Consider the following 230,686-nt stretch of genomic DNA (forward strand, 5'->3'; position numbering starts at 1 on the left):
GCCGTATTAATTCCGACCTGACTTTTGACAGCTTCGTCACCGGTAAGGCCAATCAATTGGCCCGCGCTGCAGCCATCCAGGTGGCGAATAACCCTGGCGTTTCCTACAACCCATTATTTTTATATGGCGGTGTTGGCCTGGGTAAGACACATTTGATCCACGCCATCGGCAACCAGATCCTGGTTGATAACCCCAATGCCAAGATACGCTACATCCACGCTGAACAGTACGTACGCGACGTAGTGACCGCTTACCAGCGCAAGGGTTTTGATGAGTTCAAGCGTTATTATCATTCGCTGGATTTGTTGCTGATCGATGATATTCAATTCTTTGGCGGCAAGAGCCGTACGCAAGAAGAATTCTTTTACGCGTTCGAAGCCCTGATCGCCGCCAAGAAACAGATCATTATCACCAGTGATACTTACCCAAAAGAAATCACCGGCATGGATGACCGCCTGATTTCGCGCTTTGACTCTGGTCTGACAGTTGCGATTGAACCGCCAGAGCTGGAAATGCGCGTAGCGATCTTGCTCAAGAAAGCCCATTCAGAAGGTGTGAATATTTCCGACGACGTCGCCTTCTTCGTTGCCAAGCATTTGCGCTCCAACGTGCGCGAACTCGAAGGCGCATTGCGCAAGATTTTGGCTTATTCACGCTTCCATGGTAAAGAAATCACCATCGACGTGGTGAAAGAAGCCCTGAAGGATTTGCTATCGGTACAAAACCGCCAGATATCCGTAGAGAACATACAGAAGACCGTGGCTGACTTTTTCAACATCAAAGTCGCCGACATGTATTCGAAAAAGCGTCCGGCCAATATCGCCAGGCCGCGTCAGATTGCGATGTACCTGGCCAAGGAACTTACGCAAAAGAGCCTGCCAGAAATCGGCGAACTCTTCGGCGGCCGCGACCACACAACGGTCTTGCACGCAGTCCGCAAGATCACCGCAGACCGCACCAAGAATCCGGAATGCAATCATGAATTGCATGTATTAGAGCAAACGCTCAAGGGTTGATGGGCTGGATGTTGTAGGATGTGCAAGTTGGAATGGTTTTGGCAGTAATTTGTATGGCAGTTTCGTAGGGTGCGCCATGCGCACCACGGCAATAAAGCCGGACAAGTGCGGTGCGCACGGCGCACCCTACGGGTTGGCAAGGGTTTTGCTCTGGAATCAGCGATACGCGTAAGCAACAAACGCCACGGGATTCCAGCCTGCGCTGGAATGACGGTTTTGAGAGTGCGACCAGAATTAAAGCAGCAAGCTGTTTAAAGCTGCATGAACAGTATTAACGTCATCCCAGCAAAGGCTGGGATCCATCTGCGCAAGAATCATTTGCACAGGGTGACATAAAAATTTGGCAATATGAGGTGACTCCTTCCCCTTCAAGGGGGAAGGTTGGGATGGGGTTCTATCGTAATTTGATTGAAGATTGATCAACCGAAACCCATCCCCACCCTAACCCTCCCCTTGAAAGGGAGGAAATGAAAATTTGTAGGGTGCGCCATGCGCACCACGGCAGTAAAGCCAGCTAAAACGGTGCGCACGACGCACTCTACGGGTTGGCAAGGTTTTGCTCTGGAATCAGCGATACGCGTATGCAACAAACGCCACGGGATTCCAGCCTGCGCTGGAATGACGGTTTTGAGGCTACGGGTCGCATTGACGTATCAGATGTTTGAAGCAACAAGAAAAGTATTAACGTCATCCCAGCGAAGGCTGGGATCCATCTGCGCAAGAGCCGTTTGCACAGAACGACGAACAAATTTGTAAAGTGCGCCATGCGCACCAAAGTAACAAGCAAGACCGCAGTAAATATGTGAAGCAATCTATAAAAGCAGCAAGAAATAGTTAAGTTCCTTGTCACCATACAAAGTGAGGATATTCAAATGCAATTGGTTAAAACCCACCGGGACACCCTGCTCCGGCCTTTGCAAATTGTGAGTGGTATTGTCGAGCGTCGGCATACATTGCCGATTCTGGCCAATATCCTCATTCGCAAAGACGGTGAACAGGTGTCGTTCCTGTCGACAGACATAGAAGTGCAGATCACGACCAAGGCAGCCATTGGTTCTGGCGGTGACAGCATTGCCACGACTGTGGCGGCCCGCAAATTGCTGGATATTTTGCGCGCCCTGCCAGATGACAATGATGTTGTCCTCAAGCTTGAAAACAAAAAGATGAGCGTGCAGTCAGGCAAGTCGCGCTTCTCCTTGCAAACCCTGGCGGCAGAAGAATTCCCTACCGTTGCTCAGGCCGAGCATTTCAATGCCAGCGTCAACCTGCCACAAAAAACCCTGAAGCACCTGTTCAACATGGTGCATTTCTCGATGGCGCAACAAGACATTCGTTATTACCTGAATGGCTTGCTGCTGGTCGTCGATGGCAAGAACGTCATCGCCGTCGCAACTGATGGTCACCGTCTGGCATTTTGCCAGGTCGAAGTCGAGCAAGAGTTCCCGCGTCATGAAGTCATCATCCCGCGCAAGACCATCATCGAGATGCAGCGCCTGCTGGAAGACAAAGAAGACCCGGTGCAAATCGACATCGCCAACAACCAGGTCAAACTGACTTTTGCCGATATCGAACTGATCTCCAAACTGGTTGAGGGCAAGTTCCCTGACTTTAACCGCGTCATCCCAAAAGGCTATAAAAACAGCTTCACTTTGGGCCGCGAGCAATTGCTGCGTTCATTGCAGCGTGCCGCGATCATGACATCTGACAAGTTCAAGGGCGTACGTTGCGTCATCACCCCTGGCCTCATGCAGATCCTGTCGACCAATGCCGACCAGGAAGAAGCGATAGAAGAAATCGAAATCGACTACGGTGGCGACAGCGTGGACATCGGCTTCAACGTCAGCTATCTGCTTGATGTATTGAATAACCTCAAATGCGACCAGATATCGGTGTCTTTGGGCGACTCCAATTCATCCGCACTGATCACTATCCCCGACAACACCGACTTTAAATATGTCGTCATGCCGATGCGGATATAAGTTGTAGATATCGACAGATGCCGTGGACACTATATCCACGGCGATCTTAATACCGTCATTCCAGCGCAGGCTGGAATCCAGTGTCGTTATGCCCTGATGCATCAACACCCAAGACACTGAATCCCACCTGTACCAGAATGACAAAGCAGTCCCTGAATAAGTTTCACATTGGGCGATTTACAAAATTGTCCAAAACAGTTCGTTTTTTTAGAAGGTAGCCATGTCCGATAACACCCAAGACAACACTCCAGCGCAGCCCAATCAATACGGCGCGTCTTCAATCCAGATTCTGGAAGGCCTGGAAGCCGTGCGCAAACGCCCCGGCATGTACATCGGTGACACCTCGGACGGCACCGGTCTGCATCACCTGGTCTTTGAAGTGCTGGATAACTCCATTGATGAATCCCTGGCAGGCCACTGTACCGAGATCAATGTCACCATCCATAGCGACAACTCCATCTCCATCACTGACAACGGCCGCGGCATCCCTACCGGTATCAAATGGGATGACAAGCACGACCCAAAACGCAGCGCCGCAGAAATCGTCATGACCGAGCTGCATGCGGGTGGCAAGTTCGATCAAAACTCCTACAAAGTATCCGGCGGTCTGCATGGCGTGGGTGTCTCCTGCGTGAATGGCCTGTCCAAGTTGCTCAAGCTGACTATCCGCCGCGATGGCAAAATGTATGCGATGGAATTTGTCCGTGGCGTACCTCAAAACCGCGAACTCGAAACCGTTGATGGCATCGTTACCTCACCCATCAAAGTCCTGGGTGACACCGACAAGCGCGGCACTGAAGTCCACTTCTGGGCAGATGAAGAAATCTTTACCCATGTTGAATTCCATTATGAAATCCTGGCCAAGCGCATACGCGAATTGTCCTTTTTGAATAATGGCGTACGCATCAAGCTCAACGACCACCGCACCGGCAAAGAAGAATTGTTTGCCTTTGAAGGCGGCACACGTGGCTTTGTTGAATACATCAACAAAAACAAAAGCGTGCTCAACCCGACGATTTTCCAGGCCACTGGCGAACGCCAGTCTGACCAGAACACCACCATCACTGTCGATGTCTCCATGCAATGGAACGACGCCTACAATGAACAGGTATTGTGCTTCACCAACAACATCCCGCAGCGTGACGGTGGCACCCACCTGACCGGCCTGCGCGCCGCGATGACCCGCGTCATCAACAAGTATATTGAAGAACACGAATACGCCAAGAAAGCCAAGGTAGAAGTCACGGGCGACGACATGCGCGAAGGCCTGACCTGCGTCTTGTCCGTCAAAGTGCCAGAACCAAAGTTCAGCTCGCAGACCAAAGACAAACTCGTCTCAAGTGAAGTGCGCGGCCCGGTAGAAGAAATCGTCGCCAAGACCCTGTCTGACTTTTTGCAAGAACGACCAAACGACGCCAAAATCATTTGCGGCAAAATCGTCGAGGCGTCCCGCGCCCGTGAAGCAGCCCGCAAAGCCCGCGAACTGACACGCCGCAAAGGCGTCATGGACGGCCTGGGCCTGTCCTCCAAACTGGCAGACTGCCAGGAAAAAGACCCGGCCCTGTGCGAACTGTACATCGTCGAAGGTGACTCTGCGGGTGGATCAGCCAAGCAAGGCCGTGACCGTAAGTTCCAGGCCATCTTGCCACTGCGCGGTAAAGTCCTCAACGTAGAAAAAGCCCGCTTTGAAAAAATGCTGTCCAGTGAGCAGATCACCACCCTGATCGCCACCCTGGGCACCAGCATTGGCCCGGACGAATTCAATGCCGACAAATTGCGCTACCACCGCATCATCATCATGACCGATGCGGACGTCGATGGCGCCCACATCCGCACCCTGCTGCTGACCCTGTTCTATCGCCAGATGCCACAACTGGTAGAACGCGGCCACATCTACATCGCCCAGCCACCACTGTATAAAGTCAAGGCAGGCCGCGATGAACGCTACCTCAAGGATGATGCAGAAGAAGCCACCTACATGATGACAGTGGCCCTGACCGGCGCATCCCTCACGCCAGGCACAGGCGCAGCCCCTATCACTGGCGAAGCCCTGGGCGAACTGGTACGCCAGTACAACCTCGCCAACGCCATCATGATGCGCCTGACCCGCGTCATCGACCGCGCTGCCCTCACCGCCATCATGACTGGCGTCACGCTGAAACTGGATAACGCAGAAAACGCAGAAGCATCCGCCATCGCCCTGACCGCCGCCATCGGCGACAATGCGGTGAAAGCAGTAGTACGCAGCGACGAACTCTCAGGCGCATTCAGCCTGCGCATAGAACGCCTGTACCACGGCAACATCAAGGTCAGCAGCATCGATGCTGACTTTGTTGACGGTGCCGATTACCAGGTACTGGAAAACGCCGCCACCACCTTCAAAGGCCTGCTCACAGAAGGCGCATTCATCCGCCGTGGCGAAGGCGAAAAAGCCAAGGAAATCGCCGTCCACGACTTCCACCAGGCCATGCTCTGGCTACGCGACGAAGCCGAACGCGGCGTCAGCAAACAACGCTACAAAGGTCTGGGCGAAATGAACCCAAGCCAACTCTGGGAAACCACCATGGACCCCACAGTCCGCCGCCTGCTCAAAGTACAGATAGAAGACGCGATTGCCGCCGACCAGATCTTTACAACACTGATGGGCGACGACGTGGAACCACGCAGGGCATTTATTGAATCGAATGCGTTGAGGGCGGGGAATATTGACGTTTGATAATCAAGCGCCTCGGCGCCTTTTAAATTGTAAATACAACGACAAAGGCCCGTCATGTTTAATGCACGACGGGCCTTAGCTTTTGAGGCAAAATCAATTTTAATCAGAAAAAAATTGAATAGAAAAACGATACGCTTGTTCGTTCATAAATCATAAATAAGCCCATCGACTTTTATTGTCGCGCCTAGAACATCTATAAAAATTACATCTATTTGCTATTTTCCATCAATTGCTCGCGCTTAAATATTATCGACATGATCGAACTTGATATCTATTCCAATACTCCCGATGAGATTTCTATAGTTGAGCGTTATTGGGCCATGAATTCTGATGGTAAATTCAAAGAGAGCGTAAAAGATTTGCTTCCGTTTTACCATATTACAAGCACTACACAGCTCTCTGCATTTATCCGAAGTATTTCGCAAGCTTGGGATATGAATCAAATTTGCAAGCAGTGTGGCAAATACCAAGAAGTCGCTAGTCGATCTGAAATAAAAACGTCACACCAAGAAATGCGCCAACCATGCGCTGCCTGTCAGCGAGTCATCGATGAAGAACTGCGCGAGGCTGAAGCAAAAATTGGAGCTGATCTGCAACGTCGGTTAGCTACTGCTTCTGAATTAGCTTCATCACGCAAAATTGCTTACATCGATTTACCTGATGACATCGCTCTGATCTTAATTGCGCTAGAGCGAGCAATAAATCCACGTCTATTTACAAGTACATTTATGCGCTCCGACTGCCGAGCACTTGTACCGTGTTATGTAGGAGATTTCATCAAAAAATTGTACAAATCTGTGGCTATTATTGATAATCCGAGTGAAGCAGTAGCTGGGACATATTTTGTTAAAGACAATCAGCTTTGGCATAAGTCTGATCAAGTAGTTTATTCCTTAACTCCAAATTCTACTTTCGTTGCCAATGAAGATGCTTTTAATACTCTAGTTTTACGTCCATTCGATAATCACAAAGCAATTCTAAATCTCTGGCTTGATTATGCAACTACCGACTGCATGCGTTATCTTTTGGATCAATGCGAAATGCACGGCCTTTACACAACAACTGAAGATGATGAAGAAATTCAAAGTATATTTCGAACCGCGCTTAGGACTTACAGCGTTGCGCATATGTGGTCAGCAATTTGGAAGATTGTGAAGGATGCCGCCTCGCTATCTACTAGGACTTACTATAACCGAGAAAAAGCCGCCGCAACCATACCAGGGAAAATCTCACGTTTCCTTGAAAAGGTGCAAGTGGGTCAAGTTACATTAAAAAGATGGAGTCGCCCCGAGAGTCAGTCTTCGGGAACGCTGGGACAAGTATTTAAGGAAATATTTGGAATAGATGAAGAAACGGAAGGCACAACGGTTATGTCTATTTTCGCAGATACAGAATTGCCTTATAGTGTTGATTCCAAATTGTCGATCGGTGAACTTGCTGAGCCAACTCGACAGCTCATGACTTGTGCTTTGGCTCGCGGGATGGAAGCTCAAGTTATGTTGTTATTTGCAGATATGGTTAGAAATGGGATTGATACTGCAAGCGCAATCAATTCAGTTTTTAAGGCATTTCCTGTATTTAAAAAACCAGAAAACTAGATTGATTTGAACAAAAATGAGAATATCCATAATAAAGTAAACATAGTTATATTACATCTAGTTCACATTTCACCAAATACGCGAAAGTCTCATCTAAATACTCAGGCAATCGTGTCCCGTCTTCTACAACACCCTCGGGCACAAAAATCACCATGCCTTGCCGCGCCCTTGTCAGCAAGACGCGATATGCATTTTCCAAGTAACGTCGTTGCTCTTCATTCTGGCGACGTTTCCAAGTTGTGCCGGTAAATCTCCAATGCTCAAACTGTCCGTCAACATAGCGATAATCGGCATCCCACCCAATTAGACACCAATCGAGTTCTAAGCCTTGAATATCAAATTCGGTGGCTACATCTTCTAAAAAATGACATGAACGTATATCGTCTTGTTCATTCAAAAACCAATCAGCCGCGGAGAGCCTATTTTTTACGAATATGCCTTCAGGTTTTAAACGTACTGCACCCGCTGAAGCAATAACCCCTTTAGTTTCATTAGCGCGAGCGCGTTGTTTGATCCACGCTTTGGCTTGTTGTAAATCACGAGTGACGACAATGGGAAATTTATCTTTGAAATTTTGGTAGCATGCACGCGCTTTTTCTGGCTCGTTATGTATCAAGTAATGCACCATGTGCGAAAGTTTTTCTGCACGAAAAGATCGCATCGATGTGGCTAGATGAAAACTATTTTGTGCTTGCGCTCTTGCAATGCCCGCAAAGCTAATGTCGCGCCCAGCATATTCGACTTGAGAGAGTTTGCTCGAATAGAAAACATGCCAATCAGGAAAATCTTTTTCCAATGCATCGACCCACCCTTGCAAACCTGCTTCACCTGTATTGATTTCTTGCCCACCGCCGATCAATGCAATGATTACACACCAATCGTGACGATCCATCACGCTGATCAAGAACTCTGGTTCAGATTGGGAAAAATCTTTTTGACCACGTTTAGTGGTCATAAATTTTGAAGTATTTTCTTGATCCCATGCTCGTTGTGCTTCATCAAAGATCACTACGCGTTCTGATGGAGCAGTTTTGTCTTTAATGTATTCGTCACGGAATTTGTGAATATTTTGGATGGAAGCTGCTGCTGCACGTAAAGCCTCTGCTTTATTTTTATGCGCTTTGCGTATTACCGAATCACGCGCAAGTGCCTCGGTCAAAACCTCTACCAACGGTCCGTTACCTGATAAGAAGACAGCATGCTCTTCTTTTTCGGCGCTGATGTCTGTAGCTATATTTAGTCCGACTAAAGTCTTACCAGCACCTGGCACACCTGTGACAAAACAAATAATTTTTCGTTGATGTATTCTGGCTTGATGAATTACTTCTTTTAATGCTTGCGAGGTGACATGCAAGTTTTGTGCGCCCGCATCGTTGCGGGCAATGTCACTCACATCGTGACTCGCATAAAGTGCTTGCGCTGCTTCGACAATTGTAGGTGTAGGCTTATAGGAAGAATGGAGCCATATATAGAACTCAATTGCCGGCGGATTGCTAATATGGTCAACACAATATTGCAATGTGTTACGTAAAGTGGTGCTATTGGCTCGCAATGGATCATAAACACTATCGACTTGCTGCATAGAGCCGCTTTGCGTTACTGATGCACGCGTTGCCACCAATATTGGCACGATAATCTTGTCGTGACTTCCTTCATGAAAATGGTGCAGATCAATAGCATAGCCGTGTACTTGCCTGATATCTTGCGCGGCATAGTCTTCGGCGCCAACCTTAAACTCCAGAACAAAGATAATATTTTTGTAGATAAGCACTGCATCAGCACGCCTGCCCATACGTGGAATTTGAAACTCAAAAAATAAATAGCCTTCGTTAAAGCCTTGCAGATTTTCTTGCAAGATATCTATCTGACTTAGCCATGCACCAGTTTGCTGATGTAATAATTCCTGAGAATGGTTTTGTGTGATTTTACCGATAATCGAGTCGGTCGATTCATTCAAGAACGATGTCACATCGGCTGTATAAAAAGCACGATTCGACATTATTGATTTTCTTTCGACGGAAAGAGTGTTGCTACTGACAAACCAAGTGCTTTGGCGATACGATAAATATTTACAAGACTAACGTTCCTCACACCTCGCTCTATACCGCTAATATAAGTGCGATCTAATTCTGCTATGAGTCCCAACTGTTCTTGGCTTAAACCACGTGCAACACGTAACCGTTTTAGATGAAGTCCAAACTCGATTAAATTTTGATCCGCCATCACTTTACCAATTGTTGATTCATAAGTGATGATGTAGGCATGTGACTTATAGGTCTACGGACTATGAGTCACATAATTACTTTAATGGCAATATTCTGCCATCACCTGTTAGAGTTTTGGCATTTTAATTTTAGAGATGTGAGGGACAGGTTGAAGAGCGCGTTGCCATGGGTGATAGGTGGTCGTGCCTAAGCCATGGGAAGAGCCTGGTCTAACTATCAAGAACGCAATGGCATGCTAGTGCCACTTAGCGGCGAGGCAACATGATTGCAATACTTATGAAATCTAGATTGGTAATCAGCATGAGCTGATCGCTGGCTTTTGATAAGCCGTATTTGGTGCGCTAGCAACACTAGTAGCAAAATCCTCACCGCAATTGCCGCACAAAAAATTCCCAAATCATTTCCACCCCATTCGGTGCCATCGGCGACGGCCCCAGCAAGCGGGCGCGTCGGTAGTATGGTTGCGGTAGGCCATGTCCACCGCCGTGGATAGCGACGAGTTCAACTTCTGTTCTGGGATCTTGCTTCCAGCTTATGCGTTCTACATCGACACCTGATATTGCGGTCGTCTGTGCTGTGGGTATCGCTGTGATCTTGTTCAGGTCTGCGAAATATTGTGCGGATGCGCGTGCGTTGAGTACTTCGCCGCATTTGTAGAACAGGCCTAGCAGGTTCACTTCACCGCCGTAGTATGGCACTAGCGGGTCTTTGGTGCCGTTCATGATCATGACGGAGGTTCCGCCGGTGCCTGTGGGTTTGCAGCGGAAGTTTTGGGGGACATGTACGCTGGCGGATACTGCAGCCACGGCGCGGAAGCGGGTTGGGGATTCCAGGGCCAGGCGTAGTGACATGAAGCCGCCTGCGGACACGCCTGTGGCGAACACGCGGGTCTTGTCTGTGCCGAGATCGTTGATGAGTTTGTCGGTCAGGACATTGAGGAAGCCGACGTCGTCGATGTCGCGGCCATTGACCTGGTAGTCGCCGACTTTGCCGCAATCGTTCCAGTCAAAGCTGTAGGAGTCGGGGTAGGCGATGGCGAAGCCGTGCTGGTCGGCGAGGCGTTCGAAGCCGTAACCGGTTTCTACGCGTATGTCTTCTGCGCTTTGGCCTGAGCCGTGCATGACCAATACCAGCGGTGCGCCTTTGGGCAGGTTGCGTGGAACATAGCTGATGTAGGTGCGCTTGATGCCGCCTGCTTCAATACTGCCTTTTTGCAGGGTGCCAGACAAGGCGGGGCGAACGGGTGCCGGGGAATAAATGAAGTAGGCAAACAATGCACCGCACAGTGCGATGAGGGCAAGCAGGCCCAGCAGGCTCCAGGCAAACCAGCGTAGTACTCGTTTCATCTTGCACCTTCAGTAGCTGGGTGCGTGGATGGAAGCGCGACAGTAATAAACAGGTAAAGCGCCCTGGGCACAGACAGGCGAGACGATGACGCATGGTGCATTTGCTTAACTCCTAATGGCCGCTGGGTGGCGCAGGTAACAAGCTGAGACCGCGCGCTGATTTGATGACGCTGATGGCGTTGATCGTGCTGATCGTGCAAATACTGCGATTAGTCGTCTATTCAACTTCGCGCAGTATCTTTTCTACCGCCACGAGCCTGCCCTGGATCTCTGCCAGGGCTGCAGTGGTCGTGGCCAGCGCTGCCACTGTCTCGGCCTGGCTTGCGGCTGCCTGGGTTGCGAGGGCACGGTAGGCTTCGTCCTGGCCAAGACGCACCCGTGCCTGCAAGACCTGGGATACGTATTTCATGAAAAAGATGATGACTGCGGCAGCGGCAGGGAAGAAGAGCGCGGCAAAAAAGACATTTTGGGACATGGTGACCTCTATGATTCTGGATTGTTGTTCAGGGAAGCCACCGCCGCGGCGATATCGCGTGGCGAGAGCGTGAGAGCGAAACTGGATACTTCAAAATAATTAAGGGCTTTGCCATCATGAGACAGTTCTAGCTGGCTGGTGACCAGGCCGGCAGCCTCAAGCTTTTGCAGGTGCAGATGCAACAAGGGGCGGCTGATGCCTACTTCTCGCGCCAACTGGCTGATGTAGTTGCGCCCTTGCGTCTCAAGCAGGGCAATGATGCGCAAGCGGTGCGGGTTGGCCAGCGCCGCCAGCACTTCCAGCAACTGATCACCTGTGATCGAATTATTTTTAATTTCTTTCATGTGTAAACAATACCTTACACGTGTCACGATGTATACGCATTTTTAAATAATTTTTTTCAGGGTCATCCAGAAAAGCCTGCTTTTTTTACATCTACTCACTTCATCTGTTTTTCACGGGACACCAATAAATGTGTTGGTCGCTGCGTGGATACAAATCTGCATGCATCAGCACTGCCAGTTATTGTCTTTTTTTATAAACAAATCAACTCTCGCCAGCACGTAGCTTGCCCAAGACCAACAGACTGCCAGCATAATACTTGCTTGTTGCGGTTGTTTATCTTCACCATCCCATCTCAGGAGACAGCTCTTTGAAGCAGACTAGAGTACTTATTGCTGGCGCAGGTATCGCAGGTTTGACGGCGGCGCATGAGCTGGCCGAACGTGGTTACCTGGTGACCGTAGTAGAGGCACTGGCTGCGCCCGGCGGCAAGTCGCGCAGCATACCGGTAGAGGGATCAGCAACGGCGGGTCAGCAGGATTTGCCGGGCGAGCATGGCTTTCGCTTCTTCCCCGGGTTTTACCGGCATATCCCCGACACCATGGCACGCATACCTTGCGTGCTGGCCGATGGCTCTTACGGCAGCGTGGCAGATAACCTGGCACATACTTCGCGCACGCTTGCACTGTCCAAGAAGGGGCGCTGGGAAGTGCCCAACCAGTTGCGTTCGTCATCACGTGATGCGGCGTCGCTGCTGTCTTTTCTGTACGATCTTTTTGTTGGCAGCGGTGTCGATGTGCCGCGTGAAGACATGCTGCATTATGTGCGCTGCGTATTCACCATGCTGACCAGTTCAGACGAGCGGCGCTTTGGCGAATTTGAAAATATCTCTGCCTGGGATTATTTCCAGGCACCGTCACGCTCTGAGGCTTATCAGAAATATGTCATCAATGCCGTTACCCGCACCCTGGTGGCATGCCGTGCAGCAGACATGAGTGCACGCTCCAATGTAGTGGTGGGCATACAACTGCTCAGCGATATCTACCGCAGTTGTGCCGACCGGGTCTTGAATGGCCCGACCAGTGAAGTATGGATAGCACCATGGGTCACACACCTGCAACATCTGGGCGTGGAGTTTATCCAGGGTTCATCAGTAGAAAATGTATTGTGGGATGGCGGTGCTGCACGTGCCTTGCAACTTGGCGATGGTACTGAATTGGCAGCCGACCATTTCATTTTGGCGCTGCCGCTGGAAGCCTTGCAGGCGATCAGCAATGAAGACATGCTGGCGAGAGCACCCAGCCTCGCCAGGCTGGGTGAACTCAAGACCGAGTGGATGAATGGCATCCTGTTTTACCTCGGCCAAGACATAGAACTGAACCATGGGCACACGATATTCCTGGACGCGCCCTGGGCATTGACCTCGCTATGCCAGCAACGCTTCTGGCCACGCGGGCTGGCGCAATATGGTGATGGCACAGTGCGCGGCATACTCAGCGTTTGCATCTCTGATTTTGATGCACCGGGTGAATACATACGCAAACCTGCCAGGGATTGCACACCAGCAGAAATACAGGAAGAAGTCTGGCAACAAATCCTGGCCCACCTTGCACCGGCAGACCGGGCAGAACTGGAAGCTGCGGGAGTAGTTGCCTGCTCCATAGACCCCTCACTGCGCTGGACAGAACAGGGCATGGAAAACGATGCCCCGCTGTTCGTCAACACTGCAGGTTCATGGGCGGCGCGGCCTGAGGTGGATATAGGTATCAGCAACCTGTTTGTCGCTGGCGACTTTGTGCGCACGGCAACCGACGTGGCAACCATGGAAAGCGCGAATGAATCAGCACGCCTTGTCGTTAACCGCATACTTGATCTGACTGCATCCAGTGCCGCGCGCTGCCAGTTATTCCCGCTGGAAGAACCAACGGCGCTGACGCCACTCAAGGTCATAGACAGGTTGCGCTTTGAAGCAGGCTTGCCGCACCTGCTGGACCTGGTGCCGGTATTCTCTGGCGAAACCATCGCCTGGCTGGGTGGCATGACGAGCCGCGTTGCCGAGTATTCGATCAAGGCGGGCGACATCGTGCGCCAACTGGGCTGGGACCAGCGCCTGCCCGAGTTTGAATCCAAGGCCATGCGCTTTATCAACAACCTCAGCAGGGGCGTGGCACCGGTATCCAAATGGGCCAGCACCGCGCCTGACTCGAAACCAGGCACAGCAGAAACACAGCCCAACGCATCCGGTGTAAACACCCTCATCAACGATGTAGTCGGCTCCATCAATGACAAGGCACTGGCCGACGACTTGGACAAATTGCGTGCCCGTTTGATCAGCGCGCTTGACCAGACCGATAAACATTTTCGCGAATACGGCGCAAGCCACCAGCGCCACCTCATCGATGGCGTGCTGGCTGACTCATTGTTCCAGTCCGGCAAACGCCTGCGGGCAAGCTGCGCCCTGCTCTGCTCCATGCTGATGCGGCGCTTCTTGTCAGAAGAAGCAGTACAGGTCGCCATCATCACCGAATCCATACACGCCGCTACCCTGCTGCACGATGACATCATCGACGAAGCCGACCAGCGGCGCGGCCACCCCACGGCTTGGAAAAAATATGGCGTAGGTGCTGGTGTGCTGGCAGGCAACCTGCTGGTCTCACGCGCCGTGCGCTCACTGTACCGCATAGGCTATAACGGCCTGGCAGACGACTTGTTTGAAGTCATAGAATCCATGATCGCTGCTGAATCCGACCAACTGTCAGGCCGCCGCAACCTGGAAGCCTGCGAACAAGATTACCTGCGCATCATCGACGGTAAAACAGCAGGCTTGTTCGCCTGGTCCTGCCGCGCCGGTGCCACAGTAGGCGGCTGCAACGCCGCCACAGTCACCGCCACCGCAAATTTTGGCCGCCACATGGGCCTGGCCTTCCAGCTTATCGACGACATACTCGATCTCGCCCCGGATACCAACGACACAGGAAAAACCCGCTACACCGACCTCAGCACCGGCCTGCTGACCTACCCCTTGCTACTGGCCCGACAACGCGACCCACAAGGTTTTGATGCACTGGCTGCGAATGGATTTGCAGATGCTGCCGAGGTCAGTGCATGGCTGGTCGCCAATGCAGCGCTGGAGGATACGCGGGCTGAGGCTGCAAGGCAGATTGCCATGGGGGTGGAGGCTTTGCTGCCGGTACGGCATTCTGCGGCGAAGGCTGCTTTGATTGAGTTGGCGCGGGCTTCCACCAGGCGGTTGCGGTAAGGAAAACCCAGGCGTCGTAGCCGTGCGTTTGGTAGAGTTGCCTATGTTGCTGCTCTCTGCTAATGCCTGGTGTGGCACGATTACGCCGACGCGGGATATTAAGAAGCCCACACAAATCAAGCTCTCTTATGTTTGATGCCCAACAAACAAAGTATTGAACTTTGCGCATAATCTGCTGCATCTTTCATCTCGGCTGGCGGTTTCACTATGACCTGGATTGTATGGGCAATACTTGCCCTGCTCGCTGCCGCCCTCATCCTCACTGGCCTTGTCGCCTATGGTGCGGCGCGCTGGGCGGGTAAGACGCGGGGCTTATTGGCGCGGCTTGAAAGTACCCGGCTGCCAGCGCCGGGTACGGCATTGCGATATAACGCGCTGGAAATTGAAGATTTGCCTGCCCCGGTAGCACGGTACTTTCGTACTGTATTGAAGGATGGCCAGCCCATCATCACTGCTGCAAGTGTGGAACATGCCGGCAGCTTTAACCTGAGTACGGCTGGCGAACAGTGGAAGTCTTTTACGTCGGCACAGCGGGTCATCACCCGTGCGCCCGGCTTTGTCTGGAATGCCCGCATTTCGATGGCACCGGGCATAGTCGTCTATGTACACGACGCTTATGTTGGTGGTAAAGGCATGCTGGTCCCTGCCATACTTGGCTTGTTGACTATGGAGGGGAACATCAGTGCGCATGACCTGGCTGAGGCTGAGTTCATGCGCTTCTTTGCTGAAGCTGCCTGGTACCCTACCGCTTTGCTCCCTAGCCAGGGTGTGCGCTGGCAAGCTGTCGATGCACATTCAGCTAGCGCGACACTTGCCGATGGCGCTAACAGCGCGACCATGCTGGTCAATTTTAACCATGCTGGCCTGATTGAATCAGTGCGTTTCGAAGCGCGCGCAGCCATGGTGGGCAAGGTGGTGGTACCTACGCAGTGGGAAGGGCGCTGGTCTGACTATCAACAATGCAATGGCATGCTGGTGCCGCAGAGCGGCGAAGCGGCATGGCTGCATAGTGAGGGACGCAAGCCTTATTGGCGCGGCACCATCACTGCACTGAGGTATGAATTCTAGGCTGATGAACAGTGTGAAGTAGGTGGAGGGCCATGCCAACTTGGCTGATATCAAGCGCCGCCAGGCCTTTGTGAGTGAGTGCCAAATTGAATGTATATTGTCAGGGCCAATAGCAGGTATTTTTTCGCTATTTGCCGCCATTTTTCGCTACTCCGCAGTCATGCGGCTGCAACTGTATATGAAGTGATCTGGAGCATGTCATGAAAAAGAGAATCATCACCGCGATATTGTTTGCACTAAGCCTGAACGCGAATGCTGTCGATACCCTGCAGGCTGCAAGTGTTAAACCTGTTATTACTATTGCCGCCCTGGATGTGCCGCGCTATCTCGGTACATGGTATGAAATCGCGAAGTTCGAAAATCGATTCCAGAAGAAGTGCGTGGGTTTCACGTCTGCTACTTATTCTGCATTGCCTGATGACAAGGTGCAGGTTGTGAACCGTTGCCAGGGTAGTAGTGGAGAGGCCATTGAAGCGATTGGCGAGGCGCGCCAGGTTGGTAATTCAAGTTCACCGAAGTTGAAAGTGCGCTTTGCGCCGGCGTTTCTGTCTTTCCTGCCGATGGTGTGGGGTGACTATTGGGTCATCGACCTGGACAAAGATTACCAACTGGCTGCTGTGAGCGAAGCCAAGCGCGAGTTCTTGTGGATATTGTCGCGCACGAAAAAAGTTGACAAGGAAAAGTACGATGCCCTGGTCGCACGACTGGTGGCGCAGGGCCTTGATGTGAGCAAACTGGTGCTCACTAAACAGGAGTAGCAGGCTTGCCTGCCAGGTTTTGCGCATGCCGGATAAAATAAACAGGCGTTGATATAATGCCTGCATGACATATAGCATCGTTTGGTTCAAACGCGATCTGCGTTTGCATGATCATCTTGCACTCTACACTGGGGTCAGACGCGGGCCGGTGTTGTGCTTGTACGTGGTCGAGCCTTCTTTGTGGGCGCAAGCTGATGCGGCGAATCAGCATTACCAATTTTTATTGGAAAGCTTGCGTGAGCTTTACACAGCACTCCGCAAAAATGGTGGGCAATTGCATATCCTGACGGGTGAAGTCACCGAGGTCTTTGCACACATTTTTGCGCATCAGCCATTCTCGGCTATTTATTCACACGAAGAAACCGGTAACAATGTTACTTATCAACGCGATAAAGCATTGGGCCGCTGGTGTCGCGCCCAGCAGATTGAATGGCATGAGTTTGCACAATTTGGCGTGGTGCGGCGTTTGCAAAACAGGGACGACTGGCAAGCCAGCTGGAATGTGCATAATGACTTGCCTTGTCTGGCTCTGCCGCCATTAAGCACAGAAAATTTTACTCAATTAACGCCTGCCATTGCGCTGCCGAGACTACCACCTTCGGTGCAAGAATTGCATCTGGACCCATATGATCCGCCTGAGCGTCAGCGTGGAGGCCGGCAGAATGGTTTGATGATACTGGAAAGTTTTTTGCACGAACGCAGTCATCAGTACCGGGGCGGGATTTCATCACCCTTGTCGGCACCTACGGCTTGCTCGCGCTTGTCACCCTATCTGGCATTTGGCTGCCTTAGCTTGCGAGAAGTAGTGCACGCAACACGGCAAAAACGCATAGAGTTGCCAGTAACAGCTGATCGTCAAAAAAAGGGACTGGATGCCTTTATCAGCCGCTTGTACTGGCATTGTCATTTTATTCAAAAACTGGAGAGCGAGCCTGAAATAGAATACCGCAATATGCATCGCGGTTATGACGGGCTGCGTGAGCAGGAATGGAATCAGGCGCATTTTGACGCACTCGTTTCTGCACGCACTGGTTGGCCGCTGGTAGATGCGTGTGTGACCATGTTGCGGCACACCGGCTGGCTTAATTTTAGAATGCGCGCCATGCTGGTTTCTGTCGCGGCCTATCCTTTGTGGCTGGACTGGCGGCCAGTCGGACATTGGCTTGCGCGCCAGTTTTTGGATTATGAACCGGGCATACACTGGAGCCAGATGCAGATGCAATCAGGTACCACGGGGACGAATGTGCCTCGTATTTATAACCCGATCAAGCAAGCGGGCGATCATGATCCCCATGGGCATTTCGTGCGCCGCTGGTTGCCTGTGATGCGGCGTGTGCCGGACACGTGGTTGTTTGAGCCTTGGCGCATGCCGCCTGAGGTTCAGGCAGCTTGTGGGGTCAAAGTTGGTGTTGATATTCCTGAACCTATTGTAGATCTGGAAAAGGCGACTCGCATTGCCAAGACGCGGCTATTTGATTTGCGAAAGCAAGCACATATGCAGCCAGAGAATTTGGTCATATTGGAAAAGCATGGATCGCGTAGAAAGAGTTCCAGCACATCGCGCTTGCCTCCCGCACCTGAAAAACCAGTTTGCACGCAGTTAGAACTGGATTGGTGAAATGGGAACAGGAAAAGCAATGAATGTCGATTTACAAAATCCCGACACGCAAGGCACCATTATCTATTGGTTTCGCAATGACCTGCGTATCGAAGATAACCAGGCTTTAATTGATGCCTGCCAGAATGCGGAAAAAATTCTATTTGTCTATTGTCATTCGCCCTCAACTTTGCATGCATCGCGCTGGCAGTTACCGCATCCTGGATTACATCGTCAGCGGTTTTTGGCAACTGCTTTAGCTGACTTAAGGCAGCAGTTAGTAACACGCGGAAACCAGCTGTTAGAAGTCTGCGCGTGTGCTGCGGAATTTCTTCCGCTACTGGCGAGGGAATCAGGTAGCAGCGTGATTTATTGTGAAGATATTGCTGCACCCTATGAGCAGGATGAAGTGCTTGCATTAAGCGCTGCTGGTTTGACTGTGCACACGCGATGGCAATCCACCTTGATCGACCCGGTAGATTTACCTTTCATGCCTGATGCCTTGCCCGATGTATTTACCCAATTCCGTACCATCATAGAACGTGAAAGTGTGCAAGCACCAGTTCCACTGACAGGGCCACAGTCGTTACCTCCATTGCCGGACAACTACAGCCAGATTGCCAGTAAATGGGCGATTGATACACACTCTGCTGATGCACAGTTAAGCACTGATATATCAGACGCGCAGATGGATCAGCGCTCTTCGTTCCCCTATTTTTTGCCTGAGTTCTCTGGTGGTTCAACCGCCGCTTGCGCCCATGTGGAGCGCTATCTCAATCGAAAATTACCGCATACGTACAAGCAGACCCGCAATCAATTATCGGGGCTGGATTATTCGACTAAATTTTCGCCGTGGCTGGCGTCTGGTGCGATATCTGCACGCCAGATATTTAATGCGCTAAAAAAATTTGAAGAAGAGCATGGTGCCAATGAAGGCAGTTACTGGATCTGGTTTGAATTATTGTGGCGTGATTATTTTCGTTTTTTGCATCTTAAATACGGACGCCGACTATATTTCGCAAAAGGCCTGACCGATTTGCCGATTCCTACGCACGATGCAGGAAAGTTTACTGACTGGTGCCTTGCCAGAACGGGCGAAGCTTTCATTGATGCAGGCATGGCAGAACTTGCTGCAACTGGCTATTTATCTAACCGTATGCGCCAGGTGCTTGCCAGTTATCTCATCCATGAGCTGGGCTGTAACTGGCGCGCTGGTGCAGCATGGTTTGAAGCACAGCTCATTGATTATGACGTGTACAGCAATCAGGGAAACTGGCTGTATATTGCAGGACGCGGCACTGATCCACGCAATGGACGACGTTTCAATATTCAAAAGCAAGCCAATGACCATGATAGCGATGGATCATATCGACGGCTGTGGGGCAAACCTGGCAGCGCGGCAAACGATTAATCAAGAATCAAAGAGGCAAGAGCCGCAGTGCAGGCGGCTCTTGCTAATAACAACGGTTTTTCACTTCAAGTATTTCGGGATTAATGCAGACTTATTGCGCCCTTGTACCTCAAGGCCCAACCGACTTCCAGTTTCCACCCTGTATCGTCAACATCACTCTCGCCTTTTCTTCCAGGCCGAAATGGTCATTCACCGTGTAATGCAAGACACCCTGCGTAATAGGAATATCGATTTCAGATTCCATCGCGTCTTTCAGTGCTGTACGGAATTCTGGCGTGCCGGGTTTGGCTTTTTTCAGGGCCAGGGGGATGACGCGGTTCAGTAGCAGGTAGGCGTCGTAGCCGTGGGCGGCGAACTGGTTTCTGGTGCCTTCGCCGTATTGTTTTTCATAGCGACTGGTGAAGTCTGTGGCCAGGTGTTTGGAGGGATGGCTTTCTGGCAGCAGCTCGGGCAGGATGGCCAGGCCTGCGACGACAAAGGCGCCTTCTACGTCTTTGCCGCCCAGGCGTATGAGGTCACGCGAGGCTGCGCCGTGGGTTTGGTAGATCTTGCCTTTGTAGCCGCGTTCTATCAGGGCCTTGTGTGGCATGGCCGCACCGCTGCCGGATGCGCCTATGAGGATGGCGTCAGGCTTGGCGGCGACTATCTTGAGGCTTTGTGCGGTGACTGTGGTGTCGGGGCGGTTGAAGCGTTCTGTGGCGACGGACTGCAAGCCTGCCTTGCTGGCGGCGGTGCTGATGGCTTTGAACCAGGCTTCACCATAGGCGTCTGAATAGCCGAGGTAGGCGTAGGTTTTGATGCCTTCTTTTTTCATGTGCTCAGCCACGGCATTGGCCATGAGCTGGGTGGACTGGGCGACACGGAAGGTCCATGCGCCTTTGCCTGGTGCCAGCTCGACCGGGGAGGTGGAGATTTGCGGCACCTTGAGTTCTGTCGCGACTTCTGCCAGGGCAACGGATGCGGGTGTGGCTGTGGAGCCGACGATGACGTCTACCTTGTCATCAGTGATGAGCCTGCGGGCGTTCTTGCTGGACTGGGTGGTGTCGGATGCGTCGTCGAGGATGATCAGTTTTACTTTTTCGCCGCCTATGGTTTCTGGCCATAGACCTATGCCGTTCTTGGTGGGGATGCCCAGGCCAGATGCCGGGCCAGTAAGGGGCAGGCTGACACCTATGGTGATGTCGGCCTGGGCTATGCCTGTGGTGGTGGCTATCAGTATTGCCAGCAGGGTGGGTTTGATGTTGAGTTGCATTGCGGTCTCCTGAATTATTGTTGGTATTGCAGATGCGGGGTGTGGCGTGCTGTTGCTTTTCGTTATTGGCCTTGTTTGCTGGCTGGGCTATTAATTTTTGGTATTTTTATTTACGGCATATTATTGTTATGTCGCATAACAGTTATTCAATATAATAATATTTTGGACAGGATGCAAGTGGGGATTTGGATTTTTTGGATTTCGCGTTGATGACGATGTAACCATTGCGGCACGAAACTTTGAATTCGTATTCCGTGGGTTGGGCCGGGCCTCGCTAGCATCGTAGGTTGGGCTACGGTTTACCAGCCCAACACTCAGCGGTTAAATAACGTATACGTTTATTGAGGCTAAGTGTTGGGCTGATGAAGCGTAGCCCAACCTACAAAAAATTTATTGCTTCGGCTCCATACACAACTTCCCCAACAAGGCACGCAACTGCTGCCTTTCCTTCACCGTCAATTGCTGGCTAACCCTGTCATCATGTTCTTTCACTGCCTGCTTGTATTTCTCTAATTGCTTCTGCCCTTCTTTGGTGAGGTGCAGGTTGTAGGATCTGCGGTCGCCGGAGTCCTGGCGTTCCAGCAGGCCAGCCTGTTCAAAATTGTCGATGATGGCGACTACGCCTGAGCGGGCGATACCCATGACTTCTGCGAGGCGGGTTTGTGAGATGCCGGGGTTGTTGCTGATAATCACCAAAGATGAAAAACGCTGGGGGGTGATGTCATATGCGCCCAGACTGGCGGTGAAGTCTGCATAGATGGATAGCTGGGCGCGGCGTACGGCATAGCCGGTGAGTTCTTCAAGGATATCGTAATCGATGCCTTCAATACGGGCATTGAACACGACGGCTTGTGCCTGGCTGGTCTGGCGCCTGGGGGCTGGCGTCCTGGGCTTGGCTGGTACTTTGGCGGTAGCTGGTTTTTGTTTGGGCATGGTCAGGCAATATGAATGAGCTTGTTCTTTGAAGTATTGTACATGTTGCGCTATTTTTAATTAACTACACCGCGTTGCAAGCTTATTACCACACTGCAAGAATCAGGCTATGCGCCCCTCAACCGCTCTGAAGCTGTGCTGCAAAAAATTTGCAACACATCTTGTGTTATCCAGAATAATTGTTATACAGTAGAACAATTAAGCCGTTTATTAAAGACGTGCGACATCATAATTTAGCAGGAGGAAGACATGAAAGTGGTAATCGCTGGTGCCGGTATAGGCGGCCTGACTCTTGCATTGATGTTGCATGAGCGCGGCATAGATGTTGAAGTGTATGAAGCTGTCAATGCAATCAAGCCGCTGGGTGTTGGCATTAATTTATTGCCGCATGCCAGCCAGCAATTGTGTCAGCTTGGGCTGGAGAGTTGTCTGGCTGAGCGGGGCATCGAAACTTCATCGCTGTCTTATTTCAATAAGTTTGGGCAAAAAATCTGGCAAGAGCCGCGCGGACGTGCGGCTGGTTATGACTCGCCGCAATATTCGATACACCGTGGTGAGTTGCAGATGACTTTGCTGCAAAATGCAATCGACCGACTTGGTGCTGAACACATTCATCAGGGGCATGCATTCACGTCTTTTGAGCAGGTGGCTGACAAGGTGATTTCTACTTTCACCAGACAAGCGGATAAGACAGCGGTGCAGGTGGAGTCTGATTTGCTCATCGGTGCAGATGGCATACATTCAGCGGTGAGGCGCTTTTTGTATCCGCAGGGTGACCAGCCACGTTTTTCTGGGCGCATGTTGTGGCGTGGGGTAACAGAGGCTGCGCCGTATATGGATGGGCGCAGCATGTTCATGGCGGGGCATCAGGACCAGAAATTTGTTTGCTACCCTATCTCTGAACCATTGCGTGCACAAGGTCGTTCGCTGATCAACTGGATTGCAGAGTTGCGTGTGCCGGGTGGTGAATTGCCCGCGTCAGACTGGAACCGCAAGGTGGATAAAGCCACCTTTAGCAAACCCTTTGATAGCTGGAACTGGGGTTGGATAGATATCCCTGGCTTGATAGAGGCGTCAGAGGTGGTGTATGAATTCCCGCTGGTAGACCGTGACCCTTTGCCGCGCTGGACTTTTGAACGGGTGACGCTGCTGGGAGATGCTGCCCACCCCATGTACCCTATAGGTTCGAACGGCAGTGCGCAGGCGATACTTGATGCACGTTATCTGACTGATTGTCTGCTTAATGAAGCAACTATTTTGTATGCACTGCGTGAGTATGAAGCTGAACGTTTGCCGCGCACTACCGGCATAGTATTGCGCAACCGCATGAATGGGCCTGAACAGGTAATGCAGATGGCGGAAGAACGTGCGCCGCAGGGTTTTGCGGATGTGACGGAGGTGATTGCGCAGGCCGAGCTTGAGGCGATTTCTTTGCGGTATAAGCGGTTGGCGGGGTTTGATAAGGATGCGTTGAAGGTAGCGGAGAGAAAATCCGTTTAAAAGCCCAGGTTGGGCCGGGCCGCGCTAGGCCGGGCCTCGCCAGGCTAAGCTTTACCGGCCCAACACTGGGCGATTGAGCGAATCCCGCATCTGTACAATTCTTTATTGATTTTGCATAGTTTTTCTTGTCGATCAGCGGCTGAGTGTTGGGCTGGTAAAGCGTAGCCTAGCGAGGCCCGGCCCAACCTACGTGCTCAATACGCACACCCGACGCGTGCAAAACCGAGATCGATCAAATGCACTTACCTGTGAATTTGCTTTGCGTTTGCTTAACATTACTTCATCGTGTAGTATTTTTCACCGCGCACCGGGCGCACATGTACCACAAAAAAAATCAAAATTTGAAAGATCATCAATATGTCTTCTTCATGGGATAGCAATTCACCTGTGCGCTCACTCACGAGCATGCATCTTTATTTCGCTGTGATGTATGCTTTCGTATCACTGCTTTGCCTGTATGCGCTTTATGAAAGCTTTAGCAAAGGTGGGGACGAGCTTATAGAAATGCTGTTTGTCTGCGGTATTGTTATTGCCTGGGCTTTTGCACATTACAAGACCAGTGATGCTGTTGAAACAGGTAAGAAATGGGCTTCTACTGCTTCGTATATTTTGGCTATTCCCTTACTGTTTGGCTTCCCTATCGGGACATTCTTTGGCGTCAGAATGATGTCGCATGCCAGCAAGCTCAAGCAAGAGTAGCGTGCGCTGGCTTGGTTTTTACAGACATATCACGATATGTCTGTAGGTTTCAACAAGCTCTAGTAGTTTGCCAGATATGTCTGCAGCGCTGATCTGATAGCAAATGGCACGCTATCAGATCATTGCATTACCGCCACAATTCATGCGGGTTTTGCAGGTTTACACCAAATCAAACCTGTCCGCATTCATGACCTTGGTCCAGGCCGCCGCAAAATCATTTACAAATTTTTGCTGCGAATCACTGCTTGCATAGATTTCTGCCAGGGCGCGCAGTTGTGAATTGGAGCCGAAGACAAGGTCCACCACGCTGGCTGTCCATTTCACATCGCCATTCACACGGTCGCGACCTTCGAGCACGCCTTCTATGCCTGATTTGTGCCACTTGGTATTCATGTCGAGCAAGTTGACGAAGAAATCATTGTTTAATGTTTCTGGTCGTTTGGTGAAGACACCTAGTTGCGTTTGTCCGGCATTGGCATTCAATGCACGCAGGCCGCCTATCAGGACTGTCAATTCTGGCGCACTCAGGTGCAGCAACTGTGCCTTGTCTATCAGCAGCGCTGCGGCAGAGCCTTCCAGACCTTTGCGCAGGTAGTTGCGGAAACCGTCTGCGGCAGGTTCCAGGACTTCAAAAGATTCGATGTCGGTCTGTTCTTGCGTCGCATCCATGCGGCCAGGGGCAAAGGCTACTTTGATGTCATGACCTGCTTTTTTAGCAGCTGCTTCAACGGCTGCAGTACCACCAAGGACGATGAGGTCAGCCAGTGAGATTTTTTTGCCGCCAGACTGGGCAGCATTGAACTCTGCCTGTATGGCTTCGAGTTTGGACAGCACGGTAGCCAGTTGCTGTGGCTGGTTAACATTCCAATCCTTTTGCGGAGCCAGGCGTATGCGTGCGCCATTCGCACCGCCGCGTTTGTCGCTGCCACGGAAAGTGGATGCCGATGCCCAGGCTGTGCTCACCAGTTGCGATATGGTGAGGCCAGATGCCAGCAGTTTTGCCTTGAGGCTGGCAATATCATTGTCGTCAACCAGGGCATGATTGACTGCCGGGATAGGGTCTTGCCAGATCAGTTCTTCTTTCGGTACCAGGGGGCCAAGGTAGCGGGTGATGGGACCCATGTCACGGTGGGTCAGTTTGTACCAGGCACGGGCGAAAGCATCTGCCAGTTCTTGCGGGTTTTGCAGGAAGCGGCGCGAGATTTTTTCATACGCAGGGTCGGTACGCAGGGCCATGTCTGCCGTCGTCATCATCGGTGCGTGACGCAGGGATGGATCATGCGCATCAGGCACTGTGGTTTTGGCGGCTGGGTCGGTTGGCGTCCATTGGTGGGCACCGGCCGGGCTCTTGTTGAGTTGCCATTCATAGCCGAACAGGGTTTCAAAATACGAGTTATCCCAGGTGATGGGCGTGGCTGTCCAGGCACCTTCTATGCCGCTGGTGATGGTGTGCACGCCTTTGCCTGTGCCAAAGCTGTTTGTCCAGCCCAGGCCTTGTTCTTCCAGGCTGGCACCTTCTGGTTCTGCGCCTACCTGTGCAGGGTCACCTGCGCCATGGGCTTTGCCAAAGGTATGACCACCGGCGACCAGGGCGACGGTTTCTTCGTCATTCATGGCCATGCGGGCGAAGGTTTCGCGGATATCGCGCGCTGATGCCAACGGGTCAGGATTACCGTTGGGGCCTTCAGGGTTGACATAGATCAGGCCCATTTGTACGGCGGCCAGTGGTTTTTGCAAATCGCGATCGCCGCTATAGCGCTGGTCATCCAGCCATTTGCCTTCTGGACCCCAGTAGATGTCTTCTTCCGGTTCCCAGATATCTGGGCGGCCACCGGCGAAGCCAAAGGTCTTGAAACCCATGGAATCGAGCGCGACGTTACCGGTCAGTATCATCAGATCTGCCCATGACAGTTTGTTGCCGTATTTTTGTTTGATGGGCCAGAGCAGGCGGCGTGCCTTGTCGAGGTTACCATTGTCAGGCCAGCTGTTGAGCGGTGCGAAACGTTGCGCACCAGCACCGCCGCCGCCACGACCATCGCTGGTGCGGTAGGTACCTGCACTGTGCCAGGCCATGCGTATGAAGAAGGGGCCGTAGTGGCCGTAATCGGCAGGCCACCATTCTTGCGAGTCTGTCATCAAGATATGCAAGTCTTTAATGACGGCATCCAGGTCCAGGGTCTTGAATGCTTCTGCGTAGTTGAAAGCCTCGCCCAGAGGATTGGATGCCGGGGAATGTTGGTGCAAGATCTTGAGATTTAATTGATTCGGCCACCAGTCAGCGTTGGCATGGCTAGCTGCCACTGCGGTGCGGGCGCTTCCCGAAAACGGGCATTTTGCTTCGTTTGACATCGTTATCTCCTTTGATTGAGTGACACGCGAACTCATTTCATCAAGAGGGTGAGATGAGTTCTACTACCTGATCGATTGTAGAGATGGAAACGTTATAGGTATACTTAATTTAATTTATTGAATCGATACTTTTTAACTATCGAAATAAAACTAGCCTGTATCTGCCCGGCTTTTTACAGTGCCGGTTGCCAGCCTGAGCGCCAGTACATTAAACACGACGAAGATGACAAGCTTGTTGGTTCAGGCTTTCAATCCTGGGCATCCAGACGCGATTCTCTGAATGGTGTTAAGGATATTAGCTTAAAGGATATTGACTTATTTATACCAAAATATCTGGGTCATTGAATCGTCAGCACTTCTAAGGGATAATTACAGTCATGAACGACACTACACAACTCCCCCCATTGCCAGATCGCCTGTCGGTTGATCCGCGCAGCCCTTATCATGTTGCCGCCGTGTTCCAGCACGATGTCGGTATTAAGCTCAATGGCAAAGAGCGCAATGATGTTGAAGAATATTGCATCAGCGAAGGCTGGGTCAGCGTAGCCGCCGGCAAGGCGCGTGACCGCAAAGGCAACCCTTTGATGATCAAGGTCAAGGGTGTGGTTGAGGCGTTTTACCGCTGACAGCTATTACTTGGTTGCAGCCGGGTGCTTGGCTTGAATGCAGTGCCCGACTCTTCCGGCCAGGATTGGCCGTCTGGGTGTATGGGTTTACTCATTGCGCCAAACTTTCTTCCTCAATAACATTACCTGCCTGTTTGCTGTGTGAACGGGCATACTGGTTTTTGTTGCCTGCATGCCGGATCCAGACTCACCGATGAAGCTCACTGTTCCACCACATGCCGTATCCCGCTTGCGCTCTGCCCGTCTGGAGCGCAGTACCAGGCCGTTTCTGGCGCGTGGCGGCCCCAAGGGTGAGCGTTGTAGCGGCTGCAGACTTATCCTGAGTCATTGCCTGTGCGAATTACGCCCCATCGTGCCTACCCGCGCCGGGGTGTGTCTGCTCATGGCCGAGCATGAGACGCTCAAACCCAGCAACACTGGCTGGCTGATTGCCGACGTGGTGCCAGATACCATGGCCTTTGGCTGGGCACGTACCGAGGTTGACCCAGCGTTGCTGGCGGTGCTGGCTGATCCGCAATGGCAGCCGTATGTGGTGTTCCCGGGTGAGTTTGTTGCGCCGGAACGGGTGATTACGGAATTATTGCCTGCGGATGCACAGCAGGACAATCCCAAGCGCCCACTATTTATTTTGCTGGATGCGACCTGGCCAGAGGCACGCAAGATTTTCAAGAAGAGCCCTTACCTGGCGAAGTTCCCTGTGTTGAGCCTGTTGCCAGAGCAGTTGTCACGTTACCGTTTGCGCCGCTCACGACGGGATGATCATTTGTGTACTTCTGAAGTGGCTGCCTTGTGTCTGGGGCTGGCAGGCGAGACTGTGGCTGCGCAGGCGCTGGAGATGTATCTCGATTTGTTCACTGATCATTATCTGCGGGCCAAGCAACAGTTGAAGGTGGAGTGGGAAGATGAATTGCATTTGCAAATGCGGGAGTTGGTGGGGGGGTGATTAGGTAGGGTAGGGCTGTGCTGTAGGTTGGGCTACGCCTTATCAGCCCAACACTTGGCCTCAATAAACGTATACATTATTTAATCGCCCAGTGTTGGGCTGGTAAATCGTAGCCCAACCTACGAGAATATTTGCGCATGGCCTTACAAATTGATTGTCCCTAACATTTGCTGCCACAAGCAAATTACGTTACGCTAAGCTCCTCCAAAGAAGTTTTACTCAAATGACCACCCGCACCCCCCCCCTGCTCTCAGAACATCTTTGTTTTAGCTTGTACTCTACGTCACTAAAGATGACGCAGTTATACAAGCCGATGCTGGCCGAGTTGAATCTGACTTATCCGCAATATCTGGTCATGGTGGTGCTGTGGGAAAAAGAAGGCTTGGGCATACGCGATGTTGCCACCCGCCTGGAGCAGGACTCGGGTTCGATTACACCTATCGTCAAGCGTCTCGAAGCTGAGGGATACCTGCTGCGCAACCGTGACCCCAAGGATGAACGCAACCGCGTACTGACCCTGACCGATGCTGGCAATAAACTACGCGCTGCCGGTGTACGTATCAGCCAGCAAATTGCCATGGCCTGCAATTTACAAATGACAGACGTCCAACAGCTCGCGGCTGGTCTGGAAAAACTGAGCCACAATCTCGACCGCTGATTAGTTTGGCATAAGCTGACTTTATCATCACTGAAAAAATATTTAAAATTAACTTGCGCGCTAATTATTAGCGCGCTATTATTCGCAGCATGGCAAAGCGCAAAAGCGGGAAATGCCATTCAAATACTTAGCGCGCTAACTAATTTTAGATAATTTTATTTTAACTATTTTTTGAAAGTCATCATCATGAAAAACATCAGCAAAACTGCATTGATATCATCTGTTGCCTTGACAGCAGCCCTGTCCGCTGCGGCACTGCCAGGCCATGCATTGGCTGCCTCCGGCAACGACACCACGGTTGTCCTGGTTCACGGCGCTTTCGCTGACGGTTCAAGCTGGAACCAGGTTACCCCGTTCTTGCAGGCTAAAGGCGTGAAGGTCATCGCTGTACAAAATCCCTTGTCTTCGCTGGCTGATGATGTGGCTGCAGTGCAGCGCGTGGTCGACGCACAGACTGGCAAGGTTGTGCTGGTTGGTCACTCATGGGGTGGTGCTGTGATTACACAGGCTGGCAGCAGCGACAAGGTCAAGGCGCTGGTGTATGTAGCAGCCTTTGCGCCTTCTGAAGGTGAGGCATTGGGTGGCCTGGGTAAAGACTACCCTGTTCCACCAGGTATTGCGACCTTGAAACCGGATGCCAATGGCAACCTGGAATTGTCACCGGAATCATTTGCGACCAACTTTGCGCAAGATGTACCAAAAGAAAAAACTGCTGTGCTGGCCACTACACAAGGCTTGCTGCCAGCCAAGGTATTTGGCGAACCAGTCACATTCGCTGCGTGGAAAAACAAGCCAAATTATTACATCGTTGCCAGCAAAGACCGCATGATAGACCCGGGCTTGCAAGCTGCGTTTGCGAAAAAGATCAATGCCGTGACGACCACGCTGCCGACCAGCCACGTGCCTATGTTGTCAAAGCCTAAAGCTGTTGCAGATGCGATTCTGGCTGCGGTCAAACAATAATCCTGACAGCAAAACGTCGTCCGCCAGTGAACAGGCCGCGCTGTTTTTTTGGGTGTTGCCTGTTCAAGCACGGGTTTTAACTAGGCCGCAGCACCAGGTATTTGTCCATTATCTGGTCCTGTGTTGCGGCTGATGGCTGCCAGATAGCGCTGGGCTTCTTCCCAGCTGATGGTGACATCGCCAGGTGTATCACTATTCGATACAGCAGCCATGGCTTCTTCTTGCTGGCGTCTTTGCTCTTGCTGTTCTTTGTGCAGACGCTGCTGTTCATCTTTCTGGCGGCGTTGCGCATCTTCTATGGCGTGCAGGCGGTTTTGTCTGGCGATGAGTGCGCGCAAGGCTGCGCTGGCTTGTTCACGTCTTTGCTTTTCCAGTTCCTTGCGTTGTCGTCTTTGTTCTGCGCGCTGGCGGGCTGCTGCTTCTATGGGGGATTCTTTTATTTCTGGCTGCTTGCCGTAACTTGCTGCTTTGCTTTGTACTGCGTTGGCAAGCGGCCTGGCCGCAGCCTGCAGGGTCTGCAATAGCACACGGACACTGGCTGGACGCTGGTCTGGCTGGATGGCAAAACCGCTTTGCAAGACTTGCCATTGTGCTGCATTCAATGCTGCTGGCTGTATCGGTTGCTGTTGAGGGTGGCGATATTCGCCAAAGGGCATGGCCGCTTCCAGCATCTGGTAAATCATGACAGCTACTGCATATACATCAAGACCAGGGCTATGCTGATGGCTGCCAGCTTCTGGCGCGCGGTAGCCTGCTGTGCCCGCATAGGGTGAGCGTGAAGGCGTCATGCTGGTGGAAATCAAGCCTGCCTGGGTATGGCTGCGCAAGCGGGCCGAGATACCAAAGTCGAGCAGTTTGATATCGCCAGCCTTGGTCAGCAAAAGATTGCTGGGCTTTAAATCACGATGGACGAGTTTGTGCTTGCACCATGCATAGTCCAGGGCATCTGCCACGGGGCTGAGCATGTCCAGCACTTGCTTGAGGGTGCAGCGGGTGTGCTTGATGAGGTAGTTTTCCAGATCGTGCCCATCCAGATATTCCATGATGATGAAATAGCTGTTGGTGGCCGGGTCACGTGCCCAGTCATAGACTCTGACGATATGCTCATGAGCGAGCCTGCGCACCAGCGATGCTTCTTCCACCAGCAGACGCGCATGCAGGGCACTTTGGGTAAGCTGTGGCGGCAAAATCTTTAGCGCAACTATCTCGCTATGGCCAAGCTCTGCCTGGGTTGCCAGATCACTGGCTTGCCACACCTGGCCCATGCCGCCTTGCCCTAACAGTTTTTCCAGCCTGTAGCGTTTGGAGACGCCGCCTACTTCTTGACCCGCCAGGAAACCCAGGTCAGTTCCTTGCACCGACTCTTGTGCAGCCTTGCTGGCCTGCCTGGAAATGGCTGGGGCAAGTTCGTTATCGAGGATGGCGTCTTTGCGTTGCTTGAACTCGTCTTCGGTGAGCAGCCCTTCATCCAGCAATGCGCGCAATTCACGGATTTTTTGTAATGGCGTTTGCATTGTGATGACTGGTCTTTTTTAACTTGGATATAGGGTGTGACATTAGTTTGCTAAGATTTTCAACTGAGATTTTCAGCTAAGACGCCCAGCTTCGTCCTCTGCTTATTTTCTGCCTGCCTGACCGGACTGCGCTACACGGTTGCCAGCGTTTTGCGCCATGCTCAGGTCTATCTCATGGCGTCTTTGCTGTTCCGCTTCTCTTTGCGTACGTTCATCCTGTATGCGCTCTTGCAGCATCTTGACTGCCTGTTCCCATGTCATGCCTTGCTGCGCGCTGGCCATGGCACTCATGGCGTTAGCAGCATGTTCTGAGCTACCCGCCTGCATGGCAAGGATTTGTTCTGCCGTCAGGCTGGACTGAGCCTGGACCTTGACGATCTCGGCCAGTGCAATGGCATTGGCAGGATCAGCAGTGGCGATCTTGCCAGTTTCACTAAAGTTGGCGATGGCGTTCATGCGTTCTATGGCAATGCGTGCCAGCAGGGCATCATGTGCCTGCTCGGCCTGGCGTTGTTCGCGTTCCAGGCTCAGCCTGGCGAATTTGTCAGCCCGTTCTGCTTCTGCCTGTTGCAGTTCTTTTTTCCAGCGGCGTTCATCATCTTGCTGCTTGAGTTGCTGGCGCAGGGTTTCCACTTCTACCTCGGCCAGCCTGGCCTGATGATGTTGCTGCTGTGTCTGCTGTTCAAACAGGGCATGGGCTTTCAAGGTCGTCAGGAGTTTTTCATGCTGGGCCATGGCATCGGCCTGGCTGTCGTTGCGCTTGATGCCATTGATTTTTTCTTGTACCTGGCTGAGTTTGAATTCAGTATCAACATCGCTGATGCTGTCTTCACGTTGCAGGGCACGTGTGCGCTGTTGTTGCAGTTCTTCTTCCCACGTCTGTATACGCTGGAACTCTCTGGCCTTGGCTTCTGCTTCTATGCTGATCAGGATCAGGCGGTTTTTTTGTTCTTCATCTTCCAGTTCCTGCTCACGACGTGCCAACTGGTTTTGCTTGCGGTGCAATAATTCTGTCTGGGCTTTTTGCTGTTCCTGATCTGCGATCAGGCTGGTTTGTGCAAACTCGTGTTCGAGCTGGAATTTTTTTAACTGATGCTGGATTTTTTGCTGCATCAGTTGTGCGGCTTCTTTACCTTGCAACTGGGTGATTTCTGATTCTGAACGCATCTTGATGCGCGCCATGGTGCGGATATGCAGCCACTGGTCTGCTTCATTCTGGCGATGTTCAGATTTTTGCTTGAGGCTGTGCTCAAGTTCTTTAACGGTATCTGCGGCACCTCGTTCCAGCGCATGCTTGCGGGTGGCTGCATCGGCAATGCGGCCATACAATTCCAGCTCACGCGCGCGTATGGTTTGCAGTCTTTCATTTTCATCCTGGCGCAACTTGGCACGGCTCAGGCGTTTCTTGGCGCTCTCGACCTGGCCTTGCATATACAGCCAGCTTAAGTCTTTGCCAAACTGCTGGCGCATTTCTTCGTGACGGTAACGCAGACGGATTTGTTCTTCCTGTCTGGCGATTTTTTGCCATTCGCTATTGGTGTAGAGTGCATCAATGAGCTTGCTTTGTTCCAGTTTGGCACGCTGGCCATCGATGACCAGATGCATGCTACCTATCTTTTCGCTAAGCTTTTCCCTGTCATCCGTCAGCTTGTCATGCCGCACTTCGCGGGTAACGGCCTGGGTTGCGGCGAAACCATATTCTGCAATGGACAGGTTCAAGGTAGACAACAGGCGTTCATCCAGTTGCTGGCGCAGGTGGGCATTGTCTTGCAAGTCACGCAAGGATTGCGCACCCAAAAATTCAATCGCAATCTGGCGCACCATGGGTTCCAGCAATTGCTGCAGTTGCTGGCAGGTGATGATGCCAGGTGCATGCATGAAATGCTTGGAAAATGCAGGTACATCAGCAATCTTGACGCTGATGACAAACTTGGCCGCGATAGCCAGGAATTCTGCTGTATGTAACTCTTCAAAACTGAACAGCAGGGCAAAAGGGTTCAGGCGTGTCAGCAAAACTTCAGCAGCTTTGTCTGTCTGCAAACCCATGAGCTGGCTGCTGATGTCTTGCCCGATATAGTCGCCCGCCAGCAATTCGACAAACTGGCCTTCTTGCAATATATAGGCACGGGCGCTGACCGGGATGTGCAAGTCTTGTTTGCTGAGGCTGCTGAGCGGACGCACGCCGAAATACATGGCGACCTCATTCTCTTTTGGCAGCCAGCGATTGTGGCGCAATATCGTCTCATGCCGGGGGCTGCTCAACATGAAGCCGCAATGCGTGCAATAGATGGCATCTTGTATGTTGCTATGGTCGCACTGGGGACACTTGAGCTTGGAACTGGCAAAGATGCTGAACATGGGAACTCCTTCAATCGCGGCGCGGTGCTTGGACGAGGGAACATCATGCACCTGAGCAAAAATGGTAGCACCGGGAATGGATTTGAAAGACGCGAACAGAAGGAGGTTTAGGGCCTAGATCGGGGTATTGTTGTAGAGTATTGCAGTTTGTGCCGGAACTGCTGCGGTCATCGTTGCCAGACTGGTGGTAGCGGTCTGGCATTATTCAATATCAGTTAGTAATTTTATTGAGGCAACTTGTTGGCTGGTGTCCACGGCGTCATGCCAAGCGCTTGCAACTGAAATTCAGTCGTCATTTCCCTGGCATTGTCTACCACTTCACGGCTGCTGAGATGACCCACTATCTTGATGGGAAAGCCCAGAAATGCCTCTGGATGCAGCCCCAGATTGCGGCCATAGCCACGCGTCAATGCTACCCTGACTGCTGCTGGCGAAACTTCGGTATCGACAATGGTAATTTCATATCGATCATGGTGTGCAAAACTACGGCTGAATATCCATCCGACGCGCGCGACCACGGTGTACTTTTGATCAACGGTATACAAGCGGGTCGTGTAATCCTGCCAATGTGGGCCTGGAATTGGTGTACTGATAATGATTTGATGATCTTTAACAATGCCAGCGATAGGATCAGCCCATGTTGGTGTATCGGGAAGCAAGGGCGTATTGATGATACCTGGCTTGCTGTCGAATAGGGTGGTGGCACCATCATCTTGTGAAGTTTCAATAACGTGTGCATTGATCAGATTGAAAACGCTGCCTTCAATTTCCAGCTGATATCTGCCTTTTCCCGCTTGTGCTAGCTTGCCGGTATTGTTGTGATGGCTTTGCTGTTCAAATTCAAACCGGCTACCCGCCTGTGCTGTAGTAAACACTAGTGACAAGACAAGCGCTAAAGTGAAAGATCGTTGTTGACCATAAAGTGTGTCCATGATGTGCCCCCAATGTTGATGGCGGCAGCATGGTGGATTTAAGGCTTGCTGTATATAAAGATGGAAATAGTTGCAGGATTCAATAATAAAAGTGGCGCAGTATGCTACCTGTGCTGTCTGTGTTCACGCGCTTGGGCTGAACTTGTCATGTCGCCAGATACCATAGTCATGAATACCCGTGTAAGGGAAGTCGCAATATATGCTGGCTGCAGGCAATTGCGTTAAAGCTTGCAAATCGGTTTGTGCGCCCAGCCTGGTATCTTGCGAAGTAAGTACATCTCTGTACCAGAATGCATTTTGAAAATGAAATATCAAAGGCAGTGGCAGCGATGCATTTTCTGCTATTGAACTTGGACGAATTTCAGGCTTGGTTTCGGGCTTGGTTTCAGACCTCATGAGCCACAATAACTCACTACCAGCGTATGCATGCATGTCCCCAAGAATGACGGCATGCGGCAGCATTGCCATGACTTGCAATTTGACTATGCCCCTGACGCTGGCACAAAACTCGATTTGCATGCCTGTGCGCAAAGCATAGGCCTGGTCTTTTTCCATCGCCATGCCATCAAGCAAAGTGCCATAGCGCGACACATCGGTAATTTCTGCCCCCATCCCCTTTCTGCGGATGATGGCATGGCGGGCGCTGATGCGGCGGGTCATTCTGGCGTTTTCTGCTGCGTTGTTGGCACGGTGGCTTAGCAGGATGTCAGCCTGAGGATGTTGCTCCATACGACCAAGCACATACTCATCCATGGCAAAGAGACGGATATTGCAACAGGACTGGGACTGGGTCAGCTCTCCCATCAGGCTGGCCCATTTTGTTGCAGCTGTTGTTGGCTTACTTGTTGACTCACGTACTGGCTTACTTGTTGCTGATCTGGCTATTGCCACCGGGGTTTCAGGTTCTGTTGCGACTTCCATGAGTTCTTCATCCCAGGCAATAGTGCCCATGGCGATTTCATATTTTCCTGTTGGTGAGCGCATGTCCAGCTTGGCAATCGATGCATCCCTGGCATTGATTTCTATATCCATATTGCCTTGCGCATAGCCATTGGATTGCCCTAAGCCACTGAGTGTGGCAATGGCACCATCTTCTGCAATGACCCTGACATTCTTTTGTGCAGCCAAAAAGACACTGTGTATCTCTGTCAGTGTGGCATCAGGCCGTGGCACGAAGATAACGCTGGTGCACAGCCACTTGCGTTTGGTTCTGGATACCTGTTCGTGCGACAAGCTGATTTCAAGCGGGTATTGCCCATGTTCTTTGTTCCTGGATGAAAAGCTGACCAACAAGGGTTGCCATAGTCCAGAGGCAGTACGCGACAAGCGCAGCTTTGCGGCACCCTCGGCAATCAGTTCGCAACGCAATTGCACTTCCATGATGGTGAAATCTGGTGGCAACATGCCGCGCAGTTCCAGCCTGATGGTTTGGCGGCCGCCTGCCGCACGTGGGTCATAGCCGCTGAAGTGCAGATGCAGGCTGGCTGGTGTTACTGCGACACGTTTTCGGGTCAGTCTGTCCGCCGATTCGTTGAGTAACTCCAATCTTAGCGGGCTAACTGCCTGAGGGTGACCTGCGGCACAGACGGCTTCCCCCTCTGCCACCCAATGCGTGCAATGGGGGTGATCTCGGGTTTGGCATTTTTTCATGATGAGGCAACGGTCATAATACGGGCGATGCTACAACTATAGAGTTAAAGCGCCGGATCAAATGGGGGAATACAGCCGTGTTTTGCCGCCTGTTTTTTTTCCGCAGGCCACGGTAGTTGCGTTGACCTGCCCGGCTGGCTGCATTACCCTTGTTGTTTCGATATATGCCATTTCGCATTTTGCCTGCGGAACGACTGTGATCAACATGCTATCCCTGCTTTGGAAATTGCAATGAAAAAAATCGTCGTTAAATTTGGTGGCTCCAACCTGCGCCAGCCTGAAGATATCAGCCGCGTTGTCAATGTCGTGCAAAGTTACCAACAGCCGCTGGTGCTGGTGGTGTCGGCATTTTATGGCATTACCAATGCCCTCATCGCCTGCGTACAAGCTGCACGGGAGGGTGCAGGCACGGCAGCTGCCCTGGCCGAGAGCAAGGATTACACGCAAAACCTGCGTGCCCTGAAGAAGCAGATACTTGAAGCGAATATCAGCGATGCCACAACCCGTGCACGTGTAGAAAAAGCACTGTCAGCGCGCCTTGATCAGCTCGACCGTTACCTGACTGGCATACACTGCATAGGTGATGTGCCTACCTTCGTCAATGATGCCATCCTCAGCTATGGTGAGCGCCTGTCCAGCCTGTTGCTGACTGAAGTGTTGCTCAGCCATGGCATACGCGTGCGCGAGGCCTTGCCAGAAGACATAGGCCTGGTCACTGATGGCGTGTTTGGCAACGCTGCCTGTGATTTTGATGCCAGCGCCCCAGCTGTTTCCAAAGCCTTGCAAGGCAATGAAGTCATCGTCGTGCCGGGTTTTTATGGTGTTGACCGTGATGGCAAAGCCACGCTATTTGGCCGTGGCGGCTCCGATTATTCAGCAGCATCCATCGCTTGCTGCATAGGTGCAGAATCGCTGGATGTATGGAAGGATGTGGATGGTTTCCTCAGTGCAGACCCTGGCACGGTGAGCGCGCCACATACGATTAAGCAATTGAATTATCTGGAAGCAGCAGAGCTGTCTTACTTCGGTGCCAAGATCTTGCACCCACGCACAGTAGAGCCTTTGTTTGACCAGAATATCCCTATCCGCATCTTGAACATCACCCGCCCTGAGCGCGGCCTCTTGCCTTACACCATCATCAATGCACAACGCAAGGTAACGCGTGATGTGGTGAAGAGCGTTACCTCGACAGAAGACGTGGCGATCCTGAAACTGCACGGCCCTGGCGTGGGGTTCAAACCCGGCATCCTGGCGCAGGTGACCAATACGCTGGATGCCAACGGCATCAATATCAAGAGCGTGCTGACGGCCCAGACTGCCATCAATATCCTGGTATCCCGTGATCATCTCGATGCTGGCTATGCGGCACTGGTAGAGCATCATCTGGCCGGTGTGGTGGAAGTATCACGTAACGCAGATGTGGCTATTGTCGCTGTGGTTGGTGACGGTGTGCTGCAAGCGTCTGATGTAGGTGGCGCAATCGCCAGCCGTGCCTTGTCCGCTGCGATTGCAGCTGGCGTGCATGTCTGCCTGGCAGCTGCGGGGGCCAGCGAGGTGGCGGCTTATATGCTGGTGCAGCAAGAGGACAGGAAACTGGCTTTGCAGGCGATACATGCGGAGTTTTTTGGGGGATGAGGGGTTGGGATGTCTGCAGCTTTTGTTTTGATGAAAGTTTGGTTTTGATGCTTGCCAGCAAAAAAATGTCTATGGTGACCAACGAAAGCCGCTAGGCTCCAGCCTGCGCTGGAGCGACGAAGCAGGGGCTAGTCGCTTTGCACAGACCTTGAGCTTTTGTTCTCAAAACGAGGACGGTTCTGGTATTACTCAAACTCTCAAATTCGTCGCTCCAGCGCAGGCTGGAGCCCAGCGGCGTTTGTTGCCAACCAATCAAGTGGCTCAATATGTGCGGCCTATGACATCCGCGCTCAAAAAATTGACTAATCTCATTTACCTGCTCTCGCTCATTTTCGACACATTTTTTTCTGCAAAAATTTACTAGACGACTGGTCTAATTTGTTTTAGAATTCAAAACTATGAACACTCCGCGCACCGATGTCAGGCAACACATCCTCGATACAGCCAAGCCCATTATCCTGGGCAAGGGCTTTTCCGTGGTCGGTCTGAACGAGGTGTTGAAAGCAGCAGCGGTGCCCAAGGGTTCGTTTTATCATTATTTCAAGTCCAAGGAATTATTTGGCGAAGCCTTGCTGGATGATTATTTTGCCGGTTACCTGGCAGCAGTTGATGTCGTATTGAAAAATACGGATATACCAGCAGCCAAGCGTCTCATGCGTTACTGGCAGGGCTGGTTGCCCGAACGCCCGGGTGAAAGCGTGCAATGCCAGTGCCTGGCGGCCAAGCTGGGTGGCGAAGTATCAGACTTGTCTGAAGCCATGCGCCTGGCCTTGCAACATGGCACTGATAGCATTATTGCCAGACTGGCAGATTGCATGCGCGAGGGTATCAACGACGGTTCTCTGCCTGTGGACCTCGATGCAGATCATTGCTCACTGACCCTGTACCAGATGTGGCTGGGCGCCACGCTGCTGACCAAGATGCGGCGTGACATGAGTGCACTGGAAAGTGCGATGTTGGCTACCCGCAAGATGCTCAAGCTGTAAAGTCCAGAACCTGAAACACCAAGTGCATTCCCCTTAGTGAATATAGTTATGAACATTTTATAAATCACTTATTATCAATTTTTTCTAGACGACCAGTCTAATTTTTATCTTGAAGTACCCTGGGTTGGCTACACATAGAGTTCTGGATTTGCTTACCCAATCAAGTTTTACCATAAGTTTGCCCACAAGTATTTTTGCTGCTCATACGCCCAATAAAGGAATTAAGAAATGTTATTCAATCCTCTGCAAACCGGTTCTGTATCCCTCGCTAACCGCATCCTGATGGCACCACTGACACGTGCACGTGCTGATGCAGGTCACATGCCTAACGCCCTGATGGCGGAATACTATAGCCAGCGCGCCACTGCCGGCCTGATCGTGACTGAATGCACGATGGTGGCTGAAAACACATCCGCTTTCTACGCTGAACCAGGCATCTATAATGCAGAACAAATCGCTGCATGGAAAGTCGTGACTGACGCCGTGCATGCCAAAGGCGGCAAGATTTTCATGCAGATCTGGCACGCTGGCCGTGCTGCTGTTCCTGCCTTCAACAACGGTGTTGAAAACGTCGGCCCTAGCGCCATCGCGATTGACAGCGAAGTGCATACACCAAACGGTAAAGTACCAAATGCCGTGCCACGCGAATTGCGTCTCGATGAAATTCCTGCCTTGGTTGCCGCTTATGCACAAGGTGCAAAAAATGCGATTGCTGCTGGCTTTGATGGTGTAGAAGTGCATGGTGCCAATGGCTACCTGATTGATCAGTTCCTGCGTGACAGCGCCAACACACGCACTGACAGCTATGGTGGTTCCATAGAAAACCGTGCGCGCTTTTTGTTTGAAGTATTGACAGCAGTCAGTGCTGCAATTGGTTCAGACAAAGTTGGCCTGCGTCTGTCGCCTATCAACAGCTATAACAGCATGAAAGACAGTGATCCACTGGCCCTGATTTCTTATCTGACTACACGCCTGAATGAATTCAAACTGGCGTATTTGCACCTGATGCGTTCTGACTTCTTCCAGGCACAGACTGGTGATGTATTGACGATCGCCCGCGCCAACTACAAAGGTGTGTTGATCGGCAATATGGGTTACAACGCTGACGAAGCTGCGCAAGCGATCAGTAATTCCACACTGGATGCAGTGGCATTTGGCACCAGCTTCCTGGCCAACCCTGACCTGCCTGCACGTATCAAGCAAGGCGCGGCATTGAATGCTCCTGATGCAGCGACTTTCTATACACCGGGCGCAAAAGGCTATACTGATTATCCTAGCCTGCAAGCTGCTTAACACATGATGAGCACACGATGTAGCGCATGACGCAACGCAGGTAATACCGCTCAAGTAATGCGATGAAAGGCCGACCAAATTGGTTGGCCTTTTTTATTTTCTTCCGAAAAACAGAGGTGAAACAGTTTGTAAGATATTTCTCCAAGTCATCATCTGGTAACTCTTGAGCCTTACATTCCTGCCAACGCCAACATGATGGCAGCGAAGCATATCTGGCCAATTGTATTGGCCTCATTTTTGTAATGCATATTGAGGAATAACTTGATGAGACATTTATCCAGACACGCTGCGCGCTTGCTGTGCGCGGTATTTGCAGGCATGAGCCTGAGCGCCTGTGGCGGTAATAGCAGCGAGCCTGTAGATTTTCAAAACCCTGGCATTTCCTGGCCACCATTGCCGACAGTCACCGGCCACAGAGGTGCATCTGCACTGCGCCCTGAACATACGCTGGCTTCTTATCAAAGAGCGATAGATGACGGTGCAGATATTGTTGAGCCTGACCTGGTAGCCACCAAGGATGGTGTCTTGGTCGCACGCCATGAAAATGAAATTTCAGGCACGACCAATGTATCGACACTGCCGCAATTCGCTGCCCGCAAAACCACCAAGACCATAGATGGCATCCCTGTCACTGGCTGGTTCACTGAAGATTTTACGCTGGCAGAATTGAAGACCATACGCGCCAAGGAACGCATCCCGGCAAACCGCCCTGCCAACACGGCTTATGATGGACAGTTTGAAATACCAACGCTGCAAGAAGTCATTGACCTGGTCAAGCAACAGGCAAAAGAAAAGAACCGCGTCATTGGCATTTACCCTGAAACCAAGCATCCGACTTACTTCAAATCCATAGGCTTGCCTTTGGAAAAACGTCTGGTCGATGCGCTGGTGGCGAATGGCTACAAGGGTAAAAATGCTGCCGTCTTCATCCAGTCTTTTGAAGTGGCGAATCTGAAAGAACTCCGTGGCATGACAGAGATGCGTCTGGTGCAACTGGTTGATAATCCGCTGAACCCGCCAGTCAATGGCGTACCACGCAATGCGCCGTATGACTTTATCGCCGCTGGCAGCAACCGTACTTATGCTGACCTGGTCACTCCGGCAGGCTTGAAAGAAATCGCACAATATGCAGATGCAGTATCGCCGTACAAGGAAGTCATCATCCCGCGCGATGCGAAGAATGAACTGGGTGCAACGACCAGCTTTGTCACTGATGCGCACGCTGCTGGCTTGAAGGTACACACCTGGACACTGCGCCCGGAAAATCCCTTCCTGCCACCTAGCATGCGCCTAGGTGATCCTGCTTCATTGACGCAGCGTGGTGACTCTATTGCAGAGATCACTGCTTACCTGAAAGCGGGTATCGACGGTTTCTTTACCGATGATCCTTCTGTTGGCCGTGCTGCTGTGACTGCGTTCAAGAAGTAAGCTTCTTTGCAGTATTAATGCAAATGCCTGGATTTTGATCCAGGCATTTTTTTGTTTAAACTTGTTTTAAGCGGCAGGCAAAGAAATCTAGTATCTCATCCCGCGCAGCGATGGTTGGCTGCCCTTCCTCATCGATCAGGTGCGCCGTCACCACGCTATGCGGTGTCGTTACGTAGCGTTTAAAAAAGGGCGCCGTATCCTGATTGGCAGCGCTGTCTGGCAACACCTTGCTGATGAAGCGATCGCCCAAGGCTTCTGAAAATGCCGCAAAACGCTGGGCACGACAAAATGCATCGCCCGCAAAACGATAAGCCATGACCGTCAGGTCTTCTGCCTCCAGGCGCTGGCGTACGGCTTGCAAATCGGCTGAGTCTATCCCCGTGCCTGCCGGGTCATCCATAGGCAAGGATGGCTGCGATACTACTGGTGCAAGCACCGCTGGTTCCAGCATCATGGACAAGGCAAAGTTACCCGTGAAGCACATGCCTATTGCACCCACGCCTGGGCCACCAGATTCTTCATGCGCAAGCCTCGCCAGCGCCCTCAGCCATAGCGTGACCGGGCTGGACCCTTTGCCAGCAAAGGCACGGAACTCTGCACTGACACAAGCTTTCTGGAACACGGCTGCACCCTCTTCTGCCGATGCGACCACACCATCCCTTCCAAACAGCGAAGGCATATATACGGTGAAACCGGCATCGCGCACCCAGCGCGCAAAGCGTGCCACATGCGGGCTGATGCCGGGCATCTCTGTCATGACGATGACGGCAGGCCCTGTGCCAGTGACATAGACACGTTTGCTAACTTCATTGAGCGTGATCTCGCGTGCGCTGAAGTCGCTGAGTGGATCATCTGCATGCATGTCCTGTTTAGTACTAAAACTGATTCCCTGTATCGGTATTTGCGTAAATTCCATTTTCGACATAAGCACTCCTGATTTCAAACCACTGAATATCAAAACCTCTCAACACAGAGGCACAGAGACACAGAGGAAAAGCATAGAGAAATTCTTGTCATTGCGTATTAATTGCAATGACAAAGAAAAATGATTTTCCGTAAAAGGCTTTTCTCCTGCCTTTCTCTGTGTCTCCGTGTCTCTCTGGTGAGAGGTCTTAAAGTAATAAGTGTAGGCCAGCGCCAGATACAGGAATAGCGGCGGTTCAGCCAGAATCAAGGCGGAATTGGACATTTGCAAACGGCATGTAGAATACGGTACCGTCAATCGCAGTTTCGATCACAATTTAGCGGAGCATAAACCCATGCTGATCTGGTGCAGGCTGCAATATCTTTTATCTTTAGCCTTGAAACTGTTATTACTAAGCAGTTTTGCAGTACAGGCACAAGCCGCCGATACGCTCAAAGTTGGCTCCAAGCGTTTTACTGAATCCTATGTGCTGGGAGAAATCCTGACGCAAACTGCGGCAGCACATAATCCTGCTCTACATCAGCAAGGGCTGGGTAATACTGCCATTGTCTTCAATGCACTCAAGAATGGCAGCATTGATGTCTATCCCGAGTATATGGGTACCATCAATACCGAGATACTCAAGCATGAAAACGCCATCAGCATGCAGGAGATGCGGGTTGAACTGGCTAAACAAGGTCTGGGAGTTGCTGTTCCTATGGGTTTTAATAATACCTACGCATTGGCGATGCGGCCTGAAGCTCCTGACATAAAATCACTCACTGATCTGGCGACAAAAACTGATGTACGCTTTGGACTCTCGCATGAATTTTTAGGCCGCGCCGATGGCTGGCCAGGTCTGGTCAAACGCTATCACTTACCGCAACAAGCTAGCGGGCTGGATCATGGCATCGCTTACGAGGCACTGAATGCCAAACAAGTGGATGTTATTGATATTTATTCCACCGATGCCAAGATCAAGCAGCTTGGTTTGCGCGTGCTGGTAGATGATGCAAATTATTTCCCGCGTTATGACGCAGTCTTGCTATACCGTCTGAACGTGCCAGCACGATTCCCACAAGCCTGGGCAGCTATACAGAAACTGGAAGGCAAGATAGACAATGCACAAATGATAGCGATGAATGCAGCCGTAGAAATTGACGGGCAGAGCTTTGCCCAGGCGGCTCAGCAATTTTTGGCAAGGTCACCGGCAAGTGTTGAACGAGCCAGTTTTATGTCAAAATTATTTGGTGCAGATTTTTTGAAGCTGACCTGGCAGCATCTGACACTGGTATTGCTGTCAGTTGCGCTGGCCTGTTTAGTGGGTATGCCGCTGGGCATCATCGCCGCCTTTGCCCCACGCTTGCGCGAAGTCGTCATGGCGACTGTCGGCATTTTGCAAACCATCCCCTCACTGGCCTTGCTGGCGATGTTGATACCGCTGCTGGGCAGGATAGGTTTTGCCCCCGCCCTGATCACCCTGTCGCTGTATGCCCTGCTGCCCATCGTCCGTAATACCTGCGTAGGTCTGGTGCAGGTACCCACTGGATTACGCCTGGCTGCGCAAGCCCTGGGCCTGTCATCACGAGACCGCTTGCTAAATATAGACTTGCCTCTGGCCCTGCCTATGATACTGGCGGGTGTGAAGACGGCAGCAGTCATGAGCGTGGGTACGGCAACCATCGCCGCCTTCATCGGTGCAGGTGGTTACGGCGAACGCATCACCATAGGCCTGGCCTTGAATGACAACCAGATGCTGCTGGCAGGTGCCTTGCCTGCGGCGGCTCTGGCTTTGTTGACGCAGTGGGGGTTTGATTTGTTGGAGAGGGTGGTGGTGAGGAGAAGAAATTGAAGGGTAAAGGAAAATGTTCTATGCAATTCCCTCCCTTTCAAGGGGAGGGTTAGGGTGGGGATGGGTTTCGGTTGATTCACCGATAATCAAACTGTGATAGAACCCCATCCCCATCCCAACCTTCCCCTTGAAGGGGAAGGAGTTAAATCACACGCCGCACGAAACACAATAATCGCCATTGTGTACACAAAAGAACAATGCCTACCAGAAAGCAGCCCCCTTTGGTAATATGCATCCGGTTCGATCTTCCTGATCAATCCTGAAAACCTGATTTCCCTGCTGCAATAACCTGCCCGGAAAAGTTCTTTTGATTTCGCCCGCCCATCATGTCGCTGCATCACCACCAGTCTGGCGCTTTGCCAGGGCGGCGGCGCTTGGGGTTTTGTGCGTGGCGTTTTGCACTATCGAAGTTCATGCAGCCACGCCGCAATCCGACAGCACGCTGCAAGTCTTGCACTGGTGGACCTCTGCCAGCGAACGCAAGGCAGCCAGCTTGCTGGCTGCACGCATGGCGGATGAAGGCATTACCTGGCGCGATGCAGGCATACCCGGTGGTGCAGGCATAGGTGCGGGCAAGGTATTGAAGAGCCGCGTGCTGGCGAATGATGCGCCTGAGGTCACGCAAATCATTGGCGTCTCCATACGCGAATGGGCAGACCTGGGTTTCCTGCTTGAGCTGGACAAGGTTGCGGCGGCAAATAAATGGAATACCAGTTTCTTCCCGACCATACAAAACCTGATACAGCACCGCAAACATGTGGTGGCTGCACCACTGGGCATACACCGCATTAACACCCTGTTTTATAACAAGAAAATATTCGCCTCGCTGAAGCTGTCAGCACCAGAAAACTGGGATGAACTGGTCACCGTCGCAGCCAGGCTAAAAGCAGCGGGGGTGATACCACTGGCACAAAGCAGCGAGCCATGGCAAGTTGCCACTCTGTTTGAAAACCTCATCTTGATCGAAGGTGGGCCAGAATACCACCGCGAATTATTCGTCAAACAAAATGCCCAGGCCGTGATGGACAAACGCTTCAGCCATGCGCTGGAACGCTTGCGCCAGATGAAAAGCTGGATGAATAATCCTGTTGATGAACGCCCGTGGACAGAGGTGGTGAAGCAGTTTTCCAAAAACGAGGCGGCCATGATGATCACCGGCGACTGGGTCAAGGGTGAACTCAATGATGGCGGTTTTGTCACTGACGAGGCTTTTTCCTGCACCGCAATGCCAGGCACGGGCAAGTATCACCTGTATAGCGTCGATACTTTTTCGATGTTCACCAATGACTATTCGCGCATTGCCGCACAAGAAAAACTGGCCCGCCTGGTCGCCACGCCAGCAGTGCAGGTTGACTACAATGCCGTCAAGGGCTCGGTATCGGTAAGGCGTGATGCTGATCCAACCCGCATGGATAGCTGTGCCCGTGCATCCTGGAATGCCTTTGCCCAGGGGGCAACCACGCAAGCCCCCAGCCTGGTGCACCGCATGGCTACGGATGAAACCAGCAAAGATGCCATCATTGCTGTGATACACAGATATTTTATCGATGCCACGGTCAGCCCAGCCGACACCCAAGCCAGGCTGGTGGCGATGTACAAGACATTTGGCAATAATAAAAAACAAACTCCATAAGATGTGAGGCAGACAAAGATGACACGCAAAATACTGATAGTCGACGATGACCAGAAAACCCGGGTTTTACTGAAAACCTATCTGGAAAAAAATCAGTATGAAGTCATCCTCTCGCACAATGGCGAGAGCTTCGTGGCTGAATTCAACAGCCAGATGAACCAGTTGTCACTGGTGATCCTTGATGTGATGTTGCCCGATACCGATGGCTTTGCCCTGTGCAAGGTCGTGCGACAAAAATCCAATATCCCCATCATCATGTTGACGGCCAGCTCAGACGACACTGACCGCATTGTCGGTCTCGAACTGGGGGCCGATGACTACATCGCCAAACCCTATAACCCGCGTGAACTGCTGGCGCGCATCAAGGCGATACTACGCCGTACTGCAACTACCGATGTGGCGGCAGCACCACGCTATTACCGCTTCCTGGGTTTTACGCTGGACCTGGTAGAGCGCAAGGTTACTGATAATGCCGGCGAACTGGTGGCGCTGACCGGGCTGGATTATCAGTTGCTGAAGTATTTTGTCGAGCACCCTGGCGATGTGCTGGACCGCAATGTGCTGTCAGAAGAAACTCGTGGCCGCGATGCTGGTCCATTGGATCGCTCACTCGATGTACAGATCAGCCGCCTGCGCCTGTTGCTCAAGGATGACAGCAAGCAACCTACCCTGATCAAGACCGTACGCGGGGCTGGTTATGTATTTTCTGCCGACGTGAGCGTGGCCAGTGCCTGAATCTGCCCTCATGCTCAGGCGCTGGCTGCCGCAATCGCTGCTGGGCCGCTTGTCGCTGGTCATGGTGTGCGGCGTGCTGCTGACGCAGCTCGTGGGCAGCGCCATCTGGACCACCCAGCAACGCGCCAAGGCCGAGATAGAAGCGACCACGGCAGCGCAATACCTGGCGCACAGTGCATCAAGCGCGATACGTTTCTTCCGCAGCCTGCCGCCGAATTACCGCACCGTGCTGATACAGCAATTCCGCGAAATGGGGGGGACGCGCTTTTTTGTACAGGCTAACAATGCCTATGTACCCATCACAGAAATAGAATCGCAGGCGCTGGCGCATACAGTGCTGGGCAAGGTCGGCAATACCCTCAAGACTGACTTGCCGCAATATCCTGAATTCAAAATCGCCTTTGCCTGGCCAGATCAACTGACCACATCTGTCGAAGGTACCCGCATCACCGATTTGCCCGAAAGCTGGGTGCAGCATATCTTGCTCATCAAGCCAGAACCTGCTCCCGTGCTGGTGATACAGACCGAGCTGGAACCGGGCAACTGGTTGTACCTGGCGGCTCTCATGCCCAACCCCTATTTTTTGAAGGGCAACGACCCTCTGTCTTTTGACCGCCTGGTCTTGCAGGGCCTGTCACTGGCTGCTGTATTGCTGCTCTCCATCATGGTGGTACGCTGGATCACGCGGCCACTGGCGGCTTTATCGGATGCGGCTGCAGCCTTTGGCAAGGGTGAGCAGGTGCCAGATTTGCCAGAGACAGGCAGCAAGGAATTCATCAACACCGCCCGCGCCTTTAGCGCCATGCGCCAGCGCATACAAAGCTATATCGAAGACCGTGAGCGCCTGTTCATTTCCATCTCACATGATCTGCGCACGCCTATTACGCGCCTCAAACTACGCTCAGAGCTGCTTGACGATGATGTCTTGCGTGGTGAATTTGAAGAAGACCTGGATGACCTCGACATGATGGTCAAGGGTGCATTGCAATGCGTGAAGGATAGCGACATCCATGAAAACCCCACTGAAGTCAGGCTGGACCCGTTGATACGCAGGCTGGTACGCAGCGCTCACCTGGCCAAGCACAATGTGGAGTTTGCAGACTCAGGCGTGACCGTATATGGCAAACCACTGGCGCTGAAACGCGCGATAGGCAATCTGCTCGACAATGCCCTTTATTATGGCGAACGTGCAGAGATCAGCGTACGGGCCGGGACTGATGCAGTCATCATAGAAGTACGCGACCATGGCCCTGGTGTGCCTGAAGATGCCCTGCCCAGCCTGTTTGATCCCTATGTGCGCCTGGTGCATGGCCGCAGCCAGAATGAAAGCGGCATGGGACTGGGCTTGGGCATAGCCCGCAGCGTTGTCGAAGCCCATGGCGGTACGCTGGTGCTGGAAAATCATCCCGAAGGCGGACTGAAGGCCATCATCAGCCTGCCCAGCGAGGGCAATGCCTGACCTGGCATATCACTCTCATTTCAAAAACTCTACCTGCTTAAGCTTGTCGTTTGAGGACAAGCTGGCATCCCTCTGCGCGAATCACAACACCTGAATCTGGACTTTTGTAAAGTTTTGTAAGGAATTCTTAAGTTAAGTTTTGTCAGCTTGGGAATTCGCACGCCTGCAAATCATCCATGCCCTAGCGAACAGCAATGCCATCGCAAAAACCGGGTAAGGATTTGTAAGTTGTTCACCTGACCAGTTCACACAAACTCCCAATAAATCAATCACTTATAAAAAGACGCACTAAACAGATATGCAAGTGGCATTACATTCATCGCATTGCTAGTATCGGTTTCAAGTAATTCATTTATATCGATAAATCGATGAGATAAGAGCATTTGTAAAGCTGTTGAAACTCCTTCCCCTTCAAGGGGAGATTTGTGGGAATTCGCAAAGCATGCTTTGCACCGCAAATTTCCCAGCCGCCTGCAAGCGGCGCGGTGGAATGGGTGGGACTGTTTTAGCCCCTTCCCCTTCAAGGGGAAGGTTGGGATGGGGATGGGTTTCTATCGCAATTTGACTTCAGGTCAATCAACCGAAACCCATCCCCACCCTAACCCTCTCCCTTGAAGGGGAGGGGATTTAAAAGTGTTTTACCGGATAAATATTCTTAACAGGATTTCTCTTGAACCGCTTCCCCCACATCGCCATGTTATGCGCCGCCGCCATGATGAGCACTGCCAATGCTGGCACGCTCGTCCTGGAAAGCTGGCGCGTGGATGACAAGGCTTTGTGGGAAACAGTACTGATACCTGCATTTGCCAAACGCCACTCCGGCATAGACATACGCTTTGCGCCCACCACACCGACAGAATACGACAGCAGCCTGCAAGCACATTTTGCCAATGGTACAGCCGGTGACCTGGTAGCTTGCCGCCCGTTTGATGTGTCACAGTCTTTATACAACAAAGGCTATCTGGAAAAACTGGATGGCAAGCCGGGCATGGAACATTTTGAAGCGACCGCCCTGCTGGCCTGGCAGACCGATGATGCGAAAACGACTTTTTGCATGCCAGTGGCATCTGTCATCCACGGTTTCTTGTACAACAAAAAAATCTTCAAGAAACTCAATCTGCAGGCCCCAAAAACCCAAGCAGAATTTTTGACTGTGCTGGATGCAGTAAAAAAGAATGGAGCCTACGTTCCTTTAGCGCTGGGCACAGCAGAAAAGTGGGAAGCCACACAAACCCTGTTCACCAGCATAGGCCCCAACTACTGGCATGGCGAAGCAGGCCGCAAGGCGCTTATCGCTGGCAAGGCAAGATTTACAGATGCACAGTATGTCGCCGCCTTTGATTATGCCGCCAAACTGGGTTCGTATCTGCCCAGCACGGCCAGCACGCAAACCTATAGCGACAGCCAGCATCAATTCGCTTCTGGCAAGGCGGCCGTCTACCCGGTTGGGTCCTGGGATATCTCTTACTTCAATCAGGTGCAGGGGCTGGACTTTGGTGTATTTGCACCACCGGTGCGCGCAACTGGTGACAAATGCTACATCCTGGATCACATGGATATAGGCATAGGCATCAACAAAAAATCCCGCAACAAGGAAGATGCCTACAAGTTTATCGAATGGCTGGGCTCGCAAGAATTTGCTGATTTATATACCAACCGTGTCACCGGATTTTTTTCACTGTCGAATCACCTGATCGCCGTGCGCGACCCCATAGGCAAGCAAATGATGGAGTGGCGAACAGCGTGCGAATCCAGCATACGCGTCAATGCACAGATATTGAACCGTGGCCAGCCGAGCATGGAACAGGAATTATGGAATGTGAATGCCGATCTTTTGAATGGCACGGTCACAGGCAAGGAAGCAGCCGCAAGAATACAAAACAGTGTTGCAAGTGCGAATAAGTTTAAGCGATGAGAGTTTAAGCGATGAGAGTTCAAGCGTTAAGATCATACCTCCCCCAAGTCGTATGATTGATTTGCCGACGCCCAGTGCGGCGTCGGCTTTTTTTAGCACTTGATGCAAGCGAAGATTAGAACAATAAAACGGAATAGAAAAGATTATTTTTACCCCGCCTACCGTACTGGTAACGAGGTCAAAATTGCAGCGCCAAAAGAAGAAGATGTGATACCAACGAGTAAAACCAACTGAAGGAGATTTGCATGAACACCCCCGTATTCAAGAAGAAGCTGTTACCGCAACTGATTGCCCTGATTGTCAGCACCACTGCATTTAATATAGTCTACGCTGCCGATGAAACACCAGAAGCTGCACCAGGCTCACAAGTCGTAGAAGTGCGCGGCATACGCGACACACTGAAAAAAAATCTGGCTGGCAAACGCGATTCACAAAATATTGTTGATACAGTCAATTCAGAAGACCTGGGTAAATTCCCGGACAAAAACGTCGCCGATTCGCTGCAACGCGTACCGGGTATTTCTGTTGACCGTACCTGGGGTGAGGGCCGCGACATTTTCGTGCGCGGTACCGACAAGAGCCTGAACATGACACAGTTAAATGGCCAGTCAGTAGCATCAGCTTACTGGTGGAAAAATGATTCACAAAGCCGTGGCTTTAACTATGACATTTTGCCTTCTGAACTGGTGGGCAGCCTTGATGTTTACAAAAGCCCATCTGCTGATCTGGATGAAGGCAGTATCGGCGGACTGGTCAATGTCAAGACCCGCAAGCCGCTGCAATTTAAAGCACCTTTGACTGCGCAATTCTCATTGGAAGCGACTTATTCTGATCTGCCCAAGAAAACAGACCCGCAAATCTCCGGTCTGGTGAACTGGAAGAATGATGAAAACACTTTAGGTGTCTTGCTGTCCCTGAGCAAACAAAAACGCACCATGCGTCGTGATGGCCTGGAGAATTTTACTGATTCCACCAAGTACACCATCCTCGATCAAAACAATGTGGCAACGCCAAACGCCTATGCATCATGGGGTGGTGGTTCAGCGATTTTTCGCCAGGACCGTGAACGCACGACGGGCAATGTGACACTGCAAATCAAGCCTAACCGTGACAGCGACATCTCTCTGAATTACATCAATTCAGACATGAACATGGACAATAACAACCAGAACTACCTGTGGCAAATAGGTGGCCTGGCAGATGGCAATAATGTTATCCGCATCACCAATCCACGTTTCATCACTACCTCTGATGGTACCAAGGCCGTAGTCGGTGGCACAGTCGGTCCGACAACAGGCGTCTCGTTCGAGCCTATCTATCGTGAAGCCTATATCAAGTCCAAGATACTGGATCTGGAAGGCAATTATGAAGGCGATGGCTGGAAAGCACACGGCCAATTAGGTTCCACATCTGCCGAAGGCGGCAGCAAGCATGACCGCAATTTCTGGTTCACTGGCAATACCCGCGCCACTGTAAATATCGCGCCAGATACTTATGAAGTGTCTTACCTGGACATGAGCCCGCTCGACCCGACCAAGCTCACGCTGCAAAATGCACGTGACTGGATACGCAAGATGGAAAGCAAAGAAAATTATGTACAGGGTGACCTGACGCTGGACCTGACTGGTTCATTTATCAAGGACGTGAAATTTGGTTTGAAATACCGTGACAACACCGTACAAAATCACCGCACTATAGGTACAGTAGGACCGGGTAGCCCAGGCTGGCAATCTTTCAGCCTGGCTGATCTGTCCACTGGCCCATCACCATTGTTGAGCCAGGCTGCCGCGACATCTGGTTCATTGACCCAATATGCATGGGTCAACGATGCACTGGCCGCCAGCAAGGGTTTTGCCATGTATGACAAGGGCATGGTCTATAACGAAGCCAAGGGCGAGTACTACAAGATACAAGAAAAAATTACTGCTGCTTATGTCAAGGCTGACTATGCCCTCGACAAATGGCGCGGTGACTTTGGTGTGCGCCTGGTCAAGACTGAGCAGACATCCGAAGCCTATCAAGACCTGACAGGCAAAGGCAACTACGTCATCGGTAGCACGACACGCACGTATAACGACGTATTGCCCAGCGTGAACGTGGTGTATGACCTGCGCAAAGATCTGATACTGCGCGGTGCAGTGGCCCGTGTGATGGCACGCAACACTTACAGCGACCTCAGCGCCAGTACCGAAGTCAGCGGCACTACCAATGCCGCCACTGCCGGTAATCCTTTGCTGAAACCTTACCATGCCGACCAGGCCGAGATAGGTGCAGAATGGTATTTTTCTGATGCGTCATTGTTGTCTGCCACGCTGTTCACCAAACGCCTGGATACCTTCATCTATACCTCGACAGCGCAAGAGAATGTCGGTGGTGTAACCCGCCCGGTAACACGTCCGCATAATGCCGACAATGGTGCCGTCATCAACGGTCTGGAACTGCAATGGCAACAGGCTTTTGGTAATGGTTTTGGTGCCATCGTGAACTACACCTTCACCGATGCAAAAGCTGGCTCCATCGCTGGTGGGCAAAAACTGAATGTCATCGGCAACTCACGCAATCAGTTGAATGCCAGCGGCTATTATGAAAAGAACGGCATCAGCTTCCGCCTGTCGTATAACTATCGTTCCAAATCCTACGGTGGCCTGGATGAAGGTGGCCAGGATGTCACCAGCGCCTATGGTCAGTGGGATGCTACGGCCAACTGGGACATCACACCAAAGATCAGCCTGTTCGCCACAGCCGTCAACCTGACCAATTCTGTGATACGCACCAACACCACGGATGGCCTGCCTGTTGGCGTCTATGAAAACGGCGCACGTTACAGCGTAGGTGTCAGAGCCAAGTTCTGATCTGCTTTCATCTGCACGACGGTGACCTGAAGTGACTCAGGTCACCATGCAAAGAGCGCCAGAAGAGCCTCCCCATATAAGCAGCAGGGGAGGCTTTTTTTGCACAAGCGGAAAGTACTTGTTACCGCTCAAGATCAAGTGACCATTTTACATATGTCTGGAACACCTCATGAACAACAATGATCAAGCAAGAGGATCAACAAAGGACGTGGTCGTCGCCATGTTCTTTATCAGCCTCTTGTTTTTTATCCTGGGCTTTGCCACCTGGCTCAATGGCTCGCTGATCCCGTTTTTAAAAATAGTCTGCGACCTGAATAACTTCCAGGCGCTATGGGTGACATTTGCATTTTATATCGCCTACACCGTCATGGCCCTGCCATCCGCCGCCATACTCAGCCGTACTGGCTACAAGAACGGCATGACACTGGGCCTGGGCATCATGGCAGTGGGGGCATTGCTGTTCATCCCCGCCGCAAAGACCAGCTATTACGGCTTCTTTTTACTGGCCCTGTTCACCCTGGCAACTGGCATGACGCTGATGCAAACTGCTATCAATCCCTACATCGTCTGCATAGGTTCACGCGAGAGCGCTGCCATGCGCATCAGCATCATGGGTCTGTTCAACAAGGGCGCAGGCATAGTCGTGCCACTGGTGTTTTCTGCACTGATCTTGTCCGGTATAGAAAAATATTCTGACACGGCACTGGCGGCACTCGATCATGCTGGCCGCCTGGCCTTGCGTTCAGAACTGTCATCGCGCCTGGTCTACCCCTATGCCATCATGGCGGCTGGCTTGCTGGTGGTGATGGTCATCGTACATTTTTCTTCACTGCCAGAACTGCGGGCAGAAGAAGAAAAGAACCAGCCCGAAGTCACCAAATGGGGCGTGCTGCAATACCCGCAACTGGTGCTGGGCGCATTGTCACTGTTCGCCTATGTCGGCGTCGAAGTCATCGCTGGCGACACCATAGGCCTGTATGGCCGCAACCTTGGCGTGCACAACTACACCGTGCTGACCTCATACACCATGAGCTTCATGGTCATAGGCTATATCCTCGGTGCCACCACCATCCCCAAACTGATGACACAAAAAACCGCCCTGATGTTCTCCGCCATCAGCGGCCTGCTGTTCACCGTCGGCGTCGCCACCAGCTCCGCCACGGACACCGGCATTGCCCAGGCAATAGTCGGCTGGGCAGGCGTGCCGGTAGTACCAAACACCGTCATGTTCCTCGCCATGCTGGGCCTGGCCAATGCCCTGGTCTGGCCATCCATCTGGCCACTGGCCCTGCAAGGCCTGGGCAAATACACCGCAGCCGGCTCCGCCCTGCTCATCATGGGCATCGCCGGCGGCGCATTGCTGCCCATGCTGTACGGAAAATTCTCCGACGCAGGCAACTCCCAAACCGCCTACTGGGTCATGCTGCCCTGTTATCTGATGATTTTCTTTTATGCGGTGAAAGGGCATAAATTGAGAAGCTGGAGTGCGGGTGCAGAGAGACTGGAGAGAGTGGATCAGGCGGGGTGAGTTGATTGCCTGATTAGCATGTTACGATACCCTCATCCTTGCAACAACGAGGATGAGGATTAATCAGGAAGCAACAATCTGCAGAATAATTTGCTCAAAAAATAGGCCTAATCCAGCATCATAACCAGTATAATTCTATTGGAAAGTTAGATTATCTAAGCCTAATCTATATAAAACCAATGGATTTCTCTCTACTTTTACCTGATGAAATTTGCCTGACACTCGGCGAACGAGCGCGCGAACGGCGCTTGCTGTTGAATATCAGCGTAGAAGAATTGGCGCAACGTACAGGCATCTCGGCCCAAACTGTCAGCAGCTTTGAACGTACTGGCAAATGCACCCTGGCCAACTTTGTCCGCATACTTGAGTCATTGAATGCCACTCCAGATTTGCAGCCAGTTCTGGTGCCGCAAACCAATACCATAGAAGAGATGCGGGCAAAGTCTGCAGTGCAAGCCAGGCAGCGGGCGTATCGCAAACCCAAGAGCCCATCATGAAAGAGCTCAAGGTCAATTACAAGGCGCAAGGCGAGTCGCTTTGGCTGGGCACACTGGCCGATGATGGCCGCGATATCTTGTTCCAGTATTCGCCAGCAGCACTCGCAAGTGGCCTGGACCTATCTCCCATACGCCTGCCACTGCGGCAAAATGCCTACCCTGACAAACAAGCCGATTACCTGCCCATCATGCGCGTGCCGGGATTGATCTACGACTCCCTGCCTGACAGTTGGGGCTTACAGTTGATGAAACGCCGCATGAAAGCCAAAGGCATAGATACCGACACCGTCTCTGTGCTGGACATGCTCGCCTACCTTGGCGACAACACCATGGGGGCTTTGACCTATGAACCCGGCAGTGAAACTCATCTGGTAGTCAGCGACCTTGCCCTGATCGATCTGGCGAAAGAAGTTCAGGCAATACTCACAGATGACAGCTATGAAGTATTGGACGAGCTCGCCAAGGCAGGCGGCTCCCCCGGCGGCGCACGCCCCAAGGCACTGGTTTACTACCAACCAACGACAGGGCAAATGAGTACTGAATACATGCCAGATGCAGAATCCTGGCTCATCAAATTCCCGGCAAAAGACGATGCCAGCGATAGCTGCGCACTGGAAGAATTGTACGCCCGGCTGGCGCGCAAATGCGGCCTCGGCATGGGTGAGACACGATTCTTTGAATTACCAGACGGCATGACAGCATTCGGCACCAAACGTTTTGACCGCGATAATGAGCAGCGCGTTCACGTCCACTCACTGGCAGGCATGTTGCACGTTTATTTCCAGGTACCCTCCTTAGGCTACAGCGAATTCATGCGCGCAACCCGCAGGCTGACACGCGATGCAAGAGAACTAAAAAAAGCATTGCAACGCTGCGTTTTCAACGTACTGATGAACAACCGCGATGACCACGCCAAAAACCTGTCTTACCTGCTCAACAAAAACAATGAATGGGAACTCGCTCCACCCTATGACCTGACTTATTGCGCCGGTTATCGCGGCGAACATTTCATGGATGTGGCTGGCGAAGGCAAATCACCAACGCGGGCACATATTTTGAAAGTTGCGCAAGACGGTGGAATGAAAGAAAAAGAAGCGCAGAATATTATTGATGAGATGCTGGAGTTAATTACTGGTTATGACTTCAAGAGCGCAGCGCAGGATTTGCCTATCTCGAAAAAGACAATGACGATAGTGGGCAAAATCATTGAGGCGAATCGGGCAAAGCTACATACTTAGATTTTAAATCTGCGCAATAATTTTTCTAATTTCTTCTATTTGCAAACACAATTTTTTGTAATACTTCCCATAGCTGGAAAAGTGTAATAGAGAATAAACAGCCTTGTCGCCGCTCCTGAATAAAACTGGCAACACATCTTTTGTCTCCGTTGGTTTGCCAGGGAGCCAAGTAAATGCACCACTGGCACGCATCAAGCTGGCAACCGTAGAAGAAATGAAGATGTGAGTAGCATCGCCTTCAAGTATTGCTTGATTCAATCTCTTCAAATGAGCGACATCTAAATTCGCAACGGAAAGTTTGTTGCGACCAATACTTGGAAGATGGAACAACTCAGCGAAAGAGATCAAGTTGGCGTGTTCTGCTCTGAATCCGATACGCTCAAAATTCTGGTGATAGCGCTTTCCATCACCTCGATATTCACGTAGCAGAAACGGATGATGGACTCCTTGAGTATGCCAAAATTTCTCGCCATCTTCATGATACTCAAGCACTTTTGGAAAAATAGATCTCTTCTCTATGTCCACATCATAATTGGCGTCAAGTCCGATAAACAGAAAACGCGATAGTTCAGGTGCAACGCCTTGATATGGCTTACGTTCAAAAAGTTCAATCAGGATTTTGCTTGGATGGATGATGCTTTGTCCCAGAGTTTTCGATTTCGGACTTAATCGGAAATTCTCCTGCCTGGATATTTTTTCTGGAACTGTTTTTTTATCTCCGGCATTCAGTATTGCAGCTACTTGGACTGCATCCTCTTTTGAAGAAAATAAATACTTTAATATAGCCCCTGGAAAATCCTTTTGAAGCTCACGCAAACGCACAGGATAATTTCCTTGTCTGTAAATGTTGTCTTGCTCGCCTAGAATCTCATACACACCGTAACTGCGCGGCAATGTTAATTGTCCATCTGCTTTCAGACCGTCAGGTCCAATAGCGTTTGCAATGAGTTCATTCAAGGAAATGGGCATAAATATTCCCTATAGGAGGTACTTGCAAAATACAGAAAAATATAGCCCACGAATATTAAAACAGGGCATGTACGATTTAAAAGTAATTAAAAGAATTGATGTGTTTTTGGAAATGCCAGTTTAGCTTATTTACGTTCAGAAACAATATCAATAATTCCCTTCCACAACCCTTGTGATAATGTACCAATTCAGCAATACTTCGCCTACGCCGAATGTGCTGGTGAAATTCAGTCACTTACGCCTATTCGCCGAATAGCTGTTGGCCGCTATCAATAGAATTGCCTGCCAGCATCCTGCAAGAATTTTGTTTTTTGGAGAACACTATGGGTCTGTGGAATAAGCTCAGCAATGAATTTATCGATATTGTCGAATGGCTGGATGACAGTCCCGATGTGATGGTGCATCGCTTTGAGCGCTATCAGAACGAAATCAAGATGGGTGCCAAGCTGACGGTGCGCGAAGGGCAGATTGCTATCATGGTCAATGAGGGCCAGATGGGCAAGGGGCAGGTGGCGGATGTGTTCACGCCGGGCATGTATGAGCTGTCGACCGAAAACATGCCTTTGCTGAGTACGCTCAAGGGCTGGAAATATGGTTTTAACAGCCCTTTCAAGGCGGAAGTGTATTTCTTCAAGACCACCCGCTTTACCAATATGAAGTGGGGCACGGCAGGGCCTGCCACCATGCGCGACCCTGAATTTGGCGTGGTGCGTGTGACTGCCTTTGGTATCTATGGCATACGCATCGTGGATGCCAAGGCCATGCTGTCTGAGCTGGTTGGTACCAAGGCTGATTTTACGACAGCGGATATAGAAGAAAACCTGCGCGGCAAGATAGGTATGCGCATCAAGGAAGTGATGCCTGAAATTGGCGTGCCAGTGATAGACCTGGAAGCCAAGGTCACTGAAGTGGGCAAGCGCATACAGGAAAAAATTGCTGGTGATTTTGCGCAATATGGTCTGGAGCTGTGCGAAGTGCAGGTACAGGACATAGGCTTGCCGGAAGAAGTTGAAAAAGCAATGGATCAGCAGGGTGCCATGCGCATGATAGGCAATATGAACCAGTTCGCCCAGTACCAGGGTGCGCAGGCTTTGCGTGATGCGGCGCAAAACCCTGGCATGGCAGGTGCCATGATGGGTGTGGGCGTGGGTGGCATGTTGAGCCAGAGCATGGGTACGATGTTTGGTAACAACCCGCAGCCCGCTGCCAGCCCTGCACCTGCTGCCGCACCAGCAGCAGGCGGTGGCATGCCGCCACCTTTGCCAGCGGCGGTATCTTATTTTGTCGCACAAAACGGCGCGCAGACCGGGCCGTTTGATCTGGGCGTATTGCAATCCCACGTGGGCAATGGCAGTTTGACGCGTGACAGCCTGGTATGGCGTCAGGGCATGGCTGCTTGGGGCAAGGCGAGTGAACAGGCTGATTTGTCTGGCTTGTTTGCGGCTATGCCACCACCGTTGCCACCGCAATAAATCATCCTCTGATGTGGCGTCGCGCCTGAAGGTTGCGACGCCTTCTATTTTGTTCTGGAATCATCACCTGTGACGACAAAAAACTATCCCTGCAAATCTTGCGGTGCCAAGCTGGAATATGCGCCTGGCCAACATGCCCTGCAATGCCCGTATTGCGGCGCAAAGAATGATATCCCTGAAGACCAGGCCGCCACGGTCGCAGCGGTAGAAGAGCTGGATTATCAGGCTTACCTGTCAGAACAGGCTGGCAATGAACCCATGCTCGCCAGCCAGCATGTGAAATGCACGGGCTGCGGGGCAGAGTCGCAACTGGCGGCCAATCTGGTGTCTGACCGTTGCCCGTTTTGCGCGGTGCCACTGATCGCAGCCAATGCTTATTCTGCACGCAAGATCAGGCCGAAGGCGATTGCGCCATTTGATATCAAGGAATCAGAGGCGCGCAGCAAGTTTTCCAACTGGATTACCGGCCTGTGGTTCGCGCCAAATGCGCTGAAGCAGGCTTATAGAGCAGAACGTGGCCTCAAGGGTATCTACACCCCTTACTGGACATATGATGCCGACAGCGACACCACCTATCAAGGCCAGCGCGGCGTCGATTATACGGTCACAGAAAACTATACTGAAAACGGTGAGACCAAGAGCCGCCAGGTGACCCGTACCAATTGGTATCCCGCAGTGGGGGCAGTACAGGTATCGTTTGATGATGTACTGGTCGTGGGCTCAAAAACCCTGCCAACTTCGTATGCAGAAAACCTCGCACCATGGCGTCTGGAAAAACTGCAGGGTTACCGTGACGATTATGTGTCAGGTTTCACGGTAGAGGCTTACCAGGTGGGACTGGAGCCTGGTTTTGTCGATGCCCAGGGCAAGATGGAAGGTGAAATCCGTAATGCCATCTGCCGCGATATCGGTGGCGACCACCAGCGCATCATTGCGATGCAGCCTCGCTATTCGAATATCAGCTTCAAGCATATCCTGCTGCCTATCTGGCTGTCGTCTTATAAATATGGCGACAAGACTTACCGTTTTCTGGTGAATGGCCAGACTGGCCAGGTACAGGGTGAGCGTCCATATTCAGCGTGGAAGATTGCGGGGGCGGTGTTGCTGGCAATCGCAGTAGTCGTCGTGATTGTTATGCTCAATCACAAGTAATCGAATCAGGGGCAAGACCTCTCAACACAGAGTCACGGAGACACAGAGTAAACACAGAGAAACATTCATTCAACAGAAAATTCTCTCTCCTCCGCGACCCTGTGGTGCTTTTTTTCTTTTTTAACGCTCCATCAACATATCCATCATGCGCTTGGGATTTGCCAGAAAATCCCGCGTGACCTTGTAGTGCTCGGTTTCTTCATACGCAATTTCAGAAATGCCTTCTTTGCTGCATTGATAAATACAGGCATCGGGATAAGCCATCAGTATCGGTGAATGGGTGGCGATGATGAATTGGGAGTTGTCCTCGATCAGGTCATGGATGCGTGACAAGACCGCGAGTTGCCTTTGTGGCGACAGGGCAGCCTCAGGTTCATCGAGTATGTACAGGCCCTGACCGCCGAAACGCTCTGTCATCAGTTTCAGGAAGGATTCGCCGTGCGATTGCTCGTGCAATGAAATGCCGCCATAGGAATTGATAATCGGTGGGCCACCTGGCTCTTCATCAAGTCTCTCAATCTCCGTTGCAACATTAAAGAAACTCTCGGCACGCAAGAAGAAGCCATCGCGTGGCTTGCGTATGCCTTTGGCAATGCGTAAGTATTCATCCAGCACAGAATGAGAACGCCGCGTGCCGAAGCTGAAGTTCTTTGTACCGCCTTCCGCATTAAAGCCCAGAGATACAGCAATAGCTTCCAGCAAGGTGGATTTACCTGAGCCATTTTCACCGACAAAGTAAGTGATCTTGGGATGCAGATCTACATACTCGAAGTTTTTTATCGCGGGCAAAGAGAAGGGGTAACGTTCAAAAGACTCGACGATATCCCTGCGCAAGCTGACGCGGCTGACGTATTGCTTTGAAATCATACTACCTCATGCTACTCAAATTGGTCATTAGAGAAATTCATTCAACAGAAAATTTTCCTCTGTGCCGCTCTGTGTCTCCGTGCCTCTGTGGTGAGGTTTTTGGTCTGGAATCAGTTTACTCAAACTGCTTCCTGAATTCCGCAAACTGCGCACTCAAATCACTGACCTGTTGCTTCAGTTGCGCGACTTCTGCTTCCAGCTGGCTTACCCTGTCATTCTTTGAACCACCACCAGCACTGCTGGCATGACTCGCTTCGGCCTGATCCAGGCTGGCTTCGTCGCAGGATAGCAGATGTGCATAGCGTGGTTCCTTGGTGCCTGGTGTCAGGTTCAAACGGGCGACCAGGGGTGGGTACTTGTCCATCAGATAGTCGAGGCATTTTTCCACATCGGCGACACTGGCAAATTCATGCAGGCGGCCAACGCGGGCGCGGATTTCACCTGCGGTCTGGAAGCCACGCAGCATGAGTATGGTCAATACCGCTACCTTGGGTTGGTCCAGCATCCATTTGATACGCATGCGGTGTTCATACTTGGCGACGCGGGCACCGGCCTGGTGGATGGCATTCACCAGTTTTTTGGCGGCCAACCTGTCTATGGCTTCCAGCACTTCAGACTCGGTCACGGACATGACGGGGTCGCGGCTGGTGAGCTGGTTGCAGGCGTTCACCAGAGTATTGAGTGACAGCGGGTAATTATCGGGCGTGGCTGCTTCTTTTTCTGCCAGTACGCCAAGGACGCGCACTTCTGTTGCATCCAGAAAAGCCGCATCTTGCGCGGTTCGCGATTCTGGTATGGACGTGTTTTCTGTGTTCATGCAAACCTCTGTTGATTTTCTGTTGATTTTCTGTTGATTCTCTGTTGATTAAATGTTTTGCCGGTGCATCGCCCTGGGCAGCTGAACTCATGTCATCCATGGGCGAAATATGTAGCTGCATTATCGCCGAAAAGCAAAGGCAAGCATCATCAATCTTGGCTCAGGTTCAAGGCTCAGGCATCTGGCCGGTGACGCCTGAAAGCATCACGGATGTTTTCTTTCAATTGCGCATCATCCCAGGGCTTGGTCAGGAACTTGAAGATTTCGCCGCGATTCACGCCCTCGGCTATGGGCACCAGATCGGAATAGCCTGACAAGATAATGCGTATGGTATCTGGATACAATTCTTTGACGATACGCAAAAACTCGGTCCCCACCATACCGGGCATGCGCTGATCAGAAATGATGACCTGTACCGGATTGACTGCCAGCAGATCCAGCCCCTGTTGACCACTGGTCGCAGTCAGGATGCGGTATCCCTCAACGCGCAACAAACGCTTGAGTGCAGAACCGATATTCGGTTCGTCATCGACGATCAGCAGCGTCTTGGTATCATCAGCAAATTCTTTTGTCGGCGACAGGCGTTTGCCCTCGCGCAGCATGGTGGCAAAGGCATCGGCAGGTACCGGGCGGCTGAAATAATAGCCTTGTATTTCATCGCAACGCAGCCTGCGCAATAATTGCAATTGACCTTCAGTTTCTACCCCCTCTGCCACGACGCGAAGATTCAGACTGTGTGCCATGGCTATCACTGCGGTGGTGATGGCGGCATCACCAGGGTTATTGGTCACATCGATGATAAAGGCGCGATCAATCTTGACGAAGTCAAACGGAAAACGTTTGAGGTAAGCCAGTGAAGAATAGCCCGTGCCGAAATCATCCAGGGATAATTGCATGCCCATGGTTTTGATGGCTTTCAGCGTTTGCGCGGCTTCTTCCGGGTTGCCCATGACGACGGATTCGGTGAGTTCGAATTCGATATGGTGCTGTTCAAGTCCGTGGCTATTGATGGCGTCCTGGATGATATCGAGGATCTTGCCATTCTTGAACTGCACAGCGGACAGATTGACTGCCACCGGGACAATATCGATTTGTTGCTCGCGCCAGGCTGCCTGCTGCGCGCACACGGCCTTGATTGCCCATTCACCTATCTGCACAATCAAACCTGTGTCTTCTGCCACGGGAATAAAGTCTCCGGGGTAGATCAAGCCACGCTCTGGATGTTGCCAGCGTATCAGGGCTTCTGCACTGACTATGTGCCCGCTTAATAAATCGACACGCGGCTGGAAATACATGACGAACTGGCTATCACTCAAGGCCGTGCGAAGTTCATTTTCCAGCAGCAACTTTGCAGCCAGCGCGGCATTCATCAATGGCGCATAAAACAGATAGCGCTCGCCAGATATCTTTGCATTCTTTAGCGCCACTTCGGCATGCTTGTACAGGGTTTCAGTATTTGCGCCATCATCAGGATAAAGTGCCAGACCTGCACTGACTGAAACGCGAACTGGCTGATGGTCCAGCAAAAAATCTTCGGCAAAGGCATTGAAGACATTATGCTCAAGTATGGAAGCAGCATCCCCGCCTTGCGCCAGGTTGGCCAGACCAATCGCAAAGGTATCACCGGCAATGCGGGCGAGAGTATATGGTTCTTGCAAGGATGCTTGCAGCCGCTCTGCAATCTGTATCAGCAAGTTGTCACCAGCATGGCGACCAAGAGCATCATTGAGTTGTGAAAACCGGTTCAGATTCAGCAGGATGATGGCAGCCTTGTTAGACTCATGCGTACTTGAATGCATTAACTGGCTCAGCCTGTCATTGAACAAACGGCTATTTGGCAGACCTGTCAGCTTGTCATAAAACGCCAGATAGCTGAGTTGCTCTTCCTTGTCAATAAATTGCAAGGCGAACGAAAGATCACCAGCCAGCTCATTGAGCAGTTTTATTTCATCTTCATCGAAAAAATCAATGGTGCTGGCAAATAGCGTCAACACGGCTACAACCCGGTTCTCCGTGACCAGCGGCAAACAGGCCAAGGCGAGATGCCCTTGTGCCAGTAATTCATCCTTAAAATTTGCCAGTGCGGAATCTGCCTGCACGTTATTGCAGATAAGCAGCCGCATTTCCCGCACGGCGATATCTGATGGCAGATTGTGGTCAGGTGCTTTGGCCAAAGCCTTCAGGCTGAGCTGTGCTGCCAGATCGGGCGCATTGCTGTATAAGGCAACAACAGGGTCACTGCGTTTGTGCGTATCGGTACTTGCGACCCAGGCCATGCCAAAAGCCCCCTCGTGTACAGCAACCCTGCAGGTTTCCTGAAACAGTTCCATGCGATTATGGGTACGCACTATCGCAGAGTTAATGCCAGACAGTACCGCATAAATGCGGCTGAGCCGGGCTATTTTTTCTTGTTGGGCTTTTTGTTCCGTAATGTCTTGTATGGTATTGAACCATCTGGTCTTTCCATGGGTGACGCCGTGTTCCAGCAAAGGTTCCATTACCTGCTTGAGCTGTATCAAATTGCCATCGCCGCGCCGTACCCGATATTCGATTTCCACACGCAGGCCATGCCTGGCAGCCTGTATGCAGGTATGGCGAAATTTGCTTTGGTCATCCAGATGCACAATATCCAGCCAGCGCCGGGTATTGGGGGGCATGGCGGTATTGTCGACACCGATGAGTATGGGTAGCGTATCTGACCATCGTTCAAACGTTCCATCCGGTCCGGTAATGACATGTGCGGTCTTGTTCATCAATTGCGCACGACGCAAGCCCGCTTCGCTTTCTTGCAAACGGGCATTGGCATGCTTGCGGGATTCTTCACGTCCTATGTATTGGAAAGAAAAAGCAACATCGGCGGCAAGTTCTGTCAGCAGTTTTTGCTCTGCCTCATCGAAGCAATGAGGTGTATCAGCAAACAAGACCAATACGCCAACGGGTCGTTTATCCACATGCAAGGGAAAAGCTGCCATGGACGCAACCTGGCTTTCAATAAACCTGGCGTCCGGGACAAACATGTCAGGTGCTTCAAGTATGTCGTTATAGATAGCCGGTAAGCCTGTGCGTACCGCCATCATTGCTGGCGACGCTGCCATTTCACTAGAAAAGTTCAAGTCTGCAGCACCAAGACGTGGTGATACATCGCCAGCCCAGGCCACTACACTGCCATCAAGAGTGTCAGGATCAATGATAGCGATGTAGGCGGCAAGAAATTCAGCTTCTTCAGTGGCAATCCGGCAGGTATCCTGGAACAGGGCGGCACGGTCACGGGTGCGGACAATGAGATAATTGATACGGCTGAGTACAGCGTAAATCCGGCTGAGGCGGCTTATTTTATCTTGTGCATGCAAACGCTCGGTGACATCGTGGGCGAGCACAAATTTGCACAAGCGCCCTTCAAAATGGAGTGGGTGTGAAGTAATTTCGACATTGATGATGCTGCCGTCTTTCTTTTTATGCAGCCAGATACCGGATTTTTCAAAGGCTGTGGCTGTTTGCTGGTGCAAATTCTGTCGCAACCTCTCCTTTTCATAGGATGGCCTGATTGCCTCTATGGTCATGGCCAGAAATTCGGCCTTGGTGTAACCATAATGTTCAATCGCTGCTGTATTGACAGTCAGAAAAGCGAGCGTCTGCAAGTCGTACACCCACATCGGTATAGGGTGGGCCTGAAATAACTCTATGAATGAAGTATTGTCTTTATTCATCGTGATTTCGTCTGAATAGCCTGTCGCTATTGTCGGAAATAAAGAAACTTTTGCTTATCTGCTGACCAAACCTCATTTATCTACACCTTGGCAATAAAAATTATTAGCTTCCTAGCTGTATTGATTCAATCAGGCTTAATTAATATTACACTATCGACACACTTCTGCCGATTTATTAGCGAATGTTTCATTTTGTGACCAATTCACAGCAATCCTGAAAAAAATATTAAAACTTTTAACCCCTTTTGTTTTGCTGCTCCGTTTAATGATCATGACCCTCATGTTTACGGAGAAGAAAATGAAAAAATGGATATCAGTACTGGCTGGCCTGGCATTGGCCAGCATCACTGGCATGGCCAGCGCCGGGCAGTTGGCTGCCGTCAGCATCATCAATCAAAGCACAGGTGAACGCCTGCCCATCTGGCGGCATCAGGGCAACAACTATGTTGCAGGCAAGCCGGGTGAGCGTTATGCGGTAGAAGTCAGGAACAAGACTGGCGAAAGGATTTTGTCTGTCTTGTCCGTCGATGGTGTCAATGCACTGACTGGCAACACGGCAGCGCCAACCCAGTCTGGCTATGTCTTGGGCGCCTGGCAGCCTATGGAGATCAAGGGCTGGCGCAAGAATATGGATGAAGTGGCCGCATTTTACTTTACACAACTGTCGGATTCTTATGCAGCACGCACAGGGCGGCCAGATAATGTCGGCGTCATCGGTGTCGCTTTGTTCAGGGAATATGTCGCTCCTGTCGCTATCGCCCAGCCTGAATATGAACGCATGGCACCCAATGCACCTGCTCCGGTAGCATCTGGCAACCTGGCCAAGAGTGCCGCGGCAGAGAGCCGGGCTGAAAAGGCCGACTCCCGCATAGGCACAGGCCACGGTGAACGAATTAACAGTACGGTAAGATCAACCGACTTCCAGCGTGCCAGTTCACAGGCAGATGAAATCATCAGCATACGCTATGACAGCTATGCCAATCTGGTGGCACGCGGCATTATTCCACGTGGGCGTGACGTCTATCCCGCACAGCCGAATCCCTTCCCTGGTGGCTTTGTGCCTGATCCTGGCTACAACCGCTAAATAAATTCCATTACCTATCTACGCACGCCAGATCTGCATCTGGCGTGTGGCAAAACACGCCCATAAAAAGTCCGTACAACATCCTCTTTTTGGAGACTACCATGATAAAAAAGCCCAGCACTTTATTACTGACGCTCATGCTCAGTGCCTGCCAACTCAGCAATGTTGCTGAACAAGATCCCGGCCATGTGACTGAGCAGCCCAGGCAAGCTGGCCCTGTCGAAGCTGATAATGATGTCACGGATATAAAAGACGGTAACAAGAATCCGGTCAGCAACGGTGCGACCACTGATGTGACCAAGTCTGCCCGTAAAGCCCTGCAGCCTGTAGTAGCAGCCGAATCCGCACCTGCTGCCGCTACCCGTGATAACACCGTGCGCAGCAAGGATTTACCGGCCCTGATCAATAACCATTTTGATGGCAATGCTGGCAGGCAGATGTTGATACAGGTAGACAAACCCCTCTACAAACCAGGCGAAACCATCTGGTTCAAGACCTGGGATTTGAAAACCAAAACCCTGGCCGCAGCAGACACGGCAGCCATCACGATAGAATTGATTTCTCCCAAGGGTAGCAGCGTATTGAGCAAGCGCCTGCAAGTCACGGCTGGCAGCGCTGCCAATGATTTCATTATCCCGCCAGAAGCGCAGGGTGGCGAATACACTTTGCGTGCCAGCACTGGGGAAGGGCAAAGAGTTGAGCGCAGCATCATAGTCTCGGCCTATGAAGCACCCCGCATGAAAAAGAAACTGGAATTCGTCAAAAAATCCTATGGTGCTGGCGACCAGGTCAGCGCCACCATAGAAGTCAAACGCCCAACGGGTGAGGCACTGGCGGGCAAGCAACTGGTTGCCATCGCCACGGTTGATGGTGTCGAGTTGCCGCGTGTAAAAGCCAGCACCAATGCCAGCGGTGATGCTCTGGTCAAATTTGATCTGCCCAAAAATATAGAATCGGGCGAAGGTTTGTTGACGATACTGGTGGAAGACGGTGGCATTACAGAATCGATTTCCAAATCCATCCCCATCTTGCAGAAAAAACTCTCGCTGGATTTCTTCCCTGAAGGTGGCAAGATGGTAGCAGGCTTGCCCAGCCGTCTGTATTTTGAAGCGAAGAACAAGCAGGGTAAACCGGCAGATATAGAGGGGCGTCTGGTCGATGATTTGGGCAATGCTGTTGCCCGCTTCGCTACTTATAAAAATGGTTTGGGCAGGATCAATTTCACCCCAGCCACTGGGCGCAGTTATCGCGCCGAGATCAGCAAGCCTGACACTGTCACTGAGACTTATGCCCTGCCGCTGGTAGAAGAAAAAGGCTGTGTCTTGCATAATTACGATGACCTGGATGGACAAGAAAAAGCCTTGCGCGTTGGTGTGCAATGTACGGACAAGCAAAAAGTCGTGGTGGCCGCTACCGTACGCGAAAACGTCTTTGATGTCGGTGCTATCGAAGCTGGCACTGACAAGCCTGCAGTCATTTACCTGAAAGCCAGGGATGCCGCAGTACAAAATGCTGCCGGTGTTGCCAGGGTCACGCTGTTTGATCAAAACCTCAATCCCTTGGCAGAACGGCTGGTGTTCCGCAACCGCCGCCAGCGTCTGGATGTCAAGGTGGAAACAGACAAAAAAACCTATGTACCGCGCGGCCAGGTCGCCTTGAATATCACGACCAAAGACAGTAGCGGCAAAGCGGTGCCTGCAGAACTGACGCTGGCAGTAGTGGACGACACGGTGATTTCTTTTGCCGACGACAAGAGTGCGCACCTGTTGTCGCGCCTGATGCTGGAAACAGAATTGCCAGGCAAGATAGAAGAGCCAAATTTTTATACTGACCTGACCGAAGAGAAAAGTGCACTGGCGCTGGACATGCTGATGGGCACGCACGGCTATCGTCGCTTTGACTGGGTGCCGGTGCTAAATGCTGATTTGTCAGTTGCTACAATTGCAGGCGGCAGGGTAAAGCATAAAGCTGGCATGCGCCCAGAGGTAGCGTTTATACAGCCAATGGCAGTACCACAAGTGGTCATGGCGCCAGTGCCAATGATGATGGCCCCAGCACCAGTGGAATTAAAAAAGATGGCAGCCGCCATGCCAGCAGCGAAGCCAGTCATTGCAGAAGATGCTGCCAAACCACACGCAGTCAAGGGCGAGATACTTGCGCGTCCCATCATCAAGGCTGACATGGCAAATGGCCTGGTCGCCGATGAAAAACTAATACCCGCTCAGGCCTTGAAGGAAATCGCTGTCGACAAGGATTTTGCCCGTGCTGCAGCTAGAGTGGCAGTGGAGGAGTTAGATGGCAGGCGGCAAACCTGGGCGGCAGTACGCGTCTTCCCTGTTCCTGCATTCAAGCCTGACTATGCTGGTCCGCGTGACGATTATCGCGAAACTGTCATGTGGGCACCAAAAGTACAAACTGACAAACAGGGCAAGGCAACGGTGAAATTTACCTTGTCTGATGCAGTGACATCTTTCCGCGTGTCTACCGAAGGTATCAGTGCCACTGGCGCTGGCCTGGCGGGGCGTGATGAGACTGTTATCAAATCTTCTTTGCCATTTTCTTTATCGGCCAAGCTGCCGCTGGAAATATCGGCAGGTGATAAACCATTGATCCCGGTAACACTCAGCAATGACAGTGAGCAAGCCCTGGATGTGACGCTGGATGCGAATTTTGGCAGCTTGCTGAAAGCGACAAATAGTAAAGGCAAGGACGACAAGCTGGCTGCAGGACAACGCAAGAGCATGTTCATTCCGCTGGAAGTGACAGGCATGCGTGGGCAATCTGAAGTGCAGTTGTCGGCCAGGGCATCAGGCTTGAAAGATGAAGTCTTGCGCAGCATACCGGTGGTGGCACCAGGCTTCCCGCAACTGGCAGAAAAATCTGGACAGATCAAGGGCCAGGCCAGTTATGAAGTTGATTTGAGCAAGGCCAGCAAAGGTAGCGTGCAAGCCAGCATCAAGGTGTATACCTCGTCGCTGTCGACCATGATATCTGGTCTGGAAGGCATGTTGCGCGAGCCTTATGGCTGCTTTGAACAAACTTCGTCCACCAACTATCCGAATGTAATGATCATGCAATATCTGAAACAGCATGATGTGGCAGACACTGCCTTGCTGGAACGCACAGGCAAATTGCTGGATAGTGGCTACAAGAAACTGACAGGTTTTGAATCACCGAAAAAAGGCTATGAATGGTTTGGCGGTGACCCGGGACATGAAGCACTGACAGCCTATGGTTTGCTGGAATTTGCCGACATGAAACCTATCTACGGTGATGTCGACAAAGCCATGATGACGCGCACCGCAGCATGGCTAAAATCCAGGCGTGATGGCAGTGGCGGTTATCAAAAAGACGCCAAGGCACTCGATACCTTTGGCCGCGCTGCCCCTGCTGTGACTGATGCCTATATCACCTGGGCACTGGTCAGTGCTGGTGAAACTGGTCTGGACAAAGAGATAGGCAAATCAGTCACCCTGGCTGAGAACACCCAGGATGCCTATCAACTGGCACTGGCAGTTGGCAGCATGCTGGAAGGCAATGGTAAAACAGTTGTAACAGAAAAAACCCGCAAGGCTGCAGTAGAAAAACTGGCGAATATGCAGGCTGCATCCGGCGCATGGACTAATGCTGATCACTCCATCACCCGTAGTGGCGGCAGTAATTTGCATGTAGAAACGACTTCGCTGGCAATACTGGCCATGCTGAAATCTGGTGACCATCTGGAGCAGGCACGCAAGGGTATCAACTGGCTGCAAAATAACCGCAGTGGCTTTGGTCAATGGGGTGCAACACAGGCTACTGTGCTGGCCTTGAAAGCCATGATCGCTTATGACAATGCCACCCGCGTTGCGCCCAAGCCTGGCAAGGTCAGCTTGCTGGTGGATGGTGTCGTGATCAGCGAGCAAAGCTATGAGGCAGGCCGTCGTGATGCGATTTTGTTCGCGGACTTTGACAAGGCGCTGGCACCAGGTAAACATACCATCACCCTGAAGTCGCAAAACACAGATGCCCTGCCTTACTCAATCGCTATTGAATATCGTACTACCGAGCCAGCATCATCTAAAACAGCAGTAGTTGATTTGCAAACCCATTTGGCCAAGTCTGAATTGAAAATGGGTGAAACCGTCAGACTGGATGCAGTCATCAGCAATAAAACGCAGACCGGTCAACCGATGAGCCTGGTGCGTCTGGGCTTGCCTGGTGGCCTGACTTTCCAGAACTGGCAGCTCAAGGAATTGCGTGAAAAAGGCCAGATCGCCTTCTTTGAAACCCGTGCCCGTGAGGTGATACTGTACTTCCGCGATATGAAGCCTGGTGAAGTCAAGAAACTGGGCATAGACCTGGTGGCAAGCGTACCTGGCAGCTATAGCGGCCCTGCATCATCCGCCTACCTGTACTACAACGATACGGACAAGACGTGGACCAGTCCACTGAACATCAATATCACTCCCTGAGCAATCTAAACAATAGCGGGGACAAGGTGCGGCACTTTTTGATCAGGAAATATGCTGAGGGGAAAGTGCTGTACCTGGCATTCATCTATAAACATTTACCGGCATGGCAGATCAGAAATTTTGTTGGTGACAGCGGGATTTCCGGTAAACTAGGGGACATGATCCCCCAACCTGACACTGATGAAGCTTTGATGCTGCTGTACTGCAAAGGCGACCTGCTCGCCTTCAAAGAGCTTTATCAGCGGCATAGTCATGGCTTATACCGTTTCATCAGCTGGCGTTCACCACGCCGCGAATGGGTCGATGAAATTGTGCAAGACAGCTGGGCAGCCCTGCATACGGCCAGAACCAGCTACACGCCTTTGTCGGGCTTTCGCACTTATCTTTACCAGATTGCCCGCAACCGCCTGATCGATTTATTACGGCAAAAAGAAAGCCAGCTCGTCCAGGAAAACGACGATACCGAGTTGAATGGCACTGCCGGTAATGCTGATATAGCTCATGACGGCTTGTCACCAGAAGCAGTGCTGGACAAGAAGCAGCAAAGCGACAGACTGCATGCGGCCATCCGGGTCTTGCCTAATGATCAGAAAGAAGCACTGGTCCTGCAGCAATTTAACGGACTCAGCCTGGAAGAAATTGCCATGGTGACTGCCGTGCCGGTGGAGACTGTCAAAAGCAGATTACGCTATGCGATGCAAAAACTACGCTCCCAATTACATAGCCAGACGAAGCAAGGTGAGCCAGCATGAGCGATAAAGAAATCAAGGATGGTAACAAGAATTTGGCGGATGTCGAATTCGAAGCCTTTTTACAAGGCGGAGATGAACTCGCGCTGTTGCTGCGAGACCTGCCACAAGATGCGCCATCGGCTGAACTGGATGCCGCTATCATGGCTGATGCTGAAGCGGCTTTGATTTTAGCTGCAGCGGCAACTACGCCAGTAGTTGCCGCTGCCAATGATGCGAAAAATCCTGATGCATCGCCCCATCGCCCTTCTTTCTTATGGCGCTGGAAAACCCCTCTCGGCCTGGCAGCCAGCATCATGCTTGCTGTTCCCTTATTCCTGTTGCAGCAAGAACATGAGGCAGAGATTGAAGCAAGGAATGGCACACAAACGGAAGAGAAAATCTTTTATCCGCAGAATGTAAAGAGTAAAGACATTGCAGAAGTACCGCCAGTCGCAATACCACAGGCAGCACCTATGCCTCAGGCAGAAGCTGTAGGCAAGATTGCGTCCAAAGATGATGCAATGGAGCCCCAGGCCAGGGCTGAGCGCAGGGTTGATGCAGAGATGAAACAAGCTCCCGTCGTCGTCGCGGCTGCACCTGCCAAAGCACCATCATACGCACCACCAGCGCCTGTCATTACCATACCACCTGCACCTGCAGCACCTGCGCCGGTACTGCTCGCCGAAGCTCCGCTACCAATGCCAAAAGCAGTTGCTGCTGGCATTGCCAATGAAAAAATGCCAGAGCTGGCGCGGCATGCAGAAGCAGAGCGCGCCAGGAATACAGAATCCCTCAAAATCGCCGCCAAGGAAGAGATGCCCAGGGAACTTGCCAAAGTGGCAGAAGTTGATGGCCGCCTGCAAGCTGCTGCTCCGCCCGCTACTATGGCTGCGCCACGAATGATGGCAAGGAGTGCAGCTGCTGCAACTTCTGCACCAGTTGCGGTGAATGCAACCGCAGCAGCTCCTGTTACACCTATGGCGACAACATCTGCCAAGCCAGCCATGGACAGCATGATGGCTGACAAGAAAGCTGATAAGAAGATTGATAAGGCGGCTGAAGTACAAGACAATAGCCAGGCTCGCCTGATTGTTGTACAGCCAGTTCAGACTCTTGCTGCCGTACCGCCTGCGCAACTACCAGATGCGCCAGACTGGCTAACAAAAATAGAAAAACTGCTCAAGGAAAAACAAAACCAGGAAGCGCTGGAAGAGTGGAAAAAATTCCGTACTACCTATCCAAATTTTGTCGTCGACAAATCCTTGCAAAAGAAAATCGACGCACTGCAAAAATAAAAAGGATCAATGGCAAAACCTCTACCATTGATCCTCATCTTCACCTGGGCGTATGTTCAGACCTGCTGAACGATATCCCTATCTGAAACAACTTACTGGCGAAAAGTGCTGGCCGGTATTGATACCGGGCCACTACCGCAGGCGGGTACATTGATGACACGGTTGGCACCCACTTCCCATGCCAGGGGTTTGACGCCCTGGGTAAGATACTTGTATTCATAGGTAGTACTGGCATTCAGGTTACGCGACACTGTCCACAAAGGCCAGAGATTGCCCGACAGCTTGGTGGCTGTTGCGGCATTCCAGTTACCCAGTTCTGCCCCGCTGCCAGTGACATACACATCCAGCCCTACCACCGTATTGTTATTGGTGACCTGGAAATTCACCTGTACCTGACAAGCACCTGCCAGCGTTTTTGCGCTGGCAGCAATGCTGTTGGCAGACACATTATTGGCATTGTCCAATGCTGCGACGACATAGCTGTAGGTGGTAGCTGGTGACAAACCGCTGTCAACAAAACTGGTGCTGGTGCTGAACACAGGGCTGCCACCATTGCGTGCAATGTTATAGCCCTTCATGCCGCTGCCGCCAGCATTGTCTGTAGCCGCACTCCAGCTCAGGTTGATGCTGCTACTGCTGGCGGCAGTTGCTGTCAGGCCGCCAGGAACAGATGGTGCGGTAGTGTCATTCGACGCTGCGCCCAGTTTCTGGTTGATGTGCAAAGCCACAGCCGGTACTGTGCTGCCGCCATTCGCAGGTATGCTGAGTGTGACCATGCCATTCGCCGCAACCACCACCGCATCTGCCGCACAAGCTGTCTTGCCTGCGTTGGCTACACCATGTACGACATTGCAGTAAGTACCTGCAGGCAGCAAGGTCTGGAAGCTTTGGTTCCATGCGCTGAACTCATTATTGATGGCGACAAAACCCTTGCTGCCACGATTAAAGGCAATCTGGTTGGCGCTGCCGCTGCTGAAGTTGTCAACGCCCTGCCCAGATGTCACCGCACGGAAAGCCACCATATTGGCAATGTCAGCCCAGCGATGAATGAAATCCCATTGCTGGTTAATCAGTGGATTGCCATTCGCATCAAAAGGGCTGGCTGCCGGGGCATCAGCATTGGTGTCAGTGAAGACAAAGCCGGAATGCACTTGCGCCTCACCATAAGGCCAGGCCAGCATGAAGATATTCGCCAGGTCATAGCGCTTGCTGCCCTGAGTATCATTCGTTGCACCACTGCGGTTACTGGCATTCATGGAATCGCCATTGCGCTCTGTATCCCAGTTATTCACAAATACCGTTGCCTTGTTGCTGTCAGTGAAGAAACCCCAGGTGCCACCCCAGTTGCCGGGCGTACCCATGATGCTGCGCATTTGTGAAATGCTGGCACCATTCAGGTTACGGAAAGTTTCCTTCATCGCCGTTGCATATTTGAATTCGTTGATAGTGCCTATGCCCAGGTAAGAATTGCGGTCTACCGTGCCATCGGTAATGATTTCTTGCGTGATCCATAAAGGCTCACCTGATGTCGTGGTATGCGTTACGCCGTTCACAATGCTTTGCAAATCACTCTGGCGTATATGCTTGGCTGCATCAAAGCGAAAGCCATCTATACCCATGCCTATCAGGCTGCTCAGATAATTTTGGATTTGTCCTTGCACATAGCTTGCACCCGTATCCAGATCGGGCAAACCCACCAGACGACATTGTGTGACGGCATTGCGATTATTGCTGTAATCACTACCCTGAATATCGCAGGCCGGATGAAAATCAGCGGCACTGAAACGCGGGTAACTGCTGGCTGCGACCCATGTTGCACCACCAGTAGAAGTACCGCTGCCCGCAGCCAGATGATTGACCACAATGTCGGCGTACACACGCACACCTGCTGCGTGACAGGTATTGATCATGGCCTGCAACTCTGCACCCGTGCCCATCTTGCTGCTCAGATTGGTGTAATCGACAGGCTGGTAAATATCCCACCAGTTACTGCCGCGATTGGCTGAACTTGGCGGCGAAATCTGCACACCGCCGTAGCCTTGCGGCCCCAGGAAATTGCTACATTCCTTTGCAATATCGGTCCACTTCCAGTGAAACATCTGCACTGAAGTGTCGCGCGGATTAAAGGCCAGTGCAGGCGCACTTGCAGCCATCATCGTCATGCCAGCCACACTACAAAAGAATGCTTTTTGTAGTGCGCCCCTGATACCGCTTCTGTTACCGCCTTTGCTACTTTCTTTGCTTATATTTTGATTCATATTGTCCCCTCACTTTTTGCAATGGCAAACTCAAACCCGGTGGATTTGAACTGCCCCAATTTCATGCAGGCCGATTCATGCATTACCTCAACAGCCCCAAACTCACCGCCTGTCTTATCCGGCGGTACCGTCAATGGCAATCCACGGTGGCAAAACCACCTTGCCTGCAAGGCATATCCAGACTCAGCGGCCTTTAGTGCCACATAAGTTTTTGATAAGCTTAAAAATTGTGCAGTAGTTTTAGTACAAAAACTATTAATATATAAATATATTCATGCTGTTGTGCAGCACAAAACTCTTAATAAATCAACGAATTTACTATGGTAAATTCTTGAATCATGCATATTTGCAGTTGTGAGTACGCAACAATGATAATTAAGTAATCTGACTACATTTAATTTTGTAGTTGAATTAAGACAGCAAACATGGACAACAGCCAGACGATGTCTATACATAAGAAGCCGAAAAATGTGCGCAAAACTTTTCGCGGAAATCAGGCATCAAAATCACCATACCGATTGGTGGCTCAGGAGGTAAATGAGATGGGATTGACACTCGATTTTCATAGTGCGACCTGGATCTGCAAGCGCTTCTGCACTTACCGCGCAACAAGCCCCATATTTGCATGCGTCGCAAAAAACATCATTTATTTGAATAAATTCGTCATGCCATGCTTGTTTTTATAAAAAAGCTGTGGCAAGATACGTACATCAACCAAGCAACACCACACTATTTAGGAATGATCGTGAAAACAACTTTGACACAACAACTGATACAAAACTTGCGCAAGACAGCGCGAGCTTTGGCGTCGGTTGCCAAAGTTGGCAGTGCAGCAGGCGGCACATGGAATAGCGATGAAGCCTCGTATCGCATGAATACAGATACACGCACAACTAAAGATACAGATAGTGAGATGTTCAATGATGTCAGCCCAATTAATTTTGCGGCCACATGGTTTAGCAACACAAGCATTCGAGGGGAAACCCTGAAGGTCACAGGCGGCAGTTAAAGCCACCAAGACCCTAGCGCTGAAAAGCCCGGATGCCCTGAAAAGCTCCGGGCTTTTTGATTTTTTGGTTTTGATTTTTATTTTAGATCTTTGATTTGCTTGCAGTATTCAAGGCAAACCACAGCAGTTAAACCCGCTAACGCGGTCGTGACCGGACAACACCGGATCATGAAAGCTCTTTAACAATTTGGGAAGTTCAAACAGTTTTATCCCAAGGGCAAATTTATTTGCTTTTGGGGTAAGGCTGAATACAAAAACTCGTTTCATCATTGAAGATGAAACACGTTTATATGCGGGTGTAGCTCAAAGGTAGAGCTGAAGCCTTCCAAGCTTACGGTAAGAGTTCGATTCTCTTCTCCCGCTCCATCATGAAAATGACTTTGTCATGATTCACGCAAAACCATCCGACAGTTTGTCGCAGAAATTTTGCACCAGTTTTTTGCTTGCATCTCTGATGAGGTTCTTTTCATGATGTCTTTGTCGTCTAAAGGTTAGGACAGCTGACTTTCTATCAGCGAATGGCGGTTCGATTCCGCTCAAGGACTCCAGTATCAACAGTTTTAAGGATGGTTGCCCGAACGGTAAGGGGTGCGGCTGTAACCCGCAAGCACGCTAGACGTAGGTGGTTCAATTCCATCACCATCCACCATTTTGTGTCTCAAGCTAACCAGGTGAAAGCGCCGTTTTGAAGAATCGGAGAGCGTGGACAGAACTCATCTCCTCAACGGGAGTGAGATGCGTTTGTCTCATAACGTGTGCTGGCAAGGCGGACGAGGCAGTCAATAGCGGTGCTATTGATAACGAGTCCAACGCAGTCCAGCACGCGTTATGAGACAAACCCTTCGGGAACTGACGATTTGGGCGCATTGCGGCGTTGTGCCCCTCGCTAAGGCATGAGCCTTAGCAGCGGGTCACGCCTTGCACTGCATCCCAAATCATCTTGTTCGCACTCACTCCCGTTGAGGAGATGAGTTCTAGCTACCACGGGGACGCACCATTTATTCGCAGTAAATAACATGGCATTTTCAAGCCATGTGCAATTGCTTTACAGATTACGGGGGTGTAGCTCAGTTGGGAGAGCGCCTGCTTTGCATGCAGTATGTCGTCGGTTCAATTCCGTCCACCTCCACCATTTTCTCATTTCAATTACAGGAGTAAATCATGAAACGAAAGACCAGGCATCGTCAGATGCCACACTTAATCATCTCACGGGATGTAGCTCAAAGGTAGAGCATCCGGCTTTTAACCGGACGGCGAGAGTTCGATTCTCTCTATCCCGACCAATGAAGAATGTCGCTTAAAGTGCAGTCACTTTACACGGTGTTTTAAACGATATTTTTTAAGATCAATTCCCCGATAGCTCAGTTGGCAGAGCGATGCACTGTTAATGCATCTGTCCCTGGTTCGAATCCAGGTCGAGGAGCCATAACGTCCCTTTAGCTCAGTGGGAGAGCAACCGGCTCATAACCGGTGGGTCGCTGGTTCAAAACCAGCAAGGGGCACCATTTTATCTTTACTTGCATAGCTCAATTGGTCAGAGCGTTGCCTTGATAAGGCAGAGGCTGATGGTTCAACTCCATCTGCAAGTACCAGCTTTTTTATGCATTTCATCAGCATGAAATGCTTAGCCATTATCTCAGTAGCTCAATTGGCAGAGTCGCGGTCTCCAAAACCGAAGGTTGCAGGTTCAAGTCCTGCCTGGGATGCCAAACATTTTTTCTCGCCTTAGCTCAGTTGGAAGAGCGCAACAATACGAATGTTGAGGCCGCAGGTTCGACCCCTGCAGGCGGGTCCAGTTTTACCGTGTGATCATGTGATCCTCACTACCTCACCAGTGGGATGTGCTGACGCACATGCGCGGTATTTTTTGAAGGAAGATTCGCATAATGGTATTGCACCGGGTTGCTAACCCGGCGGGCTTGCAAGAGCCTATGTGCGTTCGAGTCGCACATCTTCCGCCAGTTTTTTGCCTCATTAACTCAATGGTAGAGTGCCCGCCTGTCTAGCGGGTTGCCAGCGGTTCGATTCCGCTATGGGGCGCCAGTTTTGCCGGTTTAGCTCAGTTTGGTAGAGCAACTGATTTGTAATCAGTGGGTCGCGGGTTCGAATCCTGCAGCCGGCACCAGTTATAAAATGCCTTATGGATCAGTGTTATCCCAAGCGTGTTTTGCAACACTTGGAAATCCCATTAGAGTGCCTGGCATTGTTTAATCAATTGCTGAATTCGACCAGTAATGAGTTTCTTGGATGAAGGGGTTTCTAATACCTTGTCGTAGATAAGCTTTTTCCCAGCATTGGTCGCTACAAATTGGTCATTTCTTTTAATATCGGCATCATCAAATCTTGGCATTGGTTCTGGAGGTGTCACCCCGACAACCACATATATCTGTAATAAAGCGTATTTAGCTGACTTGCGTCCAACAGCACTGCTGTAAAACGCCTCTGCTTCTTTTCTCTCTTCGGCATTGAACTCCTGCTCAAAGAGTGCATGAAACACAGGAATAAATTCATCTTTTTTAAGAGCATTGGCACAGTTTACTACCTGCTCATTTGTTTTCCCTAGTTGATATCCGTGACGAACCGATAGTTGCATACCAATTAATGCTGATTCCGCAAATAATGACTCAGTCGCGGATTCTATTTTTGATTCAGCCGCAACAACGATTTCTGAGAGACACACAAGGGTGATTGCGATAAGAGCTGTGATATGGCGCATATATGATTGAATTTCAATGTAGCGAGAATTGGCAGGGCTATGTTTTCGTTCTAATCACTGTTTTAACACATTCATATTAAAAATAAGAGCTATTTGAGCAAATTCCGCTAACTTGGCGCCTGATGCGCCAGTCTTGAATATCATCAAGTGGATGAGTATTCGATAATTGGCTATTTTTGTTTCACTGTCGGTGTATCCAGCTATTACAACCGGCACCAGTCATGGAAGCGTGGCAGAGTGGTAATGCAACTGTCTTGAAAACAGTAGGCCTGCAAGGGTCCGTGAGTTCGAATCTCACCGCTTCCTCCACATCAATATGCGTCAGTAGCTCAAAGGATAGAGCCCCGGTCTTCTACACCGACTGTTGCGGGTTGTAGTGGACTGTAACAGTGAAAAGCGAAGTGCCTGCCATGCGCGCGCCGACCATGGCGGCGTTGCAAATACTCGCGATAGCCCCGCTATCGCTGTGTTTTGCGCCTTGCCCTGGTTCGCCGGGCGCATGTCCTTCACTTTCGCTTTCACTATTACAGTCCACTGATCCCGCCTGACGCACCATTTTTGATCGCCACACACAGACCCGTTTCGGCCTTGCCGATTCGTGGCGGTCACCCCATCCTCAACATCCATTCAGATTCGAGATTTAGCTCAGTTGGCAGAGCATTCGCTTCATATGCGAGCGGTCGCTGGTTCAAATCCAGCAATCTCGACCACTATCCCATATTTACCAATCCCCTCTTCGCTCTATTCAAATACAATTGCTGTCGTCTTAAAATGCGCATACAAAAATAAAAAGGAACTCTCATGAGAAAATTAGTCACTATCAGAACCGTCAGCAATATCAGGCCCATCCCTGATGCAGATGCCATAGAATGCGCGAGCGTGGATGGCTGGTCTGTGGTCGTCAAGAAAAATGAATTCCAGGTTGGCGATGCCTGTGTCTATTTTGAGATCGATTCCTTCCTGCCTTTGAGCGATACACGTTTTGCTTTCCTCGAAAAAAACAAAATCATCTGGAATGAAAAAACCGGAATAAGGCTGCGTACCATTAAACTGCGCGGACAGATTTCACAAGGCATGATACTGCCGCTAAATCAGTTTCCAGAATTGGCTGAGCCTGGCAACGCTGAGGACGCAGATTTTAGCCAGGTACTGGGCATAGAAAAATGGGAGCCAGTCATTCCAGCCTCACTGTCTGGTGAAGTGGAAGGCGCTTTTCCTGAATACATACGCAAGACCGATCAGGAGCGTGTACAGAATCTGACTGAAGTCTTGAGTACTCAGGCGCACGAAGAATTTGAAGTCACCATCAAGCTCGATGGTTCCAGCATGACAGTGTTTCATAATGCAGGCGTATCTGGAGTTTGCGGCAGAAACTGGTGGATCAGGGAATCTGAGTCCAATAGTCTATGGCGTGTGGCAAAGCAAAATCAAATACTGTCTGCACTGCTTGCTTATGGCCGCAATCTGGCACTGCAAGGGGAAATCATAGGTGAAGGTATACAGGGTAACCCTGAGAAGTTGCGTGGCCAGGATTTTTACCTGTTCGACATATTTGATATCGATGCCAGCAGGTATCTGGGCAGAGCAGAACGTCAGCAAGTACTGACAGAGCTGCGAGCGCTGGGTGCTACTGTGCATGAAGTACCCTGGCTGGAAAACATGACACTGGAACGCTTTGCTGGCGATGTGAGTACAGTGCTTGACTATGCTGAGGGCGGTTCACTGAACCCGGCTACAGCCAGGGAAGGCGTGGTCTTCAAGCGTCTGGATGGTAGCATGTCGTTCAAGGCGATTTCAAATACATATTTGCTGAAACACGGAGACAGGTAGGAAAATCATGGGTGGAAATGCATTAAAGGCTGTATCAGTTCGTTTGCCAGCCGTACGATATCGCGAAGTGGAACGTGAAGCTGTGACGACATTGCAGCAGCACTTTCCACAGCGCCGTATCGAAGCTGTCATGGCTTATGCTGACAAGGCTGATTTTGGTGATCTTGATATCCTGATCGAAGCTGACAATGATTATAATTCAAGGCAATTTGCTGATGCGCTGCAGGCGACAGAAGTTGTCGCCAATGGTGATGTCACCAGTATAGGCCTGGCGATAGCAGAAGGTGTATTCCAGCTTGATCTGATCAGGACAGAATCTGACTCATTTGATTTTGCTTCACGCTATTTTGGCTTGAATGACTTTGGTAACCTGATAGGCCGTATCGCGCATAAATTTGGGGCCAAATTTGGTCATCTGGGCTTGCTGTATCCCATGCGCGACCCAGACAATAAAGATCATCTGATTGCCGAGTTGTGCATTACGCGAGACTTTGGCGCAGCCTTGAAACTGCTGGGTTACGATGCGCCGCTGTATGAGGACATGCGTGCGACAGGGCAATTCAAAACCCTGGAAGATATTTTTCGCTATGTTGTCTCTTCACCCTATGTGAACCGCGAAATCTATCTGCTGGATAACCGCAATCACAAGGCCAGGATACGCGACGCGAAACGGGCGACTTACAATGCTTTCTTGTTATGGCTGGATGAGCAGGATGCAGTGCAATTGCCAACCTACGCATGGGCAGAAAGTGGCACGCTTGCGCGACTAGAGCAAAAGCAGGCATTTCTGGAAATGGCTTTTACCCGCTTCCCGGATTTCAAGCTTGCTCATGAGCAGGCGCTGGCAAAATACGCCCGTAAAAAACAGGTGAAACAACAATTCAACGGTGCACTGGTTGCTGAAATTACCGGCTTATCTGGAAAACAACTTGGTGAATTGATGGCGCAGATACGCAATTCATTTGCGGATGAAACCAGCTTTGAAAACTTTTTTCTCGGTACTGATACTGAAGTAATCAAAGCCAGGTTCTTGCAAGAAGCGGCAGCACTCTCATCGTCATGAACTTCCCAAACAGAGCTATCTACAAAACTAAGGTATCACCAATCCATCCATCCTGACTACTTCAAAACTGCTGCCCTTGACACTGCCCAGTTCTGACACCAGTTTATCGTTATTCCAGCGTGCATCTGGTGCGCCGCTGATATACCAGTTGGAACCATTGTCGGCCACCAGCATGCCATAGGTTTTCATGGCTTGCAGGATGGCTTTGCTTTCATTCGAAAAATTCGCTGGTATCTGGTAACTGGCTTTCAGGCGTACGCGCATGCCCATGGGTGGCAGGGTATTGCTGGTGTTTGATGAAGCGTAGTGAGTCGCTGGTGGTACATAGGCGCGGCGTGTGCGGCTGACCGTAAAACGGAAGGCGTGACGTATGACACCGCTGGCAGCTTCTTCATAACGTACCAGGCCAGGGAAGATGGGCAAGCCTGCGGCATCGGCACTGGTCCAGCCTGGTTTGCCACCTGGCCTGACTGTATTGGATGTCAGATCAAATATGGCACCGCCACTGACTTTCCAGCTGCCACCTGTTTGTGGATAAGCATTGCCAACTTCATACAAGCGGTTGACATCGCGGTCTATGACCAGCACATGGCGATCGCCATCAAAGCTGCCGCCATTGGCTTTTTGCCCTTCTATAGGTGCATTGGCTGGTATGGGATAAGGGCCGGGGTCGCTTTCATCGCCATAATCAGTAAATTGCACACTGACCTTGGGCTGGCTGCCAGCGACCACGACATAAGGTATGCCTATGGGTGCACCGTCATACAGGCCAGCGCCAAAATCAGGGTGCAGGCCTGTGCCCAGGCCTATGCTGCTGATCAGCGCATCGGATGCTGGATCAACTGCAGCACTGGATATGTCGATATTCCAGGCATTACCGGCAGGGAAAGGCAGGCTGCCGTTCAAATTGGCACCGGCACCCAGGTCAGCCTTGCGCAAATCGCCATACACTGCATTGCCTGCCGTGTTACCTGTACCTGCGCTATTCACAGTCACCGTGACTGTGGCGCTGACATTACACGTTGTACTGCAGGCAGAATTGCTGGCTGTCAGCGTATAAGTCGTGGTCGCAGCCGGATTGACCGCAAGACTGTTGCCAGTAAGCGTAGTACCATTCACCGTCAGGCTGGTGGCACCAGTGACTGTCCAGCTCAGCTGCGTACTTGACCCGGCATTGATGCTGGCAGGATTGGCGCTAAAGCTATTGATCACTGGCGCAGTAGCAGTAGTGGTTCCTGTGGTGCCGCCACTACCAGTGGTACCGGTAGTCGTAGTGCCGGTTGTACCAGTCGTGCCCGTATTGACAGGCGCAGAACCGCCTCCACCGCCGCAAGCAACCAGGGTCAGTATCAGTGCGACGGCAGATAGTTCTTTTAAAGGATTTGGGTACATGATTTTATTCTTGGCATACGGCATGGGAAAATCAGACTAGTCTTGAAATCCTGGGCCGACAATACGAATTGCATTTCCTTACAAATTGCCAGACTGAAAACATGTATCATTTTTTGCAAAACCATTATCAAAGATCATCATGAACACGACTACCCTGCCATTGGAAGAACAAGAACATCCGATAGACCCGTCGATACGCGCAGAGATCAATGCGACCTTGCAACGCATAGAAGAAATGCATGATGTCAAAGTCTTGTTTGCCTGCGAATCAGGCAGCCGTGGCTGGGGCTTTGCTTCGCCAGACAGTGATTATGATGTGCGCTTTATCTATGCTAACAAGCTCGATTGGTATCTGACCGTCTTCCCTGGTCGCGATGTCATCGAATTGCCAGTCAATGAAATCTATGATGTCAGCGGCTGGGACTTGCGCAAGGCCCTGGGCTTGCTGCGCAATGGCAATGCGACGCTGATAGAGTGGCTGTCTTCACCGGTAGTGTATGCGGCTGATACTGTCTTCCTGCAAGCCTTGCAGGCAGCAGCAAGAGAAGTGCACAGGCCGGAAAGGGCTTACTACCATTACCTGCACATGGCCAGCAAAAACTATCGCGAGCATTTGCAGGGTGAAATGGTCAAGCTGAAAAAATACCTGTATGTATTGCGTCCCTTGCTGGCTTGTTTGTGGATAGAACAAGACCTGGGTCCTGTGCCCATGCGTTTTCAGGACATGGTGGATGCGACCATTGAAGATCAGGAATTACTGGCAGCGATAGCAAAATTATTGTTCATTAAAAGACGCGCCAAGGAATCAGAATTATCTGTACCCATGCCTGTCATCAACCGCTTTATCGAAAGCCAGCTGGAAAGGCTGGACAGTGTCAGGACCAGTAGCACTGGCGATATGGATTTCTCTGTGCTTGACCGGCTTTTGCTTGATACGGTGATGAAAAAGACTGCGTAAATTTGTAGGGTGCGCGGTGCGCACGGCGCACCCCACCAGACGCAGACTGGCGTTAAAATAACTGGCACAAGTAGCTTAATTAACTTTGCAACAATCGTAAGAAAATTGAGCCTGCCAACAGAGAATCGCAATTTCAACCATAATGGTTTTCTCTCCATTTGAAATTGCAGGCTCATGTCTTCTTCATATCCCTTATCCATACTTGATCTGTCACCGATTGCCGAAGGCAGTGATGCCGCGCAGTCTTTCCGCAACTCCCTCAGCCTGGCTCAGCATGGCGAAAGCTGGGGCTACCAGCGCTACTGGCTGGCAGAACACCATGGCATGCCTGGCATTGCCAGTGCTGCCACTTCAGTACTGATAGGCCATATCGCTGGCGGCACCAAAAGCATACGCGTGGGGGCTGGCGGCATCATGCTGCCGAATCATTCGCCACTCGTCATCGCGGAACAATTTGGCACGCTGGAATCGCTCTACCCTGGCCGCATAGACCTGGGTCTGGGGCGTGCGCCGGGCTCAGACCAGCGTACTGCCCGTGCGCTGCGCCGTAACCTCTCCAGCGATGCAGATGAGTTCCCGCAGGATGTGGCTGAACTGATGGATTACCTCAGTGAAGATTCACAGCAGGCAGTACGCGCCGTACCTGGTCACGGTTTAAAAGTGCCGATCTGGATCTTGGGTTCCAGCCTGTTTGGCGCACAACTGGCGGCAGCCATGGGCTTGCCGTATGCGTTTGCCTCACATTTTGCACCCCAGCAAATGATGCAGGCGATAGAAATTTATCGTGCCACTTTCCGCCCCTCTGCGCAATTGGACAAACCCTACGTCATGCTGGGCTTTAATGTATTTGCGGCTGATACGGATGATGAAGCCTATTATCTGGCCAGCTCTGCCCAGCAGGCTTTCATCAATTTACGCAGTGGCCGCCCGGCAAAACTGCCTTTGCCTGTACATAACTTTTTGCAAAAAATCGGCCCGCAAGAACATGCCTTGCTGGAACAGGTCTTGTCTTGCTCCGCCATCGGTGCGCCGGACACTATCGCAAAAAAAATGCAGGCGTTCATAGAACATACAGGCGCGGATGAATTAATGATTACTGCACAAGTCCACAATCATGCTGCGCGCCTGCATTCTTATGAAATTGCTGCGCAAGTGAGCAAAAGCCTGCCACCTCGCACTTTGAAAATATAAATCAGAACAAAAAAAAGCCTGCGCACACCTCGTTGCGCAGGCTATCAAATTGCTGACCAGAGAACAATGGGTCTTATCAGCAAGAGGGAAACGTCTCTACTGCAATTCTTTACTATCCTGTTTCAAATTTCTCCAGGATGTTCTTCAGGCATTTTCAGTCTTGATATTCAGTGCTGCATTCGATTTACGGTTTCGACCAGTGACGAGGCCAAAAAGTTTCATCAGCATGCGATAAATAAAACGCACGAACAGCAAGGTAAATGCTGCTTCCAGCATGGTCATGCAAAAACCGACCAAAGGATTGCGTACTTCCATGCGTCTGCGCATTTTTGCCATCATGCGGTCACGTGATATTTCTATACTGTCATAGAAAGTAGGCACGACCAGTAAGGTCAAAATCGTCGAAGTGATGGTGCCGCCGATAATCGCAATCGCCAGCGGGCGGTAAAATTCACCACCTTCACCCAGACCAAGCGCCACCGGCAACATACCTGCGATCAGCGCAAAGGTGGTCATCAGGATAGGGCGCAAACGCACACGGCCAGCATGCATCAATGCCTCTTCGCGGTCATAACCTTCGGCCTCTTGTTTGCGGGCAGCATCGAGCAAGAGAATCGCATTCTTTGCAACCAGGCCCATGAGCATGATGATGCCGATAAAACTCATCAAATTCAGGGTACTACCTGTGACCAGCAAGGACAGTACGACACCTATCAGTGACAGCGGCAATGACAGCATCACGCCCAGCGGGGCCGTGAAGGAGCCGAACTGTATCACAAGTATCAGATACATCAAACCTATGCCAGACAACAGGGCAATCAGCATGGCACCGAATACTTCTTGCTGATCCTGGCCGGAACCACCAAGCGAGAGACCATAGCCAGGTGGATAATCAAAAGACTTGGCCAGCTTCATGGCGTCATCAATCACTTCGCCGTTGGAACGGCCCTGGGCATTGGCAGACACGGTAATCGTGCGTTTGCCATTGGCATGCTCGATACCGGACGGGCCCTTACCCATGGTCACAGTGGCGATCTGGTCGAGTGGCACCATCTGGTTAGTGCCAGATACAGCGATAGGCAAACGCTCGATGTTTTCTTTACTGACGCGGTCATCCGGATGCAAACGAACTGCGACATCACGGGTTTCACCAGTCGGGTCTACCCAGTCACCCACTTCGATACCGGCAAAAGCAACGCGCAGGGCCTGAGCGGCGTCATTGGATGAGATGCCCATGGAATTGGCGAGGCCACGATTGAGTTCTATCTTCAATTCTTTTTTCGGATCTTGTTCAGACAAACCGACGTCGACCGCACCTGGTACCTGGCGCAATTTATCCATGTAAGCACTGGTAATTTCCAGCAACTTGCGTGAATCTGGGCCGGTAAATTCTATCTGTACCGGTTTTTGCGCGCCGTTGTTGAGGTCATCCAGCACCACATATTCAGCACCAACCAGGACACGTACTTTTTCGCGCAGTTCAGCCGCAATTTCCTTGGCACCGCGTTTGCGTTCTGTACGCTTGCCAATATCGACATAGATGCGGCCACCGGCTGGCGTGATATTGCTATTGGTTTCTTTGGTCTCTGATATGGTGCGTGCGATTTCTGCGGCCCTTTCCATTTTCAGGCGTGCATATTCCAGTGAAGATGAGGCAGGAGTACGCACGGTAATCATCAGGTTGCCAGAGTCAGAAGCAGGCAAGAAACTGGTGCCACCCCATTTGACCTGCACACCCAATGCAACGACCAGACTGACCAGGGCAATCGCGCCCATGGAGCGGCGGTGATGCAGGGCCCAGGCAATCACATTGCTATAACGGTCAGACTGATGGTCAAACCAGTCATTGAAACGTGCCAATACCTTGCTGATGCCTTTCTTGGGCGCGGTGTGATGATCCGGTGGATCACCCCAGTATGCCGACAGCATAGGATCAAGCGTGAACGAGATACCCAGGCTGACCAGCACAGAACAAGCCACGGTCAGTGCAAACGGACGGAACCATTCACCCGGCATGCCAGGCATGAAGGCCACGGGAATAAACACCGCGATGATGGAGAAAGTCGTTGCTGCCACGGCCAGACCAATTTCCGCCGTACCTTCCAGTGCGGCAGTACGACGGTCAGAGCCATTTTGCATATGGCGCACGATATTTTCCCGCACCACGATCGCATCATCAATCAACACACCAATCGCCAGCGACAGGCCCAGCAAGGTCATGAAGTTAAGCGTAAATCCACATAGCCAGACGGCGATGAAAGCAGCAATCACCGAGGTCGGCAGGCTCAAGGCGGTGATCAGGGTAGAGCGCCAGGAGTTCAAGAATGCATACACCACGAAGATGGTCAGGCCAGCACCGAGCACCAGGGATTCGATAACATTGTTCAGGCTGCGTTGTGCATCCTTGCCACCGTCGCGGGTGATCTCCAGCTTGGTACCTGGTTGTGTCTTTTCAAAGTCTTTGTTGATTTCATCAACTTTTGCACTAATGGCCTTGGCCACGCTGACGGTACTGGCATCGCGGGCACGGGTCACGAAGATACCGACGTTCGGTTTGCCACTGCGTATGCTGAGACCATCTTTGTCAGCAAAGCTGTCTTCTATGGTCGCCACTTGTGACAAACGGACAATCTGGTCACCAGTGCGTTTCACGACGATGCCCTGGAACTCTTCTGGCGATTCTATACGGCCCACCAGACGTATGCTTTCTTCATCCAGCGTACCGCGTATCTTGCCTACCGGGGCATTGGTGTTCTGGTTGCGCAAGGCACTCACGACTTCACCGACCGAGACATTGAATTCACGCAGCTTCTCTGCCCGCAATAGCACAGACAATTCGCGCTTCAATGAACCAGTCACCTCTACCGTGGCGACGCCGCTAATGCTGCGCAATTTGTCGGCCAGGGTATCTTCAGCCAGGCGTGAAATCTCGGCATGGGTCTGCTTGCTGGATGACAAGGCCATGTTGACGATAGGCTGTGAACCCGGGTCCCAGCGACGTATCATGGGTTCACGCATTTCTGTCGGCATTTTATAGCGCAGGCCAGAGATGACGTTGCGGACTTCGTCCGAAGCTTCGATCATGTTTTTCTTGAAGCTGAAACGCATGTCGAAACGACCGCTGTTTTCTGCTGCTGTCGCCCAGACTTCTTCTACACCGGACACTGCTTGCAGGGATTTTTCCAAGCGGTTGATGACTTCGCGCTCTACCGTATCTGGCGAAGCACCAGGGTAAGTAATCACTACCGACAAACCGGGTACTTCGACGTCAGGGTTTTGGTTGACCCTTAGCTTGCTGAGTGCCAGCAAACCCAAAGCCATGAGTGCAACGATCAGAACGATGGTCGCAGTCGGCTTTTTGATACTGAAATCAGATAGGAACATGATTATTTCCCTTGCGCTGGAGTCGCGTCAGCCACTGCAACTTTTGCGGTGGCCAATTCTATGTTCTGGCCATCCTTGAAACTGGAGCTTGGGCTGCGCATGACGACATCACCTGCGACCAGACCGCCACGAATTTCATAATTGCCGGTACGCTGGTCGCGTTTGCCAATTTGCAGGTCAACCCGGTTCAAAGTCTTGCCTGCGACTTTCCAGGCATAGGACTTGTCACCGGATTTGATGACAGCAGCCTCCGGCAGCATCAGGGCACTGACTGTCGCTGCCTCTATATTGCCTTCGGCATACAGGCCGGACACGCTAGGTTGCTTGCTGTCAGCAAAGGCCACCAGTACTTCTACCTGGCGGGTAACATCATTGGCTGCCGGATCAACCCGGGTAACCTTGCCACGGAATTCTTGCCCGGCATAACCATTGATACGGAAACCTACCGGCTGGCCAACTTTGACCATGGCAATCTTGTCTGTCGACACGCGTCCGGCGAAGCGCATGCTGGTCGGGTCGATGACTTTGACCAGTTCCTTGCCTATGGCGGCTGTATCTCCAGCCGATACCTTGCGCTCGCTGACGACACCATCAAACGGTGCACGCACAACGGTACGCTGCAATTGCTGGCGTGCCGTCACGGCCCTGGCCCTGGCTGCTGACAATTCACTCTGCGCACTGTTACGACGCACTTCTGCATCATCGAGTGCCTGCAGGGAAGTCATGCCTGAGGCACGCAGGGTTTTCAAGCGTTGCAGGGCACGGTCAGACTGGTCCAGTGCCAGGGCAGCATTACGGGATGCATCTTCGGCAGAATTGAGGTTGTCGCGGATGGAGGTTTCATCCAGCTTGACGAGAATATCGCCACGTTTGACGACATCACCATTTTCTTTGAGCACTTGCAAGACCACCGCACTTACCTCGGCACGCAAGTCAGCCTTGCGTTCTGGCTGTATGGAGCCAGTCACTACCGGGCCAGATGCCATGGCATTGCTTTGCACCGTCATCACGTCTTCTGGTGCAATCACCAGTTTGACAGGGGCCTTGTCTTTTTTGTCATTTGCACCACCCTTATCAGCCGCTGCGCTGGCACTGGCGCTGGAACTTGCGCTTGCGGTTGAACTTGCGCTGGCACTGGCTTTTTCGGCAGCTTTGTCTTTGCTGCAAGCTGCCAGAGCTGAGGCAATGGCAAGAACAAGTAGAGTTTTACGTAACATGATGGTCCCTGTCGCTATTAGTGTGGGGAAATTGGATGAGAAAGTATTCCCTGTAGTCTTGTCCAGTTCAATCGCCTTGGTTTTGAAGTGCACTTTTTTATGGATGAAATGCTGATTTGGCGGATTGAAATGCAAACAGACTTGCTTGAATTACAGGGAATCAGACCCAAAGGGGGGCAATAAGTTCAGGAGAGTGCCAAAATTCCAGGCAGGGCTATGATGGATACGCGATGGAAACTTGATGGGCGTGATGTCATGCCTGACCCAGCATAAGCTGGCGCAAGGCATCGACATAATTCTTGCTGACAGCTACCTCGGTGCCGCTGCGCAGCCTCAATTGATAACTGCCATTTCCAAGTACCTGCAAATGGGCGGGTTGATCTGCCCGGACGATGGCACCCCGGTGGACACGGATAAACTGGCGGGGATCGAGATATTCTTCCAGCTTGCTTAACGGTACTCTGTGCAAGACCACACGCTTGTCCAGATGCAGTTCTACATAATTACCTGCCGCACCGATCCAGTAGACGTCAGAGAGCAGAATGCTTTCCATTTCACCGATGGACCTGACCGTGACTTGCTGCAGGTAAGCGGGGTTTTGTTCATGCAGACCGTGCAGACTGACAGCAAGCCAGGCTGACAGTGCATGGCCATAGGCAGGTTGCTGGGTCAGGCTCAGCATTTCCCTGGCCCGCTCCAGGGTTTTGGAAAACCTGTCCGGACTGAAGGGCTTGAGCAAATAGTCCAGTGCCTGCAAATCAAAAGCGTCAATCGCATGAACATTATAGGCAGTCACAAAGATGATCAAAGGCGGTTTGGGCTGAGCGGCCAGACTGCGCGCCAGCTCCAGGCCTGACTCTTTGGGCATCTGTATATCGAGAAACACCACATCGACTGCATTTTGCCCCAGGAACTCGCGGGCAGTTGCGGCGTTCTTCAACTCGGCCAACACCTGCCATTCAGGGTACTTGCTGAGGGCATAGCGCAGGGTGATACGCGCATGCTCTTCATCATCGACGATGATGCTGCGTATGGTAGCCGTATTCGCTGTAATGGCTGTCATTCTGGTCTTGTTACACGCATGCTGATCGTTACCTGGAAGCGGCCTGCAGTAGTCTCTGTCTGCAAAGACGCAGCATCCCCATACGCCAATTGCAGGCGCGCCAGTGCATTGCGCAATCCCAGGCCTACACCGGGATTGGCCGCAGCTTCGGCATGCACGGGGTTGCTGATGCGTATCAGCAAGTTGCCCTCGCTGCAGTCAAAACGACACAGGATATCGCTGGCTTCTTCATGACAATCCAGATCATGCCGCAGGGCATTTTCTATCAGTGGTTGCAATAACAAGGGCGGGCAATCGCATGCCAGTACCTGTTCATCCACCCCTGCCATGGCGATATGCAAGCGCTCACCATAGCGCAGACGCTGCAGCGCCAGATAGGCTTCAACAAAGCCCAGCTCTTCTGACAGTCTTACCCAGTTTTTATCTCCTGCGGCCAGTGCATAGCGCAGCAGTTCACTCAAGCCATGTATGCCATCCAAGGCGACATCCTTATTGTCTGAAATTACCAGGGCACTGATGGCATTAAGGGCATTGAACATGAAATGGGGTTCCAGCTGTGCCCGCAGGGCCAGGGATTTTTGCTGCTCCAGCTCCAGCCTCAAGGCCAGGGCATCTGCTCTTTCCAGTGCCCAGGCACGGCCCCGTTCCTGGCTTTGCTGCCAGATCTTGATGGCGACCACGGCAAAATACACGGCACTGATGGATGATAAACGCAGCAAAGCCGCCAGCTTATCGAAGACCTGCAACTCTGCCTCTATCTGTCCCCAGTTCATATCATGCGGGCCATCCAGGGTGAACAGCTTGCCTACATACAGTAATTGCCCGGGCAAAACGAACAGCAATAACAAGCCATATCCAACCGCGATATGTCTGGCACTGCTATATAACCAGGGCCAGCGTCTGAAGCAATAAGCCAGGATGTAGCCAAGTATCGCCAGCGCTATCGCGCTCCTGCCCCAGCTTTGAAAAATCAGCCAGAAGTCACCCTGGTTGCCTTCGCGCAAATCATCATTGAGAGAAGTCAGCGCACCGATCAGGCTCAGCGTACTCCAGATGAATACATTCAGCAGCAATACCTTGACTGCCGCTTGCCAGGACTGTGGCGCAGGCTGCGGCAATGGGCTTGAAGAAGTATGAAAGCGGCTGGTATCCATACTTTGCAGTATAGCAGCGCAATCACACTGAAATTTCGTGCAACGAGATTTCCGTCACCGCAAAAAACATTTTCATCACATAAGCAGGCACTGGCATTACTGCGATATGCATTAAAGAAAATGGAAAGCGGCTTATGTCAATAACGTCAAGAACTGGACAGGCAACGTATCGCCGCATTATCCAAAGTCTTGCCACCAGGCAGGCATTCGCGCAGGGACTTTCTGGCCTTGGTTTTACTGGCATTGACGGTTGGCGTATCAGGTATCAGCCAGCTTTGGTAACGCGGTGTGAATACACCATCGTGGGAATTATGAAAACGGAATGGCAGGGAAATGATCGTGCCGTTCTGGTTCACCTGCACATGGAAATGCAGATGCGGCGTCGCTGAGTAACCACTGTTACCAGACAAAGCCAGGACATGCCCGGCTTCCACGCGCATACCTGATTGCACCTGGCTGGAGTTTTGCATGAGATGGAAATAATCGGCCCAGGTGCCGTCATCATGCAGGATGCGGACATAATTGGCCTTGTCAAAAAATTCGGTTTCAATCCGGCCATTGTCGGCAAACTGGCTGACCACTTCCACCACATAACCGGCACGGGCCGCCACCACTGTCGTACCCAAGGGCATATCGATATCGACGGCATAACGGGTGGCTACGGACTGATGAGTAAACTGCGGGCCATCGGCGGCTTGCACAATCTGGAAACCCTGGCCAGCAGCAAAGGGAATTTGATAACTGACATTTGCATCATGCCGGGCATTGGGGTCGCCTTGCACGAACTGGCTACTGTAATCGATGGTATAGCCAAATTGTGCATTGGCGGCAGATATCTGTACCAATTCCATACTTTGGCCACCCGTCAGTTGTGCCTGTATGGGCCATCTTTTACTCGAGGTCAGGTTACTGTAACTACTGAGCTGCAAGGTGACCGTGACTGGCATGCGGCTGTTATTGGTCGCCAGCAAGGCATTTGAATTGGCACCTTTGACAGTCTCGATTTTCACCAGCTCATTGCGGGCATGTACTGACAAGGTAAAGCCGAGGAAAATCCCCAGGCTGAGCATGCTGTGAAAAAAGATTCTATTTGATGGCATGGATAAAGTTACAGCGGGTTTCAACGCCTGGCGCGCCAGATCGTGCGCCCGCCCACATTGCGACTCTCCAGTTCACTGGCATTGCGCATGTTTTCAAGTACCTGCAATACTGCAGATACAGGCAGAGCCTCACCTGGCCAGTCTATCCAGAATCTGGCAATTCCCTCGACAGTATCAGCACTCTCAGGACGCATTTGCAGATACTGGCGTATGGATTTCATGATGAATTCGAGATCTTGTGTCTGCATCATGTTTCCTCTATTTAAAATTTGACTCTTGCTGTATCACGCGCACCAGGCCTGCGCTGGCATCTTCAATATAATCGAGCACCAGGTCAAAGCCATCCGGGCCGCCATAGTAGGGATCAGGCACAATCTCGCTGTCACTATGGCCTGCATATTCCATCATGAGTTTCAACTTGTGCTGATACTCTGGCGGGCAAGCTGCTTTCATCCTCGCCAGGTTTTCTTTGTCCATGGCCAGTAATAAATCGAATTTTTCAAAGTCACTGGCGATCAGCTTGCGTGCTCTTTGCTGTGACAAATCTATGCCACGGCGGGCAGCAAATTCCTGTGAGCGCGGATCAGGTGCTTCACCTATGTGATAAGCATGGGTACCCGCAGAATCTATATGCAAATCCAGCCCGGCAGCGTCCGCATGGCTGCGGAATACCCCTTCTGCACTGGGCGAGCGGCAAATATTGCCCATGCAGACAAACAGTATTGCCCTGGTAGCGGAGTTTTTCATCAGGAAATTGAAATTCTTAATAGAAAGATAAAATATTTTATCGCTCCTGACATGCTAACACGTGGTTTTCGTGCCGGTAAAGCCAGATTCTGGTGTGGATAGGGCACATGTTATTATTTCAGTCCACGCCAGAACCTCATTCACATAGACACGTATGACAGACATCACCTCAAACAATACAAGCACCATCAGTTTTCGCCCAGCAGTTGACGCGGACGCCGAGATTATCGCCGCGCTGGTAAATAGCGCTTACCGTGGCGACAGCAGCCGCCAGGGCTGGACTACAGAAGCCGACCTGTTGCAAGGTTCACGCATATTTCCGCCTGAAGTGCGCGAACTGATCGCCAATCCCGATTCCGTCATCCTGCTATGCCTGCAGGGTGAAGACATCATAGGTTGTGTGAATCTGGAAAAAACTGAAGGTGCTGCCTATCTGGGCATGTTTGTCGTGCGTCCAGTCCTGCAAGGAAATGGCATAGGTAAACATTTCATGCAGACTGCAGAAAAGCATGCGCAAGACTTGTGGGGAATAAACAAAATCTGGATGACCGTCATCAGCGTCAGGAAAGAACTGATTGCTTACTATGAACGCCGTGGCTATATACGCACAGGCCGCTTCAAACCCTTCCCTTCGGACAATGGCAAGGAACAGATGCTGGTTGAAAACCTGCAGTTTGAAGAGATGGAAAAAATCCTGGGCTAAGTTGGCTAAATCAGATTACTTGGGCTCGTGAGGATAGTAAATGCTGACGGCGATGGCAATGCAAAAAGCAATGCCTACGCCGTACAGCAAGCGTATGTCGCTACCGATGAAGTAGGGATAGAACATCAGTCCCACCGAAAGCCATTTGACACGCTTGTTGGTTTTTTTCCTGCCATAGTAAAACGCTGCCATACCCAGCAAACCAAAAGCAAAAGCAGCAATCAGGTAAGCGGGTGAGGGTAACAGGCTCCACAGCAGTGCCCAAAGTTCCTGTTCATCCATATAGCATGAGTCCTTAGTTGAATAATCAAGATAGTACAGGAAATTGAACAGTACCATGAGCGCGCAGATCAGCAATATATTGCAACAGGCAATCTCACATCACCAGCAAGGCAAGCTAGCCGCAGCAGAAGCACTGTACCTGCAAGTCTTGCAAACCCAGCCCGAGCATTTTGATGCCCTGCAATTACTGGGGGTGATTGCCAAACAACGCGGCGATGCAGCGCTGGCAGTGACACGCCTGCGCCAGGCAATCGCTATCGATGCGCAACAGGCCATTGCACACGGCAATCTGGGCACAGCCCTGCAAGACCTGGGTTTATCGCAAGAAGCCTTGGCCAGTTATGACATGGCCTTGCAATTGAAACCAGATTACGCCATGGCCTGGAACAATCGTGGCAATACCTTGCGCAGTATGGGGAAACTGCCTGCTGCCCTGCATAACTATGACAAAGCCCTGCGTCTCAATCCACGCTATACAGAAGCTCTGTTAAACCGCGGTATCGCCCAGCAAGAAATGGATGAGCATCAGCAAGCCTTGCAGGACTTTGATGAAGCCCTGACATTAACACCGCAAGATGCCGCCATCCATTTTGCCCGCGCCTTCAGCCTGCAATGCTTGCGTCTGTATGAAGATGCCATCGCCGGGTATGAAGTTGTCTTGCACTTGCAAGCTGGGCATACACAAGCCCTGTGCAACCGTGGTATCTGCCTGCAAAAAATGCAGCAATTTTCAGCCGCTGTGGAAAGCTTTGAACGAGCAATAAAAATCAAGCCTGATTATGTCAAAGCGCATCTGCAATACGGCAATACGTTGCGCCAGATGGGGCGAGACGATGCTGCAATTGCGGCATACCAGACGGCAAGCAATCACTGCAACGACGATGCAGAGCTGGCGCAAATCAATTATGCGCTGGCGGCAATGGGCGTAATCGATACGCCAGCAATGTCACCCGCTGTCTATATTGCTGATTTGTTTGATCAGTACGCCACCCATTTTGACGAGCACTTGCTGGAAGTCTTGCATTATCAAATACCCGCTTTGCTCAGCAAGGCAGTCAGCAAGCATGTCAAAGCTGAGCCCGGCAATTACCTGGACCTGGGTTGCGGTACAGGCTTGTGCGCAGCTTATCTGCGGCCAAAAGCCAGCAAGCTGACAGGCATAGACTTGTCAGAAAAAATGCTGGGCCAGGCCAGGAAAACTGGCTTGTATGATGAATTGCACTGTGCAGAAATTAGCGACTGGCTGCAATTGCAAGACCAGGATTTTGATCTCATCATTGCGGCCGATGTATTTGTGTACATAGGCGACCTGAATCAGGTATTTGCTGCTGCCAGCCGTGTCATGCAGGCTGAGGCCGTGTTTGGATTTTCAGTGGAAACAACGCATGAAAGCGCAGATTACATTTTGCGCTCATCCCAGCGCTATGCCCATAGCTATGCCTATCTGCAGCGGCTGGCACAATTACATGGCTTTCAGATAGTCGAAGCCAGCCAGGAAATTGCACGTCAGGACAAGGGCGAGGATGTGCACGCCCACATCCTTGTGATGATAAAAACCTAGGCCATCAGCAAGATGGCGATGCTGGTAGCCACACCACCAGCCCAAACCAGTGTGCGCAGAGTCCCCTGGTTCATCAGATAAGTAATGATATAGACGATACGAATGACAATGAACAAGACTGCCAGTTGATCTATACGCACTTGGTTAGCCTGTGCTTGCTGGGCAAGAAGCACGGCAGCAATAAACAGCGGCAAGGCTTCAAAGCCATTCTGCTGCGCCGCATTGGCACGCTGCCGCCAGCCACTCAGGTTCTTGGCCCATTCCCTGGGATTATTATTGTCATACCTGCCTGCTTCACGTGGCATTTTCGCTGAGCCTCCCTTGGCCAGTCCCACGGTAAGGATTGGTAACAGGCATGCAGCCAATACGCACCAGTTCGCTATCGTCATTTTTATCTCCTGGAATAATGTGAATTCAAATTCAGAATTGCACGATACCAGCAGTCACAACAAGTAGCAGCAAAAATCTGTTTTGCTTAACTTGAGCCTTACACTTCCAGTTTCCAGCCCGCCTGCGTCAAAGGCAGGCGTGTGACTGGTTTGCCACTCGCTGCCAGCAGGGCATTGGCAATAGCCGGGCCTATCGACGGTGGCCCTTCTTCACCCACGCCTTCTGACTTGTCGCCGGAACTGATCACCAGCACATCCAGCACAGGCGTCTGCGCCAGCGTAACCAGGGGATAGCTGTCAAAATTGCCCTGCTCCACCTGGCCATCCTTGAAACTGATTTCGCCAAACAGGGCAGCAGACAGTCCAAACAAGGTGCCCCCCATCGTCTGCGCCTCAACTGCCTTGGGATTGGCGACAACTCCGGGGCTGATACCAGCAGTGATTTTTACTATGCGAAATTGCCCCGGTTTACTGACAGCAATTTCCACGATATGGCCGCTGAATAATCTGTCGCCACTGCCGTTCATGGCAAAGCCGCGATAATGCCCCTTGGGCAAGGGTTTGCTCCAGCCTGCGCGTTCTGCCAGCGCATTCACAAAGCTAATGGCTTTGGGATTATGTTGCAACAAGCGGCGGCGATATTCCAGGCTATCCATGCCAGCCTTGTGTGCGGCCTGTTCCAGCGTATGTTCAAGAAAAAAGCAATTTTGCGAATTGCCTACCGAGCGCCAGTAAGAACAGGGAACGCCAAAGTCAACGCGTGTCCAGCGCGTATCGAATAAAGGGAATTTATAACTGTTACCAAACCAGCCCATGATATAGGTCCAGTCAAGACCATCCCTGGCAGGGCTATTCGTGACCCGCGTATATTCGAGTAGTGAGGGGCCCGCAGTATCGAGCCGTAAAACCATGGGCAGATAATCCTTATCCAGCGCCAGTTGCACACGGGCAGCGGTGATGGGGCGGTAATAACCAGCCCGCATATCGTTCTCACGCGACCAGATGGTTTTTACGGTGGCACCGGCGGCCCTGGCGATCAAGGCGGCCTCGATCGCAAAATCGTGTTCCAGCCTGCGACCAAAACCGCCGCCTACGTGCTGGGTATGCACCTGTACTTGCTCGGGTTGAAAACCCAGTGCCTTGGCGACGCCATTTTGCGTATCCGTCTGGCTTTGGGTGGAGAGCCAGACTTGTGCACCTGTAGCAGTCACTTCAACGGTGGCATTCAGGGGTTCCATCGCTGCATGCGCCAGGAAGGGGACATCAAAGCTGGTGTCGATAATGCTGCTTGCCTCGTTCATTGCTGTCTCTGCAGCACCTTCTTTTTGTTTTTTCGGACGAGGGAAGAGCTTGCCCTCGCCAGCAGCAACTGCCTTCAGCAAACTGCTGCGCATATCTGCGGTATTGATGCTGGCATGCGCACCATCCTGCCATACCGGCTTGAGCAATTGCACAGCCTTGTGAGCGATCCAGTAACGCTCTGCCACTACCGCCACGGCATTCGGCAGATGTACTACCTTGCGTACCCCCTTCACAGCCAGTGCGGGGCTGTCATCCACGCTTTGCAAGCTGCTGCCAAAGCGCGGCGCATGCAGGACTGCCGCCATCAGCATCTCTGGCCTTTGCACATCGATACCAAACACGGCACTGCCATCTACCCGCGCCGGGATATCAGGACGTTGCACGGACTGGCCCAGCACCTTCCAGTCCTTGGGTGATTTGATGACAGGTTTTTCCGGCGGTGCCAGCAATGCAGCTGCCTTGATCAATGCGGTATAGGGCAAGCTGCGACCTGTCGCAGCATGGTTCACTTGCGCCTGAATCGCCACACAGTCTTTGACATCAACTTGCCATTGCAAGGCTGCAGCCTGGAACAACATTTGCCTTGCTGCTGCGCAGGCTGGTGCTATCGTCGCCATTGCAGTGTTAAAACCAGCGCTGCCAAAAGTCGTGATACCGGGTGGCCATTCCCTGTGGAATTGCTTGACGACGGGTGCATGTTCTATGCGTACATTGGCGATGGGCATTTCCAGTTCTTCGGCAACGATCTGGGCAATCGCCGCATGTGTGCCCTGCCCAAGGTTGGTGACCGTGGTATAAGCAGTCACCACGCCTGTGCCATCCATGCTGAGCCAGAAATCAAAAGGCGAATCAAAGTGGGAACCTGCCTTGCTTGATTCATCCGCTGCCAGGCTGTCAAGCATGGGTAGTGTGCTACTACCCAGTACCCAGGCACCTGCCACCAGGGACGATTTCAGGAAATTCCTGCGCGCGGGTGAAGCAACTGTCGTCATGTCTTCGCACCTTTCTTAACTGCCTGTGGCTTGAATCTGGCGGCAGCAGTATGTATGGCCGCCCTGACACGCGGATAAGTACCGCAACGGCAAAGATTGGTCACTGCCGCATCGATTTGCTTGTCGCTTGGATGCGGTGTGGTCTTCAGCAAGGCAGCAGCGGCCATCAGCATGCCTGACTGGCAATAACCACATTGCGGCACCTGATGCTCTATCCAGGCTTGCTGCAAGACATGGCTGCGATCGGACGACAGACCCTCGATGGTCGTGATACTGCGCCCGTTCAGGCTTTCCACAGGCATCACACAGCTGCGCAAGGCCTCTCCATCCAGATGTACGGTACAGGCACCGCATTGCCCCGCACCGCAGCCAAACTTGGTGCCGGTCAAGCCCAAGTCTTCGCGCAATATCCATAGCAATGGGGTATCACCATCTGCCTGGCATGTGCGTACTTGTCCATTCACTTTCAGCTTCACATCCATCTTGCCCCCTGTCTACGCCAGCATGTCTATTGCGATGGATTATCTGGCAATAGCAAATCATCATGGCAGAGCTTGTGACGAAACCCCGAAACCCTGTCTCTGCTGCCTCCCTGTACATGCAAATACGGTTATGCAGACTGCTATACTGCTGTCATGGAAAATGCCCGCCCAGATACTCCCGCCCTGAACCAGGTTCCACAGCTCACAGCAATCAGCGTCCTCAAACTCTTGCTGAGCAATATTTTGGTGTGGACCAGCCTGTGCGCCATTGGTGCGCTCGGCAATTATGGTGACCTGGTCAAGTACGGGACTACCCAGCGCAGTTTTAGCGAAATACTGTGGTTCTGGGTCAGCAGCCATTTTCTGATGATGATTTTCAGTACCTGCCTCTACCTGATTTTCATGCGGTACGAGCGATTTCTCAGCAAGGCTAAGGGCATAGCGCTTTCCTACGCGATCATGCTACTGGGCTTTTTGCCATTCGAATTGATGTATATCTCCATGCTTGACCTGCTCAAGGACAAGCCCGGTTTTGGCTTCCAAGACATCGTGAGTACGGCTTTCAATCTGCGTGGTTTTACCATTTTTCTGGAATTTGCCTGGTCCACCGGCACCTTCATTGCCGTGCTGGCAATCTGCACCTGGCGACAGGCACGCGTGCGTGAGCAAATCCTGCAGCAATCCATGAATGATGTATTGCATCTGCGGCTGGATCTGGAGCAGCAAAGGCTGGATGCCTTGCGCGGGCAACTGGAGCCACACTTCATCTTCAATTGCCTCAATGCCATCAGCGCCCTCGTCAGGAGTGATGACAAACGCATTGCCCTGACTGGCCTGAACCGCCTCAGTGATTTGCTGCGCTATGCGCTGACGGCCAGCAGCAGGGACTGGGTGAGACTGGAAGACGAGATGACTTTCATACGCGATTACCTTGAATTGCAAAGACTGCGCTATGGTGCACGCCTGCAGATCAGCATAGCGGGTGATACAGGCAATGTACTGGCAGGTGACTGCCCGCCCTTGCTGCTACAACCCTTGCTGGAAAACGCCTTGCGCCATGATCTGGATTGCCACGAAGGCAGCAGCGATATCCGCATGCAATTCCATCTGCGAGGTGAAGAACTCAGTATCAAGGTAAGCAATACCGTCACCGATGGTGTCGCCGCCAACCCTGGTCTGGGGCTGGGCCTGCCGCAGACACGCGCCAGACTGGAGCTGATTTATGCAGGACGCGCCAGCATGCATAGTGGCCACATACAAGATGACGGACAACCACGCTATGAAGTCGAAATACGCATGCCCCTGCATATGCCGGAAGACACAGCAACATGAATACGATACGTGCACTGATCGTCGATGATGAAGAGCCGGGGCGTGCCAACTTGCGCTATGCATTGCAGGATCATCCAGGCTGGAGCATCGTCGCTGAATGCACGAATGTAGCAACAGCGCGCGAAGCACTGGATGCCTATGCAGTTGATGTCATTTTCCTCGACATACAAATGCCACGCGAAACAGGATTGGCTCTGGCGCGTGAACTGAGTACACAGGCCACGCCACCACTGGTGATTTTTGTCACTGCCTTCAACGCCCATGCGATAGAAGCCTTTGACCTGCATGCCCTTGATTACTTGCTGAAACCTTTTGATGACCAGCGCCTGGCCTTATCGCTGGAACGCGCTGCTGCCATGCTCAAACAGCGCCAGCAAGCCAGTTATGCGCAAGCCATGAGCCAGTATGTCAGAGCTGAAGATGAGGCAAAAAAAGAGCAGCCAGCTTACTGGCAGCAAGTCAGCGTGCGTTCGATAGGCCGCATAGAATGCATACAACTGGCGGATGTCTTATGGATAGAGGCGGCAGGGAATTACATGCAATTGCACTTGGCACAGAGGCAAGTATTGCACAGGGTTGCTCTGAGCCGATTGGAAAAACATCTCGATCCGGCAAGCTACATGCGCGTGCACCGTAGTGCCATCGTGCGCTGTGACCAGCTCAACCAGCTTGAGGTATTGGGTGACGGTGTCTATCAACTGATACTCGCCAACCAGGACAAAGTCCCGGTCAGCGAGCGTCATGTTGCAGAAGTCAGGCGGCGCATGCATGATGGCTTGCGACCGGCCTGACATCACCCGTCTTTACTAGGACTTACCAGACCTTGACCCTGTCCTTCGGTGCCAAATAAAGTTTCTGGCCAGGCTGCACGGCAAAGGCATCGTACCAGGCATCCAGATTACGCACGGTCAGGACACGGTATTGTCCTGGTGCGTGTTCATTGGTGATGATGGCTGTGCGCAAGGTTTCATCACGCATCTTGCCGCGCCAGCTGCGGGCATAGGCGAGGAAGAATTCCTGTTCATCTTCCTTGGTAATGGTCTGGCCTTTTTGTTTCATCGAGGTACGATAGGCATCATAGGCTGCCATCAGGCCAGCCAAGTCAGCAATGTTTTCACCCAGGGTCTGGGCACCATTGACGGACAAATCAGGGAAAGCCTTGTACTGGTTGAACTGGGCGATCAGGGCTTTGGAAGAAGTCTTGAAATGCGCCAGATCAGCCTTGCTCCACCAGTTGCGCAATTCGCCTTTTGCATCAAACATGGCACCGGAATTATCAAAGCTGTGGCTGATTTCATGGCCTATGGTGGCACCGAGAGCGCCGTAATTGGTGGCGTCACTGGCAGCCAGGTCAAAGTTGGGGGATTGCAAATACGCCGCCGGGAAATTGATGGCATTTTGCAGCGGCATGTTGACGGCATTCACCAGTTGCGCATTCATGCACCATTCAGTGACATCGACAGGCTGACCAAATTTGGCCAGGGCCCGACTATATTCAAATTCCTGTGAACGTTCACGATTACCATAGGCATCATTTGCATCGACCAGCAGGCCAGAATAATCGCGCCACTTGTCCGGGTAACCGACACCTACATAAGTCGATTTTATTTTGGCCAGCGCTTCTTGTTTCGTGGCTGGCGTCATCCATTTCAAGGCCTGTACACGTTCGCCAAAGGCAGCCAGGATATTGCTGACCATGCCATTGATGCGGGTTTTGGAATCAGGCGAGAAATTCTCGGCCACATACAATTTGCCGACTTCTTCACCGACCGCATTGTTGGTTGCTGCCACTGCATATTTCCAGCGCGGCTGTGCAGCTTTGGCACCGCTCAAGGCGCTATAAAATTTGAATTTCTGATCAAAGAAAGCCTGCGGCAATACTGTGGAACGCGTGTTGATGGCATGGAAGCGCAAATAGTCTTGCCAGCTTGCCAGCGGAGTTTTCGCTACCAGTGCCGATGATGCCGTCAATGCACTGGGATGCCAGATGATGAATTTTTTTTGCCCATCCAGGCCTGCTGCCTTGAAGTACGCTGCCCAATCCAGGCCTGCGGCTTTTTTATTGAAGTCAGCCAGGGTCCAGGTATTGTCAGCCTTCAAGACATCAGAGGTGGCTTCACGGTTGGCATGGCCTTTGGCGATCAGCATTTCCAGATCAAAGACACGCCTGGCGGCTTGCTCGGCATCCGGCACATTTGCCAGTTTGAATGTCGCTGCTATGTGGGCCAGATAGTTTTTCCTGATCTCTGCCATCCTGGGGCTGGCTGACAAATAATATTCACGGTCAGGCAAACCCAGGCCACCTTGCAGCAGGTAGGGCATGTATTTCGTATGGTCATGGAAGCCTTGCGACACCCACAGGCCAAACAGGTTTTCAGTAAAGACATTGGTGGCATTGATAGGATCAACGTCGGCACGCAAATGCTTGCCCAGGTAAGTCGCCAGGGCGGCCTTGTCTTTGAGGTCAGCTATGCTTTGCATCTCAGCTTGCAGGGGTGCCAGACCACGCTGGTTAATGACATCGGTATTCAGGTAGGAAGTATAAAAATCACCTATCTTGCGCACGGCACTACCTGCCTCTGCCTTGGTCGCCTGTTCTATGATCTTCAGGACCTTGGCATCAGATTCTTCTACCAATACATCAAAAATACCGACGGCGACTTTGTCGTCGGGAATAACGGCAGTTTTTTCCCAGCCGCCGTTGGCATAGCGGTTAAAGTCGTCACCGGGTGCGACTGCGGTGTCCATGCCGCTTTCTTTTTTTGCAGGTGCTGCGTTTTTTGCCGCTGTTACAATGGGAGCATCAGCGGCGTGTGCCATGCTGTGCAACAAAGGCATGGCCAGCATGACTTGCAGGCAGACGCTGGCGATGGGCTTTAATTTAAATGTTGTCTGGTTCATTATTTTCTTTCTTATTGAGATGAAACTTTAGGCCATTATTTACTGACATTTGAAATAATTTTCTGGAGAATATCCCCTCCCCTTCAAGGGGAGGGTTAGGGTGGGGATGGGGTTCGGTTGATTTGAAATAGATTCAATTTGCTACAGAAACCCATCCCCATCCCAACCTTCCCCTTGAAGGGGAAGGAGTGAAAGCCAGCATGTCAATAACATTGCCGAATCAAATCACGATTAAACACCAATCTTGGAATGCATTTTCCAAGACAAGTTCCATCATCTTCTTCTATTTTTATTTATTTCCTTACTTTCGCAAAAGCATCATTTTCCTTCCAGACCGGCATCTTTACCGCATCAGCAACTTCCCGTCCCAGGTTCAGAGTGAACTGAGCCTGCTCAGTCATGCCAGATAAATCCCAACTGGCATCATATTCGTCAGTGACCTGATGATAACGCTTGCCATAGCCACGTGCCTTTTCTTGTGAGGCTTGCGGGTCATTGATATAGTCGCGGCCACTACCTATGGAAAATGCCGGTACACCGGCCTTGGCAAAGCTGAAATGGTCGCTGCGGAAATAACCGCCTGCCACATCCACACGCGGCGGTGCAACTGTCATGTTCATGCCTAGTGCGACTTTGCTGGCAGCAACGATGAGGTCACTGCGGTCGGCACCAAAGGCGCTGATATCTTTGGTACGCCCCACAAAATTGAGGGTATCGAGATTCAGGGCTGCTGCCGTCTTGTTCAAGGCCCAGAGCGGGTGCGCAGCATACCAGGCGCTACCCAGCAGGCCCTGTTCTTCCGCTGCCACCCACAAGAACATCTGGCTGCGTTTTGCCGGTTGCTGCACGGCTGCTTTTGCCATCGCCAGCAAGGCTGCCGTGCCTGAACCATTATCGACGGCACCGTTATAAATCTGGTCACCTGCACCTTCTTGCTTGCCCAGGTGATCCCAGTGGGCACTGTAGATCACCAGTTCGTTTTTCAATTGCGGGTCAGTGCCAGGCACGATACCTGCGATATTGAATTGCTCAAGCTGGCGTATTTGCGATTTTGCTTCACCCTTGAGCCTGGCCTTGATGGCGACGGGTTTGAAATCCTTGCGCTCAGCTGCCTGACGCAAGGCATTCAAATCCAAGCCTGATGCGGCAAACAGGGTATTTGCTGCGCCATCGGTGATCCAGCCCTGTATCGCCAGACCTTTGGCATCTTTATTCGCCAGCTGGAATTGCTCGCCCATGCCACCGTTTTTCAAGACATCCCAGCCTATATTTGCTGACGCGTCGGTATGTATCAGCAAAACCCCGGCAGCGCCACGGCGCAGGGCTTCTTCAGTCTTGTAGGTGCGGCGGCCATAATAAGTCAGGGCTTTACCGCCAAAGCGGTCTGGCTGTTCTGCTGTGGGTTGCGGATCATTGACCATGACGACCAGTATCTTGCCTTTGCAATCAACACCCTTGAAATCATCCCATTGTTCTTCCGGTGCGTTGATGCCGTAACCGACGAACAGCAATTCATGATCAAACTGATGCGAGCTCACGGCATCACCCGCACTCCAGATCCAGTCTTCACCAAAAGTCAGGTTAAGCGACCTGGCAAGTTTTATATTGACCGAGCTTTCCAATGGCAAAGACTTGATACCATTGATGCTGACCGCCTGCCTGTAGCTCTTGCCGTTGGCTGGTAACAGACCAGCAACAGCAGCCTGGGTTTCGAGATAAGCTACCGTCAGGTCACCGCCACGCTGGCCTGTGCCACGGCCTTCAAACAGGTCAGAAGAAATAAGAGCAAGATGGGCGCGCAAGGCGGTTTCATTTACTTTGGTATCTTGTGCCTGGCTGTACGGGGAAACGGTGAGCGCAAGGCTCAGCAAGGCAGCAGGCAAATAGTGTGCAGAATGTTTTTTCATATGGTTATTATTCAGAACAGGATAGTGAGTACAGCAGATGGTTTTGAGCAGGAAAATCAGAATACGTTCAACATCTGCAAGTAAAATTGTATATTTTATTAATATTGCGATACCAGATTGACCATGCTACACAAAAAAACCACCTTGTTTGCCATGCTGACCTGCCTTTTGACGACACAGGTACATGCTGCAGGCTGCCAATTGCACAAGCTTGCCGTGATCCCGCTCACGCCAGGGCAGTACGAGATTTTCCATGCAAAGTCCAAATCCGTGGAATTGCGTTTCCATAGCGAGTCCAATGATCCTGAAGTCGATGCCTTTCCCGAGCCGCCTTTACAAGTCTTGCAACTCGCCACAAATACCCAGTGTGAAATCAACAGCGGTATCTGGGTCAGGAAAGATGTCTATCTGAGCCAGGACGAAAAGGTACTGGTCACCCATGAATACAGTGGCTCGAATGATTTTCTGATGTTTTACAACACGGGCAGTTGCGCCAAACTGCATGAACTGGATGTGTCTGCATCCTGGTGGAATATCTCCGGTGACACGATACGCATACAGAACATGGAGCAAGCAAAGAAGACTCCAGCAGCAAAGCAGTACATGCTCGATGCAAGCTGCCAGCCTGTCGCCAAATTCAGCAAACCCGGTAAATCCGGGCAATAGTGAAAATAGAGCGCATAAAAAAACTGCCTGTCATTACAGACAGGCAGTTTTGATCAGATCATAATCAGACCGTAAGCAGACATTGATCAGACATCAATCAAGCCAGGTGACGCAACTCGCGCAAAGCGACAGATACCGGTGCCAGATCCGGTCCCTGTGCGCTGATGGTGGTCAGCAAGGCAGTCAACCGGTCTATGGCTGGTGCATGTTGCGCATGCCAGTTGCTGACATCTTCCTGGCGTGACAACATGCCACGAGTGATCTGGCTGGCGATGGAATACACATCATCCCTCGCACTGCCGCGTGCCTGGGTCTGCCACAAAGTGTCTGTGGGCAGGCGGTTGATCTGATTGCGCCAACCGGTCAGGCCCAGTTCATCATCAATGCCAAAGTAAGCGCGCGCTGCCAGTTCCAGGGTGCTGCTGGTGCTTTGTGCCAGGTCAACCAGGTCGAGTGCCGGGAAGATGTATTCCAGTGCTGTCAGGTTTTGTGCCAGCGTGGCTTCTACCCCAGCCTGTGTCAGCGCCTCGGCTTCTTTTTGCCAACTCGCGTGGGCATTGGCTGGCAGCCAGTCTGCCAGTTGCCAGCGAAGTTCGCGGGCGGCTGGCTGGTAGCGTTGTATCAGCGTAGGTAAATCCGTGCTTTGCGAACGTATGCGCAGCATCCAGCGCGAAGCCCTTTGGGCAATGGCAATCAGTTTGGACAAGAGGTCAAGTTGCAGTTTTGAATCAACCTTGTAATCCAGTGCATCGATCTGGTCCCACAATACTTCCAGATCAAATATCTCGCGGGCCAGGGTGAAGGCTCGTATCACATCCGCCGCTGTCGCCCCTGCTTCAGTAGCGATGAAGTTGACGAAGGTAGCACCGGCACGGTTCACCACAGTATTGGTGATGAAGGTGGCGATGATTTCGCGCTTCAATGGGTGGTTGGAAATCGCCTCGGCAAAACGTTCAGACAAGACTTGCGGGAAGTAAGCTTTCAATGCACGGCTGAAGAAAGGATCATCCGGCAAATTGCTGGCGACCAGTTCATCAAACACTGACATCTTGGCATAGGCCAGCACGACCGCACCTTCTGGTGCAGTCAGGCCTTGCTTCAATGCCTTGCGATGGAAGATTTCATCATCGCTGGGCAGGTATTCTATGGCGCGGTTCAGGCGGCCCTGTTTTTCCAGCGACTGCATCAATCTTTGCTGGCCATCGAGTACATACAGTGGACGGTGCGCGGCAATATCCAGTGCCTGGCTTTGATAATAATTATCGGTCAGGACCAGGTGGCCGACTTCATCTGTCATTGACGCCAGCAAGTCATTACGCTGCTTCAGTGTCAAGTCACCTGCTTCAACGATGCTGCCCAACAGAATCTTGATATTGACTTCATGGTCAGAGCAATCAACACCGGCAGAATTGTCTATCGCATCGGTATAGATACGGCCACCTTTTTGCGCGAATTCTATACGGCCATTTTGTGTGCAGCCGAGGTTGCCGCCCTCAGCCAGGACCTTGCAGCGCAAGTCATTGCCATTGACGCGGAAGGCATCACCAGCCTTGTCACCGACCTGGGCATGGGTTTCATACTTGGCTTTGACATAAGTGCCTATGCCGCCGTTGTACAGCAAATCCACAGGGGCTTGCAAAATGGCACGCAGCAATTCTACCGGTGCCAGTTCGGCAGTTTCTATGCCCAGCACAGCGCGTGCTTCGGGACTCAGGCTGATGGATTTTGCACCACGTGGGAACACGCCGCCACCAGCAGAAATCAGGCTCTTGTCGTAATCATCCCAGCTCGAACGCGGCAGGTTGAACAGACGCTGGCGCTCGGCAAATGACGTCGCCACATCAGGTGATGGGTCGATGAAAATATGACGGTGATCAAATGCCGCCACCAGTTTGATATGCTCGGACAGCAACATGCCATTGCCAAATACGTCGCCTGACATGTCGCCGATACCGGCCACGGTGAAAGCTGTGTCTTGCGTATTTACACCCTGTGAGCGGAAATGGCGCTTGACCGATTCCCATGCGCCACGGGCGGTGATCCCCATTTTCTTGTGGTCATAGCCTACCGAGCCGCCAGAGGCAAATGCATCCCCCAGCCAGAAACCATAATCAGCCGAGACGCCATTGGCGATATCGGAGAAGGTTGCCGTGCCTTTATCAGCCGCGACCACCAGGTAGGGATCATCAACATCATGGCGTATCACCAGTTTGGGCGGCACCACCGCACCTTTGACGATATTGTCAGTCACATCCAGCAAGCCGGACAGGAAGATTTTGTAGCAAGCCACACCTTCGGCCTGATAGGCTTCGCGGTCTGTCGCTGGCGGTGCATTCTTGAGGACAAAACCACCTTTGGAACCAACCGGCACAATGACCGTGTTCTTGACTTGCTGGGCTTTGACCAGGCCGAGGATTTCAGTGCGGAAGTCTTCACGCCTGTCAGACCAGCGCAGGCCGCCACGGGCAACCTTGCCGCCGCGCAGATGCACGCCCTCAACACGGGGGGAATATACCCAGATTTCAAACAGGGGTTTGGGTTCTGGCACACCCGGCACTTCACGTGGATTGAGCTTGAAGCTCATGTAGGGTTTGAATGCACCAGTGGCCGTGGTTTGCCACAGATTGGTCCGCAGGGTCGCCACAATAGTCGCGATGAACTGGCGCAAGATGCGGTCTTCATCGAGGCTGGCGACATTGCTCATCTGGGTTTCCAACTGCTCACGTATATGCTTTTGTGCCTGTTCGCGGTCACCGACATAATCAGGCTTGAAGCGCGCACCAAACAGCTCTGCAATCAATTGCGTGATAGGCGCGTTCTTGTTGAGTGCTGCTTCTATGTAGTTCTGGCTATAGGCAAAACCCAGTTGCTTGAAATAACGCGAGCAGGCGCGCAAAACAGCAATAGAGCGTGCATCCAGCGTGGTATTCAAGACCAGGCGATTGAGGTCATCACTTTCAACCTCGCCACCCCAAGCCTGTGAAAACAGGTTTTCAAAGCGCACTTTGACTGATGACAAATCTGTGTTGGCAGGCAATAGCAAGCCAAGGTCATGTATCCACAAAGTCTCGGCACCACTGACGATGGCATAGGGATGTTCGTCAAGTACCCTGGCACCCATATGCTCCAGCACAGGCAGTGAATCGGAGAGTGCCACCTTGGCGGTGTTATAAATCTTGAAGCGCAAATTGCCGGGGCCAGCATCTAGTGGGCGGTAGAGCTTGACCATCATCGGTGCACCGGCGTTCAGGCTGGCCAGCATGTCTGCATCTTCTGCACCCACCAGGGCAGAAAAATCTTCACGGTAAGCTGTTGGGAAGGCATTGGCGAAACGATTGGCCAGGCTCAGGCCATTGCCCTCACCATGTGAACGCAGCAATTCTGCGGTGCAATCATCTTCCCAGCGCTGTGCGAGTTTGGCGATGCGGGCTTCCAGCATCGCCAGGTTGACATTTTGCGGGGCCACATCCTTGGCCCTGACCAGATAATGGATACGTGCCAATGGGCTGTCGGTCAGCATGGGCGTGAATTCTATGGACTGGCCATTCAGCGCCATCATCAATTCATTGCCTATCTTGACACGCAACTCAGTGTTATAGCGGTCACGCGGTACAAACACCTGGGCAGAAGTGAAACGACCAAAGGGATCACGACGCAGGAACAAGCGGGTGCGCTGGCGCTCTTGCAGACGCAAGATACCGATCGCATGATCAGCCAGGGTTGCAGCATCGATCTGGAACAGTTCATCACGCGGATAGTCATCAAGAATGGCTTGCAAGGACTTGGCAGCATGGCTCTCAGGCACGACGCCGGAGGTGTTCATGACATTCACCACACGCTGGCGTACCAGCGGGATATTGCCTACCGGCTCAGAATAAGCTGTGGATGTGTACAAGCCCAGGAAGCGCGATTCACCAATCACATTGCCAGCATCGTCAAAACGCTTGACGGCGATATAGTCCAGCCAGGCTGGCCTGTGCACAGTGGCGCGTGTCATGGCCTTGGTGACCATGACCATTTCTGTCGAATCCATCAGGGCCACGACTTCTGGCGGCAAGCGGGTTTCTGCCGTCTTGACCGGGCCACGTAAAATTCCCAGGCCGGAGTCAGCAATCGCAACCAGGCTGACATTGTCACCATCGCGTTTCAAATCATAGTCACGTACACCGAGGAAGGTGAAATGACGGTCTTCCAGCCAGGCCAAAAAGGCAAGCGCTTCATCACGTTTTTCTGGTGACTGGGTAGATTTCTCGCAAGCTGCGCGCACTTCGCGTGCACGGGCCAGCATGGGTTGCCAGTCAACCACGGCACCACGTACATCAGACAAGACACTTTTCAGATCTTCTACCAGCGCCTGCTGGGCGGCCTGGTCAACGATGCGGTCGCACTCAACCAGGATCAGCGACTCTACCGGATCGCTACGCCCAGCTGCCTTCGCCGCTGCCACAGTGCTGACCGCAGTCACGCTGCCATTCGCATCGCGCGCCACGCTCATCAGCGGATGCACTATCCAGTGCGCAGTACGGCCGCTGCGGTTGATTGCCATCGTCACCGAATCCACCAGGAAGGGCATATTGTCATTCACAATCTGCACGACCGTATGGTCGCTGACAAAACCATCTTCTGCCAGGGTGGGGTTGAATACCCTTATCTTCGGTGTCTGGGCAGTACGCGGTGCATCCAGCAAACGCCAGTGGGCATTGGCCTGGGCGAACAGGGTAGCTGGTCCGCGGCTGATAATTTCATCCGGGTCAGTGTTTTCAAAATAGGTGGTAATAAAAGAACCCTGGCGTTCAGATGCCGGGCCGGTGTGCGCTTGCGCATAAGCAATCAGCTCAGCGAAGTGGGAAGAGGTCATACGTTCTCCTTCTATTGGAAGATAACGAGAGATAAAGATGCAAGTCTGTCCTTACACCATATTGTGCAAGTATCCTCCATTATGCAGATGGAAACAAACGGGATTTCCCATACGAGCGTACGGAAAATTGATCGCCAGACCATACAACTGGTATTGAGTTCAGGCAGTTCTGAGCAAGTGTTGCTTACTTACACAAAAATGCCGACAAAATGCGAGAACATCGAGCCCATACTAAATGCAGCTTTTTTGCTTTTTCTCAAGCCTGGCGAAATAGGAAGATACAAATTTCAAGTAAGAATGATCATGTGCAGTGCAGCATGAAGGCAAGATCGGACCGCATTTCATGCGTCTAGTGATTGAAACGGACAGGTTGCATGAACCAGCCCACAATACTAGCCACCAGCATGATCGCTGCCAGCCACACCAGCTTGCGCCATGTCTGACCACTGCTTTTAAGTATCTCGAAACTATCGACAAAGATGGTTTCGCAAGCGCCGTTGCCGGTATCGGTGCGCACTATACTGGTGCCGCGCTTGAAAGCGAAACCATGGTTATGTGAATATTCAGAGAGGCGGCCACGCAGGTGTATCTGGTCGCCGATCTCGACTTTTTGCATGATCTTTGCCAAGCCGGGCTGGTCGGTCAGCAAATGATTATTCGAAATGGCAGTCTGGTCAAAAGCTGCAAATGCTTCACCCGTCGAAGCCTGGAAATTGCAAGTGAACTGGCCACTGGAAAAACTGATATCACTATAAGAACCACTGCGCGCATTATTACCCCAGATTACGCAGATATCCATGACATTCAAATGGTCATTCCATTCGCGATGCAAATAGTCCCAACCGGTACTGGTGTCATGCCTGCTGACGACCAGACCAACCAGGTCATAGTCATACAAGGGCTGCACTTTGTAATCGACACCCCCTCGGCTGACTTCAAATGCGCTTTGATTAATCTGTGTTTGCACCGGCTCACTCAACAGTACATTATTCAATTCGGCGGGAGGCGGCAATACATCGCGCCGCCACATCGCATAGAGCAAAAGACACAGACTGAATGTCATCAGCCATTTCAAAAAAGTACGCATTGTCACTAGCTCAGTCCAGCTTCAACAGACTGGTATCATGTAATGAACAAGCCTGAACTTTTGCGCCAAAAAAGTCAGCTTGAAGCTGAAATGCACGCAGGATTCTTTGACGACCCAACTCATCATCCGGCAAGGTAAAAATCACCTTGAGTACATTGGCTGTATTTGTGCCCTGTATTGTGTTGACAGGCTGAGCTAGAACCGCAATGGCATTCGCTGCAGGCCTGGTTGCTACTTGTGGCACCATCAACTGCATTTCAGCCAGAACTTCGGCCTCGGTAATGATGACCGTGTCATGTGCGCCATGAAATTTTTTACCGCCTGAACTTGGGTCGGCGACGCCGCCTGTGATTTCAAATTCGGTCGCAGAAATGCGCTCATAGTGGAATGCCTGCCAGCCACTGTTTTGCTGTTCTGCTGGCTGGGCCGCCAGAAACTTGCGGTTGGCTACTGCCGCCATGGCCAGTGCTGCAATGCCTCCACCCGCGATCATGCCGACTGGCAATATCTCGGCCAGGTTATCGGGAATATCTTCCACGCTGCTCAGGCTAACTTCACTCATCTGTTGTCTCAATCAAAAAAGGCCACAGGCGCATTGTATTCCTGTTCGGGAAGACTAAGCGCAAATGGCCTTTTTGAAACTGCAACTTGAAACTTATTTGGCCGTGACTTCTTCGCCGGCCTTGTCGTCTTTCTTCTCATCTGGCGGTAGATCTTTAGGCATAGGCTTGCGTGGCAACATCTCATTGCGGTTGGCCGCATGGGCGACGAAGCTGGCCAGTATCATGGAAGCCTGGGTCAGATCGCTTTTTTGTACCTTGTCATACAAGTCCATATTGGAATGATGGGTACGGCTGAAGTAATCCATATCATCCTGTACAAACTGGAAGCCGGGTACGCCGACGCGGTCAAAGCTCACATGGTCGGTGCTGCCCGTATTGCGCAGCGTGGTCGTGGTGGCACCAACATCATTGAATGGTGCCAGCCAGGCATCAAATATCGGTTTTAATGTGGCATTGTTTTCTGCATAAATGCCACGGATTTTGCCGCCGCCATTATCGAGATTGAAGTAGGCAGAAATCTTGCCGTGCATGGGTTTGATACTCAAAGGGCCAGTCTGCTTGCGTGCGAAACTGGGTAATTCCAGCTCCTTGGGATCAGTCGGCTCAGGACGGGACGCGATCCATTTATTGACATAAGCACGTGAACCCAGCAAACCCTGCTCTTCACCACCCCACAAGGCGATACGTATGGTGCGGCGCGGCTTGAAGCCAGTGGCTTTCAAGAGGCGCACGGCTTCCATGGCCATGGCAACACCGGCTGCATTGTCGGTAGCACCTGTGCCGCCATGCCATGAATCCAGATGGGCGCCGAGCATGACGATTTCATCTTTTTTATCTGTGCCGGGGATTTCTGCCAGTACATTGATGGCAGCTTCCGGGTCTTCGTCGCTGAACGTGGCTTTGACATCAATTTCCAGTTCCACGTCTTTTTTCTTTTCCACCAGACGATACAAACGGTTATAGGTTTCGCTGGCGACTACCAGGCTTGGCGGGCCGGTCAGTTCATCTTTCTTGTACGAGCCACCTTCCTGTACAAAGATGGTGCCATCTTCGCCACGGGTCACATTCAAGGCAGCGAGGGCTTTTTCCTCTGTCAGGAAGGCGCGGAGTTTTTTGGCAAATGCAAAACGCTTCAGGTAAGTCTGTATATCACCACGGCGTGAAGCTGCTGGTTCGAAATCGATTTTACTGAGTTCACTCAATTCTTCATGCGAGTACCTGTGCGCATCTGCCTTCACATGTGGCTTGATGGGGAGGGGTTCGTCCAGCAGGACGATGGCACCAGCCAGCTTGCCCTTCCATTTTGGCAAATCCTCATCTGCCGCCATTTTCGCGATGATCAGCTTGCCACGCTGCAGACCGTTAGTACCTGGGGTCCATGCCTTGGGAATGGCATACAGATCGACTTGCGAGGGCGTGACCATGCGCAGTGTGGTTTTTTCCAGTGTCCAGCCGCGACCAAAAGGGGCAAAGCTTTCGCTATGGATATTTTGCAGGCCCCATTCACCAAGCTTGCTGCGGGTCCAGTCGCCTGCCTTGCGCAGGGCGGGTGAGCCAGTCAGGCGCGGGCCAATTTCATCTGTGAGTACGCCCAATATCTCTTGCGCCTTGGAGCGGTTCATGGCCTCGTCACGCAATTTGGTGATCAGGTCAAGATCGACTTTTTCTTCACTGGCGGCATATACAAACGGGCCACTAAAGCTGGTGGCAATGAGGGCCGTACTACATAAAACCTGAAACCTGCGCATTGATGTCTCCTGTTTGGATTTCTTTATTGAAGTGCCTGGCTGGATTAGCCAGCACTTTCGCTGCGATGTTTTTAATGCCAATGAATCTTGATTGTCATTCTTATACCGATTCAAATACCCAGCTTTGAGTAGGCAAGTCAAAAATTGTTCCGCAAATTCCATGCTTTTAAGAAATATTCCTTATTTTTAACGGAAATACTCGAAAAATTTGCCGGAATGCAATTTGACATGATGATAAATTTGTCTTATTTTACCGAATAGTTAAATATGGAAAACAATAAACGCCATGCAACAAGATGCCCTCAGCATGACATTCTCAGCACTGGCCGACCCTACCCGACGCGCCATACTCGCGCGCCTGGCGACAGGGGAAAGCTCGGTCAGTGAACTGGCAGAACCTTTCGACATGAGCCTGCCAGCCATCACCAAACATTTAAAGGTACTGGAGCGGGCTGGCCTGATTACGCGCAGCCGCAATGCTCAATGGCGCCCTTGTCAGTTACAGGCCAAGCCGCTCAAAGAAGCTTACGGCTGGGTTGAGCAATACCGCCAGCTCTGGGAGCAAAGCCTGGACAAGCTGGAAAGCTATCTGCAAGACCTGCAAGCAGTGACAAAACCGACACCGACAGGAGAACAGCATGAATGAAAATAAACCGGATTTTGTGATTACCCGCATCCTGAAAGCACCACGCGAACTGGTGTTTACCGCCTTTAGCGAGGGTGATCATCTGGCAAAATGGTGGGGGCCGACAGGCTTTAGCGTCGTCCAGTCCCGCATGGATTTACGCGTTGGAGGCAGCTACCACTTTGGCATGCGCGGCCCAGATGGCAGCATGATGTGGGCTAAATTTGTTTACAAGGAAATAATCCGCCCTGAAAAACTGGTGTATTACCATAGCTTCTCTGATGAAGCTGGCAACCTGGCACATCATCCCATGAGCCCGACCTGGCCACTGGAGGTTTTATCGACCATCAGTTTTGATGAGCATGCCGACGGCACGCTGCTGACGATACGCTGGGCCTTGCTTGACAATGCCAGTGAGGAAGAAAGAAACGTCTTCCATGCGACCTTTGCCAGCATGGACCAGGGTTTTGGTGCTCTGCTGGATCAATTGCAGGCTTATCTCACCAATCTCTGATATTTCAAACTGTTTCAGAATGACTGATGCGGGCCGCGCTGATCTCTGGCAAAGGCTGGGGACAGTCATTTTTTCATTGAAATTTAGTAAGTAAAAGTGAATAACTAGCATGACAGGTAAAATCGCGAGTAGAATTCAGCGTCATTTTTTAAATCGTCGTATGCCGACAGGCATGATATCTGCTGCAAAGTCAGCTCAATATTGAAGGAATGTGTATGTCAATTAAGTCCCGTGTAGTCCTGGGTAGCGCGCTTGCCCTGTTGGTACTCAGCGCCTGTAATGATAAAAATGCAGACAAGGCCGCATCGGCTTCTGCTTCTGCCTCGGCTTCCACAACTGCCAGCAGCAGCGAAGTCGCTGCCACTGTCGATGGCACACCTATCAGCAAGAAGCAATTAGACCAGATCATGCAGCAGCAAGCTGCTCAAGGCATGCCTGACACGCCAGAAACACGCAAAATGGTCATCGACAATCTGGCCATGCAACTCCTGGTCGCCAAAGAAGCCGTCACCAAAGGCCTGGATAAAACAGCAGACGTAGCTGACCAACTGGAAATGTCCCGCCAATCCATCCTGGCTAATGCCTATGTCAAGGATTACATCAAGACAGCGGCAGTGACGGATGATGCACTGAAGGCAGAATACGAAGACTTCAAAACCAAGAATGGCGGCAATGAATTCAAGGCACGTCATATCCTGGTCAAAACAGAAGACGAAGCCAAAGACATCATCGCCAAGATCAAGAAAGACATCAAATCCTTTGAAGGCCTGGCAAAAGCCAAATCACAAGATCCAGGCTCCAAAGCCAATGGCGGTGACCTGGGCTGGTTCAACCCACGTGGCATGGTGCCAGAATTTGGCGCGGCAGTTGCCAAACTGGAAAAAGGTAAATTCACTGAAGAGCCAGTCAAATCCCAGTTCGGTTATCACGTCATCATATTGGATGATTCCCGTCCTGTGGCTATTCCTCCACTGGAAGAAGTCAAAGCTGGCCTGACTCAGCAATTGCAACAAAAAAATCTGAAGAAAATGCTGGATGACATGAAGGCAAAAGCCAAGATTGAAGTCAAAGCAGCACCAGCCGCTGCTTCTGCGCCTGCCGCAACAGGTGCACCTTTGACAGTGACACCAACTGTAGTACCGGCAGCATCTGCAGCAGCATCCGCTTCTGCTGAAGCACCGAAAAAATAAGCCTTAGCAATTCTGGCAATTGCAGGAAAAGAGGGTCGTCAAGCTATGCTTGGCGGCCTTTTTCTTTGCCTGCAAACTTATTCCAGAGGCGTCAAATCATTGAACTATTGCCAAGTTAAATAAATCCTGAGACACTTGTTGCCAATATTTTAAGCAATGTCCAACAACAGGAATTCCCCCTCTTACTCAGGAGACCCGCATGCCAGCCCAGACCATACCTTTCAACGGCAGCGATCTGGCTTTGGATGCGCGGCCTGACCGCCTGGACTTGCGTGACCGCATGTACACCCCCAGGGTCATGAATCTGCCAGTTGTTTTTCCAGACACAGACTTCATCAAAACCCGCTTGGCCAAATACATCAAGACAAACTTGATACTGAACCAGGGGGAAGATGGTGCATGTACCGGCTTTGGCCTGGCCGCCGTCATCAACTACCTGTTCTGGCTGCGCAATACCAATATCAAGGAAAGCAGCCCGCGCATGATTTTTCATCTGGCGCAACTGTATGATGAATGGGCCGGGGAAGATTATCTGGGCTCCAGTTGCCGTGGCGCCCTTAAAGGCTGGCACAAGCACGGGGTCTGCAGCCGTGAACTTTGGCCCTATACTGTCGATAAAAATGACAAGGTAGTGCCCTTTGAAACGCCCAAACCCGGCTGGGAAAAAGATGCGCTCAACCGCGCGCTGGGTGTCTACTACCGCATCGACAAGGCATCCATCACCGACATGCAGGCTGCGATTGTAGAGATTGGTGCCATCTACGTTTCCTGCAAAATACATCAGGGCTGGGCGCTGGAACCTGGTAAAGCGAGGGTAGCCACCTTGACCAGCCTGGATCAAATGCCGGTCATCAATTTTAGTGAAATCAATACCGGTGGCCATGCCTTTGCCTTGCTGGGCTATACCGACCAGGGCTTTGTCGTGCAAAACTCCTGGGGCAAGGAATGGGGCTGGCAGGGATTTGCCATACTCACCTATGACGACTGGCTGGTGAATGGTGGCGATGCCTGGACAGTGTCACTGGGGGTGCCGGTGCGCTATGTCGATGCGGTGAACCGTACCCGCGCAGAAAAACAATTGGCACCGCAGGCAAATATCCCCCCTGCTGCTGCCTTCAAGGCCAGTGGCTCTGCATTGATACCAGATGCCGCGGGTGCACCCAGCAAGGCTGGCCAGGTGAATCTGAGCATGGACCAGGCATATAGCCTGACGGTGGTCATGGGTAACGACGGCGGCCTGATACAAAGACTGCTGGAAGTGGCCAATGCAGAAGCAACAGTAGAGAAAGTATTGCTGCAAGCCCCGCAAGCCTGGCTGGAGCAGCAAAGTGCAGCCAAGGGCAAAGACAAAATCCTGAAGCTGGCCCTGTATGCCCATGGCGGCTTGAATAGTGAAGATGATTCCCTGAAACGTGTGGCCGCCATGGCGCCGTATTTTCTGGCGAATGGTATTTACCCGGTTTTCATTACCTGGAAGACCGGACTCAGTGAAACCCTGGACGATATCCTGAAGGACAAGCTGAAAGAATATCTCCCTGGGTCTGTGCTGTCTGCCAGCTGGATTAGCCAGCTCAAGAATACTGCAGTAGATGTCATCGACCGCACGGTGGAAAGCATGGCTGCCAGCCTCGGTGGCAAATCACAATGGACGCAGATGAAGCAAAATGCGGCACTCTCCACTGAAGACGGCGACCCGGCGCGTGGCTTGCTGGTGATGGCTGATCGCTTGAAAGATTTGAGCAAGGCGCTGGGCAAGGGCAAGCTGGAAATCCACTTGATAGGCCATTCGGCGGGCTCCATCGTGCATGGTCATCTGCTGGACTTGCTGGCGGCGCGCAAACTGACTGTCAATAGTTGTACCCTGTATGCGCCCGCCTGCAGTATAGAGTTTGCCGAAAACACTTACCGCCCCGCCATCGAAAATGAAGTGCTGGCACGGGAAAATTTCTACCTGCACATGATGTCGGATGCACGTGAACGTGACGACAATGTCGCCCAGATTTATCGCAAATCTTTGTTGTATCTGGTAGCCCGTGCTTTTGAAACCCGCCATAAAACACCTCTGCTTGGCATGGCAGCCAGTCTGGATGCTGCTTACTTCATCGGTGACAAAGCCAATGATGGACAGTGGAATGACGCCAGTCTTGAGAGCCTGAAAAGTTGGAATAAATTTTACTGGGGCAAAAAGCTGCCCAGTGACTTTGCTGCCGATGGTGAGGGTTTGACTGAACAGCAAAAAGCACAACTGAATATCATCCATGACACGCATGTTGACTGCGGCAAACGCCTGATCCCGCTTGCCCACGGCAGTTTTGATAATGATGTGAAAGTTATCTCGCAAACCCTGGCGCGTATTCTGGGCCTGGAAACAGCAGATGCTTTGCCAGTGCCTGTGCAGGATCTGGATTATTGACTCTGATTTATTGAGTTTACATTATTAACAATAGCAAACCGCAGCCATTGTGGCTGCGGCTGGCCTGCTTTTACTTGACCAATACCTTGTATTCCCAAGGCTTGAATTCAATTTTCTGGCCTTGTTTAATGGCTTCTTTCTTGCCGGTGAACAGATTGCTGAGTCCAGCCGCAACTGGCTTGTTCAGGCTAAAGTTTTGCGTTTGCCCACTCAGGTTAAAAATACCGACAACCTGATTACCTGCCTTGCTGCGTGAAAACACATAGATGGACGCATCGTTCGATGTGGCTATGCGCACCTGCTCGGCACCCGCCGTACCATTCCACAAAGCCTGATTGGTTTTCTTCAACTGGAACAGCGTGGTGTAGATTGCCTTATAAGGATGGTCTTGCCATTTGATGGGGTCGCGTTCAAAGAATTCCAGGCGCTTGGTATTGCCAGCCTCCTGGCCTGAATACAATAGCGGCATGCCTTTCAGCAGATTCGACAAGACCAGGAAGTTTTCTGCACCATCGCCCAGACGTTCAAACTCTGTACCTTCCCAGGAATTCAGATCATGGTTGGAGGTATGCAGCATGCGATAAGCGTTGGGATGAAATTTCTTTTCCGGCCCAGCCATATAAGCTGCCAGGTCATTGGCGTTTTTCTTGCCCTTGGCAATCTCGCCAAACAAGTCCTTGAGCTGCCATGCATAAGTCATGTCAAAGGCTTTTTCATGCAAGTCTGTAGCCTCAGCTTCTGCCAGCATGAAAACAGGTTTGACCTTGTCCAGCGCTGCCCGCGCCTCGTTCCAGAAATCGGTTGGCACCATCTCGGCGACGTCACACCGGTAGCCATCGATTCCGTATTCGGTCAGCCAGAATTTCAGCGCATCGATCATCTCTGCGCGTAACTGCTTGTTGGCATAATTGAGTTTGATCACATCCTGCCAGTCAGGCACAGGCGGGACGAATTCGCCTTTGTCATTTTTCAGGTAGTACTCAGGATGGGATGTAACCCAGGGATGGTCCCAGGCAGTGTGATTGGCGACCCAGTCTATGATGACCTTCATGCCTTGCGCATGAGCGGCATCTACCAGGTTCTTGAAATCTGCAGGCGTACCAAATTCTGGATTGACGCCCTTGTAATCGCGCACCGCGTAATAACTACCCAGCGTGCCCTTGCGGTTTTTTTCGCCGATAGGGTTGATCGGCATGATCCAGATGATGCCTACCCCCATCTTTTTCAGTTCAGGCAGGTATTCCTGAAAGCGCTTGAAACTGCCTTCAGGTGAATGCTGACGGATATTCGCTTCGTAAATCGTGGCATTCTTGCTCCATGCTGGATGCTTCACCGCGCTGGTGGTTTGTGCAAGTACGGTCATGGATAGCAGGCTTAGTAAAGCCAGACTAGCAAGTTTTTTCATGTTGTCGTCTCTTTATTGATTTATGTAGTTAAGATACATCAATAAAAAGGCGGCTTCAAGATAATTGGAGCAAAAATGAATATCCAACAATAAATTCAATACATAAATTTGTAGTTTAAATACAATTTATAGTTTGAAGGTGGCAATAAAAAACCCCGCATGAAAGCGGGGTTTGGCTTGCGAGTTAACTCAATGAGAACTCAATGAGTACTCATTCAGGCTTTAGGGCCTTTGCGATGTGGCTTGGCTGCTGCTGGTTTGCCTGCTCCATAGCCTTTGGCTTTTTCTGTCACGCGGCGATCACCACCAGCTTTCTTGGGGCCAAAAGGTGATGGCTGGTTTACTGGCAACGGCTTACGCACATGGTCTTCACCGACCGGGCTGATCTGGATTTGCTTGCCTGCAACCCAGACGCCTTTCAACTGTTTCAGCAATTCCTTGGGCATGCCATCTGGCAGGTCCAGCGTGCTGTAGTCGTCGAAAATATCGATACGGCCTATGTGCTTGGCTTCGAGGCCAGCTTCATTGGCGATAGCGCCGACAATATTGCTGGGGGTAACAGCGTCAGCTTTGCCGACTTCGATACGGTAAGTCAGCATGGGGATGCTGACCTTGCCTTTGCCGTCGGCCTTGTCTTTCTTAGGCTTGGCCGGACGCTCTTCATCAAGAGGCTCGCGGGCAGCACGGTCTACTACCTGGTTCAGTTTGCTGCCTGGTGCTGCTTCTGCTATGCGGGGTGCACGTTCGCGAGGCGCCTCTTCACGCGCAGCACGTGGAGCCGGGCGGGATGATGAAGCACTGCTGCCATTGCCTTTTTCTGCACTGATGCGCAGAGCCTGACCGGCAACACGTACTGAACTCAGGTGTTCCATCATGTCGCCAGGCAGATTGTCTGGCAGATCAAGGATGGTGTAGTCATCATAGATATCGATACGACCGATGAACTTGGATTCGATATTGGCTTCATTGGCAATCGCACCAACGATATTGCCGGGCTTGACGCCATGATCATGGCCAACCGCGATACGGAAAGTCTGCATGCCAGGCTCTGGCGTGCGCGGGCTGTGTTCGCGGCGTGCGCCACGGTCTTCACGCGGTGCGCGTTCAAATCTGTCACCTCTGTCGCCGCGATCATTTCTATCGCCTCGGTCGCCTCGGTCGCCTCGGTCGCCACGTTCAGCACGGGCAGGACGCTCATCGCGCCAGCTATCGTCAGTCTTGGCTTCTTTACGGTTTTTATCGAGCAGCAAAGGTTCATCGCCACGCGCCATTTTGGCCAGCGCTGCAGCAATTTCCACTGCAGGGATATTTTGTTCGCGTTCAAAATCTTCGATCAGAGAAGTGAATTCTTCCAGGCCGCCTTGTGCAAGCGTGGCAGTAATCTGATCCTTGAAGCGAGCGATACGGACATTATTGACAGTCTGTATGGTCGGCAATTCCAGTGGTGACACTGGCTGGCGCGTCGCCCGTTCAATCGCTTTCAACAAGTTCTTTTCGCGTGGTGTGATGAACAGGATGGCTTCACCACTGCGGCCAGCACGGCCAGTACGGCCTATGCGGTGGGTATAGCTTTCAGGGTCATACGGTACGTCATAGTTGATGACGTGGCTGATACGCTCTACGTCCAGACCACGGGCAGCAACGTCAGTGGCGACCAAAATGTCGATCTTGCCGTCTTTCAGTTGCTGGATAGTGCGTTCGCGCTGCTGCTGGTTGATGTCACCATTGATGGCGGCTACCGAGAAGCCTCTTGCACCCAGCCTGGCTGCCAGTTCTTCTGTACCCAGTTTGGTACGGGCAAAAATGATCATGCCGTCGAAAGTCTCGGCTTCCAGTATGCGTGTCAGGGCATCCAGCTTGTGCATGCCGCTGACCAGCCAGTAGCGCTGGCGTATATTGTCGGCAGTGCCGGTCTTGGCAGCGACTGTTACTTCTGCCGGTTTGTTCAGGTAAGTCTGGGCGATGCGTTTGATGGCAGGGGGCATGGTGGCCGAGAACAATGCAGTCTGGCGGCCTTCCGGGGTTTCTTGCAGGATACGCTCTACGTCATCGATAAAGCCCATGCGCAGCATTTCATCGGCTTCATCCAGCACCAGGGTTTTCAGCGCGGATAAATCCAGCGTACCCTTGTCCAGATGGTCAATCACGCGACCTGGCGTACCCACCACAACATGCACACCACGGCGCAGGGCAGAGAGTTGCGGGCCATAGCTTTGACCGCCGTAGATAGGCAAGACATGAAAGCCGGGGATATGGCGAGCATAGGTCTGGAAGGCTTCAGCGACCTGTATTGCCAGTTCACGCGTTGGTGCCAGCACCAGCGCCTGTGGCGTAGTCTGGCGAATATCGATGCGCGACAGGACAGGCAGGGCAAAGGCAGCGGTTTTGCCAGTACCGGTCTGGGCCTGGCCCAGGACGTCACGGTTGGACAGCAAAATCGGGATGGTGGCTGCCTGTATCGGCGATGGTGTTTCATAGCCTACATCCTGCAAGGCGCGCAGAATAGGCGCACTCAGTTGCAGGTCTTCAAAGGTAATCGGAGGTGTGTTTTCTGACATGGCGATGCTCGCTCGTTCTTTCGTATCGCAGGATGCGACAAGATGGTTATCCCCACAGTTTACTCTTCTACGTCAATCTCAGGGAATTTTCCTGCCCTGAGGCTTGGCGGCAAATGTGCCAGGCATTTACTTATAAAGTATATTTTTGATACTATTGAATATGCTTTTGATACTCAATGTTGAATAAACCGGACTCACAAAACCCTGCACAGCATGAAAAAAACTCTTTTATTGGCATCCATCCTCATCTGTCTTGGAAGTACAGCGTTCATTGCCAGCGCTGCTGATTTTCCCTCTGATACCATTCGTCAGCATGCAAAAAATACCAAAGTCGATGTGCTTTTGAAAATCTCGTATGAGACTGAAGATCAGGCCAATATGGAAGCATTCCGCAAAGCACTTGCCGATCAAAAGCTCAATTACACGATGGAACAAACGGAAACAAAATATGACAACAAAACCACTTCGCAAAAATGGAAAATGCAAGTCAGTCGCAAAGTAGATCCCAAAGATAATAATGCCGACCAACTGGTCAGCAGCTTGCATGAATCCGTGAAATCGAAGACTGGAAGCTTCTCCTGGACGATAGCGACAACACCAAAGTAAGTGCTTGTTTCCTGTGTCTATATCATCAACTTACTTCATAAAATCGATGAAAGCCCGCAAAGCTGCCGACTGATGACGGCGGCTTGGGTAGTATAAATAGCTGCGCTCAGGTGCTGGCCACCAGTCTTCCAGTACATATTGCAATTGCCCCTGCTGCACCAGTTCATCCGCATAACCGGAATAGGTGTAGCAAATCCCGGCACCATCAAGGGCAACCCGCGTCACCACATAGAAATCATCAAACACCAGCGCGCCAGTTGTGGCAACCTCCATCTTTTCTTGCCCGCGCTGGAATTCCCAGCGATACCTTTGCCCGCTAGGGAAACGAAATTGTATGCATTGATGTTGCAATAAATCATGGGGCGTTGCAGGAACCCCATGTTTTTGCAAATAGGCAGGAGAAGCACATACGACAAAACGGACTTCCGGCCCTACCGGGATCGCCACCATGTCCTGCTGCAGGCTTTCACCAAAACGCAGGCCAGCATCAAAACCCTGTTCAACGATATCGATGAGCGCATCGCTGCTGACGATTTCCAGTTCCACCTCAGGATAAGCTGCATGCCAGGCTGCCATCAGCGGTGCCAATGTGAGTTGCGCAGCAGGGCGTGGCACGTTCAGGCGCAGGCGTCCTACCGGTTTATCGCGTAGTTCATTCAGGCTTTCCAGCGCACTCTGGATTTCTTGCAGCGCCGGTTGCAGGCTCTGCAGCAAGCGTTCACCTGCCGGTGTCAGGCTGACGCTACGGGTGGTCCGCTGCAATAAGCGCATGCCCAGCCTTTTCTCCATCTTCGTCAACGTGTGACTGAGGGCGGAGGCGGTGACTTGCAATTCTTGCGCAGCCTGGCGGAAGCTGCGGCATTCGGCAACGCGGGCGAAGGCCAGTAAATCATTCAAGTCTGGTGACATGGCAAGAGCCCTTTGATTAATGATCTGCATTATATCGGCACAGGGAAACATAATACTTGGAGGCGATGCGCTAACAGCCTCACCCCACTGCGTCAATACCATGTTTTGTCAGGTTTAAAAACTTAAACAAAAAATACTGATCGCTGATTTATAATTCTGACGCCCTGACTAAAATTTGCTCGCCTCGTCAGCAAGCAATAGACAGTTTTTTATATTACTTCAGGACCAAAATGGATCTTGCTTCCAGCAAATACCCTTGCCACGCTTTTCACGCATCCCTGCCAGGTGGCCGGGATACCGGTGAACTGAGCCTGTCGCAACTGGGCGTCAGTTATCAGGTGGCATCTTTGCTGGGTACCCTGCCATTTGCGCAAATGGAACTGACACTGGGTGGAGCGGCCAATAAACTGGTCTTCATCAAACATGCGCACAAACCCGATCTGGTGCTGTACACCAGTGACCTGAGCATATTGAAAAATCCTGTTCTGCTGGCCCATCCTGAATGTTCGCGCCAGATATCTGCGCTGGGCCGCAAACGCGCCTATGGCTGGGGTGTGCTGATAGGCTTTAGCCTGTTGCTACTGGCTGTACCGGTGGGTTTGATGTGGCAAATGGATACCATGTCCGCCTATGCCGCCAAACAGGTGCCAGTGGAATGGGAAGAAAAACTTGGTGCCAGCGTCGCCGCTCAGGATGATCTGAAAAACCGGCGCATGGCCAAAGCCGAGGCAGATGCCGTGCTCAAGCCATTGACTACTCCCCTGCTGCAAGCCTTGCCAAATTCGCCGTACCGCTATTCTATTTCCATCGTCAATGACAGCAGCACCAATGCCTATGCCCTGCCAGGTGGCTATGTCGCCATCCATTCAGGCTTGATCCTCAAGGCGGGTAGCGCGGAAGAATTGCTGGGCGTGCTGGCGCATGAAATCAGTCATGTAGAAGAACGTCATGGCACACGCAATATCATCGGCAATGCCGGGATTTACCTGGTTGCCAGTGCGGTGTTTGGCGATGTCAGCGGCTTGCTGGCGGTCTTCAGCAACGCGGCACCCATGCTGTTGAGCCAGCAATATTCACGCCACTTTGAAACCGATGCAGATGAAAAAGGCGTGTTGCTGTTAAAGCGCGCCAAAATCAATCCGGCAGGCTTGCCAGCCTTCTTTGAACGCATGATTGCAGAAGAAAAAGCCGCACTGGAAAAAATCGACAACAAGCAGGCGCGTGAAGCCTACAAGCAAGCCATGGGTTTGCTCAGCACTCACCCCACCAGCGAAAAACGCATGGCGCATTTGCGTGAACTGATCGGTAAATCCGAGGGGACGGGGGCGTATATCAATCAGGAAGCTGCCTTCAAGGATTTGCAGGAAGCTGTCAAAAAATTTGTCGCCAAGTCTCCCGTAACTGAACCCAAAGTACCTGCACCAGCATCACAAGAAAAACCACCAGCAACGCAGTCCTGAAAATTAAATAAGAATTTCACAAAATTGCCCAAGCCAGAAACTGCAGCGCAGATGGGGCGATTTTGAGAGGTTCTACACAAAGAGGAGTTAGTAGTGAAAACCAATATCAAGGGAGGCCATGCCTTCTCCTACGTCGAGGTAGAACTCGCACCCGGCGAAAGCATCATGACGGAACCGGATGCCATGTCCAGCATGGATGCCAGCCTGGATTTGACGGCGCATTTCAATGGTGGATTGATCAAGGGTTTGCTGCGCAAATATCTGGGTGGGGAATCGCTATTTATCAGCCGCTTTAACAATGCCACTTCTGCGCCACGCAGCATGACCATCGTGCAGCCCATGCCTGGTGAAATCCTGTGCAAGGAACTCAATGATGAAGTGTATTACATGCAGCCTGGTGCTTTTCTCGCGTGTGAAGAAAGCGTCAAGATAGGCCTGGGTTTTGCCGGTTTCGCCTCCTGGATTGCGCGTGAAGGCCTGTTCCGCATCAAGGTCAGCGGTCACGGCAAGGTCTGGTTTGGTGCCTATGGCGCATTGCTGGAAAAAGAAGTGAATGGTGAATACATCGTCGACACCAGCCATCTGGTGGCCTACGACCCATCATTACGTCTGAATTTGCAACTGGCGGGCGGCCTGTTTTCCAGCTTCTTTGGCGGTGAAGGCCTGGTAACGCGTGTCAGCGGCAAAGGCAAGATCATCATCCAGACACGCAGCATTTCCAGCCTGGCTGGTTGGCTCAATCCAAAATTGTAAGGACGCATCATGCACGTAGAATTAGTCAATCAGCCTGGCAATACCGCTGCCAAAGTCAGCCTGCGTCCCGGTGAAGTCTGCACTGCCGAATCCGGTGCCATGCTGGCCATGAGCAGCAATATGCAAATCACCACGACCACCCATAAAAAACAGGGCGGTTCATTACTGAAGGCTGCCAAGCGTTTGCTTGGGGGGGAATCCCTGTTCCTGAATCACTTTGAACCACAGAATACGCCAGGCGAAGTATGGTTGGGTACAGACCTGGCCGGTGACATGCTGGTAATGCCACTGGACAACGATAACCTCATCGTCCAGGGTGGCTCTTTCCTGGCATGTGATGAAGGCATAGAAGTTGACCTGGGCTGGCAGGGTTTCAAATCCATCTTGTCTGGCGAAAGTATTTTCTGGCTCAAGCTCAAGGGCAAGGGTACGGCGGTCCTGTCTTCATTCGGTGCCATTTATCCTATAGAAGTGGATGGTGATTACATCGTTGATACCGGCCATATTGTCGCTTTCAGTGAGACATTGCAATTCTCCATCACCAAAGCTGGCAAGAGCTGGTTGCAATCCATACTCGGTGGCGAGGGCATGGTCTGTAAATTTTCTGGCCGTGGCACAGTCTGGTGCCAGTCGCATAATGAAAGCAGCTTTGGCAGCCTGCTTGGCCCCGAACTCAAAGCCCGCGGATAAGGACAAAAAGAAATGAATAACACGATGATAGATATCGTCCTCACCGGTGAACTGGCTGAAGGCATCAGTTTTGAACAGGCTTGCGCCACGGTGGAAAAACTGTTCAAGCTCCCGGCGGAACAAGCAAAACAATTACTGGAAACCGCGCCCAGAGTCATCAAGCGTGGACTCGATAGGGAGACTGCTGAAAAATACCGCCAGACCATAGAGAAAAATGGTTTGAAGGTGATTTTCAAAAGCGATGATGCGGCAGCAAGCATTGAGCCAGCAGCACCGGCACCAATATCTGCAGTTGCACCAGCAATTGTAGCTACAGCCCATGTCGAAGCAACACCACCAGCCATAGTCAAACAAGAAGCCGTTGCCATAACGAATACAAGCAGCGTGGCACCAGCGCAGCCAGTAGCATTAACCGAATTCTCCGGCCTGAAATTCAAGATTGATGGCAGCCCTGATTTTGGCTTTGTCACAGTCCAGTTACCACCCGGACAAATGTTGAAAGTGGAAGCCAGCGCCATGGCCACCATGGACACCAATCTGGTCATGAAGACCAAGATGAAAGGCGGCATCTCACGCATGCTGTCAGGTGAAAACCTCTTCCTCAATGAATTCACTGCTGAAAACGGCCCTGGCGAAATCGGCATCGCCCCAGCCACACCCGGCGACCTTATCCACCGCTATATGCGCGGCGAAACCCTGTACCTGCAAAGCGGTGCCTTTGTCGCCAGCACCCCAGGCATCAACATAGAAACCAAATGGCAGGGTTTCACAAAAGGCTTCTTTTCCGGCGAAAGCCTGTTCCTGATCCGCGCCACCGGCGAAGGTGACCTCTGGCTCAACAGCTACGGCGCCATCATAGAAATCGATGTCAAGGACGGCTACGTCGTCGACACCGGCAACATCGTCGCCTTCACCGAAGGACTGGAATACAGCATCAGCAAAGTCGGCGGCTACAAGTCTTTATTCTTCTCCGGCGAAGGCTTCGTCTGCCGCTTCAAGGGTGAAGGTAAATTGTGGATACAGACACGCAGCGTTGGCGCGTTTGCTGGTTGGGCTGGGAAGTATCGACCGTCGAAGGATTAAGGAGTAAGGCGTCGAACGCCTGCTCAATTGACATCTGCGAAATTTGATTGATGCTCGTGTTGACGTTGCCTTTGACTTTTGCAGTTCCCATGTGTCGACGCCGTTTGTGCAGTACAGAAAATGGAAATAGAAGAGCCGCTGTTTGAGCGAAGCGAGTTTCGGATCTTCCCATTTTTTGTACTGCACAAACGGGCACCCCCTTTAGGGGGCGGCGACGCCTGGGTCGCCTTTTTGGCACACCTTTTTGGCGAAGCAAAAAGGTATGTAGCCGCCGGTCTACCACCGGCCGGCAATCTTAAAATACGTGCGCACGTATTTTAAGATCAAGTACGTAAAACAATACGGTTCTGAAATTAACTCACACAATAATTTGCAGCGAACGCCGCTGGATTCCTGCCAAAACCACGCAGGAATGACGTTAATAAAATTATCCCAAGTTCAATGTCTAATCAGCCTGGTCAGGTGCTGGGACAAGGTACTTGGCACACAGAACACCATTGCCAATTACTGAAATTCAGTCACTAATCTCATGAGAAAAACATGGATTGTTTCACCAATCCCTATCGACCATACTGCCATTTCCACCCCTTCACAGGAGAACCGAAATGTCAGCAATCACAAATGAATTCCAGGACCAGATCATCGTCATCACCGGCGGCTCCTCCGGCATAGGCCTCGCCAGCGCCCGGGCATTTATCAATGCCGGTGCCAAACGCATCTACATCACTGGCCGTTCAAAAACCAGATTAGAACAAGCCAGAGAAATTCTCGGCAATAAAGTAATCCCGATTACAGCAGATGTCGCCAGCATCAGTGACCTGCAAGCACTGCATGACAAGATAGCTCAGCAAGGTGACAAAATAGATGTCCTGTTCGCCAATGCCGGCATCGCCAATCACAACCAGTTTGGCAACACCACAGAAGTGGAATTTGCCACGACCTTCGACACCAATGTCAAAGGCCTGTTCTTCACCGTGCAAAGCTTGCTGCCTTTGATGAAGCCCGCTTCTGCCATTGTCCTGAACGCCTCTATCGCTGCCAGCAAGGGCATGCCCAACCTGAGTCTCTACAATGCCTCAAAAGCTGCAGTACGCTCGTTTGCGCGTAGCTGGGCGAATGATCTCAAGGACAGGAAGATACGGGTCAACACCATCAGCCCTGGCGTCACCAGGACACCCATCATGGAAAATGGCCTGGGCATGAAAGAAGAAGACATCGCCAACTTCTCTGCCTATCTGGCTGATGCCGCACCAGCAGGGCGCATGGGCAGGCCGGAAGAAATCGCAGCTGCCGTACTGTTTCTCGCATCAGCAACAGCCAGCTATGTGAATGGTGTGGAACTGGTTGCAGATGGCGGGCTGATCCAGGTTTGATGTCTGTACTGATATACAGGTAAGATAGCTGCTCTTACACTTCCAGATCAACTTCATGGTCACCTGCTATCTGCGCTACATCATCGATCCCGCCAAACTGAAAGAGTTTGAACATTACGGCAAACTCTGGATACCCTTGGTGAACAAGTTTGGCGGCCAGCACCATGGCTATTTCCTGCCTTCTGAAGGCGCGAATAATGTGGCGCTGGCACTGTTCAGCTTCCCCAGCCTGGCGGCGTATGAGCAATACCGCATACAGATGATGGATGATACTGAATGCCAGGCAGCGTTCAGATATGCTGACGAACACAAGTGCATCATAAGCTATGAAAGAAGTTTTTTCAGGCCGGTGATGAGCTAATAAGGAGCTAGTCCAGATTGCCCATCGCGTTCGCCATGAAGACGACCAGAACGATGGGCAGCCAGGTAAGCAGCATTAACACCGCAGCACTGATCGCGGTGAATTTACCGCGTTTTTCTGGTGGCACTTCAAGCAAAACCGGTGCGCCCAGATACAGCAGGTAAATGCTGTAGATACTGGCCAGAAAATTGATCGCAAGCACCGCGATCAGATTTTCTGTGACTCTGTCAATGCATAGTACACGCTACGTGCCAGGTTCATTTTTTATACTGATCAAAGTCCGGAAAGAATGCTCACTTGGTTTTTTCCACATCCAGAAAGCGCCAGTCGCCGCGCAAGATGGGATGTGTTTTATAACCTTTGACCCAGGGTTGTATGAGCCAGTTGCGTACGCGCCAGAGTTCCATGCTGTGCACGGTGTCGGCTTCAAGGATACGTTCCATATTGTTGAATAACTTGAGGCGCTCTGGCCCGTTAGGCATCAGGCGGGCCTTGTCATAAACTGCATCGAATGCCTCAGACTTGTAGCAGCCATGATTGCCCCGGTAAGCATTCTTGCCATAATACAGTTCCATGAAATCCATGCCGTCCGGGATATCGGCGATATAACCCATGCCAAACATCATGAGCTTGCACTGGTAAGCCGATTTCAGGTTATCGGCAAAACCGGCGACCGGGAATTCTGCGCGTATACCTATCTTGTCGAGTGAACGTTTCCAGACTTCCATGCGGGCATAATCCTTGGTCTTGGGAGCAGAATGGATGCGCAATTTCAGTGGAGAACCATCGGGCATGCTGCGGAAACCATCTTCACCGCGTTTGTAGCCAAATTTGTCGAGCAGCTTGTTGGCCAGTTTGGGGTCGTAGGCATTGCTGTTACGGTAGCTGGCGTCATGCCCTGCAACGTCCGGCGGCACCATGGACTGCGCCTTGATAGCTTGCCCGAACCAGACCTGGTCTATCTCTTCCTGGTGATTAAAGGAGAGGGCAATCGCGCGGCGCAGGGCAATTTTATCCTTGCTGTAACCGCCAACCGTCGGGTCCTGGAAATTGAAGAAAGTGCGGGTCACGCCAGGGTCAACGGTGCGGTACAGTTTCAAACCCTTGGCCGCAAATTCTGGCTTGAGCTTGCCCTGGTCCAGCAATTTGACTGAAGCTGCCGGTACCAGCATTTCAAAATCCAGCTGGCCAGAATCGAAGGCCAGCCAGCGTGACTGTTCTTCTTCTATGATGGAAATCTCGACCCGGCCGACCTGCGGCATCTGCTTGCCCTTCATGTCCTTGATGATCTGCTTGTCCCAGTCTGTGCCCGTGCCCTGAAAATCCCAGACAAAGCCACGGTATTCAGGATTGGCTTCGAGGATGATTTTACTACGCGGCACATACTGCTTGAGCATATAGGCACCCGTACCTACCGGATGCTGATTGACGGCTTCACCATAATGCTCAACCACCTCGCGCGCTACTGCACCACCCAGGGGTTTGGCGAGATAGTAGATCAGACCAGGGTGTTGCGCCTTCAGACGCATGATCAGGGTATACGGGTCTGGCGTTTCCAATCCGGCAACTGGCTTGTCATAATCGAACTTGCCAGTTTTTTTTGCGACAGCCACCAGCTCATCGAGGCCAACGATCTTGCCTTCCAATATGCTGGCCTGTACTGAACGATTATTCGGGTCTACCAGACGTTTAAAGGTATAGGCATAATCACTGGCCAGTAATTCTCTGCGTTGCCCCTTGAATGCCGGGTCGGGGGAAAAATAAATTCCCTTCTTCAGGCGGAAGGTCATGGTCTTGCCATCATCACTGATGACGGGCATGGCCTCTATGGTGCTGGGCACCAGTTTCGCCGGGCGGGCCAGATAATCGTAAGTGACCAGGCCTTCAAAAATCGCATCCGTGAGCCAGTTGGAATAAGCACTATTGGTACGCATGGCATCAAAGCCATCGTCGGCAGCTTCAAAGGAAAGATGCAAGACTTTGTTCGGATCAGCTGCCGCCATCGCAGGCAGGCTCAGGCTACAGAGCAGTGCCGTCAGCACAGCAGTCAGGGAAGATTTCATCTCAGGATAGGGAAAGAATAAAGCCAGCAGGATAGCAGTTAACAACACAATCCAGAACCATCCAACACCAACTAACGCATGGACAGACCATATTTGCGCATGATCCTGTCCATCTCGCCGGTTTCTTGCAAAAACTGTATCGCACTGTTGATTTGTTCCAGCTTCCACGTCGATTTATGCGACAAGGCGCACTGAGTCTGCACGACAGAGAAGGGGGTTTTGGATACTTTGTATAAAACCCGTTTTTCCGGGAAGTTTTTGAAATAGCCCTCTATCTCACCATCAGAACTGACCATGGCGTCACCGCCACCCAGGGCAAGCAGGCGGAACATGCTGGGCACGTCGGTCAGATCAACACGTTTGATTTTGCCTTCAGTGAGCTGGCTGGCGATTTGCGGATAATGGTAGCCCAGTTGCAAAACAATTTTTTTACCTTCCAGTTGCTGCGGCACCATCTCTATACTGGTTTTTTCAGCCATGACCACCACTCTTTCCACTTGGGGGAAAGTGGCTGCGGTCCAACTGACTTCCTTGGGTAAATCAAACCAGGCAGGGCTGGAATAACACATGATATCGGCGTCGCCCTGTATCACCACGCTTTCTATGCGTCTGCGTGAATAAGGGGCATAGCTGACTTGTGTCGAGAGTTTTTTTGCTAGCTGGTCAGTAAAATCTTTTTGCACGCCACCAATCAGTTGATGGTTCTTGTCAAAAATATTGAGGGGATAATCGAGATTTTCATAGACAGCCACACGCAGTTGCGGTTCTGCTGCCAATACAAGCGAGGGCGATGCCCAACAGAAAGCGAGAGCAGCCAGACCAGCCAGACGGCTGACAACAATAGCCACACTTGAGTGCTGTGTTTTCATATTTGCATCTACCCAATTGATACGGCCACAAACCCAAGGCTACAAGTAACCGCGCGCGCCCTGCAAACCACCAGTATGAACAGCAATTACTCTGGCATTTCGTGCGAGATGTCCATCATGCCACAACTGGCGCAAGGCAAACATCATTTTGCCTGTATATACGGGTTCAAGAGGAATCGCTGTCTCTTGTTGAAATTCATGGCAAAAGCCTGTCAGTGCGGGCGTAGTTTTGCCATAGCCACCATGATGATAGTCGGTCAACAACTCATAGTTCTGGTAGTCGAGATAGCCTGCCTGCCTCAATAAACGGCTGACTTCTGCGCGCAGGTATTCACCCTTGCTGATTGCTGCAATTGCGATAACTTTGGAGCGCCCGCCCAAGCCCGCCAGTAAACCTGCCAATGTCGCCCCTGTGCCACAGGCCACTACCAGGTAATCGGGGATGAAGGGCAATTCAGCCACCAGCTCCGCCACCCCCCGCAAAGCCAGCGGAGCACTGCCGCCCTCAGGCAACCAAAGCGCTACTGCATCACTTAATTCCACATGCTTGCGCCAGGCAGATTCGTCCTGCCTTAATTCACGATAAGCCTCACGACTGACGAATTGCACCTGCATGCCCAAAGCCCTGACATCATCCAGCATGGCGCTGTGCATGCCTGTTGCCCCTCTGATCAAGGCGGTGGTGGGCAAGCCCAGTGTGTGAGCCGCATGGGCCAGGGCATGGATATGATTAGACCAGATGCCGCCCATGGAAACCACATGCGCACTTTGCCCCTGCAAGGCTTGCAAGGGATATTTTAATTTGCGAAACTTGTTGCCTGATACCTGGGGATGCAACATATCGTCGCGTTTCATCCACAAATCCATGTCAGGAAAAAGTTGAATGTTAACTTGCTGGCAAGGAGAAATTTGGCGCTTGAATAACATGCTTGGCAGAAATGCAGGTGACAATGGTAAAGTACCATTGTAGCGCCTGGTGCCAGACCCTGGGCCAGACCTAGCCCGTAGCCGGAGAGTACATGCCCCCAGAATTTAATCAGCCTTTGTTGGAAGCAAGACAACAAATTGATCAGTTGATCAAGCAAATCAAGAACGAAGGTCATCAGGATAACCTTTTGCCCACACTGGAAACCGTGCTGACCCAGCTCGACAGCATGGCCAGGACCGATCATCTGACAGGCGCCCTGAACCGCCGTGCACTGATGGCAAAGCTTGATGGCGAACTGGCGCGTTCCTTCCGTACCGGCCATACCTTTACCCTGGCAGCCATCGCTATCGATAACCTGGAACAGATACTGGAACAACATGGCCAGGCAGTAGCGCGCCAAGTCTTGCAGCAAATCGCCAAAGAAGCACTGACCATGTTGCGCACCCTGGATTCCTTTGGTCGCGTCGCCGCTAATGAATTTGCCATCGTCATGCCTACTACCTGGCTGGAAGCCAGCCGCAAAGCCATCGCCCGCCTGAAGTTGCGCATCGCCGGAGTGGATTGGGAAGCCATCTCACCTGGACTGAAAGTGACATTTGCCACCGGCCTGACCACCAATGCCCACAAGGACAGCGCTGACAACATGCTAAAAAGAGTCAACAACGCCTTGCAGACAGCCCGCAGCAAGGGCGCAGACCATATCGTGGAAATTGAGCCGCCTTTGCCAGACTACGACCCGAATGCAGAAGATTAAGGGAACTTGTTGGCATCTTTGCACACCAAGTAGTGCCGGTTAAGTTTCACTTAAGCATCAATTTGGCATCAATTTGGCATCAATTTGGCATCAATTTGGCATCAATTCGGTATCAAACCGGGTGCGCCCTGTCTGATGCCTGGCTGACCATAATCCAAACAAAAAATATTCAGGGAACATCATGAGAACACCGCAGCTGCGACAGGCCTTGCCTGCGCTATCCATCATGTTGGGCGCAATAGTGGCCAGCATCGCCACACCTGCACTGGCTTTGAGCAGCAATACCGTCAGCGCCAGCGGCACTGTCACCGATGACAAAACCGAAGCCGCCGCGCTGCGGGCCGAGTACATCCGTAAAAACTATGCCAAGTTTGAATACCGCATCCCCATGCGTGATGGCAAACTCCTGTTCACCTCTGTGTATGTACCGAATGATGCCAGCGCCAGCAAGCGCTACCCCATCCTGATGAGCCGCACGCCTTATTCCGTCGGGCCTTATGGCAGCGATCAATATAAAACCATGCTGGGGCCAACTGCAGAATATGAAAAAGATGGCTTTATCTTTGTCTACCAGGATGTGCGCGGCACCTATATGTCGGAAGGTGAATTCGTTAACATGCGCCCGCATATTGATGAAAAAAAATCCAAAACCGATGTCGATGAAAGCAGCGACACCTATGACAGCATAGAGTGGATGATCAAACACCTGCCACACAATAATGGCAAGGTTGGTCAGTGGGGTAATTCTTACCCTGGTTTTTATACTTCAGCAGGAGCCATCGACAGCCACCCGGCGCTGAAAGCCATCTCACCACAAGCGCCGATCGCGGACTGGTTCCGTGGTGATGACATGCACAGGAATGGCGCTTTCAACCTGCAGATGGCCTTTGGCTTCTTCCACAGCTTTGGCCAGCCACGTCCACAACCCACCACAGGTGCAGGCTGGAAGAATTTTAATTTTGGCACACCGGATGGTTATCAGTTCTTCCTGGACCTGGGTTCGGTGGCGAATGCCAACACCCGTTATTTCAAGAACGGCATCCCTTTCTGGAACGACATCACGGCACATCCGAATTACGACAGTTTCTGGCAAAGCCGCAATATCCTGCCGCATCTGAAAAACATCAAGGCCGCTGTCCTGACCGTGGGCGGCTGGTATGACACAGAAGATTTATACGGCCCCTTGAATACCTATAAGGCCATAGAAAAACAAAACCCCGGCATACAAAACACCATCGTCATAGGCCCGTGGACGCATGGCGGCTGGTTCCGTACTGATGGCGACAAAGTGGGCGATGCAAATTTTGGCTACAAGACGGTGCAGACTTACCAGCCTGTGGAATTTGCCTTCTTTAAACATTATCTGAAAACCGGTGACAAGCCCACGCTGGCCGAAGCCTGGATGTTTGAAACCGGTGCCAACCGCTGGCGCGGTTTTGATGCTTGGCCACCGAAAGAGAGCAAGGACAAGGCCCTGTACTTCCAGGCCAATGGCAAGCTGAGCTTTAGTGCACCGACCAATCAGGATGCACAGTTTGAAGAATACATCAGCGATCCGGCCAAGCCCGTTCCTTACACTACCGAGATAGAAACTCGCTGGAGCAAGCAATATATAGCGGCTGACCAGCGCTTTTCCACTCGTCGCCCGGATGTACTGAGCTGGCAAAGTGAAGTGCTGGAAAAAGACGTGACACTGGCTGGCCCGTTGAGCGCAGATTTGTTTGTCAGCGTTACCGGCAGCGACGCTGACTTTGTCGTCAAGCTCATCGATGTCAATCCAGCCAACCTGGAAATCGATGCGCAAACCAATCGTGGCAACCAGCAAACCCTGGTACGCGGCGAACCTTTCCGTGCCCGCTTCCGTGACGGTTTCGAAACAGCCAAGCCCATGGTACCGAACCAGATGACCAAGGTGAAGTTTGCCATCAATGATGTCTTCCACACCTTCCAGCGCGGCCACCGCATCATGGTGCAGGTGCAGTCCAGCTGGTTCCCCTTCATAGACCGTAACCCACAATCCTTTGTGCCGAATATCTATGAAGCCAAGGATAGTGACTTCGTCAAGGCCACGCATAAAATCTATTACGGCAGCCAGCAACCCAGCGCCCTGCATGTCAAGGTCTTGCCCGCACTGGACGAATAAAAAAATGCCGCTTACCCAAATCAGGTAAGTGGCATTTTTTAATCAACCATCTTTACGATGGTTTGGGCGTCGGCTGAAACACCACCAGCCAGGTCGCGATTACCACCCCTGCACAGCCTATGACGGTATTCATGGTGATGTGTTCATTCAGGAACAAGTAACCCCACAACAAGGCAAACAGCGGGATAAGGAAAGTCACCGTCAAGGCCTTGGTTGGCCCCAGGTCTGCCATCAGGCGGAAATAGATCAGGTAGGCAACGGCACTGCATAACAAGGCCAGCGCAACACCTACCATCGCTATGGTCGCCGTGATCTCGCCCTGCACGGGTGCCAAAGGCAGGAAGGGTAATAACACAAATGCCGCGCCCACTTGCGAACCTGTCGCCATTTGCATGGACGTCAGGCCTGTCAGTTTTTTCTTGGTATAGATACCGACGACGGCATAACATAAAGTCGCACCCACGCAAGCCAACACTGCCAGCACCAGCTTGCTATTAAATTCCACCGGACCCAGGCGCACCAGGAAGGCGACACCAAGCACACCTATCGCCATGCCCGCCATCTTGCGCAGGGTTAGCCTTTCACCCAGGAATGCCGCACCCATCACAGCACCCCATAGTGGGCTGGTGGCATTCACGATGGCCGAGTAACCAGCCGGAATGCTGAGCGCTGCATACGAATACAGTGCAAACGGCAGTGCGGAATTAATCGTGCCCAGTATCAAAAAAGATTTCCAGTTTTCACGGAAGTTCATCGCCCTGCCCGTGACAAGCATCATGGCAAGCAAGGCCGCACCAGCCAGCCCTACCCTGACTTCGGCACTCCACAATACCCCGACCACGGGAGCCAGTACCCGCATGAACAGGAAAGACGCCCCCCAGATGGCGGCCAGGGAAATAAGACGTAACAGGTCAGCACTGCGCATACACACTCCATCAGAATCAGGACAGCAGCTTAACAAACTACAGGAAAAGCTGCTGGCAGCTTTCGGACATGGCAAAATCTGCACGCAAAAAGACCATTGATCCTGATGCATTGCAACGGTGACTCAGCATAGATCCAGATCGCTCAAAAAAATGATTTATTTCTGGAAACGTCGTTATTGTTGTCCAATTGAATTGACACGCTGAATACAGAAAATAATACTGCATCCACTACACGAGATTTGCGCAGCAGGATTTTTGTACCTGACTCGCCGCAAACAAAAACTCTTTTCATCAACTCAAACATCACACTATTTCATTGTGTTTTTTGATCGCGGAAGCTGCGCAGATGCGATCACGATGACTGTCTGCAGAACAGCAAACCATGTGGGATACCTACCAGTATCCTGCTGATGTTTGCTGTCTCAAAAGCGTACGACCATTCCACGCCCGCGACAGTATCAGAGTAAAGAACTAACAAATAATTTTTCACCGCATCCACATCCTGCATAAGGCATGAGCATGCCGCATGCCTTATTACTTTTGGACATTTGTACATTCATGCATTTGAAAAGGAAAAGCACGACATCCGCTCAAGATGAAAATATAAAGAAACTGAATCACATCCTATCAATAACAGGAGACAAAATTGAAAACAAGAAAATTACGTAGCTATTGGGCAAGCGGTATATTGTTAAGCATGCTGACCTTGCTGGCAGCTTGCGGTGGCAGTGACGCTGGCAAGACCTCGCAAAGCGGTAGTGCGCTGACGGCTGCAGTTCCGCCTGTACAAGCATCACCAGCAGACACTTTCGGCCTGACTTCCGACAGCAATTTCTTTATCGTCGATACCGGTGCCGGCCTGGTCTTCAAGATACGCCGTCTGGATAATGGCGTCAGCACCCAGTCTGCCGGTGACATCGCCTCACTGATTTATAACGGCGTGCAATACCAGGACCAGTCGCGTGGCTCACAGGTGAATAGCGGCTTTGATTTTCTGTACACAGGCATATCTGCAGTAACAGTGAATGCCGACGTCATCAATACCGACTATATCCGAGTCACCGTACAGGCAGGCAACCTGACCCATTACTACCTGGCCAAACGAGGCAACCCGCACATTTACATGGGTACTTATTTCACCAGCGAACCCGACACGCTGAATCTGGTGCGGTATATCGTGCGCGTGCCCGTAGGCGTACTGCCGTTTGGTCCCGGGCCTTCAGACTTGCGCAACAATACCGGTGCCATAGAATCTGGCGACATCTTTGGCATGGCAAACGGCGAGACACGTTCCAAGCATTATTCAAATATGCGGCTCAAGGACTGGTCTTATATAGGCGGTACCAGCAGCAGCGCGGGTCTGTGGATGGTCAGGGATAATAATGAAGGTGGTTCCGGCGGCCCCTTCTTCCGCAGCCTGTTGAACCAGATTACGTCCACCAATCAGGAAATCACTTACATCGTCAACTACGGTGAAAACCAGACGGAAGCCTACCGCCCCGGCATCTTGAATACCTACACCCTGGTATTCACCAATGGTGCGGCACCCGGCACGCTGGATACTTCATGGTTTGCCAACATGGGCATGAGTGGATATACCCCGTCGTCAGCACGTGGTGCAGTGGCAGGCACAGCTATCAATGGCCGCAACACCAGCTATGGCTATACCGTGGGTTTCTCGAATACGACGGCACAATACTGGGCCACGGCAAATGCCAGCAATGGTTCGTTCTCCAGCCCGAATATGATACCCGGCACCTACACCATGAAGATCTACAAAAACGAGCTGGCTGTCGATACCCGCACGGTCACCGTGAATGCTGGCAGCACCTTTAACACCGGTGCCATTACCATTACCGGTGACCCCAGCAGCAGCGCAGCACTGTGGCGCATAGGTGACTGGGATGGCACACCCGCAGAACTGTTGAATGGCGACAAAGTCACCACCATGCATCCATCCGATGTACGCATGAGCTCATGGGTGCCTGGTAATTTTGTGATAGGCAGCTCCACTGCCGCAGCCAACTTCCCTGCCTATCAATGGAAATCGGTGAATGGCAGCTACACCATCAAGTTCAACCTGACTGCCAGCCAGGTTGCCGACCACACACTGCGGGTAGGTATCACCACTGCCTATGCTGGCGGACGCCCGAAAGCACAAATGAATGCCTGGGTCTCTGCCAATCCGGCAGCATCAACCCAGCCGTCCAGCCGCACCCTGACTGTAGGCAGCTATCGTGGCAACAACACCATGTACACGTTTGTTATTCCAGCCAGTGCTTTTGTGATTGGTGAAAATACCCTGACCCTGACGGCCATCAGCGGCTCCAGCGGTACGACTTATCTGAGCCCAGGTTATTCGTATGATGCGGTAGATCTCTTGCAATAAACACGCCCTCAGGCCAGTGGAAATCACTGGCCTGATACATTCTGGTACAGGCGAATTTTTGTACATGGTAGACTTTTACGCTTCTTCTGCATGCGAAACTGAAAGTCCATCATGAGTACAAGCCCAGCATCAATGCTATTCGGTGCCGCCATCGGCGCTTTCGTAGTCTGGCGCATAGTCTCGCGTATCCGGCGCATGGTGGGCAGACAAAAATACTCAGGTGTGCGTGCCATTCTCACGGTCTGCATTTTCCCTGTCCTGATTGCGCTGGTGGCGTTTGGCGCACTGAATCATGAAGGCAATATACTGTTCATGCTGGGTGGGCTGATAGTCGGTAGTGGTCTCGGTTTTTATGGTCTGCGTCTGACCAAATTTGATAACAGTCCGGCAGGAAAATTCTATACACCGAATGCCCATCTCGGGATTGCACTGTCGCTGTTGATGATAGGCCGGATTGCCTGGCGCATGGGTACGCTGTATTTCACCACTAAATCCTTTACTGCGCCACCTGGTGATTTTTCCAGCAGCCCGCTGACGCTGTTCCTGTTTGGCATGCTGGCGGCTTATTACATCAGCTATGCAGTTGGCCTGCTACGCTGGTCGCGCGGCTTGCAAAAGCCAGTGGCAATGGTAACATCAGTTGCGCCATCAGTTGCACCGTCAATTTCAGCAGAAGTTGTTGAAGGTGCAGAGCAAAAAGTGTGAACAAGGGTTCATGATCCTGATGTGACCAAAGCAAAAAACTGTTCAGTATTTTTTCGAATTTGCTGTGCCAGCGTCACCGGCGATATTCGCAAAATAGCAGCGACTGCTTCCAGCACCACTGGCAAATGCATGGGCTCATTGCGGTTATCTTGCGGGCGCACCGGCAAATTGCGTGGCAATAAAAACGGGGCATCGGTCTCTATCATCAGTTTGTCTTTGGGCAGGTATTTGACAGCCTTGCGCAAATCATCGCCACGTCTTTCATCGCATATCCAGCCGGTGATACCGATGTGGCAGTCAAGGTCGAGATAGGCGAGCAATTCTTCTGTGTTGCCAGTGAAGCAGTGCACCACTGCGCCTTTCAGTTGTGGACGGTATTGCCTCAGTAAGGCAAAGAAATCTTCATGCGCATCGCGCTCATGCAGGAAAACGGGCTTTTGCAAACGTACTGCCAATTGCAATTGCGCTTCAAAGCAGGCGCGTTGTTGTACTTCCGTCGAAAACATGCGGTTATAGTCGAGGCCGCATTCACCAACGGCCACCACAGTATCGCTGGCTGCAAGTTTTTCTATCGCTTTTGCACACTGCGCATTCCAGTTTTTTGCTTCATGCGGATGCACACCTGCGGTGCTGCTCAAATAGCCGGGATAAGTTTGCGTCAGCGCATGCGCATCATGGCTGGCGCGCTCGGATGTTCCGGTGATGATGATGTGTTCCACGCCCGCCTGTTTTGCACGTGAAATCACGGCGTCAAGGTCAGTATGAAAACGATGGTTGCTGAGGTTCGCACCGATATCTATCAGTGTAGGTTTTTGTAGCATGGTATGAATTTCCTGTTGTTTTTATTATTTGGATTACTAGCCGCTCAGTACATAAAACTGAGGGTATTCTGAAGCAGAAACTGCGAGGGAATAGTCTGGATAGGTCCAAATCTTATTGTTTAAATTAATGGCGCTGGATTCAACGCCAGCGCTATCTTAATTCGACTTGAATGAAAACATCAAGCGTTTCGTTTTTTGATTGTGGTTTTTTGCAAATCAGAAACTCTTACAGAGTGAAGTCCAGTGTATTCATGATCTACCTTTTTAGCTCCTTCCCCTTCAAGGGGAAGGTTGGGATGGGGATGGGGTTCCAGCGTAAATTCATTGAGGTTAATTAACCGAAACCCATCCCCACCCTAACCCTCCCCTTGAAAGGGAGGGAACGCATTGAAACCCAGCAACTCCAGATTCGGTTTTTAATGGCCGCACTTAGAATATGTTTACGATGTGTAGCGAGCGTCAGCGGGGTGAAGAGCAGCGCATGAGCCCCGATCACGCTCGCGCAGTAACGATCACGCTCGCGCAGTAAGATCGGAAACATGTTCTTACATGGGTTTGAAGCGCCATGCATAAGCCTGACTAACCTTCAATTTTTCTTGCAAACCGCGCAGTTCCACCGTGTACTTACCCATCTCATCCCTGTGCGCACGGGTAATCGCATCTGCACGCACGACGGTACCGCGATGCACTTGCCAGAAAATGTCTGGATCGAGCCCATCCATGATTTCTTTCAAGGGCTTGCGCACATGGGCTTCATCATCGGCGCACACTACGCGCGTGTATTTTTCGTCTGAACTGAAGAACAGGATTTTTTCTACCGGGAACATCTTGATGGTGTCGCCAACGCTGGCACTGATCCAGCGTATGCGTTCCACCGCTGTATTTTTCAGGCGCTTGTCGAGTTCAGACATGAGCTGGCTGACATCGGTCACTGGCTGTTTGCTGGCGATGCGCTCCTTCAACCTGGCAACGGCTTCCTGTAACCTGATTTCAGAGATAGGCTTGAGCAAATAATCGACGGCACCAGCAGCAAAGGCATCCAGTGCATGGCTGTCATAGGCAGTAGTGAAGACGGCATGGCAACGTCCTTTTACGGCATGCGCAACGTCCAGACCTGTCATGCCGGGCATGCGTATGTCTAAAAAGGCGATGTCTGGTTCTTCCTGATGTATTGCTTCCAGTGCTTCGGCACCATGTTCGCATTCGGCCAGTATTTCAAGTTCTGGCCAGACTTTATGGAGCATGCGGCGCAATTCCTTGCGTGGTAAATCCTCGTCATCGGCAATGATGGCTGTGGTCATGGCATTACTTTCTTCATTTTTATCAGGTTTCCAGAGGCAACAATATAGTCGCAGCTACGCCGCCTTCAGGCCTGGCTTTCAACACCAGGCTGGCACGGATACCATACGTAGATTCCAGCCTCTCATGGATATTCGCCAGGCCTATACCGGTACCAGAATTGCTGCCAGCAAAACCGACACCATTGTCGGCGACTGTCAGTTCCAGCATGTCTACGCCATAGCGCTCGATCTTTTTTGCATAAACAGCGATATGCACAGCACCTATCTTGGGTTCCACACCATGTTTGACGGCATTCTCGACCAAAGAAATCAACATCAGCGGTGGCAAGGCAGCGTCTGCCACTTCACTATCGACGCTATAACTGAGGCGTGGTATGCGTGCCTGCATGAGACCCAGATAAGCGCTGGCGGCTTCCAGTTGTTGCTTGAGCCTGGCCTGGGCAGAGCTGCCATCATTGCGCATTTGCGGTATGGTGGCGCGCAGGTAATCGACCAGGTGATCAACGATGGCGGTGGCCCTTTCAGGCTCGGTCAAGATGGCGGAACGCACACCTGCCAGGGTATTGAAAAGGAAATGCGGCTCGACCTGAGCGGCCAGTACGGACAAACGTAATTCGGCTTCACGGCGGGCTTCTTGTGCCAGGCTGAGTTCGCGCTGGCGCATGACTTCCAGCATGCGCTTTTTTTGACGGAAGAAATACCAGAGGTCAATCGCACCCGCAGTATAAGTGACGAGACCAAAAACAATGAATATGGAAAAACCTTGCACCAGCATTTTCAGGGCAGGTGATTGCTCAATCTTGCTGACGTTTTTGTCCTTCTCCCCCTCCGCGACCGGGTGTGCCGTCACTCCGGCGGCTGGCTTGTCTGCTTTCGACGTCGGAGCACCGGAGGCAGTAATACTGCCCTCGACGGCAAATTCCATATTTTCACCACCGTAAGCCAGGTACTTGGTGGCATAGTTAGTCCCAGAAATAATGCCATAGCTGATGCCTGCACCAACTAACAGGGCAAGTGTCAGTGATATGGCTTCTTTCTTGCTGGCATAGGCCTGGTTCCTTACCCAGACTGCCATTCCAGGGCCGATCAAATGCAATGCCGTACCACCTATGGTCAGCGGGACAAAGGCCACTGCCATCTTGCGCAGGTCCGCATCCGCTACCAGCGCTGTCACTATGACCAGCAAGTCAACCAAGGCAAACATACCTATCCAGGCCTGTGCCCGGTAGCGGAACCAGGTACGTGAAAACACCGGGTAGTTACGGGCGCGGGTCAGCCAGGTTTCACTTCTAGCCGTGACTTCGGATGGCAGTAATTGTTCTGAAGTGTGCATGGTTGTGCGCATAGGATTGGTAGCTGGCATGGCGATTCCTTATGATGTTGTAGCTAGTCTAAGGAAAGTCGTAACGAGACGGGAAAAATGCGATAAAACTGGCTGACAGTCGATGAAATGCGATTTTGCAGCGACGAATTATTCCGCCCCGGCCTCGCTGCCATCTTCCGCTGCGCTGGCTCTTTGCTGTTTGGCAATACGTATGATGGTATTGCGTATGGAGGTCAGTACCGCCACAGAATTGAAGGGTTTGACAATAAAACCCTGTACCCCGCGTTGCTGGGCCGTCTGCAATATGGTCGCGTCAATTTTTGATGACACCAGGAAGAGCAGTGCCTTGGGCAATTCAGCCTTGATCTTGTCGAGCAAAGCCAGGCCTTCTTCATCGGTTTCGCCTATGTCCACGCAAACAATCTGTGGTTTGAGCTTGATCACGCGGGCCAGGCTGGCGGGCGTCAGATTGGCATCCCCCACTACGTCATGCCCCCCATTCACCAAAACAGAAGTCAGCAAATTACGGGCAACAGCATTCGCATCCAGAATGACGGCTTTTAGCATGGCTACATGTAGAAAAAGATTCAATTTGCATATTAATGCAAAACTTTAAGTTCATGTAGAAAAGGCGGCAGATATGTCGCATCTGCCGCCTTTTCTATTATTTCTCCGCCGTCTTAATCTCTCGAACTATCAGGCTTGGCATTCTTGACATACATCTCCAGCCAGCGATCTTGCTCCCACAGCATGTGCAAGATGGATTCGCGGGCGCGGTAGCTGTGGCTTTCATTCGGCAGCATCGACAGCCTGGTGGCCCCGCCCAGGCCTTGTATGGCCTGGTACATGCGTTCGCTTTGCATGGGGAAAGTACCGGAATTATTATCTTGCTCGCCATGGATGAACAGGATGGGGTCCTTGAACTGGTGGGCAAAATTGAAGGGGGACATTTCCTGGTAGACCTTGTTGGCTTTCCAGTAATTCCTGTCTTCAGACTGGAAGCCGAAAGGCGTCAGGCTGCGGTTATAGGCCCCGGAACGGGCAATACCGGCACGGAAAAGGCGGGTATGCGCCAGCAAGTTAGCCGTCATAAAGGCACCATAGCTATGACCACCGATGGCGATGCGGTTACGGTCTGCCACGCCCAGGCGCACGACTTCATCGACGGCTGCTTCGGCATCCATCTTCAATTGTTCCAGATAAGTATCGTTTGGTTCTTTCTTGCCTTCCCCTATGATGGGCATGGTAGGGCCATCCAGCACGACATAGCCACGGGCCAGCATGGGCAGCGGGCCGTTATAGGAAATGCGGTTGAACTTGTATTGTGAACCTATCACTTGCCCAGCCGCTTCTGCCGATTTGAATTCACGTGGGTAAGCCCACATCAGCACAGGGCGCGGGCCATCGCGCTTGGGATCGTAGCCGGGTGGCAGATACAAAGTGGCGGTCAGGTCTACACCATCTTCCCTTTCATAACGGATTTGCTGTTTCTTGATGCCCTTGAACTGCGGCATGGGATGCGGGAATTGCGTCAGGGCACGCGGTGCCGCACTTGCCTGCAAATCATAGAAATAGAAGTTCGGTCTCTCTTCAACTGACTCACGGCTGGTAATAAAGCTGTTGCCCTTGTCATTCAGCAATGCCTGTATTTCTTCATAGTATGGCGCTTGTGAGCGCCACAAACGGGTGATCTGCTTGTTGGTCAGGTCGAATTTATCGAGGAAAGGCCGGTCACCCTCGGCACTGGCACCAGTGCCAGTAAAGAAGATGGCCTTGCCATCCGGGCTGATACGCAAGACCAGGCGGCCCTGTGCGTTTTGTGTCATCACCGGGTTACCGGGGTTGCTGTACTGGTCTTCTGACTTGCGCACAAACATGAGTTCGGGCTTGCTGTCCGGCACACCAGGCTGTATGCGCCAGGTGCGGGTATCACGGGTTTTCAGCCAGTTCTCGGTCACGACGGCCAGGTAATCATTACCCCACTGTACATTGCCAAAACGCCAGCCCAGGTCCATGATTTTTTGCGCCGGTGTATCAAACGGCGCTGCCTGCTGGAACAGGGCATCATGGATTTTGCTATTCACTTCCGGGTCGCCACCTGCCTGTGCTTCCAGCCAGTACATTGTGGCGGGTTTGTCGGTGCGCCAGCCAAAATCGCGCGGCCCCGCTTGCACGGCATCATTGCCTGTGGGGATGCGTTCACGCAATGGACGCTCAGCCACGGTCTTGACCTTCTTGCCCTGGATATCCCAAAGTTCTATCAACTGACCAAAGCGGTCTACCGGCAACATGGTGGAATAAGGGCGGCGCAATTGCGTGGTCAAGATCAGCTTGCCATCAGGGGACGCCAGGGATTTGATCAGGGTCATGGGGCGGCTGATGCGACGCACCTCACCATTCAGGTTAACGATGCCGAGCTGGGTCTGCAGATACCAGTCAAGAGTATCGCTGTCCCGCGCTGTTCTCAGCATGTCTGGGTAGATGCGGTTTTGCAGCGCCTTGCCACCCTTGGTCTCTTGCATATTCGGGCCTGCCGGTACTGCAGGCAGAGGTGGCAATTCCTTTTGATGCTGGGGGGTCAGCCTGACCAGTATTTTTTCTGAACCTTCTATCCATGAAAACCCGGGGCCGGTTACGGCATTCAGTTTGTCTGCCATCAGACGGCGGGCCGTGCCTTTTTTGATATCCAGCAACCATAGTTCAACACCACCTTCTACCCACAGGCTGAAAGCCAGCCATTGTTCGTCAGGTGACCAGGCGGTTTCGGCGATCTTGAGCTTGGCTGGCAAGCCTTTGACTTCACGCGCTTTGCCGGTGGCGACATCCAGCAAACTCATGCCATTGCCAAAATCAAAATGACTGGCGGCACGGGTACGCGGATTGATGCGCAAACCCGCGAGGCGTAATTCTGGCTGGGAGACATCGGCAATACCGGGCAGGCCAGGCAGGGTCAGCAGCAATGCTGTCTTGCGCTGCGGCCCCAGGCGAAACAGCGGGCCTCTGGGAGCATCGACCACGGCTTGCAATTCTGCCGGTGGCAGCTGGTAGCCGGATTCAGCCACATTGCCAGCCTGGATCTGGCTGCTAGTCGAGGCTAACAGAGCAAGTGTAGCGACGACAAACAAGGGTTTAATACTTATCATTAACAGAGCATCCTGATTTACAACTTAACTACAAGCTTAACCGCAGCTTGACCGCCGTTTGACTATGATTTCAGGGCTAATTTGATAATTTTTTTTGCCCTATAAAAAACTACCGCCCCTTATTTGCAAACTAAGGGGCGGAGTTTTTATTGCATTGTAAGCGCTTTACAGGCTTTTTACAGCTTAGTTAAGAACCCATATCGCGAATCACTCATTTTGCGCCCGGCGCAAAGCCATTGCCAGTAATGTCGAGCTCAGTGACTTCGCCATAATTGGCAGCAATGCCGCGTATGCTTTCTGCCTTGCCGATCAATAACATTTGCAGCTTATCGCGGGGGAAATGTTTGTCCACCAACTGCCTGGCTTTCTCTACATTAAGGCCATCAACGTCACGCATGAAATGATCAATTTGCTCACGTCCTACCTTGGCAACAAACATTTCACCCAATAAGCCTGCGAGTTGCTGATTGGTTTCAAAACGCGGCGGGAATTGCCCTTTGACATAGGCCTTGGCCGATTCCAGGGTAGCCGCATCAATACCCTTGTCCCAGAGACGCTGGTAAGTCTTGGTCGCCAATGCCAGTGCGGCCTCGGTCTTGGGGGTGGCGGTAAAACTGGAAACAGCAAAACTGCCCGTCTCTGCCAGGGGAATGAAGCTGCTATTGGCACCATAAGTCAACCCAGAATTGACACGCAATTCATCATTGAGCCAGGAAGTAAAACGCCCGCCCAAAATAGTATTGATGACTTGCAGCGGTACATAGTCAGGGTCATTGCGTGCTATGCCCTTGCCACCAAACAGGAAGGTGGTTTCGACAGCATCTGACTTGTTGACCAGCCAGACGCGGGCCTTGTCTGCTTCTACCTTGCCATTGGCAGCTATAGCAGGCGCGGCAATTGTGGCTTTCCAAGCACCGAACAAGCTTGCCAACTGAGCGCGCATGACGCTGGGCTTGAAGTCACCGACGATCACCAGGGCGGCATTTTCAGGACGGTAATAACTGTCATGGAATTTTTTGGCATCCTGGGGTTGCAATGCGGTCACGCTGCTTACCGTACCGGCCACTGGATTGGCATAGGCACCGTTACCAAACAACATGCTGCGATAATAAGTTTGCACGACATTGCGCGGGCTTTCCTTGGCCTGCTTTAAACCATCAACAGTACGTGAGCGCAGCTTGCCGAATTCTTCTGCCTCAAATGAGGGATGCAAAATGGCGTCTGCAAAGATGGGCAAAAGCACATCCACATCGGCACTGGCAAAGTCTGCATTGAGGGAAGTGGATTCTGTCGTCGTGGCACTGGCAATGCGGCCACCACGGAAATCAAAGCTCTGGTCCAGGGTCTTTTTATCAAACTTGCTGCTACCTAGTAACAAGGCATCACCTGTCAGGTTGGACAAGCCTGCATTGCCAGCATCACTGACGGCACCAGCCTTGACGACTGCACGCACGGCAATCAGGGGCACATCATGACGCTCCATCAAATACACGGTCAGGCCATTAGGCAGCTTGGTGGTTTCAAAGGCAGGCAGGCGGAACTCGGCAGCCTGGCTATTCGCTGCCAACAAGCTCAAGCTGGCCAGACTGCAGGCGAGAATTTTTTTACTGATCATTTTCTGGGTCATCATCTTATTCCTCCACGGCAGCGAGCACGCCTACTGTTCTCTGTGATTTTTTAAAGTATTTGGCAGCAACGCTCTGGATATCGGCAGGAGTCAGTTTGCGGTAGGCATCCGGTGCGTCGAACAGTTTCTTGTAATCGCCAAAGAACATTTCATATTCACCAAGTTGGGCGGCCTTGCCATTGATGGTTTCCTGGGCACGGTAGAAATTCAAGAGCTTCTGGTTTTTCACTTTTTGCAGTTCATCTGCCGTAACGCCGTCCTTGACCAGCCGGTCTATCTCGGCCAGCAATGCGGCCTCGACCTTGGCGGCAGGCACCTTGTTGGCAGCAACCGCAAAGAAATTGAACAGGCCAGGGTCAAAATTCTTGCCATGATCGGCACCGACCTGGGTTGCCAGGCGTTGATCTACCAAAGCCTGATACATGCGCGAAGTCTTGCCGTCAGTGAGTATGCTGGCGATGACACTCAGGGCATAGTAGTCAGGATGGCTGCTCGCTGGCATCTTGTACGACACCATGAGGTTCGCAGCAGTGGCAGACTCCTTGCGCACGAATACCCGGCGCTCACCTTTTTGTTCTGGCTCTACCGTACGCACGACAGGCGGCAGGGCACGTTGCGGCACATTGGCAAAATACTGTTCGGCCAGGCGTTTCACTTCTGCTGCCTTGACATCACCGACGATGACAGCCACCGCATTATTCGGGGAATAATAGACATTGAAATAACGCTGCAAGTCATCTTGCGTCCAGGCCTTGATGTCGGATTCATGGCCGATAGTGGGGATGGAATAGGGATGTGCACGGAATGCAGATGCATAGACTTCACCCCACAGGGCGCGAAGATTGGAGTTTTCCAGACCAGTACTGCGCTCGGACAAGACTACACCGCGCTCGCTCTCTACCATTTTTGGGTCTATGCTGAGATTGGCGATACGATCGCTCTCAAGATCAAAAATAGTAGGCAGGGCAGTGGCCGGGAACCAGTCCTGGTACACCGTCAGGTCATTGCTGGTATAGGCATTATTGGCACCGCCATTGGCTTCCATGGTGCGGTCAAATTGCTTGGGGCCGAATTTTTTGGAGCCATTGAACATCATGTGTTCAAAGAAATGCGAGAGACCGGTGATGCCCGGTACTTCATTACGCGAACCAACTTTCCAGTAGGTGTACATATTCGCATTTGGTATCGTGCTGTTTTCCAGCACCAGGAATTTCATGCCATTTGGCAGGGTAAAGGTTTTCACCTGCTCGACTGTGACGGCCTGGGCTGTCCCCGCCATCATGCCCAGATACAGACCGCCAACGGCAGCCATGGTTTTCCACTTCATTGCATTTTCTCCCTTGTATGCTTATTTGTTTATTTAATGATTGCGGATGCTGATCGCAAAACTATGACAGTTAATACCGTCGGTAGTTCTGGTCAAAAATATTCTGGATATATAAAGACTGCTGATATTTACCCTAATTTGTCATACTGGCAAGCAAAATCGTTGCAAATAATCACTGTTCTTATTTGTATGTTGAATGCGACGGCAAGAATGCCTTAATCCGTCATATCATTCACGTCATTGCAGGCATTTCTGCACAGAAAATACAAGCAAGGCTCAGTATCATGACATTAACGACATCCCCGGCCCGCTTTGGTTTGCGGGCAAAAATGCTCTTCGCTGTATTGGCCATGGTGCTGGCCGGTTTTACCGTGACCATCAGCCTGCTGACCAAGCAAGCTGGCAGCATGCAGCAGGAATCTGCCCAGCAATACGCCAGACAACTTGCCATCAATAATGCAGGCAAGGTGGCAGAGCGCATCAACCTGGCTTTGCATGCAGCACGCAGCCTGGCGTTCGAGCTGGCTGCGATGCAGGCCAACGGCAAGGCTGACCGTGCCAATGCAGACCTGCTACTGAAGAGCGTGCTGGAAGGCCACCCTGAATTTACTGGCGTAGGCACGATTTGGGAAGCCAATGCCTTCGATGGCAAAGATAGCGAATACGCTGGCAAGGAAGGCCATGATGCCACTGGCCGCTACCTGCCGTACTGGAACCGTGGCAGCGGCAAGACCCAGGTCGAAGCCCTGACTGATTATGAGAAAGAAGGTGCGGGAGACTATTATTTGCTGGCCAGAAAAAGCGGCAATGAAGTCTTACTGGAACCGTATATGTACAAGATCGCTGGCAAGGACGTGTTCATGACCACGGTCACCGTTCCGGTCAAGGCCAAGGGCCAGGTTGTTGGTGCAGTCACCGTGGATTTACCGGTTGCCAGCTTCCAGGAAGATGTCAGCAAAATCCATCCCTATGAGACTGGCTATGCCAGTCTGATTTCCAACAACGGTATCTATATCGGCGACGTCGATGCTAAAAATGTCGGTCAAAACATAGGCGACAGTGCCGCTGCAAAAGCTGCAAAGACGGCTATCAAGGCTGGCCAGACTTATAGCGACAGCTTTGAACACAGCACCATGCAGACGACGGTGAACCGCATCTATGTGCCTGTGCAGATAGGTGCCACCACGACGCCTTGGTCTTTTGTCATCAGCGTGCCAGAGAACAAAATCCTGGCTGATGTGCATTACCTGCGCAACACCGCCATCCTGATCGGTATCTTCAGCGTGCTGGTGGTATCAGCGATACTGACTTTCGTCATCAACAAACTGGTGATCGCCCCGCTAGGTGGCGAGCCGGATGTAGCCGTGAATATTGCCAGGAGCGTGGCAGAAGGCGACCTGACTACAGTAGTGACACTGAAACCCGGTGACCGCAGCAGCATGTTGTATGCACTGCAAGGCATGCAACAGCAATTGACGGGCATGGTCACCCATATACGTGACAGTAGCGAATTTGTCTCGAATGCGTCTGGCGAAATTGCCATGGGTAATATCGACCTGTCTGAAAGGACAGAGAACCAGGCGTCGTCCCTCGCGCAAACTGCCAATAGTGTGGAAAGTCTGAACCAGACCGTCAAGCAAAATGCCGGCAATGCCGAGCAAGCCCGCCAGCTCGCCGTCTCTGCGGCGCAGACTGCGCAACGCGGCAGCACCCAGGTCGACAAGGTGGTGAATACCATGGCAGATATCTCGGCTGAATCCAAGAAGATGTTTGACATTATTGCCGCCATAGAAGGCATCGCCTTCCAGACCAATATCCTCGCACTGAATGCAGCGGTCGAGGCTGCCAGGGCGGGTGAACAGGGTCGTGGCTTTGCCGTGGTGGCTTCAGAAGTGCGCAACCTGGCACAGCGCAGCGCCGTCGCTTCGAAAGAAATCAAGTCACTGATAGAAACCTCAATCGCCAAAGTGGATGTGGGCTCGGAAGTGGTTGGTCATGCTGGTAAAACCATGACCGAGATACTGGCGTCGGTAGAAGGCTTGTCAACGATACTTAATGAAATCTCCAGCGCTTCTGCCGAGCAAAGCCATGGCATAGCGCAGATCACGAATGAGATAGGCTTGATGGACCAGACTACCCAGCAAAATGCGGCACTGGTGGAAGAGTCTGCTGCGGCGGCTTCGCTGAAAGAAGAGGCGCAGAAGTTATGGCAGGCATTGCTGGTGTTTAAAGTGAGCTAATTCTCCAAAACTTGTGGCACATACAAATGGATCTCAAACCCAGCGTTTGATGTCCATTTTTTTTAGCTTGTCGGTGCTATCTGAATTGAGTCACTTTGCAGCAGTCTGCGTCTTCGCCATGGCCTGCAAAGCCTCTGCAAATACTTCTGGCTGATAGCCACGTATCATGCGCTTGCCTATGATGATGACGGGGACGCCTTCGCCACCCAGTTCTGCATGTCTGGCTGCCGCAGCAGGCGATTTTTCTACATCCAAATCTACGAATGCCACTTTGTTTTCATCAAAATAAGCCCGCGTCTTTTTGCAGAAACTGCAACTGGCGGTGCCATACATAAGGACTTTGCTGCTGGTATTCTGGAAGTGGGCTGAATAGTCAGCTTCCTGATACGCAGGTTTCAGCAACATGGGCAGGCGTGGCACTACATAACCGATGAGCAGGCCTATGGCGATGATTACTGCATAGGTCAATATCGTCCTGGTTAATTTCATGCTGCATCCCGTAAAAATTAAATGTGATGAAAAGTTTTGATAGCTGTAGTGACCAGCAATTTGAAATGCTGGTCACTATTTTCAGCAAGTCGCATCTGCCAATCCGCTCAAAGCAAATCTGGCAGCTTGCGACTCACTCAAAAAAACAAATTATTCTGGATAACCAGACAGGCAATCTGCCATGCATTCGTTGTATTCAGCTGAGCCACGTGGCGCTTGCTTGATGCATTCTTTATTGCAGAAATAGAATGGTGGAGGGTAAGCAAATGCAGCACTGCAGCCAATTGCCAATGCCAGAGCGATTAATTTTCTTGTTGTTGATTTGAACATCGAAGTCTCCTGATTTTTTAATGGGGGACAGAGCAGCGCCGGAACATTCGCCCCCGGATCAAATGCCCGGTTTTAAGATGCAAGACACATTGACTGCCTTCGTCTCTGCATTTCTTCTCCAGAGAGTTTGGCTACATGCTTTTTTGTAAATTACTAATTCGACAAAATAATACCATTAAATATATTTGACTTAACATTATTTAACTATTGCACCTGCACAGAAATTTTGCTTTTTTATTATTTATTTTGTTAGCAAAGGTCAGCTCTCCATAGGGAAAATGGCTACATCCTGAATAAAGCTGCCAGTGGAAATCAGCACAGCATTTTTTGCTGCGATGCAGCATATGTCTTTTTATATGAGATTTTTGTCGTGGTAAGCTACGCGCCGAATTGACTCAATTCACATCATTTTTCAGGCACGCATTGAAAAAAATTTTGCGGCCAGCTGCGACTTTTATACAAAATAATTATTGGAGAGCACTTTGAACCAAATTCAAACGCCAGGTGCACACACTATTCTGGGGCACCCGGATAGCTTGTTCGTCCTGTTCTTTACAGAAATGTGGGAACGGTTTTCTTACTACGGCATGCGCGCCCTGCTGGTGCTGTTCCTGGTCACCACTGCAGCCAAAGGCGGCTGGGGCTGGAGCCGAGCGGATGCAACAGACTTGTATGGCTGGTACACCGGCCTGGTGTACCTGACCCCTATCCTCGGTGGCTATATCGCCGACAAGATACTTGGCAGCCGCCGTTCTGTCGTCCTGGGTGGTTTCATCATCGCTGCCGGGCATGCCTGTTTGCTGTTTGATACCCCTGCCATGTTCTATACCGGCCTGGGCCTGGTCGTTGCCGGTACCGGTTTGTTCAAACCAAATATCTCTGCCATCGTTGGTCAGTTGTACACCAAGGATAATGAAGGCGGTCGTGATGGCGGTTATACCCTGTTCTACATGGGTGTTAACTCGGGCGCTTTCTTCGGCATCCTGTTGTGCGGCTACATTGGCGAAAATATCTCCTGGCCTATGGGCTTTGGCCTGGCCGGTGTCTTCATGATACTGGGTGCGATACAGTTTTATTTTGGTCAGGGCATCTTTGGTGATATCGGCCTGGCAAAATCCCAGCAAACCACCGAAGTCGTCGCAGCTGAAGAAGCTGCACCACATATCGTTGCCGACCGTCTCAAAGCAATTTGCGTATTCTCTTTCTTCACCATCTTTTTCTGGTTTGCGTTTGAACAAGCTGGTGGTTCGATGACGATTTTTGCAGCTGACTATACAGACCGTGCTTTGGTGGGTACAAGTGGCATGCTGTTCAAGATCGTCAACAGCCTGATGACCGTGATACCGACAATTATTCTGTCATGGTTGCTGATCAAGTTGTTTGCTGGCACGGCAAAACGTTATCTATTATCGAATGCCTTGCTGGTACTTTGCATAGGCTTGATCTGGGTGTTGGTGATCTGGATGTTGCGCCGTGAATTTGGCCTTGATCAATCCAGCGTACCTGCTACCTGGTTTGGTGTATTGAACTCCTTCTTCCTGGTGATCCTGGCTCCTATGTTTTCCAAGATGTGGGAAAAATACTGGAACCCGAGTGGCCCGGTCAAATTTGGCGTTGGCCTGATCTTGCTGGGTCTGGGCTTTGCGGCCTTATCGTATGGCGCATCCAGCATCCCTGCTGGCGCCAAGACAGCCAGTGTAGGCATGGTCTTCCTGATTGCCGCTTATTTCTTCCATACCATGGGTGAACTCTGTGTTTCCCCGGTAGGCTTGTCGTATATCAGCAAACTGGCTCCACCGCGTTTGCTGGGTCTGATGTTTGGTGTCTGGTTCCTCAATACTGCGATTGCCAACAAACTGGCTGGTTTCACAGGCAGCTATATCGACCATATTTCTGAAACCTATTCCCTGTCCGTCTTCTTCCTGATTTTCACCCTGATACCGATCGGTGCTGGTCTGGTTCTGATGATGTTGAACAAGTGGATGGAAAGAAAAATGCACGGCGTCCACTAAGCTACGCACTACATAAAAAATCCCCGCCCAATGATTATTGCGCGGGGATTTTTTATTGCTCATGATATTTATGCCTTGAATGTCACCCAGGGTTTCAGCCTGACTGCTGCCCTGATCAGGCCCGCTGTTTCTTGCGCTTCTATGACCGGACCTATGGGTTTATAGGCTTGTGGTGCTTCTTCCACCTTGCGTTCTTCGCGCAGGGTCACACATTGCCAGTTGGCGTCGGCATTGTCGTGACGCAGACGGCGCGCATCCTGCCTGCGTACACGGCGGCCTGCACCATGGCTGCACGACCATAACCAGTCAGGGTTGCCTAATCCTTCTACCAGGTAACTGGCATCGCCCATGGAACCGGGTATCAAGGCCAGATCACCTTCCCGTGCCGGGGTAGCGCCCTTCCTGTGGATGTTCATGCCATGTTCACGCAAGATGACATTGTGAGGCACGTCCACTATCAGCGATGACTTGGCATGACCCAGCACTGCCTGCAATTGCTGCCTGACCAGTTCTGCCAATACCATGCGGTTGGCCCAGGCATAGCGCGCTGCCACGCCCATGGCTTGCAGGTATTCTTCGGCCAGTTCCCCACTGAGTCCATACAAGGCGCTGTCAGGATGTTTGAGACCGGCGGGCCATTCTGCCCTGGCCCTGTCCATCCAGCGCTGGCCCACATAGAAACCGACATCGCGAGAACCACTATGTATCATGACGACGATATCGTCCTTGGCCAGGCCTGCACGATAAGCCAGGTGGCGGTCAAAAACCGCATCGACGATTTGCAACTCGACAAAGTGATTGCCACCGCCCGGCGTACCCAGGCTGGGGTCACGCAGGATGCCATCGCGATTGAACCAGGCCTCAGGTGCATAGCGACTGGCTCCGCCAAACTCTTGCAAGCCTATGCAGGCCGCAAGCTCCTGTTGCAGACGGTCGCGGTCTGCCATGGCCCAGATGCCGCTGTCAGGCAAGCTGTCCAGGAAAGCGGAAGGACCGGCATCACTGAGTGCGGCAAAGGCTTTGGCATGGGCGGGCACGTCCCTGCCATTTTCCAGCAAGACCCTTTGCAACTGGCGTATCAATGCCTGCTTGTGCTGGCCGACCTGGGACAGATTAAAGCCTGTCGTCAGCAAACGCATGCCGCAATTGATGTCAGTGCCTATGGCCGCGGGAATGACAAAGCCTGCATCGGTGGCAACGATGGAACCCACCGGCGCAATGCTACCTGGATGAAAGTCAGGCGTTGCGCAAGCCTTGCAGACGGCATGATGCCCGTCCGCCGATTTGACAGCGGCAAACGCCATTAATTGTTTTACTGCCTTTTCTTCCAGAGGAAGACTATCAGGTAACAGCACAGTCGCCTGTGCGTGTTCATGATGAAGTTGGAATATGCCATTGGCATGTTCAACGTGTATGCCCTGCCTTTGCAGGGCCATTTTTAAACGTGAAATAGAAGTCATGGCTGCTACCAAAATTTGAAGTACAGGTGCGCCTCCGGCGATTCGGGGGCATTTGTACCTCTAGCAGCAGCGCCAAGAGGAGAGCTATGAGTATAACGAAATTTGTTGCAAGTGCAAATAATTTGGTGGCAGGAGGTATCTCCAAAATACATACCTCCTCATTCTTGTTTAACCTGCAGCCACCTGTTGCACCAGCGCCATGGCAAATTTGCCGTTGCCTGTAGACCAGTCGGAATAATCGTTTTCATGCATGAAGATGAAAATATCAGCCTTTGCCACGTCCGCATTTGCTGCCAGGTTTTCTGCAATGTGGGCGTACAGATCACGCTTCATGGCGTCGCTGCGGCCACGCCTCAAGCTGATGTCGATAACCACCAGTTTGTCTGAGCGCGCCACACCGTTGAAGCTGCGGCTATAGAAAAAATCTTCGGCCCCATAGCTGCTGACGAGATTGAATAATTCGTCTTGTGGCATGCCTATGCTGGTGACCAGCGCCTGGTGTATGCCTTCGACGATAGCCTGGCGTTGTTCCTGGCTGGTGTTCTTGCTGACATGGGTACGGATGAATGGCATGTGATATTTCCTGAAAATGGATTTGATTGAAATTTAAAACAGCAAACAGCATTTTCAGAGAAAGGATATTGAAAGAAAATCGATATTCACTCGCTCATATGTGCGATAAACTCACATAATGAAACGTCGCTTGCCACCCCTGAATGCACTCCGCGCCTTTGAAGCCGCGGCCCGGCTGGGGCGCATGACTGCTGCTGCCGACGAGTTGGCGGTGACACCCGGTGCCATCAGCCGCCAGGTACAACAACTGGAACAAAGCCTGGGCACGGTCTTGTTTGAAGGCTCCAAGAACCGCCCGCAACTGAGTGCCATGGGCAGGCAATTATTACCCGCCCTCACCACAGCTTTTGACCAGCTAGACGCTGCCGTGAATGCCGTGCGCAATGACAATAGCGGCACGCTGGATGTTTGCTGCTTCAACACCTTCATGGTCAAGTGGCTGATACCGCGTTTGTATGATTTCAATTCCAGGTATCCCGACATCGATGTCAGGCTGAGTTCCACTGACCGTCGCCCCTATGCCGCACAAGACTCCGGGCATGAACGCTATGATCTGGTGATCAGTGTGGATGAAACGGGTGAACAGCCGGATGACCGGGACCGGGACCGGGATAGTATCTTGCCGCTGTTTCAGGAGTGGCTGGGGCCAGTACTTTCGCCCGCGCTGGCAGCCAGCATCAAGATCGCTACAGCCGCTGACCTGAGCGGGAAATCCTTATTGCATACCCGCAGCAGAACGAATGCATGGCAAATGTGGGGCCTGGCGGCTGGCTGCGCGGCACCCGTGGCAGAGGGCAGGGAATTTGAACACTACTACTTCACGCTGGAAGCCGCGATTGCAGGTTTAGGTATCTGCATTGCCCCCTGGCATTTGGTCATAGATGATATCCGCAGTGGCAGGCTGATCGCCCCGCTCGGTTTTAGTGCCAGCACTTATCGCTATGTGGCAAGGCGCAGCCGCAAGCAAGATAAAAAGCTGGACCTGTTTTGCAGCTGGCTGCAAAATCAGGCCGCCCTCAGCCCTCGCCCTCAGTCCTTTGCCGGGCAACAACTAAAATAAGCAGCAGCAAATTTATTTTTAAATAGTTGCATCCAAAACCAAATTCCCTTCGTAAGAACAGTGCCCGTAAAGTTTTTTAACTTTTCGACGGTCATTTTTCCTACACTACAGGAGTTGGTCATGAGACAAGTAACATCGAGGTTCAATCAAAAAATTCTACTCGCCCTGGTCACCGCAGGGAGTTTAAGCGGCATCGCCTCGCTGCCCGCACAGGCATCCAGCCATCGCGAAGCGCCATTCATTACCCGTCACCCAAAAGTGGATGCGGCTGACTTTTATATGTTCCGCAGCTATGAAGCTAACCGCGCTGCCTTCACGACGCTGATCGCCAATTATTCGCCACTGCAGGATTCTTACGGCGGTCCGAATTATTTCTCCATGGACCCGGATGCCCTGTATGAAATCCATATCGACAATGTCGGTGATGGCAAAGAACATCTGACTTTCCAGTTCCGCTTCACCAATACCAATAGTGATGCGCAGTTTACTGTTGGTGGCAAGAAAGTTTCTATTCCATTGGTCATCAATGGTGGTGCCATCGATGGCGTCAATCCGGCTGGTTTGAATGTGCGTGAAACCTATACCGTCACCATGGTGACAGGTGACCGCCGCACAGGTACACGTCAGGCCGTAACTAACGCAACTACCGGTTCCAGCACCTTTGACAAACCGGTTGACTATATTGGTAATAAATCCATCCCTGACTATGCGGGCTATGCAGCCAAGCATGTGTTTGCCGTCAATATCCCAGGTTGCACGACACCGGGCAAAGTATTTGTCGGCCAGCGTAAAGACCCCTTCGTGGTCAACCTGGGTGAAACTTTTGACTTGATCAACATCAAAGCACCTGCCACTGCATTTGATCCGAATGCAGAAAAAGCCGGTCATGATGACCTGGCAATGAAGAACATTACAGCAATAGAAATGGAAGTACCAACCAGTTGCCTGACCAATGGCAAAGAAGCCGTGATCGGTGGCTGGACTACGGCCAGCTTGCGCCAGGGCCGTGCCATTAACCCGACACCGAGCAGCACGGGTGCGGCATCCAAAGAAGGTGGAGCATGGACGCAGGTATCGCGTCTGGGTATGCCACTGGTGAATGAAGTCGTGATTGGCCTCAAGGACAAGGACCAGTTCAACCACAGCAAACCTAGTGGTGATGCCCAGTTCATCAACTATGTGACCAACCCTACCTTGCCTGCACTGGTGGAAGTTTTGTTTGGCAGTGCTGGCGTCAAGGCACCAACCAACTTCCCGCGTAATGATCTGGTCGCTGCTTTCCTGACAGGTATCAAGGGCGTCAATCAACCAGCCGTAGTGACGCCATCTGAAATGCTGCGTTTGAATACGACAACACCTGTCAGTGCAACGCAAAATCGCCTTGGTGTTATTGGTGGCGACAGTGCTGGTTTCCCTAATGGTCGCCGTCCTGGTGATGACGTGGTGGATATCGCCTTGCGTGTGGTCATGGGACGTTTGTGCACACTCAGCATAGGTTGTGTACCTGCTGATGCACCGGCTGGCAGCATAGACTTTACTGATGGTGCTTATCTGGATAGCAGCTTCATCGACAATGCCTTCCCTTACCTGAAAACCCCTGTGGCTGGCGCACTGAAACGTTAAACGTCTCAGTCATATTCAATACCATACTCAAGGAGTAATCATGAAAGCTAGACATACTTATCTGATCGCTGGCACGTTGCTGACGCTCATGCTGGCAGGCTGTGGCGGTAGTTCCAGCCCTGCAACCAGTACCACGACTCCCGGTACTGGCACCGGAACAGGGACGACCACACCCACGGTCATCGATACCTTTACGCAATATGTGCTGAACCTGTTCGGTGCAGCAGATACGGCAGAACCGCAATCGATAGATGCAGCAGTAGTCACAGCGCCGGAAGCAACTGAGCCAGTAAGTGTAAATTAAGTGTCAATTAATTGAGCGCTGTTTTCATAGCAATACCGGACTCAAGGCATAGTCAATTTTTGACTATGCCTTGAGTCCTTCCATGAATTTGAGATTCAAAAAAATATCATGCGCCTAACACGCTACTTATCTGTCCCGCTGATCTTAGCCAGCCTTGCTTTCAATGCCCAGGCGACGCCGTTTATTCCCAGCAACGGTAAACAGGTACTGGAACAATTGCCGTCGCGCACAGACCCGGCACAACGTGCCTTTGCAGAATTGCGCAAACGCCTCGCAGCAAATCCAAACGACCCCGCCATTGCTGGCGAACTGGCACAAGCCTATATCAATGCCGCCCGCAATGACGGTGACCCGCGTTATCTGGGTTATGCACAGGCGGTATTGAAACCCTGGTGGGGCCTGCCAAATCCGCCCATCAGCGTACTGGTGCTGCGTGCCACCATACTGCAGAGCACGCATCAATTCCCTGAAGCTTTGCTCGACCTGAACAGCGTTTTGAAGCAAGACAGGAACAATGCCCAGGCCTGGCTGACCCGCGCCACTGTCTTGCAGGTACAGGGCCAGTTTGCCCAGGCCAAAGCCAGTTGCATGCACCTGTATCCTCTGGCACCAGAGCTGGTCACGCTGACCTGCCTGCATAATGTCGGCAGCCTGAATGGCGACGCAACAAACAGTTATGCAACGCTTGCTACAGCCTACAAAAAATATGAAAAAAATGCAGATAGCGATGCAGGGACAAAAATCTGGGTCACGACACTGCTGGCAGAAATGGCTGCCAGACTTGGCGATGTCAAAGCAGCCGAAACCTGGTATCAGACAGCCCTGACACTGGCATCACCTGACAGTTACTTGCTGGGTTCATATGCAGATTTTTTACTGGATCAGCAAAGACCTGCTGAAGTCGTCAAACTGTTGAAAGACAAGACCAGGGTCGATGCATTATTGCTGCGTTATGCGCTGGCTTTGCAAGCACAAAAGTCTTCGCTTGCTGCTGGACAAATCAGCTTGCTCGATCAGCGTTTTGAAGCCGCCATGCTGCGTGGCGACACTGTGCATCAACGCGAGCAGGCACGTTATGAATTGCAATTAAAAAAACGCCCGGCGATTGCCCTGAAACTGGCGCAACTGAACTGGGCCATACAAAAAGAAACTGCAGACTTGCGCATCTTGCTGGAAGCAGCCGCAGCGCACGAACCTGAGGCAGCAGCCCCGGCCCTGGCATGGTTGAATCAAAACAAACTGCAGGACATGACATTGAAACCCGTACTCACCAAGCTGGGAGTCAAGTCATGATGCACAGCACCATCCATCACCTGGTGCGCAGTCTTATGCTGGCAATGCTATTGTGTCTGTTCAGCATGCCCGCCCATGCCCACAAACCCAGCGACAGTTACATGACCCTGCGGGCCGACCAGACCGGCATCCATGGGCAATGGGATATCGCCTTGCGTGACCTCGATTTTGCGATAGGCCTGGATGAAGACGGCAATGGTGAGCTGACCTGGGATGAGGTGCGCAGCAAACATGCAGACATCGCTGCCTATGCACTGGCGAGATTGAAGATTATGGCAGGCGACAAGCCATGCCCGCTGACTGCGGGGCAACAACTGATAGACCAGCACAGTGACGGTGCTTATACCGTATTGATGTTCGACAGCACCTGCAATGCTGAAAAAATCAAAGTGCAGTATCAATTATTTTTTGACCTGGACACCCAGCACAAGGGCTTGCTGCGTCTGGTCAACAGAAAGGATGCGACAACTACCGCCATCTTCAGTCCTGAGCAGACCAGCCAGGAATTTGTCGTGGCTGAGGTCAATAAATGGCAGCAATTCAGCGATTATATTTTTCATGGCATCTGGCATATCTGGATAGGCTTTGACCACATCCTGTTTTTATTGTCCTTGTTGCTGCCCGCCGTACTGGTGCTAAAAACGGGCAAATGGGAGGCTGCCAGCAGCTTTAAAGCAGCAGCTATTGATGTCTTGAAAATCGTCACGGCATTTACTGTTGCCCATTCAATTACCCTGACGCTGGCTGCCCTGAATGTACTGGCGTTGCCATCACGGCTGGTGGAATCTGCGATTGCGGCATCTGTGATTCTGGCAGCGCTGAATAATCTGTTCCCGCTTTTCCAGGGCAGGCGCTGGCTGGTGGCATTTATTTTTGGGCTTATCCACGGCTTTGGTTTTGCCAGCGTACTGGCCGACCTTGGCTTGCCGCAATCGGCACTGATGCTGGCACTGGTCGGCTTTAACCTGGGTGTGGAAATAGGGCAATTGACTATTGTTGCAGGCTTTTTACCTCTGGCCTATCTATTGCGCCGCCACTGGTTGTATCAGCGTGCCATCGTGCAGGTGGGCTCAGGGCTGGTTATTTTCATTGCCCTGCTGTGGTTTATAGAGCGCGCCTTCAATATGCGCATTATTTCATAGAGACTGTAGCGCTGTCCTTTGTCTGAACTTTACTTTATCTGTTTGGTTATGGATGCGGATAAAAACAGCATATTTCAAATATATTGCGGTGCTAGAATAAAGCTTTTGACTCTGGTCGATCGCCAGGGCTGATTCATAAAAATTCAACCGAGGATATTAATGAAAAGCAAACTGAGTCTGTTGCTGCTTGCGGCCCTGAGTGCCAATGCTGGTTCGCAAGAAAATATGAGCTATCAAAAACCGCCGCAGTCCATACTGGAGCTGGCAGATTTCCAGCGTGCACCTGTAGTGAGCATGGATAGCCATAGAAAGACACTGCTGCTCAGTTACCGCAATACCTATAAATCATTAAATGATTTGAACCAGACTGAAATGCGTCTGGCTGGTTTGCGCATTAATCCGGTGACGAATATTTCCAGCACGCTGACTTATGTCAATAATCTGAAGTTGCGCAAAGTCGATGCGACTGATGAAGTGCAAGTCAAGGGCTTGCCCGAAAACCCGCTGATCAGTTACGTCACCTGGTCACCGAGTGAAAAGAAAATTGCCTTTACCAATACCGCTGCCAAAGGTGTGGAGCTGTGGGTCATTGATGTGGAAACCGCAACAGCGAAAAAATTGACGGAAGCGAACCTGAACGCCAATCTGGGTACACCATTTGACTGGTACCGGGATAGCGAAAGCCTGCTGATCAAGGTCTTGCCCAAGAGCCGCCCAGCCCTGCTGGATGCCAGCAAGGATTTGCCGAGTGGCCCCATCATTTCGACTTCCAGCGGCGCGACTTCACAAAACCGCACTTATGCCGATCTCTTGAAAAACCAGAATGATGAAAGTAATTTCGTCAACCTGACAACTTCTGAACTACATAAACTGAGCCTGAATGGCAAGAGCAGCCTGTTCAAGAAGGCAGAGATGTTTGATGAAGTCAGCTTTTCTCCTGACGGCAAATATCTGCAGATCAGCTCTATCCAAAAGCCTTTCTCCTACATCGTACCGCTGCAGCGTTTTCCGTCAAAAACCATAGTCAGCGATGTGACTGGCAAGCAGATCAAGGTAGTGGATGAATCGCCTTTGAATGAAATCATCCCCAAAGGCTTTAGTGCTGTTCCTGTTGGCAAACGTTATATGGCCTGGCGCGCGGACAAGCCAGCCAGCCTGACTTATGCACAGGCGCTGGATGGTGGCGACCCGGCCAATAAGGCCGAGTTCCGTGATGAAGTGTTTTCCTGGGATGCACCTTTCGACAAGCCCGCAATCTCCCTGGTAAAAGTCGCGCAACGTTATGGCGGCATAGTCTGGGGTAACGACAACCTGGCCGTCGTCACTGATGGCTGGTATGACACACGCAACACCAAGGCCTATTTGTTTAATCCATCCAATCCGGCAGAAGCACCACGTGTCATCTCTGACCGCAATATGCAGGATATCTATTCGGACCCGGGTCGTTTTGAAACCAAATACAACCAGTATCACCGCCGTGTATTGGCAATAGAAGATAACAAAGCCTATCTGCTGGGTGCTGGTCACACCAGGAAAGGTCAGTTCCCTTTCATCGATGAACTGGATCTGGGCAGCCTGAAAAAGAACCGACTGTATCAGTCCACTTACACCGACAAGATAGAAAGCATAGTCTCGATAGAAGATGTCAAAAAAGGCGATGTGCTGGTGCAGATACAGTCGAAGACTGAATACCCGAATTACTACTTCCGTAATATCAAGGGCGGCAATCAGTTGACACCAGTGACGCAATTCAAGAACCCGTTCACAGGCTTGAAGGATGTCTCGAAAGAAGTCATCAAGTACAAGCGCAAGGACGGCGTGGAATTGTCAGGCACCCTGTATTTGCCAGCGGCCTACGACAAAGAAAAGAAAGAGAAACTGCCTTTGCTGATATGGGCTTACCCGGCGGAATTCAAGGACAAGGATTCTGCAGGACAAAGCAGGCATAATGAAACCAGTTTACCTTCCCCAGCTATGGTTCATTCATTTATTGGGTGACGCGTGGTTATGCAGTGCTGGATGATGCGGCCTTCCCTATCATCGGTGAAGGCAAGACCGAGCCGAATGACAACTTCATCCCGCAACTGGTTGGCAATGCCGAAGCAGCGATTGATGCTGTTGACGCTTTGGGCTATATAGACCGCAAGCGCGTTGCCGTTGGTGGCCATTCTTATGGTGCCTTCATGACGGCAAACCTGCTGACGCATTCCAAACTGTTTGCCTGCGGTATTGCGCGCAGTGGTGCCTATAACCGCACACTGACGCCTTTTGGTTTCCAGAGTGAACAGCGCAATTACTGGGAAAGCCCTGAGGTCTACAACAAGATGTCGCCTTTCATGAGTGCCGATAAAATGAAGACCCCAATGTTGCTGGTACATGGCGAAGCCGATAATAATCCCGGTACATTTACCCTGCAAACCGAACGCTATTTCCAGGCATTGAAAGGTCTGGGCGCACCGGTACGCATGGTGATACTACCCAAGGAAAGCCATGGCTATGCCGCCAAAGAAAGCATCATGCATTTGCTGTGGGAACAGGATCAGTTCCTGGAAAAATGCCTGAAGAAATAAGGTGTAAGACAGAAGTCATGGCTACAGTAATGCAGCCATGACTGTAAAAAAAGTCCCAGGCGCATTAAAGCGAGCCTGGGATTTTTTTATGGACTTTCGAACTAGCATGTAGTCGTGTTCTGGCTCAGGACTATTTGATCTTCTTACCGCTCGATTTTTCTTCTCCCTGTATGCTCATACCGGTCACGATGACATCATTATTCAGCATAAAGTAGCTACCGATCCACATCGGGGAACAGCTCTTGCGGGAAAGCCCTCAGGGGGTCTAGCTTGATATGCAAACGGTCGCCATCGGCAGTGACGACAACTGGGAAATTTTTGACGGCATTTTCACCGGCAAATTTTTTATATGCCCTGGCATCCAGCGATGGCGGTTTTTTCTATGACCTTGTAATCAGATTTGCTTGCATTGTTTTGCTGTATCTCGATAGCAAAGCGTGCCAGGTCTGATGGAGTGGTCCAAAACCCGCTGCTGCCAGCTCTGGTTGGCGGTGCCAGTTGCCGGGCACAGCTTTGCCGTCAGCTATAATAGACAGAGGCCGTAATGTCCTGCCACTTCGTGGGTAATTCAAAGCTGCTGTGATCCATACCCAGTTTATCGAACACGGTTTTTTCAAGCGACAAGACTCTTGGCCTCATTCGGGTCGCGACCTGCCAAAAGGGAAAACGTTATCCCTTGCCGTGAGCGGCCGCATCGCTGGCACCTGCAGGCCGGGTAACCTGAAAGACGTTTTCAGGTAAAACCTGAACGTAGTCGTTCAAGCCTCCAGAACGCAAGATCGGATAAGCTTGCGCCGTCTGGTACACGCCGTCCTTCAAGAGCAATTTGTCGATATGCACGGCCACCACCTCACCCAGGACCAGCCAGCTACTCACCTTCTCGCCATCTGTGTTTCGAAATTGGACGATGTCGGTGACCTTGCACTCCATCGCAGCACGGCTTTCCCCCACGCGTGGCACATTGACCACACGACCCGGCACAGCCGTGAGTCCGGCGAGGGAAAATTCGTCCTCGCCATGCGCCAGTGGGGTGGCGGTCTGGTTCATCTGGTCGCCCAACTCTCGTGTCACCAAATTCCAGACAAACTCGCGTGTTTCGGATGCGTTCTGCACGCTGTCTTTCCAAGTGATAGAAGAGAACCCGATGATGGGCGGGTCATAGTTGAACGCATTGAAAAAACTGTAGGGAGCCAGATTTACTCGCCCCTGCGCGTCCCGTGTCGAAATCCAGCCGATTGGGCGTGGGGCGATTAGCGCATTGAGAGGGTTGTGACTCAGCCCATGGCCCTTGGAAGGCTCGTAGTAGTAGAAGTCTCGTGTGATCATTCTGATGGATTTCTGCGATGTGCATCGCTCTATTAAGGCAACTCGATCAGCGGTAATACATGTCCCACCTTCACGGGTGCAAAGAAGGTTGCGAACTGGATTGCGTGTGGATCAGTTTGCAGCCGTTTTTTTGTGCAAAGTGCGGCAGAACCTGTGCTGGCCGGCACAGGTTCACTCCCTTTATTTAGCTTGTGCGACCAACTTCGCCATTAAAGCCTTGCCGAAGACTTCGGCCGACAGGGGCTGTTGACCGGTGATCAGTTCCCGATCGACTACGACGTTGGGTTGCCAGTCTGCACCATTCTGAACAATGGCCCCGGCTGCGGTCAAAGCTGCGTCCGGATAGAAGAGGACCTGACCGCCGAGCTGCGCGTTACCTTCTATCTGCTTCTCTTCGGATGCGGCGAAGACGCTTACCTTATAGCCGGCATACGTCCAGCCCTGAGAAAGGCTCTTGGTCGCAGCGGTATCGCCTGCGATGAGAGCAGACTGAAACTTGGCTGCTTCAGGTAGGGTGGCCAGAAGAGCGATCGGTCCATGGCAGATGATTGCTGTAGGCTTCGCGGCCGCGTGGAAGTTCTTCAGGATGGTACCGAGCGACTGGTCCTTCAGCAGGTCTTGCATAGGCGCATGGCCGCCCGGAATGAACACCGCTGCATAGCCGCTGGCGCCTTCTGCTGCAACGGATGCCAACGTTTTGGGCTTCTTCAACGAATCGAACTTCGCAACGAAAGAGAGTGCGTCTTCGCGCTTCACATCATTTCCTCCGAAATAGTTCTTGTTGTTCGAATTCGCATCCATGTCAGGTGTGTCGCCTTTTGGATTGGCGAACACTGGTGTGTACCCCGCTTCGACGAGCATCCGCAGCGGAACGGCAAGCTCGTTGAGGAAGTATCCCGTTTTGTACTGCTTGCCGTCCCGGAGTTCGAGTTCGTGGGCGCTCGACATCACTACAAGGATCTTCCCCTTGGAAGCCGCGGAAGCGCCGGCTGGCATGAGGCTGGCGGTGGCAGCAAGCGCAATGGACATGAGCCCGGTTTTGAAAGTATTCATGTTGAAAGTCATATTGGTTCCTTCAGTCGTTTGTGAAGTTGAGGCGGGTTAGGAGTTAGAGGATGGTTGATGCTTAACCGGCAAGCGTCGGATAGTCGGTGTAGCCCTTGGCACCGGGCGTGTAGAACGTGGTGGGGTCAGGCGCGTTCAATGGCGCATCCTGGCGCATGCGCTCGACCAGGTCAGGGTTGGCGATGAAAGGCCTTCCCATCGCAACCAGGTCCGCGCGACCTTGGCTCAGCGCCTGTTGTGCGCTGGCTTTGTCCTGTCCGCCGGCGAGGATAAAGGGGCCGTCGAACGCCGCCCTTAAATCTGCCTTCAGTTTCGCCGGTACAGGCGGGGCGCCCATCGCCGAATGGTCCAGGACGTGGACGTACATGAGACCTAGTGCGGAGAGTTGCCTGACAAGCGCCAGGTACTGTTCGTCCACGCCATCGAATGCGCCGGCAGCGTTGACCACACCGTGGGGCGACAAGCGTATGCCGACGAGTTCAGCGCCGATCTCCTTCACGGTCGCACGGGCAACCTCCAGCACTAACCGGTTGCGCCCTTCAGCCGTGCCGCCGTAACCATCCGTGCGGCGGTTGATGTTGGCGTTCAGGAATTGCTCGAGAAAGTAGCCGTTGGCGGCGTGTAACTCGATGCCGTCAAAACCGGCCTGGATGGCAAGGCGCGCGGCCTTTGTGTATTCGCCGATCACGGCCTGGATGTCGGCCTCGGTCATAGCGCGCGGTGGCGTGTGTGGCTGGCTGCCTTGCGTATCTGTCCACATTTCACCGGGGCAGGTCTCAGGTGAAGGTCCAAGCACTTCAGCACCAACCGGCAGGTTGGCCTTGTGGGTCACGCGGCCGGTATGCATCAGTTGCACGACGATCTTGCCGCCCTTGGCATGCACTGCGTCGGTCACGAGCTTCCAGCCTTGCACCTGGGCATCATTGTACAGGCCGGGTATGCGGGCATAACCTAAGCCATTGGGCGACGGTGAGGTTCCTTCCGTAATGATGAGACCGGCGCTTGCACGCTGGGCATAATAAGCCGCCATCAAGCTGGTGGGCACGTTGTTGTCGCTTGCGCGGCTGCGCGTAAGCGGCGACATCACGGCGCGATTGTTGAGCTGGGTAGAACGCAATGAGAAAGATTCGAAAAGCATGGACTGTCCTTGGAAAAATGGAAAGGTGAGAGAAAAGAAGAGTAGTGACACTTATTTAGCAGGAGTCAACCGATCTTGTAACGAGGAGCCGGCGTTCCGGCTTGGGTGTTCGCGAACAGTTCGGAGCGGGCCGCGTCGTATTTCTCCCACAGCGTTGCGTCGGCGACCGATGGCCAAGTGACGGCTTCGCCCTGGTCCAAGCCCGCGATGGCTGCATCGACCATGTGTTCGGTCGTCATCAGAGTGTTTTTGTTGAGGGCTGCCAGCGGGACACCAGACAGGTCCCAGAGCTCAGTGGCTGTGGATGCGGGCAAGACCAATTGAACTTTTACGCCAGTTTCGGCAAGTTCTTGCTGCAAACCTCTACTGTATTGCAATACAAAGGCCTTGGTACCGCTGTAGATGGCGCTGATCGGCAGCGAGTGGACAGCCAGGGCAGAGGCAATATTGATGATCAGGCCCTGGTTTCTCGCCAAGAAGGCGGGCAACGCAGCTTGCGTCAGACGCGTCAGCGCTGTGATATTCAGGGCGATCTGGGACTGTGCGTCGTCTGCGGACGTCTGGGCAGCCGGTCCCAGTCGCGCAATGCCAGCGTTATTCACCAGGACGCGCACGTCTCCATTGGTGGCCAAAAGTGTCTCGATCCGCACTAGGTCCTGGTCTTTGGTCAGATCGGCTGAGATCGCCTCGGCTTTGATGCCGTGCGCCTTTGAGACCTGCGCACAAAGGGCTTCCAGGCGATCAGCGCGCCGGGCGACGAGAATGAGATCGTATCCACGCGCAGCGAGGCGATCCGCATAAACGGCTCCGATACCGGAGGAAGCCCCCGTAACAAGGGCGACATTCTTAGAGTTTGGATTTGTCATTGATATCTTTCTATTATGGTTGAGTGCTCAAGTAATATAGTTGAGGGCTCAAGTTTAATGCAAATGCGAGCTCAAGTGCAATATAATTGAGGGCTCAAGTGTAAAGTTAATAGCCGACGGCTTGCCGATGGTGCAGCACTCAACCGTTTTTAAAATATGGGTATGACCTCAAATCTTATTGATACGAAAAACAGTCTGGACAGGCCCGCTGCAAGTGAGCAAGGAATCTTGGGCGGACGTGTCTGCACGGCTACATCACTGCGCCTCGCAGCTCGCAGACTTGGGCAACTTTATGACGAGGCGTTGGCACCGCTGGACCTCAAAGCTACGCAGCTCGCACTCATTTCAGAAATAGACAAACTCATGGGGGCCGATCAACAAGGACCAACGCTGCAGGATCTGGCGACCCGGCTTGCTATCCAAATTTCGGCTCTGACTCATGCGCTCAGATCGCTGGTGCGCGACGGAATTGTTGAACTGCGTCAGGATGTCCAGGACCGGCGGACCAAACACGGCGTTCTCACTCCACTTGGCAAGACACTGCTTTCCGAAGCAATGGTGCGCTGGGCTGCAACAAACGATCAAGTGGAGGTCGCTCTGGGCCCCGCCTCGGCTGCGAACTTGAGGGCGCTGGCCGATCAGGTGGCTTCCGACGCGTTTCTAATTGCATATAAAGCGAAGACCACCTCCAACTAAACCTGAGTGTGTCGTCCAGGCTGATACCGACATGTTGTCAAGCATCAACGTTCGATCTGAATATGTAACACCACAGATGCATGGAAATTCCGTCATCGATTCTTTGTATTTTGGGGGGATACTGCCGCAATCCGCATTTGTTTACCCAGATGGTGCGGAGGCGCTGGCAAACAGAGATCGCTTTCCAGGCATTGAAAGGTCTGGGCGCACCGGTACGCATGGTGATACTACCCAAGGAAAGTCATGGCTACGCTGCCAAAGAAAGCATCATGCATTTGCTGTGGGAACAGGATCAGTTCCTGGAAAAATGCCTGAAGAAATAAGTAATCGCTGATGACAATAAAAAACCGCCAGATTGTCTGGCGGTTTTTTTACTATCCAGTCTTGCAAATGCTGGTCAGACTTAGTTAGCGTTCTATCGCCAGCGCCACACCCATACCACCACCGATACACAAACTCGCCAGGCCTTTTTTGGCATCGCGACGTATCATTTCATGGATCAGGCTGACCAGGATGCGGGCACCGGATGCGCCGATAGGGTGACCAATCGCAATCGCACCACCGTTGACGTTGATCTTGCTGGTGTCCCAGCCCATTTCCTTGTTGACGCCGATTGCCTGTGCGGCAAAGGCTTCATTGATTTCCATCAAATCCAGGTCCTGATGTGTCCAGCCAGCTTTTTTCAGGCAAAGCTGAGCGGCAGGTACCGGGCCCATGCCCATGATCGTCGGGTCAACACCGGCAGAAGAATAAGCCTTGATGCGGGCCAGCACTGGCAAACCCAGTTGCTCGGCTCTTTGCGCTGTCATCATGATGACGGCAGCAGCACCATCATTGAGGCCGGATGCGTTACCGGCAGTGACTGTGCCGTTCTTGTCGAAAGCCGGACGCAGGGATGCCAGGGATTCCAGCGTCGTGCCATGCTTGATGAATTCATCGCTGTCAAACACTGTCGTGCCTTTTTTGCTGACCAGTTCGAAAGGAATGATTTCATCCTTGAACTTGCCCGCTTTTTGCGCGGCTTCTGCCTTGTTTTGTGATGCCAGGGCAAACAAGTCTTGCTCTTCGCGGGTAACGCCGTATTTCTTGGCGACGTTTTCTGCCGTGATACCCATATGGTATTGGTTGTACACATCCCACAGACCATCGACGATCATGGTATCGACCAGTTTGGCGTCGCCCATGCGGAAGCCATCGCGTGAACCATTCAATACGTGCGGCGAAGCACTCATGTTTTCCTGGCCGCCGGCGATGATGATGTCAGCGTCACCAGCCTTGATGGCTTGTGCTGCCAGGTGAGTAGCTTTCAAACCGCTACCGCATACTTTGTTGATAGTGAAAGCAGGCACCATGTCTGGCAAACCGGCTTTGATGACAGCCTGGCGCGCAGCATTCTGGCCTACGCCAGCGGTCAGTACCTGACCCAGGATGACTTCACTGATCAGGTCACCGCTCAGGCCGGTTTTCGCCAGCAGTGCCTTGATGACATGCGCACCCAGATCGGAAGCAGCCGTTTTTGCCAAAGAGCCACCAAATTTGCCTACTGCAGTACGGCCTGCAGCTACGATTACCACGTCTTGCATGTGAATTCTCCTGGTTTTGTCCCTGAGAGCAGGGAATGATCAAATGAATGCTGCTGAATTATTGCAAATGCGCCTGCATATAGAATACATGCTCTAGCTTACCACTGCTCGCGCCTGGCTGAGTTCCCCTGCTTTAAAAAAGATGGCGTTTTGCCATGAATGCTGCTTCCTGCGAGGCAAAATTGCCGCCTTTATGCCTTTACACATGTGCGGCGACTTTTGCCAACACCAGTTCTGCCATCGGCGACAAGCTGCGTCTTGCCAGGCTGACCACACCAATTTCTGCATGGATGGCTTGCCAGCCATCAACTTTCAGCTCGACCAGGTCAGCGGACTTGAGTTCTGTCGCTACCGCCGCATGGGTGCACAGGAGGATGGCGTCGCTGTGCATGACCACATGCTTGAGGACATAAATATTGTCGCAAGTAGTAACCATAGGTAAATCCTGGCCTGGCTCCAGGCCAAAAGCCTTGCGCATGGATGACAGGAAAATATCCGCCAGATACACACTGGCATAGCTGGCGTTTTGCAAGTCATGCAGGTTCAGCATGGCCTTCTTCGTCAGTGGGTGCTCACGGCGGCAATACAGACCACCAAATTGGCGCGTCAGTTGCCTGGTTTTGACATGCTTGTTGGGAATCAGGGTGCGGGTGTCGGCGATGAAGAACTCCAGCTTTTCTGCCAGCAGGTGTTCCATCAGGGTGTCACTATTATTCACTTCCAGCACGGTACGCATGCGTGGATAGATGGTCGCCAGCTCCGTCAAGACACCGGGCAAAAAACTGGCTGCAGGAAAAGGCCCGGCACCAAAAATGATCTGGCCACTTTCGCAATCGCGCAGTTGTGCCATTTCCTGTTTGAGATTATTTGCCGCATACAGTAAATCACGGGCACGTACAACCAGCTGCCTGCCCGCAGCAGTGGCTGTGGCACCAGCCTGGTCGCGGTCAAACAAACGCATGCCCATTTCCTCTTCCAGACTTGAAATGCTGCGGCTCAATGCTGGCTGACTAAGATTGAGCTTGTCTGCTGCACGGGCAAAGTTGCCTTGCTCTGCCAATACGACGACATGTCTGAGCTTGTTGAGGTTCATGTACAGACCATAATAGGTCATACCTTTTAGGTATCAATACGATGATTATAATGCACTGGACGTATGCAATTAAGTGTCACACACTGCTGGTAAGCCTAGAATTCAGATGGAGACTATACATGGCAGATCAGTCAGGTAAGCAGCCACGCAACATCAGTCGCAGAAAAGTACTGGCAGCTATGGCAGGGGTAGGCCTGGGTGCCGCCATCGGCGACGTGGCCGACAAACAACACAGGCCGCGCAGCATACCCAAAGTGCCTGGGGCCATGTCAGCTGCAGGCTTGCGCCAGCGGCGGCCAAATATCTTGCTGATCGTGAATGACCAGTTACGCCACTGGCAAGACTTGCCGTCTGGCCTGGGTTTATCTGCTCATGAAATGCTGCTGGAGCAAGGCACAGGCATGATGAATTTCCATGCGAATACCACGCCTTGCTCGCCTTCACGCTCAAATATGTATTTTGGCCAGCATACCCAGCACACACTAATGACAGCGAATGTCGATGCGCCACCCTCTTTCCCAAAATTGGCAGATGGCTTGCCCAGCCTGGGACATTTATTAAGGGCGCAGGGTTATTACACCGCCTATAAGGGCAAATGGCATTTAAGCCATCTGCGTGCCGACCCTGGCCTGGTATATGGTCCTTATCCCAGCACCGAAAATGCATTGGAGCCTTACGGTTTTTCTGACTATAACCTTGATGGCGATCCACACGGCGCTACCTGGACTGGTTACCGCTATGACGGCCAGATCGCCAGTAACGCTGTGCAATGGCTGGGGAGCAAGGGGCGCGATATGCGCGGCAAGCAGCCCTGGTTTCTGGCAGTGAATTTTGTCAATCCGCATGATGTCATGTATGTCAGCACTGGCGATAAACAGGTGGCCAGCCGACAGCAGCGCAATATGCTGTCGCCTTTGTCCACCCCACCCATCGGCGGCGTTTACGACAAGAACTGGGATTTACCACTACCGGACAGTTATTACCAGGATAAATTAAACGACAAACCCTGGGCCACCCGCTCTTACATAGAAATGTGCAACTGGCTGTATGGTCATATAGATCCAAACGATGAAGCTGCCTGGCGTGCCTATCAAAGTTATTACTTCAATTGCGTGCGCGATGTAGACAGCCATGCCCTGACGGTATTGCAGGCCCTGAAAAAACTGGGCATGGATAAAGACACCATCGTCATCTACACCTCGGACCATGGAGAAATGGCCGGTGCCCACAAGCTACGCCAGAAGGGGCCCTTCATGTACAAGGAAAACATGCGCCTGCCCTTTATCGTGCGCCACCCGGATGTCGCGGGTGGCAAAATGACGAATGCGCTGGGTTCACATATAGACCTGGCACCCACTATCCTGGGCATGGCTGGCGTAGCTGCCAGCGCGACTGCAGAGAAATATCCCTACCTGAAGGGCCTGGATATCAGTGCCGCCCTCAGCTCAGTTGGTGCGACCACAGAACGCGATAAAAAGGGGATCTTGTTCAATTACGGCATACCTCTGTACATGGACCCGGAATTCTCACGCAAGGGTGCAACAACCGGCAAGATATACAACAAGTTGAGCGCTCTCTTGATCGGTTTTGAAAGTGGCCAGTTCTTACCCAGCCTGGATAACCCGGCCCTGTTCCGTGGCATCCATGATGGCCGCTATAAATTTGCCCGCTATTTCAAGCCTGCCGATCATCACCAGCCACGCGACTGGCAAAATCTGACGACACGCAATCAGCTTGAACTTTATGATACGCAAACCGACCCGAATGAAATCACCAATCTGGCGGCAAAACCTGAACAACACAAAGATTTGTTGCTGGACTTGAACAGTAAATTGAATACACTGATCACTACTGAAGTAGGTGCCGATCTGGGCAGGGAATTGCCGGGACCGGCATTTTTATATCATCGTGGAACCTGAACAAGTGAGGAGAACATGCAAGAAAAAACAATAAGCAAAATCCTGTACGTCAGCGGCACTGTCACCATGCTGGCGGGCCTGCAATTTATCGCCCCCACCCTGTTTTTGCAGGCATCAGGCATGCAGGTGGGTGATGTGACTGGCCTGTTCTTTGCCCGTCACTGGGGTTTGATGGCTTTTGTAGTTGGCGCACTGATCATCTATGCGGTCAGGCAGGTGCAGGCGAGAAGGGCGATTTTATTGGCAGCGGCAGTTGAGAAACTGGGACTGGTGATCATGGTGGCCATCAACTGGGCAGAGCCAGCTTTGCAGGGCCTGCATATTGCAGCCTTGTTTGATGGTGCTTGCGTGGTGCTGTATTTGATTTATTTATTGGCTAAATTACCACCGCCACCAGCGCAAACTTGAGTTTTGGCTGCCCATGAAAAAATCCCCTCATGCGAACATCAGGGGATTTTTTTACTGCAACTCACTGAAGTGAGTCTGAATCTACAATTGCTAAATTACTTCTTTTTAGCAGTTGCTTTTTCAGCCGCTTGTGTGAACTGCTGGGTAGCCTTGGTCAGGTTTTCTTCCAGAGTTTGCACAGCTTGCTTGCTTGTTTTGGACAGTTGCTCGTAACCTGCATTGATGTTGCCAACAACAGATTTCAAGGCTGTTACAGCTTGTTCGGAACCAGCTGGTGCATTTTTAGTTACTTCGTCGATCAGGGAAATCACTTTAGTGTTTGTTTCAGCGATGTGCGCTTCAACTGCTTTAGTGAATTCTTGCTGAGTTGCTGTCGTGATAGTTGCCAGGTGACGGCCATAAGCCAGGGCTTTTTCAGCGTTTGGCTGAGCTTGAGCAGCAGACAAAGTGAAAAATTCTTGTGGGTCTTTGGCGCTCAACAGTTGTTTGGCAGTAGCAGTACCTTCTTCGAAACTTGCCTTGGCAGCATTGACGTTCAGGGCAAACAACTGCTCCAGGCCTTCAAATGCTTTTTTGTTCAGGGCAGTCAGGGAAGCAAATTGGGCTTCCAGGTTAGCTTTAGTAGTAGCGATAAATTGTTCTGGTGTATTGGTAGTCATGGCATTCTCCGGTAGATGGAATTAAGTGGCTTTAGTAATCGGCAGCGCTTTCCAGGAATTCTTGAATGGTGCACCGCAACAAATACGATTTTACACGTAGAATTTAAAACGTCAAGCACTTTTTGTGCATCGCACCAAAATTAGCTAAATGATATTTTCAGATATCTATCTGCTTTTCCTGAATTTACCTGCTCTGCCTGTTCTTTAAGCACATTCCTGGCATAGCCATGATCCAGCAATCTTGCTATTTGGCAAATTTTTTTTCCAGCATCAACAAGGCTTCCTTATTCTGCAAACCGCCTGCATAGCCAGTCAGTGCGCCATTACTGGCGATCACCCGGTGGCAGGGAACGATGATGGATAGAGGATTACGCCCATTTGCTGCCCCCACTGCGCGCACCGCCTTGGGCCTGGCTATCCCCTGTGCCAGCGTCAGATAGCTGCTGGTCTGGGCAAAAGGTATGCGGCGCAAGGCTGCCCATACCTCTTGCTGGAAGTCTGTGCCTGCCGACAAATCCAGCAGCAAATCAAAATCCTGGCGCTGACCGGCAAAGTATTCCTGTAATTGCTTGCGTGCCTGTATCAGGACAGGATCAGACTCATCTTCTTGCCAGCCTGCACTGCCTTTGAAGTGTTTGTGGTTTTCAAAATACACACCGCTGAGACCGCGCTCACTGGCGGCTAAAAGTAATTGCCCTACTGGACTGTCGTAATTAATGTATTTCATGATACTTCCCTCATTCCTTATTTAGTCTTTATTTACTCTTTGCTTAATGATTGCCACAGCAAGAGAGCGGCATAAGCCCGCCACGGTGCCCAGGGTTGGGCGACGTTCAGTAATTGCTTTTCAGTCAGGCGCTCGCTTACCGGTGTCGTCAGTAATGCCGCGGCTTTTTGCAAACCCAGGTCACCTGCGGGAAAAGCATCCGAGAAACGCAGGGCGCGCATGACGATGTATTGCGCTGTCCATTCGCCTATGCCTTTGACAGTCTTCAGTTTGGCTACCATGTCATCCGAACTGGCAACCAACTGCCTTTGCAAACCGCCATCAAGTGCAAACTGGGCGATGTTTTGCAGGGTGGCAGCACGCGCACCGGGTATGCCTATGCCTGCCAGTTGGTCTATCGATAAGCCAACGATGGTTTGCGGACTGGGGAAATGGTGGGTGACAGCAGCAAACGGTGTAAGCACGGGCTGACCAAATCGGGTCACCAGCCTGCCCGCCACGGTAGTAGCACCTGCCACGCTGACTTGCTGGCCCAGCACGGCACGGATGGCCAGCTCAAAACTGTCGAAGGCTCCCGGCACACGCATACCCGGTGTGCGCAGGATTTGTCCTGCCAGCAAGGCATCACCCTGCAAATGACTTTGTATGATGGCAGGATTGGCTTCCAGGTCAAACTGCTGCCTGACCCTGGCCATCAAGGGCATGAGCACTGGTGCCAATGAAGGCGAGACTTGCAGGCTGAGTTGCTGTTTGGCGGGCAGATGGGCGACTTTGAGCCAGCCTTCCAGGCCATCCATCTGTACGCTGCGCACATAGGCTTTGCCACCTTTTTCATCGATGACGGCTTCCAGCCCCGGCATGGCACGCCCGGCAAGGTAAGTAATCACTGCGTCCCAGGCATAAGGGGGGCGGTAAGCCAGTTTCAAGCTGACGCCCTCCCCAGCGCTGTCAGCCGCGCGCCTTATCGAACCCGGTGCCATTTGATAACGTTCCGAGAACAGGGCATTAAAGCGCCTGACGCTGCCAAAACCGGCGGCAAAGGCAATCTCGGCCATGCCGAGCTGGGTTTCTTGCAGCAGTTTTTTTGCAAACAATAAGCGCTGGGTTTGCGCCAGTTCTACCGGTGTCACGCCGAATTCCTGCAGCATGACACGGCGCAACTGGCGTGAAGAAAGGCCGACCTGGCTGGCAAAACTCTCTATATCTGTTTCATTCAAGGCACCGTCAGCGATTCTTTGCCAGATCGCATGCGCCAGATTTTGCTGTATGGCATACGGTGCCAGTTCAGGGCGGCACCGCAGGCAGGGGCGAAAACCGGCGGCCTCTGCTGCGGCAGCGCTGCTGAAAAACTCGCACGATGATTCACGCGGCGTCTTGACACCACACACAGGGCGGCAATATACGCCTGTGGTTTTGACACCCGTAAAAAAGACGCCGTCGAAACGGCTGTCCTTGGCGGCCAGGGCGCGGTAATAGCATTGCTTTTGCGTCAAACCATCACTAGCCTCGGTCAGCATGAGGCTGGTCGCATCAGGCTGCGTTGTTGCCTGATGTTTGCCAGTTACTGTCTGTATCTGCTGTTCCATAGCCGCCACTTTCTTGTATTGAATCAATTCCCGGATGGTTAAAATTATGTACCGGCATAACAATCTGCATTACTATCTTCAGGAATCGTTATACGCGAGTGCCAGTCACTCTTCTAGCCATTTTCGGACAAACAAATCGGGAACCATGCGCCAGGCGCTGAATTTGAATCGCAATTTGCATCGCATCGTCAAGACCGCGCGCAGGCATCCGCGGCTGGCGACTTGTTTACTCGGGCAATTGAGCCTGCAAGCGGCTACTGCCGGGCAAGCCGGCTTGCAACTTGACGCCTGTTACCAGCGCTATCTGATCCTGGAAAGACTGGGGCAAGCGCACTCCATGCAAAACGAGCTGGAACAGGGTTTGCACATCGCCGAACAACAACAATTGACACGACCGGCTGGCCTGATGCTGCTGGCACTGGGTCGTATCAGTTATACCCAGGGTGCCTACCGTGACGCCTTGATGTATTGGACGCGCTGCGTAGACCTGAGCAAATTCAACCGTGACCAGGTGACGCTGGTGGAAGCACACATAGGGCTGGGGCAAATTTACGATGCCCTTGGCGACAGGAAAACTGCTGCACGCTTTCATACCGATGCAGGCATTTTGCTGGAGCAACTGAATGAGCCTTATCTGCTGTGCAAGCAAATCATCAACCTGGGCGTTAATGAACTCAATACGGGTGAATTGCAGGCAGCAGAAAACTGCTTTCTGAAGGCCAAAGTATTAGCCGAGCAACATGCCATTCATGAATACCTGGCAGAGACTTACTGGTACCTGGGTCTGGTCGCCAGCCGGAATGCGCAACTGGATACGGCAGAAAGCCATATCCGCACCGCACTGGATCTGGCCGATGCCTGCAATTATGTCTGGTTGAAAGGCGCAGTGCTGGATTCGCTGGCCGACATATTGCGCGCAGCCGGGCAATTCGATGAGGCGCTGGATGCCTATGGCAGGGCCTTGAGTTATTCAGAAAAGGTCGCCTCACGCCGACAAAAAGTACGCAGTCTGGCTGCCCTGTCAGAAATCCATGAGCAGCAGGGCAACTGGCAGCAAGCCCTGCATTTTGCCCGCCTGCACCAGCAAACCACGAGCGAGCTGAGTGAACTGGGTACGATGGACAAGTTCCATGAACTGCGTGCCTATGATTTGTCACATAAGTCGCCGGTAGAAATCCTGCTGGAACTGTCATCGAATCGCTTGCTGGAAGAAGGCCAGCAAGGCGAAGTATTGCAATTGATTGCAGATACTGCCCTGGCAATACTGAATACCGAGCTGGCTGCAGTCTTTTTGATAGATGGCAATGAGGTAGGCTTGCACTGCCATGCCAGAGCGGGCCGCAGCCAAGCCCAGGTCAAGGCAGAAATGCCATGCCAGAACTTGCCACTCTTGATGCATATGTTGCAGCAGGATGAAATGCCCTTGGTGGGGCATGATATGCGCCTGCATGTAGTATCCACCGAAATGCAGGCACTGCTGGGGCAAGAACAATTGTACTCAGCACTGGAAATCCCTTTGCGCCTGCATGGCAAGAGCGTGGGACTGATCTGCTTTGCACAAGTCAGCGGGATCAGGAACTGGTCACGTGAAGATGTCTTGTTTGGCCGCCATCTGGGCAACCTGATACAACAGGTACTCAGCCATGCTGAACATGCACAAACCCAGAAGCAACTAGAGGCCAGGGTGCGGGAGCGCACAGCCAGCTTGCAATTACAGACCGAGCAATTGCAGCAGGCACACAAGCATATCTACCGGCTCAGCGAAATAGGCAGGGAAATCACTTCCAGCCTGGACCGCGACACCATCATGGAAATCGTCTATCGTCATGTGCATGATTTGATGGGAGCAGAAGTATTTGCGGTGGGGCTGTACCGGCCAGAGCAGGAGACCATAGAATTCCCCTGCAATATCTTGCGCGGCCACCGCATGCTGCCGTATATACGCGATATCAGGGACAAGGATTTATTATCAGCCTGGTGTGTCTCACATCAGCAACCTATCTTTATCAGCGACATCTATACTGAATACCAGGCCTACATCAGCGAAGCAGGCTTGAACAAGCTGACTGTAGACAGTGCCTATTTTGCCGGGCTGGAAAAAATCATCCCTGTCTCACATATCTATGTGCCCTTGATGATCAAGGGCCGCACCATAGGTATCATCGCCATACAAAGCACGCAAAAAAATGCCTTCCAGCGCATGCATCTGGATATTGCCATGATGCTGGCGGCTTACACTGCCATTGCCGTAGAAAATGCCGAGACTTACCAGCAATTATTAAAAGCCCAGCAAATCCTGATTTCGCAAGAAAAACTGGCGGCACTTGGCTCACTGGTGGCAGGTATCGCCCATGAATTGAACACGCCCATAGGCAATAGCCTGCTGACAGCCACTACCCTGCAAGAGCAATCAGTCCTGTTTTTACGCAAGCTGACAGAAAACACCTTGAAGCGTTCTGACCTGAACCAGTTCACGGCCACCATCAATAATGCCAATGAATTATTGCTGCGCAACCTGATGAGTGCCAGCGACCTGGTCAGCAGTTTCAAGCAAGTCTCGGTAGACCAGACCAGCCAGATGCGCCGTCTGTTTAATCTGCGCAAGACGACACTGGAAGTCATACGCACCCTGCACAATCTCATCCATAAACATGGGCATACGCTGGAAATTGATATTCCCGACGATATAGAGCTCAACAGCTTCCCTGGTCCTTATGGACAGGTACTGACCAACTTTATCAACAATGCCATGCTGCATGCCTTTGAAAATCGTGAAAACGGCAAGATGCTGTTACGTGCCCACAAGACACCGGACCATCAAGTACAAATCATCTTCAGCGACAATGGCAAGGGCATAGAGGCGCAGGATTTGCGCAGGATTTTTGATCCCTTCTTCACCACCAAGCTGGGTCAGGGTGGCAGTGGACTGGGACTCAGCATAGTCCACAACCTGGTGACCACCATCCTGCATGGCAGCATCGCTGTCGATAGTGCGCCGGGCATGGGCGCACGGTTTACCATGGATTTGCCACTCAATCCTTAAGAGCTTAGCAATACAATTCTGACTGCTGCAAGACACCATACCGTCATGGTGTTTTGGGCAGTCCACATGATTTTCAGGATTGGCATACACTTACCGAGTTTGCTTATAAGTGAAAATCATGACTACTCAACGCGCCCCTGACCTGAAAACCGTGCTGCTGGCCAGCGGTATTGTCATCACCTTGTCCATGGGCGTCAGGCATGGTTTTGGTTTCTGGATGCAACCCATCTCACAGCAACACGGCTGGACCAGAGAAACCTTTTCCATGGCCATGGCTTTGCAAAACCTGATGTGGGGGGTATTTGGCCCCTTGGCTGGCATGGTGATAGACAGGGTGGGTACTGCCAAGATGATGGTGCTGGGCGCTTTTTTGTATGCCGCTGGTTTGTTGTGGATGGCTTTGGTTGACCAGTCTGGCCTATTCATTGTGGGTACCGGGATACTGATAGGCGCGGCACTGGCCTGTACTTCGTTTGGTGCAGTCAGTGGCATCATAGGCCGCACTGCTCCGATGGAAAAACGCTCCTGGGCTTTTGGCATTTCCTCTGCCGCTGGTTCCTTTGGCCAGTTTGTCATGATGCCGATAGAACAGCAATTGATAGACCGCGCAGGTTGGCAAAATGCCTTTTATGTACTGGCTGCTCTGGTCGTATTGCTGATGGTTCCTATGGCCATGAAGCTGCGCGAACCTGCACTGGAACAAGCCACTGGCCCGCAGCAAAGCATTGCCGAGGCAATACGTGAAGCCTTTGCCTACAAGCCATTTTTATTGCTGGTGGCCGGCTATTTCGTCTGTGGCTTCCAGCTGGTTTTCATTGGCGTGCACATGCCTGCCTATTTGAAAGACAAGGGTGTCATGGATCCCAGCGTCGCCGTGTATGCGCTGGCATTGATAGGCCTATTCAATATCTTTGGTTCTTACTATGCAGGCAAGCTGGGTGGCATGTTCCCCAAACCTTATCTGTTGTCAGCCATCTATCTGGCACGCAGCATCGTCATAGGTCTGTTCTTGCTGGCACCGTTGACACCGTATTCCGTATATCTCTTCGCCGCAGCGCTGGGCTTGCTGTGGCTGTCCACTGTGCCGCTGACAAATGGTGTCGTTGCCGGCATTTTTGGTGTCAAATATTTGTCGATGTTGTCAGGCTTTGTGTTCTTCTCTCATCAGGTCGGCAGTTTCATCGGTGTCTGGCTGGGTGGCTATATATATACCAAAACCGGCAGCTACAATATGGTGTGGGGCATAGTCCTGGCGCTGGGTATTTTTGCGGCGCTGGTGAATTTGCCTATCAGTGAAAAACCCATAGTCCGCGCTACTCCGGCCCCGGCCTGAGCGACTACTGTTAATTTATGTCCAAACAATTATCCCTAAGATTATTGCGCCTGCTGTGGGGCAGTATCATCGCCATGGTGCTGGCCCTGGCGTTTATCGCCTATCTGCGCCCGTCTTTCATACTTGACCTGGCGAATCGTTTCGTCATGTGCTGAAGACCAATTTTTTCTACGCACTTTTTAGCGCCTCAGGGCGCTATTTTTTTGACTGGAGTGAACGATATATTAGCTTTATGGTCTGCTACACTGGGTTCCCTTTTTGATCAAAGATACTGGTAAAACTACATGAACAAACATCTACTGCTCATCTTGCTGGGTACTGCGCTGGCGAATCCTGCCAGTTATGCTGTCACATCTGCTGCCGAACCTGGTAGCGCCGTCATACAAAAAAGGGCTACCGGCAAACTAGCTGACAATCCCTTTGCCAGCGCCAGCAAACTGCCTTACCACTATCCGGCTTTTGACCAGATCAAAAATACGCATTACGCGCCAGCATTCACTGAAGGCATGCGCCAGCATGCGGCTGAAATTACTGTGATCGCCAATAATCGTGCCGCGCCTACATTTGAAAATACCGTAGTCGCCATGGAACGTGCGGGCCAGATGCTGAACCGGGTTTCCATCGTATTCTTCAGCCTGACTGGCGCAAATACCAATCCCACACTGGAAGCCCTGTCGCGTGACCTGGCTCCCAAGCTGGCGGCCCATCAAGACCAGATTTTCTTGAATGCACACCTGTTCCAGCGCATCAGCAAATTATATGAAGCACGCCAGGCACTGAAACTGGATGCAGAATCAGAACGCTTGCTGGAACGCTATTACACAGACTTTGTACGCGCAGGTGCCAAGCTGGGTGACAAGGACAAGCAAAAACTGAAAAGCCTGAATGCGCAATTGGCCAGCCTGTCCACCAAGTTCAGCCAGAATGTGTTGAAAGAGACCAATGCCTCGGCCATTATCGTTGATAACAAGGCAGAACTGCAGGGCTTGTCTGAAGAAGAAATCGCCAGCGCGGCCGAGGCTGCCAAGACGCGTGGCCTGAAAGATAAATTCGTCATCCCGCTCATGAATACCACTAGCCAGCCATTCGAGGCCAGCCTGGCAAACCGCGCCTTGCGCCAGCGCCTGCATGAAACATCGGTCAACCGTGGCAGCCATGGCGGTGAGTTTGACAACCGCCAGGTCGCCATCGATCTGGCACACCTGCGTGCTGAACGTGCCACCCTGCTGGGTTATGCCAACCATGCAGCCTATGGACTGGAAGATGAGACCGCCAAGACCACCACTGCAGTCAACAAGATGCTGGGCGAGCTGGCACCGGCAGCGGTCAATAATGCCAGGGCCGAAGGCGCAGAACTGCAAAAAATCATCGATGCACAGCAAGGTAATTTCAAACTGGCGGCATGGGACTGGGCGTTTTATACCGAGCAATTACGCAAGGCAAAATACAGCTTTGACGACAGCCAGTTGCGCCCTTATTTTGAATTGAAGAATGTGCTGGAAAACGGTGTCTTCTTTGCTGCCACCAAGTTGTATGGCATTACTTTCAAGGAACGCACTGACTTGCCGGTGTACCACCCCAGCGTCAAGGTGTATGAAATATTTGATGCGGATGGCAAGAGCATGGCCTTGTTCATCGCCGACATGTATGCGCGCGACACCAAACGCGGTGGCGCCTGGATGAATGCCTATGTAGAACAATCCAGTTTGTTTGGCACTCACCCTGTGCTTGCCAACCATCTCAATATCCCGCAACCGCCAGCAGGCCAGCCTACCCTGCTGACCTTTGATGAAGTGCGCACCGCTTTCCATGAATTTGGTCATGCATTGCACGGCTTGTTCTCGAATGTAAAGTACCCGCGTTTTTCTGGCACCAATGTACCTCGTGACTTTGTCGAATATCCTTCGCAAGTCAATGAAATGTGGGCGACCTGGCCTGAGGTCTTGAAGAACTACGCCAGACATTATCAAAATGGCGAAGTGATACCACAAAGCCTGGTCGATAAAATCACCGCAGCCAATAAATTCAATCAGGGTTTTGCAACCACGGAATATCTGGCAGCATCCCTGCTGGATCAACGCTGGCATCAACTGACACCAGCGCAAATACCAAAAGATGCGCTGGCCTTTGAAGCTGATGCATTGAAACAGGCTGGTGTCGATTTTGCCCCGGTGCCGCCACGTTATCGCAGCACTTACTTCTCCCACATCTTTGGTGGCGGCTATTCAGCCGGTTACTATGCTTATCTGTGGAGTGAAGTGCTGGATGCCGAGAGCGTGGAATGGTTCAAGGAAAACGGCGGCCTGAATCGCAAGAATGGCGACTGGTTCCGTCAGCAATTATTGTCCAAGGGTGGCAGCATGGACCCACTGGAGTCTTTCCGTAATTTCCGAGGGCGCGAGCCAAAGATAGAGCCTTTGCTGATACGCCGTGGTTTGCAAAAGCAATAGGACGAGACGAAGTGAGGAGCTATGCAAATAAGTCTGCATAGCTCAGTACACTAAACACTAAAGACATTAAAAACGGACCAAAAAAAAAGAGGGAACATTATTCTATGTTCCCTCTTTTCATTTATTTGGCTGCAATGCCTTTATTCAAGCTTCCAGACAAAATCAACTTTTGCCCATAGTTGATCTGGCTTGCCATCCTTGGTACCCGGCTTGAATTTGCATTGGCTCAATGCGCCCAATGCAGCCTTGTCCAGACTCTTGGAACCGCTGGATTTTTCGACTTTGGATTCGACGACCTTGCCATCTGTGCTGATGAGAAAACCCATGGTAACGGTGCCGGTTTCTTCATTCATCAAAGCTGCTTTTGGATACTTTGGTGGTTCGCAGGATTTGCTATCCATTACTGGTGAAGTTTCTGCAGCCATGACAGAAGCACTGGCGCACAGCAATAAGGATGAAATGAGAATTGATAATTGTGGTTTCATAGAACTCTTTGTATTCATTTTCTATTCAGTATAAAAAATTTCCAACAGATTTCAAGGCTAGACACTATTCGCAACAATTGACGTTTAATTGGCGTTTAATTGTTGCGAGCTTAAGTGCGGATGATCAATCATCAGCACTTGACATTGCCGGTGTCAGAACTCTTCCCATTCATCAGCGCTATTTGATGCAGCCGCTTTTTTCGGCGCAGTTCTGGCGGCTGGTAAAGATTTTACCTGATTGCTTCTTGCTTTAGTCTTGATTGCTACCGGTTCTACACGGCGCACCGGTGCCTGTGCCAAGGGAGCAGCGATTTGCTGGGCGCGTTCACCTGTGTGCAATTTAAAGACACTGACCACTTTCGCCAGTTCAGAAGCCTGATCTTGCAGACTTTGGGCTGCTGCTGCGGCTTCCTCCACCAGGGCAGCATTTTGCTGGGTCATGCTGTCCATTTCTATGATGGCATGGTTGACGTGTTCAATACCTACGCTTTGTTCCTGGCTCGCTGCACTGATTTCGGCAATGATGTCGGTCACATGTTTCACGCTGGAGACTACCTGGTCTATCGTGACACCTGCCTGGCCAACCAGCTTGGTACCAATTTCGACTTTCTCTACTGAAGTGCCAATCAGGGTTTTAATTTCCTTGGCAGCAGCAGCACTGCGTTGTGCCAGATTACGCACTTCAGCAGCAACTACCGCAAAACCGCGGCCTTGCTCGCCGGCGCGGGCAGCTTCTACCGCAGCATTCAAGGCCAGGATATTGGTCTGGAAGGCGATGCCATCAATAACGCTGATGATATCGACAATTTTCTTGGATGACTCATTAATGGAGCCCATGGTATCAACCACCTGGGCAACCACTACACCACCCTGACGCGCGACTTCAGATGCAGATGCCGCCAGTTGATTGGCTTCGCGTGCATTGTCGGCGTTTTGTTTCACTGTCGTCGTCAATTCCTTCATGGACGAAGTGGTTTTTTCCAGAGAGCTGGCTTGTTGCTCGGTACGGGAAGACAGGTCCAGATTACCAGTCGTGATTTCGCTGGATGCGGTGGCAATGGTATCTGTGCCATTGCGTACCTGGGCGACGATATTCACCAGACTGTCGCGCATGTTTTTCATTTCATACAAGAGGCTGGCACTGTCGCCCGATTTCAAATCGATAGGCGCAGTCAGGTCACCTGCGGCAATTTGACCGGCGATAGTGGCAGCATAATCAGGCTCGCCACCCAGTTGCCTGAGCAAGCTGCGGCTGATCATGAATGCGGCGAAAATACCCGCAGCCAATGCCAGGCCACCCAGGGTCAACATCATGGTTGTGGCCGCTTTAAAAGCGGAACTTGCTTCATCAGCAGTCTGGGTATTGAGCTTGTCTTCCAGCGTGACCAGTTCATCCAGTGCATCCAGCCATTTTTTCTGTACTGGGCGCAGTTTCTTGATCAGGGTAATAGTGGCAGCTTCGGCATTATTTGCCAGGCCCAGTTCCTGCGCTTTGGCAGGCAGGGCGGCAGCGGCAGTTTCTGCGTCTTTCAACTTGGCCAGCAAGGTTTTTTTCTCTGTTGAGACATTACCTTCTTCAGTTGCAATCTTGCTCAATTTTTCATCAGCAGTCGCATACTGTTTGGATTGCTCTGCAATCTTTTTCAGTTCCGGCTCCATATCTGCCGCATCATTCAACAAGGTCAGATTACGCAGCGACACCATGCGGTCATAGACGATGGCGCGCATATCCAATGCCAGACGGGTCTCGGCATTGCTGACATTCACGATCTTCTCCAGTCGCCCCTGAATCTGGGACATTCTCGAAATGCCGACGATAGTTACGGCAATTAAAAACGTTAAAACCAGAGCAAAGCCCAGTCCCAGACGTCTACTTACTGTCATTTTTGATAAATTCATTTGCTTGACTGGTTTGAAAAATGGTTGAGGAAGATGAAAACAAAGATGTTACAAAGTACTACGTCGCTTGCTTATCATTGCCGGAAAAATTACCATCAAGCCACTTTATCTTATAAATGCATGATGAAGCGTGCACTTATTGAAAGTACTGTGGTCAATCCACGGAAAAGCAATAGATAAAGTTAGAAATATACTCGAATTTTGCTCAGTAGCAAGGGCTTTTTGCGGGCGTTTTCGCTCAAAGAATTGACTACAAGCGGCAATTTATTTCCATTTAGACAGCTATAAAAGTTTGCTTATTTTTTACGCAGATTAACTATACCTTCCCCAGTTGTCCGATGACTGAATTTTGTTCACAATTTTCACGATTTCCCCATGGCAACATCGCTTTATTGAAAAATCATTATGTCTCTGAAACAGAAAAAATTATTTCTTTAAAGAAAGAAAAATAATTTTCAATATTTCCTTCAGCATAGCAAAATTTGAAAAAAAACCCGGACAAGTCCGGGTTTTTTTCTGACTGAAACTTAAATCAGTATTTGTATTGCGCTGTCACATAGAAGGTACGGCCCAGAGGGTCAGTGTAGCGACCATCGTAACCAACCTGATTACCACCACCTGTATTACGGATAGTGAATGGAGGGTCCACATTGAACAGATTGCGGATACCACCAGTGATAGTCAGGTTTTTGATGACCTTGGCTTGCAACTGGTAATCAATCGTCGTGTAGTTGCTGACATCACGATTCATGTCTACATAACCACCAACGCTGCCGTCGGCATTGACGGAACGTACATAGCCATCACCAGCAGCTGCCACTTTGTCATGGTAACCAGAACGGTAGTTCATGGTCAGGCTATGAGTGTACTGATCGGATACCTTCAACGAAGTTACCAGTCTGGAAATGATGCGGAAAGTCACGTCGTCATAAGAATCAAAGCGACCAATGCTGCTTTCTTTAGCCGCGCCTGGTACGTCTTTTTCTGCCGTCAGCATATAAGTACCAGACCAGTTCACATTCAGCTTACCGACTGGTGTGGCTGATTTGAACGTTGCATCCCAATCCAGACCAGAATAACGTGAGCTGGCCAGATTCACCGGGCTACGATTTGCCACCAGAACTTTGGACTTCTGGATAGGATCGTAATACAGGGAAATGTATTGATCCGCCAGTGATGGTGTTGTGAAAATCAAATCCTGAGACAATTTCTGGATTTGGTTTTTCAGTTTCACATCCCACCAGTCCAGACCCAGGGACAAGTTGCTGGTAGGCTCGAGGCGGAAACCAAATGCTGCCTGTTTGGATTCTTCTGCTTTCAGAGCATCTCCGCCTGTGCTTGGATTACCTTTTTTCAACAGACCGTATTCAGACGTACCACGGCAATATGGGAAACGTGGATCAGTTGCTTTAGTGATAGGGCAAGGGAAGAAATTCGAAGAACCATCGTTTTTCAATGGATCAGAAATATCATTCAGTGTTGGTGCCTTGAAGCCTGTGCCATAAGAACCACGCAACATCAGATTTTGCATAGGCTGATAGCGTGCCGACAATTTGTAAGTTGCCTTGGAGACGGACACACCCTGAGTGCCAGGCTGTGAAGCATTACCGTTGACGTCATAGCTGACATTGTCTTTCTTGACGGCGTCATAGCTGTCATAACGCACAGCTGCTGTGACATCCATGTTTTTGATGACAGGCATCAGCAATTCGCCGAAAGTACCCCAGCTCTTGCGGGAAGCAACCAGGCCTTGGGAACCCGTACCACCACCGATGATGACATCTGTCCATGCCGGATGCTGAGGACCAGGACCTTGTACCAGTTCGCTAGGTGCATCATTGAAAGACTGCTTGGTCGTATCCGCGCCCAGACCCAGTTGTGCCTTGCCGCCACTCATCTCAAACAATTCTTTGGATGCGTGGGCGCTCAGGACATCAATCTTGGATTTGGTTACGCTGAGGTTTTCATTCAGCACCGCTGGTGCCAGGATGGCAGAAGCATTGGCATTGATGACGTAAGGATTGTAAGCACCGGATTTGACCAGAGCATCAAAACGGTTGGCGCTCATGTAACCGGAAACCGCATCGTCTTTTTCTGTATTCTCGGAATGGGTATAGCTGGCGCTCAAATCCCAGCCCAGGTAATTGCTGTCTATACCCAGAACCAGATGACGGGCTTCAGTTTTATAGTCATCAGCACGGCCACCTGCATCACGCGCACGGAAATAGAAGAAGGCATCCGTTACGTCATTCGGATTGATACCTTGTCCTGCCAGCAGCGGCACAACAGATTTGTTGTAGGCACCGATGTAATTCGGATTGATTACTTTTTGGCCGGTTACAGGATCAGTGCTGAAAGTAGTCAAAGGCTGGGCAGGAGCAGCATAGCGTGCTTTATTGGAGAAATTGGACATGACCAATTCACCAAATACTGTCGTATCTTTACCCAGTTTCAAATTACCGGAAGCAAAGAAGCTGTCGCGCTTCAGTTCTGGCAGCAATTGTACTGTCGATGCATAGTCATAACGGCATACACCGCCACGTTCGAAAGTGCTAGGGCCATTACATTTGCCAGTATTCACCAGGTCAGGCGAGAAGGTCGCATTATTGCCCTTGGAATCATAAATGTCGGCATTGGCAGGTATCGAGTTGATACTGGTCTGCCAGGTGGCGTACATCTTGCCATCTTTCATGAACTTCTGGACACCGGAATTGGCGAAGCTGCGCTGAGCGGCTTCCAGAGGTTTTTGTTCGTCATGGCTATAAGCGAACAAGACGTTGAAGCCGTCTTTTTCAGGGTCGCCAAAACCTTTGGAAATGGAGAAGTTGCCACTACGACCACCGCTTTGCTGCGGACTGGTCAGGGTTGCTTCTACATTCAGGTCTGTCTGGTTCTTTTTCAGAATGAAGTTGACGACACCGGCAATCGCATCTGAGCCATACAGTGTGGAAGCGCCGTCAGTCAAAATCTCTACGCGTTCAACTGCAGACAAAGGGATACTGCCCAGATTGACGGCACTACCTGTGCCGTACGGTGCCATACGGCGACCATTCAACAATACCAGGGTGTAGTCAGTACCAATCGCGTGGATAGAGGCAGACTGGCGACCGGCACCACCACCGTTGACGGAAGTGGATGCAGTAATAAAGCCTTGCATGGCAGGGAGGGCAGCGACGAGGTCGGCCACATTATTTGCACCACTTTGCTCGATGTCTTTACGGCTCAGGGTTTGCACAGGCAATGCGCCTTCTTGTGCTATCCGTTTGATCGAGGAACCGGTAATTTCCACTTTTTGTACTGCGTCTTGCGACATCGCTGGTTGTGCCAGCAAACCTGCACCGACCGCGAAACCACCCACAAACATCAGGCGTACGGATCGGGCCAACATTTTTTCTACCATGACTAAACCCCCAAAAATGTAACTAATGAGCGAGGCCGCCCGGACAAGACCCTGATTGGTAACCAGAATCCCCTATTTGCCCGGAACAGCCAGATTTTCTTTTCTGGATTATTTTTAGCGGAAAATGAAAAAAAGCAATTCATCGCAATTTGTTCATCATTTGTCTGTTTTCAATTACAGCTTCATTTTCCGAAAAAAAATCTCCTTGTCATGGAACCATTTGAAAACTTTGATGTCAAGACTGCAGATTTTGTTACAAAAATCGGATTTTTCCTGTCTGCGAGCCAAAATGTTAAATAATTGCAGGTCATAAAATTACGCAAGATGAACTGTTGTGTAATAACGTCGGCCAGCGATATTTATATTTAATTTAGCTAATTATTCATATCCAAAAATTTGCACCCGCCTAAAAGCCTGAATGGCAGGATAAAAAATGGGTACTTATGAACCTTGCACCATTTTGGACCTGATCTGCTATTGCTTTTTTCACCATCTGAAATTTGTATGTACAATTTCAGCTGTTTTAAAAGAAGTCAGATCGAAATTATTCTTTCCATAGAGAACTATAGAGCCCCTCATTCAATAATCTAGCGTGTCTCTTTATGGCAACAGACTATTGATCATAGTTGAAGTCTGAGATGCCAAACTATCACTTTCCTTACTGGAAGATTCTTCTCTGTCCAAAAAATCCCGTCATGGCCCAGCCAGTCATATCGCCAGGAATCCTGGATGGAAAATATGAGCGTGCGAGGGGGCTTCACGACTTCAGAGCGCGTTTACGATCTTCGGAGCAGCAAGGCCAAAATCGCCAGGTGAATGAATTCCAAGTCCATGTTTAGCCAACGCTCGCAGCTCTTCCATGACAGCCTGTTCTTCTCCAACCAAGCAAAGCTGCGTTCGACGATCCGGCGCTTGGGCAACGCCTTCAAGCTGTCCAGCTCACGACGCTTGGCAATCTGTACCATCACTGACTCACCCAGTATCTGCATTACTCCTTGTGCAAAAGATAAGCCTATATAACCGCTGTCGGTCAGAACGCTTTGTATCTTCTTCAAATTTGCCTTGCAGCGACGCAATGCGAGCAAGGCGCACTTGCGGTCGTTCACCTCATCAGGTTCTTAGATTGCAAACACAGACTAAAAAATCTTGTAAAAATAAGAAGTATAAATAATAATGAACCGTTCTATTCTTATCAGTTATTCAATCTTGGCAATTGCATCTGGCACTTGAAAACAAGTAGTTAGTTCGTAATGAAATTACTGAGTCACTTCGCTATTCGCTTCCTATGTCAGTAATTAGATGGAAATTATTGTTGCGATGGATTCAGGCGAATCAAGTTGATGAAGGGAGTACCACTTGCATTTGTTGCAGATAAGTAGGTAGCTCAACCAGTTTGGACAATATCCTTAGCATCTGCCATTGTTAAAAAATTAACCACAAAAATGTATTCAGAGTAGAAAAACAATAGAAGCGCCAAAATCAACGACATTCAAAAATAAGGAAAATGTTCATGCAACTGCGGATGCAACTTATTGGCGAAAGTGAGTCAATGCTGCGCTATGCCTTCGGCCGTGGCATGGAAATACCTCAAGCAATACAAGAAATGGCGGGTTTGCTGGAAAGGACAAGTGATCACAATGAGCCATCCGACACCTTGTTGATTGACCTGATTAAATTACATGATCAGCTAGCTAAATTGGTAGCACCTGCGATGCCAAGCACACTCCAATTGCTCGATCATGACGCTACCAACGGATCTTGGGTATCAATGTTCGGTCCATTGCCCAACATACGCCGTTTGACTCTGGCATCATTTCTGTGTACTTGTGGATTTATTATATTGAGCATGTCTCCTACGGTCGACAGCATCAATGTTAATTCAGATATTTATCATTTATCTGGAGTCCCACTATTAGTCATCATCTGTTTTTTGCTCACTTCTGCTGGCATGGGGAGCACCTTTCATGCGCTATTTCAAATGCAGAAATATATTACAGACGGGACTTTTGACTCTCGCTACGACACCACTTATTGGATCCGTATTGGCCTGGGTTTTGTCGCCGGATTATTATTGGCCGTTATGTTGCCATTGCATGCTAATGCTGATACTCCAACCATCGCCAAGCCAGTATTGGCTTTACTGGGCGGATTTTCTTCTGGACTAGTGTTTCGAATATTGAAACGACTGGTGGACACGGTAGAATCATTATTTCACTCAGACATGCGGGAACTGGCTAATAAAACCGCTGAATTACAATTAGCAAGCACCAAGCAAGACCTGTTGAAAGGGCGTTTAGATGTTGCCGAACAGTTGATTGATTTGCGTGACCAACTGGCACAAGGAAAGTCGAACGAGCAAATTAACGCTTCCCTGTCAATTTTACTTGACAACTTAATGTCGAAATCCAGTAGCGGAGTTTTCCCGGCATCAGCGACGGCAATTCTTGGCAATACTGAGGCTATCGAGTCCCACAAACTGGCGAACGGAACTATTACTGTGCAGTAGATTTCAAAAAAGTCCTGGAATTCGGTAAGCCAGGGATTAGTCATGCAATGAATACATTGAAGACCTTAGAACCTGTTTACGATCTTACAGCGCGTGCGTGATCGTGGCCCATGTGCTGCTCAAAATGCTCATGTACCAGAGTATATCCCGCTTTTTTCGCTGCTCTTCTCCCAGCTGACGCTCGCTACAGATTGTAAGCAGGTTCGCAGGAAACGGTGCTGGCAAAATTTTGGAATGTTTGCCAATCTATGTCTCCAGGAGGCTTGCATTCAATGCCATCAGCATAGCCAATTCAATCCCTGGCTCAGTGATATCAGATGGTCTCCCAATAAAAAACCCCACAAGCAAGCTTGTGGGGTTTTCAATTTTTGTATTTGTGTCGCCAGCACCGGCATAACAAAGCCGGTGTGACTACACTAAACTACGCCAACATTAGAACGTGTAACGACCACCGATGTTCCAGTAGCGGCCAACTGCGCCGGACTGATGCAGGGATGGGTTGTAGTTGATACGGCCATAAGTCTGGACGTCCAGCGGTGCCATCTTGTCGAACAGGTTAGTGATCGATGCTGTGAATTCCAGGTTTTTGGACATTTTCCATTTACCGAACACGTCAACTGTCGTGAATGAAGCTATACGGCAACCGAGGTAAGGCTTACCGTTGGCATCAACGTCCAGGCAATCGCCACCGATTTCATTGGTGTCGCTGATACTGGATACATGGTTGACGTTACCGGACAATGTCCAAGGACCACGTTCCCAACCCAGGCTAACGCTGACTTTAGTACGTGGAGTACCGCCGTCACCAGACAGGTTCACGTCACCGTGAGTACCAGCAAATTCATGCACAGTACCGTCAGCATCAGTTCTTCTGAACTCGTTCATGTAAGTAACGACCAGGCCAGCATTCAACTTGCCGTTGCTGCCCATGTCGTACTTGGCACGCATATCCAGATCCAGACCGGAAGTTTGTGTCTTACCAGCATTCAGGTAAGGCGCTTTCACCATCAGGATAGGACCAACCAGGCCAGGGAAGTTGGTTGTTGGTTCGCCACGCACGATTTGTGCATCTGGGTAGCCAGCTGGGTTAGTAACGATCGCACCTGGGTCAGAACCACTGATTTCGCCGTCACGGACAATTTTCCACCAGTCCAAGGAGATGCTGAAGTTCTTGATAGGTTCTACAACCAGACCAAGGCTATAGCTCTTGGATGTTTCAGGCTTGATGTTTTTGTTACCGATCGTGATCGCGCCAACCTGTTGTGAAGAACAATCAGCAGCCAGTTTAGTCACTGCACAACGGACAGGATCGCTGCCGATATTGGTAAATGCAGCTACAGCGGAATCACCATTCTCTGCCGCGCTAGGCGCACGGAAACCTTCAGCATACGTACCACGGAATGCGATAGCATTAGTTGGTGTGTATTTGAAGCCAGCTTTAGGCGTAGTGGAACGACCATAGTCAGAGTATTTGTCTGAACGTGCCGCCAATTGGAATTCCAGGGATTTCAATACCGGGATAGCCAATTCTGTATAAAGCGCGCTGACATTACGCGAACCTTTGGCAGCAGAGTAACCCAGACCAGCGATGTCATTCGTGTTAGTGAATGGTGTTGCTTCGCTGTTGGTTTCTTCTTTACGATACTCAGCACCAACCGCGATAGCCAATGGGCCGCCCGGCAATTGTGCCAGTTCACGTGTTGCCTTGAAATCTACCGATGTGCTCTTGGTCACGCCGGAGTTTTTCAGGGTTGGAGAAACCAGTGCCAATACTTCAGGTGTATTGATACGGCCTTGACCAATACGGAAAGTACCATTAGCCACGGCTGCTTTCAAAGCAGATTGACGGTAGTAACCGTTTTGAGTCTTGTCTGTTTTGCTTTCAGCATACAGGAAGCCAGTGTCGTAATCCCACTCGGCAAATGTGCCTTTTACACCAGCCAGGAAACGGGTAACTGTGGTTTCCAGATCGGCAGTACGTGGACGAGTAGTATCGATCCAACGTGGGCGTGCGCGAGCATCAGCAAACGGATTGTCAGGATGGCCGATAGGCAACAACAATTGGTCAGGACCTGAACCAGTAATGTTGACACGGGCATTGACCAGATCAAAACCAGAACCAGTCAAACCGGATGGTGTTGTCTGTGTTTTTGCCTTGCTATTGAACAAGCCCAATTCTGTGTACGCTGTGGTTTTGTCATTGATGGCAAAAGTACCGCGTGCATACAGATTCAGGTTTTGTGTTTCTGGCTGAATAGTTTGGTAGGCAACTGGGTCAAACAAGCAACCGCCGCCAGCATTATCCAGAGATGTGCCGCCAACTGGGTCCAGATTTGCCGCAGAGCAAGTACCTGGCAATTGTTGAACACCACGGCCAGCGATAGTGCCGCCAGTTGCACTTACTGGACGTACGGTACCCAGTGCATTGGAACCACCGGCATTACCGGAAGTGATGAAACCAGCGCGTTGGTCGCGGCCACCCCATGGACGTGCATCAGCCTGGCCGATGTAGTCACTACGGTCTTTTTGCCAGATTTTTTCTTGCTTTTTGGCATCAATCGTCATGAAGAGATTGTATTTATCTGTTTGCAGATTACCGAAACCGATCGCAGCGGATGCGCTCGTGGTACGGCCATCGCCACGGGAAGACTGGCCGATATTGGCGGAAACAGATTGACCTACATAGTTTTGACGCAAGATAACGTTGACCACGCCGGCGATAGCGTCAGAGCCGTAAATCGCGGAAGCGCCGTCTTTCAGAATTTCGATACGATCAACTGCATCCAGCGGAATGGAGTTCAGATCGACGAAGCTGCGTTGACCATCATCACCGAAGCCATACGGTGCTGTGCGGCGGCCATTGATCAATACCAGGGTAGAGCTGACGCTCAGACCACGCAGGGAGACACCAGAAGCACTACCAGCGAAACCGTTAGTGAAAGAGCCGCTGATACTGCCGTTATTGTCGGCAGAGATACTGCGAACCACATCAGCGATGGAAGTTTTGCCTGATTGTTCGATGTCTTTGCGGCTCAGGATTTGAGTCGTTGCAACACCTTCTGTTTCAGTACGCTTAATACTGGAACCGGTAATTTCAACTTTCTGTACACCTTCTTGTGCGAAAGCTGGTTGAGCCAGCATACCCATGCTCAACAACAAACCACTAGAACAGATCAGTCGTACCGATCTTGAAATTGTTTTTTCTTTTATCACTATTGCGCTCCGTTCTTTATATGTTCTAAACAAAATCTGGCAAAAACCAAACAAGCTTTGCCAAATTGCAAAATTACCAAATAATATGGAAATTTTTTTTTACGCTTAAGAAATTTTGAGAAATTACTTTCAGAAAATTTGCCTCAGCATGAGAACATCTAAGAGATTCCATTGTCAATATTGATAGAATGCATGCAGCAAAAAAACAACAAGCTGCGATTATGACAATAAATGGGTAAGGGGGAGCACCTGCTTTTGACTATGAGGCTATAGAAAAGTTTCAAAGAAAAACGAGTTTTTTGTATCAATATTGATAAAAGGAAACATTAAAATAAAGTAACTATATTTCCTTTTTGCATGAGTCATCGCAGAAACTACTACTAAGGAAAATTTTGCACCAAAATGTATCTAAATAAAACAGTTTGTATCGTTCAAAACCTCATTTTGACTATATTTAACTGGAATTTTTATCTATCTATATGCAATTTGCGTCGATATGCAGCATAAAGCCAACAAAAAACCCCGGCGCACCGGGGTTTTTTGTTGGCATGACTCAGATTATTACACGAGCTTTATTTTGCAGATGCCTCAGCTGAAGCTGCAGCGGCCGGTGCCTTGACTTCAGGCTCCTTGAACTTGGCACCACCTGCATTGGCCAGATGCACAACTGCACGGGCAACTTCAATATCGTCCAGATCAGGATTACCGCCTTTAGCTGGCATGGCACGCAAACCACCTATCGCATTCGCAACGACCTTGTCATAACCTTGTGCAATGCGCGGGGCCCAGGCAGCGGAATCAGCAAATTTTGGTGCGCCAGCTGCGCCGCTGTCGTGGCAAGCCGAACAAATAGTTTTATATACTGTTTCGCCAGATTGCAAAGTCTTGGGACCGTTGGCATCCTTGAAGTTAAAACCCTGATCAGCTACCGGGCTGATACGCGCAGCAACTGCTTCTGCTGTCAGGGCAGAAGAACCTGCGCCGACTTTTTTGTCATTCGATACATACTGTACCAGCAAGACAATGGCGATAATTGGGACCAGGAATCCGGCAAGAATAGCAACGATAAGTTGCTTAGGGGTCTTGATCGCTGATTCGTGTTCGTCGTGCGCGTCGCTCATGGTTTCCTCAATGCAAATAAATTAGGTACAGAAAATTCTTAGTCTATGCTTGCAGGCAACTTAAACCGCAAGTGCCAAAGCTTGGGATTATAGTGCGAAAGCGCTGTGTTTGGAATGAAAAGCAGTCTCTGAGGGCCAAGAATCCGGAAAATCGGACAGGTTTAACGACAATTCTCCCGCTTTGATGCAGACGTGCTGGCGCAAATCAGCGCGGAATGTTTGCCTTACATTGGCAATGTATGACTGCTGCACGGCTGTGCGTTGACCTTCTCTATTGATATTTGGCAGTGGTCTGGCTGCGCAGGTATCATAATAAGATGTCCAGATACGAACGCCTTCTCCATCTCTTGCAAGTCTTGCGACGCCATCGTCGTCCCGTCAGTGGTCAACATATAAGTAATTAGATAATTAAGTAATGCAAATTCAGATTTAGATGACTTTATTCCATACACAATAGTATCCAAACAGCTACAATAGCGGTCTGCAAATATCTGCACGCGACCGTCTTCCAACGGATAGGATACGAGTTTCCGAAGCTCGCAATACAGGTTCGATTCCTGTCGGTCGCACCATCTGCTGCATCTCTCCGATCCCCCAAACTTCAAATTTACTGATGAAACTGGTCAGCAGCGCTGACATTTCCTTACGTATAGCCTTTATTCAGATAGTTACACGGATTACTTGTTCAAGATGCTGCGTGCTGTAGCCAGGTCTGGCATGTCGAAACTTTTGCCTCGCACCCTCATTCTTCCTGCTCTCAGTATTCATTATCATCATTGCATGTATATTTTGTTGCTTTCCTTGTTATGTTTGTACTAAGCTTGATCGCTTTAGATTTGAACCAGATCTGGTCTTTGCTGGTCTGAGTCCTGGCCTTCTCCATGACAAGTGGAGAGACGATATTCACTACTTTGTATTTATATATTCATAAAGGTCGCTACATGAAATCATCGCGCATGCAACTCAGCAGCTTGAGTCTGTCCCTGACATTGGCTTTTACTACCCTGGTACATATCCCGCCAGCCATCGCGGCTGAAAATGCGACAACGGCCAAAACCGCGCTGCCTGCGGGAGTGCAATTTGTGCGTCAGGTCGAGGGCATAGATGAGTACCAGCTGGCAAATGGCATGCGCGTCTTGCTGGTACAAGATGCCAGCAAACCGACCACCACCGTTAACATTACTTACCGCGTCGGCTCCCGCCATGAGAATTATGGCGAAACCGGCATGGCGCATTTGCTCGAACATCTGATGTTCAAGGGCAGCAAGGCACATCCCCGCCTGTGGGAAGAAATGTCACAGCGCGGCGTGCAATTCAATGGTACGACATGGCTGGACCGCACTAATTACTATGAAACCTTTGCTGCCAAACCAGAAACCCTGGCCTGGGCTATCAGCATGGAAGCTGACCGCATGGTCAATTCCCGTATTTCTGGCGAAGACTTGAAGACTGAGTTCTCAGTCGTGCGCAATGAAATGGAAAAGAATGAGAATTCCGGTGTCGGCATCCTCATACAGCGCATCATGTCCAGCGCTCACCAGTGGCATAACTATGGCAAGGACACCATAGGTGCACGCACCGACGTTGAGAATGTCAACATCCCGCACCTGCAAGCCTTCTGGCGCAAATACTACCAGCCTGACAATGCCACCCTGATCGTGGCCGGTGCTTTTGATGCCAAACAGGCCCTGCAACTGATCGCTACCCAGTTTTCCAAAATCCCCAAGCCCAAGCGTGCGCTGGAACCTACGTATACATTAGACCCTGTGCAAGATGGTGAGCGTGATGTCATCGTGCGCCGCGTTGGTGACTCTCAAGCCATCGCCGCCTTGTATCACACCGTGCCTGCTGCCCATCCCGATTATGCCGCGACTGAAGCACTGGCCCTGATACTGGGTGACACACCCAATGGCCGTCTCTACAAAGCCCTGGTCGAAACCAAGAAAACTGCAGATGTATTCCCCTGGGCAGCAAATCTGGAAGAACCCGGCTTTTTGATGCTGGGGGCAAACTTGCGCACCGAGCAAAACCTGCCGGAAGCCAAGAAAATATTACTGGACACCATAGAAAGCTTCGACAAGTCACCAGTGACTGAAGCAGAACTGGCGCGTGCCAAGGCCAAACTGGATTCAGATATTGCCCAGGTCTTCAATGATCCGGAAAAATTTGCCGTTTCCCTGTCTGAAAGCATAGCCTCCGGTGATTGGCGCTTGTTCTTCCTGTTCCGCGATCGCGTCAAGGCACTCAAGGTTGATGATGTGCAACGCGTCGCCACTACCTGGCTAAAATCCAGCAACCGCACCTCGGGTAGCTTTATCCCGACTGAAAAACCGGATCGCACACCAGCCCCGGCCAAGGTCGCCGTGGATGAGCAAATCAAGCAATTCAAACCTGGCGTAGCCATCGCCCAGGCAGAAAACTTTGTCGCCTCTGCCGATAATATCGACAAGCGCACTGTGACAGGTGCGCTCAGCAATGGCATGAAGTATGCGTTGTTGCCCAAGACTACACGTGGCAATACTGTCGTGTTGTCCATGCATATCAATCTGGGTGATGAAAACAGCCTGAAAGGCAAAGCCGGTGCTGCAGAGTTGGCCGCTGCCATGCTCAGCCGTGGTACAGAAAAACTCAGCCACCAGCAATTTACTGAAGAACTGGACAAGCTCAAGGCCAAGTTGCAGATCAATGGCAATGTGACTTCTGCCAATATCCAGGTAGAAACCATACGCGACAACCTGCCACGGGTATTAGAAATGGTGCGCGATGCCCTGCGCCAACCGGCTTTCAGCGAAGCCGAATTCACCCAATTGCTGAACTCGCAATTGGCGCAGTTGGAAGAGTCACGCAAGGAACCACAATCCGTTGCCATAGATGCGGGCAAAAAAGCCATGAATACCTGGTCAGCAGATGATCCACGCTACTATCGCGGGATTGATGAGCAGATCGCCTATTTGAAGGCCGCCAAACTGGCCGACGTCAAGGCTTTCTGGAAAGAGTTCTATGGTGCCAATCAGGCAAACCAGGCGCAAATTGCCGTCGTTGGTGAATTTGATGCAAACAAGCTGAAAGCTGAATTACAAGCTGCCTTTGGCGACTGGAATGCCCAGCAAAAATTCAACCGTGTTGCCAAGCCTTACCAGGCCACCAAGGCAGATAATAAGCAAATCATCACGCCGGACAAGGCCAATGCCTTCTTCTATGCCGCCATGCAACTGCCGCTGGGTATCAAGCATCCTGACTATCCTGCACTGGTGATGGGCAACTACCTGCTGGGTGGCAGCGCCAACTCACGCATACTGAACCGCATCCGTCAAAAAGATGGCGTCAGCTATGGTGGTGGCTCGGGTTTCAATGCCTCTGCCCTGGATGAAGTCGCCAGCTTTTCCATAGGCGCGATCTATGCACCGCAAAACCGTGCCAAGCTGGAAACCGGCATACGCGAAGAAATCGCCCGTGCACTGACTGAGGGTTTCTCACCCGCTGAACTGGAAGATGGCAAGAAGAGCCTGATACAGCAATACCAGCTGGAACGCAGCCAGGACGCCATGCTGGCATCAACGCTGGCAAACAACCTCTACCTGGGCCGCAATATGCAATACCGTGCTGAAGTAGAGAAAAAAATCCAGGCACTGACTGTGGCACAAGTAAAAGAAGCCATGGCCAAACATCTGGGCTTTGAAAAGACCTTGCGCGTGTTCGCTGGCGATTTCAAGTAAATAGTCTGACAAGGGGTGGGCTTGCACACAGCACTGTGCAAGCCTTTTTTATTGGTTTTCTTGATTGCTCATTATTGTTTCTCATGCTCAACACAACCACTGAAGCTTACCAGTTGCTGTCACAACTCGGCGCATCAGAGCGCTTGCTCACCCATGTCAAACTGGTGGGCGAAGCAGCAGATATGCTGATCACCGGGTTTGAAAACATGGATTTGGCATTCGATGCAAATCTGATACGTCTTGGTGCCGCCATCCATGACGCCGGAAAAATCCTGCATCCCAATGAACTGGATGGCCCGGGTTCTTTGCATGAGCCTGCCGGTGAAAAAATGTTGTTGGGTCAAGGTGTGCAGAGTATCGTCGCCCGATGCTGTGTAAGTCATGCGCAATGGCAGGGGGAAGGCCTGAGCCTGGAAGAATTAGCTGTTGCCACTGCTGACAAGTTATGGAAGGGCAAACGTGAAGCTGAGCTGGAATTGAAACTCATCCACGCGATCGCACAGCAAAAGCATATTGACCATTGGGAAATCTTTACTTCACTGGATGATCTATTTGAAACAATTGCTGCCGGGGGCAGCGAAAGACTGGAACGCAGCAGGTATAAAACTAACTCTTAAAATTGCCCAGCCCTGAATTACCCTTTCCTAATTTATTCTTCTCAGAATTACTCTTCCCAAATATCAGGGATCATCAAACAGCATGCCCTGGCTGACCTGGCGCTCGTTGCTGACATCTGCCTCTCTGACGAGGGCACTGGCCCTGACGCCCAGCAAGCGAAAGCGATTTTCCAATGCCACTCTGCGCAGACATTCCCCGGCCGTCCTGCGTATGACGGCAGGATCAGCCGTTGCGACAGGAATGGTAATGTCGCGTGTAGAGATACGAAAATCCGTGTAACGGATCTTGATACCGACGGTTTTGCAGCGGTAACCTTTTTTTGTTAAATCCCTCGCCAGGCGGGTGCAGAGGTCAGTGAATATCTCGCTCAGTACCGCCCTGTCATGTACGGCATGCAAGTCGCGGTCAAATGTGGTCTCTCTGCTGATGACCTTGGGCTCTGATTCAGTGGAAATCTCCCTGTCATCAATGCCACGCGCCGCGTTATACAGCCAACCAGCATAATTACTCCCGAAGGTATTTTGCAGCAAGCCCAGGTCTGCATTTGCCAGCTCGCCAACCGTGTTGATACCCAGGCTTGCCAGGCGCTCAGTTGATTTTGGGCCTATCCCATTCACTTTTTTCACAGGCAGCGGCCATATCCGTGTTGGCACGTCTTCCATACCCAGGATGGTCAGACCGTCAGGTTTATCCAGATCAGACCCGATTTTTGCCAGCAGCTTATTGGGGGCAACACAAATGGAACAGGTAAGGCCAGTTGCCTCTGTGACGGCCTGCTTCAAACTGCTTGCCAGGACGCGTGTTTCTTGCGGATGGTCGCTCAGGTCGATATAGATTTCATCTATACCGCGATTTTCAATTTGGGGAGCAATCTTGCCCACTGCTTCTTTAAAAAGCCGCGAATAATGGCGATAAGAGTCAAAATCGGTAGGAAGCAAGAAAACATCGGGAGCCAGCTTCGCTGCCTTCATGATGCCCATGGCGGAGAATATGCCAAGTGCCCGTGCTGCATAGGTCGAAGTGGTCGCGACCCCACGCCCGACATAGTCTTTTATGCGTGAAAATTCGTGCGTGCCATCGCCTTTTGGGATGGGGCGATGAGCAGAGCCCCCGCCTATGAGTACGGCTTGCCCCTGCAGTTCAGGATACCTCAACAGCTCAACAGAGGCATAAAAAGCATCCATGTCCAGATGTGCGATCCGACGTTGTTTATTATTCATGGCAATCAAAAATCACGTCGAAATACATTATTGAACACATAGTATGGCCTGCCCCCATCATCGCAGGTCGCCAGGTCGCAACACCGCCGTGCTGGCCGGGTTTGTCAACTACAGCCTTGCCAAGCAGCGCAGTATCATCGCGCATCTCAGTCACTGCGCAGAAGCAATCACCATCGCAATGAATTATTTTTTTCAAACACTGTCCCACTCAAACAAATAAGATTAAAAGCTGGAATAAGCTATTTTATCCTGAATCAGGCAAATAACTGAATATACATACAGCAAAATTAGATTTACGTAAAACAAGGAATTACAGCAACATGCTGTTTAAGCTAAGATAGGCTCATCCTGTATTTGCTGCTTACTTCTCACTTATTTGCTGCCGGTTTGCTACTTATTTTCTACTTATTTGCTACATTCCCTCCTGAATTTTCTGACGGATCAATGATGAAAAAACTGCTTTCCCTTATTTTTGCATGCAGTCTGGTATTCGCTATCAACCCGGCCAGCGCCGCCCCACCCCAGGCTTATGATGAAACTGCTGATGCCCAGGCAGCGATCAACAAGGCTCTGGCGGAAGCCAAAAAGACAGATAAAAAAGTCCTGGTCGTCTTTGGTGCCAACTGGTGCAAGGATTGCCTGGAACTCGACAAATCCATGCATGGCAAGAACGAAGCCCTGCTGGCCAGCAAGTTCATCACGGTGAAAGTGAATGTAGGTCAGTTTGATAAAAACAAGGAATTGGTGGATTTCTATGGCAATCCTACCAAGAAGGGTATCCCTGCCGCCGTCTTGCTCAGGCCAGACAATAGTGTGCTGTTCGCTTCCAAAGGTGGTGAATTGTCGAATGCACGCAAGATGAGTGAACAGGGCGTCTACGATTTTTTTGACGAAATCACCGCGCTGTACCATTGACCAGCATGAAAAAGATCACCGGGCATGTCTGAATTACCTGCAATGCCAGCCAATCAAACGCCGTGTGAAACGGAGCTGGAAGTATTGCAGCGCAGTCATGCCCTGTTATCCAATTTCTCACGCTGCCTGCCCGGCATGTTTTATCAATTCCGGCGCTACCCGGATGCCCGTTTTTGCCTGCCTTACGCCAGTGAAGCAGTAGAAGCTTTTTTTGGTGTCAAGGCAGAACAATTACGTGAAGATGCCAGCTTCATGTTTGCCAAAATACATCCCGATGATTTACCCAAAATGATCGCGGCGGTGCGCAAATCCTTTGCTGAGCTCAGCCCCTGGCACCAGGAATATCGCATCATTTCCAAAGGGCAGCCAGACCGTTGGGTGGTGGGTGACGCCACCCCTGAACAACTGCCGGACGGTAGCGTACTCTGGCATGGCTTTCTGAGTGACAATACCGAACGCAAGCTGACCGAGCAAAGATTGCTGGCGGCTGAACGTCAGCGCAGCCTGGTCATGAAAGCCTCGAACCAGGGCCTGTATGACATCAATCTGCAGACAGGTGAAGGTAGCTTCAGTCCTGAATATTTGCAGATGCTGGGTTACGAACCCGGCGACTTTAGTCACCCCCAGCAATTCTGGGATTATTTTTGGGGCACGGGTGTCCATCCCGATGATCTGGCGAATCTGAAACGCGCCTATAAAGCCCATGCTGCGGCCCAGGGTAATGCAGACTACCACGCCGAATTCCGGCAAAAAAACAAGAATGGCGATTGGCGCTGGATCATGTCACTCGGCAGCATTGTTGAGTGGGATAGCAAGGGTAAGCCGTTGCGCATGGTTGGTACCCATATCGATATCACCGAGCGCAAGCAAACCGAGGAAATGCTGAGACACAATCAGGAACTGCTCAAATCCAATAAGAACCGCTATAAGGAACTGGCCAGGGAACTGGAGATCCTCATCACCAATGCACCGGTGGGCATCATGTTTGTCAGCGATGGTGTCATCGTCAGGGCCAACAAGGCGCTGGCAGAATTATGTCGCTTCCCCAATGCCCAGGCCATGATAGGGGTAAAGACCAGCTTCCTGTATCAAGGACTGGACGATTATGAAGCCTTCGCTTCCAAAGTCGCACCTGGCCTGCAGGCCGATGAACTGGTCGGGCTGGAATGGCAGTTACGCAGATTTAATGGTGAATCTTTTACCGGTCGTGTGGCCGGACGTGCCTTGCCAACAGAAAGCTATGTGCGCGGTGCGGTCTGGATGATAGAAGATGTGACAGAGCAGAGAATGACGCTGGATGCCTTGCGCACCAGTGAACAGCGTCTGCAAAGACTGATGAATTCCAGCCTGATCGGGATTATCCAGGGCAATGAAGCAGGCCAGATACTGGATGTGAATGATGTGTTTACCCAGTTCAGCGGCTATGACCGAGACTATCTGCTGACCCGCGATAATCTGTGGGACACCCTGCTTTCTCCACAGGACCTGAAGATTTGCCAGCAGGCCTATAAAGACTTGATACAGACCGGCACCACCGCGCCTTTTGAAATCATGTTGCTGCAAGGCGGAAATGTAGGCGTACCCATCCTGGTCGGTCTCAGTCATCTGGAAAATTCAGAACGTGGCTGGGTTGCCTTTGCCATGGACATCAGCGACCGCTTGCGCATGAACCGTTTGAAGACGGAATTCATTTCCGTCGTCAGCCATGAATTGCGCACGCCACTGACCTCTATCCGTGGTTCCTTGAGTTTGCTCGAGTCCGGCGTCAGTGGTGTCTTGCCCAAACAGGCCGAGCACCTGATACGCATCGCCCACAACAACAGCAAACGCCTGATCACCCTGGTCAACGATATTCTGGACATGGACAAGCTGGCCAGCGGCAAGATGATATTCCGCTCGGAAGCACTGGACCTGGTGGCGCTGGTACAGAATGCGTTGGAGCTGCATATGTCATATGCCAGTTCGCTCAAGGTCAGCCTGGTACTAGACCATCACCCGCAACAAGCCTGGATACTGGCTGACCACGACAGGCTCATGCAAGTGATGGCAAACCTGATTTCCAATGCCGCCAAATTTTCGCGTGAAGGGGAAACTGTGTTATTGCGCGTCTTTGGCAAGGGCCCGCGTTACCGTGTCGAAGTACGGGACAGGGGCGTAGGCATTGCTACCGAATTTCAAGCCCACTTGTTTGAACCATTCACCCAGGCTGACGGTACAGATACCCGACAAAAAGGCGGCACTGGTCTGGGCTTATCCATCACCAAGGCCATGCTGGAAAAAATGCATGGGCAAATCGGTTTTGTCAGCACGCCGGGGCAGGGTTCGACTTTCTGGTTTGAATTTGATGTGTATCGCTAAACCAGGAATCACAACGATGTTGACTATAAGGACCAAATATATGAACCGATCTAAAGAAATGTCATTGGGAACAAAAGCTGCAGGCATTTTTGGAGTGTTTTTTATAATCGCAATACTTGCCATTAATCTTTTTATCCCAAATCCAACTCCCACACAGCAAGAGACTTTCAAAATCGTTCTGGCTCTAGCCGCCGCTGGTGTCGCTGGCATATTTGCTGGATTCCTACATGTACAAAGTAAATGGAAAAAATTTTCGATACGAGCGGGAGGAGCTTTGGCAGTTTTCGTAGTTGTATTTATGATCAATCCAGCGACACTTCTCTCTAAACCAACTTCGATCAAGCCTATAGCGGTTGACCAAACACTTAACGGACGTAACGGAACCCAAATTGGTGTCAATAACGGAACAATGAATATTGAAAACTCGTCAACCAGTAAACCGTCCACAAACAAATAGTGATGAGATCAAGTGTCTTACTACTGGCATACCTCTTTTTTTCAACTACGGCATTGGCAATTGAGCAAATTTGCAGCGGCGACAATTGTGTTCAAATCTCGACTAACGTTGGTACAGTTAATATTGTCGGCGGAGTTCTTCAAATTGGCGTGAACAATGGCCAAATCAGTATTTTCAGTAACCCAGAAGACCAACGCAAGATCAAAAACTATGAGATCAAGGTTAAAAATCTCTCTCAACAGATTCAGAAAAATCTTGATGCTATTAGTCTACAAGAAAAACGAAAACTCTCCGACCAAGAGAAGTTAATTGAAAGCTGGAAATATGCAAAGAATCTAGCGCGGGAGTTAGAAATACTAAGAACGCGGATTACTCTGCTAAATTCAAATAATGAAATCGCTAAACTAATCCAGGTTGCATATGAGCGATATGATGTTCCTAAATTGAAAGAACTATTGAAGAAGAAACAGCAACAAGAGGATCAAAATGCTGCGGAGACAGCATATCAACTTGCAAAATTGCAATTCTTAGATAACGAATTTCACGAAGCCTATTTGAACAGCAAAAAGGCAATTTATCTGCATCCAGAGTACCCTTTTTATTTGTCTGCTGCGGGCCAATGTGCCTTTGAACTTGGATACTTTAGTGAGGCGCGAAGCTGGTTTGAAATGGCTTTAGTCATCGACCGTAAAAAATATGGTGAAACGAGTTCAGTTGTATCAACGGATCGTAACCTTTTAGGTTCAGCATGGCTTGCCTTGGGGCAACATCGCAAGGCAATAGAGTTTTATGAACAGGCCTTATATACCGACCTAAAAATTTACGGTGATGACCATCTAAATGTGGCAAGAGATCGAAATAACCTCGGATCTGCGTTGCTCGCTCTTGGAGAATATCGTAGGGCAATTTCTTTTTTTGAATTGGCATTGGAAGTCAACCTGAAGACTTTAGGTGTATCTCACACATTTGTGGCGATTGGTCGTAACAATTTAGGAGTAGCTTGGCGCTCTTTGGGTGAGTATCGCCGTGCAATTAATTACTATGAATTGTCATTGGAGAGTAATCTAAAAATATTTTCAGAAGATCATCCGAAAGTCGCAGTTGACCGCAATAATCTAGGGATGGCATGGGGAGCATTGGGCGAGTATAACAAGGCAATTAAATTTTACGAATTGGCGCTGAATAGTGATCTTAAAACCTATGGAGAAGCTCACCCTCGAATAGCACTCTATTACAATAACTTGGGGGCAACATGGGGTGAATTGGGAAACTATCCCGAGGCCATTGTCTACCATCAATTGGCTTTGTCCAGTAACATTAAAACACATGGGGAAGCACACCCTGACGTGGCGCTGAATCACAATAATTTGGGTACAGCGTGGCTTGCGCAAGGGCAATACATTAAAGCAAAAGATTATTATGAAATGGCTTTGACTAGTGATCTCGATACTTACGGTGAATTTCATCCAACCGTAGCAACTGAGCGAAGTAATTTAGGCCTCGTTTGGGCGAAACTGGGAGACAATCAAAAAGCGATAAGCATGCTAGAGATGGCGTTAGCTAGCGACTTAAAAACCTACGGTAATTTTCACCCCAATGTATCAAGAGACAGGAATAATTTGGGTGAAATATGGATATCAATGGGGGATTTTCGTAAAGCGATAGAACAATTTGAATTGGCATTACATATTGATTTGAAGTTTTATGGCGAAGCGCATCACAATGTAAGCATAGATAGAAATCATTTAGGAATGGCCTGGTTCTCTCTAGGCGAATATTACAAAGCAATAGAATTCTATGAGATTGGATTGGCGACTGCGCTGAAGTATTTTGGCGAAGAACATATTACTGTGGCTCTGCACCGCAATAATATCGGGACAGCTTGGTACAGATTAAATGAATATCGTAAGGCACGGGACTTCTACCAATTGTCTTATGATGCATTGATTAGAAATCCTGAATTCGGCTCAGTTCATCCCGTGACGAAAGACATATTTAATAATTTAACAGACGCGAAAACACAGTTGGCTACCAAATAAGTGATTCTCAGTCTAAAAAATGCTTCTCGCTCTCATAATGCTGGTTTGAATTGAAAATTGACTTGATAGTTCTAAGTCATGTTCAGCTGCGAAAAGATCTGAATTCTGAAGGCGTCAGATTCACCGCCCGTTTGAATGCGCGGCGAAAACTGCGGCTGTCTGAGTAATTTAATGTCGCTGCGATGTCATCCAGGCCCATGCTGGTAGTGCGCAAATAATGCTTGGCTTTTTCCATGCGCAGGCTTTCTGCGATTTGAAAATAAGAGCAACCTTCGCGTACCAGCAAGCGATGCAGGGAGCGTTCACTGATGCCCAATGCTCGCGCCAGTTCAGGCACGCTGTGGTAATCACATTGCAGGCTGACCAGTTTGTGCAAGAGGCTTTGCCTGCCTGTCAAACCCACTGCCGCCAATTCTGCATCACAGCGCATTTTGCTGCTGGCTGCGAGATCAGGATCGGGGTTGATCAATAAGGTATTGAGTACGCTGTTGTTGACGATGACGCGGCTGACATCGGCACCGTACACAACAGGGCAGCCAAAAAAATCTTCGGCAACAGAACGGCTGGCTTGCCGGTTACCACGCAACTCCACCCTTTCGATCTGCAGGGCAGCACCACACAGGGCACGGCTGACATTGATGGCGGTTGCCAGATGGTCGGCATCGAGAAAATCCTGCAACTCAACATCGTCAAACAGGGGGCGGGCTGTCAATACCGATGTGCGTTCGCCCGGTTCCAGCTGTAATTGCACCATGGCACCGGCAATCAACTGGTATTCCAGGCCAAAATGCATGGCATCTGCCAATGTTGCCTGCGCCAGCATGCCGCTCGCCATGGCACCCAGTGCAGGCAGGGACTTGCGTGCACCGGACAATATCCCAAGGTCTGCGCCGCCGTGATAACGCGCTTGCAACAGACTTTCCCTGGCTTGTAGGTAGCTGATGCGCACATCTTCAGGCGGGCGACCATCTGCATTCAAGCCCAGTGCCGGGAACATGTCCTGCAAACGCCAGTCACGCTCGCGACCTATCGCCAGCAAACCCGAGAAGGGGTGAGCCGGAAATACTGCATCCTGTACTGACAATACTTTGTTGTTCATCTGCGCTTTAGCTGCATCGTGGCAGGATTTGTCCTTACTTTCTGGAGTCTGAAGATTTAATATCCTAAGCTACACCGGAACATAGATTTCGGCAAGACACCAAAAAACCAAAGGACTTACGCAAAATTGTCCCAGCAAGGCGTAGCGACGAAGACAGTACTTTTAGTACGCGGCTCCTAGGAGAGGAGCTACAACGCAGCTGGGGCGATTTTGTGTAAGTCCGCAAATACTAAAGAGACAATATGACAACCACTACACCCGACTACGTCGTCGTCGGTGGCGGTTCCGGCGCTTGTGCCGTGGCTGGCCGCCTGACGGAAGACCCCAATCTGCATGTGACCATACTGGAATCCGGTGGCAAGGGCGACAGTTGGGTAGTTAACACTCCAGCGGCCGTAGTAGCCATGTTGCCAACCAAGCTGAATAACTGGGCTTTTGAAACCGTACCGCAACCTGGCCTGAATGGCAGGCGCGGTTACCAGCCACGCGGCAAGATGCTGGGTGGCTCGTCGGGCATCAATGCCATGGTGTATATCCGTGGTCACAAGCAGGATTATGATCAGTGGGCAGCCCTGGGTAATACTGGCTGGTCTTTTGATGAAGTCTTGCCCTACTTCAAAAAGTCAGAAAACAATGAAACCCATGGTGGTCATTATCATGGCCAGTCTGGTCCGCTGCATGTCAGTGAATTGCGCAGCGACAATCCCTACCAGCAAATTTATCTCGAAGCGGCCCGTCAGGCTGGCTTCAATATCAATACCGACTTCAATGGCGAAGAGCAGGAAGGCGTTGGCATCTACCAGGTCACCCAGCACAATGGTGAACGCTGGACAGCAGCACGTGGCTACCTGCATCCGCATATGGGTAAGCGCAGCAATCTGCAAGTGGAAACCGGCTGCCATGTCACGCGCATACTGTTTGAAGGCAAACGCGCCATCGGTGTTGAATACCGGCAGGGTGGCCAGGTCAAGACCTTGAAGGCAGGCAAGGAAGTCTTGCTGGCTGCCGGTGCTTTCCAGACACCGCAATTACTGATGCTGTCTGGTGTCGGTGATGGCAAGGCCTTGCAGGCCATGGGTGTACCGGTAGTACACGACTTACCCGGCGTCGGACAGAATTTGCAGGACCATCCTGACTTCGTCTTCAAATACCGCGCCAAGAGCCTGGACTTGCTGGGTGTATCTGCCGGTGGCAGCCTGCGCATGGTGAAAGAATTCAGACGCTATCAAAAGCAGCGGCGTGGCCTGCTGACTTCAAACGGTGCTGAAGGCGGCGGCTTTCTGAAGACAGATCCCAGCCTGAGCGCACCTGACATACAACTGCATTTTGTGCTGGCCATGCTGGATGACCATGCGCGCAAGCTGCATCTGGGTCATGGCTATTCCTGCCATATGTGTTTGTTACGGCCCAAGAGTGTCGGTGAAGTCACGCTGGCCAGCAAAGACCCCATGGCTGCGCCCCTGATCAACCCGCGCTTCCTCGAACATCCTGATGATATAGAAAACATGGTCAAGGGTTTCAAGCTGACACGCAAGCTGATGGATGCACCTGCGCTGGTGGCAGCACGCACCAGCGACTTCCAGACAGCAAATGTACATACCGACGATGAGATACGCGCCGTCTTGCGCCAGACCAGCGACACCGTGTATCACCCCATAGGCACTTGCAAGATGGGCGTGGATGCCATGGCCGTGGTCGACCCGCAATTGCGCGTACATGGCATGACAGGTTTGCGGATAGTCGATGCCTCCATCATGCCTGCCCTGATCGGTGGCAACACCAATGCCCCTACCATGATGATAGGGGAAAAGGCCGCCGATATGATCAGGGCTGCCTTGTAGTTGCAGCCGTTGCCGTGGTCGCCAGACTGGGCGCTGACAGCGCTGGTCTGGCCTGCTCAAAGGCATAGCCCATATTGAGCAATTTTGCCTCTGACCAGGCACCGGCAAACAATGACAAACCAACTGGCAAGCCCCTGACCTGACCCATGGGTACGGTCAGGTGCGGGTAACCGGCAATCGCTGCCGGGCTGCTGGAACTGCCTTCCAGCACATCCCCGGCCTTGTAGTCGATGAGCCAGGCTGTGCCGGTCGTCGGTGCAATCAGGGCATCAAGCTTGTATTTCTTGAGCACGGCATCTATGCCCTGCTTGCCAGCGCGCAGCTTGATGCGGGCGCTGGCCTGGCGATAGGCAACATCGCTGAGCTTGCCTTTGGCTTGTGCCTGCTCCATCAATTCCTGCGCAAAATAGGGCATGACGGTATCTGCATGTTGCTTGTTGAAGGCGATCACGTCTGCCATCGTGCGGGTTTTGACTGTGGCTGGGGTTTTGGCCAGATAGGCATTCAGGTCCGCCTTGAATTCATACAGCAAGACCGTGAGTTCATCTTTATCCAGTTCTTCCAGATAAGGCAAGTCTATCTGGTCAACGACGGTTGCGCCTTGCGCGATCAGGATAGCCAGGCTCTGGTCGAACAGGGTCTTGGTCTCGCTATCGTAGCCATCCACCAGTTTGCGCACTATACCCAGGCGTTTGCCCTGCAGGGCGGTAGCTTGCAAGCCCGCCGTATAGTCCTTGCTGCGGTGGTGGTTGGCTGTGCGGGTGACGGGGTCTTGTGCATCGCTGCCAGCCATAACATTCAATAACATGGCGGCATCGCGCACGTTCAGGGTCATGGGACCGGCAGTATCCTGGCTATGGCTGAGTGGGACGATGCCAGTACGGCTGACCAGGCCTATGGTAGGCTTCAAACCGACCAGGCCGTTCACCGATGCCGGGCAAACTATCGACCCATCGGTTTCTGTACCTATGGCTGCCGGGATCAGGCGCGCGGCCACGGCAGCCCCTGAGCCAGAGCTGGAACCGCAAGGGCTGCGCTCAGGCGCATAGGGGTTGCGGGTTTGTCCAGCCACGCTACTCCAGCCACTGGTGGACTGGGATGAGCGCAGGTTCGCCCATTCACTAAGATTGGCCTTGCCAAGGATGATGGCACCGGCCGCGCGCAAGCGGGCAACCACGGGTGCGTCCTGTGCGGCCAGGTTGTCCGCCAGTGCCAGCGAACCGGCTGTGGTCACCATGCCCTGCACGGCGATATTGTCTTTCAGGAGCAGGGGCAAACCCGCCAGACTGCCACGTGGCTTTTGTTTTTGATCTGCGTGATCTGCTGCCGAATCTGCAGCCAGAGCGTCTGCCCTGGCCTGGGGATTGCGCGTACTCACTGCCTGCAGGCCAGGGTTATACATCTTGATACGCGCATCATAGGCATCAAAGATTTGACTGGCAGTGGTTTTACCTGTCTGCAAATCTTGCGCCAGTTCATGCAGGGTTTCGCTGGCACTGGCGTATTGTCCATACAAGAAAGGCAGGGCAATAAGAAGACTGAGCTTGCGTTTGCAAAAGTAGATAGCCATGAAAAATATCTCTTATATCTCTAATGTCAGAATGGAATAACCTGCCTGCTCAGGGCAACGCTGATGATATAGGCAAAAACCAGGATGGCGGCGATGAACGCAGCCGTGCGTATGGCGGGCGTCTTGCCACGTTTGAGGGCTAACGTGCCGAGCACGATATACAGTATCAGGGCGAATAATTTCGCTGTCAGCCAGTTTTGCTGGAAGGGATACTGTCCGCTCAATACCGCCAGCGTCAGGGCACTGGCCAGCAAGACCGTATCGATCACATGCGGCAGGATTTTCACCCAGCGCTTGCCCATCATGGCAGAGTCGCGCATTTTCCAGAAACCGCGCAGCAGGAACAGGCTGCCACTCAATCCCACACAAGTCAGGTGCAGGTGTTTAATGGCGAGATAGCTGATGGACATGGTGGCTTTCGTTTCCGTGACAGATTTTGTGTCTGCCATACTAACCGAAACCCGCCTTTTTTGTCGTGTCAGGACGTATGCAAAACCGCCCCAACCGCGTTGCATCTCCCGCATGTACAACTACCTTGTACTAAAGTACTGTCGTCGTCGCTGCGGTGCAGTTGGGGTTTCATACAGCATGCTGTATGCCAACAAAACGAAACGCCCTTGCCAGGGCGGTTTCCTAAATGCGTTAGCCTTGTTGGGACAATTTTGCATAAGTCCTGTATTGGAAGATGGCAAAATCATACCGTTTGCGCAACTATCCATTACACTAATGCATATCAACATTTACTGAAAGAAAGCCTGCATGAATTTCCTCAGCCTTACATCCCAAGATGGTGCCACTGCAAAAATTGCCAGCCAGGGAGCGCATATATGTTCCTGGATACCTGCAGGCGGGGTTGAGCAATTATTCATGAGCGAGACTTCGGCTTTTCAGGATGGTGTTGCCATCCGTGGCGGCGTACCTGTGGTGTTTCCGCAGTTTTCCAACCAGGGGACTTTGCCCAAGCATGGTTTCGCCCGCACTTCTGAATGGAAGCTCTTGCAGTCTGGCCTGCTGGAAAGCGGCGCTGCCCAGGCTGTCTATGAACTGAAGGAAAACATCGCCCGCCTGACCATCTGGCCTTATGTATTTCGCGCAGAACTACGGGTCAGCATACTGGGTAATAGCCTGCAAATCGTGCTGGAGATACACAATACGGGCGATACCAATTTCAGCTTCAGCACTGCCCTGCATACTTACCTGGCCGTGCAGGATATCGCGGATGTCAGCCTGCATGGTCTGCAAGGCCTGCATTATCGTGACACTGTCACGGGCACTGATAATTGCCTGGAAGCTGATCCAAGCCTGCGCATCAGCGGTGAAACCGACCGCATCTACGGCAATGTCCCGGCCCAGCTGGAATTGCGCCAGCCACAACAAAGCACCCTCATACGCAGCAGTGGTTTTGCCGATGCCGTGGTCTGGAACCCTGGAGCAGGCGCGGTCAAAATCAATGACCTGCACGCTGGTGGCGAAAAAAACATGCTATGCGTAGAAGCGGCGACAATATTACGGCCCGTCACTCTGGCACCGGGTGATAGCTGGAGTGGCAGCCAGACCTTGACAGTCGCTGCAGTGCACAATTGACAAGCGATTGCATTTAACACATAGTTACAATCTGGCAGATTTAAGTCAGCCACCTAAATCGCCTCAAATGTCGTCTATCTTTATTACAAAATAGCTGCAACTTTATCTATTTCCATAAATCATATCCGTCAGGTGTAATCCACCAGGCGGATTTATTATTTTTGTACCCCGAAATCACAGAAGGATTTTATGCAACAACTACGCTCCGGCATGCAGCTTTCACTCAAACCTGTCTTGCGCGCCCTGATACTGGGCGGTGTCTTTCTATTCACCGCCCCTGTCGCGCTGGCAGACAATTTGCCGAAAGGTGTCAGCCAGGTGACCAGCGTGGAAGGAATCACTGAATACCGTTTGCCAAATGGCTTGCGGGTATTGCTGATGCCGGATGCATCCAAACCTACCGTCACTGTCAATGTCACTTACCTGGTTGGTTCACGTCATGAAAACTATGGCGAAACCGGTATGGCACATTTGCTGGAACATCTGATGTTCAAGGGCACGCCGACCAACCCAAAAATCACGGAAGATTTCAATAAGCGTGGCATGCGCATCAATGGCACTACCTCCCTGGACCGCACCAATTATTTTGAATTGTTCCAGGCCAGCGATGACAATCTGAAATGGGCGCTGGAAATGGAAGCCGACCGCATGGTCAATTCCAATATCGCCAGAAAAGACCTCGACACCGAGATGACAGTCGTGCGCAATGAATACGAACGTGGTGAAAATTCACCCGGCGCAGTACTCATGAAACGTATGCAAAGCGTGGCTTTTGACTGGCATAACTATGGCAATTCCACCATAGGTAACCGCAGTGACATAGAAAACGTCAAGATAGAAAACCTGCAAAGTTTTTACCGTAACTACTACCAGCCAGACAATGCCGTGCTGCTGGTAGCGGGTAAATTCGAAGCTGAAAAAGCCCTGCAATGGATTAATGCATCCTTTGGCAAGATCGCCAAACCGACCCGCAGTCTGCCCCAGTTCTGGACTACAGAACCAACGCAGGATGGTGAGCGCAGCTTTGTCGTGCGCCGTAAGGGTGATGTGCAGATGGTGATGATTGCGTATAAGGTACCGGCTGGCTTGCACCATGACCGTGATGCCCTGAACTATGCTGGCAGCATACTGGCCAGTGCTCCGCATGGCCGCTTGCACAAACAACTGGTGGAAAGTGGCAAACTGGTACAAGTGTTTTCAAGCAGCATGGGGTATGTTGAACCCGGCCTCGCCATCATCGGTGCCGTCGTCAAGAAAGGTGAATCTGTCGATGCAGCGAGAGATGCGCTGCTGGCAGGCATAGAAGACTTCAAGAAAAATCCGCCGACCAAGGAAGAACTGGAACGTCTGAAACGCGACAATGCCAACTACTATGAAAAACTGCTGAATAACCATGAGTCCATCGGCGTCAGCATGTCTGAATATATCGCCATGGGTGACTGGCGCTATCTGTTCAAGGACAGGGATGACGCAGACAAAGTCAGCTCTGAAGAAGTCACTGCCGCTGTGAAAAAATATCTGGTGCGCGACAACCGTACCGTTGGCACCTTCATCCCGGAAGACAATCCACAACGCGCAGACATACCTGCCGCACCAAGTATTGCAGAAGTCATGAAAGACTTCAAACCCAAGGCAGCGACATTGACTGGTGAAGTGTTTGATCCGTCGCCAGCAAACATCGACAAGCGCACGCAAGTCAGCAATATCGGCAATCTGCAAGTGGCGCTCTTGCCTAAAAAGACCCGTGGCGAAACCGTAAACGTGTCCCTGAATTTGCATTGGGGTGATGAAAAAACCCTGTTTGGCAAATCCACCGTCATGGGCTTTACCGGCGGCTTGCTGAGCACAGGTACCAGCAAATATTCCCGCGCACAACTGGCGGATGAAATGTCCAAACTGAAAATGAGTGGCGGCCTGTATTCATTCCAGACCACCAAGGCGAATTTGCCAGCAGCTCTGGAACTGGTGGCGCATGTCCTGAAAGAAGCCAACTTCCCGGAAAGCGAATTCAAGCAATTGAAAGAGAGAGCTCTGGTCAATACAGAGGCTTCACGCAATGAGCCTTCTGCCGTTGCCAGCCGTGCGATGGCGCAGCATTTCAACACCTATCCCAAAGGTGATGTGCGCGCATCCATGACACTGGATGAAACGCTGGAAGCCATACGCAATGCCAAGCTGGAAGACGTCAAGACTTTCCATAAAGATTTCTATGGCGTATCCAAAGGTGAATTGTCCATCGTCGGTGATTTTGATGTGGACAGCACCAAACAGACCGTCGCCAAAATATTTGATGGCTGGACCAGCAAGTCTCCATACTCCCGTCTGGTCAGCAAACGCGAAAACATTCCGGCAGTGCGCAAGACATTCAACACACCAGACAAGGAAAACGGCGTTTACTCCAGCCGCATGAATCTGAGCCTGCGTGAAGATGATGCAGACTTCCCTGCACTGCGTGTGGCCAATTATATTTTTGGTGGCGGCGCTGGCATGAACTCGCGCGTGATGGAACGCATACGTCAAAAAGATGGCCTGTCTTATGGCGGCGGTTCCAACCTGACGGCAGGTGAAATCGACCCGGTAGGTAGCTTCAGCATCAATGCAACGGCGGCACCACAGAATCTGGAAAAACTGGAAGTCGCCGTCAAGGAAGAACTGACCCGCGCCCTCAAGGACGGCTTTACAGCCGATGAACTGGCCAAGGCCAAATCCGGGCTCTTGCAACAACGGGTTCAAGGACGCAGCAGCGACGGTGCGGTAGCCAGTGGCTGGAACGGCAATCTGTATCTGAAACGCACCTGGGCCTGGTCACAAGCCATGGACGACAAGATACAGGCGCTGACAGTGGAGCAGGTCAATGATGCCTTCCGCCGTTATATAGATCCGGCCAAAATGAGTGTATTTATCGCTGCGGATGAAGCCAAGGCCAAGGCTGCTGTCGCTAAATAAGTTTTTCTTTGCCTTTCAAGCGGAAGTATTAAATTTCCACTTGAAAGGTCTTTAAGAAACTCAGCCCTTCCAGCTTCTTTGCAAGCCCGTGTCAGTATGTATCCAGCCGCCATTGGCGGTCTGGCGGTAATAAAAGCCGACGCCGCCCTGGCGGAAACTTTGTATCAGTTCGCCCAGGATTTCTTCATGTAGCTGAGGGATGCGGATGTCGGCAGCTTTGCCGTCCATGTGCAGAGACTTGCGGGCCGCCGGTACGCCTTGTTCTATCAGGCGCGTATTGGAAGCCTGGGTACGGTAGCCAGACAGTATTTCCAGCGGTCTGGTCATGCCAAAGCGGGCAATATAGGCCTGGGTTGCCCACAGGGTTTCCAGCAGTTTGGGGTCAATAGGAGCAGTCTGTTTGCCATTGACGTCGCGCAAGATGTGGCATAGTTGCTGGTAGGCAGACTCCAGTACTTCGCCGTCTTTCCAGTACAGTATCTTGCTGCGCTCGCCCGTGGCAGGGCGGATCAGGTCCATGGTGCGGGGTTTGACCCAGAATTCTATGTCCAGCGCCTGTGAATCAAACAAGTCAGGCGGTGGGGTTGGTTGCGCGTGTTTTTCAGTACCGGTATCTGCGGCATGCAGGATGGTATGCGGGGCTGCCAGTCCGGCAGTGCCGAGCAAGAGCCCTTTCTTTAGTAACTGGCGGCGCGTTAGTGTCATTCTTGGATTCTGGATTGGTGATGCACATCAGCTTAGCCTACATCGTCATGAAAATCAAAGCCCTGCGCTTTATCCGGCAAATTTGCGCTTGGTCACACGGAAATTGCATTCTGTCTTTTTAGACGGTGATATCTGTTTAAAACAACATTACACTACAAGCCATTCAATAACTCTTATTCCAAACGATATCATGCTCAAATCTTTAGGAAGTCTGGCACTGCTGACCGTCTTGCTCAGCGCTTGTGAAGTCAGGGTCAAGGGCGATGCCATCAAGGGCAGCGGCAAGCTGATTACCGAGCAACGCGCTGTCACTGAATTCAGTGCCATTGAAAATTCTGGTTTCTTTGATGTGATCGTCACCAATGGCACCGCTGGCACCGCCGCTGCTGTGGAAGTCAGCGGCGACGACAACCTGGTGCCGGAAATTGAAACCGTGGTGGAAAACAAGGTCTTGATCATACGCAGCAAGCGTAAATCCTATAGTTTTACCTGGACCAATCGTCCGGGCACCATCAGGATCACCGCCGCTGGCTTGAACCGTATCAATAATAGCGGTAGCGGCGATATGGAAGTACGCGACTTGCAGTCAGACAACCTGGCATTGAATTTGAATGGTTCTGGCGACCTGAAGATCAGTGGCAAGGTCAATACCTTGAAACTGATCGCCAATGGCAGTGGCGATATGGATTTGCAGCAACTGCAAACCGGCAAGGCCGAGGTAGAAATTCATGGTTCGGGTGACACCCATATGAATATTATCAGCCAATCGCTGGATGCCAATCTGAGTGGCAGTGGTGAACTGAGCGTGGATAATCTGCAGTCTGTTCCCGTCAAGCTGGTACAACACGGTCCCGCTGATGTGAAACTGGGCGGTACGATCAAGGCGCTGGAACTGGAAATGTCTGGCTCTGGCGATGTGCAGATCCAGGACATCAGGGCTGAGCAGGCCAGCATACGCAGCAATGGCCCGGGTGAATTAAACTTGAGTGGTGAGATAGTGTCCCTGACACTGACCAGCAGTGGTTCTGGTGATATCAATGCCGACCATTTGAAAATCAAGGATTTGCAGATCGTCAACAATGGCCCGTCGAACCAGAGTTATCGCAGCATCACAGGCGTATTCAAACTGGAAAATTCCGGCTCAGGTGACTTTGATGTGGAATTGCAATCTGAGGCAGCGCTGGAAGTGATGATGAACGGCCCCGGAGAAACCCGCCTGAAAGGCACAGCCAAAAGCCTGAGCGCCAGGCTGACTGGCAGCGGTGACTTGCATGCCCGTGATTTATTGCTGGACAGCGCCAGCATCAAGGTGACCGGCCCTGGTGAAGCCGAAGTGAATGTCAAGAAAGCTGGCGGTTCACGCATCGTCAAGATAGATAGAAATGGTGTAGCGAATTAAACAACGCAGCACGACACAAAAACAAAACGACGCAGCTTCAGATAAAAAGGGTTCATGTAAAACATGAACCCTTTTTTTATTTTTCCAGAACCATAGTGTTTGCGATATTTAACATGGATTGTGCACTACATGCCCTCATCCGTGCCGGAGCCAACAACCAAAGCAGGTAATTTGCGCTAAGATTAAGCGACTGCCTTAAACCGTATCGCCAATGTTGCGCTATTCACGCTTACTGTCCTGCATCTTGCTGGTCTGTGCTGGCTGGGTCAGTGTGACGTATGCTCAAGCAAAGCCCAATGTAGTGTTGTTGATGAGCGAAGAGCTCGATAGCAAAGGCGCCGTCATCCCTCTTTCTGGCGAAGTCGTGGAATTGCTGCGCTATCTGGAACAACATACCAGGCTGAAATTTGAAGTAAGGCGCTACCCTTGGAAAAGGGCAGTGGAAAACGCCGCCATGGGCGAAGGCCTGATCTTTGGTATTTCCAAAACCCGCGAACGCCTGCGCAGCTTCAAATTCAGCGCTCCTATCTTTACTGATCAGGCTTTGCTGGTGACATTGTGTCGCGCAAAATTCAATTTCAATGTTATCAATGATTTGAAAGGCAAAACCATAGGCATAGTACGCGGTACCAGTTATGGGGAAGAATTTGATCGGCTCAGCAATGTCTTGTTCAAGGTCGAGGACGACACCAGCAATAATCTGGGCCGTTTCAAAAAATTGAGCATGCGCCGCATGGATGCATTTTTATTGTATAGCTCAAGCGCCAATATTGGCAGGTTGGAAACCTACTTCAATCAACAATACATGGCAGAATTTGGTGACAAACAGGCAGACAGCAAATTGTTTTGCATACTGCCCAAGCCGGTATCCTCGATAGATATCCATATTGCCATGCGCCCTGACGGTGATGCCAGCCTGCTGCAGAAAATAGACAAGGCCATTTTGCAGGGACATCAGGATGGTGAACTGGCGCGCATTTATTCGCCCAGATAAATTATTCTTAGGCACAGCTCAGGCTCAAGCTCAGAGTCAAGTTATGCGGCCACCCTTGTATTGATGTCGCAATACCAGACGGCTGCTGGCGATCAGGCTATTCAAGCCCAGTATCAGCTGTATCAGCACATGCCCTGGCAAACCCCAGACTTGCCCCTTGGGCGGTGTGCTGCGGGTCACCGCGGTCAGCACCGGTGCCACCCATTGCGCTTCTTCTGTCAAATCCAGCAAGACATCGCCATCGGAATTGGTATGCAGGTAAAGCTCACCACCATGTACCAGCGTCAGGCAGATGCCCTGACCGGTAGTTGGTTTATCGCCCAGGGCTTGCTGCAATTCGCGGTGTTGCAAATCCATCCATGCTTCTACATCGAGCGCGGTTTCCAGGGATATCCAGGAATGCTCTTGCAAATCAGGAGCTGGATCAGATTGCTGGTTTTCATTAAACATCATCTTGCTCTTTAATACTTTCTTTGCGGTCAATTGCACAGGCAATTTGACTAGCCCTCAGGCTGATGCCGCATTCTGACACAAATGTCCGGCAAGCACCCTGATCAAAAATTGAGCAATATACCAAGAAATGTAGCCCATCGCGCATTAAATCAATAGCAAATTATTCACATTCACAATTGCTACACATATCTCATTTAAATTTCCGTATTTGTCAGGTATCGTTGCGGGTTTCCCAATTTCAGTGCTGACTTGATGCGGATTTAAGGCCGCCCCTTTAGAACTACATTTCATGATTTTAACCAACACCTATTCCATTGCTGAATTACCAGATGAAGCATCGACTGAACCAGATATTTTTGTAAACAGCGCTATAAACAGTCCTTTCAATCTACTCCATTTCAGTCCGCCGCCAGCGTCACCAGTCATCACTGCCGTCACGTCTACCAAGACGGATGGTACTTATACTTTAGGTGAGCAAATCAGCATCACCATCACTTTTGATCAGGCAGTTGATGTCACGGGCATACCGCAGTTGACACTGGAAACCGGCACTATTGACCGTGTGATCGACTATGTGGCAGGCAGCGGCAGCAATACCCTGACTTTCAGTTATACCGTGCAAGCTGGGGATAGCAGCGCCGATCTTGATTACCACGACGTTGCCGCACTGGCATTGAATGGCGGGACGATTAAACTTAGCGGCGATACCACCGATGCCGACCTGACACTGGCAACACCTGGTACAGCAAATTCACTGGGGGCGAATCAGGCACTGGTGATCAATACCAGTATCCCTACCGTCAACAACGTCACCATCAGTTCAGCCACCGGCATACAAAACAATAGCCTGAATGCTGGCGACGTGGTGTCTGTCACGGTCACCATGTCTGAAGACACGACAGTCACAGGCACGCCGCAATTGGCGTTGAATATCGGTGGTAGTACTGTGAATGCAGACTATAGTTCAGGCAGTGGCAGCACGGCATTGGTATTCAGCTACACCATAGCAGCCGGGCTTAACGACAGCGATGGCATTAGTATCGCCAGCAATAGCGTCAACCTGAATGGCGGCAGCTTGAACAGTGCGTTAGGCAATGCTGCTGACCTCAGCCATACTGCCGTCGCGGACAATAGCAATTATCTGGTCGATACCAGCAAACCTGCCACACCAGCAGCAGCTACACTGGATGCGGCAAGCGATTCTGGCGTTTCGTCTTCGGATGGCAAGACCAATATCAATACGCCGACATTTAAAGGTGTCACCGAAGCTTTTGCTACCGTCAATTTGTATGACACTGGCGGCGCAGTCGTATTGGGCACTACAACGGCAGACAGTTCCGGGAATTGGTCTGTCACTGTGACCCAGGACCCTGCCACCACGTTGCCACTTGCAGGTACGCATAGCGTCAGTATCAGGGCGGTAGACAGAGCTGGCAATATCAGCAATGCTTCAGGCAACACAAACATCACCATCGACACTACCGCACCAGCGCTGGCTCAGACGATTACCCTGTCAGATACTGCATTAAAGATCGGTGATACGGCAATCATCACCATCAAGTTTACTGAAGCCGTAAGCGGTCTTACGACGGCGGATTTGAATGTGCCAAACGGCAGGATAACTGGTTTGACAACATCGAATGGTGGCATCACCTGGACGGGCACGCTGACCCCGAATGCCAATGTCACCAATACCTCTAATTTAGTACGCCTGGATAATACAGGCTACACTGACTTAGCTGGCAATGCTGGCTCAGGTAGCAGCAATTCACCCAATTACACGATAGACACCGTCAGGCCGACACTCGCTTCGGCAATCACGATTTCTGATACAGCTTTAAAAATTGGTGATGCAGCTACCGTCACCCTGGTTTTTTCCGAAGCAATCACTAGCTTCACCACGGCCGATTTAACGGCAAGAAATGGTACATTGTCCAACCTGACCACTGGCGATGGTGGTATCACCTGGACGGTCACGCTGGCACCCAATGCCAATGCCAGCAACAACAGCAATGTCATCACACTGGATTACACTGGCATCAATGATTTGAATGGCAATGCCGGTACCGGCAGCGCGACATCAGGCAACTATGGCGTTGATACCTTGCGCCCAACTGCCACTGTCGTAGTTGCCAACCCCAGCCTGACTGCGGCCAGCACATCACTGGTCACCATTACTTTCAATGAAGCAGTCAGCGGATTCAATAATGCGAATTTAGCTGTGGCGAATGGTAACTTGACGACGGTCACATCCGGCAATGGCGGTATCACTTGGACGGCAACCCTGACGCCTGCATCTGGTGTGGTAGCAGCTAGTAATGTCATCACCCTCAATTACACGGGTGTCAGCGACAGCGCAGGCAATGCAGCAACGGGAATCACAAATTCCAATAATTATGCCATCACCGCCGGCGCGAATCTGGCCCCTACGGATATCATGCTGAGCTCATCGGGCATCGTACAAACTGCAGCAGATAACACCAGCGTTGGCACCCTGATAGCGATGGATCCTAATCCTGGCGACACAGCCAGCTTCAGCCTGGTTGCGGGTGCCAGCAATAATAGTAATGACAAGTTCAGCATCTCTGGCAACAGCCTGATAGCAAAACGTCCGCTGGAGATGGCGTCTGGTAATTATACGGTGCTGGTGCGTGCCACAGATGCGGCTGGTTCAGCCTATGAAAAAAATCTGGTGATTACGGTAACCGATAATATCGCACCCTTCGCTACGGCGATCAAGCGCGTCCAGAGTGAAAGCAGCAATCTGGGTACACTGGAATACAAAGTCAGCTTCAGTGAAGCTGTCACAGGTGTTAATCCAGCAGCCTTCTCACTGCTCACCACAGGAAACGTTAGCGGTAGTATCAGCGGCATCACCCAACTGGATGCCAGCAACTATATTGTCAGTATCAGCAATCTGACTGGCGACGGCACCCTGGGTTTGAATCTCAAGAATACCGGCACTGGCATTCTTGATAAAGCCAGCCTGACCCTGAATGGTGGCTTTACTGGCCAGCTCTATCAAATCGATCATACACGACCAACCACTGGCATCAGCAAGCTGAGTTTTTCTAACGATGATGGTGTCAGCAATTCTGATTTTATTACCACAGCAAGTGTGCAAACTATTTCGGGCAATCTGAGCGCGCCACTGGCTGCGGATGAGCGTGTTCTGGTGTCGCCGGACAATGGCAATAGCTGGCTCACTGCTACCGCCAATCCGGGCGCGCGGCAATGGTCACTGACCGGACAAACACTGGAAGGCAGCAATACCCTGCTCATCAAAGTCAGTGATGCTGCAGGAAATGCAGGCAACACACTGTCACAGAATTATTCGATACTCAGGTATGACGCTGCCATCGATTCAGATGCTGATGGCGATGGTGCCTATATGAGTACAGAAACACTGGTGCCGAATTTAATTGGCGATGGTCTGGGTGATGGCAATGGTGATGGTATTGCCGATCAATCGCAGAATGCGGTGACATCCCTGCAGTGGCTGGATCACTCATCCAGTCCACATTACCTGACTCTGAGTAATACTCAACACATCTTGCAAAAAGAAGTCGCTACCAAAGCGGTCATCAACAGTGCGACAGAAATACAGTTTCCCTATGGTAGCTTGTCTGCACAACTGGAAGGCTTTAGCAGCCAGGCCGAAGTCAGTTTGTCGCTATACACCACGGCAGATAGCGCTGTGAATGGTTTCTGGACGCAAACAGCCACCGGTGAATGGATGAACCTGGCGACGAATATCACAGCATCTGGAAACAAGCTCAAAGTTGATTTTAAAATCCTTGATGGCGGACCAGGTGACCTGGATGGCAAAGCCGACGGCAAAATTTCTTTTTCAGCAGGGCTGGGAAATAAGACTGAGAAGGCGGAGACAATTGCGGTCAAACCCAGTACCTCCTTACCGAATGACAAGGATGGTGATGGCATCCCGGATGCGATCGAAGCCAGAGTCGGCACCAAACTCGATGTCAAAGACAATGATGTGCTGCACCGTTCTGACTTGTTTGCCATGCAGCTCTACCGCGATGTCTTGTTCCGTGAAGCAGATACGGCAGGGGTGCAGTACTGGCAGGGGCAGATAGACAGTGGCAAGATGAGCCGTGCCCAGGTGGCAGCGTCGTTCATGGAATCTGCTGAATTCCAGGGTGGCATCGGTGGTATCACGCGTCTGTACTTTGGTGCCTTTGACCGTTTGCCTGACCGTGATGGTCTGGCCTACTGGATGCAGGCGCAAAAAGATGGCATGAATCTCTCCAAGATCAGTGCTTCCTTTGTGTCGAGTGCGGAGTTCCAGAAGACTTATGGGGCGCTGGATAACACGGCCTTTGTGGACCGGGTTTATCAGAATGTGCTGCACCGTAGTTCAGATGCGGCAGGCAAGGCTTACTGGCTGGGACAACTGGGGAATGGATTAAGCCGTGGCGATATGCTGGCGGGCTTTACCGAGTCGACCGAGTTCAAGGCCAATTCGCAATCCAAAGTGTCATTGACGCTGGATTACATCGGTCTCTTGGGGCATGCGCCGGATCAGGCGACGTTTGATGCTTTGCTCAGTCAATCGGGCACGGATGTGGTCACCCTGATTGGGCAGTTTATTAATTCGCCTGAGTATTTGGCGCGCTTCATGCCTGTCTAAATTCCCACAATTCCAGCTTCCGCAAGTGCCTGATATTGTTGATGCGCTTGCGGACGCTGCGGGGTGATTACTTCAGTGTCCAGGCAAACGCCAGCGTATTCCAGCCTGGCGTGGCGCCGACCTGGAAGCGGCATGCTTTCAGTGCGCGCAATGAGGCTTTATCAATTTTGCGAAAACCGCTGGAGTCAACCACCTTTACATCAATCACAGTACCTTTGTCATCCAGCAAATAATTTAATTTAACCAGGCCTTGTTCTTCATCTGAGAGTGTGCGTTGATCATAAGTCGGGGCTTCGCAACCGGACTCAGCAAATGCCTGGTCGGCTTCCATGGCAAATGCAGGTACGGTAACCAGGGCAAAAGCCAGTGTGGTAACGAAAGCATACAAACGGAAATGAGAAGACATAATAAACTCCTGAAAAATATTGATGAATTTGCTGCTACCCCAAGGGCACTTGACTGCCACAAAACCGGACGGTATCGGACAAATGTCGGGCAGATGAATGCAATATACGTGGCACAGACTCAGCTAAAAAATCAATAATTCATATAGGTGTTATTTCCAAAAAACATAATGCTCGCACTGCATTATTTTAGTGCGATCCACTATTACGCTTTATCGATAAAATTCTCCAGGCTTGTGCAAAATTGGCTGAAAAGCCCGCCAATATTGCGCTTCCTTGTTCATGTTGGTGCAAAAAAATGTATAGCCTCACGGTAAAATATTTTTCTATTTTTTTGTAACAGATGCACATTTGCATAATTTTTTTTCATTTCCATATCCCTTCACCGGATTTTTCCATTTGCCCTCCGCTTGCAAATGAACAGTTTTGCTCGTGATTTTTAAAGAAATATCAGGTAATTTTCCAAGCATTTATTTTCCATTTAAGTCAGCAAAAACATGCTCAGAGGAGCGGCTAAAGAAGATACGATAAAGTCACTTTTTTTAACATCAGTCACACTGTTAATTTCAAATTTGTGAACTATTCTGCATATTGGCGTCACATGACGCTTACCCACCTGCTTTGGTCTTCAGACATCTCCATATATGGTGACCTGGTAAACGCTTTTTAAAAACTGGGCGCCAGACCTGACCACAACGATGATTTTTTATCCAATTTTTTTAAGGAATAACATCATGGCTGGCACTGTCTCAACACAAAAAGATACCGTCATCGTCAACCCGTATAGTGGTGACTACAGGATAGATGTGCTACTCCCGTCTGCGACGGCGCGCTGGAATAATGGTAGCGCAGTAGGCACGGCAGTCGAAGTCAGCTATAGCTTCATGAGTACAGCGCCGGATTATGCACAAGACTCTGATAAAAAAGGTTTCAGTACGTTTACCGATGAGCAAAAAATCGCCACCCGCAAAATCTTTGATTTGATTTCCCAGCAATTTGGTATCACCTTCAAAGAAGTGACGGACACCAATAGCAGCTACGGCTTTATACGATTGGGCAATAATGCCCAGGGTGCCACCAGTGCCGGTTATGCGACTTACCCGGATACGGCGGATACCAAGGCCAGCGGTGACATTTATCTCAATAATGAAGTCAGCGATAATCTTAGCAATGTCATCCCCGGCACCAATAGCTGGGCCACACTGGTCCATGAAATTGGCCATGCCATAGGGCTAAAACATCCGGGTAATTACAATGCTGGCGAACCGGCATCGACGACGGCAGATAATTTTCTGGCAGCGGCTGAAGACAGTGAAATGAATACCGTGATGTCGTATGTGAAAGCACCACAGGGACAGGAAAGGGATTTCTTTGGCAAGTTTGATTATCTTGCGCTGAAATACCTGTATGGCGGTAAAGCCTATAATGCCGATGCGACGACTTACAATTTGACAGATGCCGATGGCCGCCTGCTCAAAATCATCAATGATACAGGAGGCGTAGATACCATCAATCTGTCTGCCCTGACAGTTGCTGCCACTATCAATCTTACTCCCGGCTCCAGCAGCTCAGTGGGCAGGCTGGCCAGTGATACGGTGTCGCAAAATAATTTATCGATCGCCTTTGATACCATCATAGAAAATGTCATTGGCACACGTTTCAGTGATGTCATGACAGGTAACAGCGCCAACAATCGTTTTGAAAGCAATGGCGGAGGTGATACGGTGGATGGTGGCGCTGGCTTTGACCTGCTCATCATCAAGGAAAACCGCGCTACGTTTACCATACAAAAAAACGCCACGGATATCAGCTTCCGTAACAATAGCACCAGCGACATCACCTCCATCATCAACGTCGAGAGAGTGCAACTGAACGACAAGATGGTGGCCTTTGACCTGGAGGGTACTGCAGGTCAAATGTACAGGCTGTACCAGGCTGCATTTGACCGCAAGCCCGATGCAGCAGGGCTGGGTTACTGGATCGCTGATATGGACAAAGGGTCCAGCCTGTTGACGGTAGCTGCCGGCTTTTTTCTATCCCCCGAATTTCAAAAACTGTATGGTGCGAGCCCCTCGACGACGACACTGATTACGAATTTTTACCAGAACGTTTTACACAGGGCACCAGATCAGGCAGGTTTTGATTACTGGAACAAGGAACTCAGTTCCGGCGTCAGCACCCCTGCCAGTGCGCTCGCGAGTTTTTGCGAAAGTGCAGAAAACAAGGCGCAGGTTCTGGGGTCCATACAAAACGGGATTGAATATAATTTGTGGCTGGGTTAAACCTGCACAAAAACAAAAGGCGCAGAGTTGGAAAACTCTGCGCCTCGCAAATAAACTTTAGATCACAAAGCCTATTTGATTTGTTTCACTTCCAGGCCCTGCTTTTCCAGCAATTCGATAATACTGTTGGCACCAGACAAATGCCCGGCACCGACTACGATAAAGAGTTTTTTACCTTCGGCCAATAAAGCCAGGATTTTTTTTGTCATGCCCTGATTGCGGTCATCCAGCAATAATTTCATGAGTTTTTTCGAACCTGCATCCTTGCTGGCTGCTTCTTGCAGGATTTTTGCCAGGCCTTCGGCATCGCCGCTTTTCCAGGCGCTGATCATGCCTGCGGTTTCGCGCAGGGTATCGCCATTCTTCAAACCTTCCAGGGTCTGTGCCAGCATGGCATCTGCATCTTCATCGGCCAGGCCACCCAGCACACTGGCTTGAAATGCCGTGCTTTCCAGTTCGACGATATCTTTTTTGTCCTGCTTGGCCCGCAAGACATAATGCAAGTCCACGCCCTTGGATGCATCATAGCCTTGCTGCCTGAAGACACCGATACTGAGTGCTGTTGCCACGATTGTTGGCTTCAGACTCTGGAATTGTGCCGCAGCCGGGCCGACCATGGACTGCAGGCTTTCCCAGGTGCTTTTCTTGATGTGGTTTTCCAGCTTGTCGGGTGCCGCATAGGTAAAGAAAGGCATGGCCTTTTCAGCCGCTTTGGCATCCGTTGTATCGACCTCAACGACCAGGGTGTCGGCCTGTTTATAGGCTGCCTCTACAGCTTCAGGCAAGGGATAAAAACTGGCTTTGGCGAGATGGATGGAACCAAACAGATAGACGGTATTTTTTTCTGATTTAACTTCCCAGAAAACACCTTTGGCAGGAGTCTCTGCCTGGGCAAAGGCTGTGTTGGCGGCAATGGCCAGGCCAAATACGGCCAGACATTTGAGCGTTAACTGAGAAAAAGCAGTCTTGAATTTCATTATCATCGATTCCATGTAATTATTTGGTCTGGTCCTGATCTGGTCCTGATATTGCGCCAGGCGGCACAGGATACCAGAAAGCTCGCGCACTGCTCACAAACAGCAACGTACTTGAGACTCT

At 51.3% G+C, this 230,686-nt stretch carries 169 protein-coding genes, 17 tRNA genes and 1 pseudogene (1 of these 187 running past the window's edge); 107 read left to right on the forward strand and 80 right to left on the reverse strand.

From position 1 onward, the window contains the following. The 4 genes from dnaA to ACO0LD_RS09600 form a co-directional block, all read left to right on the forward strand. Positions 1-1,016, forward strand: the 3' portion of a protein-coding gene (dnaA, locus tag ACO0LD_RS09585) for a chromosomal replication initiator protein DnaA (protein WP_423006114.1). The gene continues 379 nt to the left of window position 1, outside the view; only the last 1,016 of its 1,395 coding nucleotides appear in the window; its start codon lies beyond the left edge, outside the window; the stop codon is at positions 1,014-1,016. A gap of 872 nt (positions 1,017-1,888) precedes the next feature. Then, positions 1,889-2,995, forward strand: a complete 1,107-nt coding sequence (gene dnaN, locus ACO0LD_RS09590; RefSeq protein ID WP_110254682.1) for a DNA polymerase III subunit beta — start codon at positions 1,889-1,891, stop codon at positions 2,993-2,995. Between the two features lie 220 nt (positions 2,996-3,215). Then, positions 3,216-5,711 carry a DNA topoisomerase (ATP-hydrolyzing) subunit B gene (gene gyrB / locus ACO0LD_RS09595; protein ID WP_423006116.1) on the forward strand — a complete coding sequence of 832 codons (2,496 nt, stop codon included), beginning with the start codon at positions 3,216-3,218 and terminating at the stop codon, positions 5,709-5,711. Positions 5,712-5,965: 254 nt separating this feature from the next. After that, the gene (locus ACO0LD_RS09600; protein WP_423006118.1) at positions 5,966-7,309 is read left to right on the forward strand and encodes a hypothetical protein; all 1,344 of its coding nucleotides are present in this window, start codon (positions 5,966-5,968) and stop codon (positions 7,307-7,309) included. Positions 7,310-7,355: 46 nt separating this feature from the next. On the opposite strand, the gene ACO0LD_RS09605 is transcribed toward ACO0LD_RS09600, so the two are convergent. The 5 genes from ACO0LD_RS09605 to ACO0LD_RS09625 form a co-directional block, all read right to left on the reverse strand. Beyond that, entirely contained in the window at positions 7,356-9,308 is a 1,953-nt protein-coding gene (locus tag ACO0LD_RS09605) for a DUF2075 domain-containing protein (protein ID WP_423006120.1), read from the reverse strand. Continuing rightward, positions 9,308-9,532: a helix-turn-helix domain-containing protein gene (locus ACO0LD_RS09610; RefSeq protein ID WP_423006122.1), complete on the reverse strand. Its 225-nt coding sequence runs from the start codon at positions 9,530-9,532 to the stop codon at positions 9,308-9,310. Before ACO0LD_RS09610 ends, ACO0LD_RS09605 begins: the two co-directional genes overlap by 1 nt. A 367-nt stretch (positions 9,533-9,899) precedes the next feature. Further along, positions 9,900-10,880 carry an alpha/beta hydrolase family esterase gene (locus ACO0LD_RS09615; RefSeq protein ID WP_423006124.1) on the reverse strand — a complete coding sequence of 327 codons (981 nt, stop codon included), beginning with the start codon at positions 10,878-10,880 and terminating at the stop codon, positions 9,900-9,902. Between the two features lie 217 nt (positions 10,881-11,097). Beyond that, positions 11,098-11,355 (reverse strand): hypothetical protein, encoded by a 258-nt coding sequence (locus ACO0LD_RS09620; protein ID WP_423006126.1) that lies wholly within the window; start codon positions 11,353-11,355, stop codon positions 11,098-11,100. 8 nt (positions 11,356-11,363) lie between these two features. Beyond that, a complete protein-coding gene (locus ACO0LD_RS09625; protein WP_423006128.1) occupies positions 11,364-11,699 on the reverse strand; it encodes an ArsR/SmtB family transcription factor in 336 nt (111 codons plus the stop codon). Positions 11,700-12,007: 308 nt separating this feature from the next. Between ACO0LD_RS09625 and ACO0LD_RS09630 the strand changes: the two genes are divergently transcribed. The 5 genes from ACO0LD_RS09630 to ACO0LD_RS09650 all read left to right on the forward strand — a co-directional run bounded on the left by ACO0LD_RS09630 (position 12,008) and on the right by ACO0LD_RS09650 (position 19,730). After that, positions 12,008-14,896, forward strand: coding sequence for an FAD-dependent oxidoreductase (locus ACO0LD_RS09630; RefSeq protein ID WP_423006130.1), 2,889 nt, complete (start codon positions 12,008-12,010; stop codon positions 14,894-14,896). A gap of 207 nt (positions 14,897-15,103) precedes the next feature. Beyond that, complete coding sequence (locus ACO0LD_RS09635) at positions 15,104-15,964, forward strand: DUF6920 family protein (protein WP_423006132.1); 861 nt, start codon at positions 15,104-15,106, stop codon at positions 15,962-15,964. Positions 15,965-16,164: 200 nt separating this feature from the next. Continuing rightward, positions 16,165-16,722, forward strand: a complete 558-nt coding sequence (locus tag ACO0LD_RS09640) for a lipocalin family protein (RefSeq protein WP_423006134.1) — start codon at positions 16,165-16,167, stop codon at positions 16,720-16,722. 64 nt (positions 16,723-16,786) lie between these two features. Further along, complete coding sequence (locus ACO0LD_RS09645; RefSeq protein WP_423006136.1) at positions 16,787-18,340, forward strand: FAD-binding domain-containing protein; 1,554 nt, start codon at positions 16,787-16,789, stop codon at positions 18,338-18,340. Positions 18,341-18,359: 19 nt separating this feature from the next. After that, positions 18,360-19,730, forward strand: a complete 1,371-nt coding sequence (locus ACO0LD_RS09650; protein WP_423006138.1) for a DASH family cryptochrome — start codon at positions 18,360-18,362, stop codon at positions 19,728-19,730. A gap of 109 nt (positions 19,731-19,839) precedes the next feature. Here ACO0LD_RS09650 and ACO0LD_RS09655 read toward each other — a convergent pair whose 3' ends face one another. Continuing rightward, positions 19,840-20,982 carry an ABC transporter substrate-binding protein gene (locus ACO0LD_RS09655; RefSeq protein WP_423006140.1) on the reverse strand — a complete coding sequence of 381 codons (1,143 nt, stop codon included), beginning with the start codon at positions 20,980-20,982 and terminating at the stop codon, positions 19,840-19,842. 390 nt (positions 20,983-21,372) lie between these two features. Further along, a complete protein-coding gene (locus tag ACO0LD_RS09660; protein WP_423006142.1) occupies positions 21,373-21,915 on the reverse strand; it encodes a MarR family winged helix-turn-helix transcriptional regulator in 543 nt (180 codons plus the stop codon). Positions 21,916-22,164: 249 nt separating this feature from the next. Here ACO0LD_RS09660 and ACO0LD_RS09665 point away from each other — a divergent pair, with 249 nt between their 5' ends. Continuing rightward, a complete protein-coding gene (locus ACO0LD_RS09665) occupies positions 22,165-23,415 on the forward strand; it encodes a flavin-dependent oxidoreductase (protein ID WP_423006144.1) in 1,251 nt (416 codons plus the stop codon). Positions 23,416-23,772: 357 nt separating this feature from the next. Beyond that, positions 23,773-24,114 (forward strand): hypothetical protein, encoded by a 342-nt coding sequence (locus ACO0LD_RS09670; RefSeq protein WP_423006145.1) that lies wholly within the window; start codon positions 23,773-23,775, stop codon positions 24,112-24,114. A 159-nt stretch (positions 24,115-24,273) separates the two neighbouring features. Here the strand turns inward: ACO0LD_RS09670 and katG are convergent, their stop codons facing one another. After that, positions 24,274-26,463 carry a catalase/peroxidase HPI gene (katG, locus tag ACO0LD_RS09675; RefSeq protein ID WP_423006147.1) on the reverse strand — a complete coding sequence of 730 codons (2,190 nt, stop codon included), beginning with the start codon at positions 26,461-26,463 and terminating at the stop codon, positions 24,274-24,276. Between the two features lie 377 nt (positions 26,464-26,840). On the opposite strand from katG, the gene ACO0LD_RS09680 reads away from it, so the two are divergent. The 4 genes from ACO0LD_RS09680 to ACO0LD_RS09695 all read left to right on the forward strand — a co-directional run bounded on the left by ACO0LD_RS09680 (position 26,841) and on the right by ACO0LD_RS09695 (position 29,653). Then, complete coding sequence (locus tag ACO0LD_RS09680; RefSeq protein WP_423006149.1) at positions 26,841-27,089, forward strand: DUF3297 family protein; 249 nt, start codon at positions 26,841-26,843, stop codon at positions 27,087-27,089. 193 nt (positions 27,090-27,282) lie between these two features. Continuing rightward, complete coding sequence (locus tag ACO0LD_RS09685) at positions 27,283-28,032, forward strand: tRNA-uridine aminocarboxypropyltransferase (protein WP_423006151.1); 750 nt, start codon at positions 27,283-27,285, stop codon at positions 28,030-28,032. 292 nt (positions 28,033-28,324) lie between these two features. Then, positions 28,325-28,690 carry a MarR family winged helix-turn-helix transcriptional regulator gene (locus tag ACO0LD_RS09690; protein WP_423006153.1) on the forward strand — a complete coding sequence of 122 codons (366 nt, stop codon included), beginning with the start codon at positions 28,325-28,327 and terminating at the stop codon, positions 28,688-28,690. A 186-nt stretch (positions 28,691-28,876) separates the two neighbouring features. Continuing rightward, on the forward strand, positions 28,877-29,653 hold the full coding sequence (locus ACO0LD_RS09695) for an alpha/beta fold hydrolase (RefSeq protein ID WP_423006155.1): 777 nt from the start codon (positions 28,877-28,879) through the stop codon (positions 29,651-29,653). Positions 29,654-29,733: 80 nt separating this feature from the next. On the opposite strand, the gene ACO0LD_RS09700 is transcribed toward ACO0LD_RS09695, so the two are convergent. The 5 genes from ACO0LD_RS09700 to ACO0LD_RS09720 all read right to left on the reverse strand — a co-directional run bounded on the left by ACO0LD_RS09700 (position 29,734) and on the right by ACO0LD_RS09720 (position 36,314). Continuing rightward, positions 29,734-31,167 carry a protein kinase domain-containing protein gene (locus tag ACO0LD_RS09700; RefSeq protein ID WP_423006157.1) on the reverse strand — a complete coding sequence of 478 codons (1,434 nt, stop codon included), beginning with the start codon at positions 31,165-31,167 and terminating at the stop codon, positions 29,734-29,736. A gap of 102 nt (positions 31,168-31,269) precedes the next feature. Further along, positions 31,270-33,525, reverse strand: a complete 2,256-nt coding sequence (locus ACO0LD_RS09705) for a hypothetical protein (RefSeq protein WP_423006159.1) — start codon at positions 33,523-33,525, stop codon at positions 31,270-31,272. A gap of 224 nt (positions 33,526-33,749) precedes the next feature. Continuing rightward, entirely contained in the window at positions 33,750-34,457 is a 708-nt protein-coding gene (locus ACO0LD_RS09710) for a hypothetical protein (RefSeq protein ID WP_423006161.1), read from the reverse strand. A gap of 123 nt (positions 34,458-34,580) precedes the next feature. Next, the gene (locus ACO0LD_RS09715; protein WP_423006163.1) at positions 34,581-36,107 is read right to left on the reverse strand and encodes an FHA domain-containing protein; all 1,527 of its coding nucleotides are present in this window, start codon (positions 36,105-36,107) and stop codon (positions 34,581-34,583) included. A 57-nt stretch (positions 36,108-36,164) separates the two neighbouring features. Continuing rightward, a complete protein-coding gene (locus ACO0LD_RS09720) occupies positions 36,165-36,314 on the reverse strand; it encodes a hypothetical protein (protein ID WP_423006165.1) in 150 nt (49 codons plus the stop codon). Between the two features lie 24 nt (positions 36,315-36,338). On the opposite strand from ACO0LD_RS09720, the gene ACO0LD_RS09725 reads away from it, so the two are divergent. The 4 genes from ACO0LD_RS09725 to ACO0LD_RS09740 all read left to right on the forward strand — a co-directional run bounded on the left by ACO0LD_RS09725 (position 36,339) and on the right by ACO0LD_RS09740 (position 41,449). Then, positions 36,339-37,742 (forward strand): aspartate kinase, encoded by a 1,404-nt coding sequence (locus ACO0LD_RS09725; protein ID WP_423006167.1) that lies wholly within the window; start codon positions 36,339-36,341, stop codon positions 37,740-37,742. A 398-nt stretch (positions 37,743-38,140) separates the two neighbouring features. Beyond that, entirely contained in the window at positions 38,141-38,728 is a 588-nt protein-coding gene (locus tag ACO0LD_RS09730) for a TetR/AcrR family transcriptional regulator (RefSeq protein ID WP_423006169.1), read from the forward strand. Between the two features lie 228 nt (positions 38,729-38,956). Continuing rightward, a complete protein-coding gene (locus tag ACO0LD_RS09735; protein ID WP_423006171.1) occupies positions 38,957-40,021 on the forward strand; it encodes an alkene reductase in 1,065 nt (354 codons plus the stop codon). Between the two features lie 264 nt (positions 40,022-40,285). After that, positions 40,286-41,449, forward strand: a complete 1,164-nt coding sequence (locus tag ACO0LD_RS09740; RefSeq protein ID WP_423006173.1) for a glycerophosphodiester phosphodiesterase — start codon at positions 40,286-40,288, stop codon at positions 41,447-41,449. Between the two features lie 55 nt (positions 41,450-41,504). Here the strand turns inward: ACO0LD_RS09740 and ACO0LD_RS09745 are convergent, their stop codons facing one another. Then, on the reverse strand, positions 41,505-42,311 hold the full coding sequence (locus tag ACO0LD_RS09745) for a dienelactone hydrolase family protein (RefSeq protein WP_423006490.1): 807 nt from the start codon (positions 42,309-42,311) through the stop codon (positions 41,505-41,507). A gap of 397 nt (positions 42,312-42,708) precedes the next feature. Here ACO0LD_RS09745 and ACO0LD_RS09750 point away from each other — a divergent pair, with 397 nt between their 5' ends. The 9 genes from ACO0LD_RS09750 (at position 42,709) to ACO0LD_RS09790 (ending at position 56,062) form a co-directional block, all read left to right on the forward strand. Next, positions 42,709-44,205: a glycine betaine ABC transporter substrate-binding protein gene (locus tag ACO0LD_RS09750; RefSeq protein ID WP_423006175.1), complete on the forward strand. Its 1,497-nt coding sequence runs from the start codon at positions 42,709-42,711 to the stop codon at positions 44,203-44,205. A gap of 307 nt (positions 44,206-44,512) precedes the next feature. Further along, positions 44,513-45,838, forward strand: coding sequence for an ABC transporter substrate-binding protein (locus tag ACO0LD_RS09755; RefSeq protein WP_423006177.1), 1,326 nt, complete (start codon positions 44,513-44,515; stop codon positions 45,836-45,838). A gap of 18 nt (positions 45,839-45,856) precedes the next feature. Further along, entirely contained in the window at positions 45,857-46,573 is a 717-nt protein-coding gene (locus ACO0LD_RS09760) for a response regulator (RefSeq protein ID WP_423006179.1), read from the forward strand. 10 nt (positions 46,574-46,583) lie between these two features. After that, positions 46,584-48,032 (forward strand): ATP-binding protein, encoded by a 1,449-nt coding sequence (locus tag ACO0LD_RS09765; protein ID WP_423006492.1) that lies wholly within the window; start codon positions 46,584-46,586, stop codon positions 48,030-48,032. Between the two features lie 694 nt (positions 48,033-48,726). Then, positions 48,727-49,947: an ABC transporter substrate-binding protein gene (locus tag ACO0LD_RS09770; RefSeq protein ID WP_423006494.1), complete on the forward strand. Its 1,221-nt coding sequence runs from the start codon at positions 48,727-48,729 to the stop codon at positions 49,945-49,947. A gap of 245 nt (positions 49,948-50,192) precedes the next feature. Beyond that, positions 50,193-52,799, forward strand: coding sequence for a TonB-dependent receptor (locus tag ACO0LD_RS09775; RefSeq protein WP_423006181.1), 2,607 nt, complete (start codon positions 50,193-50,195; stop codon positions 52,797-52,799). A gap of 169 nt (positions 52,800-52,968) precedes the next feature. Beyond that, on the forward strand, positions 52,969-54,327 hold the full coding sequence (locus ACO0LD_RS09780) for a sugar MFS transporter (protein ID WP_423006183.1): 1,359 nt from the start codon (positions 52,969-52,971) through the stop codon (positions 54,325-54,327). Positions 54,328-54,506: 179 nt separating this feature from the next. Beyond that, positions 54,507-54,824 (forward strand): helix-turn-helix domain-containing protein, encoded by a 318-nt coding sequence (locus ACO0LD_RS09785; RefSeq protein ID WP_423006185.1) that lies wholly within the window; start codon positions 54,507-54,509, stop codon positions 54,822-54,824. Beyond that, a complete protein-coding gene (locus ACO0LD_RS09790; RefSeq protein WP_423006187.1) occupies positions 54,821-56,062 on the forward strand; it encodes a type II toxin-antitoxin system HipA family toxin in 1,242 nt (413 codons plus the stop codon). The genes ACO0LD_RS09785 and ACO0LD_RS09790 overlap by 4 nt, the downstream gene beginning before the upstream one ends. Before the next feature lie 3 nt (positions 56,063-56,065). On the opposite strand, the gene ACO0LD_RS09795 is transcribed toward ACO0LD_RS09790, so the two are convergent. After that, the gene (locus ACO0LD_RS09795; protein ID WP_423006189.1) at positions 56,066-57,031 is read right to left on the reverse strand and encodes a hypothetical protein; all 966 of its coding nucleotides are present in this window, start codon (positions 57,029-57,031) and stop codon (positions 56,066-56,068) included. Between the two features lie 323 nt (positions 57,032-57,354). Here ACO0LD_RS09795 and ACO0LD_RS09800 point away from each other — a divergent pair, with 323 nt between their 5' ends. Together ACO0LD_RS09800 and ACO0LD_RS09805 are read left to right on the forward strand one after the other, a co-directional pair. After that, entirely contained in the window at positions 57,355-58,503 is a 1,149-nt protein-coding gene (locus ACO0LD_RS09800) for an SPFH domain-containing protein (RefSeq protein ID WP_423006191.1), read from the forward strand. A gap of 69 nt (positions 58,504-58,572) precedes the next feature. Continuing rightward, positions 58,573-59,655 (forward strand): hypothetical protein, encoded by a 1,083-nt coding sequence (locus tag ACO0LD_RS09805; RefSeq protein ID WP_423006193.1) that lies wholly within the window; start codon positions 58,573-58,575, stop codon positions 59,653-59,655. Between the two features lie 120 nt (positions 59,656-59,775). Here ACO0LD_RS09805 and ACO0LD_RS09810 read toward each other — a convergent pair whose 3' ends face one another. The 3 genes from ACO0LD_RS09810 to ACO0LD_RS09820 all read right to left on the reverse strand — a co-directional run bounded on the left by ACO0LD_RS09810 (position 59,776) and on the right by ACO0LD_RS09820 (position 65,046). Further along, positions 59,776-60,522: an AAA family ATPase gene (locus ACO0LD_RS09810; protein WP_423006195.1), complete on the reverse strand. Its 747-nt coding sequence runs from the start codon at positions 60,520-60,522 to the stop codon at positions 59,776-59,778. Positions 60,523-60,637: 115 nt separating this feature from the next. Next, on the reverse strand, positions 60,638-61,339 hold the full coding sequence (locus ACO0LD_RS09815) for a YceH family protein (RefSeq protein ID WP_423006197.1): 702 nt from the start codon (positions 61,337-61,339) through the stop codon (positions 60,638-60,640). A gap of 173 nt (positions 61,340-61,512) precedes the next feature. Continuing rightward, the gene (locus ACO0LD_RS09820) at positions 61,513-65,046 is read right to left on the reverse strand and encodes an EAL domain-containing protein (RefSeq protein ID WP_423006199.1); all 3,534 of its coding nucleotides are present in this window, start codon (positions 65,044-65,046) and stop codon (positions 61,513-61,515) included. Positions 65,047-65,344: 298 nt separating this feature from the next. On the opposite strand from ACO0LD_RS09820, the gene ACO0LD_RS09825 reads away from it, so the two are divergent. From ACO0LD_RS09825 to ACO0LD_RS09840, 4 genes are all read left to right on the forward strand, one after another. After that, positions 65,345-66,130 carry a hypothetical protein gene (locus ACO0LD_RS09825; RefSeq protein ID WP_423006201.1) on the forward strand — a complete coding sequence of 262 codons (786 nt, stop codon included), beginning with the start codon at positions 65,345-65,347 and terminating at the stop codon, positions 66,128-66,130. Positions 66,131-66,231: 101 nt separating this feature from the next. Further along, on the forward strand, positions 66,232-70,584 hold the full coding sequence (locus tag ACO0LD_RS09830; RefSeq protein WP_423006203.1) for an MG2 domain-containing protein: 4,353 nt from the start codon (positions 66,232-66,234) through the stop codon (positions 70,582-70,584). Then, positions 70,548-71,336, forward strand: a complete 789-nt coding sequence (locus ACO0LD_RS09835; RefSeq protein ID WP_423006205.1) for a sigma-70 family RNA polymerase sigma factor — start codon at positions 70,548-70,550, stop codon at positions 71,334-71,336. The genes ACO0LD_RS09830 and ACO0LD_RS09835 overlap by 37 nt, the downstream gene beginning before the upstream one ends. Continuing rightward, positions 71,333-72,610: a hypothetical protein gene (locus ACO0LD_RS09840; protein WP_423006207.1), complete on the forward strand. Its 1,278-nt coding sequence runs from the start codon at positions 71,333-71,335 to the stop codon at positions 72,608-72,610. The genes ACO0LD_RS09835 and ACO0LD_RS09840 overlap by 4 nt, the downstream gene beginning before the upstream one ends. Before the next feature lie 92 nt (positions 72,611-72,702). Here the strand turns inward: ACO0LD_RS09840 and ACO0LD_RS09845 are convergent, their stop codons facing one another. Then, on the reverse strand, positions 72,703-74,868 hold the full coding sequence (locus tag ACO0LD_RS09845; protein WP_423006209.1) for a carbohydrate-binding module family 20 domain-containing protein: 2,166 nt from the start codon (positions 74,866-74,868) through the stop codon (positions 72,703-72,705). A gap of 745 nt (positions 74,869-75,613) precedes the next feature. On the opposite strand from ACO0LD_RS09845, the gene ACO0LD_RS09850 reads away from it, so the two are divergent. The 14 genes from ACO0LD_RS09850 (at position 75,614) to ACO0LD_RS09915 (ending at position 78,002) form a co-directional block, all read left to right on the forward strand. Further along, on the forward strand, positions 75,614-75,877 hold the full coding sequence (locus tag ACO0LD_RS09850) for a hypothetical protein (protein ID WP_423006211.1): 264 nt from the start codon (positions 75,614-75,616) through the stop codon (positions 75,875-75,877). Positions 75,878-76,169: 292 nt separating this feature from the next. Continuing rightward, positions 76,170-76,243 (forward strand) — tRNA-Gly (locus tag ACO0LD_RS09855). Between the two features lie 107 nt (positions 76,244-76,350). Beyond that, a tRNA-Glu gene (locus tag ACO0LD_RS09860) sits at positions 76,351-76,425 on the forward strand. Positions 76,426-76,441: 16 nt separating this feature from the next. Then, positions 76,442-76,526 (forward strand) — tRNA-Tyr (locus ACO0LD_RS09865). 407 nt (positions 76,527-76,933) lie between these two features. Next, positions 76,934-77,009, forward strand: a tRNA-Ala gene (locus tag ACO0LD_RS09870). Positions 77,010-77,086: 77 nt separating this feature from the next. Continuing rightward, positions 77,087-77,160, forward strand: a tRNA-Lys gene (locus ACO0LD_RS09875). 67 nt (positions 77,161-77,227) lie between these two features. After that, positions 77,228-77,303 (forward strand) — tRNA-Asn (locus ACO0LD_RS09880). A gap of 4 nt (positions 77,304-77,307) precedes the next feature. Then, positions 77,308-77,382 (forward strand) — tRNA-Ile (locus ACO0LD_RS09885). 10 nt (positions 77,383-77,392) lie between these two features. Next, positions 77,393-77,469, forward strand: a tRNA-Ile gene (locus ACO0LD_RS09890). Between the two features lie 41 nt (positions 77,470-77,510). After that, positions 77,511-77,586 (forward strand) — tRNA-Trp (locus tag ACO0LD_RS09895). A 10-nt stretch (positions 77,587-77,596) separates the two neighbouring features. Further along, positions 77,597-77,672 (forward strand) — tRNA-Arg (locus tag ACO0LD_RS09900). 77 nt (positions 77,673-77,749) lie between these two features. Continuing rightward, positions 77,750-77,838: transfer RNA gene (locus ACO0LD_RS09905), tRNA-Ser, on the forward strand. A 7-nt stretch (positions 77,839-77,845) separates the two neighbouring features. Further along, a tRNA-Asp gene (locus ACO0LD_RS09910) sits at positions 77,846-77,920 on the forward strand. A 5-nt stretch (positions 77,921-77,925) separates the two neighbouring features. Beyond that, positions 77,926-78,002 (forward strand) — tRNA-Thr (locus tag ACO0LD_RS09915). Between the two features lie 63 nt (positions 78,003-78,065). Here the strand turns inward: ACO0LD_RS09915 and ACO0LD_RS09920 are convergent. Then, on the reverse strand, positions 78,066-78,593 hold the full coding sequence (locus ACO0LD_RS09920) for a DUF2059 domain-containing protein (RefSeq protein WP_423006213.1): 528 nt from the start codon (positions 78,591-78,593) through the stop codon (positions 78,066-78,068). 223 nt (positions 78,594-78,816) lie between these two features. On the opposite strand from ACO0LD_RS09920, the gene ACO0LD_RS09925 reads away from it, so the two are divergent. From ACO0LD_RS09925 to ACO0LD_RS09945, 5 genes are all read left to right on the forward strand, one after another. Further along, positions 78,817-78,902, forward strand: a tRNA-Ser gene (locus ACO0LD_RS09925). Between the two features lie 9 nt (positions 78,903-78,911). Further along, positions 78,912-79,148: transfer RNA gene (locus ACO0LD_RS09930), tRNA-Arg, on the forward strand. Positions 79,149-79,227: 79 nt separating this feature from the next. Then, a tRNA-Met gene (locus ACO0LD_RS09935) sits at positions 79,228-79,303 on the forward strand. Positions 79,304-79,394: 91 nt separating this feature from the next. Beyond that, positions 79,395-80,423, forward strand: coding sequence for an RNA ligase (ATP) (locus tag ACO0LD_RS09940; protein ID WP_423006215.1), 1,029 nt, complete (start codon positions 79,395-79,397; stop codon positions 80,421-80,423). Between the two features lie 7 nt (positions 80,424-80,430). Further along, positions 80,431-81,486 carry a hypothetical protein gene (locus tag ACO0LD_RS09945; protein ID WP_423006217.1) on the forward strand — a complete coding sequence of 352 codons (1,056 nt, stop codon included), beginning with the start codon at positions 80,431-80,433 and terminating at the stop codon, positions 81,484-81,486. 27 nt (positions 81,487-81,513) lie between these two features. Here ACO0LD_RS09945 and ACO0LD_RS09950 read toward each other — a convergent pair whose 3' ends face one another. Further along, on the reverse strand, positions 81,514-82,878 hold the full coding sequence (locus tag ACO0LD_RS09950) for a hypothetical protein (RefSeq protein WP_423006219.1): 1,365 nt from the start codon (positions 82,876-82,878) through the stop codon (positions 81,514-81,516). Positions 82,879-83,017: 139 nt separating this feature from the next. Between ACO0LD_RS09950 and ACO0LD_RS09955 the strand changes: the two genes are divergently transcribed. Together ACO0LD_RS09955 and ACO0LD_RS09960 are read left to right on the forward strand one after the other, a co-directional pair. Then, positions 83,018-83,836, forward strand: coding sequence for a nucleotidyltransferase domain-containing protein (locus ACO0LD_RS09955; RefSeq protein WP_423006221.1), 819 nt, complete (start codon positions 83,018-83,020; stop codon positions 83,834-83,836). Positions 83,837-84,010: 174 nt separating this feature from the next. Continuing rightward, positions 84,011-85,027, forward strand: a complete 1,017-nt coding sequence (locus ACO0LD_RS09960) for an LLM class flavin-dependent oxidoreductase (protein ID WP_423006223.1) — start codon at positions 84,011-84,013, stop codon at positions 85,025-85,027. Positions 85,028-85,171: 144 nt separating this feature from the next. Here the strand turns inward: ACO0LD_RS09960 and ACO0LD_RS09965 are convergent, their stop codons facing one another. The 7 genes from ACO0LD_RS09965 to ACO0LD_RS09995 form a co-directional block, all read right to left on the reverse strand. Continuing rightward, complete coding sequence (locus tag ACO0LD_RS09965; RefSeq protein WP_423006225.1) at positions 85,172-88,411, reverse strand: efflux RND transporter permease subunit; 3,240 nt, start codon at positions 88,409-88,411, stop codon at positions 85,172-85,174. Positions 88,412-88,413: 2 nt separating this feature from the next. Then, positions 88,414-89,628, reverse strand: a complete 1,215-nt coding sequence (locus tag ACO0LD_RS09970; RefSeq protein ID WP_423006227.1) for an efflux RND transporter periplasmic adaptor subunit — start codon at positions 89,626-89,628, stop codon at positions 88,414-88,416. 253 nt (positions 89,629-89,881) lie between these two features. Next, positions 89,882-90,691: a LytR/AlgR family response regulator transcription factor gene (locus tag ACO0LD_RS09975; RefSeq protein ID WP_423006229.1), complete on the reverse strand. Its 810-nt coding sequence runs from the start codon at positions 90,689-90,691 to the stop codon at positions 89,882-89,884. Next, positions 90,688-91,845 (reverse strand): sensor histidine kinase, encoded by a 1,158-nt coding sequence (locus ACO0LD_RS09980; RefSeq protein ID WP_423006231.1) that lies wholly within the window; start codon positions 91,843-91,845, stop codon positions 90,688-90,690. Before ACO0LD_RS09980 ends, ACO0LD_RS09975 begins: the two co-directional genes overlap by 4 nt. Positions 91,846-91,991: 146 nt before the next feature. After that, positions 91,992-92,945: a M23 family metallopeptidase gene (locus tag ACO0LD_RS09985; RefSeq protein WP_423006233.1), complete on the reverse strand. Its 954-nt coding sequence runs from the start codon at positions 92,943-92,945 to the stop codon at positions 91,992-91,994. Between the two features lie 20 nt (positions 92,946-92,965). Then, positions 92,966-93,196 carry a hypothetical protein gene (locus ACO0LD_RS09990; protein ID WP_423006235.1) on the reverse strand — a complete coding sequence of 77 codons (231 nt, stop codon included), beginning with the start codon at positions 93,194-93,196 and terminating at the stop codon, positions 92,966-92,968. 7 nt (positions 93,197-93,203) lie between these two features. Further along, the gene (locus ACO0LD_RS09995) at positions 93,204-93,692 is read right to left on the reverse strand and encodes a low molecular weight protein-tyrosine-phosphatase (protein WP_423006237.1); all 489 of its coding nucleotides are present in this window, start codon (positions 93,690-93,692) and stop codon (positions 93,204-93,206) included. Positions 93,693-93,846: 154 nt separating this feature from the next. Here ACO0LD_RS09995 and ACO0LD_RS10000 point away from each other — a divergent pair, with 154 nt between their 5' ends. Next, positions 93,847-94,395, forward strand: a complete 549-nt coding sequence (locus ACO0LD_RS10000; RefSeq protein ID WP_423006239.1) for a GNAT family N-acetyltransferase — start codon at positions 93,847-93,849, stop codon at positions 94,393-94,395. Between the two features lie 15 nt (positions 94,396-94,410). On the opposite strand, the gene ACO0LD_RS10005 is transcribed toward ACO0LD_RS10000, so the two are convergent. Continuing rightward, positions 94,411-94,677 carry a hypothetical protein gene (locus tag ACO0LD_RS10005; protein ID WP_423006241.1) on the reverse strand — a complete coding sequence of 89 codons (267 nt, stop codon included), beginning with the start codon at positions 94,675-94,677 and terminating at the stop codon, positions 94,411-94,413. Positions 94,678-94,732: 55 nt separating this feature from the next. On the opposite strand from ACO0LD_RS10005, the gene ACO0LD_RS10010 reads away from it, so the two are divergent. Further along, the gene (locus tag ACO0LD_RS10010) at positions 94,733-96,238 is read left to right on the forward strand and encodes a tetratricopeptide repeat protein (protein WP_423006242.1); all 1,506 of its coding nucleotides are present in this window, start codon (positions 94,733-94,735) and stop codon (positions 96,236-96,238) included. Here the strand turns inward: ACO0LD_RS10010 and ACO0LD_RS10015 are convergent. The 3 genes from ACO0LD_RS10015 to ACO0LD_RS10025 form a co-directional block, all read right to left on the reverse strand. Further along, on the reverse strand, positions 96,235-96,627 hold the full coding sequence (locus ACO0LD_RS10015; protein WP_423006244.1) for an MAPEG family protein: 393 nt from the start codon (positions 96,625-96,627) through the stop codon (positions 96,235-96,237). The two genes, ACO0LD_RS10010 and ACO0LD_RS10015, sit on opposite strands and share 4 nt — an antisense overlap. 98 nt (positions 96,628-96,725) lie before the next feature. Next, positions 96,726-98,921, reverse strand: a complete 2,196-nt coding sequence (locus ACO0LD_RS10020; RefSeq protein WP_423006246.1) for a molybdopterin cofactor-binding domain-containing protein — start codon at positions 98,919-98,921, stop codon at positions 96,726-96,728. Further along, a complete protein-coding gene (locus tag ACO0LD_RS10025) occupies positions 98,918-99,397 on the reverse strand; it encodes a (2Fe-2S)-binding protein (protein WP_423006496.1) in 480 nt (159 codons plus the stop codon). The genes ACO0LD_RS10020 and ACO0LD_RS10025 overlap by 4 nt, the downstream gene beginning before the upstream one ends. A gap of 159 nt (positions 99,398-99,556) precedes the next feature. Between ACO0LD_RS10025 and ACO0LD_RS10030 the strand changes: the two genes are divergently transcribed. Together ACO0LD_RS10030 and ACO0LD_RS10035 are read left to right on the forward strand one after the other, a co-directional pair. Next, complete coding sequence (locus ACO0LD_RS10030) at positions 99,557-100,735, forward strand: sensor histidine kinase (protein ID WP_423006248.1); 1,179 nt, start codon at positions 99,557-99,559, stop codon at positions 100,733-100,735. Beyond that, positions 100,732-101,526, forward strand: a complete 795-nt coding sequence (locus tag ACO0LD_RS10035; protein ID WP_423006250.1) for a LytR/AlgR family response regulator transcription factor — start codon at positions 100,732-100,734, stop codon at positions 101,524-101,526. Before ACO0LD_RS10030 ends, ACO0LD_RS10035 begins: the two co-directional genes overlap by 4 nt. Before the next feature lie 22 nt (positions 101,527-101,548). Here ACO0LD_RS10035 and ACO0LD_RS10040 read toward each other — a convergent pair whose 3' ends face one another. Further along, positions 101,549-103,636: a M13 family metallopeptidase gene (locus tag ACO0LD_RS10040; protein WP_423006252.1), complete on the reverse strand. Its 2,088-nt coding sequence runs from the start codon at positions 103,634-103,636 to the stop codon at positions 101,549-101,551. Positions 103,637-103,929: 293 nt separating this feature from the next. Then, positions 103,930-105,543: a M28 family peptidase gene (locus ACO0LD_RS10045; protein ID WP_423006254.1), complete on the reverse strand. Its 1,614-nt coding sequence runs from the start codon at positions 105,541-105,543 to the stop codon at positions 103,930-103,932. A 123-nt stretch (positions 105,544-105,666) separates the two neighbouring features. Here ACO0LD_RS10045 and ACO0LD_RS10050 point away from each other — a divergent pair, with 123 nt between their 5' ends. Continuing rightward, the gene (locus ACO0LD_RS10050; RefSeq protein ID WP_423006256.1) at positions 105,667-106,209 is read left to right on the forward strand and encodes a hypothetical protein; all 543 of its coding nucleotides are present in this window, start codon (positions 105,667-105,669) and stop codon (positions 106,207-106,209) included. A 97-nt stretch (positions 106,210-106,306) separates the two neighbouring features. Here ACO0LD_RS10050 and ACO0LD_RS10055 read toward each other — a convergent pair whose 3' ends face one another. The 4 genes from ACO0LD_RS10055 to ACO0LD_RS10070 form a co-directional block, all read right to left on the reverse strand. Beyond that, positions 106,307-111,067, reverse strand: coding sequence for an NAD-glutamate dehydrogenase (locus ACO0LD_RS10055; protein ID WP_423006258.1), 4,761 nt, complete (start codon positions 111,065-111,067; stop codon positions 106,307-106,309). A gap of 349 nt (positions 111,068-111,416) precedes the next feature. After that, positions 111,417-112,130 (reverse strand): hypothetical protein, encoded by a 714-nt coding sequence (locus tag ACO0LD_RS10060; protein ID WP_423006260.1) that lies wholly within the window; start codon positions 112,128-112,130, stop codon positions 111,417-111,419. Between the two features lie 34 nt (positions 112,131-112,164). After that, positions 112,165-112,716: a hypothetical protein gene (locus ACO0LD_RS10065; RefSeq protein ID WP_423006262.1), complete on the reverse strand. Its 552-nt coding sequence runs from the start codon at positions 112,714-112,716 to the stop codon at positions 112,165-112,167. 93 nt (positions 112,717-112,809) lie between these two features. Continuing rightward, on the reverse strand, positions 112,810-114,465 hold the full coding sequence (locus ACO0LD_RS10070; RefSeq protein ID WP_423006264.1) for a M20/M25/M40 family metallo-hydrolase: 1,656 nt from the start codon (positions 114,463-114,465) through the stop codon (positions 112,810-112,812). A 286-nt stretch (positions 114,466-114,751) separates the two neighbouring features. Between ACO0LD_RS10070 and ACO0LD_RS10075 the strand changes: the two genes are divergently transcribed. The 4 genes from ACO0LD_RS10075 (at position 114,752) to ACO0LD_RS10090 (ending at position 119,207) form a co-directional block, all read left to right on the forward strand. Beyond that, positions 114,752-115,111, forward strand: a complete 360-nt coding sequence (locus tag ACO0LD_RS10075) for an ArsR/SmtB family transcription factor (protein ID WP_423006266.1) — start codon at positions 114,752-114,754, stop codon at positions 115,109-115,111. Beyond that, positions 115,104-115,604: an SRPBCC family protein gene (locus ACO0LD_RS10080; RefSeq protein ID WP_423006268.1), complete on the forward strand. Its 501-nt coding sequence runs from the start codon at positions 115,104-115,106 to the stop codon at positions 115,602-115,604. Before ACO0LD_RS10075 ends, ACO0LD_RS10080 begins: the two co-directional genes overlap by 8 nt. Before the next feature lie 215 nt (positions 115,605-115,819). Then, on the forward strand, positions 115,820-116,794 hold the full coding sequence (locus ACO0LD_RS10085; RefSeq protein ID WP_423006270.1) for a foldase protein PrsA: 975 nt from the start codon (positions 115,820-115,822) through the stop codon (positions 116,792-116,794). Between the two features lie 199 nt (positions 116,795-116,993). Beyond that, positions 116,994-119,207, forward strand: a complete 2,214-nt coding sequence (locus tag ACO0LD_RS10090; protein WP_423006272.1) for a C1 family peptidase — start codon at positions 116,994-116,996, stop codon at positions 119,205-119,207. A gap of 70 nt (positions 119,208-119,277) precedes the next feature. Here ACO0LD_RS10090 and ACO0LD_RS10095 read toward each other — a convergent pair whose 3' ends face one another. Both ACO0LD_RS10095 and ACO0LD_RS10100 read right to left on the reverse strand, forming a co-directional pair. Further along, positions 119,278-120,612: an alpha-amylase family glycosyl hydrolase gene (locus ACO0LD_RS10095; RefSeq protein ID WP_423006274.1), complete on the reverse strand. Its 1,335-nt coding sequence runs from the start codon at positions 120,610-120,612 to the stop codon at positions 119,278-119,280. A gap of 215 nt (positions 120,613-120,827) precedes the next feature. Next, the gene (locus tag ACO0LD_RS10100; RefSeq protein ID WP_423006276.1) at positions 120,828-123,170 is read right to left on the reverse strand and encodes a DEAD/DEAH box helicase; all 2,343 of its coding nucleotides are present in this window, start codon (positions 123,168-123,170) and stop codon (positions 120,828-120,830) included. Between the two features lie 213 nt (positions 123,171-123,383). Between ACO0LD_RS10100 and ACO0LD_RS10105 the strand changes: the two genes are divergently transcribed. Next, complete coding sequence (locus tag ACO0LD_RS10105; RefSeq protein WP_423006278.1) at positions 123,384-123,776, forward strand: hypothetical protein; 393 nt, start codon at positions 123,384-123,386, stop codon at positions 123,774-123,776. Between the two features lie 30 nt (positions 123,777-123,806). On the opposite strand, the gene ACO0LD_RS10110 is transcribed toward ACO0LD_RS10105, so the two are convergent. Next, positions 123,807-124,715, reverse strand: a complete 909-nt coding sequence (locus ACO0LD_RS10110) for a LysR family transcriptional regulator (RefSeq protein WP_423006280.1) — start codon at positions 124,713-124,715, stop codon at positions 123,807-123,809. A gap of 200 nt (positions 124,716-124,915) precedes the next feature. Here ACO0LD_RS10110 and ACO0LD_RS10115 point away from each other — a divergent pair, with 200 nt between their 5' ends. The 6 genes from ACO0LD_RS10115 (at position 124,916) to ACO0LD_RS10140 (ending at position 130,405) form a co-directional block, all read left to right on the forward strand. Then, complete coding sequence (locus ACO0LD_RS10115) at positions 124,916-126,145, forward strand: M48 family metallopeptidase (RefSeq protein ID WP_423006282.1); 1,230 nt, start codon at positions 124,916-124,918, stop codon at positions 126,143-126,145. Between the two features lie 93 nt (positions 126,146-126,238). Next, a complete protein-coding gene (locus ACO0LD_RS10120) occupies positions 126,239-126,898 on the forward strand; it encodes a TIGR00266 family protein (RefSeq protein ID WP_423006284.1) in 660 nt (219 codons plus the stop codon). Positions 126,899-126,907: 9 nt separating this feature from the next. Next, entirely contained in the window at positions 126,908-127,588 is a 681-nt protein-coding gene (locus tag ACO0LD_RS10125) for a TIGR00266 family protein (RefSeq protein ID WP_423006286.1), read from the forward strand. A gap of 12 nt (positions 127,589-127,600) precedes the next feature. Beyond that, on the forward strand, positions 127,601-128,671 hold the full coding sequence (locus tag ACO0LD_RS10130; RefSeq protein WP_423006288.1) for a TIGR00266 family protein: 1,071 nt from the start codon (positions 127,601-127,603) through the stop codon (positions 128,669-128,671). Positions 128,672-129,276: 605 nt separating this feature from the next. Continuing rightward, on the forward strand, positions 129,277-130,044 hold the full coding sequence (locus ACO0LD_RS10135) for an SDR family oxidoreductase (protein ID WP_423006290.1): 768 nt from the start codon (positions 129,277-129,279) through the stop codon (positions 130,042-130,044). 55 nt (positions 130,045-130,099) lie between these two features. After that, a complete protein-coding gene (locus ACO0LD_RS10140; RefSeq protein WP_423006292.1) occupies positions 130,100-130,405 on the forward strand; it encodes an NIPSNAP family protein in 306 nt (101 codons plus the stop codon). Between the two features lie 7 nt (positions 130,406-130,412). Here the strand turns inward: ACO0LD_RS10140 and ACO0LD_RS10145 are convergent, their stop codons facing one another. From ACO0LD_RS10145 to ACO0LD_RS10160, 4 genes are all read right to left on the reverse strand, one after another. Further along, a complete protein-coding gene (locus ACO0LD_RS10145) occupies positions 130,413-130,607 on the reverse strand; it encodes a hypothetical protein (protein WP_423006294.1) in 195 nt (64 codons plus the stop codon). A 91-nt stretch (positions 130,608-130,698) separates the two neighbouring features. After that, the gene (locus ACO0LD_RS10150; protein WP_423006296.1) at positions 130,699-132,513 is read right to left on the reverse strand and encodes an ABC transporter substrate-binding protein; all 1,815 of its coding nucleotides are present in this window, start codon (positions 132,511-132,513) and stop codon (positions 130,699-130,701) included. 26 nt (positions 132,514-132,539) lie between these two features. Beyond that, positions 132,540-133,337 (reverse strand): substrate-binding periplasmic protein, encoded by a 798-nt coding sequence (locus ACO0LD_RS10155; protein ID WP_423006298.1) that lies wholly within the window; start codon positions 133,335-133,337, stop codon positions 132,540-132,542. 39 nt (positions 133,338-133,376) lie between these two features. After that, the gene (locus ACO0LD_RS10160; protein WP_423006300.1) at positions 133,377-134,192 is read right to left on the reverse strand and encodes a 1-aminocyclopropane-1-carboxylate deaminase/D-cysteine desulfhydrase; all 816 of its coding nucleotides are present in this window, start codon (positions 134,190-134,192) and stop codon (positions 133,377-133,379) included. Between the two features lie 164 nt (positions 134,193-134,356). Between ACO0LD_RS10160 and ACO0LD_RS10165 the strand changes: the two genes are divergently transcribed. Both ACO0LD_RS10165 and ACO0LD_RS10170 read left to right on the forward strand, forming a co-directional pair. Beyond that, on the forward strand, positions 134,357-135,019 hold the full coding sequence (locus ACO0LD_RS10165; RefSeq protein ID WP_423006302.1) for a GGDEF domain-containing protein: 663 nt from the start codon (positions 134,357-134,359) through the stop codon (positions 135,017-135,019). Positions 135,020-135,200: 181 nt separating this feature from the next. After that, positions 135,201-137,162, forward strand: coding sequence for a CocE/NonD family hydrolase (locus ACO0LD_RS10170; RefSeq protein ID WP_423006304.1), 1,962 nt, complete (start codon positions 135,201-135,203; stop codon positions 137,160-137,162). Positions 137,163-137,214: 52 nt separating this feature from the next. On the opposite strand, the gene ACO0LD_RS10175 is transcribed toward ACO0LD_RS10170, so the two are convergent. After that, complete coding sequence (locus ACO0LD_RS10175) at positions 137,215-138,087, reverse strand: DMT family transporter (protein WP_423006306.1); 873 nt, start codon at positions 138,085-138,087, stop codon at positions 137,215-137,217. Between the two features lie 647 nt (positions 138,088-138,734). Here ACO0LD_RS10175 and ACO0LD_RS10180 point away from each other — a divergent pair. Then, entirely contained in the window at positions 138,735-140,477 is a 1,743-nt protein-coding gene (locus tag ACO0LD_RS10180; protein WP_423006308.1) for a rhamnogalacturonan lyase B N-terminal domain-containing protein, read from the forward strand. A gap of 111 nt (positions 140,478-140,588) precedes the next feature. Then, complete coding sequence (locus tag ACO0LD_RS10185) at positions 140,589-141,182, forward strand: hypothetical protein (RefSeq protein ID WP_423006310.1); 594 nt, start codon at positions 140,589-140,591, stop codon at positions 141,180-141,182. 8 nt (positions 141,183-141,190) lie between these two features. Here the strand turns inward: ACO0LD_RS10185 and ACO0LD_RS10190 are convergent, their stop codons facing one another. The 7 genes from ACO0LD_RS10190 to ACO0LD_RS10220 all read right to left on the reverse strand — a co-directional run bounded on the left by ACO0LD_RS10190 (position 141,191) and on the right by ACO0LD_RS10220 (position 150,725). After that, a complete protein-coding gene (locus ACO0LD_RS10190; RefSeq protein WP_423006312.1) occupies positions 141,191-142,003 on the reverse strand; it encodes a TatD family hydrolase in 813 nt (270 codons plus the stop codon). A 545-nt stretch (positions 142,004-142,548) separates the two neighbouring features. Then, positions 142,549-143,304 carry a LytR/AlgR family response regulator transcription factor gene (locus ACO0LD_RS10195; protein WP_423006314.1) on the reverse strand — a complete coding sequence of 252 codons (756 nt, stop codon included), beginning with the start codon at positions 143,302-143,304 and terminating at the stop codon, positions 142,549-142,551. A 22-nt stretch (positions 143,305-143,326) separates the two neighbouring features. Then, on the reverse strand, positions 143,327-144,667 hold the full coding sequence (locus ACO0LD_RS10200; protein WP_423006317.1) for a sensor histidine kinase: 1,341 nt from the start codon (positions 144,665-144,667) through the stop codon (positions 143,327-143,329). A gap of 108 nt (positions 144,668-144,775) precedes the next feature. Next, positions 144,776-145,195 carry an ANTAR domain-containing response regulator gene (locus ACO0LD_RS10205; protein WP_423006319.1) on the reverse strand — a complete coding sequence of 140 codons (420 nt, stop codon included), beginning with the start codon at positions 145,193-145,195 and terminating at the stop codon, positions 144,776-144,778. A 113-nt stretch (positions 145,196-145,308) separates the two neighbouring features. After that, positions 145,309-147,771, reverse strand: coding sequence for a prolyl oligopeptidase family serine peptidase (locus ACO0LD_RS10210; RefSeq protein ID WP_423006321.1), 2,463 nt, complete (start codon positions 147,769-147,771; stop codon positions 145,309-145,311). Between the two features lie 211 nt (positions 147,772-147,982). Continuing rightward, positions 147,983-149,401: a M16 family metallopeptidase gene (locus tag ACO0LD_RS10215; protein ID WP_423006323.1), complete on the reverse strand. Its 1,419-nt coding sequence runs from the start codon at positions 149,399-149,401 to the stop codon at positions 147,983-147,985. A gap of 1 nt (position 149,402) precedes the next feature. Then, entirely contained in the window at positions 149,403-150,725 is a 1,323-nt protein-coding gene (locus tag ACO0LD_RS10220; protein WP_423006325.1) for a M16 family metallopeptidase, read from the reverse strand. Between the two features lie 284 nt (positions 150,726-151,009). On the opposite strand from ACO0LD_RS10220, the gene ACO0LD_RS10225 reads away from it, so the two are divergent. Further along, positions 151,010-152,965 carry a methyl-accepting chemotaxis protein gene (locus ACO0LD_RS10225; RefSeq protein ID WP_423006327.1) on the forward strand — a complete coding sequence of 652 codons (1,956 nt, stop codon included), beginning with the start codon at positions 151,010-151,012 and terminating at the stop codon, positions 152,963-152,965. A gap of 90 nt (positions 152,966-153,055) precedes the next feature. On the opposite strand, the gene ACO0LD_RS10230 is transcribed toward ACO0LD_RS10225, so the two are convergent. Then, a complete protein-coding gene (locus tag ACO0LD_RS10230; RefSeq protein ID WP_423006329.1) occupies positions 153,056-153,454 on the reverse strand; it encodes a glutaredoxin family protein in 399 nt (132 codons plus the stop codon). 150 nt (positions 153,455-153,604) lie between these two features. Next, positions 153,605-153,784: a hypothetical protein gene (locus ACO0LD_RS10235; protein ID WP_423006331.1), complete on the reverse strand. Its 180-nt coding sequence runs from the start codon at positions 153,782-153,784 to the stop codon at positions 153,605-153,607. A gap of 482 nt (positions 153,785-154,266) precedes the next feature. Here ACO0LD_RS10235 and ACO0LD_RS10240 point away from each other — a divergent pair, with 482 nt between their 5' ends. Continuing rightward, entirely contained in the window at positions 154,267-155,796 is a 1,530-nt protein-coding gene (locus ACO0LD_RS10240; RefSeq protein WP_423006333.1) for a peptide MFS transporter, read from the forward strand. Positions 155,797-155,864: 68 nt separating this feature from the next. Here the strand turns inward: ACO0LD_RS10240 and ACO0LD_RS10245 are convergent, their stop codons facing one another. Continuing rightward, positions 155,865-157,256 carry an RtcB family protein gene (locus ACO0LD_RS10245; RefSeq protein WP_423006335.1) on the reverse strand — a complete coding sequence of 464 codons (1,392 nt, stop codon included), beginning with the start codon at positions 157,254-157,256 and terminating at the stop codon, positions 155,865-155,867. Between the two features lie 168 nt (positions 157,257-157,424). Then, complete coding sequence (locus ACO0LD_RS10250) at positions 157,425-157,829, reverse strand: tautomerase family protein (protein WP_423006337.1); 405 nt, start codon at positions 157,827-157,829, stop codon at positions 157,425-157,427. A 118-nt stretch (positions 157,830-157,947) separates the two neighbouring features. On the opposite strand from ACO0LD_RS10250, the gene ACO0LD_RS10255 reads away from it, so the two are divergent. From ACO0LD_RS10255 to ACO0LD_RS10285, 7 genes are all read left to right on the forward strand, one after another. Then, positions 157,948-158,889 carry a LysR substrate-binding domain-containing protein gene (locus ACO0LD_RS10255; RefSeq protein WP_423006339.1) on the forward strand — a complete coding sequence of 314 codons (942 nt, stop codon included), beginning with the start codon at positions 157,948-157,950 and terminating at the stop codon, positions 158,887-158,889. 120 nt (positions 158,890-159,009) lie between these two features. After that, positions 159,010-160,512, forward strand: a complete 1,503-nt coding sequence (locus ACO0LD_RS10260) for a DUF4331 domain-containing protein (RefSeq protein ID WP_423006341.1) — start codon at positions 159,010-159,012, stop codon at positions 160,510-160,512. Positions 160,513-160,552: 40 nt separating this feature from the next. Beyond that, a complete protein-coding gene (locus tag ACO0LD_RS10265; protein ID WP_162044238.1) occupies positions 160,553-160,816 on the forward strand; it encodes a hypothetical protein in 264 nt (87 codons plus the stop codon). A 108-nt stretch (positions 160,817-160,924) separates the two neighbouring features. Then, positions 160,925-162,109 (forward strand): tetratricopeptide repeat protein, encoded by a 1,185-nt coding sequence (locus ACO0LD_RS10270; RefSeq protein ID WP_423006343.1) that lies wholly within the window; start codon positions 160,925-160,927, stop codon positions 162,107-162,109. After that, the gene (locus tag ACO0LD_RS10275) at positions 162,106-163,251 is read left to right on the forward strand and encodes a HupE/UreJ family protein (protein ID WP_423006345.1); all 1,146 of its coding nucleotides are present in this window, start codon (positions 162,106-162,108) and stop codon (positions 163,249-163,251) included. The genes ACO0LD_RS10270 and ACO0LD_RS10275 overlap by 4 nt, the downstream gene beginning before the upstream one ends. A 159-nt stretch (positions 163,252-163,410) precedes the next feature. Next, positions 163,411-165,249 (forward strand): hypothetical protein, encoded by a 1,839-nt coding sequence (locus tag ACO0LD_RS10280; protein ID WP_423006347.1) that lies wholly within the window; start codon positions 163,411-163,413, stop codon positions 165,247-165,249. Then, positions 165,246-165,821: an alpha/beta hydrolase family protein gene (locus ACO0LD_RS10285; RefSeq protein WP_423006349.1), complete on the forward strand. Its 576-nt coding sequence runs from the start codon at positions 165,246-165,248 to the stop codon at positions 165,819-165,821. Before ACO0LD_RS10280 ends, ACO0LD_RS10285 begins: the two co-directional genes overlap by 4 nt. Before the next feature lie 669 nt (positions 165,822-166,490). On the opposite strand, the gene ACO0LD_RS10290 is transcribed toward ACO0LD_RS10285, so the two are convergent. The 4 genes from ACO0LD_RS10290 to ACO0LD_RS10305 all read right to left on the reverse strand — a co-directional run bounded on the left by ACO0LD_RS10290 (position 166,491) and on the right by ACO0LD_RS10305 (position 170,216). Next, positions 166,491-167,147 carry a flavin reductase family protein gene (locus tag ACO0LD_RS10290; RefSeq protein ID WP_423006351.1) on the reverse strand — a complete coding sequence of 219 codons (657 nt, stop codon included), beginning with the start codon at positions 167,145-167,147 and terminating at the stop codon, positions 166,491-166,493. A gap of 180 nt (positions 167,148-167,327) precedes the next feature. After that, the gene (locus ACO0LD_RS10295) at positions 167,328-168,212 is read right to left on the reverse strand and encodes a type 1 glutamine amidotransferase domain-containing protein (protein WP_423006353.1); all 885 of its coding nucleotides are present in this window, start codon (positions 168,210-168,212) and stop codon (positions 167,328-167,330) included. A 61-nt stretch (positions 168,213-168,273) separates the two neighbouring features. Beyond that, a complete protein-coding gene (locus ACO0LD_RS10300; RefSeq protein WP_423006355.1) occupies positions 168,274-169,350 on the reverse strand; it encodes an alkene reductase in 1,077 nt (358 codons plus the stop codon). A gap of 65 nt (positions 169,351-169,415) precedes the next feature. Then, positions 169,416-170,216: an SDR family NAD(P)-dependent oxidoreductase gene (locus tag ACO0LD_RS10305; RefSeq protein WP_423006357.1), complete on the reverse strand. Its 801-nt coding sequence runs from the start codon at positions 170,214-170,216 to the stop codon at positions 169,416-169,418. A gap of 162 nt (positions 170,217-170,378) precedes the next feature. On the opposite strand from ACO0LD_RS10305, the gene ACO0LD_RS10310 reads away from it, so the two are divergent. Both ACO0LD_RS10310 and ACO0LD_RS10315 read left to right on the forward strand, forming a co-directional pair. Then, positions 170,379-170,912, forward strand: a complete 534-nt coding sequence (locus ACO0LD_RS10310) for a MarR family winged helix-turn-helix transcriptional regulator (protein WP_423006359.1) — start codon at positions 170,379-170,381, stop codon at positions 170,910-170,912. An 80-nt stretch (positions 170,913-170,992) separates the two neighbouring features. Further along, positions 170,993-171,235 carry an alpha/beta hydrolase family protein gene (locus ACO0LD_RS10315; protein ID WP_423006361.1) on the forward strand — a complete coding sequence of 81 codons (243 nt, stop codon included), beginning with the start codon at positions 170,993-170,995 and terminating at the stop codon, positions 171,233-171,235. Between the two features lie 84 nt (positions 171,236-171,319). On the opposite strand, the gene ACO0LD_RS10320 is transcribed toward ACO0LD_RS10315, so the two are convergent. Next, positions 171,320-172,495 carry an acetyl-CoA C-acetyltransferase gene (locus ACO0LD_RS10320; RefSeq protein ID WP_423006363.1) on the reverse strand — a complete coding sequence of 392 codons (1,176 nt, stop codon included), beginning with the start codon at positions 172,493-172,495 and terminating at the stop codon, positions 171,320-171,322. 199 nt (positions 172,496-172,694) lie between these two features. Next, the gene (locus tag ACO0LD_RS10325; RefSeq protein WP_423006365.1) at positions 172,695-173,588 is read right to left on the reverse strand and encodes a LysR family transcriptional regulator; all 894 of its coding nucleotides are present in this window, start codon (positions 173,586-173,588) and stop codon (positions 172,695-172,697) included. Between the two features lie 119 nt (positions 173,589-173,707). Between ACO0LD_RS10325 and ACO0LD_RS10330 the strand changes: the two genes are divergently transcribed. Both ACO0LD_RS10330 and ACO0LD_RS10335 read left to right on the forward strand, forming a co-directional pair. Beyond that, positions 173,708-175,507: a sulfatase-like hydrolase/transferase gene (locus tag ACO0LD_RS10330; RefSeq protein ID WP_423006367.1), complete on the forward strand. Its 1,800-nt coding sequence runs from the start codon at positions 173,708-173,710 to the stop codon at positions 175,505-175,507. Positions 175,508-175,522: 15 nt separating this feature from the next. After that, complete coding sequence (locus tag ACO0LD_RS10335; RefSeq protein ID WP_423006369.1) at positions 175,523-175,915, forward strand: hypothetical protein; 393 nt, start codon at positions 175,523-175,525, stop codon at positions 175,913-175,915. Between the two features lie 95 nt (positions 175,916-176,010). On the opposite strand, the gene ACO0LD_RS10340 is transcribed toward ACO0LD_RS10335, so the two are convergent. The 3 genes from ACO0LD_RS10340 to ACO0LD_RS10350 form a co-directional block, all read right to left on the reverse strand. After that, positions 176,011-176,574, reverse strand: a complete 564-nt coding sequence (locus tag ACO0LD_RS10340) for a phasin family protein (protein WP_423006371.1) — start codon at positions 176,572-176,574, stop codon at positions 176,011-176,013. 244 nt (positions 176,575-176,818) lie between these two features. Continuing rightward, positions 176,819-177,301 (reverse strand): methylated-DNA--[protein]-cysteine S-methyltransferase, encoded by a 483-nt coding sequence (locus ACO0LD_RS10345; protein ID WP_423006373.1) that lies wholly within the window; start codon positions 177,299-177,301, stop codon positions 176,819-176,821. Between the two features lie 32 nt (positions 177,302-177,333). After that, positions 177,334-178,887: an AlkA N-terminal domain-containing protein gene (locus ACO0LD_RS10350; protein ID WP_423006375.1), complete on the reverse strand. Its 1,554-nt coding sequence runs from the start codon at positions 178,885-178,887 to the stop codon at positions 177,334-177,336. Between the two features lie 163 nt (positions 178,888-179,050). On the opposite strand from ACO0LD_RS10350, the gene ACO0LD_RS10355 reads away from it, so the two are divergent. The 4 genes from ACO0LD_RS10355 to ACO0LD_RS10370 all read left to right on the forward strand — a co-directional run bounded on the left by ACO0LD_RS10355 (position 179,051) and on the right by ACO0LD_RS10370 (position 185,713). Beyond that, positions 179,051-181,930, forward strand: a complete 2,880-nt coding sequence (locus ACO0LD_RS10355) for an ATP-binding protein (protein ID WP_423006377.1) — start codon at positions 179,051-179,053, stop codon at positions 181,928-181,930. Between the two features lie 118 nt (positions 181,931-182,048). After that, positions 182,049-183,263, forward strand: a complete 1,215-nt coding sequence (locus tag ACO0LD_RS10360) for an MFS transporter (RefSeq protein WP_423006378.1) — start codon at positions 182,049-182,051, stop codon at positions 183,261-183,263. A gap of 17 nt (positions 183,264-183,280) precedes the next feature. Next, positions 183,281-183,418 carry a hypothetical protein gene (locus tag ACO0LD_RS10365; protein WP_423006380.1) on the forward strand — a complete coding sequence of 46 codons (138 nt, stop codon included), beginning with the start codon at positions 183,281-183,283 and terminating at the stop codon, positions 183,416-183,418. Positions 183,419-183,547: 129 nt separating this feature from the next. Then, a complete protein-coding gene (locus tag ACO0LD_RS10370; protein WP_423006382.1) occupies positions 183,548-185,713 on the forward strand; it encodes a M3 family metallopeptidase in 2,166 nt (721 codons plus the stop codon). A 140-nt stretch (positions 185,714-185,853) separates the two neighbouring features. Here the strand turns inward: ACO0LD_RS10370 and ACO0LD_RS10375 are convergent, their stop codons facing one another. The 4 genes and pseudogenes from ACO0LD_RS10375 to ACO0LD_RS10390 all read right to left on the reverse strand — a co-directional run. After that, positions 185,854-186,138, reverse strand: a complete 285-nt coding sequence (locus tag ACO0LD_RS10375) for an energy transducer TonB (protein WP_423006498.1) — start codon at positions 186,136-186,138, stop codon at positions 185,854-185,856. 213 nt (positions 186,139-186,351) lie between these two features. Continuing rightward, positions 186,352-188,082: a methyl-accepting chemotaxis protein gene (locus tag ACO0LD_RS10380; protein ID WP_423006384.1), complete on the reverse strand. Its 1,731-nt coding sequence runs from the start codon at positions 188,080-188,082 to the stop codon at positions 186,352-186,354. Between the two features lie 547 nt (positions 188,083-188,629). Further along, on the reverse strand, positions 188,630-191,485 hold the full coding sequence (locus tag ACO0LD_RS10385) for a TonB-dependent receptor domain-containing protein (RefSeq protein WP_423006386.1): 2,856 nt from the start codon (positions 191,483-191,485) through the stop codon (positions 188,630-188,632). Positions 191,486-192,273: 788 nt separating this feature from the next. Beyond that, a pseudogene (locus ACO0LD_RS10390) lies at positions 192,274-192,606 on the reverse strand (transposase); the annotation flags it as partial. A gap of 401 nt (positions 192,607-193,007) precedes the next feature. On the opposite strand from ACO0LD_RS10390, the gene ACO0LD_RS10395 reads away from it, so the two are divergent. After that, positions 193,008-194,003 carry a hypothetical protein gene (locus ACO0LD_RS10395; RefSeq protein WP_423006388.1) on the forward strand — a complete coding sequence of 332 codons (996 nt, stop codon included), beginning with the start codon at positions 193,008-193,010 and terminating at the stop codon, positions 194,001-194,003. A gap of 432 nt (positions 194,004-194,435) precedes the next feature. On the opposite strand, the gene ACO0LD_RS10400 is transcribed toward ACO0LD_RS10395, so the two are convergent. Both ACO0LD_RS10400 and ACO0LD_RS10405 read right to left on the reverse strand, forming a co-directional pair. Continuing rightward, positions 194,436-197,144 (reverse strand): TonB-dependent receptor, encoded by a 2,709-nt coding sequence (locus ACO0LD_RS10400; RefSeq protein ID WP_423006390.1) that lies wholly within the window; start codon positions 197,142-197,144, stop codon positions 194,436-194,438. Positions 197,145-197,788: 644 nt separating this feature from the next. Further along, positions 197,789-198,337 (reverse strand): c-type cytochrome, encoded by a 549-nt coding sequence (locus tag ACO0LD_RS10405; RefSeq protein ID WP_423006392.1) that lies wholly within the window; start codon positions 198,335-198,337, stop codon positions 197,789-197,791. Positions 198,338-198,834: 497 nt separating this feature from the next. Between ACO0LD_RS10405 and ACO0LD_RS10410 the strand changes: the two genes are divergently transcribed. The 3 genes from ACO0LD_RS10410 to ACO0LD_RS10420 all read left to right on the forward strand — a co-directional run bounded on the left by ACO0LD_RS10410 (position 198,835) and on the right by ACO0LD_RS10420 (position 202,670). Further along, positions 198,835-198,909, forward strand: a tRNA-Arg gene (locus tag ACO0LD_RS10410). A 369-nt stretch (positions 198,910-199,278) separates the two neighbouring features. Further along, positions 199,279-202,053, forward strand: a complete 2,775-nt coding sequence (locus ACO0LD_RS10415) for a M16 family metallopeptidase (protein WP_423006394.1) — start codon at positions 199,279-199,281, stop codon at positions 202,051-202,053. A gap of 83 nt (positions 202,054-202,136) precedes the next feature. Continuing rightward, on the forward strand, positions 202,137-202,670 hold the full coding sequence (locus tag ACO0LD_RS10420) for an HD domain-containing protein (protein WP_423006396.1): 534 nt from the start codon (positions 202,137-202,139) through the stop codon (positions 202,668-202,670). A 63-nt stretch (positions 202,671-202,733) separates the two neighbouring features. On the opposite strand, the gene dinB is transcribed toward ACO0LD_RS10420, so the two are convergent. Continuing rightward, positions 202,734-203,891 carry a DNA polymerase IV gene (dinB, locus tag ACO0LD_RS10425; RefSeq protein ID WP_423006398.1) on the reverse strand — a complete coding sequence of 386 codons (1,158 nt, stop codon included), beginning with the start codon at positions 203,889-203,891 and terminating at the stop codon, positions 202,734-202,736. Between the two features lie 444 nt (positions 203,892-204,335). On the opposite strand from dinB, the gene ACO0LD_RS10430 reads away from it, so the two are divergent. From ACO0LD_RS10430 to ACO0LD_RS10445, 4 genes are read left to right on the forward strand one after another with little or no spacing between them, the layout of a single operon-like run. Beyond that, entirely contained in the window at positions 204,336-204,806 is a 471-nt protein-coding gene (locus ACO0LD_RS10430) for a thioredoxin family protein (RefSeq protein WP_423006400.1), read from the forward strand. 24 nt (positions 204,807-204,830) lie between these two features. Further along, positions 204,831-207,164 (forward strand): PAS domain-containing protein, encoded by a 2,334-nt coding sequence (locus ACO0LD_RS10435; RefSeq protein ID WP_423006402.1) that lies wholly within the window; start codon positions 204,831-204,833, stop codon positions 207,162-207,164. 40 nt (positions 207,165-207,204) lie between these two features. Next, the gene (locus tag ACO0LD_RS10440) at positions 207,205-207,621 is read left to right on the forward strand and encodes a hypothetical protein (protein WP_423006404.1); all 417 of its coding nucleotides are present in this window, start codon (positions 207,205-207,207) and stop codon (positions 207,619-207,621) included. A 2-nt stretch (positions 207,622-207,623) separates the two neighbouring features. After that, a complete protein-coding gene (locus tag ACO0LD_RS10445; RefSeq protein ID WP_423006406.1) occupies positions 207,624-209,660 on the forward strand; it encodes a tetratricopeptide repeat protein in 2,037 nt (678 codons plus the stop codon). 82 nt (positions 209,661-209,742) lie between these two features. Here the strand turns inward: ACO0LD_RS10445 and ACO0LD_RS10450 are convergent, their stop codons facing one another. Beyond that, positions 209,743-210,759 carry a helix-turn-helix domain-containing protein gene (locus ACO0LD_RS10450; RefSeq protein WP_423006408.1) on the reverse strand — a complete coding sequence of 339 codons (1,017 nt, stop codon included), beginning with the start codon at positions 210,757-210,759 and terminating at the stop codon, positions 209,743-209,745. Positions 210,760-211,001: 242 nt separating this feature from the next. On the opposite strand from ACO0LD_RS10450, the gene ACO0LD_RS10455 reads away from it, so the two are divergent. Continuing rightward, positions 211,002-212,600 carry a GMC family oxidoreductase gene (locus tag ACO0LD_RS10455; protein WP_423006410.1) on the forward strand — a complete coding sequence of 533 codons (1,599 nt, stop codon included), beginning with the start codon at positions 211,002-211,004 and terminating at the stop codon, positions 212,598-212,600. Here ACO0LD_RS10455 and ACO0LD_RS10460 read toward each other — a convergent pair. After that, entirely contained in the window at positions 212,584-214,170 is a 1,587-nt protein-coding gene (locus ACO0LD_RS10460; protein ID WP_423006412.1) for an amidase, read from the reverse strand. The genes ACO0LD_RS10455 and ACO0LD_RS10460 overlap by 17 nt on opposite strands. A 26-nt stretch (positions 214,171-214,196) precedes the next feature. Beyond that, entirely contained in the window at positions 214,197-214,619 is a 423-nt protein-coding gene (locus ACO0LD_RS10465; protein ID WP_423006414.1) for a SirB2 family protein, read from the reverse strand. Between the two features lie 310 nt (positions 214,620-214,929). On the opposite strand from ACO0LD_RS10465, the gene ACO0LD_RS10470 reads away from it, so the two are divergent. Next, entirely contained in the window at positions 214,930-215,754 is an 825-nt protein-coding gene (locus ACO0LD_RS10470) for a D-hexose-6-phosphate mutarotase (RefSeq protein ID WP_423006416.1), read from the forward strand. 189 nt (positions 215,755-215,943) lie between these two features. Next, positions 215,944-218,700: a M16 family metallopeptidase gene (locus ACO0LD_RS10475; protein ID WP_423006418.1), complete on the forward strand. Its 2,757-nt coding sequence runs from the start codon at positions 215,944-215,946 to the stop codon at positions 218,698-218,700. A gap of 60 nt (positions 218,701-218,760) precedes the next feature. Here ACO0LD_RS10475 and ACO0LD_RS10480 read toward each other — a convergent pair whose 3' ends face one another. Further along, a complete protein-coding gene (locus tag ACO0LD_RS10480) occupies positions 218,761-219,405 on the reverse strand; it encodes a YcbK family protein (protein ID WP_423006420.1) in 645 nt (214 codons plus the stop codon). A 190-nt stretch (positions 219,406-219,595) separates the two neighbouring features. Here ACO0LD_RS10480 and ACO0LD_RS10485 point away from each other — a divergent pair, with 190 nt between their 5' ends. After that, positions 219,596-220,804 (forward strand): GIN domain-containing protein, encoded by a 1,209-nt coding sequence (locus ACO0LD_RS10485; RefSeq protein WP_423006422.1) that lies wholly within the window; start codon positions 219,596-219,598, stop codon positions 220,802-220,804. A gap of 211 nt (positions 220,805-221,015) precedes the next feature. After that, positions 221,016-221,798 carry a substrate-binding periplasmic protein gene (locus tag ACO0LD_RS10490; RefSeq protein ID WP_423006424.1) on the forward strand — a complete coding sequence of 261 codons (783 nt, stop codon included), beginning with the start codon at positions 221,016-221,018 and terminating at the stop codon, positions 221,796-221,798. Between the two features lie 36 nt (positions 221,799-221,834). Here ACO0LD_RS10490 and ACO0LD_RS10495 read toward each other — a convergent pair whose 3' ends face one another. Further along, positions 221,835-222,251, reverse strand: coding sequence for a hypothetical protein (locus tag ACO0LD_RS10495; protein ID WP_423006426.1), 417 nt, complete (start codon positions 222,249-222,251; stop codon positions 221,835-221,837). Between the two features lie 289 nt (positions 222,252-222,540). On the opposite strand from ACO0LD_RS10495, the gene ACO0LD_RS10500 reads away from it, so the two are divergent. Further along, positions 222,541-226,902 (forward strand): Ig-like domain-containing protein, encoded by a 4,362-nt coding sequence (locus ACO0LD_RS10500; protein WP_423006428.1) that lies wholly within the window; start codon positions 222,541-222,543, stop codon positions 226,900-226,902. 67 nt (positions 226,903-226,969) lie between these two features. Here ACO0LD_RS10500 and ACO0LD_RS10505 read toward each other — a convergent pair whose 3' ends face one another. Further along, positions 226,970-227,308 (reverse strand): TonB family protein, encoded by a 339-nt coding sequence (locus tag ACO0LD_RS10505; protein ID WP_423006430.1) that lies wholly within the window; start codon positions 227,306-227,308, stop codon positions 226,970-226,972. 732 nt (positions 227,309-228,040) lie between these two features. On the opposite strand from ACO0LD_RS10505, the gene ACO0LD_RS10510 reads away from it, so the two are divergent. Continuing rightward, the gene (locus tag ACO0LD_RS10510; RefSeq protein ID WP_423006432.1) at positions 228,041-229,588 is read left to right on the forward strand and encodes a DUF4214 domain-containing protein; all 1,548 of its coding nucleotides are present in this window, start codon (positions 228,041-228,043) and stop codon (positions 229,586-229,588) included. A gap of 71 nt (positions 229,589-229,659) precedes the next feature. Here the strand turns inward: ACO0LD_RS10510 and ACO0LD_RS10515 are convergent, their stop codons facing one another. Continuing rightward, a complete protein-coding gene (locus tag ACO0LD_RS10515; protein WP_423006434.1) occupies positions 229,660-230,565 on the reverse strand; it encodes a TraB/GumN family protein in 906 nt (301 codons plus the stop codon). Between the last annotated feature and the right edge of the window lie 121 nt (positions 230,566-230,686).

Origin of the sequence: Undibacterium sp. Ji83W, from assembly GCF_049340385.1 — a bacterium.
In the GTDB taxonomy this organism is placed as follows: domain Bacteria; phylum Pseudomonadota; class Gammaproteobacteria; order Burkholderiales; family Burkholderiaceae_D; genus Undibacterium.

Excerpts from the sequence above, each read along its gene's own strand:
- ACO0LD_RS10040 (WP_423006252.1), bottom strand. The coding sequence starts at position 103,636 with ATGAACCAGACAACATTTAAATTAAAGCCCATCGCCAGCGTCTGCCTG.
- ACO0LD_RS09760 (WP_423006179.1), top strand. The coding sequence starts at position 45,857 with ATGACACGCAAAATACTGATAGTCGACGATGACCAGAAAACCCGGGTT.
- ACO0LD_RS10290 (WP_423006351.1), bottom strand. The coding sequence starts at position 167,147 with ATGATCACACGAGACTTCTACTACTACGAGCCTTCCAAGGGCCATGGG.
- ACO0LD_RS09665 (WP_423006144.1), top strand. The coding sequence starts at position 22,165 with ATGAAAGTGGTAATCGCTGGTGCCGGTATAGGCGGCCTGACTCTTGCA.
- ACO0LD_RS10350 (WP_423006375.1), bottom strand. The coding sequence starts at position 178,887 with ATGGAACAGCAGATACAGACAGTAACTGGCAAACATCAGGCAACAACG.
- ACO0LD_RS09690 (WP_423006153.1), top strand. The coding sequence starts at position 28,325 with ATGACGCAGTTATACAAGCCGATGCTGGCCGAGTTGAATCTGACTTAT.
- ACO0LD_RS10270 (WP_423006343.1), top strand. The coding sequence starts at position 160,925 with ATGCGCCTAACACGCTACTTATCTGTCCCGCTGATCTTAGCCAGCCTT.
- ACO0LD_RS10070 (WP_423006264.1), bottom strand. The coding sequence starts at position 114,465 with ATGCGCAGGTTTCAGGTTTTATGTAGTACGGCCCTCATTGCCACCAGC.
- ACO0LD_RS09640 (WP_423006134.1), top strand. The coding sequence starts at position 16,165 with ATGAAAAAGAGAATCATCACCGCGATATTGTTTGCACTAAGCCTGAAC.
- ACO0LD_RS10370 (WP_423006382.1), top strand. The coding sequence starts at position 183,548 with ATGAACAAACATCTACTGCTCATCTTGCTGGGTACTGCGCTGGCGAAT.
- ACO0LD_RS10330 (WP_423006367.1), top strand. The coding sequence starts at position 173,708 with ATGGCAGATCAGTCAGGTAAGCAGCCACGCAACATCAGTCGCAGAAAA.
- ACO0LD_RS09785 (WP_423006185.1), top strand. The coding sequence starts at position 54,507 with ATGGATTTCTCTCTACTTTTACCTGATGAAATTTGCCTGACACTCGGC.
- ACO0LD_RS10325 (WP_423006365.1), bottom strand. The coding sequence starts at position 173,588 with ATGAACCTCAACAAGCTCAGACATGTCGTCGTATTGGCAGAGCAAGGC.
- ACO0LD_RS09945 (WP_423006217.1), top strand. The coding sequence starts at position 80,431 with ATGGGTGGAAATGCATTAAAGGCTGTATCAGTTCGTTTGCCAGCCGTA.
- ACO0LD_RS10430 (WP_423006400.1), top strand. The coding sequence starts at position 204,336 with ATGATGAAAAAACTGCTTTCCCTTATTTTTGCATGCAGTCTGGTATTC.
- ACO0LD_RS09645 (WP_423006136.1), top strand. The coding sequence starts at position 16,787 with ATGACATATAGCATCGTTTGGTTCAAACGCGATCTGCGTTTGCATGAT.
- ACO0LD_RS09810 (WP_423006195.1), bottom strand. The coding sequence starts at position 60,522 with ATGATTTCAAAGCAATACGTCAGCCGCGTCAGCTTGCGCAGGGATATC.
- ACO0LD_RS10460 (WP_423006412.1), bottom strand. The coding sequence starts at position 214,170 with ATGGCTATCTACTTTTGCAAACGCAAGCTCAGTCTTCTTATTGCCCTG.
- ACO0LD_RS09680 (WP_423006149.1), top strand. The coding sequence starts at position 26,841 with ATGAACGACACTACACAACTCCCCCCATTGCCAGATCGCCTGTCGGTT.
- ACO0LD_RS09635 (WP_423006132.1), top strand. The coding sequence starts at position 15,104 with ATGACCTGGATTGTATGGGCAATACTTGCCCTGCTCGCTGCCGCCCTC.
- ACO0LD_RS10065 (WP_423006262.1), bottom strand. The coding sequence starts at position 112,716 with ATGAGTGAAGTTAGCCTGAGCAGCGTGGAAGATATTCCCGATAACCTG.
- dnaN (WP_110254682.1), top strand. The coding sequence starts at position 1,889 with ATGCAATTGGTTAAAACCCACCGGGACACCCTGCTCCGGCCTTTGCAA.
- ACO0LD_RS10395 (WP_423006388.1), top strand. The coding sequence starts at position 193,008 with ATGCAACTGCGGATGCAACTTATTGGCGAAAGTGAGTCAATGCTGCGC.
- ACO0LD_RS10455 (WP_423006410.1), top strand. The coding sequence starts at position 211,002 with ATGACAACCACTACACCCGACTACGTCGTCGTCGGTGGCGGTTCCGGC.
- ACO0LD_RS09750 (WP_423006175.1), top strand. The coding sequence starts at position 42,709 with ATGCTGATCTGGTGCAGGCTGCAATATCTTTTATCTTTAGCCTTGAAA.
- ACO0LD_RS09615 (WP_423006124.1), bottom strand. The coding sequence starts at position 10,880 with ATGAAACGAGTACTACGCTGGTTTGCCTGGAGCCTGCTGGGCCTGCTT.
- ACO0LD_RS10260 (WP_423006341.1), top strand. The coding sequence starts at position 159,010 with ATGAGACAAGTAACATCGAGGTTCAATCAAAAAATTCTACTCGCCCTG.
- ACO0LD_RS09765 (WP_423006492.1), top strand. The coding sequence starts at position 46,584 with ATGCTCAGGCGCTGGCTGCCGCAATCGCTGCTGGGCCGCTTGTCGCTG.
- ACO0LD_RS10415 (WP_423006394.1), top strand. The coding sequence starts at position 199,279 with ATGAAATCATCGCGCATGCAACTCAGCAGCTTGAGTCTGTCCCTGACA.
- ACO0LD_RS10440 (WP_423006404.1), top strand. The coding sequence starts at position 207,205 with ATGAACCGATCTAAAGAAATGTCATTGGGAACAAAAGCTGCAGGCATT.
- ACO0LD_RS09775 (WP_423006181.1), top strand. The coding sequence starts at position 50,193 with ATGAACACCCCCGTATTCAAGAAGAAGCTGTTACCGCAACTGATTGCC.
- dinB (WP_423006398.1), bottom strand. The coding sequence starts at position 203,891 with ATGAATAATAAACAACGTCGGATCGCACATCTGGACATGGATGCTTTT.
- ACO0LD_RS09710 (WP_423006161.1), bottom strand. The coding sequence starts at position 34,457 with ATGGACACACTTTATGGTCAACAACGATCTTTCACTTTAGCGCTTGTC.
- ACO0LD_RS10215 (WP_423006323.1), bottom strand. The coding sequence starts at position 149,401 with ATGATGACCCAGAAAATGATCAGTAAAAAAATTCTCGCCTGCAGTCTG.
- ACO0LD_RS10160 (WP_423006300.1), bottom strand. The coding sequence starts at position 134,192 with ATGAAACGCGACGATATGTTGCATCCCCAGGTATCAGGCAACAAGTTT.
- ACO0LD_RS10320 (WP_423006363.1), bottom strand. The coding sequence starts at position 172,495 with ATGCAAGACGTGGTAATCGTAGCTGCAGGCCGTACTGCAGTAGGCAAA.
- ACO0LD_RS09670 (WP_423006145.1), top strand. The coding sequence starts at position 23,773 with ATGTCTTCTTCATGGGATAGCAATTCACCTGTGCGCTCACTCACGAGC.
- ACO0LD_RS10030 (WP_423006248.1), top strand. The coding sequence starts at position 99,557 with ATGGAAAATGCCCGCCCAGATACTCCCGCCCTGAACCAGGTTCCACAG.
- ACO0LD_RS10275 (WP_423006345.1), top strand. The coding sequence starts at position 162,106 with ATGATGCACAGCACCATCCATCACCTGGTGCGCAGTCTTATGCTGGCA.
- ACO0LD_RS10125 (WP_423006286.1), top strand. The coding sequence starts at position 126,908 with ATGCACGTAGAATTAGTCAATCAGCCTGGCAATACCGCTGCCAAAGTC.
- ACO0LD_RS10500 (WP_423006428.1), top strand. The coding sequence starts at position 222,541 with ATGATTTTAACCAACACCTATTCCATTGCTGAATTACCAGATGAAGCA.
- ACO0LD_RS09975 (WP_423006229.1), bottom strand. The coding sequence starts at position 90,691 with ATGACAGCCATTACAGCGAATACGGCTACCATACGCAGCATCATCGTC.
- ACO0LD_RS10080 (WP_423006268.1), top strand. The coding sequence starts at position 115,104 with ATGAATGAAAATAAACCGGATTTTGTGATTACCCGCATCCTGAAAGCA.
- ACO0LD_RS10335 (WP_423006369.1), top strand. The coding sequence starts at position 175,523 with ATGCAAGAAAAAACAATAAGCAAAATCCTGTACGTCAGCGGCACTGTC.
- ACO0LD_RS09610 (WP_423006122.1), bottom strand. The coding sequence starts at position 9,532 with ATGGCGGATCAAAATTTAATCGAGTTTGGACTTCATCTAAAACGGTTA.
- ACO0LD_RS10315 (WP_423006361.1), top strand. The coding sequence starts at position 170,993 with ATGGAAATTCCGTCATCGATTCTTTGTATTTTGGGGGGATACTGCCGC.
- ACO0LD_RS10075 (WP_423006266.1), top strand. The coding sequence starts at position 114,752 with ATGCAACAAGATGCCCTCAGCATGACATTCTCAGCACTGGCCGACCCT.
- ACO0LD_RS09720 (WP_423006165.1), bottom strand. The coding sequence starts at position 36,314 with ATGTTGATCACAGTCGTTCCGCAGGCAAAATGCGAAATGGCATATATC.
- ACO0LD_RS09745 (WP_423006490.1), bottom strand. The coding sequence starts at position 42,311 with ATGCATGCAGATGATCCACTCAGCGACTTCAGCGCACGCGAGATCACG.
- ACO0LD_RS09970 (WP_423006227.1), bottom strand. The coding sequence starts at position 89,628 with ATGTTACGTAAAACTCTACTTGTTCTTGCCATTGCCTCAGCTCTGGCA.
- ACO0LD_RS10060 (WP_423006260.1), bottom strand. The coding sequence starts at position 112,130 with ATGACATTCAGTCTGTGTCTTTTGCTCTATGCGATGTGGCGGCGCGAT.
- ACO0LD_RS10435 (WP_423006402.1), top strand. The coding sequence starts at position 204,831 with ATGTCTGAATTACCTGCAATGCCAGCCAATCAAACGCCGTGTGAAACG.
- ACO0LD_RS10405 (WP_423006392.1), bottom strand. The coding sequence starts at position 198,337 with ATGAGCGACGCGCACGACGAACACGAATCAGCGATCAAGACCCCTAAG.
- ACO0LD_RS09820 (WP_423006199.1), bottom strand. The coding sequence starts at position 65,046 with ATGAATAAAGACAATACTTCATTCATAGAGTTATTTCAGGCCCACCCT.
- ACO0LD_RS10095 (WP_423006274.1), bottom strand. The coding sequence starts at position 120,612 with ATGAAAAAACTTGCTAGTCTGGCTTTACTAAGCCTGCTATCCATGACC.
- ACO0LD_RS09770 (WP_423006494.1), top strand. The coding sequence starts at position 48,727 with ATGTTATGCGCCGCCGCCATGATGAGCACTGCCAATGCTGGCACGCTC.
- ACO0LD_RS10020 (WP_423006246.1), bottom strand. The coding sequence starts at position 98,921 with ATGACGACAGTTGCTTCACCCGCGCGCAGGAATTTCCTGAAATCGTCC.
- ACO0LD_RS10375 (WP_423006498.1), bottom strand. The coding sequence starts at position 186,138 with ATGGCTGCAGAAACTTCACCAGTAATGGATAGCAAATCCTGCGAACCA.
- ACO0LD_RS10105 (WP_423006278.1), top strand. The coding sequence starts at position 123,384 with ATGAAAAAAACTCTTTTATTGGCATCCATCCTCATCTGTCTTGGAAGT.
- ACO0LD_RS10195 (WP_423006314.1), bottom strand. The coding sequence starts at position 143,304 with ATGACCACAGCCATCATTGCCGATGACGAGGATTTACCACGCAAGGAA.
- ACO0LD_RS10310 (WP_423006359.1), top strand. The coding sequence starts at position 170,379 with ATGACCTCAAATCTTATTGATACGAAAAACAGTCTGGACAGGCCCGCT.
- ACO0LD_RS10485 (WP_423006422.1), top strand. The coding sequence starts at position 219,596 with ATGCTCAAATCTTTAGGAAGTCTGGCACTGCTGACCGTCTTGCTCAGC.
- ACO0LD_RS09660 (WP_423006142.1), bottom strand. The coding sequence starts at position 21,915 with ATGCCCAAACAAAAACCAGCTACCGCCAAAGTACCAGCCAAGCCCAGG.
- ACO0LD_RS09985 (WP_423006233.1), bottom strand. The coding sequence starts at position 92,945 with ATGCCATCAAATAGAATCTTTTTTCACAGCATGCTCAGCCTGGGGATT.
- ACO0LD_RS09815 (WP_423006197.1), bottom strand. The coding sequence starts at position 61,339 with ATGAACACAGAAAACACGTCCATACCAGAATCGCGAACCGCGCAAGAT.
- ACO0LD_RS09700 (WP_423006157.1), bottom strand. The coding sequence starts at position 31,167 with ATGCAAACGCCATTACAAAAAATCCGTGAATTGCGCGCATTGCTGGAT.
- ACO0LD_RS10115 (WP_423006282.1), top strand. The coding sequence starts at position 124,916 with ATGGATCTTGCTTCCAGCAAATACCCTTGCCACGCTTTTCACGCATCC.
- ACO0LD_RS10490 (WP_423006424.1), top strand. The coding sequence starts at position 221,016 with ATGTTGCGCTATTCACGCTTACTGTCCTGCATCTTGCTGGTCTGTGCT.
- ACO0LD_RS09990 (WP_423006235.1), bottom strand. The coding sequence starts at position 93,196 with ATGATGCAGACACAAGATCTCGAATTCATCATGAAATCCATACGCCAG.
- ACO0LD_RS10385 (WP_423006386.1), bottom strand. The coding sequence starts at position 191,485 with ATGTTGGCCCGATCCGTACGCCTGATGTTTGTGGGTGGTTTCGCGGTC.
- ACO0LD_RS09995 (WP_423006237.1), bottom strand. The coding sequence starts at position 93,692 with ATGAAAAACTCCGCTACCAGGGCAATACTGTTTGTCTGCATGGGCAAT.
- ACO0LD_RS10235 (WP_423006331.1), bottom strand. The coding sequence starts at position 153,784 with ATGTTCAAATCAACAACAAGAAAATTAATCGCTCTGGCATTGGCAATT.
- ACO0LD_RS10340 (WP_423006371.1), bottom strand. The coding sequence starts at position 176,574 with ATGACTACCAATACACCAGAACAATTTATCGCTACTACTAAAGCTAAC.
- ACO0LD_RS10250 (WP_423006337.1), bottom strand. The coding sequence starts at position 157,829 with ATGCCATTCATCCGTACCCATGTCAGCAAGAACACCAGCCAGGAACAA.
- ACO0LD_RS10050 (WP_423006256.1), top strand. The coding sequence starts at position 105,667 with ATGCTACACAAAAAAACCACCTTGTTTGCCATGCTGACCTGCCTTTTG.
- ACO0LD_RS10380 (WP_423006384.1), bottom strand. The coding sequence starts at position 188,082 with ATGACAGTAAGTAGACGTCTGGGACTGGGCTTTGCTCTGGTTTTAACG.
- ACO0LD_RS09695 (WP_423006155.1), top strand. The coding sequence starts at position 28,877 with ATGAAAAACATCAGCAAAACTGCATTGATATCATCTGTTGCCTTGACA.
- ACO0LD_RS10155 (WP_423006298.1), bottom strand. The coding sequence starts at position 133,337 with ATGAAAACACAGCACTCAAGTGTGGCTATTGTTGTCAGCCGTCTGGCT.
- ACO0LD_RS10400 (WP_423006390.1), bottom strand. The coding sequence starts at position 197,144 with ATGCTGGCTCAACCAGCTTTCGCACAAGAAGGTGTACAGAAAGTTGAA.
- ACO0LD_RS10045 (WP_423006254.1), bottom strand. The coding sequence starts at position 105,543 with ATGAAAAAACATTCTGCACACTATTTGCCTGCTGCCTTGCTGAGCCTT.
- ACO0LD_RS09705 (WP_423006159.1), bottom strand. The coding sequence starts at position 33,525 with ATGTTCAGCATCTTTGCCAGTTCCAAGCTCAAGTGTCCCCAGTGCGAC.
- ACO0LD_RS10090 (WP_423006272.1), top strand. The coding sequence starts at position 116,994 with ATGCCAGCCCAGACCATACCTTTCAACGGCAGCGATCTGGCTTTGGAT.
- ACO0LD_RS10165 (WP_423006302.1), top strand. The coding sequence starts at position 134,357 with ATGCCCCCAGAATTTAATCAGCCTTTGTTGGAAGCAAGACAACAAATT.
- ACO0LD_RS09730 (WP_423006169.1), top strand. The coding sequence starts at position 38,141 with ATGAACACTCCGCGCACCGATGTCAGGCAACACATCCTCGATACAGCC.
- ACO0LD_RS10280 (WP_423006347.1), top strand. The coding sequence starts at position 163,411 with ATGAAAAGCAAACTGAGTCTGTTGCTGCTTGCGGCCCTGAGTGCCAAT.
- ACO0LD_RS09620 (WP_423006126.1), bottom strand. The coding sequence starts at position 11,355 with ATGTCCCAAAATGTCTTTTTTGCCGCGCTCTTCTTCCCTGCCGCTGCC.
- ACO0LD_RS10200 (WP_423006317.1), bottom strand. The coding sequence starts at position 144,667 with ATGCCAGCTACCAATCCTATGCGCACAACCATGCACACTTCAGAACAA.
- ACO0LD_RS09830 (WP_423006203.1), top strand. The coding sequence starts at position 66,232 with ATGATAAAAAAGCCCAGCACTTTATTACTGACGCTCATGCTCAGTGCC.
- ACO0LD_RS09655 (WP_423006140.1), bottom strand. The coding sequence starts at position 20,982 with ATGCAACTCAACATCAAACCCACCCTGCTGGCAATACTGATAGCCACC.
- ACO0LD_RS09600 (WP_423006118.1), top strand. The coding sequence starts at position 5,966 with ATGATCGAACTTGATATCTATTCCAATACTCCCGATGAGATTTCTATA.
- ACO0LD_RS10000 (WP_423006239.1), top strand. The coding sequence starts at position 93,847 with ATGACAGACATCACCTCAAACAATACAAGCACCATCAGTTTTCGCCCA.
- ACO0LD_RS10085 (WP_423006270.1), top strand. The coding sequence starts at position 115,820 with ATGTCAATTAAGTCCCGTGTAGTCCTGGGTAGCGCGCTTGCCCTGTTG.
- ACO0LD_RS10230 (WP_423006329.1), bottom strand. The coding sequence starts at position 153,454 with ATGAAATTAACCAGGACGATATTGACCTATGCAGTAATCATCGCCATA.
- ACO0LD_RS10130 (WP_423006288.1), top strand. The coding sequence starts at position 127,601 with ATGAATAACACGATGATAGATATCGTCCTCACCGGTGAACTGGCTGAA.
- ACO0LD_RS10175 (WP_423006306.1), bottom strand. The coding sequence starts at position 138,087 with ATGCGCAGTGCTGACCTGTTACGTCTTATTTCCCTGGCCGCCATCTGG.
- ACO0LD_RS10495 (WP_423006426.1), bottom strand. The coding sequence starts at position 222,251 with ATGATGTTTAATGAAAACCAGCAATCTGATCCAGCTCCTGATTTGCAA.
- ACO0LD_RS10345 (WP_423006373.1), bottom strand. The coding sequence starts at position 177,301 with ATGAAATACATTAATTACGACAGTCCAGTAGGGCAATTACTTTTAGCC.
- ACO0LD_RS10190 (WP_423006312.1), bottom strand. The coding sequence starts at position 142,003 with ATGCTACAAAAACCTACACTGATAGATATCGGTGCGAACCTCAGCAAC.
- ACO0LD_RS10510 (WP_423006432.1), top strand. The coding sequence starts at position 228,041 with ATGGCTGGCACTGTCTCAACACAAAAAGATACCGTCATCGTCAACCCG.
- ACO0LD_RS09955 (WP_423006221.1), top strand. The coding sequence starts at position 83,018 with ATGAACACGACTACCCTGCCATTGGAAGAACAAGAACATCCGATAGAC.
- katG (WP_423006147.1), bottom strand. The coding sequence starts at position 26,463 with ATGTCAAACGAAGCAAAATGCCCGTTTTCGGGAAGCGCCCGCACCGCA.
- ACO0LD_RS09800 (WP_423006191.1), top strand. The coding sequence starts at position 57,355 with ATGGGTCTGTGGAATAAGCTCAGCAATGAATTTATCGATATTGTCGAA.
- ACO0LD_RS10100 (WP_423006276.1), bottom strand. The coding sequence starts at position 123,170 with ATGTCAGAAAACACACCTCCGATTACCTTTGAAGACCTGCAACTGAGT.
- ACO0LD_RS09685 (WP_423006151.1), top strand. The coding sequence starts at position 27,283 with ATGAAGCTCACTGTTCCACCACATGCCGTATCCCGCTTGCGCTCTGCC.
- ACO0LD_RS10450 (WP_423006408.1), bottom strand. The coding sequence starts at position 210,759 with ATGAACAACAAAGTATTGTCAGTACAGGATGCAGTATTTCCGGCTCAC.
- ACO0LD_RS10170 (WP_423006304.1), top strand. The coding sequence starts at position 135,201 with ATGAGAACACCGCAGCTGCGACAGGCCTTGCCTGCGCTATCCATCATG.
- ACO0LD_RS10015 (WP_423006244.1), bottom strand. The coding sequence starts at position 96,627 with ATGACGATAGCGAACTGGTGCGTATTGGCTGCATGCCTGTTACCAATC.
- ACO0LD_RS10110 (WP_423006280.1), bottom strand. The coding sequence starts at position 124,715 with ATGCAGATCATTAATCAAAGGGCTCTTGCCATGTCACCAGACTTGAAT.
- ACO0LD_RS09825 (WP_423006201.1), top strand. The coding sequence starts at position 65,345 with ATGAAAAAATGGATATCAGTACTGGCTGGCCTGGCATTGGCCAGCATC.
- ACO0LD_RS09735 (WP_423006171.1), top strand. The coding sequence starts at position 38,957 with ATGTTATTCAATCCTCTGCAAACCGGTTCTGTATCCCTCGCTAACCGC.
- ACO0LD_RS09790 (WP_423006187.1), top strand. The coding sequence starts at position 54,821 with ATGAAAGAGCTCAAGGTCAATTACAAGGCGCAAGGCGAGTCGCTTTGG.
- ACO0LD_RS09715 (WP_423006163.1), bottom strand. The coding sequence starts at position 36,107 with ATGAAAAAATGCCAAACCCGAGATCACCCCCATTGCACGCATTGGGTG.
- ACO0LD_RS09725 (WP_423006167.1), top strand. The coding sequence starts at position 36,339 with ATGAAAAAAATCGTCGTTAAATTTGGTGGCTCCAACCTGCGCCAGCCT.
- ACO0LD_RS10135 (WP_423006290.1), top strand. The coding sequence starts at position 129,277 with ATGTCAGCAATCACAAATGAATTCCAGGACCAGATCATCGTCATCACC.
- ACO0LD_RS10305 (WP_423006357.1), bottom strand. The coding sequence starts at position 170,216 with ATGACAAATCCAAACTCTAAGAATGTCGCCCTTGTTACGGGGGCTTCC.
- ACO0LD_RS09960 (WP_423006223.1), top strand. The coding sequence starts at position 84,011 with ATGTCTTCTTCATATCCCTTATCCATACTTGATCTGTCACCGATTGCC.
- ACO0LD_RS10445 (WP_423006406.1), top strand. The coding sequence starts at position 207,624 with ATGAGATCAAGTGTCTTACTACTGGCATACCTCTTTTTTTCAACTACG.
- ACO0LD_RS10140 (WP_423006292.1), top strand. The coding sequence starts at position 130,100 with ATGGTCACCTGCTATCTGCGCTACATCATCGATCCCGCCAAACTGAAA.
- ACO0LD_RS10010 (WP_423006242.1), top strand. The coding sequence starts at position 94,733 with ATGAGCGCGCAGATCAGCAATATATTGCAACAGGCAATCTCACATCAC.
- ACO0LD_RS09845 (WP_423006209.1), bottom strand. The coding sequence starts at position 74,868 with ATGAATCAAAATATAAGCAAAGAAAGTAGCAAAGGCGGTAACAGAAGC.
- gyrB (WP_423006116.1), top strand. The coding sequence starts at position 3,216 with ATGTCCGATAACACCCAAGACAACACTCCAGCGCAGCCCAATCAATAC.
- ACO0LD_RS09780 (WP_423006183.1), top strand. The coding sequence starts at position 52,969 with ATGAACAACAATGATCAAGCAAGAGGATCAACAAAGGACGTGGTCGTC.
- ACO0LD_RS10055 (WP_423006258.1), bottom strand. The coding sequence starts at position 111,067 with ATGACCTCTTCCCACTTCGCTGAGCTGATTGCTTATGCGCAAGCGCAC.
- ACO0LD_RS10295 (WP_423006353.1), bottom strand. The coding sequence starts at position 168,212 with ATGACTTTCAACATGAATACTTTCAAAACCGGGCTCATGTCCATTGCG.
- ACO0LD_RS10225 (WP_423006327.1), top strand. The coding sequence starts at position 151,010 with ATGACATTAACGACATCCCCGGCCCGCTTTGGTTTGCGGGCAAAAATG.
- ACO0LD_RS09980 (WP_423006231.1), bottom strand. The coding sequence starts at position 91,845 with ATGGATACCAGCCGCTTTCATACTTCTTCAAGCCCATTGCCGCAGCCT.
- ACO0LD_RS09965 (WP_423006225.1), bottom strand. The coding sequence starts at position 88,411 with ATGTTCCTATCTGATTTCAGTATCAAAAAGCCGACTGCGACCATCGTT.
- ACO0LD_RS10005 (WP_423006241.1), bottom strand. The coding sequence starts at position 94,677 with ATGGATGAACAGGAACTTTGGGCACTGCTGTGGAGCCTGTTACCCTCA.
- ACO0LD_RS10515 (WP_423006434.1), bottom strand. The coding sequence starts at position 230,565 with ATGAAATTCAAGACTGCTTTTTCTCAGTTAACGCTCAAATGTCTGGCC.
- ACO0LD_RS10210 (WP_423006321.1), bottom strand. The coding sequence starts at position 147,771 with ATGATAAGTATTAAACCCTTGTTTGTCGTCGCTACACTTGCTCTGTTA.
- ACO0LD_RS10360 (WP_423006378.1), top strand. The coding sequence starts at position 182,049 with ATGACTACTCAACGCGCCCCTGACCTGAAAACCGTGCTGCTGGCCAGC.
- ACO0LD_RS09740 (WP_423006173.1), top strand. The coding sequence starts at position 40,286 with ATGAGACATTTATCCAGACACGCTGCGCGCTTGCTGTGCGCGGTATTT.
- ACO0LD_RS10420 (WP_423006396.1), top strand. The coding sequence starts at position 202,137 with ATGCTCAACACAACCACTGAAGCTTACCAGTTGCTGTCACAACTCGGC.
- ACO0LD_RS09650 (WP_423006138.1), top strand. The coding sequence starts at position 18,360 with ATGAATGTCGATTTACAAAATCCCGACACGCAAGGCACCATTATCTAT.
- ACO0LD_RS09920 (WP_423006213.1), bottom strand. The coding sequence starts at position 78,593 with ATGCGCCATATCACAGCTCTTATCGCAATCACCCTTGTGTGTCTCTCA.
- ACO0LD_RS10365 (WP_423006380.1), top strand. The coding sequence starts at position 183,281 with ATGTCCAAACAATTATCCCTAAGATTATTGCGCCTGCTGTGGGGCAGT.
- ACO0LD_RS10035 (WP_423006250.1), top strand. The coding sequence starts at position 100,732 with ATGAATACGATACGTGCACTGATCGTCGATGATGAAGAGCCGGGGCGT.
- ACO0LD_RS10505 (WP_423006430.1), bottom strand. The coding sequence starts at position 227,308 with ATGTCTTCTCATTTCCGTTTGTATGCTTTCGTTACCACACTGGCTTTT.
- ACO0LD_RS10220 (WP_423006325.1), bottom strand. The coding sequence starts at position 150,725 with ATGAAGTGGAAAACCATGGCTGCCGTTGGCGGTCTGTATCTGGGCATG.
- ACO0LD_RS10255 (WP_423006339.1), top strand. The coding sequence starts at position 157,948 with ATGAAACGTCGCTTGCCACCCCTGAATGCACTCCGCGCCTTTGAAGCC.
- ACO0LD_RS09625 (WP_423006128.1), bottom strand. The coding sequence starts at position 11,699 with ATGAAAGAAATTAAAAATAATTCGATCACAGGTGATCAGTTGCTGGAA.
- ACO0LD_RS10265 (WP_162044238.1), top strand. The coding sequence starts at position 160,553 with ATGAAAGCTAGACATACTTATCTGATCGCTGGCACGTTGCTGACGCTC.
- ACO0LD_RS10185 (WP_423006310.1), top strand. The coding sequence starts at position 140,589 with ATGAGTACAAGCCCAGCATCAATGCTATTCGGTGCCGCCATCGGCGCT.
- ACO0LD_RS09950 (WP_423006219.1), bottom strand. The coding sequence starts at position 82,878 with ATGTACCCAAATCCTTTAAAAGAACTATCTGCCGTCGCACTGATACTG.
- ACO0LD_RS09940 (WP_423006215.1), top strand. The coding sequence starts at position 79,395 with ATGAGAAAATTAGTCACTATCAGAACCGTCAGCAATATCAGGCCCATC.
- ACO0LD_RS10465 (WP_423006414.1), bottom strand. The coding sequence starts at position 214,619 with ATGGCAGACACAAAATCTGTCACGGAAACGAAAGCCACCATGTCCATC.
- ACO0LD_RS10475 (WP_423006418.1), top strand. The coding sequence starts at position 215,944 with ATGCAACAACTACGCTCCGGCATGCAGCTTTCACTCAAACCTGTCTTG.
- ACO0LD_RS09840 (WP_423006207.1), top strand. The coding sequence starts at position 71,333 with ATGAGCGATAAAGAAATCAAGGATGGTAACAAGAATTTGGCGGATGTC.
- ACO0LD_RS10245 (WP_423006335.1), bottom strand. The coding sequence starts at position 157,256 with ATGACTTCTATTTCACGTTTAAAAATGGCCCTGCAAAGGCAGGGCATA.
- ACO0LD_RS10205 (WP_423006319.1), bottom strand. The coding sequence starts at position 145,195 with ATGCTAAAAGCCGTCATTCTGGATGCGAATGCTGTTGCCCGTAATTTG.
- ACO0LD_RS10480 (WP_423006420.1), bottom strand. The coding sequence starts at position 219,405 with ATGACACTAACGCGCCGCCAGTTACTAAAGAAAGGGCTCTTGCTCGGC.
- ACO0LD_RS09605 (WP_423006120.1), bottom strand. The coding sequence starts at position 9,308 with ATGTCGAATCGTGCTTTTTATACAGCCGATGTGACATCGTTCTTGAAT.
- ACO0LD_RS10300 (WP_423006355.1), bottom strand. The coding sequence starts at position 169,350 with ATGCTTTTCGAATCTTTCTCATTGCGTTCTACCCAGCTCAACAATCGC.
- ACO0LD_RS09795 (WP_423006189.1), bottom strand. The coding sequence starts at position 57,031 with ATGCCCATTTCCTTGAATGAACTCATTGCAAACGCTATTGGACCTGAC.
- ACO0LD_RS10470 (WP_423006416.1), top strand. The coding sequence starts at position 214,930 with ATGAATTTCCTCAGCCTTACATCCCAAGATGGTGCCACTGCAAAAATT.